This window comes from Vibrio ostreicida (assembly GCF_013074385.2).
GTDB lineage: Bacteria > Pseudomonadota > Gammaproteobacteria > Enterobacterales > Vibrionaceae > Vibrio > Vibrio ostreicida.
Map to the genome: position 1 here is coordinate 1 of NZ_JABEYA020000006.1, position 213,925 is coordinate 213,925.

Sequence of the window (213,925 nt, forward strand, 5' to 3'; positions counted from 1 at the left end):
ATGTCGAGAGCTTGAGAAACGTGCATAAAAAAATCCGATAAACAGGGTCTATCGGATTTTTACATATTGGGAGGATCGTTCAATTGATCTGCCGATTAATGCCTTAACTGATCGGCATTAGCGCTGAGGCGCCCTTTTTTTGCGTTGAATCGATTAGAAATGCAATTGGATCACGGAAACGACAATCGCGCCTGGGCGCCTTACGCCTTCAATTTCAATCTTAATTTCACGCTCAATTTCCAAGCCTTTTCGGACAGGAGTGACCTTGGACAGCGTACTAACGGCACGGATACGGCTTCCAGATTTAACGGGATAAGGGAAACGAACTTGATTGAGACCAATATTGACCACCATTTTAGCGGTGGGAAAAAGCGTATGATCTGGGCCAATGCTATCGGTCAATTTTGGCAACAGTGCTAAGGTCAAAAATCCATGCGCAACCGTTGTTTTGAACGGCGAGTCTTGCTGTGCGCGTTCCGGATCGGTATGGATCCACTGCATGTCTTCGGTGACCTGACCAAACTGGTCAATTCGGTCTTGTGATATGGCTAACCAGCGACCCGTATGAATGACTTCACCCAGTTGACATTGCAATTCATAATAGAGGCTCTGAGCTTCCGGCATCACGTCAATATCGGCTGACGGTGTTTGCTGAGGCGTTGCCGGTATTTGGCGTTCGTCATGGATTGCAGGGTTTTGCAGATCTCTAACACGCGTAAACAAATGGTGGGCGTGTGCCTTGTGCAAAACTTCATCCCAATATTCACGCACAGCGGGTGCCATCCACTGCATGAATTCAGAATGTTGTTTATCACCACGATGTTTAAACAGGTCTGCTACTTTCATAAAACCTCAGCAAATCAAGAGTCGGTTACTCAATGACGTAATTTTGAACCAGTTCACAATTACCTGCAATCACTTTATAGCTTACACTTGTTTGCTCAATGGCAATTTATTTATTAAATTCAACATCTTATTAATAAAACATTATTTTATTGCAAAATAGCCTGTTGATTAATCAACCAATAGTGTCTTGGCGTTTTTGTGCGTTACCGCATCAAAATCCCGTGAAACCAAATGGTTAGTCTAGCCTAATGAGCCCTTTCCGCTATAAATAAAGCTTTACAAACTTCATGCCAACATTTAGTATTCCCCCGCTGTGGAGAGATGGCTGAGTGGTCGAAAGCACCGGTCTTGAAAACCGGCAACCGTTAATAGCGGTTCTAGGGTTCAAATCCCTATCTCTCCGCCACTTTTTAAATGAAATAAGCCGTTGATTATCAACGGCTTATTTCATATCTGAAGGGTAATAAGTTAAACCGCAAGGATTGACTGAGACAATGGACTTATTCAAAACCGCCAGCCATGACGTCGACACCCGTATTTACCTACTCAAGAACTGTCGTGATCGTGGGTTTCCTTCGACCTAAGAATGTCATGACTAACCAAAAATCGTCGAATTGCGTCACTTCGTAATCTAAGCGTAAAGCCGTTTATTGACAGTATCACAGCTCAGGCTCACCCAGCAGACTTCAATGCTGCCGCAAACGAGCTTATCAATGAACTCCGAAGCCATTTAAGTCGCGTTTAGGACACTCAGAATGTAAAAATTTAGGTGATCCCTTTGGATTGACTCAATTTGGCGTTAATCTAGAGATTCTTGAACCCAATGCACAATCAGCACTGAGACATTGGCATACCAAATCCGATGAATTTCTATATATTCTGGAAGGTGAACTGTCCTTAGTGACAAATAGTGATGAACAAGTCATGTCTGCGGGCATGTGTGTTGGTTTTCCCGCGGGAATAGAGAACGGCCACCATCTAATTAATCGCAGTGATAACCAAGCTAAGTTCATCGTCATTGGCAGCAGGGTCGGGGGCGATAAAGCTCATTATCCAGACGATGATTTTCAGTGGGTCATCGAAGAGTCTGGTGACTGGATTGCGTCTCGAAAAGATGGTTCAGCGTATTGACACAAACAATTTCATTAGATAGACGCGTGACGTGTGCCGCTTTTGGTTTTAAATTGGAACTGTTCATGCAGACTGCTAACAGTTGGACTTTTTCGGTTTGGTTGAGTTTCATAGTTGCGACTTAACAAGGCGTTAAGCCTTTTCGTTAAATTAGGGGATGGATAAGAATGAGGTTAAGGAAAGCAGAGGCTAATGAGTTAGATGTTATCTATTCAATGGGGGTCGATACTTGGAGTGGCGGCCTTTCTCTGCAGGCGTATTTAACCAGTTGTCGGAACAGTGAAAAATATGCCGCTGGTATTTGGTACGTGTTAGTTGACAAGGATCAAGTCGTATCGTCTCTTATTGTTTATAGCCGCATGTTTGATCTGAGAGAAGGCTGTTTTGGTCTTGGCTCTGTGGCCACACCCCTAGAACTAAGGCGCAAAGGTTATGCGTCTAAGTTGGTTAATCGAATTAAAGCAGAGTTATTCAGTAAGCACGCTTGCAAGGCTTTATACTTGTATAGTGACATCGATCAAGAGTTTTACCGTAAACTTGGTTTTGTTAGTATTCAGGATTCTGACTGCATGATCTACTCAAAGGACCAAGCGCTTTTTGATGGTTCACTGCCAGCATACTTTTAGACTCACTCACTCACTTGTTATGTTTAAGAATTCCAAGGTACTTTGCCTGATATCCAGCGCGTTTTTATTTCTAATAGGGACAGGCATTTTTACTGTTATTCATTGCTCATAAATCACTCACGTTGTTGTTTCCACGACCAGAAAATAGCACTTGTAGCATCGTTCAAGACTGCAAATCCCTTGATAGACATTTACCGATATTTCATAGAAGAAAGGAATCTGTGTTGTATTTACAGTGATGGTGGTCTTTGCTTTTGTCGGGGCAGAGCAAAATCTCTATAAGTTTCAATACTATAACACCATGAGCATATGATACAATTATATAAAACCGTGTTTACTCCTGATAATGACAAGAGTAAATGGAATATGACTAAAGTTAAGGTTAGAGAAATATGAAGCTTTTTTGTCTTGTGTTGAGCTGGATATGCGGTAGTGCGTTGTTGCTTTTTGGTGTTGTGGGATTATTTATACCTTCATCTTTAATCATACCATTACCTTTTATAGTGATAATTGCGATGTCGTTTCTTCTGCTCCCTCCTGTAAGAAAGCTCGTCTATTCTAAGACAAAAAAGAAATTATCAATTAAAGAAAGAACAAGTTATATGATTGCTCTTTTTGTCGCCTTCTTTATTTTGGTGTTAATCACAGATATAGAAAGTGACCTTCCACCAGAGGCTAAAACAGAAACGTTGAATAAAGAAGCATTGATTGAGTACTATATCGCTAATAAGGACAACATAATCCAATCATTAGAGAAAGCAATTGACGCGAATGACGCACCATTAGTATCGGAGTTCAGTAAATATTCCGTCGCTAATGATGATGAACTCAACGCTCTTTTGAAACGTGCTGAAACGGTATTGAAAGGTAAAGTGGAAAAAGAAAGCGCTGTTGTTACGGAACGCAGAACAAGAATTGAACGGCAGTTCAGTACTTGGGACGGCTCACATAGAGGCCTTGAGCGGCTCATAAAAGGGGCGATGAAGGACCCTGACAGCTATGAGCACGATGAGACGGTTTACTGGGATAAGGGAGATTCTCTGATAGTCAAAATCGTTTATCGTGGAAAAAATAGCGTCGGGAGTATTGTAACAAGCTTTGTAAAGGCAGAAATTAGCTTAGATGGCAAAATATTAAAGATATTGGAGCAATCATAATTTATTATTGTTGTGCGAGACTGTCCTACATTCTGTGTAACTGTCTAAGCTTAAGCCTTAAGGGCTAAGGATAGACAACATGGATAAGAAAGCACTTGAAGCTTTTGCTCGTGAAGCTGCTAAGTCAATCAAGACTGAATCTGATCTCGATGATTTTCGCAAAATATTAACCAAGGTGACTGTTGAAACTGCACTCAATGCTGAATTGGGTGACCACCTTGGTTACGAAAAACACGCCAATAAACCAAGCTCTAACACTCGTAATGGCTATTCTGCCAAGACTATGAACGGATGATGGGCGTTGTTGATCACATCAGTTTGAAGATCAACGACGCCAGATAGGACGAGTTGTTAGTTTCTAACGGGCATACCTAGTCCTATGACTTTGTTTATAGCGTTGACAGTCGCCATGATTTCGCCCACTTGAGTGTGGTAACACCTAAAGCTCAGTTTACCGCTGGTGAGTCCTTTGTATCGGGACATGGCTGTCTCAGATATTGAGCGATAGTGATAACCAGACTCGGCTTTCCATTCCCTCATGGTCCCATTTCTCAGCGCAGCGACTGCTTCGTTTCTCCTGACAGTTGACTGGGATAATGTTCTTTTCTGTTCTAGCTCTGTCTCGGCAAGAGAGATACGCTCTTGCAATGCGATACCACGAAATTTGAGTGGTAGCATGACGTACACTGCCGTGGGTTTGTTTGACCTAGGTTTTTATGTTCATTTGATCAACATTCCAGTAGGAAGAATACAGTTCTTGTCTTTTTCGATCGTAAATGATTGATAACTATGAAAATGAAAAACAAACGAAGAAACATGTATCTATTATCGAGACTTAGTGTATAGTGTTACCAGCTCAAACAGTGAGCTATTATTAATCTATTTAGTTCAAGACCTTCTCAGTTTTTTTTCGATTTCACTCGTCATATTTATCCTGCGATACCTTTTTCTTCATTCCTTATTTAGTAGCTTACTGATTAACTTAATCAATTTATTTATCGAGATATATATGTCAAATAAAACAACTGGCCTAGTCAAATGGTTCAACGAATCAAAAGGTTTTGGGTTCATTACACCAGACAATGGTGGCGCTGATCTGTTTGTTCATTTCAGATCCATCGCTAGCGATGGCTTCAGAACCTTATCGGAAGGTCAAAAAGTCTCCTTTGAGGCTGAACAAGGTGACAAGGGTCCTCAAGCGGCCAATGTGACTGTATTATAAGCGCTTATCGCGCGATTTCGCCGACGATCAGTGCGGCGAGATCCCTTTATTCTCCCCCTACTAAGGAGTGAAATGAGTCGAAGAAACCATAGAAAAATATATTGGTATTACGTCTTGCGAGAGCAGAAAATACCCCAAGGACAAAAACTCGTTGTTCAGAATTAAATACCACCTTCATCATAGCGAGACCTCTTGGTCTGCCACTATTCATCAGCTTAATAGCGATGTACTCAAGCGTCACATTTTACCCAGAGTGAATACCCATTTCTTTGATTTGGATTTTTCTTACTGTGAGTCCAGCAGTACGGGTGAGATCAAAGATTCGCAAGGTTTGATTTTGGGGTATTTTTACATCCAATCAGAGAAGGAGAGTCATCTTGAAAAAGAAGCCTAATCGCGGTGAGTCGAAACCGATTGACGTCAAGAGTGATCACAAAGATGAACGGCCCGATAACATTCATCAAATAAGAAAAAAGATTGAAGACATTCTTATAGAGCGTGAGCAAAAAAAACAATTAGATTGGTAATATTGAGAGGGCGACATGAAAAAACCTGTAAGAAGAGTAGGCAAAAAAATGCGTAAAAGTGACTTTGAAGCACGATTTGCTCATATGGTTGGAGAATACAATAAAGCAAAAGAAGTGCTTGATGGTCTAACCGAAGGGACGCCTGAATATACCAAACAGAAAAAAATGTGCGACAGCCTATTTGCCAGCGCTGAACGCTTTATCAATGCAAACCAATAACCACGTTTAAAGGTATCGATTGTGTTGTTTTCAACATCATTCTGCTCACTGCTGAGCCCCCATCTGCATAGGGGACACTCAGTAAGAGTTGCCAACCATAAGCTCCCTGCGTGCAGCAGGGACTGGCGGGTGAGTATGGCAGCATGAATGTTCAAATAGCGCTTTAATTTCACTTCCTTGGTCTTCCCGTTTCCCTTTTTGTCCGGAGAGTGTTTCATTGAGGCTGAAAGATTTATCTCTATGTGAATCATTTATAATGTGTTAACCCTTGTCCCCCTCCACTTCAATATAATGAAAAACACCTCCCACTGTTTTCCTTCTAACGCATCAATAGTCAAAGTGACATGGATATGAAAATAGCCATTTTCAAAGTAAAGGGCCTCAATTTTAACTAATGATGGGCAAGTGACTTCATCTGAAATAGGCCTCCTTGTCTATGAATCATGACGCCAATATACGAACTCAACACGTAAAAGAGCATGACTATTGCAAAGTGCTATGCCAGTAAAATCTGAGAAGGTATTGGTGAAGTGAAAGGGTTTGTTTATTTTTCTCAGGGTCGTCTAACAAGTATCCTCGCTTAAGTCGGTGTAAGTCCGGCTAAGCGCTTGATTGTATTCTATGCAATCTCATATAATACGGGTTGAATAGGAGATCAATATGAAAACTATGTTTGTTTTAGGGGCTTTGTTGTCAGCCAATGCTTTCGCAGATTTTATTCATCCGATGGATTTTAAAGGCAGTGAAAGTGAGAAAAAGGAAGTACTTAATTATATTAAAGAACGAGTGAAACACGATTATTGTGACTCTGGTTTGGATATGTGCCAAGAGACAACGCTTCGTATGATGGAGCAGCAAAATTTAAATGCGTTTAAAACCGCGTCGAAAGCGACAGATAGACAAATCATGGACAAGGTGATCAGCGATTATTGTCAATCCGGCGTTGATATGTGCAGCTATGATACAATTTCAATAATGTATAGTGAGAACTATAAAGCGAGTAAACAAGAAACCCAGTGGTAATGAAGAATTCGTAGTACATGAACTCAACTAGGGGTTAAAGAAACAGTGGCATCCTTGCCCAAATGTAGACTGGTTACGTGTCCAGCATAAGTTACCCTGCGTACCATGGTTCAGAAGTGTTTGCTTGATTCATTAGCTCAATCACACGCTTTAGCTATACAAAATCACACAAAACAGCAAAAAGAGCAGGGTTTAGGTGCATAACGCAGTGTCCTAAACTCAGCTTTACAGGCGAAAGGCCGACGAAATTGACGAGCCACCCGCATTGTAAATGGTTTTATGGCCGTCAATGAGGTAGCGACTGCCATCAGCTCGGATGATTTCAAACACTTCCCAGCGAGAGGCACCGCTTTCCGCAGGTTGGGGCACATATCCGCCTGGACAGCTAAAGGCTTTAGTTTCAAAGAGGGCTTCATTAACACGGAATACGTTGTAGTAGTTGCCATTGGCTTGGATGGCCCGGCCCCATATTCCATCAATGGTTTGGTAATTGTCGTTTGAATCTAAAAGCCATTCCCAGTCACTGCCGTCTGGTAAACCGCAATATACATAGGTTGATGCATGGGCAAACGAGCTCAAGCCAGACAATAAGGCGGCCAAAGTAATCAGAGTTGTTTTTATCATTGTGGTTACTCACTGTTTAAAACTAGGGGTAAATGGGCGGTTTGAGCTTTCTCAACCGCACTCTCAGGTTATAATGAACGCAAGAAATGGTCCTGATAACGCATTGAATTATGGTAAGATTTATGGCCTTCCTTGAGATAACTCGACCCATCTTCACGGGTTATTTGGAAGACTTCCCAAAAAGATGTGCTGCGATCGGCAGGTTGGACGACGTAGCCCGCTGGGCATTCCCACGTGCGCTGATTAAAGACAGACTCGCTGACGTTAAACACATTGAAGTAACTTGAATCGTTGAGGGTCACTCTTTTCCACTCACCTTCGATGGAAATATAGTTGTCATCGGTATCTAGCAACCATTCCCAGTCACTGCCATCGGGGACACCACAGTAAACATAAGTACTGGAGGCGAAAGCGGACGACGTCAAGCCAAGACACGTGACGATACCGAGTATGTTGATGAGGTTCATTGGGGCGCGATTCCACGTTGTTTGTTAAGGATTTTAACTAGGTGCCAACAAATAACACAATGTGAATAATAAGTGAATAACTTTATGATTTATAAATGATTATTGATGATTTTGTGAAAAATAAGCCTGACTTTATCAGGCTTATTTTTGTTCGATGTGTGTCTTTTTAACACCGCCGTTGTTTGAGCCATTAACGACGTTTATCCGATGAAAACGCGAATACGATGGCCATCGGGATCGAGGGCAACAAAGTTCAATCCATAGCAATGCGCTTCGGGATATTGGGCAAACACAACACCTTGAGCGTCCCACACTCGATAGACTTCTTCAAATCTGGCTTGGTCAGCAACTGCAACAGACAGCTCAGTGCCGCCACCGGTAACATCGCTAGCCGGGGTTAATTGGGCCGTTTGTTTCAGCGTGATTTTGATATTATCAGCTAAGTTTATGGCGACGAACGTTGGGGACAATGGGGTTGGCTTGCAGTTAAACAGATCGGCATAAAACGTTTGGCTCGCGTGAATGTCAGTGACGTAAAGGACAATAGAATCAAGGGTAAACATGTCGTGTCTCGTTAAGTGTTGTCAATGTCAGGAGTGTAAATGATGTGGTTGTCAAAATGTGTCAGTAGAGAATGCACATGGCATCCTCCCTAGGCCGTCTCCCGTCACATTTGGCCAGTTCAGTTTGGTTTAAGCGTGGTCTTTACGGCACAATGGCGGCGACTGAGCTTAGGTATCGCTTGAACCTTAAGTTAGCGTTAAGCTGGATTTTGCCTTATCACGAGGAATGCGAGTATGTATAAAGTGGGTATTGTGTTATTTGATGATTTCACTGATGTGGATTTCTTCTTGTTGTATGATTTGCTTGGCAGAACATCAGACAGCTGGACGGTCAAAATACTGGGAACCAAGTCAGAACATCGTTCACATCTTGGTATGATGGTTAAAACGGATGGGGATCTTTGTGAAGTGAGTGAGCAAGATGCGGTCCTTATCACCAGTGGTTATCTTGGTGTTCCAGCCGCAATGCAAGACGAGCATTTTATGTCTGCACTCCGCCTCGATCCGACCAAGCAGCTCATCGGCTCAATTTGCGCAGGTTCGTTTATTCTGCATCAGCTGGGACTGCTCACAGGCAAACCATTAACTACGAATCCACATGCTAAGGCAGCGTTGCAAGCCTTAGGAGGTGATGTTCAAGACGTCCCTTTGGTGGTAAATGGTAACATTGCAACCGCAGGAGGGTGCCTGTCCTTACTGTATTTGGTCGGTTGGTTAGCCGAACGATGGTTTGATTCAACCAAACGGCAACAAATACAAGACCCCCTGATTCCCGCGGGTCAGTTAGCGTTATTTGAATCGCTGATTTCGACGACGATTTCATCGGCGGAGGAAAAAAACTCTGATCCCACGCCAACGATACATGAAGCTCAGCCCTTGGCCTGCTAGCCTTGTTTGAGTCTGACCTCAGGGTCGCCTTGGTCGTCAGTGTCCAAGGGAGCTATTGAGGCGAACTTAGAAGGTGATCAAAAAACACTCAATATGCAACTAGGTTGTTTTGTTCTTGTCTGTATACTGGTCATACCTCATTATTATTACGAGATTGACGATGAGGAGCAATGAATGAAACCCCGATATTACATAGGATGTGTATAGATGCTGGCTAAAAAATGCTTATTCGCTAACCTGGTGGTGGCGGCGCTGATGCCGTCACTCGTCCAGTCATCAGACGATGTGCGACTACTTGATAAATCATTTGCAACCACTCACAATAGCTATTCCGGTAGTCTCAAAGGCCATGGTAACAGTGGCTCCATTATTCAGCAGCTAGATAATGGGGTTTATGGCCTTGAGTTTGATATTTACCCCAAATACGATATGGGGGGCATTGGGCACGATGGAGTCGGAGACGAAGTCTATCTCCAATACAATGCTAACCCCTCTTCGTTTGATCTTCGGATCTGGTTTAGCCTGATTAACGACTGGTCGAATTTACATTCATCACACCCTCCTTTGTTTATTTCTGTTGATTTTAAACAGCAAAGCCGCTGGACTGAGTCCGAGTTATCTGACTTTCTTGATGGGGTGAAAGGCGTGTTTGGTGACAAGCTGGTGACCCCAAATCATGTTCCTGCCGTTTCAGAGATGACCATGGCGGACGCGAAAGGCAAACTCTTTGTTATTTCAAACCATGATAAGTTTTATGATGATGCCGACCGTGACTTAGCCAATAAAAGCAACGATATTCAATTTTTGTATGGCGGCGATCTGGATTTTGCTAACTTTACAGGCAGTGACAGATCGGCAATATCGAAGGTAAAACGCAATAAATCCCAGCGTTTTTCGCGGGTGTATAAGTGGGATCAATATGGCCACCGATTCTACAACGACAATATTCAGGTAACGTTTCCCGCTACCGACTACCCCTTCTATAGTCAGTATCAGAAAGTGCTTAAGCGCGAGCACCAAAATGTCTGGCGTGATCAAGATTTCGCGACCTTCACCATCAAGCACCGCAACAACTATGACCAAGGGCGTGAGCCAGCGGTGTCCATCAACTCTCAAGCGGGTGGTCATCGTGTCGTCGAAGTCCATCGTTCACAAAATAATGATGGTTTATGGTACCGATTGGGCACGCTGGATAAGCGTGATTACGGCATCGACTGGCAGGGGCATGGGCAATACTCGTCGGGGATCAGGCCGAATGTCTCTGTCAACGATAACGGCATGATTGTGGCGGTACATAAGTCGCAAAACAATAACGCTATTTGGTTTGTAGTGGGTGAAATCGTCAATAACAACATCCAATGGCAAAGTGCTCGGAAATCGCCTTTTCAAGGGTATTACCCAGACGTGGCGTTAACTGATGATAATCAAATTGTTGTGGTGTTCAGTGATACCGATTACGACAATATACATTATGCAGTTGGGTCTTTGGCGAGCGATAAGACGATCGACTTTCCTGATGGGCCTCATATCGTTGTGAACGACAAAGGGAGGTCATTGAGCCGCCCCCAAGTGGATGTCAATGACACCCACCAACTTATTGTCAGTTGGGAACAAAGCCAGTCAGGAGCAAGAGAGGGCTGGACTCGTATCGGTTATTTGGACGTTAATAGATTGGATATTGAATTCAATACTGAGTCTTCCGTTCACCGTGCCAGTCCGATAAACCGCGTTCGACTGGCCAACACCTACCCGTTTATCTACGACACGGCTCATTTTCCTTCCGTTGCTCTTTCAAAAAACGGCAATACCGTCACCACACATCGCTCGCCGAGTGGTGATGATTTGTGGTACCGAATAGGGAAACGAGGGCGCTCGACGCAAATTCAGGACGTCAGTGTTAATTACACCAAAGGACGGGAAGCGAAAATCGACATGAACGACGAGGGTTATACCGTTGAAGTACATCAATCTCAAAATAACAGCGGTCTTTGGCTATCGGTAGGGAAACTTCAGGAGTAGAAACGCGCCGCAGCCCACCTCATGATAGGGGGCAGCGGGGCCCCTCAAAGTCTAACGTATGGATTATTATAGGTTTGGACATTGATCTGATTGCCGCCAATATTTGACTATGTATATTGACTGAGTTGATGTATAAAGATAACGTAATCAATATGTTATATTAATTCGTTGTGGAGGTTAAATGTACACAGGAAGTTGTTTGTGTGGCTCGATTCAATTCACCCTGAACGGGAGTATTTCAGATCCGATCTATTGTCATTGCTCACGTTGCCGTAAAGCCAGCGGCAGTGCCTTTGCGACGAATGGGTTTATCAATACCGCGGATTTAACCCTAAGCGATGCTGAGGGGACTCTCAAGTTCTATGAAAGTAGCGCAGGTAAGCGTAAGTATTTCTGTGCGACTTGCGGTGCGCCCATTTATAGTGCTAGTGCGGCGAAACCCGACAAACTGAGAATTCGTTTGGGGGTGATAGACAGCGATATTGCAGAGCGTCCAATATCGCATAACTTCATTACCTCACGAGGAAATTGGGAAGAGATCGATATCCAACTGCCAATGTACGAAGAGCATGAGCCGTCTAGACGTTGATCTTACCTCGAATTGAATGGACAACCGGAGAGCAGTGCCATCACAGCGTGACCATTATTCGGTTAACCTAAGAGCGCGGTGTATGGTGTCTGTCGCTAACAGGGAGGACGCAACTTGGACGTTAGAACGTTGGCGGAAAATGACTGGCAACAATATAAAGACCTAAGATTACTCAGTTTAGGGCAATCACCTCAGTCATTTGCCAGCAGTGTGGAAGATGAGATTACCCACAGTGATGAACATTGGAGAGCACGGGTGAGGCCTTCGCAAAGCGCGTTTATTTTAGGTGCTTTTGATGGGGTGTCTCTGGTGGCTATCGCTGGTTTTTCCCAAGGAGAGAAGGCTAAGATTTGTCATAAGGCCAAACTGTGGGGGATATATGTCAAATCGGATTATCGTGGTCAAGGCATTGCAGCCGATCTACTCAATGCATCGTTCTATCGTGCCTTTGAGAGGCCGGATATTGCTCAACTCCAGCTATCGGTTGTGGTGGATAATACTCATGCTATTGCCCTGTATGAGAGGGCTGGCTTTACCTCATACGCGATTGAAGCCGATGCCATTCGTGCCGAGGGGCAGTCATATGATGAAATGCATATGGTCAAGAAGATCAGAGACTAAACGGGCTTTGCCTATAAAGAAAGCCCTAGCGAATACTAGGGCCATAGCGTTATTGGTTAGAAAGTGAAGCCCACATGGCCACGTATACCGAATACAAACGCACTATCATCTTGCGAATTAGACGGCAGTGAACTTATGTATTGGATATTTGGTGTCACGGAGACAGGGCCAAACTTCATACTGTAGTAGATCTCGGAGTTGAAGGTATCATCGAACTGATCGACCACTGGCTTGGCCCAACCCAGTGCAATGCCAAGCGTGCCTGGGCCGAGTCCTGAGTACCCAGTCCCAGCCGCGACAGTAGCTTGGTAAAGGGAAGCTGAGCCTTCTGCAACTCCAGCACGGAAGAACGGCATCCAATTGTCAATCATGTAAATAGTCGACCAATTGGCACCGTAGTTCTCACTAGACGCTATACCTGAACCATCACTGTGCCAGACAATAAGGTGCGAGTTTTGTACATAAAACGCGTTCTTTGAGGAAACCCAACCGATTTCTAACGATTTGAAATATTGGTTATCACTCACGAAGTTGTCCAACCCGTCAAACGGTTCTGTTGAATCGGCCTTCGCATCAGAGAAGCTGAAGTAAGCGTAATAATTATCTGACATCATGTGACGTAAAGACACACCGAGTGTTGATTCATCGGGAATGGCAATGGCGCCCGCTCCGGTACTAAAGTGCAAGTTAGAAAACCCAGAGTAGGGGTTACCCAGCGCATATGTATCGATGTAGTCGGTACTGTCGAGAAAGCCGACCATCAGCTCGGTATCTTGGGCATTGAATTCTTGCTTCCAGTATAAGTTGGTTAGCCTTAATCCAATGTCACTAAACGCTGGCTGTATCAAACCAAAGCCACCGAGGTTACCCATCACAAACCCAGAAGGAGAATCGTCCGTGTAGGCGTGTTTTTGGTCGACTCGAATTTGAAGCTGGCCTGAGTCTTGATCGGTTTCATCGGTGTACGCTTGCCAGTTGAAGGTAGCGCGAGCGATGCCCGCGGCGGCATTACTATCCCTAGTGGTCATGACCTCGCTGGAGCTTAAGCCATAGACGTAATAGTCCCCAGAGAAGGAAATGGACTCATTCGCTTGAGCTTGGCTTACCCCCGTTAGCGCGCTGGCCGTCAATAAAAGTGTGGTAAATGGAAAGACTGTTTTATTCATATCAATAGCTTCCTAATTGTTTGCTACTGAGTTGGACAACTTAACACAACTCCACTGCATTTATGCTTTAAGAGGCCTACGTCTCGATTGTGCGCGTCGACCTAAGGGTAATTAGAAAGCAGCTGGAGCATTCTTACTCATAATTAATGGATAATTAATGTTCTAATTACACAGTTATGTCATAGTTTTGTGCGGAGATTGGGCGATCAGAGCCCAGCGCCTTCTCAAACTGAAAAGGCGAAAATGGAAAAAGGTGAGGAGTGGACAGCAAGCCCGATGTGGAAAAACGTGGAGGGAAGCGAGTTGTTTGTTACTCTGCGATTAAGGGTTCGGCCTTCGGTAATACCATGGGAAAGTTCATGTAAGGATGGGGTTGGATCAGGCAAGGGTAACCGTAGACCTTTTCAATCATCGCAGGGGTTAAAGCTTGCCAAGGCTCGGCGTCACAGACCAGACGGCCATGATGCAAAATAACCAAGCGATCTGAGTACTGCGCGGCGAGATTGAGATCATGCATGACGATCACCACCGCGGTGTTGTTCTCATCGGCTAAGCGGCGAGCCATCTTTAAGGTATTGTGCTGATGGGCCAGATCCAGTGCGGAGGTGGGCTCGTCGAGCATCAAAATCTTGTCCTGTCCAGAATGAGCAAGTTGGACCAAAACCCGGGCCAAATGCAGGCGTTGTTTTTCCCCTCCAGACAACGCAGGATAGACTCGCTCAGCAAGGTGGTCGACCCCGGTCATTTTCATGTATTGCTGCGCGAGCTGTTGGGTTTCTTTTTTCCGAATACCGAGGGGAATGGCCCCAAGTTCCACCACTTCTTGAGCAAGAAACGGGAAGTTGAGCGTGCTGTGTTGGGGCAGCATCGCCACATGTTTGGCTAGATCACTGGCAGTCCACAGCTGCTTGGGTTGGCCAAAATATGACACATGGTGCTCGGAGGGGATTTCACCACACAACAGTTTGAGCAACGTGCTTTTACCCGCCCCGTTGGGGCCAAGCAGTGCAGTGACTTCACCCGCTCGTATGTCGATATCAAGCTTGTCCAGTACCGTCTGGTTTGCAAAGCGCATTGAGAGGTTTCTTCCTGAAAGGACGACCTTTTTCATTACAGGATTTTTCCTTTTTGATTAAACAAGACATAGATAAAGAACGGCGCGCCTATGATTGCGGTGACGATCCCAACGGGCAGCTCGGCAGGGGCGATGACCACCCGTGACAGCATATCGGCGAAGGTGAGCAATAATGCGCCCATCAGTGCGGACATCGGAAGAAGTACGCGATGATCAGGCCCAGCGAGCATCCGTCCAAGGTGAGGGATCACTAAACCAATAAAACCAATCAGCCCAGAGACGCTGACAGTGACGCCGACCCCGGCAGCGGTTAATAAGATCAGTTGACGTTTGAGTTTGTGTACTGGGATGCCAAGGTGTTTGGCCTCGGATTCACCCAGCAGCAGGGCATTGAGAGGCATTGCCTGACGAATAAACAGGCCCAGCAAGATAACCAATGTGACGGCACACAGAGCGATACTAGACCAGCTGGCTCCCGCCAGTGATCCCATTTGCCATAAGGTCAGATCGCGCAGCATTTGATCATCGGCGATGAAGTTCATTAGCCCAATTCCTGCGAACGCGAGCGCGCTTATCGCGACGCCAGCCAACAGCATAATGGTGACGGACGTGCCCAATTTACTGGTGCCGAGTCGATACACCATCACGGTGGCCAGTGCGCCGCCAAAAAAAGCAAAGATCGGGATGGCGGCCAGATTCATCAGTTGTGGGTATTGTTGGCTAACATCGGCAAATGACACAATCGCTAAGGCCGCACCTAATGAAGCCCCAGCAGAGACTCCAATGACACTCGGTTCCGCGAGAGGGTTGCGAAACAGCCCCTGCATGACCGTTCCACAGAGCGCGAGTATTGCGCCGACCAGCATACACAGCAAAGTCCGAGGTAGGCGAATATCTTGGATGACCAAATTGATATGCGGCGCAAGTTGGTTAGATTGCACGATCAGGCTGTAGATGCTGTCGGTGATACTGATGTTCATCGGGCCAACAGTGATAGAAAATAGGGCCGTCAACAGGAGGGCTGCGATAAACACACCCATAGTGGCACTGAAAGGAATACGACGTAATACCATGGCTGAGTTACTCAGAAGGGTGGATGATTTGGCTTAAACGCTGGGCTTCGGCGAGGCTTTTTAAGCCCAACCCACCGATCAGTGCACGGCCATCGATCTGAATGATTTGTTTAGACTGTCCTGCCGGTGTGGCGGCCAACAGGGGCATTTTCGCCAAGATCGCATCCGGTCCACCCAACGTTTTATAACTGCGGCCACTGACCAGAATGATGTCGGGCTGCATCTCGAGCATGGACTCGGTTGATAGGGGTTTATAAGACTCTATTTTAGTTGCTGCTGGGTTGGTCCCACCGGCAAGTTCAATGATCGCGTTGGGTGTGGTATTGGCGCCGGCGACATTGGCGGGGCGCCCTTCATTGATGAGTAGGAACAGGATCTTTTGGCTGACTGGTTGTTTGATGGCGATTTGTTCAAGCTGTGCGATGCGCTGGCTGACTTCGGCTTTGAGCGCTGCGGCATTGTCATTACTGTCGGTGAGTGCGGCGATTTCATCAATGCGGTTTAATAGCCCTTCAGCGGTGGGTGACGTATCGACAATATTGACCGCCACACCGGATTGTTTGAGTTGGTTCAAAGTGGTGATCGGGCCCATTTCATCCGAGCCGATCAACTGAGTTGGGTTGAGGGTCAGCAGGCCTTCGGCAGACAGCTGTTTATGATAGCCGACAGGTGGCAGTTTAAGACCAGGTGGCAGTGTGCTGGTGATATCTACCGCAATGAGTTTGTCTTGTTGACCCAATGCGACGATCAATTCGGTGACAGCACTTCCGGCACTGATGATGCGTTCGCTGGCCATGGCGTTGCCCATCAGGGCAAAACACGACAAGGTGGTGAAGGTGTAGGTAATGATTCTATTCAGCATAATGGACTCTATGAAGTGGGCTCTTGGGTAAGTAACTGTGTCGCTGCAATGCCGTTTTCCTGCAAGAAAGTCAGCAGTTTGACCAGAGATTGAACGTCGGCGGTTTTTTCCGCTCCAATCACTAAAGGTTGTTGTTGTGAGCGATGTGCCTCCAGCAGCGCGAGGGTAAAATTATCCCAGTCAATGTATTCTCTGCCGTTTATCGCCCAGTAAGGCTCGTGGTCAAGAAGATTGACGGTAATCGATTTTGTCTCGACTGGGCTGGTGCTGGCCGCATCAACCGTCGGTAAATCGACTTCCAACGAATCGAGCTTGACGGCGGCGGTTAACATCAGAAAGACCATGACGATAAAAATGATGTCAAGCAGAGGCGTCAGATCTGGGGTGAGACCTTGCTGTGATGGGCGACGGGAGACAGTGATCATGAGTTCGTCCCTAGCGAGGACTCCGCCGTGTCGTGATGCGTCGTTACGTCTGAGTCAGCGGAGACATTCGAGGGTTGCAAACGAATACCTTCTAGCCACAGATTGACAAAATTGAGGGTATGTTCGAGTTTGGCCATCACTTTGTCGGCCCATAGCCCGAGCAACTGGGCGGCTGCAATCGCCGGCAGGGCAATCATAAGGCCCGCGGCGGTTGTTCGCATGGCTAAGCCTAGACCGTCGGCCAAATCATTGGGCGTCACGCTGCCGGAAGAGGCGGCGATACCTTTAAACATATCAATCAAACCGAGTACGGTACCGAGTAGGCCGATAAGCGGGCTAAGTACACCGATTAACGTCAGTACACGTAAGCCAGAATTCAATTGGTGACGTTTTTCTTCCAGCCACATACCTGCGGTGTCTTCGCGCAGTGTTTTGGCAAAAGAGTGGTGCATCAATAATACCGCAACACCTTTATAAAGTAGGGGGCGGCGCAAAGACCAGCGCTGAGCAAGCTGCTCAATCTGGTGGTGATCATTGGAATCGATCTTAGCCAGCTCTGCGCGAATCGCGCGTCGACCGACGCCCAGACTAATGAAGACCTGCATGAGCCGCTCGGCGATGATCATAACCGTCAATAGAGAGCAAAGGAGTAACGGCCAAGTCATTAAGCCAAACTGTTGCTGTAAGTTTTGTAAGTGTTCCATGGTCAATCCAAATTAAAACGAACGGGTATTTTGACGCGATGGGCCACGACCAGACCATTCGCGCGATAAGGGGAAAATTGCCACTGTTTAATCGCTTTCAACGCGGATTTATCCAGCGTGGCGGCACCAGAGGAAGAAACAAGAACCTGTTTCACTTGATTGCCGTCTTTGTCGATCCATACCTCATATACTGCGACGCCTTCAATGCCGCGTTTACGCGCCATACGTGGATATATTGGTTTGGTTGCTTTCGACATTAAGGTGGGTTTGGTGATCAACACAGGTTTGGCGCTGGCGCCCTGACTTGACGCGACTGGCTGTTGATCGGGTTGGTTTTGATCCACTTCTTTTTTAGGTTTCACCTGTGTGGTCGCTTCCGGTTTGGTCATAGGTTTAGTGACGGTGACAGGCGGCTGTTTGGCAGGTGTTGCTTGCTTCATATCGGCCTTAACAGGGAGAGGTTTCGCTGTTTTGACAGTGGATGATGGTTTAGTCACTGACTTCGAAGTAGAGGGGAGGTCTTTAACGGTCTGTTCAGTGCGTGGCTTGGCAGCAGGTTGACTGCTCGCAGCGCTGGGCGCAGATCGGAAATTGATTGAGACCGAGGTTGACTGATTGCCTGCGGGCATGGCATGAAGGGTTGTCTCGGGTGTGAACAAGACAATCGTTGCATGAAGACTGACTGACGCGACGCCCGCCATTGCATACCTTTTAAAACCCACGTTCACCTCGCGTCACAATCATTTTTACCTTATGGAGTAAGATTATCACTTACAATCGAAATAAGATCAATTATCAATTGCATTATCATTTGCATCATTTTATGATCCTCCCGATTAAAGGGCAACACACCGTCAGCATTGGCCGATAAAGGATTGCTTGAAAATATTTTTAGAGTATTAGTCATGTTTTTTATCAATGATTTGATGCCGATATCGTCCTATTAACACAAACGTGAATGGGCGGCCCGATGTTCATCTCATGGTGTCGGCGAGTGGAGTGGCAATCAACAACGTAAGTCAGTGTGGTCTCGGGCCTTGCCGTGAAGTTTGCCCGCTGGTGGTGAAACTTGATCTGGATTGCAGCGCTTAGAACAGAGATCACCTACCTTTACTGACACAGTGTGATCAATTCAGTCGTGGACTTAAGCGGCCACAAGGGGATCGAGTGTTCAGGACACAGGGGTCTTAATATTAGCGGCGTCAGACGACGCGATGAAATGGAACGAATATGCAAGCATTGAAACAGCAGGTGGCTCAGCTGATTGAGCAAGAACCGACTCTTTTAGCGGCGGCGATCGCCGAGCGCCTCGCGATTTCCGAATTTGAAGCGGTGGCGGCGTTGCCCGACCCGATGGTCGCTTTGGCTCCGGGTGAGCAAGCGCAGTCGATTTTAGAAAATCTGGTTGATTTCGGTCCAGTAACGACCATCGTCCATTCTTTTGGATCCATATTTGAAGTCAAAGCCCCCTTTCCAAAGGGTAAACTTGCACGTGGATACTACAACCTGATGGGCAAAGAAGGCGAAATGCATGGCCATCTGAATTTGGAACGGGTCAAGAATATCGCTTTAGTCAGCAAGCCATTTATGGGACGTGAAAGTCACTATTTCGGCTTTTTCTGTGAACAGGGCAATAACATCTTCAAGATTTATTTGGGACGCAATGAAAAGCGAGAATTGTTGTCTGACCAAGTAGAGAGTTTTCAGCAGTGGCAACGCGAGCTGCGTGCCTAAATTTGCGCTCTGGTGACCTAAGGTGGGCCAGCGCAACCACATTATGTTTAATGAGAAGTAATACGATTACTTCAGGAGTTCAAAATGGAACAACAAGTGAAGCAAGAGCGACTCCAAGGTCGCCTTGGGCCAGAAATACAAGAATTTCGTCAGGAGCGCCGTACACTTCAACTCGCGACCGTGGGTGAAGATGGGCAGCCGAACGTAAGCTATGCGCCGTTCGTGCAAAATCAACAAGGTTACTTTGTATTGATTTCTGAAATTGCTCGTCACGCACGTAATTTGCAAGTCAACCCGAATACCTCGATCATGATGATTGAAGATGAGACCGGAGCCAAAGAGCTGTACGCTCGCAAACGTTTAACATTCGATGCGGTGGCCAACGTGGTGGCGCGTGATTCTGAGCAATGGCAGCAAGTGATTGGCCAGATGAAAGACCGATTCGGTGAGATCATTGATGGGCTCAGCCAGTTACAAGACTTTGTCTTATTCAACCTTAAACCCGACAATGGACTGTTTGTGAAAGGCTTTGGTCAGGCTTATCAAGTTTCCGGTGATGACTTAGTTGACTTTGTTCATCTGGAAAAAGGCCACCAGAAAGTGTCGAACGCGTAAGGTCGATCACGGCTAACCAATAAAAGACAGCCGCTGAGCTTAGAGCTGGGAAGAAGAGTGATTTGGCTCCGCGCCCTTTTTCAAAACCAGAGAATGCCCTTCACTTCTTCACGAAGGGCGTTTATCGCGACAGAAATCGAGATTATTTCTCTCTCACATACGTGGTTTGAACCAAATTCTCTAATACCCGTTCATTTTGGGTCATTTTGAAATTCAATGGTTGCTTTAGTTCACCAAACAAAGGGGCGCCGCCGCCAAGTACAATCGGGAAGCGAGTGATCACCATTTCATCAATCAGGTCTTCTTTGAGACAATGTTGAATTGTGACGCCACCGTCGATGTAGAGATCATTCAATCCCTTAGCATTCAACTCGGCGAAAATGTCTTTCAAGTCACCTTTGGCCAAAAATACTTTTTCTTCATAGCCTTGTGGTACTTTCGTCATGGTGTTGCTCAACACGAATACGGGTTTTGTGTAAGGCCAATCGCCGTCAAAACTCAGTACTGTGTCTAGGGTCTTGCGCCCCATCACTAAACCGTCAATTCGCGCCATCAACGCGCGAAAACCAGTATCGATATTGTCAGGGTTGGGCACCGAGTGCAGCCAGTCTAGTTTGCCTTGTTTATCGGCAATGTAACCGTCGAGGCTGGTTGCAATAAATACGATGTTTGCCATAATGCTTGCTCGCTTCTGCACATAAATTGCAGTCAATGATAGAGAAAATACAATGATTGTAGAAGATGTACTTCCTGAAAATTACGCAGAAATACTTAATGTTTGGGAAAATTCAGTTCGAGCCACTCATGACTTCATAACTGAAGAAGACATTGGTTTTTTTAAACCCATCATCCTTGAGCAGGCTTTCCCTACGGTCACATTGAGATGTGTTAAAAATCAAAGTGGTTCGATTCTAGGTTTTGTGGGTGTCCATGATTCAAAGGTTGAAATGCTGTTTGTCTTAAATGAAGCGAGAGGGAAAGGTGTTGGTAAAATGCTACTGCAATACGCCATTAAGCAGCTAGGGGCGACCAAAGTAGACGTCAATGAACAAAATCCACAAGCGGTTGGTTTTTACGAGCATATGGATTTTAACGTCGTTTCACGTTCACCCCTTGATGATATGGGAAAACCTTTTCCGGTTCTGCATATGACGCTTTAAAGATCGCAGTGTCGTCACCAAGTTTGTTAGAAGAAACGCCCAAAGCGAATAACTTTGGGTGTTTCTGTATGGGGTGAGAAAGAATACATTGTTACAACAGGAACCGGCACGTTTTATACACATTGGCCACTCTCATCGCCTGCGTCTTGTTTTTAGCTGTTCACTGCGTTGACCAGTAACTCAGTGGGGCATTAGATTAACCATATGGAGTGCAGATGAAAGCCGCAATTTCAATGCTATTGATATTACTCGTTTTAGGGTGTTCTGACGACGTGACGACTCGGTATGCGACTTATGCCGACGCGCAAAAAGAGCGTTTGTTTGAAAAAGGCTGGCTGCCTGATATTTTGCCTCGTTCAACGGAGAGCATTGAAGTCACTAACAATCTGGACATTAATCGTTCGGAAGGACGCTTCATTATAGAAGGATCTGAAATCAATGAATTTCTGGAAAAAGTTGAGAAAACAGGCAAGGCAAATCAGTTTAGTTTCACAAACGAAAGTGGGAAGTGGGTGTTTACTCTCAATGAGGCTGGTTTGATTTTATATCAGTTTACACCCATAGATTGATAGGTTAAACCAAAAACATTGAAGCGGATTGCCAACACGTGGTATTTTCGTCTGCGCGTTGGGTTTGTGGCGCAGTGGTTTAGTATCGTGGTCGCATTGCCCGCCCTTCAATGTGGCAGTAAACGTAATGGCATTATGAATATATTCTCAATGACGGCATTAACGATTCAGCTGATATTAATCTGCTCGTCGAAATATTATGCTTATCGAACTCATACTGAGATAAGCAAATTGAACGCCTTGCCTGACGCGGCTTTGTTAGACGCTCTCGCTAAGTTTCAGCATTACAATGAGGTCGGTGATTATCTAGGCTATGCAGCGGCAGCAATTTGGGCCGTCGCCTTTGTGACCATTTATACCCATAGAGCTTCGAAAACTAAACTTGCACAGCTGTGCCTCATCTTACCTATCTTCTCTCAATTCTTACTGAGTTTTGTGTGATCTTTCTGTTCCTCAAGTGTTTTGAATATTAAGAAGAGTGCGCATTTTTCGTATCAACGTGTTTGTCTCTCTTAAGCCTCGCCATCAACGCCCGATTCACGGTAAAGACGACGACAAGCGCGACCATCACTGTGGAATAGGTGGCAACGCTCGGCGGGGATGCCGACGTGCCAAGTATCACCGGGCTCGACCATCAAGGTATCTGGCTGGCGATAAATCATATCAGCATCGGCGGCCTCAATATGCAGGTAGATCTGGGTTTCATAGCCGAGTTTTTCAACGATATGGATCTTACCTTCGATGGATGCAGCGCCCTCGGAGGCGGGCAGCAAATGTTCAGGGCGGATCCCCAGCGACATCCGTTCGCCACGTTCGACGGTCGACCCATCCACTGGGATCCAAAACGTTGTGCCGCTGGCCAATTGCACCATTACACGTTCATCTTCAACGGCTTCAATAAAGACGCTCATAAAGTTCATTTTGGGTGATCCGATAAAGCCCGCCACAAAACGATTTTCAGGGTAATGGTAGAGTTCAAGAGGTTGGCCAACTTGAGCCACCGATCCGCCATCGAGCACAACGATTTTATCGGCCATCGTCATGGCTTCGACCTGATCGTGAGTGACGTAAATCATGGTACAGCCCAATTTACGCTGAAGTTTGGTCATTTCTGCGCGCATTTGAACACGCAGGGCGGCATCGAGATTAGACAGGGGTTCATCAAGTAGAAACACATTGGGCTGTGAGACCAGAGTACGACCGATGGCCACTCGTTGGCGTTGACCGCCAGAGAGCGCTTTCGGCTGGCGGTCAAGCAGGTGGCTCAATTGAAGTATATCCGCAGCGTGTTCCACACGCTGGTTGATTTCTTCTTTGTTCGCTTTGGCCAGTTTGAGGCCAAATGACATGTTATCGAAGAGGTTGAGATGAGGGTAAAGAGCGTAAGACTGAAACACCATTCCGACACCGCGTTTCGACGGCTCAACATCATTCATGCGTTGATCGCCAATGTAAAGTTCGCCGGAGGTAATGTCCTCAAGACCGGCAATACAGCGTAACAGCGTTGATTTTCCGCAACCAGAGGGGCCGACGAATACGACAAATTCGCCTTCCTGAATATCCAGATTGACGTTTTTTGAAATCAAAACGTCCCCGTAAGCTTTACATATATTTTTTAACGTGACACTCGCCATCTCGCTTGTCCTCGATCGATATTTTGCTGCAACTGCGCGTCATTATATGGATTTTCTTGTCGGCAGTCAGCGTAGGCCTTCGTTAAGGTGATTCGATGGATAAGAAAAGCGGGTGAATGAGGCATTCATGTCACCCGTCAAAGCCAACAACCGGCTTGCTGCCCCCGAATAAAGTCTTCTTATGTTGGTTTTACGTCGCCGTGAGTGCCGTAAACCGAACAATAAGCGCTTCAAAACAGCGAGCCTTACGGCGTGTAAACCGGCGCGACGTCATGGCACATCGACATTAGCGCGCGGAAAGGGGTCTTACCATCCCTACTTGGATAGTGCCAGTGTCGCTTTTTAATCGTGTTCCAGCCTCCTCCCGAGCGATTTTTTTGCGGGGGGAGTAGGGAGGGAGTAGGGAGGTATACCCTCTCGATTTAGGGGGTGGCGAATATCAAAGAAATAGTCACTGTGTGGGTGAAATAGCTCACATTTGAAGGTATTTTTGTGAATTTAATCGCTTTTTACGCCTGATGACGATCACGAAAATACGTCATAATACACAGGGCGTAGGGAATAGGATGATGAGCTAATTGACAGTTTGGCTAAAAATGTAGGGTGAAAATCGGTGAAACCTAAGCTTGGGTTGCCCTACTATCCCATTATAATAAGGACGTAAACATGAAAAATGCCTTAAGCACAGCTGCCTTAAGCACGTTGGTGGCGCTTGGCTCATTCAGCGCACAAGCGGCGATTGAAGAAGGCCAGCTGACCCTTTGGATTAACGGTGATAAAGGGTATAACGGATTGGCGGAAGTCGGAAAGCAATTTGAACAAGACACAGGCATCAAAGTGACGGTGGCCCACCCCGACTCCCTTCAGGATAAATTTCCTCAGACCGCTGCCGCGGGCGATGGCCCCGATATCGTGTTTTGGGCCCATGACCGTTTTGGTGGCTACGCCGAAGCGGGCTTACTCTCAGAGGTTACGCCTTCTGAGGCGTTTAAAAAAGGGGTAGTTGACTTCGCATGGGAAGCGGTCAAGCACAAAGGGAAGATCATTGGTTACCCAGTGGCGATAGAATCGCTGTCTCTGATTTATAACAAAGATCTAGTCGTGACCCCACCAACAAGTTGGAAAGAGGTCGAAGCACTGAACGCAACGCTCAAGAAAGAGGGCAAGTCGGCCATCATGTGGAACCTCAAAGAGCCTTATTTCACCTGGCCACTTATGGCCGCAGATGGTGGGTATGCGTTTAAATATGGTACACAAGGTTATGATGTTAAAGATGCTGGTATCGCTAATGATGGTGTAAAAAGTGCCATGAATTTCGTTAAATCACTGGTCGACAAAGGTGTGATCGCATCGGATATGGACTATTCGGTGTCTGAATCCTCATTTAATCAGGGCAAAACTGCGATGACGATTAACGGACCTTGGGCGTGGGGCAACATTGAAAAGTCAGGCATTAACTATGGTGTCACCACCTTACCGCGTTTTAATGGCCAATCCTCCAAGCCATTTGTGGGTGTGTTGACTGCGGGCATCAGTACCGCATCGCTAAATAAGGATCTGGCGGTTGAGTTTATCGAAAACTACCTGCTGACAAATGAAGGTTTGCGCACCATCAACAATGACAAACCTTTAGGGGCAGTGGCGTTGAATTCGTTCCAGCGTGAATTAGAAGCGGATGCCCGTATTGCGGCGACAATGAACAACGCAAAGAATGGTGAAATTATGCCGAACATCCCACAAATGAATGCTTTTTGGAACAATGCCAAAAATGCGATCATCAATATTGTGGAAGGGCGTCAGTCGGTCGATGCGGCGCTCGCGGATGCCGAAAAACAAATGACCAAATAACGTTTGACCTTTTTTAAGGAGAAGCTCACTTCTCCTTCATTTCTTGTGTATTATCGCTAGCAGGTTCTTTTATGCAGTCAGTTCAAGGTACCGATGTTATGGCATCCCCCACAACGAGCTTGCCTTCCAGTAAAAATGTATTGATTAAATGGGCGCTTCTTGGCTCCGTCGGTATTATCAATGGTTACGCCACCATTGTCATGTATTCCAGAGGCGAATTTGCCTTCGCTCTGTTAACCCTGATCCTCACCGCTTTAGCACTGTCTATTTTTGGCAGCAAAAAAGCGTACGCACATCGTTATATCTATCCGGGTATTGCCGGCATGATATTATTCATCCTCTTCCCGCTGGCTTATACCATCGGCCTTGCGTTCACCAACTACAGTGCGAAAAATCAACTCTCTTTTGAGCGAGCCCAGTCTGTTTTGCTTGATCGGACCTTTCAAAGTGGGCGCAGTTACCCATTCTCCTTATACAAGACCGGCCAAGGTCATCGTATCGTGATTAACCATGGCGATCAGCAATTGGCAACGGATGTGCTTGATCTTGCGAACTTAAGCCAAGGGGCGATCATGCTTACCGCCGTGGACAGTATCACAGGGGAAAAAGAAAAAATTCGCGCGGTCATCAAAAACAAAGCGGCCATCGCCAATGTTGAACTGCGCTTACCCACAGGTGAGCAGATCCGCATGAGTGGTTTGCGTAAATTTGCTGCGGTAGTGCCACTGTACACCCTGCAAGAGGATGGCGAGACGCTGTACAATAATGACACGGGTGAGCGACTGCGCCCAAATCGCACGCTGGGTTTTTATCAACCCATCAGTGACACAGGCGAATTTGTCGGCTCGACCGTGTCTCCTGGTTTCATTGTTGCGATTGGCACGGGTAACTTTGAACGCGTTTGGAAAGACGACGGTATTAAAGAGCCATTCATTAGTATTTTCATTTGGACCATCCTATTTTCAGCGTTGAGTGTTGGCTTCAGTGTGCTGATCGGCTTGGTGCTGGCGAGTGTCGTCCAGTGGGAAGCACTGAAAGGTCGTGCGCTTTATCGGGTGTTATTGATCCTCCCTTACGCGGTGCCTGCCTTTATCTCTATTCTCATTTTTAAAGGGTTATTTAACCAAAGTTTTGGTGAAGTCAATATGGTTCTTGAGCACTTGTTTGGCCTCAGCCCTGCTTGGTTCTCCGACCCATTTTTGGCCAAGCTGATGATCATTATTGTCAATACATGGTTGGGCTTTCCTTACATGATGATCTTATGTATGGGACTGCTGAAGTCGATTCCAGAGGATCTCTACGAAGCCTCGGCGATTGACGGAGCGAATTTTGTCGATAACTTTCGCCACATCACGCTGCCACTGATGATCAAACCGTTGACACCCTTGCTGATCGCTGCATTCGCTTTTAACTTCAATAACTTTGTGTTGATTCAACTCCTCACCAAAGGTGGGCCGAACATGATTGGTACGTCCGAGCCCGCCGGTTATACCGACTTACTGGTTAACTACACCTTTAGGATCGCCTTCGAAGGAACCGGAGGACAAGACTTTGGTTTGGCCAGTGCTGTCGCCACCCTGATTTTCCTATTGGTTGGGGCATTGGCTTTATTGAATCTTCGCATGACGAAAATCGCTCAAGATTAAGGAGAAAGACAATGGCTATGGTTCAAGGCAAGTCATTAAAATACCGTGTTTGGGCAACCCACATTGCTTTGTGGGTGTTTCTCGCCCTGATCATCTTTCCACTATTGATGATTATTGCTATTTCGTTTCGCCAAGGAAACTTTGCGACGGGCAGCCTCATCCCCGATCAGCCTTCACTGGAACATTGGAAGCTTGCCCTTGGCTTATCGGTCACGCATGCCGATGGCTCGGTCACGCCGCCGCCTTTCCCAGTACTAACTTGGTTATGGAACTCAGTCAAAGTCGCGGGGATCAGCTCGATTTTGATCGTCGCCTTGTCGACCACATCGGCTTACGCGTTCGCAAGGATGAAATTTAAAGGCAAAAATACCCTCCTTAAAGCCATGATGGTATTTCAGATGTTTCCTGCGGTTTTGGCGTTGGTCGCCATTTATGCCTTGTTTGATAAGTTGGGTCAGTATCTGCCGTTCTTGGGCCTCAATACCCATGGGGGGTTGATCTTCTCTTACCTTGGGGGCATCGCTTTACATGTGTGGACCATCAAGGGCTACTTTGAAAGCATCGATAATTCGTTAGAAGAAGCGGCCGCCCTGGATGGCGCCACACCATGGCAGGCGTTTAGGTTGATCTTACTGCCCTTGTCTGTCCCGATCCTTGCCGTGGTCTTTATATTGTCGTTTATTATGGTCGTCGGTGAGGTGCCTGTCGCTTCGTTGCTACTCTCAGACGTCGAGGGTTACACACTGGCTGTAGGGATGCAGCAATACCTGTATGCGCAGAATTATTTGTGGGGCGACTTTGCTGCGGCCGCGGTGTTATCCGCGTTACCTATTACGTTGGTGTTCCTCTTAGCACAGCGCTGGCTTGTTGGGGGGCTGACCGCCGGAGGGGTAAAAGGGTAGGTGCTGTTTATGGGGCGTGGGCTCGCTCGATGAGCGGCCACGCCTTGGTGAGGGCGAACGATTTGTTGCCCTGTCTCAGTCTCACTCGGGGTTAGAATTCTCGATTCGAGGGGGCACAGCCGAGATATTGCAGTAAGACATAGATGCTTTCCTGTGAAAGCGCCACGCGCCTAAAGAGATCCGCGAAGGTATCATCACCACCAAAGCAAGTTTGGATATAGCGGTTAATGTCGTTATCCGCATAACCCTCTACGTACATCGTTCTTACCCATTGGTACTCGACCGCTTTGGGGTTGGTTAATGTACTTTCACTCAGTGTTGTCTCGCATACGCTCACGCTGATTTCCTTGTTCGACTTAATCGATTGCGGATTTAACCAAATTAAGATGAAAGAAAAATGACAACGGGTATTTTTTGCAAGGCAGTGATCTACTATTAACCCCACCGTGGTTTAATCAAGTCAGAACATCGTCGGGCAGACGCGACTCACTTTTAATGGCGATTTTCCTCAAAAATGCCAGCCGCGCCAGAAGCGAAAAATAAGATCTATTTCAGATACTTGACGTGCGCTTCCATTTCTTCGCCAATTTGCTTTCGCATATTCATCAGGCGTATTGCCGACTCTTTGAGATGAATATCCTCTTCTGTTTCTGGGACCCATTCAGGGACTGGTGAAGGCTGGCCTTTGTCATCCACCGCGACCATGATCACGATGCAGTGGGTTGTTAAACGGTTTTGCAGTTGCTTAGGATCACTCGCCTGTACATCAATGGCGATGTGCATCGAGGTTTTGCCCGTATAAATCACCTTGGCACAAACTTCGACTAAGTTACCGACATGAATCGGTGCGACAAAACGAATGCCTCCGGCATAAGCGGTGATACAGTATTGCCCACTCCAAGCGGCGGCATTGGCATACGCGGCTAAATCGATCCATTTCATCACCGCTCCGCCATGGACCTTACCACCAAAATTAACGTCTCCGGGCTCTGCTAAAAAGCGCAAGGTTAAATCACGTTGACCATTACTCATCTGCCAATCCTTTATTCTTATGTGTTTGTTAGGTTATTAACAAACCCTTCAATAAACTGCAATCAATAATTCCAGCTTAGTAGAAAAACCCTCACCATAAGGGGAATTTGCCGAATAAATGCTCTTACGTTAAGTCTCTACCCATACGCCTTTGTTCACCGATAATACAAAAACATAATATAAAAGTGCCTGTCCCTTTATGCTTTAAGCTTTATGTGTCCCTTTAAGCTTTGAAGGGGAATTTCGGTCTTTTTCCTAGAGTAGTGACGGCATTTGAAACTCTTTGGCCCGAGTCGCATCATGAAGTTGGCTTCTCGTTAGCCGCATCGGGGTTACAGGAATACCGTAAAAATCAACTTTATCACCAATAATTTCACCACCCAAGCTTTGAATAAGCTGGACCGTTATATCGCGTGCATCTATTTGTATTTGCTCAGTTTCTTGTAGTATCTCAGCGAGAGAATGGCGCGCTAATGCTTTTCCAATGCCAAGAGATCGGAACTTGTCATCTACGACAAAGCGCCCCCAGTGCCAAGATTCGTTTTCTTGCCAACATGCTACGGCACCTAAAACATACTCTCCAGATCTTGCAATCCACCACTTTTGAGGAACGTCGACAGCAATAGGGACCAGATGTTGTGGAATATTTTGTTCACCTGCAAATGTATCTCTCAAGAGGTTTTCTATTTCAACGCTGTAAATAGGCTTTAGTTTTTCGATCTGTATCTTCGCTTTATTTATTGATGCATTTTTGCGAAATGCGCTTAACCTTAGCGCTCTAAGACCATCAATAACATTATGAATATCATCTGGACTGAGCAAACCAATGAACTGGGATAATTCAGAATCAGCTGCCGCGTCCGCTTCTTTTAGTCTTTCCACACCTTCGATGCTCAGTGACAAGAGTTTCTGGCGCTTATCATTTTTTGTTGTTATCGCCTTGATGTATTTATTTTCAACTAACAGGCTAATTGTCCTACTAAGAGATGCTTTTTCAACGCTTAATTGACGGCATAACTCAGAAAAAGGCGTTGTCCCATTTTTTCGCAGGTAGGTAAGAATATGAGCTTGTGTTAGTGACAGACCTGAATTCAAACAATTTTTATCGAGTAGGCCCAATTCACGCACTAGATAACGTAATTCACTTCGGATTTTTCTTACTGATGACATGCTATGCTCAATGCTTATTTATGTTGATAGTATCAACAAGTTCTCACAAGGGACGGTAGGGTGTCAATGTTTGTTGATGCAATCAACAAATTTTCTTTGGTAATTTTGTTTGCGATGCTAAGGGCCAGTAGAATTGAGGAGTCAGGTAAATCGCCCTATATAACAATGATGGTATAGAAAGCTTTAACGGCCACTGAAGATCGAGTGTCATATGACCCGAAACAGGTAACAATGATTCGCAACGCTTGGCATTTGTATTGGACGTTGCGTGTTTAAGGTGGCTTGGTAAGGCGAGTTATTCTTCTATATTCTCTGAGTTTTTCATCGACCGCTGTTTCCTAACTCCGTATTTTGGGCCTGTTGGAATTGTTTGTTAAGCATTTGGCCCTAGGTGCTCTGAGATAAGCTGCCACTGCTTGTCACTACGAACAATAGTGGATGTCCCTCTGCCACCACCAGATTCGATCTTTCCATCAATCACCCCGGACCAATCAAAGTTGAAAGAAAAAACGGCTACCGAATCCGATTCAATAGCACAATAAATATGGCTAATTTTATAAGTTTCATCTTTGATGAGTGCAAAGGTCTTTCTAAACGCAGCTTCAACTTGCTCTTTACCTTTGTGCGTCCCCTCAGAAAAAGTGACAACACAATCATCATGGACAAGTGGGGACAATTCATTCCAATCTTGACTGGCCAACGCTAACTCATAGGCCTTAATAAATTCATTCATGTATTCACTCTTTTTCTGATGTCTAATAATGTTCTACGTTTTGGACAACGTAAAATACAACGTAATTAGGCCGCCGTACACACTGAGAAAACGTTGAAGTAAATTTGCGGGTGATGGCAGTCTTCGTTAAGCCGTTTCTTGGAACCAAACTGAAAGATAGGCATTTACCCGATCAAGTTCTTTTAGGGCGACATTGTCAGCGTCTATACCCACTTTTGCGGATTCCAAAGTATGCCACTACAAGAAAAGCGGATTCTAACTCAGGTGATGGTAAAACTAACTCCATAACGTTGATCTCTTTGCGGTATAATGCTGTGTCGTGAACAACGTTAGTGAATATAAACCATTGTACTATAAGAAGTTAAGATTAATATAACCCAAAATATAGCATTTCTATAGTATGAGTTTTTGGGAAAGTTTAAGTTATGTATAAGCGGACCAAAAAAAGGAAAAGACGCGCTTAATGGGGTGCGGCCATCACCGAATCTAAGATACGCATAGTTTGATCAAAATAGGGATTGTAAGTCAGCCGAGCATAGACTTTATTTGGCTCGGTGTAGCCCCATGATGAATACCAAACCTCCTTGCCTTGTTGACACTGAACTTCGTTTTCTGGCCCCTGACCGTTAGAACAAATCCGATTGCTGCCATGGATACCATAGTTGGGATTGCGAGGAGAGAAGAGCAGCCCCATATGCGAACCGTTGGTAATACGTTGTTGAGGTAAGGTCATCGAGAAGCGTGTCGAACGAGATTCGTTCAGATCGCGTTCGCCCTGCCACACCAATTGGCTGTGTGGGTTGAGCATTTTTTCAGAAAACGTCTCGATTGCGTATTGTGTATCAATGACGCGGTCTGCCTCGCTCATCAACATAAACACCGGTTTATTATAGTGAGCGGTGTTCAAGGTTTGCCTGACCTTAACGGAGGTTTGATAATACACCGCGCCCGCGTTCATGGGCAGTGAGTTATAGCGTAAAGGGTTGTCCTCTGGATCCTGATCGGCCCAAGTAACAAAATAGCTGGCCAGTTCAGCAAACCTGACTTTACCTGAACCGGGTTCAAACGCGGGTGAAAACAGAAGAATGCCGTTGATCTCTTGATCAGCCCATGCGGCGGCCGTGACCAAATTGGCGCCGGTTGAGTACCCGCCGACCCAGATCGAATCGGTGTCATGTTTGAGCAAATTAATATGGTGATCCACCACCTTCTGCCAATCGCTTAACTGGGCTAACTGAAGATCGCCGACCTTGCTTGCATGACCGGGCAGCAGTAAAGTACGCACCAGATAACCCTGATCAGCGAGATGGGTGGCGACATCAAAAAAGGAGTAGGGCGTATCGCCCAGTCCATGGACCAAAAGCACCCCCTGACCATTGGGAGTACTAGGTTGGTATTCCCGAGGCAGCACATCGGTCAGTTCCTGTTCTGGGTTGTGGGTCAGGAAAAGACGATGTTGCTTTAACCACGCCCGTGTGGCACCAACGTATTCAGAAAATGATCCTTGTTGGTAATCGGGCAAAGCCTCCGCTTTGTCATAGGCCGGATCGTCTGACGGGGCCGAGCACCCCAACAAGGCGGCGGAAGCTAGGGTGATTAAAATACACAGGGGAGGGCGAAATTTAGCCATGCTGTCTGGGTTGTGATGACACATCCTCATATTCGCCTTCGAGCACCGATCCTGTTGAAGAGGAGGTGGGATTGCTCTTGTGCTTAATAGATGTCGATATTTTCTTACCTGCGATGAGCGCGAGAACGGCCAATGGGATGGCGATAACCAAACTGAGTATCAGGGTGAAGAAAGCAAGAAACAGGGCAACAACGCCCGCAATTATTCTTTTCATAAGTAATACCTCTGTTGTATGTACTCAGACTATAACAAAACAAATGAATGAAACATGAATGAATAAAAAAAGCCACGTGTATAACCCACGCGGCAATCGTGTAACCTAATTATTATAGTTTGTTGTGGAGCCTTAAGCCTGCACAGGCCAGCGGTTTGTTGTTAACCGCATTATAATATTGGAAAGGTTTTGTAGCGGACACCCATCATCTGTTCCATACAATGGACCACCTGACAGCTGTAACCAAACTCATTGTCGTACCAGATGTAAAGCACGCAGCGATTGTCTTGAGCGATCGTAGCGGCACCGTCGACGACACCGGCAAAGCGTGAACCGACCAAATCAGTCGAGACCACTTCGGTTGATTCGGTGTAGTCAATCTGAGCCGAGAGTTCCGATTTCAGCGCCACCTCACGGAGGTAGGCATTGAGCGTTTCTTTGTCTGTACCGTGTTCAAGGTTGAGGTTTGCTACGGCCATTGACACATTCGGAGTCGGAACTCGAATGGCGTTACCCGTCAGTTTACCTGCCAGCTCGGGTAACGCTTTTGCTACCGCTTTGGCGGCGCCAGTCGAAGTGAGAACCATATTCAGAGACGCGCTGCGGCCGCGGCGTTCACCAGAATGAAAATTATCGATAAGGTTTTGGTCATTGGTGAATGAGTGAACCGTTTCAATGTGGCCTGAAATCACACCGTATTTATCATTGACGGCCTTCAGGACTGGGGTGATGGCATTGGTGGTGCAGCTGGCCGCAGAAATAATGGTGTCTTCTGGCTGGATGACATCGTCATTGACGCCAAATACCACGTTTTTAATGTCGCCTTTACCGGGTGCAGTGAGCAGCACTTTTTGAGCACCGTTACAGGCGATATGTTGGCTAAGCCCTTCAGTATCACGCCACACGCCAGTATTGTCGACGATGAGGGCGTTGTTGATGCCAAAATTTTTATAATCAACGTCTTGCGCGCTATTGGCGTAGATAAACTGAATATAGTTACCATTGGCGATAATGGCTTTTCGCTCTTCATCCACAATAATGCTGCCATTGAACTGGCCGTGAACCGAGTCACGGCGCAATAAGCTGGCACGCTTTTCAAGGTCGCCTTTCTTGCCACCACGCACCACCACTGCACGTAGACGTAGTGGGTAGCCAGGGCCACTTTTTTCAACAAGGATCCGAGTCAGCAGGCGACCGATACGGCCAAACCCGTAAAGGACAACATCACGTGGCTCTGTCACGGTTTCGCCATTCATCGCAGGCATCAGCGATGTGTGCAAGAAGTCTTTGACGCCATGCTCATCGTCACGGTCTTGCCAGAATTGATGAGCTAATTGACCGACGTCAATACGGCAGGGCGATAGGGCCATCTCTGACAAAGCTTTAATTAACGGAAACGTTTGCTGTGCAGAGAGCGAAGTACCTGTGTAGCGGCGGGCAAGACGATGCATCTTGATGATATCGATGGTGGCCGCGTTGACCAGAGTTTTACCGAACAGAAGGATTTCAACGCCTTTCTCACGATAAAGTTGACCAAGTAGGGGCGAAATGGTTTCCGCAATCGTTTGGCTGGTTTGCCAGTCTAGGAGGTGTTTCTCTGGACTCATGGTTTGTTTGGACCTTTCACGTTTTGGGACTGACTCTGCCCAGCCTGTAGGGGGGCGGTGCAGAGATGTGGGTAAAGTGTTTTATTTTTATCATTTTTATGCGGCAGGATTGTAAAGGTTAAGGGCTTATTCTGCTAGTAAAAATAATGGCACAGTAACCCGTTGATAGCAGCATCAAAAGCAGAAAATACAGGGCCTTAAGGTTATTGACTTTTTATTTTCAACCTACTTATTTTTCGAAGAAAATAACTCAATCATCATAAATAATGATATAAGAATATTTTTTGCAATTTTATTGTGATTTAAATCAAATTAATTGTTGTTTTTGTGAGGTGTAAATTTGAAGTAGATCAACCAAAGTCAAAGAGGCCAGTTCAAGGGTGAAATTGGGTGATAATGGTGGGGAAATTCGGTGAGCCGATCGTCTAAAAATCTAATATTGGCTCACAAAATATTTAATTCGAAGAGAAAATTATATTATTGGACGCCGGGCAGGGGTAAGTCGTCAACACGCCTCTAAGAGATCCGTTTTTGGGACCTCTTAGACCGGCGCAAGATCGTGTTAGGCGTCGGGGGCGAGTTCTTCGAGGGGTAACCAGTTAACGCTGACGCCAGCTTGTAAAAACATGTCTTGGCTAATCTTGATCTTATCACCCCAGCGAGAAAGGAAATCGTCCGTTTGCTCTGGGCAGTTTACTGCGGCAATACCCGTTTGGATAATTTTTGCAGCACAGTTGGGGCAGGGAAAGTGCGTAACCCAAATTTCGCAGCCGTCCAGATCTCGCTTGGCAAAAAGAATGGCATTTTCTTCCGCATGTAACGTTTTGAGGTACTTCATCTCTCTTTCGTCGGTCATTGCGCTGTCAGAAATCCCGTGTGGGTAACCGTTAAAACCGACAGAGACGATGCGGTTTTGCTGGGTAATCACGGCCCCGACTTGAGTCGACGGGTCTTTGCTCCAAGAGCCGACCAGTTCTGCCATTTGAAAGAAGCGTTGTGCCCATTTAGAAATCATGTGTTCATTCCTTTAAAGAGACATCCTCACAGGGAAAGTGGAGGAATAACGTCGATTATATCTCAATTCTCTGGCGGTTAGTCCAGCAAAAATCTGGGTATCCTTGCTTTAGAGTGGGGTTTCGCCCGATTTTGGCGTATTTGGTTCATTTTTTAGCGAATGGAGGCCAATGTTAGACTCTTAAATTGCCCTTTGGCGTGTAAGAGATCTCTTACAATGATGTAAGCTTATAGAGGTCAGCCTTGGTCGAATAAAGCCAATTATTAATTTAACCCATTGATAATATTTTGTTATTTTTTTCGGAGTGATAAAAAAGTGATTTGGTCTTGTCTGGCAAGGATTGTTTATGTTCGGTGCTGGCTTAATCTTAAAGGTGTCAGCAGGGAGCAGACACGGAACAGGAAAGGCCCAAGGATAGGTCATCTTCAGGACGAAGATTCGATTACTTAGGATGAGTAGTCGGCAAGGAAAGCAAGGACATTAGCCGGACGCTAGGAACTAGGATGGTTACCTATGGAAAGTTAATGAACACTTAAGGGACTGAGTCTATCTGTCAGGATGACAGTATAGGGACACCGCTTACGGATAAAGCGACGTGCGTTAGATAGGATGCTAACAGGCAGGATTGCCAAGGACACCGCTAGGAAGGCGATGATAAGGAAAGTGCTGAAGGAATCAGCTTACGATCAGGGAATAGATGCAGGGAGCACGGAATAGTAGCCGGATTGCTGCGAGTAAGAATAAACCCCACTGAGTGAAAGCTTAGTGGGGTTTTCTTATTGTGGGTCGCGCAAACAGCACAATGAGCCACAGCGTGTGGCCCCAATCCAATATCGGTTAGTGTTTTGGCAGTAGCCAGGCACCAATAGACACCGCCTGCACGCTCGATACCCGCCCACGCCATAAACAGCCGGCGGTCGGCATAGATTGCCCATACCCATCAATAAACACGGCATCCTTCATATGAAAGTAATGAGACTCGTGAGTTGACATCTTGTCGACGAGAAATGAGCAGTTAAAGCTCAGGTTTTCAGTGCTGTCGCTTAAGTGTTCGTTGACCAACTGAAAGTAATGCTGTTCGGAAATGAGCTCACCGGTGAGAATTCGGTCACCGATGAAGACAGTGACTCCAATCGAGGAATTATCTTTGTTTGTGTAGCTGACCATGCTTTTAAAAAGGGACTCATTGTGCTCTATTGTTATCATTTTATTATCTCTAGCCAAATAGACGCCGACAGTGTAAACCCGTGATGAATGGGTTGCTCATGAATACATGTGAAAAATTATTTTTGCTGATTCAATGATTCAGGGGGACTTTGATTGATAGAGACGAGTAACCACGGTGTTTGAGTCAGAAGAATGTCATGAAATTTCACGAAAACCCTGATGAATAATCCTGTCACTAGTGAGTATGATGTCATTAATGGTATGGGTAAGGTTGTCATCTGTTTGGGGCGATGTTATCCGGATCTATCAAGGGTTTGTCCTCTGAGCAAGTTCATGAGTATTAGACCAACCTTCAATAGACGAAACTCATGGCAGCGTGAGCGCAGACCCAAGCCGAGACCGCCAGAGTCTCAGCTGCGACGAAACGATATCTCTTCTGCTTGGTCCAAATAAAGGGTAGTTTTGGCGGGTTGGGTTTGCGCAATCACGCGCCCATGCCGGATGGAATAACGGACAGGGACCTGACGACGGACCGCGTCAAAGCCATTTTCGGCGGGTAGAATCACCAGACTTCCCGGTTTGTGGAGTTCAATACCATAGTTAGGGACAAGGTTCATCGCCCGCGCAGAATGGTGGCTGATCAAGTCCAATGAATGATTGATTTGATCGTAGCCCATCAACTGGCATACGTGCAGCCCCATATGGAGCACTTGTAACATGTTTGCGGTGCCAAGCGGATACCAAGGGTCAAAGACATCATCGTGGCCAAAACACACGTTAATCCCGACCGCGAGCATTTCTTTGACTCGGGTTACGCCACGTCGTTTCGGGTAATCGTCAAAACGGCCTTGCAAATGAATGTTGACCAAAGGATTGGCCACAAAATGAATCCCAGAGAGGCGTAATAAGCGAAACAAACGCGACTGTTCATCATCAATTTCATCGCAGTGGACATCAATCAGGCAACCTTTCTTTGCGGCAAGCTCAAAGACAAAGTGCAGCGACTCAACGCCGTACTCGCGGGTAAATTCAAAGTGAGGGATTGCGCCGACCACATCTGCGCCGAGTGTCATGGCTTGTTCAAGCAACGCTTTGCCATTGGGGTAGGAGAGGATCCCCTCCTGAGGGAAAGCCACGATCTGAATATCGACCCAGTCTTTCATTTCTTGACGGACTTCAATCATCGCCCGTAAGGCGATCAGAGACGGGTCGGAGACATCCACATGGGTTCTGACGTGTTGGACACCATTGGCTATTTGCCATTTTAGCGTCTGGATCGCCCGTGATTTCACATCAGCGATGGACAGCGTTTGTTTACGCTCGGCCCAACGTTCGATCCCCTCAAACAGGGTCCCAGATACATTCCAGCTCGGCTCACCGGCGGTTTGAGTCGTATCAAGATGAATGTGCGGTTCACAAAACGGGGCCACTGCAAGGCCACCCTCGGCATCGATGACATCGCCGTCAAACGAGAGGGGGCTGGCATTGTCGCTGATCTGCTGAAAATGACCGTCTTCAATCAACAGTTGTTTGACGTCATCGTGATCCGCTAACCTGACGTTTTTGATCAATAATCGGTTCATCCCTGTTCCCTGCTGGTGACGAGGTTATGGTTTGGACACACTGCTTGAACGAACACAGAGGAACTACCTCAATCTAATGATGATAGTATCAAATAGAGTGTAATCTAAAGTGACAGCAAAAAAGCAGGATGACTTAAAAGAAAAAAAGCCAATCTCAATAATCAAGATTGGCTTACATATTTGTGAACAATTCTGGTTCACTAACAACGTCAGTTGGCTAGGTGACCCTCGGCTTAATAAGGGTCACAGGAAGTATTGCAGTATATGTGCCAGATTTTATAGCGCCAAATTGCTCAAAAAATGACCCAAACGGTTAAAATTCGCTCCAGTGATTGCAAAGTGAAATTGCATTTTGCAATTTGTCTTGTTATTGATAATGATTTTGTCATTATTGAGACTGATACCAGCGTTGCCCATAAGCTTGGCTGTAATCTGGCTGCGCGGTCACGTGACAATCTTGCGCAGTTTGTAAAGGGCCGACAAGGGTCCGGTATGGCAGGACACCAGCCCAGACTGGGTGATCCAAATCTGAGTCGTCATCTCTTACGCCAAATTGGCTCACTTTCACGGACGATTCGCTTAATGGGATCCTGAGCAACAAAGTGGCCGCCAGCTCGCGCTCGCTGCTCAAGCGGATATGCTCTGTTCTGCCCGGCGCAATGTGTTCGATAAAATGATTGAGCAGGCGATCCTTTTCTGATGGGTCTTGCACGATATCAAACTGGCCAAACACCATAGCTGAACGATAATGCGCGCTGTGATGAAAGGCGGATCTGGCTAACACCCAGCCATCAAAGAGTGTAAATGTCAGGCAAGTTGGCTGACCTTGTTTTAGCTGGCGTAATAAACGGCTGTTATTCGCGCCATGGATATACACAGAGTCGTCGACGCGCCATGCCAGCATCGGGATGATCACTGGGCCATGGCTTTCATGGATGGCCACATGTGCGATCAGCGATTCATCGATGATATTTTTCAGCGTTTTTTGTTCAAAAATGGCTTTGTGTTGTCCTTTATTTATTTGGGTACGCTGGGTATTAGATAGCATGTTTTCATTCCATATAGGGCCTATTGATGGTGCCAATCTAACCGTTCGCTGGTATCTTATAGAGAGCCAGTTTTAACAAATTAATAGATCCAGTTATGACCTTGATTGATACCGGTGACCTGACGCTTTCTGGGGAGAATGCCACATTACAGCAGCGGCTTTTTAACGCCATTCGCGCCAAGATCGTCGAAAAATACTGGCCTGTGAGTGCGAAATTGCCCTCTACACGCAAACTGGCCATGGAATTGAACTTAAGCCGTAATACCGTGATCACCACCTACGAGCAACTGGTGGCGGAAGGGTATATTGAGAGCAAACAAGGCTCAGGCTTTTACGTTGCTCTGGAACTGCCAGACGCCTTTGTCCAAGCTAGGGTCAACCCTCCTCAGGTTGAGATTGCCCCAGCGCTCGATCTGAACAATTCGCCTTTTGCGCCGGGCGTGCCTGATCTGAACCAATTTCCGATGAAGCACTGGCAGAGAATGTTACAAAGACACCTGTCGCGATCTGTGTTAATGGGCAATCAACCTATTCAAGGCAGTATGCCGTTGCGACAAGCGTTGTCGGATTACTTGTCGTCGAGTCGATCGGTGTCCTGTTGCCCACAAAGAATCATCATTACCTCTGGGGCCCAGCAAGCCATGACCCTAGCTCTGCTCGCCACGCTCAAGGCTGACGATAGAATCTTGATGGAGTACCCCGGCTACACGCAAGTGATGAAAATTATCGAGCTGTTTCGTTTCCAATTTGAACCGTTACCCGTACACCAAGGCAGTGGCATCCACCTCACCGACGTGAATCAAAGTCAGGCCAAAGCCTTGTATTTGACGCCAAGCAATCAGTATCCGATGGGTACCACCATTACCACCGAACATAGACTGAAACTCATCGAGTGGGCCGCGGCGCAGCAAAGCTGGATCATTGAAGATGATTACGACAGTGAATTCCAGTTTGCCCATCGTCCGTATACCAGTCTGCAGGGACTGGCTGGGCAGATAGGATTGGATCACCACGTGATCTACGTGGGCTCGCTGAGTAAAGTGATGTTCAATAGCTTAAGATTGGGTTACATGGTGGTGCCAGAGCATCTGATGGGTCGCTGCCTTGAGATCAAAGAGGCAATCAGTGGTGATCCTCCCGCTCACACACAAGCGGCGTTAGCCGACTTTATTGCAGAAGGCCACTTAATTCGCCATGTGCGAAAAATGCGACGTGTGTATAAACGCAAATACCACATTTTGTGTCAGGCGGTTGAGCAGGCTTTTGGTGATCGGCTGACCATCATTAGCCAAGCTGCTGGCCTCCATGTGACGCTCAAATGGCAAGGGGGCATCCGTGAGCAAGATTGGGTGGATAGAGCGATAGCGGAGGGAATTGTGATGCGACCGCTGGGTTATTACCAACACAAGCATCCAGAACCGCGAAGTTGGCAGGCGGTTGTGCTTGGTTTTGGTCACGTGGCCGAACAACAGATTGAATCTCGTATAGAAGTGCTTGCCCGCTTATTTGAATCGTGATTGTATGTCAGTGACGATGACCGTCAACCGATAGGGGTTGACGCCAATGACTTGATGAAAGGAACGCCTATGTGCCGCTGGTTAGCTTATCAGGGAGACCCGATTTATTTGGATGAGTTGGTGTATGAACCTGAACATTCCCTTGTGCATCAAAGTTTGGATGCACGCAAAGCGGTGACGCGCGTCAACGCCGATGGCTTCGGTTTAGGCTGGTATAATGATCGCCAAACACCGGGTCAGTTTCATGAAGTGCTGCCGGCATGGGGAGACGATAACTTACGCTCGCTGGCGCATCATATTCGCTCCCATCGCTTTATGGCCCATGTGCGATCGTCAACGGGAACGCAGGTCGCCCGTTCGAACTGCCATCCTTTTATCATTGATCACTGGATGTTTCTCCATAACGGCCAAATTGGTGGCTTTGAACAGATCAAATTCGCCCTGCAACAGCAATTGCCAGAAGCGTTATTTCTTAAACGTATGGGGACGACTGACAGCGAACTGATCTTCTTGATGATGCTCAATAATGGCTTGCAACAAGACCCAGTTAAGGCGATCGCCAAGACGCTGACAGAACTCTGCCAGCGAATGATCCAAGCGGGCATCGTCGAGCCTCTTAAGGCATCAATCTGCATCTCTGATGGCCATCGATTTTGGGTGGTGCGATACAGCTCGGATAATGATGCTCCAACGGTGTTTATTCGACAACACGGCAGCAACATCACTCTGGCATCTGAGCCGTTAGAAAAGAGCCGAGATTGGAAGAAAGTCGCGGCACAAACCATTTTGGCCATTGATGGCGCGACCGTCACGTCCCACTCTCTTTAGCCTGCTTGGGGATCAACGCGGGTAGGGCGTTTTTTCCAGCGTAACGAGAGCAAAGTAAACACGGTCAACGCATACAGCGTCGACTCGCCTAAACAGACCAATACGGCGGCGCAAATGAACAACGATAGGCCCGCTAACCCACGGCTGATGCCTGTCAGCAGTTTACAGGCTGCGAGCATCGCCAACAGATAAACGAACACAAAAATCCCGTTGGCCAGCTTGAGGAAAAACTCCAGATTCAGCCCTGTCAGGTCACCCACCAAGGAAGACGCCAGCACCACCAGAGCGACGGCCAGCGTCGCGTTGGCGGGGACTCCCCTAGAGGACACGCGGGCTAGGGCGCCGTGCGGTTGATATTGGCGCGCTTGAGCCCAAACCATTCTTGACAGACTTTGCACATAGAGGTTGACGCTGGCAAAGCAGGCGGCAAATCCTAATGCATTGATCACAGGGGAAAACGCCACCCCAAACAGCATATTCGATAGCCACGGGATCGCGGTAGCGTCGAATTCAGGGCTGCCAAAGGCATCAAATTTAAGGATCACAACCGAGCAGGCCCAGTATGCTGCTCCCGCAACAAAACAGCCGATGATAATCGCAAGAGGAAAATCCCGCTGTGGGTTTTTAAACTCTTCCCCCATATGGGCAAAGGCCTCAATGCCGACGAAGCACCAAAACATGATCGCCAGTGCTGCGCCCACGACCCCAACATCGTCGAAAGACAGCGTAGGCATCGTCAAGTCACTGACCCCGATATCACCGTACCACCAAAACGCGGCCACCAAGGCAAACAGGCTAAGGGCAATCAGCGTTTGCAATCGTCCTGACGAGCGCGTACCGTTGAGGTTGACCGCAACAAGCAGGCCGAGCGTCAGCAATTGAGCCAACAGTGGTGAATGGAGCCCCGATGGCAACAAGGGCTGCAAAAAGCTCGCCGCCAGCGTAATGGCTGCGGGCACCCCAACGGGGATCACGCTGACAAACAGCCACGCAACACTGGTTTCCATGCGCGGATTAAACGCCTGACGAACAAAGTAAGCGGTGCCCCCAGCATTTGGGTAGCGCTTGCCCAACTGAGAAAACGTTAGCGCAATAGGGCAGATGGCGACAAACAGAATTAACCACGCCCAAAGTGACAAGTGGCCTGCAACGCCTGCAGCGATGGCGGGCACCATAAACAGCCCTGTCCCCATTAAGGTCGTTGAAAGTTGCCCAATGCCGGACAACAACGTGATTTCTTGTTTTAGCTGACTCATTTCGCTTACAACCTGTAACTTTTTGTTATTGTCGGACAGCATACTGAAACATTTCTTCCGAGGCAGTAAGCAGATCGTCACTATTGCCCGTCAATGTGACGGAATTCAATGATTGTTTTTGTCATTACGTGCCCTTTCTTCCGCAGGGATTTTGTGTCACATTACATAAAATCAACAGGATAAGTTGAGGTATGACAGGAAGTAATATGGATAAGTTTGACCAACAGATACTCAGCATTTTAAAACAGCACGCTCGGGCTTCGATCAGCGATATTGCTCGGCAAGTGAATTTGTCACGCTCGGCGGTCACCGCAAGGATCCAAAGGTTAGAAACGGATAAAGTCATCTTAGGGTATCATGCTAATGTGCCGCACGAAGAAGGGGAGGTAATCCAAGCCTATATCGCCCTTAAGTTTGATACCTCGGCGACCACACAATATTGCGAATCCTACGCCAGCCAAATTTATCAGATTGACGGGGTCAAGTGGTGCCATGCGATCAGTGGAGAAACCGATATGATGTTGTTTGTGGAAGCCCAGAGTATGACTCAACTCAATGCGATCCGCGATCAACTTCAATTATTGCCAGATCTTCGTCATCTAATGACTCATACTGTACTGAGCGAATTTTTTAATACCCGTTATGCCTATTCATGATATCAACCTCAATCTACTGCGTTCGCTTCAAGTATTGCTTGAAGAATGTCACGTCAGTCGGGCGGCGCAGCGACTGAACCTTACTCAGTCGGCGGTCAGCCGTCAGCTCGCTCAATTGCGTCAATTGTGTGAGGATCCCTTGCTGGTTCGTGAGGGCAACACACTGGTTCCCACGCCAAGAGCGTTAGCGATGCAGACGACACTCAACCGTTTGCTGGGAGAGTTTACTCAGTTGCTCAGGGATAAGCCGTTTGATCCGCAGACATGGCAGCAGGAATTTGTCCTCTCCTCAAGTGATTATGTCGCGCAGTACATTGTGCCCGATGTCGTGGCGGTAATGATCGAACAAGCGCCTAACGTCAACCTAGCCTATCGCTTGTGGCAGCCTGCCTTTATGCAAGGGCTGGGTGAAAGTGGTATCCACCTCGCCTCGACCATGCAAGCGGACCAACCCGCCCACCTCTCCAGTGTCGAAATTGGTCAGGATACCTCGGTGTGCCTAATGCGTCAGGGGCACCCCTTAGGCACTCAAACCGCCATCAGTGTCGATGATCTCGTCGCCTATCCGCATCTCAAAGTCACCGGTGGGGGCGACAAAGACTCTGGCACGGATACCGCATTAAAAGCGCAAGGGTATTCGCGCCGCATCGCGCTAAAAGTGCCGTTCTTCTCCGCGGCGGTCAAGGCGCTCGTGTCCAGTGACTATTTGATGGTGGTGCCGCAACACATCGCGCGGAACTTGTCCGACGATCACCCCCTTCTCTATCGCCCACTTCCTTTTGATACACAAGCCCATCGATACTGGTTAATCTGGCATCCCAAGTACGATCAGGACAAAGCTCATCAATGGATGCGACAGAAAGTCTTGAACGCCATGCAAACCTCGACCTATTCCATTGGTATGATTTAAAATCATAACCTCTATAATTAACTTTGATTTCAATTCATTTTTTAATTGCGTTAGCGTAGTGGTATTCAATGATTACTCAGGATAAACAATGACACTCACCATCTGGTTCTCTCTATTGACCATCTGTATTCTTGGGGCGATGTCGCCCGGACCGAGCCTTGCTATGGTCGCCAAGCACAGCTTAGCCGGCGGTCGTATTAATGGGTTGGCGGCCGCTTGGGCCCATGCGATTGGGATTGGCATATACGCCTTTATTACCTTGATTGGCCTTGCGGTGGTACTGCAACAGTCGCCACTATTGTTTCGTTCCATGAGTTATGCTGGAGCGGCGTACTTAGCGTATCTGGGGTTCAATGCCCTGCGTTCAAAAGGCGGTGTCGCGGCGAAACTTGAGGCTGGCGAAGACACCTCGGCATGGCAATCCGCAAGAGAAGGTTTTCTGATCTCAATACTCAGTCCGAAAATCGCCCTCTTTTTTATCGCCTTATTCAGCCAGTTTGTCGCGGTGGGTGATAGCCTGACGGCTAAAGCACTGATCGTCATGACGCCACTGCTGATTGATGGCCTCTGGTACACGCTGATCACCTTCCTACTTTCTAGCCCGCGTCTGCTCGATCGTATTCGCGCACAAGCACAACTGATTGACAGACTGTCCGGTGCCGTGTTGATATTGTTGGCCGTACGCGTCGTGATGACCGTCTGAGGTAGCCAACCCCGAGACACACGACGATAAGGAGCCATGGCTCCTTTTGTCATAATAGGAGACGGAATAATGATGAGACTTGCCGTTGTCGGGACCAATTGGATCACCGACCAGTTTATTGATGCCGCCCAGAGAACCCAACAGTATGTGTTGGCTGGCGTTTATTCCCGCTCAATCGAGAAAGCGCAAGAGTTTGCACAAAAATACGCCTCACCAATCTTGTTTGATGATTTGGCCGAATTGGCGACGTCATCCGAGATTGACGTGGTGTACATTGCCAGCCCCAATTCATTGCATGCGCCTCAGGCGATTACCTTGCTTGAAGCGGGTAAACATGTCATCTGCGAAAAACCGCTGGCGGCCAATGAGCGCTTAGCCAAACAGATGTACCAAACCGCCGTTGACCATGGTGTGATCTTATTTGAAGCATTTATGTCTCCGTATACCCCTAACTTCCAGCGTCTCAAGCAAGAAATTGCCACCCTAGGGCCAATAAGGAAAGCCTTGATCAGCTATTGTCAATTCTCTTCTCGTTACCCCAGATACTTGGCCGGAGAGTTACCCAACACCTTTAACCCAGCGTTTGCCAATGGTTCGATCATGGATATTGGCTACTACTGCTTAGGCTCAGCGGTGGAATTATTTGGTGAGCCGTTGTCAGTCAATGCCCACGCCCAGATGTTGCCAAGCGGAGTCGACGGCAGTGGCAGCGTCATTTTAGGCTACGAAGGCTTTGAAGTGGTGTTGCAGCACTCTAAAACCAGCGATTCCTTTTTACCCAGTGAAATTCAAGGGGAACAAGGGGCCCTGCAAATGGAGATGATTGCTACGGGTAAAGGCCTGAGCAAACACACCAAACAAGATGGGCGTATTGACCTCAGTGTTGAACAAGACCCGAACCCAATGGTTTACGAAGCTCTGGAATTTGCCCGTCAGTTTGAACATCAAGAAATCAATCAGGCAGCCATGCAGCGTTCATTGGTGGTGGCAAAATTACTGACCGAGATCCGCCGTCAGACCGGAGTGACTTTTGCGAGTGATTGAGCCTTTGTCACTGACTCGTTTTTTGCCCTCTTCTGAATAAGCGACGGTGGCCTGAGTGATGACAAGGGCCACCTAGCCGAGTCAGAAACCTAGCCAACCCGCATTTTTATGTGTTTTGGCAGGGTAAAGGGCGGTATCGTGACAACCGTGTCTTCGTGTCAGTGCGGGCGAGTCCGCGTTACTGAGCAAGGCGTTATGTACTTTTTAGGATAAACAAAGTGGTCGCTATGGCAGAGAAACAACCGTTACACCAAGGACATGTACACAAAGAGCAACCGTTCGATCGTGCTCTACAAATCGTTGAGCCTGAGGAGGTCAATCGACGCATTGCCGCAGGGGAGACTTTGGTTGTCAATATTGTCACCGCATGGTGCCCAGACTGCACGCAAAGACAGCAACCGCATATTGAAGGTTTCGCCCAACAACTGAACGCGCATAATATTGCCGTGTTTCAGGTCAATGTGCAGCAGACCAAAAATGCGTTTATCAGTACCGCCCATGAGGCACTGACCGAGTTATTCGGCGGGCGAGGTTACCCGCGCACCGTCTTGATCCAACAGGGCGTGGTCACGGACAAAGATAATGTTGAAATTATCACTCAAGAGGGCTTATCAGCGTTGTCTGCCACCTTTATTCAGTCGATACAAGCCGCAGCCCCTTAAAAAATCGGGCCTTGTGCCCGGTTTTTCATAGCCGCGTCAAATTTGGGTAGAAATCTTCTTTTTCCCAAACGCCATTCACGATAAGTTGTCTTTTTATTCAATTACTTATTGGGCAATACGATGACAGAATTTGATAGGATGGTGCAAGGTCAGGTATTTGGTGATGCCGATGGCACGATCAAAATGGCCAGAGACAAAGCGATGCAAACGGTCCACCAATTGAACGCGACCTTATGTGAGCACGAGCGCAGCGAGCTATTTCGACGCTTCCTGCACAGTTTTGGTTCAGGCAGCAAAATACTGCCGCCTTTTTATTGCGAGTTTGGCCAAACGTTGTCGATTGGCCACAACACCCTGATCAATATGAACGCCACGCTATTGGACGGCGGAAAAATTACCATTGGTGATCATGTTCTGATCGGCCCTAATTGCCAGTTCTATACGGCGGGCCATTCGCTGGACTATCGTCAGCGTCGTCAGTGGGAGACAACCTGCTTACCGATTTGCATTGAAGACGATGTCTGGATTGGCGGCAGTGTGGTCATTAATCAAGGCGTGACCATCGGAGCGAGAAGTGTGATCGCGGCGAATTCTGTGGTGATAAGAGATGTGCCGCCTGACTGCCTTTACGGCGGGACGCCAGCAACCTTAATCCGACATTTGACAGACAAAGACACTTAACGATAGGTTAACCGTTTATATCGAGAGCATAAAAGATGATGAAACAACATAGATTTACTTTGTGCGGTGTACTCGCTATTTTGCTGTGGAGCAGCATGACCGGACTGGCCCGTACGGTGACTGAATTTCTTGGTCCCATTGGTGGGGCGGCGTCCATCTATACCGTGGCATCGCTCTTTTTGGTCGTGATCATGGGGCGGCCGAAACTGTCGAGCTACTCATGGCGCTACGTTGTGATCGGCGGTGGTTTGTTTGTCGCCTACGAGATTTGTCTCGTCTTGGCCTTGGCACTGGCCAACTCACGGGCGCAGGCGGTCGAAATGTTGGTGATCAACTACCTGTGGCCAGCGCTGACGGTCCTGATGGCGGTCAGCCTCAGTCCGAAGAAAACTCATATTCTGGTCTATCCGGCGATTGCACTGGCGTTCTTTGGGGTCACTTGGTGTATTACCGGTGATCAGGAATTCTCCTTTGCTCAGATTGCGGCCAACGTGGCCACTAACCCGCTCACCTATACGATGGCGTTTGTCGGTGCATTCTTGTGGGCCTTATACTGCAACCTGACCAAACGCATTGCCAATGGGCAAAATCCGATCATCTTATTTTTCATTATGACGGCAGTCACTCTTTGGATTCATTACGCCTTGAGTGATGAAGGTGCGCTAACCATCAACCTAGAATCTGGGGGATTGTTGTTGCTCACTGGCATCGTGATGGGTAGTGGGTATGCCCTGTGGAACTACGCCATCATCGGCGGCAACATGGTTTTGCTGGCGACGCTTTCCTACTTTACTCCAGTGTTGGCCACCGTGATCTCTTCACTGATCCTCGGTTTGGTCCTCACCGAAACCTTTTTACAAGGTGTGGTGTTAGTGACGTTAGGATCGCTGTTGTGCTGGTGGGTCACTCGGGAAAAAAAATCTGAGGCCACTCGCTCGCAGGCGTATCAAAACTGAGTCAATCACCAATGGATATCGATGGGCGTACCGGGTTTGACTAAACGCAGCAATTCATCCATTTCCTGATTGGTGATGGCGATACACCCGTTTGTCCAGTCAAAACTTTGTACAAACGCGGCGGGGCGCCATTCACCATTTTTCAGCCCATGGATTTTGATGTTACCGCCTGGGTTGACGTGCAACCGTGCGGCATAGGCGATATCGGCAGCGTTGGGATAACTGATGTGGATGGAGCGGTAGAACTCCGAGTCGTCGAGGATAAAATCAAGATAGTAGCGCCCTTCTGGCGTGCGTTGATCGCCTTGCTGAACCTTATGCCCTTTGGGTTGTTGACCTAACGCGATACGAAATTGCCTGACGATTTGGTGATCGTCGATCAGATACATACGCCGTGTCGATTTATCGACCTGAATTAAGTCGATGTCGGCCAGCGCGGTGGTGGCGAAAAGTAGGGTCGATAGCGTGATCATAATCCGTGGTATCATGGCTCGCTCACTGCGCGCTGAATGGACGGCTCAGCGTAACCGGTAGCGGCGAGGCTACCTTGTGCTTTTGTGTCTCTATTGCGTGGAGATGGAAAAAATATCCTGCTCCGTAAACCCAACATTCTTGAGTGCCGCAACCGCCTCATCACGATCAGTTGCGTCCACCTCGAACGACGTCATCTGTGATCCATCGAAATAGAGGATCACATAATGAGAACTGGGAACTGGCTCTTCGATGGCCGACATCATTCCTCCAGCTATTCATCTTCACCAATGAATAAGGACCTCATAATGCCTTGCTCATGGCCACCCGATTACAGGGTGGCGAGTGTCCCTGCTTGCTGACGATCTGAGCGCGGCATTTTGTCCACTTCACTCATCAGTTTAAGCAGAGTTGATGGGTTCCATCCAGTTTCTGTCTGAGAAAAACCTGACTTTTGCATCTTCTCAAGTTCTGCTTCTATTTCAGCGCGTCGTTGCGGGCAACACTGAGTGGCTTCTTGCAGCCAGAGGCCAGCGTAGTGCTGCGCTTTGAAATAGTCCTTATTTTTAAGCGCTTGTTGCAATGCCGCGCTGGCTGAGTTGAGCTCGATCACAGGTGCATCATCGGCTGGGGCCGCCGACGAGCGACTCCGCAGCAGTAAAACACAGGTCACCAGCCAAAGTATGGCAAACAGCGCCGTCAGATAAGGCCACAGGCCACTGTCTTGCACCGTGATGGTTTCGACTTCGGCGGGTAGGGCTGCGGGGCTGACTGGAACCGGCGTATTGACACTGTCACCGGGCGCGACCTCAAGCGAAAGACCAGCCACTTGCGCGGTGCGTTGTTGCCTATTTTGGCTATCCCACCAATTAAGGCGAATCTCTGGCAGCGCCATCTCACCGGTTTTCTGAGGGATCAAGACTTGCTTGAGGGTCATGCGAGTCACGCCATTATCCAACTCAGTGAACTGAGGCTTCTCATCGTAGACGCGGATCGATTTCGGATAATCGATTTTGATGTTGGGAAAACGATCCGAGGTGAGGCCAGCAATGTCCAAGACCACGTGACGAGTGATTGAATCGCCAACATTGGCTTGGGAAGGAAGGCTAGGGTCGATGGTTTCGCCTCCCGCGGCGGTCCAGCTTTGCTCAAGGGACAGCTGAGACGTGGGCAACCACACGCCAGTATACCCCTCAGGTTTTGCTTCTACGTCAAAAACGAAGGATTTCGCGGGAGTATCGACGGACACCAGTTTCGTTGTGCCCGTGCGATCATTGCCTAAAATCATCGATCCCTTAAAAGCGGAGCCAGTAAGGGTATAGCGACCGGCTTTCTCGGCGGTGATGCGATAAGTCTGCTCCAACACCGTGACCTCAACGCCCCCAAGGACACTCTGATATTGATTGGGTTCACCGATTTGAGCGATGCTCATTCCCTCCACTTTGGGCGGAACGACCTGAGGGTTTTGCAACCGTCTTGGATCTGCCTTGATGATCAGCCGCGTACGCAAGGACGCGCTTTCATTGGGGTACAGCGACGTTTTGTCTATGGTACTGCGCAGTTCAACCAGATCTGAGATGTTAGGTTCGTTTTTATCCATGGTGACCTGAATCGCAATGGGCTTCGAGCTTGCACCGTTGACCGTGAACGCGGGGATCCGAGCCACGCCCAGCGTTTGGGCCGTCAGAGTGAGGTTCCATTCACTGCGCGTGCTGCGCTTGCCATTGACAATGTTGATCGAAGAGCCAAAACTGGGTCGACTGACATAAAAGTCCTGATCGAGGATACTGAAATCGATATCGTCTGAAGAGACTTTCTCATCGACCACTACTCTGAGCTGGAACACTTCATTTTTGACCACTTTGTTTTTGCTGACGGTCGCCCACACAGTGGTGGCGGACGCGATTGGGCTGAACAAGGACAAAGTCAGCGCCATTAAGCTAATAATAAATGTCATCACGTGTCGGTTCATCATTACCAGTTCTTACCTGTGTCTTTCGGTGGTTGTTTCTGTTGGGCCTGCAACATCATTTGGGCACGAAGCAGCCGGCTTGGATCACGAGCATTTTCCACTTGTTCGAGTTTGCGCAATTCCGGTTCGACCTCTTCGAGGTTCTGAGAATCGGCTTGGGCAGAGGACGGTGGTGACTCGTCTTGTGGTTTGGCCCCGTCTGACTCGTCAGGCTGGGGCGACGGCTCTGGCTCGCTGGGGGAAGCCGGTTTGTTGGATGGGTCGGGCTTTTGCGCCGGTTCCTGCGATTGCTCTGACTCTGACTCGGATTCCGAAGGCGTTGCCTGATTATCGGATTGAGCATCATCTTGCTCAGATTGAGACGATTGGGGTTGCGCTTCGCTCTGGCTGTCGTCAGACTTTTGTTGCTGTTGCTGTTGCTGTTGCTGTTGCTGTTGCTGTTGCTGTTGCTGTTGCTGTTGCTGTTGCTGTTGCTGTTGCTGTTGCTGTTGCTGTTGCTGTTGCTGTTGCTGTTGCTGTTGCTGCTGTTTTACGATCTCAAGGTTGTCTTTGGCATCCTGATGATCGGGATCGAGTTTTAGCACCGCTTCGTAAAGGTTGATCGCTTGGTCAAACGCTTTATTTTGCGCATAAGCATTGGCCAAATTGTACTGGCCATCGAGTGATGTCTCCCCCTTGAGCGATTCAATCGCCGCTGGGAAATTGCCGGCCTGATAGTGAGCGATACCTTGCCAGACTTTGTCGCTAAACATCTCGGCGGCTTGCTGATACTCGCCCGCGTCATAGAGCTTTTTGGCCTGCTGATCCGCGTTAAGAAAGGGAGACGCCATCACTGGCTCGGGCTGCATTAGCGGTAGGGTGGCCAACATGAGAGTCAACAGAAAACCACGGCGGAATGTCAGCAATGCTACCATCCCAAGCAGTGGGACCAAAAAGATCCCGATGTTGACTCTATTCGCTAATTGTTGGGATGCGGCGCTTCGAGTGGTGCTTTCAACCTCGGCGGTGCGCCTAACGAGGGCATCGACGTCATCGCTATTGAGCTGAATGGCTGTAAAAAAGCCGTCATGGCTGCGCGACAAACGGCGCATATTACTAAAGTTAGATTTGGCGACGACGGTTTGGCCGCTGCCCGTTTTGAGCAGCGAGCCGTCACTGAGATGTATCGGCGCGCCAGCGCGAGTTCCCACACCAAGAATAGACAGCCGCCAGCGACTGCCGCTCAGCAACTCTTCAATGCCCTGAGTTTCATCATCATCGAGATCATCGGTAAACAGCAAGATCTCTCCCGTCGACAAGCCGGTGTTTTTCATCATCTCGATAGCCAGTGCGACACCTTTGACGGCATCTGCACCGGGGTAGGGCATTAACTCTGGGGTCAGGTTTGGCAACAAATTTAAAATGGTGGCGGTGTCGGAGGTCATTGGGCTGACGGTATAGGCATCGCCCGCGTAGGCGACCAAACCCGTCGTGCCTTCGGTCATCTGGTCAAGTAAATCACTGGCTTTGTACTTGGCTTGAGTCAGACGATTGGGCTTGATGTCGGTCGCATACATTGACATCGACATGTCCATCACCACGACCCGTCCGCTGTTATTGGTAAAACTCGGCAGTTCGGTATGCGTGGAAAAGCTTGGCCCCGCAATGGCGATGATCGCCACCAGTCCGCTGACGCCAACCACGCCTGATAAGACCTCGCGAGAGGTCTTGTCACGAATGCCCATCGCCTTAGCCAAATGCGGCGCAATTAATGTCCGGCTACGATGGCGAGTATTAAACCACAACAAAAAAAGGCACAGCGGTATCACGGCAAAAAAACTCTCAGGGTAGAGGAAGCTGAAATCAAACATGATTCCTCCTAACAATTAAAAGCATAAAAATACTGATGAGGGCGATGGCCAGCGGCACGCCAAACCAGTCTTGCTGGGGGCGCCACGTCTGGGTGGCCTGACTGACTGGCTCAAGCTGGTTAATGGTGTCATAGATGGTCGCCAACTCCTGACTGTTGCGGGCACGGAAATATTGCCCTCCCGTCATCTTGGCGATGGCGATCAAGGTTTTTTCGTCGAGGTCTTCCGCCGTATTAACCTTACGTGACATAAAAAACTCTTTGACCATCATCTCGCCGGCACCGACACCGACCGTGTAAATGATGGCGTTGTACTTTTTGGCAATCTTCGCGGCTTCGAGCGGGTCGAGTACTCCCGCGGTATTGGTGCCGTCACTGAGCAGAATCATCACCCGCTGAGGCGCATCACTGTCGATAAACGTCTTAGTGGCGAGGCCAATCCCTTCACCAATCGCGGTACGAGTGCCGACTAAACGTAACACCACCTGCTTAAGCTGTGCTTCTACCGTTTTTCGGTCGAGCGTCAGCGGCGTTTGCAAATAGGCGTGATCGGCAAACAGCACCAGTCCGAGTCGATCACCACGGCGTTGAGAGATAAAATCCGATAACACCTGCTTGACCGCGCTGAGCCTGTCGATATAGTCACCGTTGAATTGCATGTCTTCTCTTCTCATTGAATCCGACAAGTCAACCACCAGCATGAGATCACGGTGTTTGGGTTGGACCGTCACCGGATCACCATACCAGACTGGGCGGGCAAACGCCGCGATGAGGCTGACCCACATCAGCGCCGCTAAGCTTTTAGCCAGCAAGTTTTTAGGTGCCGTACCCACCGTAGATTGAGGGAGGGACGGTAAATACACCGGTGATGATTGCTTGGCAGCGGGTAACACGAAATACATCAGTATCGGTAGGGGAAGAAGCCAAAACGCCCACCACCATACAAATTCGATATTAGCCAACTCTGGCTCTCCTTCTTTTTGGCGGAAGCGCTTCATTGACCCATTTTGAGCAGTGACCGACCAATTCAGAGGAATTGCTGACCGGTTGCTTTGAGTACAAAGCCTCTTCCCACAGTTCATAGTTATCAAGGAACAAAGGGGATTTGACCTGAGTATCAAGAAAGGCATACCAGTCTTTACCGGTCAACTGGGCCACTTCTTCTCTCGGGTAATAACAAAGGGTTACTTGGCGCACCAGTTCAATCGCTTCTGCTGGCTGATTACCCGCCTCAATCAGCTTGAGGGCGGTTTTCTTGGGGGCCAGACGCTTCTTGTTCCAGCGATAGAGCCAAACCACCAGCAACACACTAAACACAATTGCGCCCGCGGTCGCCCACCATCCCCAAGCGAGGGGAAACCACGACGGGACTGCCGGCAAATGCATCGGATTCAGTGACAAAAATAACGCTTTGTTCTCATTGATCATTGATTACGTCCAGATAATTGTTGTAATAGTGATTCCTCGGTTGAGAGACAGCTAAAACTCAAACCATGACTGTTCGATAAGTCTTTGAGCTGTTGTTGCTTAAGCTCAAACAACGACCTCATTTGGTCGCGATTTTTACGAGATGAAAAGTCCATCCACAGTGTTTGACGTCGGTCAGAGACTTGTTCAACGCCGCGATAATGAGTGATCCCAGCTTCCAGCGGATCTGATAGATGGATCAGCCTGACCCGATTATGGACCCCAAGCCGAGTTAACTGCGGGGTATCCTGATCAGTAAGGCGCAGAAAATCACTGATGATCACCACTTCGCTGCCTTTCGGGCACAGCCGATTGAGGGCTTGCAACCCGACTGACATATCAGAAGCCGACGATTGGACCGACGTTGCCAGCCCTGACTGGTGCTGTTTCACCAAATGTTGCATCAGTGCCAACGGACCATGATTACGGCTCGTGGGTTTAAGCTCGGTTAACCCAAGCCCGTTATCAATGATCGCGCCGACTCGATCGCCCTGCGCGACCGATAGCCAAGCCACTAAGCTGGCCATATGTGACGCCAACACCGACTTAAACATCAGCTGTGAGCCAAACATCATACTGGCGCTCAGATCAACATAGACCACGATGGGCTTTTCGCGTTCTTCGCTGAACAGCTTAGTATGAGGTTTGCCCGTACGCGCGGTGACACGCCAATCAATACTGCGGACATCATCACCAGGCTGATACTGACGCACTTCGGCAAAATCCATACCCCGACCAAGTTGACGGCTTTGATGCTGGCCTAACATTTGGGACCACAGACTCTTGGCTGGTGGCAACCATTTGACCGCCTGCTGTTTGTAGTACAGCAGCTCATCTAGATTGAGGCTGACGCCATCCGCATGGGGGGACAGTTGTTTCTCCATCGACAAACCTACGCGCTGCCGACCAGAGACAACAGACGATTCACCACCTGATTGGCGCTGATGCCCTCTGCCTGAGCCTGATAACTGAGCAAAATGCGGTGTCTAAGCACGGGGAAAGCCATCGCTTGCACGTCTTCCGGAGAAACGTAGTCGCGGCCCGATAACCACGCGTGAGCGCGTGAGCAGCGGTCCAGAGCGATAGTGGCCCGCGGGCTGACACCCAGTTCAATCCAATTGGCGAGTGTGCTGTCGTATTGAGCCGGTTGCCTCGTAGCCATCACCAGACGAATAACATAACTCTCGACGCCTTCGGCCATATGGATATTGAGCACCTCCTGACGCGCCGAGAAAATCGCTTGCTGCGACAGCCGCGGCGGTGGGGTTTTATCCTCGCCTTTGGCTTCGCCACGGTTAAGACGAAGAATGTCGAGTTCGCTTTCTGCATCGGGGTAATCCACATTGAGGTGCAGCAAAAAACGGTCGAGCTGCGCCTCAGGCAAGGGGTAAGTGCCTTCTTGTTCAATTGGGTTTTGCGTTGCCATCACCAGAAACAACTCTGGTAAAGGGTAAGTGTTGCGCCCAGCGGTAATTTGTTTTTCAGCCATCGCCTCAAGCATGGCTGCCTGAACCTTGGCGGGGGCACGGTTGATTTCATCGGCGAGCAAGAGAGAGTTAAAAATCGGCCCAGCCTGAAAAGTGAATTCCCCAGTTTCAGGGCGGAAAATATCCGTACCGGTTAAATCTGCGGGCAGCAGATCTGGGGTAAACTGAATACGATGAAAATCCCCTTCAATGCAATCGGCCAAAGATTTAACCGCCCGTGTTTTGGCCAGCCCCGGAGGCCCCTCGACTAAGATATGTCCATCAGCGAGCAGCGCGACCAACAACTGTTTAACCAGTGCCTGTTGACCAACAATCTGGCTGTCTAGGTAGCCTTGTAATTGATGAAATGATTGGGCGTTCATGGGTGTCTATCTCCTGACTTTTTCACTGAATGAATGGTTGGCGAAAAAGTTCATTCATTTACGGCGGCTGATTGCCTAAATAATGCGCAATGCAGCACTGTAATATAAGTACTATAATTCAGATGCTTACAATATGTGGATTAGGGTGCAAGATGCAAGTGTTGAATATCGAAAAATTGGTTTGCAATTGTGTATGCAAATGATGAATTATTCAGTAAAGAAATATAACCTACGTCCGATATAATGAGTTGAGTTGAGGCTGAACGGAGCTTGGTAAGAATTTTCGCCGTTGCTCTCACCATAATTTAACAATCCAAACAATGATTTAGCGCTAAAAAGGCCACTTTAATGATAAAACGAAACGCAATGAGTATTAAGCAAAAGGTTGTTGCGGGTATTACTTTTGCTGTCCTTGCTTCGACCATAATTGTCGGGGTGATGGCACAGAGACAAGCACGAGAGCTGCTTGAACATCGCCTTGTTGGTATTGAATTACCCTCCATGTTGGAGCAGATCAAAAGTCAAATAGACTTTGATGTGATTCAACTGCTGCGCGCGGCGGCGCAGGTCGCCAACAGCGAATTCATTAAGGAAGCGATCAGCAACCCTGACATGGACCCGGCCTTAGAAACCAAATTGATCAAAGAATTGAACAATGTTCGCCAGCAATATGGTCTCAATGATGCCTCCGTTGCTAACCGAAATACCGCGCATTACTGGAACCAAAACGGCTTCTTACGCCAATTGAACCCGCAGCAAGACGGTTGGTTCTTTGGGTTTACCCAATCGGGCAAAGAAACCATGGTCAGCATGTTTCAGGAATCCAGTGGTGAAGTGAAAATGTTCGCCAATTTCCAGTTCCTCAACGGGTCTAGTATGTCGGGCATGTCTAAGTCGATGAACGATATGGTCCGTCTACTGAATGGCTTCCAGATAGAAGACACGGGTTTTGTCTTTTTGGCTGACGCTTCAGGGCAGGTACAAATCCACCGTCAGCAAAGTAAAGCGAGCTCGACATTGTCTCAGCTTTACGGCAGTGAAGCCTCATCACTGTTAAACAAATCAGGCTTCAACTTGATAGAAACCCAGTCCGATGGCAAGCAAGTGTTTGTCTCAAGCCTGTATATTCCTTCCATGGATTGGTTTGTGATTGGCGTCGCGCCCGTTCAAGAAGTGTTCGCTGATTTGGACCGCGTTGCCACGCAAATGATGATCACCACCGTTGTGGTCGCGGGCTTGTTTATCCTTATGGGACTCTTTTTAGCCAACAGCATTACCCGACCAATCAAATCACTGGCGGCGCGCTTTACCGACTTAGGGCGTGGTGACGGCGATTTATCGCAACGCATTGAAGTCACTAGTGGCGACGAAATTGGCCAATTGTCAGAAGGGTTCAACGGATTTATCGAGAAAATTCATCAATCGATGAAAGAAGTGGCCTCGACCAGTGGTGCATTGCAGAGCGCCTCCGACAGCGTGTCGCACAAAGCCAACACCACGCGCGATAACAGCCACATCCAACGTGATCAAACCCTGCAAGTGGTGGCGGCGATCAACCAGATGGGCGCCACCATCAGTGAAATTGCTTCCAATGCGGCCACCGCTGCTGAGACCGCCAACCAAGCCTCTAGCAACAGCGAAGAAGGTCAAAGCGTGGTCAACAAAGCCAAAGACGCGATCAGCCGCTTAGCGACCGACATCGAAAACACCAGCCAAGTGGTGGGGCAACTGGCGTCGACCACACAGGAAATTGGTTCCATCCTCGATGTGATCCGCGATATCTCAGAGCAAACCAACCTGCTTGCACTTAACGCTGCGATTGAAGCGGCGCGGGCTGGAGAGCAAGGGCGTGGCTTTGCTGTGGTGGCGGATGAAGTGCGTAAGCTCGCCAGCCGCACCGCCGACTCGACCGAAGAAATCCAGAAAATGATCAACCAACTGCAAAGTGATGCCAAAGACGCCGTGACCGCCATGGAAGCGGGAAAAACCATGACGTCTGAAGGGGTGTCATCGTCGGATGAAGCCGTGGACGTCTTGGTCAGTATCTCGGACCGCATTCATGACATCTCGGACCGCAACACTCAGGTCGCGACTGCGACGGAAGAGCAGTCCACCGTGGTGCACACCATCAACCAAAACATTGAAGAAATCAACGCCGTCAATGAAGTGACCACCAGCACGGCGGAAGAACTGGCGTCAGCGAGTTCAGATCTGAAAGCCTTGTCTGAGCGCCTTGATCGCATGGTGGGGAGCTTCAAGCTGTAAGCGAGAGACTAGAATACGTGGGGTCAAGTGGTGACACTGAGCCCCGTTTGTGATGATACGTTTTGAAGGGACGGTAACTACCCATGAGTGATTTTGAAAAAGATCTTGAGCAGATGACGCAGGACGCCAGTGAGACACCGGAAGTGGCATTGCCTTCACTCGAAGAGCAAAAAGCCATTGCGGCAGAGCTTAAACGACTCGACGCAGCGGGTGAATTGACGCCAGAAGTGATGGAGCAGTACTTTGGTAAATTTTACAGCGACAGCGACCAGCCAGTGCATTAACGGCCACCTGAGCTTTTCCTGCTGAGCCTGTCTGGGTGAACACACTGCCCAATAAAAAGCCGCCCTTGGCGGCTTTTTTGTCGGTATTGATCCCAAGGTAACGCCCTTGGGGGTTATTCTTTACGTAGGCTGGCTTTATACACGGTCGGGACTAAATCAACGTGTGTGTCGACGGCGCCATTAAGCCTATAGAAATTGACCGTTTCCAATGACTTGTTCATGCTATAAACGCGATAAACCCAATATTGATCCCCGTATGCTTGAGACATCTTCACTTCATTTCGAGAGATAAAGAAAGCCGTCCCTTTCGACTTGTTGGTCGTTTTTACCTCGATGTATTTTTCCTTACCCTCTTTATCGAAAGAGAGAATGTCATAGCCCGCATCTGAATCTTTTAAGGCAATATGCTCTATTTTTTCGGCTAAGTCCTGCCTATTCTCACTCAGTAAATATTGCTTCTCAAAACCCAAGACCAGCCTTTCACCCGCGAGCCCTAGGTTTCTATTGTTTTCATCAATCTCTGCCCAATTAGGCTGGTTTTGTTGACTTTTTCTTTTAGTGCTGGTCGCAGGGGGGGGCTTTTTAGCCTTCGGTTTTGGTGTCTCAAGTAACACGGAAGCTGAGGTATTAATCAACGCCTCATGACTTGCCCGCCAAACATATAACGCATTCAGTTGTGGGGACGGCTCAGCTTGAAAATCAATCACATCATAGGTTACTTCTACTGGGATTTCTTTACTGTCTGTCAGGTAGCTGTAGTCTTTGCAACGCAGGCGACCAACGTAAATAAACGCTTGAGTGCGGCCTTTAATTTTTTCATGGACACGGGCAAATAAGAGCACGGGTTTATGCTGGATAATCATCTGCATATGCGGAGTTGTAGGAGTGTTGAGGTTTTGTGATTCCCACGTAAACATCCGCCCGTGGAGAGCAAAAGAGTCTTGGTATTGATACGCGCTTTGCTTGTTTTCTTTGTTGAGGGTCACGAACAGAACCACACAGTTACTAAAACGCGTGATTCCGGTGATATCTCTTGCTTGTTTTGGAGGGGCGACATGGCCAAGTGCCATGGCATCAAGTTTTGAATAGTGGTGTCCAACAACAAAACTTGAGTACTCAAATGTTTCGTTTTTCCGCTTAATCTCTGCCATTAATACTGCCTAGCTTTGTTATCGTTTCAAACGCAAATACACGTTATCGCTTTTTCTTGGGCGCTAAAGGGGGGAGGGTGAATCTTAGATTCATATTCATTTTATGTTAATAACTGGAAAGATATCACCAAAAATAATTTTAAAAAACACTTCATATTCAATTTTAAGTGATCTTAATCATCCTTGAGCAAGATCGTACTTCGAGGCTGGCGTGAGGCGCGGGTTCAGTAGGTTAGGGGATTATTTTAGAAGGGTAGTAACGTCTTAGGGCACTCAATTAAGTTCGGTTGAGTTGTTAACACCGCTCTATTTCACTCATTTTGGGGAGGGCATGGCGCTCTTTGAAAGTGAAATGTGCAATACTAAGAAAGAACTTGCTCCTAACTGTGACTTTATGGGAAGTGTTGATAAAACAATGGAATATACTAGGAATAGGTGGGCAGAAAAGCGCCGGTCCCCATTCACCTTGCTTTTTAAAATAATTCAGCGTCTAAGCGAAGTTTATTATCAAGCTCTTCCCTAGAATCAAAAACATCAGTTTTTGGGTAGGGTTTTTTCTCCGCTTTCCCAGACCAAGTTAAATGAACGATAAAATAACGGTCTTTAGAAGACAGCAATACATCATCGCAATCGTCGCGTTTTGCTAACAACTCGAAATTAAGTTTATTTAAAACATGCCCGCAACCGATTTCACGATCAAGTTCTGCACCTACCGCAGTACGATAACTATTAGGATAATTTGCAATATCGTTCCAAGGCTCGATATACATAGCTTCCCCTAGAAAATAACGCTCTGTTAAGTGGCGACCAACAAACCACAAACACCCAACTTAACCAGAGTTCACATTGCTGGACGTTGGCAGTCCGTCTTGATCAGTGTGTTATACACAGACCAATAGTGGATTGCTGAGGCCATAAAATTTTTTTCGAACAATACCTACTGTGACTTTACCATCCGTTAATTGGGGAAGATCTGTTACGCTCAATTGGGGGGCTCTTCAGAGACGAGCGTACTCGCACAACCGTACATAACAATATTAAGCGCTTGGGTATCATAGAATATTTCAACTGTGGTCCCTGTCGCTTATTGTCTCAACGTTGAGGTAGCTAAGCCAGCACTTAAAAGCAAACTACCACTCAGTTTATTGAATATTTTTTGGCCTTTTTCTGATGAGATATACCCTCTAATTTTGCCGCCAAAGAAAGCATAGAAACTCACGCTACAAAATGAAGTAAAAATGAAGGTTATCGATAAGATCCACATCTGCGTCCAAACATTCGATGATTCTGGATTGATAAATAATGGGAAGAATGCCATAAAAAAGATCAACCCTTTAGGGTTTAAGGCGGTCACTAGTAGCGAGTCTCGATAAACTTTCCATGATCTACCTGCTGGCTCAAATTGTATTTCTTTCGTCACCACTGGACTTAGCCACGCTTTAACACCTAAATAAATAAGATATCCCGCTCCAAGCCATTTCATTACATTAAAGGCCAATGAAGAGGTGGCTAAAATTGCCCCGACGCCCAAAAGGGAGAAAGTGAGCGCAATAACATCACCTGAAATGACGCCCAAAATCATGGGAAGAACCGATTTACGACCATAAGACAAACTTTGTCCTATGACCAGAAAGACAGTTGGCCCCGGAGACAAGACCAATGCCAGTGACGCTAATACAAAAGATATCCATACCTCAATACTCATTGTTTCCACCTTAAACTTAACGTTGCACTAAGGTGTGAGCAACGCTACCAAACGTAAACCTCGAACAGTTGACTGGGTCTGAATTCGCATTTAGCAAGCAAAAAGCAACTGACGAGCACTAAAAAGTAACAATATTGACTAAAACGCACTTCCAGAAACGCTGCAATGACATTGCTGATATATTAAATGCACGGCCACGCCATCGGCTTGGGTATAGAATACCCACGGAGTCTGTTCCTGCGTATCTGTATACGTTTATGACTAGTTAAGAACTCGTTCTGTGTTACCTTGCTCTTTATGATAGTAGGTAACTTCTTCAATCTTTTGCTTTGATTCTTCTTCGCTCAACACTTCTTGTTCAACTAACCATTTAAATTTATTGATTTCACTGGCTAGCTCATTCTCCATATTAATATCTGCATACCACGCTAAAAGTTGCTCTTTACGGCGACTCATTAAGGCATCGACTATTGTATCATGTTGTTTGTCCTGAATGATGAAGAGGTTGACGTCTTCAGTTTTATACACTGAGTACGTAATTTTTGATAACATAGCCCAAATTAAACAAGCACTACCTATGAAGAACCACATTGGATCAAAATACAGTGCTTGATGTGTAAAACTGCCATAGGCACTTTGAAAAATACCAATCCCAATCCAAAGAACGCCTACATTCCTTAGCCATTCATTTTGCTCAATGCGTTCAGAACGTTTTTTAGACAAGTCACCGTAATAAAGATCGACATCACTTTTACCTGAGGCTCCTTCACAAGCGTAATTCAACCTGTCTTGTCCGAAACTAAACGTCACTTTATTTTTGCCTTTTTTTTGTACAATTTCCATTTCAATACCTTACATCTTAGCTGTTGTTTAATTAGACCAACGGCTATACCACCAAGTCAATATTAATCAGGGGAATGGATGGTTAACCCCAATCAAACGTTGTGTTAAGGTGTTGAGCACGCAATACCGATGCTTCCGCCATCACCTTAACCACTTAAAACCCACGCATAGTCACAATTTCACGCGTGCTGAGTCACTCTTGAACAATGGGTTATGTTACCTAGTCAGTACACCCATCATCCGATTTTTTCTTTTCCAAAGGTAGGCCCCTATGAAGTAAATCACCATATTACCTACGGCAAGTATTATATTTTCAACTGAATACAAATGCCCAACCAAAAAAGAGCCAAGTGCTGAATTAATTAATGACAATATAGCTACATTTCTATATTCATGGATTTCAGACACCTTTGCACAAAAATATCCGGCATAACAGGAAACGAGACTTATTAGAAAGAAGCCAGAAAGGTATAAAGGTGACATAAGATCCATACCCGTCAACGTTTCGAGCACTTGTGTTTCATTTAAACCATTGTTCATTAGCTGAAGTGTATACAAAAATATACATGCCATGAATAGGACGGCGGAGCCTATGATGTCGATTAAGAATGCGAGAGTAATTGCTTTAACGGCATGCCCTTTTTTATTCGTTATTTTTTTCAGTTCGAGTTCCATATTAGTATCTTTAGTTAATATCATAAGACAGAGGTATGCATGGTAACATAAAGCTCCATTGAGTGAATGGGATGTAGTGGCATAGTGCATTTTGTTGGGGTAATTAAGCGTTTAACTTACTCAACTTACTGGCAACGTACTGAACTTACTGGCGAATTTACTGAGGCGAATTTACTGGGGCGAATTTACTGGGACAGGCACCGTTCTGAGTAGGGTGTGTCCTCGTTATTTTATGTAGTCTAAGGGGGCGAAAGCCCGCCTGTTTGGTGCTTATTCTGGACTAAAAGCCTCCCCATTAATGCCATAGGCCCGAAGGAATATTCCTTGGGTCTCTCGGCAGCTTTCTAAGCCCCGCCTCACTTTTCAGGTACATCTTTTTAAAGTGCTCGCGTCTGGCTCCCCAAGCTGGCATTTTGCTTAGCAAAGAGACGGCGCTTTGCATCTCTTGTGACTCAAACGCGTATCCTTTAGCCAATAGCTCTTCAAGGATCGGGTACAAGTCTCGATACGCGTGGTCTGCGGCACTTTTGTTAGAAATCTGATCTTTCATTTTGAGGAGCAAGGTCGCTAAGGGACCGCCTTGGCTCAACTCTTTTATCATGCTAGTTGCGCTCATTTATAACCTTTACGATGAATAAATTAAGGAGTAACTGGATAGAAAACATAGTCCAGTAATCAGGTGGTAGCGTTTGGTCTCGATAGATGTAGGCTGGGTATACAGCTTCGAGCACTGTTATGGCAATGAACAAGAACGAGTAATATTTAATGAACGTAGGACTAAAAATCGACGCATCACGCCACTTTGCAAATAGTGCTACTATTGCGATGTAGGCCGTTAACGTAGAGACAAAAGTGATAGCCTGCTCTACTTCATAGCCATAGGTGTTCGAAGCGTTTAGAAAAGCTGAGCCTAGCATCAAGATAGAGAGCGGCACTACGAACTTAAGCTTATTAATCACTGTGACTCCAAATGTATGATTATTTCAAGCGCATCATACTCACAGTTGCAAGGAGTTTTATATTTTTGAGCAATATTATCGAGCCCAGTCACATCGTAAGCGTAAGATTTTATTATGTTATTTCTATCATTAAAGTAAATTCAGGACACACACCGTAATCCCACACCGTCATCCTGAAGGGGGGAGTGGCATAGTTAATTGGGCTTTCTGTGTTTGCGATAACCCGAAGTTTCACTCAGTTGTACTGGTCTATCCTGTCCCTGACCACGTTCTGCGCCCTAGACTCGGTGTTCACTTTGTCGTGCTTTAATCAGCAAACCACTTAGCGCAATTAACGGAATATTGGTGGAATTTACTGGGACAAATTTACTGGCACAAATTTACTGGGACAGGCACCGTTCTGAGTAGGGTGTGTCCTCGTTATTTTATGTAGTCTAAGGGGGCGAAAGCCCGCCTGTTTGGTGCTTATTCTGGACTAAAAGCCTCCCCATTGATGCCATAGGCCCGAAGGAATATTCCTTGGGTCTCTCGGCAGCTTTCTAAGCCCCGCCTCACTTTTCAGGTACATCTTTTTAAAGTGCTCGCGTCTGGCTCCCCAAGCTGGCATTTTGCTTAGCAAAGAGACGGCGCTTTGTAGAACTTGAGTTGTAGAACTTGGACAGAACTTGGGACAGTCACCTAAGTCAGTCCTATGGACAGAACTTGGGACAGTCACCTAAGTCAGTCCTATTAAGTGGCTAAAACACGGACCGTAAGTGGTTATAATAACGCCAAAAAATAGGCGTAGGGCAGAGAGTCCCTTTAATGGACATTACGAAGAAAAGTGCCTGTCCCTGTAAGCGCTTTCCTGTCCCTGTAAGCGCTGTAAGCGTAGTGAGCGTTTCCTGTAAGCGTTTTAAGTGTCTACAAGATATTGATGGTGAGCATAACCCCTGCGTGTACGGCAAAGTTCCTTAATTCAATACCCAGTCTTATGGGAGAAGATCACTTAGGGGGCATCTCTATTTTTCGATATTCACTTGGTGTCATCCCCGTCATTCTTGAAAACTCGCGGTTAAAGTTGGACTTGGTCTGAAAACCGGAGTTCATGAATATTTGGGTAATGGTATCTTGTGACGTCATCAAAACGTATTTAGCGTGATCGATACGATACTCATTGATGATTTTAGAAATGTTCTGCTGGTGGACCTGATTGACCGCGATTGAAATCTGTTTTGCGGGCACACCTAACCTGCGTGCAAGTTTGGAAAGCGTCAGCTCTGGGTCGAGGTAAAGTGAGTCTTGGCGAATCTTAGCATCTAATAGAGAAGTGATTTCTTGAGCACGCTCCTTGGTCATGCTCGGGCAGCGGGTTGGCTCCTCACTATGACAGTGTCGTTGTTTTGATAGTGATTCCGCTGAAACAGGCGTATTGATCCCAGCCACGACTACCGCTATCGATAACACGGGCAACAGAGTTAAATGTGCCGCAGTGAGGATGTAAAGAGACCATTCCCCTTGGTTGAACGCAAAATCTAAAGACATGAAAGTATCCACAAACGCGGAAAAGATCAGCATCCACCCAGCGATACTCTCTGCTTTCTTTACCCCTTCCCAATTTCCTAATGAGACATTAATCAGCGCCTTTTCTTTGGACGATAAGCGGATCAGTGCCACTCCATATCCAACGTAAATTAAGGTAAGGACTTCATCGAGCGGCAGTGCCAAGTAAGATTGAGTGATAGAGATAAAAGCCACCAGCAATGGCGCAATGAGATGTTGAATGGGCAAGAAGCCTTTATCACGACTTGCAAGGGCAAACGTATACCACGCAGCAATCGGAATTATCGAAGCAAGAATAGGCTGTGCCATGCTGAAGACGCCTAACTCAAATGTCCAGCGCAAACCGATCATTGCTGTTGTCGTCGCACATAGACCTAAAAACAGGCTAGCAACTCTCGCTTGTTGACCCACTCGGATGAAAAGGGTGATCGCCAGTAATCCGAGTAACATAGAGACAACGAACGGAACGGGAATGGTAAGCATAGTGGGTCCTAGATGAATAAAAGGGTACTTTATTGAGTATCATTAATGGTAACCCAATGAAATATAATTAAAACTCAAACATAGACCAATACCCGTTTTGAGACGACCTAAAACCCGTTTGAGGACGCTTAACCCCCGATTTGAGAGCAAAATGTGGCCGTCAATCGATAAAGGAGGTGACATTTATGCTGTTCTATTTTCTCGCTTGGAAAAGAAGCTTAGATTTTTCGGGCCATTCGTCCCGTAAAGAATTTTGGGTGTTTATATTGGGTCATGCACTGGTGACTATCGGATGTATTACCGCAGATATCATGATGGATATGGTCATTTGGTTTGGCATAATTTATGACGTTGTCAGTGTCATACCTATGCTTTCCGCAATCGTACGTCGACTGCACGATATTGGCAAATCAGGTTATTGGGGCTGGGTCTTTTTCATTCCGCTATTCGGGCCGTTTCTGCTGATCTATTGGTTAGTGCAACCGACCAATACTCAAATAAATGGGGAGACCTTTGTATGAAAAGAGTCATCATTCTCAATATGCTCTTATCTGTTTTTATCTCACAGTTCAGTTACGCCTTAACCGCACCACCTTCAGGTGCGTTGGGTGTTCTAACGGTAGACAATATGAGGCAAGGACAGCTCTTTAGGCTGAACGGGCGGGTCGGAGAAGCAAACTATACATTTACTCATCAAGACAAGAAAACATGTAGTGTGAAAGTGCCTGTTGCTGTAGGCAGCCTTTCTGAAGCAAACTTGGGTATCACAAAAACGAAAGGTCTTACTATCGTCGTGTTGAGCCAGCGACTCAATAAGGCGCTTATACAAGGAAAACGGGTAATGAGTATCGACTGGCATTTCGCAAGACAAGCGGAGGCCGATAATGTCGACGGTCTGATTGTCAGTGGCATTAGCCCTAATGAGAGTTTCGTCCTAAATTCTAGGAGACGGTGGATTTCTTGGTTTTTGGGGAAAAGCCAAAGTGCAGTTTGCCGCTGACGAAGGGGGCTAAGTTGTCAATCCATGGTCTTGTGATCTTGATTGGAATCGGCCCCTTTTCAAATTGCTGTGGTCAGGAAAAATCACTGTAGTTATGAGAAGCGGGTTCATTCAGTAACCCACGCACAGTAAAAATACCACGCGTGCCGAATCACTCTTGAACGATTACTTGCAGCAGAAAAACGCCGATATGAACAGTTTGGGGCACTTGGCGGAGTCAACAATGTGCGAATATCTGATTCTATTATCGAAAATGGTAGAGTAACTGAATTAAGCTTGGTCAATATTATGAGTGAACTTTCAATAAATGCGGGGCAAGGAGGTCGAATTGAAGCTGTAGTATTTATAGGTGAATATTTTGATAAAGCCTATCAATGGTTGACAAACCCGAATGGACCTTATAGAAGCCCTGACAGGCAACCTTATGATGCTACAGATTTTAATTGTATGCAGTTTGCATTGGATCTACTTGATGCGCTTGATATAGAAACGCATTGGGCGGGGCTTATTGTAAAACCTGATGAAGAAATGGAAGAACTTCAAGAAGATTACAAAGACCTTAGATATTCACCAGGCAGCAGAACCTTGGAAATAGAAAATGACTAAACCCCTTAAAATAATTTTAGGACTTGTAAGCATCATTCTATTAGTTATCGCGACAGCGATAATAAATTTTCATCTTAAGACTCAATCTGCAGCGTATGTTGATGAACTCGGTGAAACTAGACTGAAAGGCTATCCAACAGCAAGGTTTCTAGGAGGTAAAGCTTTCGGATGGTTTATAGTGCAAGAGCCAACACAAGATGCAGTAATTATAACTGTTCTATCAGAGAGTGGTAACGTTCAAGGGCGCTATGAGCTGATGGTTCCAGAATCCAAACGTGATGATTTCACGACAACAGATATCGTGTTTTTCAATAATGAAGTTTTTACTCTCTCAGATGGTAGTACGCTCAATGGCATACTGTTAGCAGAATAGTAATGAATGAGTACACATGATGGCTTCTGGACAGCGGTTTAGGCAGGTTGGTAGCGCAGCTCATTTGGCACTGCATGCCATTGCCTAAATTGTTGAACAAAAATAGGCACAACGAGAGCGCATCATTGCCCTGCTGAGCATTAGAGATTTCTCGAGAAGAGCCGTATACAACGGTGAACTGCTCTTTCGCAAGGATTCAGGCCTGAGTTTTGTGAGAGAGCTGGGTGTTGATAGATTCCGTGAGATTCACTAACGTTAATGATTAGTCGTAGATGAACCGTTAATAAAATGGACGATAGCTTTGAAAAACGCCGCTACCGTCAAACATTGGGATAAGGGAGCAACCATTCCAAAAGAATGTAAACGGCTTATGAGGATGTATAAACGGCTAGAACTCTCTTACAGTAAAGATTGGATTGGTTTAGTATGAACAGAAGCAGAATGGAGTTACCCACTGGACAGCTGATCACTCCTCAGCAAATCTTAGCCGGAATCGGACTACTGGAGATTAAAACGTCTACTCAGCTGTTAAAACTGGCGCGCTGCATAAGTGGTATAAAAAGATAAATGTTATTAAGGCTCTTGTGTGAGCCTTATCAACTAGAATTGAACACTAACAAAGCAAATAAGTTAATGGCCATCCGTTTGTAGATAGCCATCATAGTCACCTAAGAAAGCAAGATGCAAAAGGCGGTCATAAAAAACAACCAGTTTAAACACATAAAAATGTCAGAAGAACACTTCTTTTCTCTTCTTCGATGTCTTACAAGAGGATAAACCATACAGAAGTATGAGAATAGAGCACCCGCCCCCATACTATTCATAGCAATGTAGTTTTTGCTCTTAAAGCTTTCTGGCTCTTTCGCCAAGTTGTCTACTAATTGATTGATATGTTTTTTATCTCCTAAGGAATAGACGACAAAATGATAAAAATAAACTCCCCCCACGCGAAAAATAACAAACCCAATAATGGTTTTATGTCCAACATTTATCCCCCTAGAAACTCGATCTAACACTGAAATCATTGAAAATGGGCTTATTTATATACTCTTCAATATCATCAGGTATTTCTTTCTCAATATTGCTTTCAATTTTTTCAAAAAATAGGATCTGCACCATAGATGCCCACTCCATAAACAACAATCTATCCTTATGTGTGAATCGTAGAGAACTGCGTTTCAGGGGGAAGGGCAAGGTCACTTTCTATCTGAACCGGATCATAGAAACGAGCAGACTGAAATCTCACCAAACGATGTTGTCCTTCTAGGACCTTGTTGACGTACTCATCTCGTTTCTTTCGCTTGCTCCACTTGTGAGTGCTATCGTCTAATTCAATCACAGCCATAACCTTAGTTTGACAATCTGTGATCACAAAGTCCATTCTCTTGGCCCACGCCCGAGAATTTTTTTCCAATCGACGGGCTGAACCAGCGCCATCAAAGAAACCTGACAATGAATATCATAGTCAGATGGGATCGCCTGTTTCAAAGCAAGGTGAAAGTTCCGTTCATTTTTCGTCGTCAGATGGGAAGAGCGTTTGTGCTGTGGAAACGACTCTTGCTCAGCAGTGCAGGGGATCACGTCAAAATTATCTTGCATCTTACGCGCAGAATAGGGGTGTTTTTTTAATGGCGTTCGCCGAGAGGTACTCCTTAACTTTTCGATTTTCTAGGTCGCCCTAAAATGAAAGAAATATAACCAAGACAGGCAATGATCATAAGTAAAACTGAGAAGCTCATTTCATACTCCATTATGTGCATAAATCCATCACTATAGTACAATCGGGGGGGGGGAATGCTGACGCGCTGCGCTTGTCGGATTTGATGGAGGCAATGTTAAGCCGCTTTTGCCCCATTTCTTGTTAGATCAAATGCTCTACACATTTTAGGGGCGTGCGTTTTACCTACAAAATCTAATATCAAGTTCATGGATAATTTACTTACCATCTTTACTTTCTTTTCTGTATATATACAGTTTATTAAGTTTGAATATGGAAAGTGGCATGTTTTATTGAGTGCTTGGTCTCGCTTTACCGATGGTTGTTTTTGTAAGTCATTGTTTCTTAAAGGCTTGTGCTTTTCCCATCTTGGATAACACGCATTGTTAAAAAGAGATAACATGCCAGCGTGTTTTTATGTGAGGATAGAGTACAAATCTCGATGTATTTTTTCTAATTTTTAGTGGGTTATGATAAATTAATCGAAAGTCGGGCAGGGAGAAAAACGAGACTGCCTGTTATTAATAATGTTAGCTTTTTGGTACCAAACTATCAGAATTTACGATTCAAATTGTAATGTATAATACTGTATGTAATGTCAGTGTTTTACTCACATATAATGGAACTGTTTTTATGATGCTTGTTAATTATTTAAATGCAAACTTCATCACCTTGGAAGAACTGTCGAGCGTAACCAATATAGATCAAAAAGAAATTAGGTATTATCAAACCGAGAGGCTGATGCCATTGGCATCGTACAACTTAAATGTTGCACTCGATTGTAGTTCATTTACTGGTACTCATAATGAAAAGTACGTTTTGGAGTACTATGCAAGAGGGTATATTTCTTGGCTAAGCATAGTCCACACACTAAAATGTAAAGGTCGTGTATTTGAGGAGTTCTCTAATCGTTATAGCAAGGCAATTTCTGTTTTGAAAGGCGCTACATGCGAGGTTGAAAACTCGGGATTGAATGAAACAATCATGGAAGACTGGGAACACTTTTTACAAGGTACTTACGGGCTTTGTACTAAAACAGGGCTTCCAGAAGATATTGCAGCTAAGGGGTTCGCTGTTGATCAAATTAAAGCCCTACTAGAACGCGAAGTACTTAATAGTAATGAGATAAAGCGCCTTGAATACTTTGTTAATCTACTTGATAGCGCTAGTTCTTCTTTTGCTCCGCATGAAAGGTTAGATAGTTCACGACATCGTCTAGTTAATGAAGTACGACGAAAATATAAGCTTCAAAGCTAACAAACAATTTAAGAGGGATTCCCCACGCTTGGCACTTTTAGTTTGGGTCAAGTTTAGTGTTTACGGTGTCCAAATTGAGTGTTGTGGTTGCGTGGCTCACCCCTTAATTGGGCGTTATAACTAACCAAAGGTTTTAGTCGTGGAGGTACTTTGGATACTAGAGTAGCTATGTGCATAGGTATCGTATTGTCTTTGCTTTACGACGTATTCCAAATTTATATGTCTTGGGATAATAAATTGCTACTACTCGTTGGGGGGGGAAGCCTATGCGCGGCTCTTTACGGGCTTCAACAAAACCTTTCTAGTGAAGAAGAGTTTCAGCTAGAATGGTTAAAGTTTTATACAATACCTATGGCAATTCTAGTATTAGGACAAGCTTCATTACTCGACGACTTGTATGTTAGAGGTTTTGCTATGGCTGGAATTATTTCCGAAAAAGTAATGCCAGGTGAGACTCTTGACTACTTATTATCGCTTGAGGCCTTGTTGTTTTCCTATGCATTACCTTTTGTCACAATCATTATGTACTGGTTAGCACTACTTTTTTGTAGGCTGGTTAATTTGTTAGAGCAAGCAATTGAAAAAGTACTTGAGTTATAACAAAGCAATTAAGTCGGATTCTTGTTCGCGTGCCTACTCGCTATCGCTCAAACATAGCACGCGATCATTCACCGCTTATTGCGGCGTTATATCTAATTTACATCACACATCCAGACTGTATGTATATACATACTTCTGTGCTGGTATATTATTCTCCGGTTTTTTAGTGATAGAGTTATAAAATGACCAAGTACCTAGAAGCTGGCATCAGAGAGCTAGTCGAGGAATTTCAATCAAATGGCAAACTTTGCCCTTCAGTACAAACAATCACTGATCGTCGGGCTGGCTATGTCGGTAGTACTATATTAGCTGGTGATAGCCCTAAAATTGAAAGCGAATACTTAGATGTAATTAATAGTATTCCGGTTAAAATTTACAAGCCTACAGATGAAGTGAACTTACCTATAGCGGTCTACTTTCATGGAGGCTGTTTCATCAGTGGTGGCTTTGAGACACATGATGCTCAGCTAAGACAAATTGCTCTTCTATCCAACTCGATAGTTATTTGCATCCAATACAGGCTGGCGCCTGAACATGCTTATCCAGCAGCACACGATGATGTCTACCAAGCTGTACTTGGCATTAAGGCGCAAGCGCATAAGTATGGTGGTGATTCAGAGCGTTTAGTCTTTATTGGTGATAGCGCTGGAGGGCAGTTGGCTTTAGCGACGACGCTTAGGCTAAAAAAGTTAGAACAGTGGCTGCCTCGTCAGCAAATTCTTATTTACCCAATGCTGGATCCAACAGGTAATTCGCAAAGTTACAGAGAAAATGGTTCAGACTATATTATAACGGCAAATATGCTTCTTTCTGGTTTCGAGTTATACGCGAACTGTAGCTCTAAAGACATTACCGAACCAGAGCTTAATCTTTTAAGCGGTGACTTCAGCGGTTTGCCTATTACAACTATTATTACCGCAGAGTTTGACCCACTACGCGATGAGGGTGAGGAATTATACAAGTTGATGCGTTCACAAGGCGTTGACGCTTACTGCGAACGTTATTTGGGTGTAATTCATGGTTTCTTTCAGTTGTCTGGTGTGTGTAATTCGGCAAAACGTTGTATCGCTGCAATTTCAAACCAAATAAAAAATTAGATATAACAAAGCGTTTAAGCCGGATCCCCAACGCATGGCGTTTTCGGCTTACTTCAATTTAAGTGTTTATGTCACAATGGTTTAGGTAGGGTGGTTAGCGTTGCTCACCACTTAACGCGGCGTTAGTTTTATAAAGGATAATTATGTCATTGATAGAGTCGGCCTTAACTTCATTTGTTGTAAGCGGTATTTGGTTAGCCATTGTTGGCTTTTTATGTAAGTCACTTATAGCCAACTTGCTTGGAAGAGAGTTAGAGGCTTACAAAGGAAAAATTGCTGCTCAAAACATTGAACACCAAGTAGTACTATCAAGGTTACATGAAAAAAGAGCTGATGGGATATTGTCGATTTATCTAGCTTTAATCGAGTATGTTGACGTTTCAAAACGCTTTATTCATCAAGCAGAGCATATTGAAGAAAATGAACGTGAGATATTAGTGGAGGACATGAGTAGATCTGCGACTCATTTTAGGGATGTGTACGTGAAAAATCATTTATATTTAAATGAAAGTCTATGCCAAAGAATCCAGGCAACGTTCAAAGAAGTTCAAATCCCAGCTCATCGCTTTATCTTTGCTTTCTCAAGTTTTATGCATAGTGAAATTGCACCTGAACATGAGTACGATGAGGCTTGGAAGACCGCATTTACAACATTCGCAGACACTATTCCACCTCTATTATCTGAACTGGAAACAGAGTTTCGGTCGATTCTCGGTGTAAAATAAAACTAACAAGGCGCTTAACAGTGACCCTAAACGCGCGGCATTTTTGCTTTGCAAAAGTATATGCCACGGTTTTGGGCACGTTAGCTTAGCGTTAGCACTCAGATCGAGCTATGAACTACATACAGGAAAATACATCAAAGGTTCGCTTCTATACGAGTATGAATGATGTGGCTCGTTGGCTTGAAATCGATCTTGAAGATTACGATTGGCATATTTCCGATATTGAGGGGGCGTGGCCAGAACTAGATGATCCATCATGGGTGCGAGGCGAAGCTCTATCTTCGAAGCTTCAGGAATATGATTATCAATTTGTCTGGTCGGTAATTTCTGCCTTTCCGAAAAATACGGAGCCATTTACCACTGACGAGCCGTTTGCTGATGGTAACCAAGGGTTCTGGCAAGGTGAGCCAGAAAAACAGCTTAAAAACTCCCTGTTTGAAATTGTATGCTGGGATAGTAGTGCAACCCTATTCATCGGGTTATCCGATGTCTTGGGTAATAAGCTTGTAGCGAATGCTCCAGGTGTCAAAGATTTAAACAAAGAGAATGCGCAGCGTCAGTGCTAACAAGCGCTTCCAGTCTGACGCCAAAACCTCCGCGTTTTTGTGTTACTCGCTTCGCTCAAACATGACACACGTCTACTCACAACTTATTGCGGCGTTATGTTTTAAGGAGGAAACTTGGAAATTGGTGTAACTATAAGCTTGGCTCAAATCCCGATCGTGAGAGGCGACTTATGTGGAAATATTGAAAGTCACATTAAGATGATCGAGGAATCATCTTCTTACAAAGCTGATGTTGTCGTTTTTCCGGAATTATCATTGACGGGCTATGAGTTAGATTTGGTTTCTGAGCTAGCGTTTTCGCCTGAGCCGTTGAGTTTTAAAGAACTCTCTCAAGCGTCAGTTGAAAATGAGATTATAGTTATTGCAGGTTGTCCGCTAAAAGCTAACAATTCCTCAAAGCCAACAATAGGTGCGGTAGTTTGTTTTCCCGATGGCTCAGTCCAATTTTATTCAAAGCAATATCTGCATGAAGGCGAAGATAAGCATTGTTCTTTTGGGGCGACGGATTACTTCTTTACTGTGAATGGGCATCAAATAGCGTTGGCTATTTGTGCCGACTTTATAACACCGGAACATTCTCTGCGGGCTAAAAAGCTCGGTGCAGATGCTTATGTTGTAAGTGCTCTAATTTCTGGTAATGGCTTTACCCCTGATTCTAAAATCCTATCCGAAATTGCTTTAGAGCAACGAGTTCCAGTACTTCTAAGCAACCATATCTCAGAAACAGGTGGCTGGAAAACTTGTGGTAAAAGCTCAGTTTGGGATTCATTTGGGAAGCTCATTATTAGCTCTAGCGAAAAAGAAAGTGGTTTGGTTTTGTGTACTATTGCTGGCAATGAGATCGAGGCTACTAAAACATACAAAGCGTTTAAGACGGATTCCCAACGCTTGGTATTTTCAGTTTGATTCAGCTTTAGTGTTTACGGCACAATAGTTTAGGTCGGGTGGTAGCGTTGCTCACCACTTAACGCGGCGTTAGGCAACCATTAGATAGGAGATAGCATGAAAAAACATATAGGAAGTTGTAGTTGCGGTGATATTGAATTTTACTTTGAAAACGATCCGATAAATTCAATTTTTTGCTATTGCAAAGAGTGTCAGGCGCTTACTGGGTCAGATAAGTGGTTTGGAGTTTGGGTGCCAAGAGATGATAAATTCAGGACACACACCGTAATCCCACACCGTCATCCTGAAGGGGGGAGTGGCATAGTTAATTGGGCTTTCCACGATAAATTCAGGACACACACGGATAAATTAATGTAACTTGTTGCTTAAAAAACCTTGCCAGATCCCAATTAAACCAATATGGTGATTATTCAATCACATTGAGAATAAACAATGACTTTCATCCACACTAATCTCTGGCTCCTACTCGATATTGCCCGTAGTCGGTAGGTTTTAGTGTGCCTGGCTGCGAGAATCGTAGCCAACAACCCGCCACTTTTCTCGTTGCCCAAACCCAAAAATAGGAAACGAGAATTCATGGATACCTCCCCAACGTCTGTGGTTACTGAGCGCAAATTTGGACTTTCATCCTTTCAAATTGGTGTCGTATTAGCCCTGCTTGGAACTGTACTTTTTTCAATCAAACCCATTATGGTTAAGCTTGCTTATCAGTATGGTGGAAACGTGGAATCCATCATGTCGCTCCGAGCCATTACGTCTCTTCCATTTTATTTGGTCATTCTGCTTCTGCTATGCCAGAAAACAGAAAACCGGCAGCTGGTAAAAACTCATGGTTTAAAGGCCATCGCTATAGGAGTATTGGGTTACTACGGGGCCAGCTATCTCGATATCGTGGCATTAGAGTTTATTTCAGCGCAGCTTGAACGTTTACTGTTGTTTTTGTTTCCAACTTTTGTTGTTTTGCTCACTTGGGTTGCCTTTGGAAAACGACCCACTTTGATGACAGCCCTAGCAACATTGATGGGGTACTTAGGAATCTCAGTGGTCTTTGTGCAAGATATGCAGTCGTTTGGTGACGCGGTTTGGTTTGGCGCGGGGTTGGCTGTTGCATCTGCTTTCGTTTTTGCGGTCTATTTAGTCTTAAGTAAAGGGCTGATTACACAAATGGGCAGCAAGTTGTTTAACAGCTTAGGAATGATGTCTGCAGGTGTAGCCATTTTAGTTCATGCGCTTGCCGTTGACTTAGATCCAACCAACTGGAGCTGGCAATTGATTGCAATTGGAACCTTCATGGGGTTCTTCTGTACTGTCTTGCCTTCGTACATTGTTGCGGCTGCCATGGCGAGGTTAACACCAACCGAACTCAGCCTCTCAAACAACATTGGACCATTGGTGACGGCTATTTTAGCCGTAGTGATTCTGGGCGAATTGTTTACTATTTGGCATGCCATTGGTATGGCATTGGTGACCGGTTCAATTGTGCTTGTTAACCGTAACAAACAGGCCGAATAGATGTACTTCACCCGAAGATGTATCACCTTACATCTTTGGGTGAATCCATGACGACCATGGTCGAAATAGAATTAACCCATGGCGCTTCGCCCAAGACATCGGCATGAATGCGTTTATAGGCAATCAAATCTTTCGTTTCTACGATAAATTCCGTAAATTCAGTCGTAAATTCGTAAATTCGTAAATTCGTAAATTCAGGACATAAATTCAGGACACACACCGTGACATAAATTCAGGACACACACCGTCATCCCACACCGTCATCCTGAAGGGGGGAGTGGCATAGTTAATTGGGCTTTCTGTGTTTGCGATAACCCGAAGTTTCACTCAATTTTACTATCCTGTCCCTGACCACGTTCTGCGCCCTAGACTCGGTGTTCACTTTGTCGTGCTTTAATCAGCAAACCACTTAGCGCAATTAACGGAATATTGGTGGTCACGGGATTAAAAGCTTCAATCAAAAGCTGAGGTTGAAGAAACATCACCGCCAACAATAACAAAGCCAACCCTGAAATATTCAGGATATTCATGAGCGTATATTTATAGAATAGGAAAAATAACACGCCAAAAACAACTTCACCAACGCCGGCAGCCCGAGTGATTAGAATGGAGACCTCATCGGAAAAACCGAGGCTAGACGTGATTAAGTGCTCTAGTGGGGCAATGTGGACAAGCTTGGGGAATATACCGTGGTACAACCACGCAAAGCTTATCACGTATCTGCAGATTTGAATGGAAGACAAAACCTATCCTTGTGTATCTCGCTAAGTGAGTCAGAAACCCCGCCTCTCATCTCGCTAAAACGCCACGCCTTGAAGGCAAAACGTGGCGCAGGCATTAACGGCGGCGTGATCGCTCTTTGTGCGCTGATGCGGCTTTTGCTTGTGAGGCCAAAATGGAATCCACCGTCAGTACCATAGGCTCTTTCGGCTTGAGGCCGTGAGGGAAGGTCCGTGCACGGGGAGACAAATCAAACTCTTCACTCGAGGCGCGGGGCATACGCTTAAAGCGGTATAGGTAAAAGTTCTCGAGTTTTTCCCTCGCCCAATCGGTTTTCTTGAGATACTTAACGCTACTCGCGACCGATGGGTTGGTATGAAAGCAGTTAAAACGCATGGCTGTATCGAGAATGTCCCAGCCATAGAAGTCGACCAGCTCTTGGAGCAGGGTATCTAACTTAAGGCCGTGCAAAGGATTATTTTGTTGTAATTCAATTCTTTCTTCATCCGTCATCATAACGAGTTCCCAAATATCTAACGAACCGAGGTCGTGGCTGGTGTGGTTTCCGCTCTCAACAAAACGGTGTTTGTCTTGTCAAGATAGAAAGGCAGCGGATTCTAGCAGAGTTCGCCCTCTTTCCCTAATCTGAATGGTTCGACTTTCCCCGTGAGGTGGGCGTTGTGACTCTTCATTGATCATCATCGCTTTTCAGAAGGGTGTCAAACGTCCCATCTTCTTTAAGGGCCAAAATGGCGGCGTTGAGTTTGTCGATCAGCACTGTGTTGTCGCCCTTTCTCTTTTTACTGATCGGCGTATAGATATTAAACGTTTTATAGGGTGGGTAAACGGTTTTAAGTTTACCCGTTAAGTCTGGATGTTGATCCATCAAAAAATGGAATTGATGCTCCGCCATCAGCACTAATTCGACCCGTCCGACGGCTAATTTTCTTAAACTTTGCAAATCATCGGTGGTTTCATCGATATCAAAACCTTGCTCTTGAAGGATCTCTAAGTGGGCACCGCCGCGCATGCCTCCAATGGAATAAGGCTTGAGCTCGTTGAGTTCGTTATACGTGATGTTGTTGTCATACTTCTGGATAAAGATTTCATTGACGGAATAGATGGGGTCTGGGTAATAGAAAAACTGGGTTCTCTCTTGAGTGAAATAAGCGCCTAATAAACCATCGTATCTGCCGTCTTTGGCCCACTCCAGTGCTCTTACCCAAGGAGTCACGAATTCGATGTGCAAATCATACCCTGCTTTTTTAAATACGGCGCGAGATAACTCGGCAAAGAAGCCGTAGTTGGGTAAGTGCTCAGCGTATAAAGGTGGCCAGTCAGTGGTCGTTAAGGTGATTTTTTCTGCATAAGCGTTAAAACCCACCAGAGCCAGCATAACAGTGAGTGGTATTTTCATTGGTTTAACCTGTACAAAGTCAGCCCCTATAACCGTTCACTATAACTCTAGATCAGTTTTAACGTATTGTGAACGAGGCACGTGAACCGCACTTTTTGCGTGATGATGGCCACAAATATGGCACGTCTCATGCCTGAGACGCCGTGTTTTTGCCTAGCGAAACCGTCACTCTTTCCGCACCAACCTGCATTTTTACGCACTTGACCGACAAAATCACACCAATCGGTGGCGGTTCTGCCGTCAGTTTGTCACGGTGCCAGTATTAACGAAGGCTGTTACCCTCTCAGGATTGGTTAAACGGGCCCATAAAAGAAACAAGCCTCTTGATGTTATTCGCAATGTTTAGAGAGAATATGCGAGTGAAAGCAGATTGTTACGATCGATTTAATGAGCGCTCCCCTGTTCGTGACCGAGATATTATATATAATCAGTTTTCAAGCATAAAAAAGCACTTAGTTATGCAATTAGTCAATATTTCACTTGGATTAATAAATTATTTCATATGAATGCCATTCGTAAAGTTTATCAGTACGCAGAACCCAATTTAACGCTGGTTGGATGGATGGGGTTTGCCGGGTTCCCGATCTATTACTTAGTGTGGGCGTTTCTGTTCCCCCAACCCTATGAAAACGGGCCACTGCGCTTCTTTTGTGCGCTATTATTTTTGGTTTTTATTTGTCGTAACCATCTGCCAACGGCATGGCGCAAGTACTTTCCCATCTATTATCAAGTGGCGGTCACGCTTGGCCTACCGTGTTTCTTCTTCTATATGTTGTTGATGAACCAATGGTCCACCATTTGGGTCATGTCGTTTATGTCGGCGATCTTCCTGCATATATTATTGGTTCGGGTGACTTGGGTGATGTTCGCTCAAACCTTTGTTGGCATTAGCTTAGCGATCCTTTTTGCTTGGCTGATGCAGGGGTTTCATTTATCGACCACAATCAACTGGACCCATGTGCCGATATTCTTATTCAATTACCTGTTTGTGTATTTATTCTACTTTCGTAATCAAGCTGAGCATGACGCCAAAGTCTCATTGGCGAAGTCCTTTGGTGCGGGGATTGCCCATGAGATGCGAAACCCGCTGAGTGGCGTGCTGGCCTCGATTGATCTGATGCAGTCTTTGTTGCCCACGCCGAACGATGAGCCAGACAACACTCACTATCAACTGAGCGCTGAAGACGTCACACAACTGCGAGCCGTGAGCGATGAAGCAATGAATATTATCCATTCAGGTAACGAGACGATCGACCTTCTCCTGACCTCGATTGATGAAAACCGAGTCTCACGTTCAACCTTCAAAAAACAGTCGGCACACACCGTGGTTGGGGACGCCATCAACAGCTTCAATTATCAGCGTGCGGCCGATAAACAAGCGCTTTCTTTGGACGTACAATCGGATTTCGATTTCTTGGGCAGCGACACCTTATTGAAGTACGTAATGTACAATTTATTGAAAAACGCATTCCATCACCAAAGCCCAGAAGACTTTCATATTCACGTCACCCTTTGCAGTGATGAGAACGCCAATTACATTGTGGTGACCGACAATGGCGCCGGCATATCGAGCACGGCAATTCGCCGTATTTTTCAAGACTTTTATACCACCGGTCAATCGGGAAGTTATGGCTTAGGGCTACCCTTTTGTCAGAAAGTCATGACCTCGTTTGGCGGGGACATTAAATGCGAATCTCAGTTGGATGAGTGGTCACAGTTTACCATGACGTTCCCCTTGATGGCGTCAGACACGGTCAGGCAAATCAAAAGTGAGCTGATCAAGCTTAAAACGATCTTGATGGTCAGTGAGCAAAAGATCCTCACCACCAAGATCACCGAAATAGCGCGCCTGATGGGGTTTGAGCTGACGGTGCTAGATAGGGCCTCGGCACTCAAGAGAAAGGAATACCAGTTTGAATTTGACTTGATATTCGTCGATTTGGAGAGCTTAGAGACAAGAGGGAGTTACTTCTTTAAAGTGGCCTCCTTGTTTTCGTTTACCGAAGCGCGCATTGTCTATTTATTTGAACGTTGTGCCATTGAACGCACACGCCATGCGGCATACGAGCCAGTATGGGTAGAGACACAAGTGTGGTTATTGAATACCAAAGCAACGATCGAACGTTTATTGTTTGATTGCAGTGAGGTGATGCCCCCGCCACCTATCGAGCCGATCAAGGCCGTCACCCAACGGACGATCATGGTCGTCGATGATAATCAATCCTTGCGCCGCTTTACAGCGATGCTCCTCGAAAAACAGCAGGGCTTTCACGTGATTCAAAAGGAAGATGGCCAGCAAGCATTAGACGCCTTAGAGCACCACAAGGTTGACTTGATCCTGATGGACATCGAAATGCCAGTGATGGATGGCGTTGAAGCGTCCCGTCGTATTCGACGGTCCAACAAAGCGTACTCGGGCATACCGATCATCGCGCACACTGGCGACAGCTCGCCGATCACACTCGATAAAATGGGGTCTTCCGGCATGTCTGACTTTATTGTTAAGCCGGCAGACAAGAATCGATTATTGGATAAAATCGCCCAGTGGATCTAGGCCAGCACTCTGGGTTGACGATCATCGGCAAGCCAAGATTGGCCTGAATGTGAGGGTCAATACCGTGAGTCGGCGTTGTATTCATAATATTTATGGCTAGGGGTGGGGGATTCACCCCAGAACTGAATACGCCAGTGTTGAGACTCGCACGCCGCGTCAGGGCGGCCATCAATATTGGAACCGAATCGATGTTTTGTCACTTTGACTGCCAATTTAGTGAAAATACCTATCAAATAAGTGCATATGACTAGAGAATAACCACAGGGTTTTTCGTTACAATTTACACTAACATTTTCTGTTTAAATTCAGTGCTATGACTACCATTACTTCAAAAAAACGCCGAGTCGTGCAAGCGGGTTACGCCCCGATTGTTGAAGATGTACCGGTTTCTCGTTCCTCGTGTGCGGTTGAGCACTCCGAAAAGGAACCCAAGTTGGCTTACTCAATTGAGTTTGCCTGTTCTGAATCGGTGTTTAAACAGGGCGTGGAGCCGTACCTTGATATTCGCCTCAAATCCACGCTTGAAGAGTCGGCCATTAAGCAATGGTCTTCCCGTTCAGTCAAACATTCGACGCACTACACCTGCTCGGTTGAACAACAACAAAGCAAACAGCTATTGGTCAGCGCGTATCCCAACAGCTTGATTCCTTTTGGGCTCGACAATGTCCAGCCGCATCCAAAAGATGACGTCACCATCGAAGAAGCCTTTATTCCCATTCGCCCAGCGATTCAGGTCGGTGAACAGCTAGGCCTGCCGACGCAGGGTTTTGTGTACCACTTTCTTGATGGTCAAATGCTGAGTGAATACCAGTTTGGTGGTGGCCGTGATTATCATTTCCTGCGCACCGAAAGCGTGCCAGGGGCCATGAACCCAACCCCAGATAACTCCCGCGCTACCGAATTCATTCTGGCCTTATGGAAACGGGGCGGTGAAGTCGTGCAAGACCAGTACCTGTTTTTTAGCCGCAAAGAAATGGACGATAACGCCATGGCGCTGGTGGATGGGGCTTTCCTTGAAGAGCACGGCGTTAAGCTCGATATGGCGGAGTTGGTGCCATTGAGCGAAGGCAACCCGAGCCGTAAAAATCACACCGTTGTTGAGGGTGATACCCTCGCTGACATTGCCGAGACGAACAGTCTCACCCTTGAAGAATTAACCGATTTCAACCCTTTTTGGCGCAACCAAGATGCCTTGCTGCAAGCGGGCGATAAACTCTACCTTGAGCCGGTCAGCGTGTATAACCATGGTGTGGATGTCAGTTATCCGACCAACACATCGATGATATTCGAGAAAGTGCTGTCCTTGGGTGAGATCAGCACCAAACCCGCTTTTCCTGTGGTGAAAGTGGCCGAATCCGAGATCGCCGGTTTTGCGGCGATAGCGCCAGTGCGATATGCCGTTGACGCAGTGATACCGGAAAGCCTCCTCAAGCCTGTGCTTGAAGGCATGCACCCCATCGATGACGACAGCCGATTTCCCGGTGGGATATTCAAGTCTGAAGAGGTTCCCTACACCCTGCGCCAGTTGCGAGACGGCTGGCTCTATACCCTCCATCAAGACCCAGACAATGATCAATGGCAACTGCATGAGTATCAGGTACAGGGGGGTGAATTTTATCGCTTCAAAGGCGACGACGCCGCGGTGCGACGTGAGGCGAAGCCCGAGCCGGTCCAATCGTATGTGATGACCCGCACCGATTGCCCCTATTACGTGGGGTACGCTAGCCAGCGTTGGACTCAACGTGTGGTCGATTATTACCTGCACACCGAACAGGCTCGACAAGATTGGCTCAGAGAAATCAACGTCGGGGTCCATCGTACCCATATTGACGAGATAGAAACTCTGGTGGCCGATATCGGTGATGATAAAGACTTGAACGTCTTTAATTGGAGCTCTGCTATCACGGATTTGGACGAAGACGATGAGTTTAGCTTGATGTCTCGCCTGATCTCACGCAACAAGAAAAGCTATCAGTATCAGGTGCCAAGCCATGCGCCGCACGCCATGGTGGTACTCGATGACCCAATGGCCGACCTGAACGATTTGTATCTACGTTTAGCGCGCTCGGTTTTGCCGACCGTGTTGGATGAGGAAACCCTACGCAAAAGCGTGGTGGCGCAAGCCGTCCGCGCTTTGGTCAGAATCTCGCTGCCGCCGGAGAGCGTCAAGGCCATCGAGCCAAAAGACTGGGTTGACGTTGACCAAGACATCGATACGTGTTTGGAATATCAGTATCTTCTACCTCGGAAGGATGAACTTCATACCCCTACAGGAGCGCATTTTCGGGCTAAAGCAAAACCCATCTTTGATGAGTACCCCAAGGCGATGGCACGCCTTGAGGCTAGGGGTATCGATCCGAGCATGCTGGAAAAACGCTTCGATGAATATATTGAGCGGCGCAAGGCTCACCAACAGGTGAAATGGCCGGAGTTAGATGCGTTCTACAAGCAACACCTTGAGACTCAGGCTAACGCTAATATAGCCGTTCAGCGAGATTTACCGATATTGGTGTCCGCGCTCAAAACCTTAGGCAACGATCCGCGTCATTTGGGGCTAGATATTGGCGAGCACGACCATCAATATACGCTCAGTACTTTGATGAACTGTATTCTGCATGTGTTTGATCTCGGCGCCTCAGCCTGCTCAAACGATGAGGAGGATGAGGGTGAGGGCGAGAGCAAGGGGAAAAACCTCAATAAAAGAATTGAAGAGCTGTTAACCAACCCAGATAACCTCGCCGGCGTGGCCTCAAACTATTTCTCAAGTAAGGTTTACGCCAAAGTTGAGGATTTGGTCGCCTCGATTGATCTGGGCGAGTTGGGCCAAAATAACGCCATTCCGCTGGGTGGCTTTCTGGCGGCCTTTAATGATGTGGTGGGCTTTAATGACCCCAACTCGGCACTGTTTACCGCAACCAAAACGCTGCTGGTGCCCGTGGAAGAGATCGTCAATAATGCCAAAGCGGCGGTCGCCGTTAAGGGCGATAAAGCAATTGATGCCATGCAGTTAATGCGTTTCAAATTGGTCAATCGCTTGGCAAACGTGCCAGGGCTCACGGCGCGCCGCAATATGGCAATGTCACTATGGGGTCAAGTACAGGCGAGTGGTGGTAAGCTGTCGCTTGAGGATGAGTTTCCAGAGCGCGAGAAAGGAACCAGTCAAAAATATCACAAGCTACTTAAAAGCGCGTTTGAAGCGCAAAAAGCCCTGAAGGCTGAAACCAAAGGGTCCAAAGAGTATCAGCGCAAGAATGATGTCCTCAAAAATCTGAATAAAAAGGTGGCCCATTTTGTTGGGAATACCCCAAAATTATTTAGGGGCTATCAAGATAGCCAGATGAACAAGCATGTTTTTTCAGATAAAGTGAACGATCTATCAAAAAAATGGGACGTTGTGGGCGGGATGGATATTGTGGTGTCAACCTTAAGTGTCATCAATGTTCTCGTTCAGATTTCCGCCCTGCAAAAAGCGGTGGCGGACGCACCCTACCCAGATACCCGCCGCATTAAAATGACCGTCAGCTACAGTGCCGTGTGGATGGTCAATATCATCGGTGCCCAGGTGCGTGGTATGGCGTTTAGGAAGCTTCCGACAACCAGTAGATTCCTTGCCCATTCTTTAGATGATATTAAAGTCAAGCCAGGAAAAGAATTTACTAAGTCCAATACACTCCATGCCGAAAAATTTATTGCCCGCTCGATACTTGCTGGGGCCGCGGGGGTCATTGCTGCTGGTCTGGAAGGCTGGCAGATAATTGAAGATTATAATGCGTCCAATGATCGTCTCGAAAAAGCGTTGATTATTCTTAAAGGAGGCGCCTTAGTCGGTCAAGGGAGCAATTGGGGCTTTGTGGCGTTTCAGGCCCTACGATCTCGTTACCTTGGGTTGGCCATTGGCAGGTCGATGGCCGGATGGGCGATGTCTTTCAATATATGGGGCGCGGCCTTGTATTTGGTGGTAACCTTTCTAATTTCGTTGACTCAGAAAACCCCGCTGGAAACTTGGCTATTAAACTGTGTTTGGGGCAAAGAGCCGGATCCCGATTTAAGCGCTGAAGAGGAGTTTTTCAAGTTGTATCGGCTGATCAACCAGCCTTCCGTACAAAGCCAGTTGTTAAAACGTAAGATGATGCCGCTAAGTTCATTCTCGGCGACATCAACCGAGGTCTTCATTGACCAGTCGATCACGATTACGCTGCCCAATACTTATGAGTACGATAAAATTGCTATGACCTGTTTTATCGATTCACGCGGGCGAGAGCGCGAGGTCCTCAGTGCTCAAGATTGGGCTCGGGGTGTATGGTCGAAAGACAGTGAAGAATCGACCACGTATTATTTCAAACTGACACTGCCCCGAACGCTGCGCCATATTGTGACTTATCATGAACGCTCAGAGCCGCCTCAGATCAACCTGATTGTGCTTAAAGATCTCGATAGCCCGTACCAAGACGATCCGGAGCAATTTAGCAGCACCATTTACCAGTCTAAGCTTCAGGCGGGTTTTAATCAAAACAAAGCTATGGTAATACTGGATGCCATCCCATTGAATCATAAACCGATTATGTTAGAGGTCCCCAAGTATGAAAAAACCGACAGTCCCGCTACCTGAGCTCACGCCAGAGTATCAACAGCGCGCCAGACAAGAAGTCGAGGACGCAAAGGTCCTCTATCAATTTACGTTGATCAAAGAGCCATTTTTTGATTACGGCGCAGCGATTCCCACGTGGATTGGAGCGGGGTTATTATTTTGGTTTGCCTCCTTGGGAGGCTGGATTGAGATGTCTATTGTGATTGTGCTTGTTGGGTTCAGCGGTTGGTACCTCTTTTACACTATGAACCCTAAGGTTGAACAGGTGGTCACGCTCACGGAAAAAGGCATTATTGTCAGTCAGTTGGAGATGGTACCGGAGATGTGCTACACCGTGGTGCGCTACTCGGCTTATTTTACCATTGGGGTGTCCTTAGTGGCCTTGCTGGTGATAGGGCCGATGGCTTTTGCGGGGGCAGGCGCCGGTGCCTTGATGGCGTTTAAGATGACGGGGGTGGTGAAGCGGCCTAAGGTAGAGATTCAGCCTCTTGTTGAAGGAATTGTCTATAAAGAGGAGAAAGGTAGGGTGCAATTTAAGCATGGCTTACATTGCTGTTATTTGTATATTGATCTTGAACCCTATGGTTTAGACGATGAGACCTTCAACAAAGTGCAAGAGCTTCACGATGTATGCTACCACGCCGACTCGGATACTCAGCGTCAGTTTATCAAAGCGGTTCATCAGGTGATAAAAACTCGGGAAGTTGAGCCGCTATGGTTGACCGCACGCAATCAAAAACGTAAGCAAAAGGGTCAAGACAGTGAATCGGCATAGTGTAGAGGCCCCTTAAGAGTATGACCGACACATTAACACCGCTACCTGAGCTCACACCAGAGTATCAACAGCGCGCCAGACAAGAAGTCGAGGACGCAAAGGTCCTCTATCAATTTACGTTGATCAAAGAGCCATTTTTTAATTACGGCGCAGCGATTCCCGCGTGGATTGGAGCGGGGTTATTATTTTGGTTTGCCTCCTTGGGAGGCTGGATTGAGATGTCTATTGTGATTGTGCTTGTTGGGTTCAGCGGTTGGTTCCTCTTTTTTACCATGAACCCCAAGGTTGAGCAGGTGGTCACGCTCACGGAAAAAGGCATAATTGTCAGTAACTTGGAGATGGTACCGGAGATGTGCTACACCGTGGTGCGCTACTCGGCTTATTTTACCATTGGGGTGTCCTTGGTGGCCCTGCTGGTGATAGGGCCGATGGCTTTTGCGGGGGCAGGCGCCGGTGCCTTGATGGCGTTTAAGATGACGGGGGTGGTGAAGCGGCCTAAGGTAGAGATTCACCCTTTTATTGAGGGAATGCTCTATTTGGAAGACAAAGGCGAGTTACGTTTTAAACACGGTTTAACTTCTTATTTTTTATTTATGCATCTTAGACCTTACGGTTTAGATGATGACGCCTACAATGAAATGCAAGTCCTCCATGATGTTGTTTACCACGCTGATAGTGATACCCAACGTGATTTTATGAAAGCAGTCAATCAGGTGGTCAAAACCGAAGAGATTGAGACGGTGTACCCGTGATATGTTAGAGGCCCCTTAAGAGTATGACCGACACATTAACGCCGCTACCTGAGCTCACGCCAGAGTATAATAAGTAAGAAACATCCTATTGAATCGTAGTATTTTTATATGAAGAGTCCTCCGTTATGACAGACACGTTAGCAGAATTGCCCGAGTTAACCCAAGAGTATCAACAGCAAGCCGAGCAAGCGGTCAAGGACGCCAAGGTCCTTGATGAGTTTGAACTGGTCAAGGCGCCCTTACCCAGCAAGTTTATGCCCATCCTTTGGTTAGTGGCCAGCGCCCTTGGTGTGTGGTTCGGCATGTCATTGCCCTCGTTTGGGTTGTTTGGTGTACTGGTTTTAATCGGCGCTACGGGGGCGTACCTATATCAGGCCAGAAACGTCAAGATCCGTCAGACCGCCACACTGACGGAAAAAGGCATGATTGTGACCAATGTAGAACAGGTGCCGGAGCGCTGCTATACCGCGCTGCGCTACTTTGGCTATTTTGTTATTGCGATGTCTTTGGTGGGTTTGAGTGTCATTGGACCATTGTCTCTGGTGGGTGCAGGCGTGGGAGCGGGGGTATTATTGGTCACGTATAAGATGGCTGGGGTGGTTAAGGCGCCGAAAATAAAAGTCACCCCGCTGAAGCAAAACGTGGAGTATTGCGAGATTGAAAAGAAGGAGACGTTTAAAAATGGGGTCTCGAGTTATTTTTTGCTGCCGTATGACTATACCACTGAGCGAGCGTATGACAGCGCATTTTCTCTTCACATCTATTTTTACACTGCTGCCTTTGATGCCCCTGCGGAGCATCACCAGACGTTCATCAAAGCAGTGAATCAAATGGTGACATTTAAAGAGTACGGGCCCGTCGATTAATGGCGACATAAATGATCGGCTATTGGTCATGACGATAGTGAGACAGTCAGTGGGAGCGGGGATGATCCCAGATGGGTTCATCCTCGTTAAATTAGACAATGAGGATATGAAGCCTCCGTCATAATGAAAGACATCCTCTTGCCAGAATGGCATGTGTCGAGATAGACGCGCTGAGTTTTACCGTATATTTCATAATACTTCACGTATGTTCTGCGAGCGCTGAGCCACGGTTCATTCCTTTACTTTCGGGTCGGTGGATCATTACTTTTGTTAGGATATTCATTGTCTCAGACGGGGGCTTTTTTCAGGAGATTTCGTCAATACTCCCGTGATGAACGCCATGGCAAACCCTTAGGTCAGGGGTCGATGCTTGAACTCACCATTGATAAAGGAAAGAGAGCATTGACCTTGTCATCTGCGGGTAAAATTGAAGCGGAAGATCACGCCAGCTTGGCGCCGTTAAAAGACGTCATCACCGCACTTCTCGTTGATTTTACATTACAGTCAGCGCTATGACGGATTCCTGCGAGCGGTGACACAAGGCCAAAAACTCAGGTATGGCAACGGTTTTTTACTCACAACTTGTTTAAAACAATAATGCGCCGCTGGGCGCATTATTGTTGCCGAAAGGACTGGGGGAACTAGGGTTAAGGCTCTGGGACGAATCCATACGCCTGAACCAATGCCTTTCCCGCGTCTGTTTTGAAAAAGCTCATCACTTTCTCAACGCCCGGCTTGCCGATGGATTGCTTGTTGATCACCAAATTCAGGGGTCTGACGTATTGGTACTGGCTATTAAACTGGCCATCAACCAGCGGGTTCACCCCGTCGACCGCCAAAACCTTCACTGAGCTGCCGATGTCACCGTTTGGAATCGCGCCTAAAGACCCAAACGCTAAACCGTTGGGAAAACGTTGGCCAATGGATTTTACAATGGTCGCTTCGTCTTCAAAATAGGTGATGGCGGCGAGCTTCTTGTCTTTGAGGCCCAATTGACTGATGAAGACATCATAGGTGCCATGATGAGCGCCTTTGCCGATCCTTCGGATGTCGGCGCTGTCCCCGCCTAGTGCCTGCCATGAGTTGATCTCTCCACTAAAGACCTTCGTTAATGAGGCCAGTGTCACATCACTGACTGGGTTGGCTTGAGCGGCGACAAACACCAGTGCGTCGGACCCGAGCTTGACGACGTCTATTTTATCTTTCAGCGGTGCTTCTTTGTCTTTTAAAGCACGGGAAGCCATCCCTATGTCGACTTGATTAGCATGGGCGCTCTTGATGCCTTTCGACGAGCCTCCCGGCCGGATATTCAATGACTCCCCGCTAAAGTGCGCTCGTATCTGGTCTTGCACTTGTGGGCCAAGATCGGTGTTGATGGCTTTAATGGTGTTAAGTGTTTTGTCTGCCAAGCCTACTTTTCCGTCACGGAGGACGTAGTTTAGGTGGTCAAATATGGGTTTTATTGTGGTTGAACCGGCGATTGATAGGTTTTCTGCATTGACACTCAAGCTAAAACAACCGAGTAACACAGACAAAAAATAATGCACTTTCATAATGATCCTACAAGGGGCTTTTTTGAAAAGTATAGTGCTCATATTGGGAACCTCAAATGTCAGTTGCCTTGTTGTCATACAAAAAGAGGTGTGATCGGCATCAATCCGCGTTGTAGGGCAAAACTCATGGGGCGATGGGTCTGTTATCTTGGTGTTTTTTTGTTATACTGAATGCATATTCATGGTCAAGGAGAACACAAGATGATTGTAATCAAGAACTCACACGGCAGTAAAAGCGGCGCAAAGAGCATAGGGTAACGGACAGTTTCAGCAACGAATCCTCCTACCTTTCTCAGTACTGATTGAGTCACCCAACGTCCCTTTTACCCGGTGTGTTATAACAACCGGGGTCTAAATCTATTTTATTTGCCCCTACTACTCCATTTTTTGACGCCACGAGCGTTTTTCATCGGCCGAGTTTCGTTTCGATGATAGGAAACGATTGTGACGTCTAGGGTCATCAAATAATGCCTACACAAACGCCATTTTCTCAACCACTTTCCCTACAACAACTGGGATGGCAACCTGTATTTCAACAACAACTGACGCTCGATGATTACGAGCATTCCATGATCACTCGGGTGATTGCGCATCACCGCAGTGGCTATACGCTAGCCAGCGAAGAGGGGGAAATAAGTCTACCTATCCATCACAGCCAACCAGCGATGACGGTCGGTGATTGGGTCCTGTTAAATCCCGAGCGGCAATTTGACCGTTTGCTTGAAAGGCAGTCTTTGTTCAGCCGGAAAGCGGCGGGCAGCAAAGTGTCTGAGCAGCTGATTGCGGCCAATATTAATACGGCGTTTATTGTGGTGTCCTTAAACCATGATTTTAACCTGAGCCGGATTGAACGCTATCTTGCTTTAGCCAATGAAGCTGGCGTTGATCCTGTCATTGTCCTAAGCAAAAAAGACTTATGCGATGACGTATCCGTGAAGATACAGCAAGTGCAACAGCTCGATCCTATGCTCAGGGTGGAAGCGGTTAACAGTTTGGATACCGCGTCTGCCCATGCGTTGATCGATTGGTGTAAGCTTGGCCAAACCGTGGCGTTTATCGGCTCCTCTGGGGTCGGCAAGTCGACATTGGTTAATGCGCTGCTTGGTCAGATCGAGCAGGAGACTGGGGACATCCGCGAAGACGACAGCAAAGGTCGCCACACGACGACTTCCCGTTCATTGCATCGTATCGAAAACGGTGGTTTATTGCTTGATACGCCGGGGATGCGTGAACTGCAGTTGGCCGATTGCGCCCATGGGGTGAGTGAAACCTTCGCTGATATTGAAGCCTTGGCACTGCGTTGTCGCTTTTCCGATTGCCAACATCAATCGGAGCCGGGCTGTCAAATTCTTGCGGCGCTCGAACGGGGTGAGTTGACGCAGCGGCGCCTTGATAACTACCACAAGTTACTCAGGGAGCAGGCGCACAATAGCCGGACGCTGGCAGAGCAACGCGCTTACTTTAAGCAGTGGCACAAAAATAATGTTCGTGAGCAAGCCAAGTGCCGCCTATTGCAAGATGGGGGCTCATGAGCAATCGCATTGAGAGCCAATGAGCCAGCACAGCCGCGAATGCAGCGTTGTGAATGAAATGAGGCGGATGATAGGTTCATCCGCCTTTTTTATGGTGTCCCAGCCGTTCAAATGGCGGGCGGTTGTGTGCCAATGGCTAAGGGTCAGTCGGTGAGTCGCCGCGTTGATCAACCACTTTAATCACTTTTTGGCTGAGTTTAGATTTGATCAGGTCATCGACACGGACTTGCTCGACTTTGAGCACCAAGCGACCTTTGTATTTATCAATCAGCAGCACGCGTTCGAGTTGTTCGATCTGTGTGTGTAACTCCTCGCAATGATGGCCTGAAACCAAACGGAAGTGGACCACTTCTTTGTGGGTGTGCTCCTCAAAATATTGCACGATTTGCCAGTCCAGTGCGTGCTCAAGTATCGGGTAAAAAGTCTCAAGCGCGATGTTGTTATCCGCCAGCGATAACCATTGCGAGTTTCTTCCTTTGACCTCCAATAGCGTGTAGTGCTGATGACCGAGTTCAAGCATCGAACGCTTACCAATATCGCCCATGGCATAACGCACCACAGGGAATCGTTTTCTGGGTTTGATGGTCACCACCACCTGACCATACCCATGCGGGTCCGGATCGATAATTTCGACGTCGGCAATGTCATCAACGACAATGAACTGGTTTTGGGCCAACACCTCGCTGTTGTGAAACGCCCAAGGCCCCGTTTCAGCCGAGCCGTAAACGGAGTAAATCACGGGATCATGAAAGGCCGCTTTGATGGCGTTAGCTTGCGCGGGAAACAGAGGGTTGGTCGCATAAAGGACGGCCGATTTTGGGCGTGACAAGCCGTTTTTTAAACAATACGTAGCGTAGTCGGCCAAAATAATCGGCGGACCGGCGATCAGGTCGGGGCTGAAATGGGTGATCAATTGATCCATTTGTTGATGCGTGCAATTTGAGCCAATCGGTAAGCTGGTCATTTGAGCATAGGTGGCGAGTTGATTGAACAGCTCCAATGAGCGGTACATCTGGGTGCCTGTAAACACATTGGCCATGATCCGGTTGTCGGCAAACGGCCCCAACGATGGGATCGACAAAGCGCTAGCCATTAGCCGACGTTGGGTTTCGGTCTCTTGATTGTCCCACGGAAAAAACAGGCTTTCTGATTCTGAGCTGGTTGAGCCTCCGGTGGGAGACCAATACACCGACCGCCAGAAATCATCGGTGGGCTTAAAGCGCGATCGTAACTGGCGAATGGCTCGATCGTAATCACTTTTGTTTAAGATCGGATACGCACATTGGGGGGTGAGCGTTTTGCCAATCAAAGCGCGGTAAAACAGATTGTCTTTTAACGGATGGAATAACAAATGGGTCACCTTCTTGCGAATTCATATCCATGGATTTTTTTCAAAAAAGAGCCTGAGATAAACAGACAGGCGAGGGTATAACAGAGTAAAAAGTAAATGGGGCTTTGTCCCAATTCTCGGCAGATGGCCATACTGATAATCGACAAGAAAAAGAAGCCATAAGACACGGCGACCGCTGAGTTGACCTGATCAAACAGCCGCAATAGATAAAATAGGGACTGACGGATAAAATCAAAAAATACCAGTATTAAAAGGCAATAGACTTCCTGAGTGGCGATGTGATGCGCGTCGCCACTGAGATTAAATACCGATGACAAGATTGAACGGGCACATAACGTCAGCACGAGGGCGACCACGGCGAAATAGCTGAACGCTTTTTTGATGATGTAATGCACAACCACTTGTGCGGCTTTTTTCGACTGTCGGACCGAGCGATATTTAGGGAGGGTTATCATGACCCCATTGGAGAAGCCGGTGATCCAAAACGACGCAAACAAAAATAGTTGCAATGTGACCTGAATCGCCACCACGTAGTGGTCGGCATAACTGAGAGTAAACAAGATGATAAATGCGCTCACCACCGCGTCGGAGGCATAAACGGCCGAGATTTTACTGCCTTCGACAATAAATCTCACCACCTCGCTAGGCTGGCAGTGGTTTAGATGGGGAAGAAAAGCGCCAGTCACCACCTTGTGTTTGACAGAGAAATACCCAAGGTGGATGAGATTATAAATAAACCCGACCACACACCCCAGAGCAAAACTCACAATTGAAAGATGAAAAAAGGAATGAAACAGTAAGGTAAAAGAAACACAAATTACAAAGGTAACCACATTGGTGAGTTTGATGATCTTAGTGTGGGATTGAGCGAGGAGCAGATAGCGTAAGCTGGTCGAAAAGATAAACGGCATCAGGCCGATGGCATAAACAAGGATGAAATCAGCACACAGTTGGCCATGGTTTGCTTGAGCAATCACCATGAATACGGCCATTGCGATCAGCACGACCACGCACAGAACCACACTGACGGTAAAGAACTTGGCGACATGCTGTTGGTAACTGAGGGGGTCTTTGGCCTTAGAAATCTCCATTCCAATCAGGCTGAGGATGCCAAAGACACCCATGGTGATGATGGTAATGATCGACATGGAGTAAGCGAGCACAATCACGGCATCGGTAGACAGACGGGTGGCAAAGGCGGTGGCAAAAACGCCGCGACCATAAGCAAAGACATTAACAAAAAAGATAGCCATGGCTATCTTTTTTGTGTCGACCGCAATCTTATTTAAAGCATGCTGCAACGGCACATCCCCCTCTGGACAGGGCAATAATATGCTCGGTCGAGAAGCGAAAATAACCAGTGCCGTGATAAGCGCCGTTCAGGCTCAAGATCATGCCAACCCCACGGCAAGTTTGAGTGCGGCCATTGAAAAACAAGTCGATTTGTTTTTGTTTTAAATAAGGTTGAGCGATATACACAGGGCTGAGTTCCGACACCACCTGTTGGATGGCATTAAGGTCACAATCGAGGCCCACATACATACCTTCGCCTTTGCCACTTTGACACTTTTTTAACACCCAGCGATCTTTGTGGGTGATGATGTCGTCAGCGACCGTATTAACCAGGTGGGTCGGGATGATGTGGCGAGTTAAGCATCGCACTTCTTGCTCAGTCAGGTAGCGTGACATGATGTGTGGATTGGACAACAACACTAACAGCCGTTTATCGTGGGCAATCATGATCGTGCGAAGGTCATTGACGTAATTTACCGACGAGATCAGGTGCTGCATGATACGGTCATCGATCGCACTGAGTTCGGACTGGTGCAACTCCAGTATGATTTGTTCACAAACGACGCCCTTGGCAGACACTCCTTCGGCGGTGAGGGCTAAATCGTTTGGTGTAATATCAATGACGTCGACACCATGGTCGAGCAGGCGATCTTTGAGAAGGTTGAGATCATAACCCACCTCTTGGTCGCGCAGCAGCATGATGGGCTTCATCAGATCAAACCGAGACAGGTAGCCCGTGATGATCTGCTCCAATTCGTGCTCCAATTCAAGCGTTTCACCGTAATCTTCGGCCAACTGCTGATGCAAATAGTACGCGGAAACAAACCCATTGAGAGTGAATCGGGCGTTAATCTCACAGATTTTGATGGTGTTGGTTTGCGAAATAAGGAAATCAGGGCGAATAGAAAACAGCCGGTAAGGGCGGTGCGATTCCCATTGAATCCATTGCTTATGTGTGTCGCTTAACGGCAATATGGCTTGAATGCGCTCATCGTCAAGGTAATGGGTGACGAGGCTTTCAATGGCTTTGACTAACACCTGATGCGTGGTTTTTATTTGTTCGCTGATCTGCCGATCGACCATCAAGGGAAAGGGGCTAAAGTGGTTACCTAGGCGCGTCAAATCCATTTTCTGAGACAAACTGTCAATAAAGTCGCGTTGGATTTTAGCGTATTGGCCGACCTCATCATATTGAGGCATTAGTTGTTTCATGTCATGTCCTCAAACGGGTTATACAGTGAAATGTTCACCGTCGATAAAGAATCGTATTCTGAGCAAATGTCGGTCTTTATCGTTGATTTTGGTTCGAGCGTGTAAGTAACGCCGATTGTCCATAATAAGGATCTGGTTGTCCTTGAGTTCAAACCAGCGGTTCAGAAGCGGTGATTGACACAGATGATCAAATTCTTCAATCGCCTGTTTTAGTGATGGGCTTAAGCTCGCTTCAATGATCAGTTCTTTTCGATACCTAACGTTTAAGTTTTCGTCGATAACATGGGCTTTGATGGCCTCGACGCCGCGATCAAACTCAGGCGGCACTTTAATCTGAATGGCTTCAGTTTGCAGGGTTCTCAGCGAGGTGTCACTGAGGTGCTGGATAAGGGTAGAGGCGTCGACGAACAGATTTTTTCCGCCACTTAACTTATCCGATCGAATGCATTGCAGAGCAAAGAAGTTGGGAACGCGTTGCTCGTAGGAACAGTCGGTATGCAAGACAAATTCCTCCAATTTGTGTGAGCGTGCGAGCTTTTCTCGGCCTTTTAAGCCCCCTTGTTTATGTGCCATACTGCGTCTTCATCGGTGCTGTGTGTGTGCGGTTTGCCTAATTCAGACACAATGGTTTCCAACAGCGTCGAATGGCGATTCTCAAATTTCAAATCAATGATAAGAACCCCAAACTTGTTCAAGATAAACTTGTATAAATCAATGTCGATATCCGCATTGGGTTGTTCGATCACGTGAAAGCAAGCATGGGGCAATTTTAAAGGATGATAACGTTCGTTTATCGTGACGTCTGAGTTAATCATAGAGTTCAGCGTTCTCTCATTATAATGTTGAAATGAATGTCACCGCGATGGCTTTGCGAATACCCAGGTGGACGATAACGGCTTGGGGCAGAGTGGGGCGTTTATTCGCCTCGTTGCCGCTGTGTTGACGTGGCTATTTTGGGTCTATTCTGCCTCCAGAGCGGCGCATATTCGTGCGTTTTTACCAGACGAGTATCGCAAGGCTATTGAGTGATCTATTATGTAAGCCATTGATTTAAAGGCGTTTAAAACGAGCGAAGGATAACCAGCACGCTTGTCCGTCGACAAGCATAGAACCACAGGCATGTGCACATATGTGACATCAGTAGACCATGTTTATATAAATGCAAAATATTTCACGTTATTTCATCGTTATATGTGACATTTTGCAATCTGTATGCGTTGTTGCCTGTCTCCGTTAAAGCGGGTAGATGGCCGGGTTGCTCACCGCGTTATTTGGCGAACAGTGGGCGTTCCGGTTGGGTGAGTGTGTTGTCGTCGCCCTGTGAAAAGATGGGGGCGTGGACCAATGGCCCGTCACTGATGGCGGGCCATGTCTTACTTGAGTTAGGTCGTTTTTCTCCGAGCCTGAACGAGGGGGGTTAGAAGGTGTACTTCACACCGACGGTGGCGGTCGAGTTGTGGTTGTCGAGACTCGCAGCATTTGGAACGTAGCCAACGCCGGAGTTGGTGACGATCGTCGTGTCCGCTCGGGCTTCTTCGTATTTGGTGTAAGCGTACTCAGCGTAAAGTTTGATTTGCGGCGTGACGTGATAGCCATAGTTGAGCGTCAACGCAATCATATCAGACAACTCGTTACTGTCTTCATAATAGGTGTTGCCGCGCATGTAGTGATGGTCTACGTCGCTGGCATCAACAAATGGGCTCCATTTGACCAAGAAGCCAAACTCAGATTGGTTGAGCTGGTAACTGCCCGCCATGCCCAAATACAGTGCGCCAAATTCCTGCTTGTAATCAATCCCGACAGCGTTCGGGAAAGTGCCGACGTTGGCGCCATTGTTGTACGAGTAGCTGCCGCCAATGCCGTCCCATTTGAACGTTGTATACTGATAACCTCCCACAGCGCCCAATTGATACTGGTCACGCTTAAGGAACCAATAAGTCGCACTTAAATCCAATTCATACGCGTGGCGCAGTTTGGTGTCTGGGCTGATTGATATATGGCTAGGGTCAGACTGATTGGCGACGAGCCAGTCACGGTCTTCCATATGCGCATCACCGTCATCGGTGATCGCCGACCAGAATCCGCCTTTGAGCGTCCACTTTTCATTGAGATCAAGTGCCGCAGCCAATTTAATTATCGGAACATTATCGATTTTCCAATCCAATTGGCTGACTTTTTTTCCCGTTGTGTCGAACACATTCTCTGTTGATGCGCCATTTAAAAACCCCAGTGATCCTTCAAGGGCTAAATTGTTTTGGTGACCTTCTGCCATCGCTTGTGGGGCTATAGCTAAAGGAATAAGCATGAATAATGCTTGCTTCATAAAATCGTTCTCCGGTGTATTTTCGCGCCATTGTAGTGACTTTATTGTCATCAATAAAGCGTGAAAACTATGATGTAAATCACGTCGGGAAAATATCCGGTCTTGACCTGAGTTTATGTCTTTGTTTGAACGGGTTTTTGAGCCGCAGCGTCAAAGTGCATACTGCCAGAACGTGCAGGATGGAAAACCGTGCGTACGCTTGCCAAGCACACACTCGTTATCCCATCGCCACGGTATTGTCTGCAATGGCATTGAAGTGGCGCCACTGCCTCCACGGCTGTGATGATTTATTCTTGTTTATTGTGAGCAAATTGGCACTCGCCTGTTGCTGGATTCGTCAGCCTTATTCAGGTTTATTCCGTCGCTTTGCCCATAGGTAGGCGCCATAGTGCAAAGCTTGGCATTGATTCATCGCGTGACGACCAGCAGCGTTGAGTCAACTTATGTACCTTTAGGAGACGATCAATAATGGACAGCGGATTTAATGCGCGACTGAAGTTTTTTCAAAATCTTGAAACGGCCCCGACCAACCAGACCAACCGCAGCACGTTAGCCGTGAAGAAAGTGTCTAACAAATTAAGTCCAGCGGTGAAGACGCCGCCCGTCAATTCGGCTGGACCCAAGCGGGCACCGCGGCCCGCTGTTAATTTGGCTGGGCCAAAGATGGCACCACCGCCACCGCCCCCACCGCCGATTGGGCCGCACTCGTCAGCTTCGATGGCATCAAAGACACAGACGCCAGCAAAGCCTAAGACCATGAGTTTGGACGATGCGCTAAAACAAGCGGTCAATAACAGAAAGCAACCCGCTCGATCCACGTTTGACCAGACAGAAAAAACCCATAGTTTTGAGTCCGACTGTTTAAGTTTGGCCAAGGAAACCGGGTTTACCTTTGCCGCGATCCAGTACATGACCACCAAGGCACCCGACAAAACGGGGTTCGATTTTAGTCAGTTTAAAGCAGAGTCGGCGGCGTATCGCAATGAGATCCTCAACACATCGGTGTTCGAATTGTTTGTGACGCCATTGGCGCAAGAGGCAGACGAAGGTAAGCTCGATGCGGTGATAAACCATGTAAAGCAGCAGATTGAACAGGGCTCGATTGATATGAGTCAGGCGTTTAAAGACGTCAAACAAGCCCTTGGTCTAACGGACCAACAAGCGGCGAGCAAGATCAAGCTCTATTATGACGCATCCAATGAAAGCGCTTTGAAGACACTGCTTAAAGCCAACACCAAGCAAGGTGAAAAGTCGAGCTTAACGGTGCAGAATCTCAGCTGCGAATTATTGAACGAACCGGATTCTTACCTGTCGATTTTACAAGGTCAGGGCGTTGGGATGATGACCCCTTTTATTGAAGCAAAAAGCCTCATCGAACGGTTGAACGAACTATTGCCTCAGTTGACGGCAGAGCAACGGGCTGTAATACAGCAGCGAATCACGGTTGAGTGATCCGGATCTAAGCCAGAATACTCTTCTTCTGGCTTAGTCCTTCACGGCTCATGTTATCGATGCCGTGGCGTCAGACCCAACCTTGACGCCATTTCTCGGTGTGTTTGAGCTCATGCCAATCGATGGCGTACGCGTTTTTCGATAGAATGGCCTCCAATTGGCAGGAGAGCACCGTACCGTCTTCATTGAACTCAACGTCAGTGACCAGAAAGTGTTTTTCTTTATTGACGGGGTTAACGGCCGTCCATTTACTGTGGTGTAATTTAGCTGGGTTGATCGGGTTCATACTGTCTCCATAAGCAGGTGATTGATGATGGCCGCACTGTGCTTGCGCATTATTGTATGGCGCCCGCGTGTTCAACCACGAGCGCCCCTTGTTGAGTTAAGGCTTGGATCACGGAATCAGCATTGTCAGGGAAAACCGCTCGCGTTGACGCCAAGTTGACGATGACCTGAAAACCAGCCGCTAGCAATTGTTCCACCGTCTTTTTGACACAAAAATCGAGCGCCAACCCGCCGACAATAACGGTTTCTATTTGTCGGGATGTTAGGAACTCGATTCCGCCGGTTGATTGACTATCGGCGCGGTCATGATACAAGGCCCCGTACGGGTGTGCATCGGGGTCGATACCCTTGTTGATCTGGAAGTCATATTCACGCACGCCGGGTAAGCCGGGCAGCAGCGCAACCCCGCGGGTGCCGACCACACAGTGAGGGTTCCATTTGATGTCGACTTCAGGTAAGCCGACCGCCTCTAGCATGTTGTCGGGCGTGTCCGCTTCCCAAGCGGCTCCGGGGGGATGCATATCACGAGACACCAGATTAACACAGGCCTTAGTGTGATTGAGTAACAGCTCAGTAACAATGTCAAGCGCCCCCGAGACAGGCAGTTCCGCGGGGCATAATTCACTGAAACCTTGTTGAGGGTCGACATCAATAGACGCGGTTTTGCTGTGGTCAACCGTAAGGTGAAGTTGGTGCATGTCGGGCTCCTTAGCGCAGGCAGGTTTGGAAATAGGTCACGCTCTGTTCGTTTAACTGATAAACCTGAGCGGGTTTGCCGCCTTTGCCTTTATTGGTCGAGGCGAGTTTGTTGGCGCCAACAATGACACCAGTATCAATCAAGCGACGTTTGACCGTCATCCGATTTACCTCGACGCCAAATTGGCCGTATGCGGCGATAATATCGGAAACAAGAAACTCTCTTTCCAGCGCAAACAAGGCCACTGAGGTGTATTCGACCGCAGCGCGCAGTTTGTGCCAAGCGAGGGCGATCAACTCGGCATGGTCAAAAGCGAGCTCAACGTGATGATGTAAAATGTCGTCAAGCGCGAACCAGCGCAGTTGCTCACGGCACAGGCCGCAATTGTCTATCTGCTCGACGTTGGCCTGATTAAGCAGCGCATAATGCGCAATGGTGACACTCCAGCCATCCGGATCACGTTTGGGGTTGCCATCCACCATCGGTTGGCTAATGTAGTGTGGGTAGGTATGCATTTTTTGACGACAAATACGTCGGCGGGCGGCATCAAAATCTTGATCGGCCTGTTGCCCACCTTGGGCCGTGAGATCGTGCTCGAAGACAAATCCCCCCGGAATCGACCAAAGCCCATGTTGAGGCCTGTCGGGGTTGTCGCGCCGAATTAGGAGGACTTCCAGCCCATTGTCGCCCAGTCTAAGACAAATCATGTCTATGGTGACTATCATCGAGGTTTCCCTAAGTTTGTAACCGATGGTTACATTACCACTGAAACGATAGAGGTCAATAGTAAAGTTAGGTAATGAATAAAACCCTATTTAATATCAATGTATTATAATGTTTTTTTGTGATGCGGTTAGGGTTGGTATCGGGTTTTATTGATGAGAAATCAATTACCAAAATCAGTTAGTAACATAATTTGACAAACCAATGTGGCTAAATTAAAGTGCGGTTTGGTCATCAATTTTAATCAAGGGCAGGAAGGCTGATGAGCGCCACGCTTTTTAATGAACGCATCATCCAAAGTGCGTTGGATCTGGATGTTTACAAGATCAATATGATGCACGCCGCCTACACGTTCTACCCGCACACCCAAGTGAGGTATGAATTGATCGTGCGCTCAGATGAAGATTTGTCCGATCTCAAACAGGATGTGGAGCACGAAATCGCACAACTAGAGGCGTGTCGTTTCACCCAAGACGACATCCATTACCTTGCTCAACACGCCGCCTATTTAGACCACGGCTTTTTAGCGTATCTGGCTGACTTTCGTTTTCGTCCGGCACAACAAGTGACGGTTGAGGTGGTGGGCAAGCGAGGTGAAGCTCAACTGCGCGTGTCGATTGCGGGAATTTGGCACCAAACCATTTTGTATGAGACGCTGGTGATGAGCATTATTTCTGAAGTGCGCAGCCGTCGCCGTTGGTCTGAGATCCCATACCACCAGTTTTGTGAGGTGTTGGCCAGTAAAGTTGCGTCACTCAAAGATCAGATCCGTCGTCGTGGAATCCGCCACTTTCAATTTTCAGAAATGGGCAGTCGCCGCCGTTTCAGTGCCAAGGTGCAGCAGGATGTGGTGGACTATTTCCGACAACATGCGCCAGAGCTGATGACCGGGACGAGTAACTATCATTGGGCTAAACACTTCAACCTAACCCCCATTGGTACTGTGGCCCATGAGTGGTTTATGGCCCACCAGCAATTGGTTGAACCAGCCGAATCACAGCACGTGGCTTTGGACCGTTGGCAGCAAGCATTTGGTGGTCGGTTGGGGATTGCCCTGACCGATACCATTGGCATTGACGCCTTCTTAAAAGATTTTACTCTTGAACGTGCGGCGGCGTATGCTGGTGTGCGCCATGATTCCGGAGACCCATTCGAATGGGGCGATAAGATGATTGAGCATTATCAGGCGTTGGGTATTGAGCCAACCTCGAAGATGTTGATTTTCACTGATGGTTTGAATTTTGACCGCGCCTTGGCGATCAGTGAATACTTTGCAGGCAGAGCGACAATCAGCTTTGGTATTGGCACTTTTCTCGCTAATGATATGGGGCGGTGGGCAAACCCATCTGGCGACTACAGCCCGCTGTCCATGGTGGTGAAAATGGTGGAGTGTAACGGCGCTGCGGTCGCCAAGATCAGCGATGAGCCTGAAAAGGCGATGTGCGAAGACCCGTTGTTCTTGCGCGAGCTCAAGCAGCACTTTGGTTTGAGGTTGGATCAAGCCAGTTAGCCGTGAGGGTAGGGACGCACCGCTTTGTGCACAGTTAAGCGCGATGTCCCTGACGTTATCGAAGATTTGTCTGGGTCCAGATGACATGCCTTTTAAGAAGGTCTATTTAGCATCTCAACAGCCAGCGAGGGTCATCCGCCGCCTAAGGTGTAGGAGGCCAAGTCAGATTCAAACCCTTGTCTATGATCGGCGCAGCCTCGTCATTTCACGACCACCCGACCCAAAAGGGGCGGTTCGCTGAACGAGTTGCGCGTTGCTCACCACTCACGTCTCGATCTCAGTTCACATTTTTTTATCCTCGACCGCCCTTGGCTGATAACTCGATCTCATATTACTCATCTGAGCGTATACTATTCAGCGTTTGCTAAGAAATAAGTTTGTATTGCTTAACTGTTACATCGGTGATGAGCGCAGAACAACCTAAGGTCGGTTGGTCTGGCCGGGATAGCATAAGTAAACAAAGGTAAGTCGTATGGATGATAAGTGGGTGTCGGATAAGAAATCCAAAAAGCGAGTGATGAGTTTGATTGTCTTTTTCATTATTTGCGCACTGATTATGATCTCTGAAAAGCAATCACCTTATTCAAATCGGTCGGTGCTTTACGGTAAGATGCCCGAAAAAACACCGACGGATGCTCGTGAAGAATATCAAGATAAAGAGCAACACACTGACCAAAACTGGTTCCAGTTTCATACCTCTGAGGAGGCGGGAGGATAATGAACATCCGATGTTTTGGCCGAATCGTTGCCACTCAAGCCCACCTTGGAATGTTGACTGAGTATTGACCGACACATGCCGCATATTGTATAAACACGCTGTCGACAAAGGACAAAAATTGGGCCGCTGTGTCGGTTTCTAATTCACTGGGTGAGGTGGCGTTTGGAGACGGCAAAGTGTGCTTCGTCGTTAATATGGGTTCCCCCCTTTTGGGTGATGACTTCTCGCTACTTAAGGTAGCGTTAAACGCACAGGTGACAGTATGAAAGCGTTAAGTTTACCGTTGTTCTTATTACTTTCGCTAAACGTGATGGCGAGCGAAAAATTTCCCCAGATGACTGAAAAAAATGGGTATGTTGAGCCTTTTCAAATGTTTGACAACGTCTACTACGTTGGAGACAAGTGGGTCTCGTCGTACGCTGTAGAGACAGCCAAGGGACTAGTGATTATTGATACCTTAGACTTCCCTTATTCCAAATGGGTACCGATTAACCTAAAAAAATTGGGGTTAGAAGATAAGGCGGTGACTCATATTTTTGTCACGCATGGGCACTCTGATCATGTTGGGGGCGCGGAATTTCTACAGTCTCACTATGGTGCGAAGGTTGCCATGACCCAAAAAGGTCATCAGCTGGCCATAGAGCAAGCGCAGAAAAGCCTTGGTAAACAGACCTTTGATCCACCAAAAGTCGATATCATGGTACAAGACGGAGCGGCGCTCAAGATTGGTGGCGAGACGTTTAAATTCTACCTAACGCCCGGTCACACCGAGGGTGATTTTTCATTAGACTTTATGGTTAGAGATAACGGAATACCACATCGTGCGTTTGTTGTCGGTGGGCACAGTGTGGAGGCTACAAACCCTATACTGGCGAATCAATTTTTCGAGAGCATGGAGAGAATTCGACAGATTGCGTCTCAAACGCCTGCCGTGACCGTCAATTTGTCCAATCATCCGCATAAAAACGATCTATTTGCTCATCGTGATAGACGAGATATGGATGGAACGACAAATCCCTTCATCAGTAAAGACCAATTTTTTATGTTTTTAAACCAGCAGGAAGCCCTAGCGAAAGACAAACTGAACCGCGCGGCTCTGCCGAGGCAATCTGACCATTGAATGTCGTTGATCCCGCTGGGGGTTGGCCGATAATGATAAACAATCTTGGTGATACCTCAGCAGTATCGAGCTCGGTGTGCTTTTAGCTAGACAGCACAATCAATAGGGAATAGAGCCTAAGTCTGGTAAAATCCAAATCCTCCAGTTATCACGTTGATAGCGCTGGATTCACCTAAGATTAGGAACGATTTTGACCAATAATGATATTTTACGCCGTGTGCGTTATATATGTGATTTAAAAGATAATACAATGATGGAGGTCTTCTCTTTAGGCGACTTGGACGTGACAGGCGAACAAGTCACGGGTTGGCTGAGAAAAGAAGACGACGACGCTTTCGTGGAACTTAGTGATACTGAATTGGCCATATTTCTAAACGGTTTTATCAATTTTAAACGTGGTAAACGCGAAGGTGACCAGCCTAAGCCGGAAGAGACAATAAATCATAATATTGTGTTCCAAAAGTTGCGTATTGCTTTGAACTTAAAAGCCGAAGATATTCTCGCTATTTTGCAACGTGCAGATTTTCTCTTAAGTAAGCATGAACTTAGTGCGTTTTTCCGCAAGCCCGACAACAAGCATTATAGAGAATGTAAAGACCAAGTTCTGCGAAACTTTTTATTAGGGCTTCAGATCCAATTACGCCCAAGTGATCACGAATCAGAATCACAATAAACGGTTTAAGAATGACTCGCAGCGTGTGGCATGTGTGCTAGGCGTTGCGTCTAATATTGTGGGGTTTACCTCAACGTTGGTATCGATTTATACACCTTAGTGAGGCGTTAATCAGTTGACGAGATAAAGCCACGGCGTGAATGCCCGCAACACTAGATAACCGTTAGATAACCGTGCCTGTCCTTGTTATTTTGTCCTGCCCTTGTTATTTTGTCCTTGTTATTTTTTCAGAAATAGTTTTCTTGCTCTGCTTTTACTTTTTTCTGTTCGGGTGCGTATTGGTTGCGTTAACACCTTTATTATTTGGGGTATACACATAACCAAACGCTTAAGACGGACTAACAAACGTTCGGTATTTTTAGTTCGGTTGTGTGTTTTAAGGTGTTTCAATTGAGTGAAGTGGTAGGTTTGTTAGCCACTTAGCTTAGCGTTATATTCCATGGGGAGAAATCATGATATCTACATTCATAAAGTTTTCAGCTCTTTGCGCAGTAATCGTGCTTGGTGGCTGTGTTAGTACTCAGGGGCTGATCGAAGATGACATTTATACTGCAAAAGATGCTAGCTTTTCTGTAACTACACCATTTAAGTCTGATGCTTATGCCAATCGATATATGGAGGTTCAGGAGCAGTATAGTGATAGAGAAAACCAAGTGGTCTTTACCTCAACAGCTGCTCCTATGGAGGTCTATAAGGTGTTTGTGTTTAAAGGGGTAGAAACAGAAGAAAACTTAGAAAAGATTGTTCGGGATGCTTACTATCAACAATTTGAATCTTTTTACGGCACGCCAGTAGAGCCAACAAGTGTTGAAAGTATAACAATTAGTGGTTTCAAAACTAAGCAACTCGCTTTTAAGCAAGAAATCCCAGCAACAAAATCAGTTTTGCAAGATAGACCTGAACTCACAATTACTCATTTAGCGTATTACGTTGAATCTGGAAATAGTGCAGCATACATTTTTGTTAACAAGCCTTCTGATGGAGACATTTTCATTGAAGGGTCAGATAGTAGGAACAGGGATTTTGTTCGTTCATTTAAACTGAATTGAATATAACACATATGAGCCTTCCGCTTGTCAATAGGTAATAACATCCTGTTGGCTGTTCGAACAACAAAGTCATCGACTTCGCTTTGTCATTTCGGTGTCATTACTGCCAACAACACAGGTGTGTAGGCGTTGACCTTCAGTAACGTCCGGTGATATCGGTATTACTATTTGATTTTGTTTGATAGTGCTTTAAGACCGATGGCTGTAGCCTTTGTAATACTGGTTTCTTTATAAAGGTAGTCATTGGTTCCAGAGTCTGTGACTTCAATGACCAAGTCTGATGTTGTTTGACGTAACGTAAGTGCGTTAGTATCGAAACCTTGTGGCTTTATCGCAATTTTATTATCACCTCGATAATTCCAGTTGAAAGTATGCCCTGATTTTGACTCTAGCGTAAGTTCTCTGCAAAGTAGCTTTGCTAAATCTTCGAATTCCATAGTTGAGCTCGGTTGTTTAATGATTGAATGGATAGGGTAGTCAACCGATTGCATTTGACAATTAATTTAAGCAGATTTGCAACGCTTGTCACTTTCGCTAGGAACCAGCTTCAGTGTTTGCAGCACAATTGTGTTTGTCGCTGGTGCCGCTGACCACTACCTAATTTAAACGTAATGGAGAATACATGAAAAAGTTCATCGCTGTGGCTTTCAGTTTTTTATTTATTGCCGTGGCTAATGCAGAACCTACTCTTGATTTCTCGGAGGTAGATACTCGAGAAAAAGCATTGGAACTCGTACAGCAAGGTGAACTATTTGAAGTTCTGCTCTTACCGACTGAATTAGGTGGTAAAAATGAACCTAGGAATATCGTGTTCGTACCTGAAGATATTCCAGCGGTACACGAACAGAATACAGAGAATGTGCTGAGTTTAGTCAAGGATAAGCTGATTAATCGCTTAGAGGTCCAACCCGTTTATAAAGGAAATAGCTTTGTTCCTTCACAAGTTAAAATGATGAGTAAGCACTCAGTTGAAAATCGTAGGTTTATTACGGTGATTAATATTTGGTAGTAACGGCAACGTTGGTAATGGCGCATCGCAATCCAGACGACTTGTCAAATAATGTCGCAAATAAGAATAACGCACCAAATAATGTCGGACACATGTAATAATGTCGAATAATGTCGGACACACCCGAATAATGTCGGACACACACCAGTAAAGAGAAAGTAAGTTAAATTATCACGTCACCCTGAAGTTCGTTTTGATGAACCGCCAAACTTGAGAAATTTGGTTGTCGACTTAGGCTAGAGGAAGGTATTTTTATTGAATATCGGTATGTTTATTTCAACGCCATTTCAGCCATCAAGATGCGGGGGTTAATTTCTGAAAGTTTTTGAGTGGCGCTTACTCAAAGGTGAGTAAATGAAGCTTTTTCTTATTAAGAGCTGTTTTGGCGATCATTGCCTTTGCTTGACTGCCTACCGCTGTGATGTGGAATTTCTCTAATTGAGTGCAAACCTTTAGCCAGTTGTTTATGTTTCCCCCGAGCCTATCTAGTATGGGCGGCAGGCTGGTATTCATCGATGCTTTATTCGGCCGAATTTGGCGGGCTGTCCAATCGATTAATTCAATATAATCCATCAATCGAAAAGGAATGCCGTCTCGTTTTAAGTGGCTTTCGTTACCTATAAAAGGATGAAGGCAATGGGCTGTAGACAGCTGTTTGTCTACGGCGGCGATTCGAGCTTTGATGGAAGTGAATTCTGAGTCTTCTGGTTTAGTGGCAATGCCTGCTCGAATAGGGTTTAGGTCTACGTACGCCATTGCAGCGGCAAGGGCTTTTTCATCAAGCAAAGCTTGGCTTTTAAATCGGCTTTCCCAGAAATGCCCAGTGCAGTTGTCTTCTTTGTTCGCTTTGCAAGCAATATCGTAGTTAAGCTCCTTCATATACCAGCTTAAATCCCACAAGCGTTCTCTCCAACGCTCAATGATCTCCATACATTTTTCGTGTTCCATTGGGTGAGAAAGTTGGCCGTGAAGCCAACGCTGAACAATAAGTGGTAACTTATGAGCCATTCCCCAGCGTTCAACGACTTGATGATGTGACAAGTCCAAGGCTCTCTCTCGATTGATATTGATGACTAAGTGGTAGTGATTACTCATGATGGCGTAAGCACAAATATCAATGCAGTAGAGCTCAGAAAGCGAATGCATTTTATTGACAATCCATTCTCTGCGATGCTCATAACTCACTTGGTTTTGGGGGTCTTCACCACATAAAAAGCTGCGCCTTACACAACGAGAAACGCAGTGATAATAGGATGTCGCCTCAATCGAGATAAGTTGCTTGCGCGCAGTCGTCATCAATGTGTCTCCTTATCGAACAATAAGAAGTTAGCAATCATTCAAACAAGTGGTTGTAATCAGTCCCTCGAAAAGGAGTAAATCATACTTATTTAGTCCTTTTGGTGTTACCTGTTAGTTGGTAGTGGTTTCTTGGTCTAAGGTACGAGTGCTGTGTGCGTTGTTTGCATTCGTTAGTCGCACTTTGGCAAGCGCGCGAATTTCGGTGTGTGTCCCGAATCTACGCCGTGTGTCCCGAATCTACGCCGAATCTACGCCTCCCGAATCTACGAATTTCGGTGTGTGTCCCGAATCTACGACACGAATCTACGCCTCCCGAATCTACGCCGAATCTACGAATTTCGGTGTGTGTCCCGAATCTACCGTCCCGAATCTACCGCGAATCTACCTCGTTTGACTTCGCATAAAAACTAAAAATAAGCCGATTTTTGATGAATTGTCGCTCTGCTAAAGGGACCTATTGGGAGGTAAAGTAGCCCTCTATCTAAATTATTACCGATGAGAGAGGACGACATGGACTTTGGACATGATCCGATAAAACGCTTATTTTTCAAATTGTATTGGCCAACATTGACAGGAATGCTCACCATGGCGGCTTACCAGCTCGCTGATGGCATTATTGTCGGTTACGGCGTTGGTAGCATGGCGCTAGCGGGCATCAGCATGAGCTTTCCACTTTTGTTCGTTGCAATCTCGCTGGCTATGTTAATTGGCATTGGCAGTAGTATGGTTGTCGCGATAAAGCTAGGAGAAAACCAACCCGCTGTAGCCAATCGAGTTTTCCACTATAGTTGTAGCTTTTCGGTATTGGTCTCTGTCGTATTAGCTTGTGTATTACTGGTGTTTATAGACACATGGGTTCGCTTACTCGGAGCCAGTGCAGATATCCAACCTTACCTAAAAGAATACATAATATACTGGGCGATCTTTTTGCCTACGCTGTTCCTACGATTTAGTTTCGGCTTCTTTATTAATAACGACAAATCCCCCCATGTTTCACGCAATGCAAATATTTTATCCAGTATTCTCAACGTCGTGCTCGATATGTTCTTCGTCTTAGTTTTAGAGTGGGGCATAAAAGGGGCTGCTATTGCAACGGGTATTTCTCAAACGATTGCAGTGATATACATGGGGTACCATTTCTATCTTGGTGAAAAACACCTTTCTTTTAAAAATTATGTGTTTCGGATACGTGATCGCGAACAAAAACGAATTATAGGATTAGGTTTTCCTATTTTTATCTCGGAAATCTCTGGTGCTCTGGCTTTTGCACTACTGAACAAAACAGTCATAGAACAAGGAGGAAGTGAGGCTGGCCCAGCTTTGGCGGTCATTAACTTCACGCTTTTCCTCGTGATGAAATTCCTTGTTGGTGCCGCTTTCTCTGTGCAACCCGTATTTGGTTTTAACCACGGGGCAAAAAAGCCGCAACGCATCGAAGTGCTGCTCAGTTTTTCACTGAAATTCGTTTTTGTGATAGGCGTGTTGGCTTACATCCTCATCTACCTGTTCGCTGGGCAAATTGTCACTCTGTTCAATGTTGCTCACCCTAAAGAGGTACAGTTAGCGACTCAAGCATTGTTATTATTCTATCCGGCCACCGCCTTTATGGGCGCAAACTTGATATTTGGAGCCTACTTTCAATCGGTAGAAAAATTGAAAATTGCCACTAGCTTAGCGCTTATACGGGGTATTGTGTTAGTGGCCTTTTTCTTAATGATATTACCAAAACTTTTAGGGATAATGGGGGTATGGTTAGCTATGCCCTTGGCTGAGTTAGTGGCATTTTTGATCGCACTCCCTTTCATTCTATCTAAGAGTAGTAAAGAAGAGTACGTGTAGTTCAAACTAATCACCCAGCGGCTTATTTGATGAGCTGCTGGCGGTCTTCGCTTGTTTTTTTCTCCACTGAGCTGGGGTCTGCCCTGTTACTTTTTTAAATTGTCGAATGAAGTGGGTGATATCTTTCCAATCCAACTCACTGGCGATTTCTTGAACCGATAGAGTACTGTGGGACAATCGGTAAGAGGCTTTCTTTATTCTAGCCTGACAGATCCACTCGCCAACCGTGAAACCGGTTTCCTTTTTAACGATGGTGGTGACATGGGAGGGAACGCGGTGCACCGCAGTGGCGACCTCTTTCAGCGAAATCGCACAATGACTATTTTGATTAATGAACCTTAATGCTTCTGAGGCTATTTTATTCATTGGGCTATGGTCGTTATCTACATTCATACCTCGGTATATATCACCGAACAATATCGAGAGATACGAGCGCAATAAGGGGGTTGATTCAACACCTGATTGATGACTTTCGTTGCTCAAAGCTTCTAGAATCTGAATCAGCAAAGCAAGTCGCCTTACATCAACGGGCACGGTAGGCATAGACCCATCGGTCACTCGCTGAAAAGGCTGCATCAATAGACTGTCTTCATTGATGCCTAAACAACCAATACAAAAAGACACCAAATACATATCAGCCTGCTCAGCTCTGACTGTTTTATGCGGTACTCCGGGAGGAATAATGATGATTGCCGGCGCAGCAATTCGTAGGTTTTCACCATAAACCATCTCGACAAAGCCTTTGGTCAGTAAGGCCAGCCGGTGTTCTGGATGATGGGCGGTGTGCCCATGCCCTTCAAATGACATGTCAACGAAGTTCTCGACGTTGACATTATGAATGTGCTCCATCAGCAATTCCTTCGGTCATGAATCATAATATTTACCTTAACGTTGACACTATTGTCTTGAGTGTCAATCAACGAGGATGAACGCCGACAAGCTATAACTCATGGTTATTCGAACATTGTATTTGAGAGTGGTTCGTTGATCTCGGTGAATGACGTCCTCTGATTCACTCCGCAGAATCGTAGTGAAAGACTGACGTTGCTCACCAGACAAGCGATTTTGTCACACTCTTTGTCATTCAGTAAATACGCCATTTAAAAAAATCTATCATCTTGAGGTGCCTGTCCTAAATTAAGCTAAGGTGCCCATCTTGAGGTGCCTGTCCCGAAAAGGTGTGTGTCCCGAAAAGGTGTGCGAAAAGGTGTGTTTAGAAAATGGCGTGATTCTCCTCGCAAACGTAAAAATTATTAATAAATCCGACACGTTAACTATTGATTTGGTGAGATTGACAACACCTTTTTCTATAAAATACCCCCGAAAGTTTATCTCACTATTGAGTTCTGTTTTGGCACGGGCTTGATGCATTGAGTAATTGGGTGGGCTAGGTCATGAAGAGACTTAATCCGTAAGCGAATATTGCCCGTTGAACGTGATTTTAACCTATGTTGTGGAATTAATAATGAGATTAAATTGTCGGTTTATTTTAACCAGTCAGCTCAAGCCTGAGCACCTATCCTATATTGTGTTACCAGAAAAATTACTGTGGCAGATGCGGGGTTATAAAAGCGCGAGAGAGATTCACGATTTGTTACCGGCTGTTTTGCAGTGGCCTCTTGAACCTTATGCTAAGAAAGATGTCACCACGTATCTTGAGCACTTAAAACGGGAACTCAAAAAAGGCCAGTCTGTCGCATTATCTATGTTACCTCACTCTTCACCGGTGTCGGAAGCACAATTCAGCAGCGAACCGCTTTTAGCACGAAAAGTCGCAGAGCTTGAAGATGCGCCACCAACGTACCGAAAAGCAAATTACGCACCGATTACGGATAACACGAGACTAGCGCCCAATATTACCTATGTGCCTGTCGAGCCGATGCCGGAGCATAAAATCGTGGTTGAATTCGCTGGGCAATGGGGCAATACACCGGCTTATTTAGCGTTAAGTAAGACGAACAGTCAAAGCAACGACAAAGCCAGTCCAAGGCGTGATAGGGCTACCTCACACCGAAACCTTGCTCTTTTTAAGGGGTTAGAGACTGAAAACAGAAGTCTGTATATGAATATTCCTTGCTCGGGTTTACCACCTATCCAGTTCAAATTGGCGATGATATTGAACCAGTAGAAAAAGACACTGAAATGGGCGAGTGGGATAATGTATTAATTCCTGTTTTGCCCATTGTTAAAAAAAGCAATGGTATGGCGCTGCGTAATAAGGGTTACGTCTACATCATCTGGAACAATCAAATATGGCGAGAGTTGGCCATTCAATCCAATGGTTATTTTCGCGATGTAAACCTCTATTATTATCGAAACAAAGCATACACCTTCCGCCACCTAAATATTGACCTGAGTACTCTGTTTCCAGACAATCATTACGGATCGGAGCCATTTGAAATCAAACAAAATGGGAGAGTTGTGTGCCGCAGTGAATTGTCTGAAAATGAAACTGAGCGTGTGTTTGGTTTAATTGAAGAAGAGGTTGAATTGGTCCTTCCGAATGCAGACCTAGAGCCGATGACATGCCACTGCCGCACATTTGGGTCCCCTACAAACTTAAAGGTGAAGTGCAAGAGTCGCTGTTTCTGCACTATAGCGAACAAGCTTTAAACTGTGACCAAATGACAGCCCTTGAAGCCGACCCTGCTGCTTGCGCCATGCCGCTCAATGAATTGAGTCAATACAGCGAGAGCCAAGCCTTTTCTGAATCAGGGGACAACGTTTTATGTCTTACACATTCGGCGCAAGACGCAACAGGCGGCGGATTACTTAACGCGCAGCAAGACACCAATATTGCCGGTGTCAACCTGTCTAATGTGGCTGGGCTGGCGATTGAGTATCGCAAAGAATGGACAGTGGATGAACCCGATGACTTCTTTGAACTGAAAAACGCAGAGCTTCAGTGGTCTTCAAGAGCCTATTTTCGCTCTGCCGCGACCAATGAACAAGGCAATTTGATGCTAAGGTTTCCTGCGCCTCCTCCTGAGGTCAAACAGGTGGATATTTTACGTGGCGCTCACTGTGATCAAGGGCGCGGCGTGCAGCATTACGTGTTGGTTGAAAGCAATGTGTCAGTTTCTGAACTGATAGGATAACAATAATGAAAAAATGGTTTATCGGTTTGATGTTGGCCGCCCAATTGGTTGGGTGTGGCACCGAGTCTGACCAAGAAAACACGCCGCCTCGTCAATATACCAAACAAGAATTATACCCAGACCGCCACTATGTGACGGAAAACAATTGGTATGAAATGGTAGAGAGTGAAAGAATTCACTTTATCGATGGTAAGGATCGCAGCCAAATTCAACCTTTTCCCAAATATTATATTTATCGCGCCAAAGAGTGGCCGAGAGAAGATCTTAATGATGCCCGCTCTTATGATTTGCCGCGCGTTCAATTTTACTGGGCCAATATGGGCGATAAGCACGACCCTCTGTACACCTCTTATGAAGGCCAAACCAAAATCTGGAGCATGAAAACCGATGGCACCGATTTACGCTTAGTGCTAGATAATATGACCAGTGATGGCTACGGGAAAATGGTGCGCTCGCCAGATAACCGCTACCTTGCCTATGGCAATGGTCGAGAAAAGCGGGTGTACGATTTAAAAACCGGTGAGACTTATTCATTGGCCCACGGTTATGGTATTCCGCGTTTTGTTTGGACCGAAGACAGCAAAACACTGTATTTTACTGATACAAGAAGCCTTATTTATCAATGGGATATTGAAAATAAGGAGGTGGTGCCGTCCGATCTTAAAATGACGGACACGAACGTGTTTTATGAAGGTAATCTTTATTCTGTTAAAGCGGCAGGGGTGGTTATGTACCGAGGTACTTCCAATGAAATTGAGAGGAAAGCCACATGGTTTAAAGGACTTGATGTGGAAGATGCAATCTCTCTCGATCGTTCCATTAGCCCAACAGGTAAATATGCTTGGGCGGCCAATCGAAAACATCATTTTAAAGCTGATATAGAAAAAGGAACGGCACAAATAATGAAATCGAGCATGATGCCTTATATTTTAGGCCTCAATGGCCGTTTTGGTGGCAGTAAACATATGACTACTTTTACCGTAAGAGACTATCAAACAGACAAAGCCTGGCGATGGCGGCCATTGGGGATGAACCGAACCATAGAGCATAATAGCCTATATAATGCCTTTGCCAATAATGGCCTCTGGTTTAAGGAGGCGCAATAATGATAAACACCGAAAAACGCCGCCCCATTCCTGATAGGATAACAATAATGAAAAAATGGTTTATCGGTTTGATGTTGGCCGCCCAATTGGTTGGGTGTGGCACCGAGTCTGACCAAGAAAACACGCCGCCTCGTCAATATACCAAACAAGAATTATACCCAGACCGCCACTATGTGACAGAAAGCAATTGGTATGAAATGGTAGAGAGTGAAAAAATTCACTTTATCGATGGTAAGGATCGCAGCCAAATTCAACCCTTTCCCAAATATTATATTTATCGCGCCAAAGAGTGGCCGAGAGAAGATCTCAATGATGCCCGCTCTTATGATTTGCCCCGGGTTCAATTTTACTGGGCCAATATGGGCGATAAGCACGACCCTCTGTACACCTCTTATGAAGGGCAAACCAAAATCTGGAGCATGAAAACCGATGGCACTGACTTGCGCTTAGTGCTGGATAATATGACTACTGGCGGCTATGGGAAAATGGTGCGCTCGCCAGATAATCGCTACCTTGCTTACGGTAACGGGGACGAAAAGCGGGTGTACGATTTAAAAACCGGTGAGACTTATTCATTGGCCGATTATTATGGCATTCCGCGTTTTGTTTGGACCGAAGACAGTAAAACACTGTATTTTACCGATACCAGAAGCCTTATCTATCAATGGGATATTGAAACCAAACAAGTGGTGCCGTCGGATCTTCCAATGACGGATACCAATGTGTTTTATCAAGGTAACCTATACTCAGTAAAACATTTTGGAGTAATAAAGTATGCAGGGCTTTCGAACCAAAAGATGAAGCAAGTCTCTTGGGGTAAAGAGCTTAGTATCGCTGATGCACGATCGTTGGATAGATCTATCAGCCCAACAGGTAAATATGCCTGGGCGGCCAGTCGAAAATATCATTTTAAAGTTGATATGGAAAAAGAAACGGCGCAAAGAATGAAATCGAGCATGATGCCTTATATTTTGGGTCTCAATGGCCGCTTTGGTGGCAGCAAACATATGACCACCTTTACCGTAAGAGACTATGAAAAAGATAAAGCATGGGAATGGCGGCCATTGGGGATGAACCGAACCATAAAGCATAATAGCCTATATAATGCCTTTGCCAATAATGGCCTCTGGTTTAAGGAGGCGCAATAATGGCTAAGCAATATACCGATGAGTACTTTTTATTTGGCACTCACTTTAAACAGTATAAAAATGATGACGATCAGATGGTTTTTGATGATTGGCATCAATCGGCCGATCTTACCGCCGAAGAAACGCTTAGCGAAAAAATTCGCCCCATCCCTTATGCGCCAGTAATGGTTAATGCATTAACGGCAGCGGATAATCGCCAGCTTTGGGCCACCGACCATCTTGGTAAACTGATGAACTTAGGCCTTGGCCAGCCAAGTAGTGATAGCCTAGTCCCTGATCCGGAGAACCCGCAAACGGCCGATACCCCAGATCTGATTCTATTGCACCATGGCTCGCGGGTAACCCGCCTAAACAGTCAACATTATGAACTTAGCTTTCCGCCCGTTAAGCTACTGGCGCATTTAATCAGTAATACCGCCATTTCAGTCACGCAGTTAGGTGGCGCGTTGAAATCCTTGGCAAAAGAAGTATTGCCGAAGTATCAAGGTATTAATTTTACCCCAACGCAAATCTTGCCGAGCCAGCTTGCGCCCGCCTATCAAGCCAGCATAGGCAGCACGCTAAAGGATGATCAGCTGGCGTACAATAATTGGCGAGAAGAGAAGATGGCCAGTCCAGAGAAGCCGATTAAGGGCTTTGTGGTGCCCAGTTATCATACGCTTGCCGTGGTATTTAGTGACCCACTGTATAACGGCGCCGAGGTCTCGCTGATTCGGCCAATCGAGCAGTTTGATGCCGATAACCCAGAGGCGGCCACCGAAGACGTGGTGGCAAGCGCATGGGTGACTAAAGTAGAGAGACAAGGCAATCAAGACTATTTGCCTTGCGCGTTATTTAATCTTGACCCTGAAGAGATAGACACTGGGTTTTATTTGCTGCGCATTAAGTTTTGGCGAAATGAGTATGAGCGAGCAAATCAAGGCGCTAAGCTTCCAGATAGCGTCACCAAAAGTAACCTCAGCCATGATTTTTGCAAAAGAGAAGTCGATGATGATAGACCTCAAGATGTTTACTCCTATGAGCTGCATGAACGCTTGGTTTTTCGCGCCAATGGTGGGCTTGGTAAAATTGCCCATGTGTGCGGCGATATGCTGTCTCTTGAAGAATTGATCATCCATCAATTTCCCAATCAACTGCCAGAATACCAAGACTACGTCAGTGAAGGTCAGTTTTATCAAGCCGACGCGGTGGCAGGCATTGGCGCGTTTTCTCTTTCAACCCAAGCGATCAAAACCTATGACGCGCTGGCAAACGATGTGAGCTTAATGGATGGCCTCGCGTTCATTAACGCACCGGCTGAAATTGCCGCCACCATAGGCAGTGCGTTTAAAGATAACATCGATCAAGCCTTTATCCCTGAGATTGCGATTGCTGGAATCGCCTTTAGAGAAGCGGTATCGGCCAATCGCGAGGCTTTTAGCACTTGGAACCAAGCCCAGCGTATCGTACGGCAAAATTTAACATTTGAACGAACGCTGGCGCTGATTTTTAAAAAATATGTGGCCGATGGTGACTACCTAAGTCGTGAGTTAGAGGCGATTAAAAGGCTCTACAACAATAGACAATACACGCGAGTTGTTGGGCGGTTGTCTCAATCATGGGGATCGCTGACCTCCACAGGATTGCCGGCTCTGGCCACCGCGACCGAGATGATGAATTTTTACAATTCTTATCAAACGTTTTCCGAGATGAAAGACAGCGCCGACAGTGCGTTTAAACAGCTAGAGGATTTGTCACAAAGTTACTTAGAGCAAGTGACCTTTGTGCACAAATCGAACGCAAAAGAAAAATGGAAGAATAAAGCACAATCTTTGCAGGATCGGCTGGGGGAGACGGCGCGTATTCGTGTCGATAAGCAAGGCATTGCGTTGAATCTCAATTTCCAATTCAACTCGGCTGAGGTCAGCAATGAACTGAAACCCCTTCATAATGATTTTGCCCATCTTTGTGAGACGTTGTGCCGCTTGTTAGAAGACAACCTAAGCTATCAGGTGGTGATTGAGGGGCATGCAGGGCCAATAGGCAGTGAGAAAAACAATCGCGAGCTTTCCAAACGGCGAGCGGAGTTTGTCACCGAGGCCATTTTAAGTTTTACCCAAGACACCCAAGCACTTAAAAAACGCATTCATTATCTCTACTTTGGCAGTGCGCGCCGTTACTATGACGATGAAAGCCAATATCAAGACCATGACGACCGCTCCGACAGCGCAGACATCGCCATTGACCGCAGAGTCGAAGTGCGTTTGGTGGTCCCTGATTTTGCCGTGTCTTTGCCGCCCAGCCGAACCGGTTCGCTCAAACTAGAAAGCATGCATCAGCTATGGCAAGGCTACCTAATGGACGCAGAAAAACAGAAAGGTGAAATGCTGCAATCGGCGATTGGCGGGCTGTGTGGTATTGCCATGTTTACCCCTCTTGCGCCTGCGGCGAGTGCCTATTTTATCGGCTCAGCCAGTTTGGATGTGCTAGACACCGCTTTTACCTTGCTCGATGAAATGTATAACCTTAGAGTGTATAACTCGTTTAAAGAGATGTTTGAGAAAAAAAGTGAACTTCAGACACTGGACAAAATTAACCGCCAGATCATGCGGGAATATCGCAACATCAATACAAGTATTGAAGCCCAAGAACTCAATGCAGAGCAGTTGGCTGATCACTTAGGGAATCAAGACTTGCCCAAGGAATTGCTGAAACGTTTTCTTCTTAGGGCGTATGCCATTAATAATTTGATTGAGTTGTTGACGCGCATCCGTTTAAAAGAGACTTTCAGCCCCTTTGCAACACGTGAGAGTGTTGTCAAAGCCTACCAGCTTGACCATTTTATCGAAACCTATGTGATGAGTGACAACTGGGAAATTCCCGAGTATAGCTACAATAGCCTTGCGCAAAACTGGCTCAATCGCTTCTCTGTCCCATTAAGTCGTCGCGGGCTCTATTCTGCCGATAGAAAGAGCATCAGTGGGTCATTCCACACAGGATTTCCCGTCCAAACCGCGGTTTACCTCGACAAAGGGGAAAAAGCCCTAGAGAGATTCAGTAAAGACTTTGATATGTCCAAACCCGATTTGACGGCACCTGATGTCGGGTTTAGCCGTCTATTGGTGTTTGATGACGTGTCTCAACCCAACCGTTGGCGGTCTCATGCCGATTGGCTTGTGCAGCAACACACGTTGAACAAGCCAAGCGCGGGAAAAATAGGGCCGTTTACGCGCGTTAAAATTCAGGTGCTGCTGAACGCAGCGGCATCCGAAGACAGCAAGACGCTCTTTCATTGTGAGCTTTCCTATGAGGTGTCTCGCTTGTTTTTTGATATTGAAGGTCCTTCATACAGTTTGCTGATGGGGCCAAAGCAACTGGATGATTTTACTCTGCAAGACAGCGAGCTTGAGTCGTATTTTGCCAGACAAGGCAGTGAGACATTGACGGGGTTTGAGTTTGAGCCGACCTATTGGTTTGGTGCATTAGAAATTCCGGGGCTGAAGCCGTTATATCAAACCAATCTTATCGAGGATATTCGCTCACTCGCCGATGAAAACGGAGCGTTTGATTTGTGGGTTGAAAGCAATGGCGCTCATCAGTTGGAATACTTGTTTAAGCTCAATGGCGAGATTAATCTCGCGCCAAGGCCGGATACGGAAGTAATGGCCTTGACTCGGGAAGTGCGCGATATGCACGCTCGCTTTGATTACGGTGTATTTGACGAGTCTGAGAGTAAAGCGCTATTTGATGGCCAGCATATGCAGAAGGTGCGCCTAAAAGGTTCCGATCTGTTGATTGAGGATTTCATTACCAGCACATCGGTTAATCAGAGAGAGAATACACCGGCGGTCGTTGGTGGAGACCTGATCCTTCTTCCTGCGTTAAAAGTCGGCTCTGAGCTGAAGTTTTTCAAACAAGGCACCCCAAGTTCAATGTCGTTTGAGCAAGGTGTCGCCTTTGATAATGGCAGTTTCGATTGGTCGAAAGAAACCCCCTCTTCGTTATACATTGCCGTGATATCTGACGAGTTTGAGAAAGATACCTATCAAACCATGCGTCTCGACCCGATGAGCGTCCCTGTAGAAATGCAGCTTGGTGGCCTTGATCAATGTGCGGGGCCAAGAATGGCCAGTCGAATGCATTACGTCGGTCAGGCTGAGATTGGGCTAGAGCGGCCTGTCGCCCACCCTTATGAAACGCCTAGCTATACGATGACATGGAAAAAGAAGGCGACCGAGGACGAGGCCATTCGACAGGCCTTAGACGCCGATCTCGTCAGTTTTGCCGGTCAGGCACTGGAGCAAATCAGTCAGGAGCGTGAGGAACTAAAAGACAGACTCATGGGCAGCAGCGAGAAATTTGTCCATGTGATGAAATTTGACCTTGTTTACGTCGCACCCAACGGTCGAAAACTTTATGGACTGCGACCTTTTGGTGACATAGTGTCAAAGGGGGGCTTGAAACGTTCAGAAATTACCGTGCTTAGTGTTAATCAGCGGGATATCGCGTCCGATTTTGAATTGGACATACAGCCTATCGCACTGCCTGCGTCAAAGTCACTCGTTGCTGGCATGCCATGGTCGAAAAACGTCCAAAGCGATCAGAGATACAATGAATCCGCTGCCCGTCACTGGAGTAGCCTTGATGATGAGCAAAAGCGCAGCGAGTGGTTAGAAAACTGGATCACCAAAGAAACGGTCACACTCGAAGCTCCCGTGGTAAAGCTTAAGGTCTAGTTCTCTGGGATAAGACGGTAGAAACACAGATTAAAAGGCAGCCTCTCTTGTCGAGATGCTGCTTTTTAAATTCAGAAGTGGCGCTTAGCGCTTTATTTTTCACGCGCCAGCGAACCAATGGCGACTTGAATCGATGCGAACTGTATTTTCGTTAGGCAGACTTCCGCTTTGGCAAACTCATGTTCTTGAATGAATTGTGTCACGGCCTCCAAAGAGAGCGGGGGACCGAGCGGCTCAAACGTATAGCCGCCACTGACTGATGTGATGGCATAAGGGCAGCCGTTGCTGTCCACCAAACGGTCATCCGCACCCCAAATCAGGGCCTCTAATTCGGCGGTTAACTGACGTTCACAAGCAAAAAACATGAGCTCGGTATCACCGTCTAACTTTAAAATGCATGGCCACTGAATCATCTTTTCCTCGTCAACGTATCGCTGGGTGACGTGTCTGTTCCTGTGAGGACAAACCATGAGCATCCCTGGTTGCCCATCGTCAACGACGTAAGGTGTGAACTTGGGAATGCTCATCACGGTATTTTTCTAAGACTTCATGTTATTTCTCTATGACTTCATGCGTTGCCTGAGGAATGTCCTGATCTTTTGGGTATTCTGGGAACAAAAACTCCAGTCTTTTTCGGTTCCGAATACCAGACGCATCAATAAACTCCCACGCATCATGGCCTTGAGCTTTAGAAGCAATGAAATAACTGTTTGACTTCATCGTGACCGCATCTGACGTTATCACCATTTGGGTGGGGATCAAAACGAGCGTATTGAGTGACGTTTCCATCTTTTCTTTGGGCATTTGGTAAGTAAATTCACTCACTGTTAGCCCTTTAGACTCTAACTGACGAAAAAGCGCTGCAGTCGCTTCAATGAGTTTCTCATCATCACCCACCTTATCGATCAGCTTTCTAGGCATATAGTCGATGACCGTCTTGAAATCTGAGTTCAGCATGGCTTCGATGATGGTGTCGGTGGCGGCGGTGATGTTGGCCGCTTCATGGTCGGATAGCGGCTCTGCAAAACTAAAACTGGGCAATATCGCCAGTATGGTGAGCAGTACTGTTCTCATTTTAAAAATTCCTCTTTATTTGACAGGCAACGTTGTGCTAAATGGCCGCTAACCATACCACAAAGGGCCAATAAATCATGATTTGCCCTTTTAAAACGGCCTATTCTGTGGCGGCTGTCCTTTTTGATCCATTTTTGATCGCTTTTTCAAACATTGGCGGTGGTTGACAAGGCGCCTAAGCGAGCCTTGTGACTCCTTATTCGCTGGATTGCGAGCCATTGGGTGAGGAGTACCCAGTCGTTGTTGCGACCACTTTAAACCCATGCTTTGAGACAATGGGCTTACTCATGTCTGACGCATCGATTGTAAGGTACTGAATCCCTCTCGCTTTCGCTTCTGAAATGCGTTTATTGAGCAGCAAACTGTAGTAGCCATTGCCGCGAAATGCTTTGATTGTACTTCCACCCCAAATGCTTGCAAATGGGCTATCTCCATTAAATGTTAACCACGCTGAGGTAACGGGTTGGCCGTTGACATACACGACATAAATTGAGACAGACTCTGGTGATTGCTCTTTGAGCTTCATCAGGTAGGCATACTGCCAATCCAAATCGCCACCCCAAACCTGTTCTTGGACTCTGATTGCATCACCAATGCCTTGACTGTCTGAGACTTCCTTAATGTGAGATTTATCAAAAGGCGTATTGGTCGATTTTGAAAGCGCCAATACCATAAATGACTCGGATTCTTCCTGTTCAAAACCACTGTCCAGTAACACTTTGCCGATATTACTCGGTGTATCGGTGCTGTATGTTTTCCATTCAAAGTTTAAGTTGCGCGCACTAAAGTACTCAATCTGTTCTTTTACTATTGATGTTGTGAGACTTTCGTCAAAGTCAAAGAACGAAATGTAACTACCGTGACGGTGTTCTGAGACGAACTTAGTCAGGTTGCTATCAGATTTGCTTACGCCGCTAAACGAGTGAATGCGTTTTCTTTCAAACTCATTATATTCTTGCATTACATCCGCTGTGTTCATCGTATCCTCGTAGGTTTAACGCCTTAATAAGGTGAAAAAAGAGACCCAGTCCCGCAATCGTCTCTAAACAAGATCAACACTACGTCATTTTTATTCAGAGTCAAAGTTACTGAGGTGTGAATGGGCACTTTATGAACGCCTAAGACAGGCGTTTTCTCATTCTGGAATGATCATCTTGAGGTGCCCATCTTGAGGTGCCTGTCCCGTTAACTCCGTTAACTGTTAACTTTGCTTACAATGAGTCAGCCAAGGCTCTTCTGTTTAAATCGTCTTTATGGAACCTGCCCACTAAAGGAATACAAACAATCAGCACTATTGATGGCGGAATTATTAACCAGATAAAGTTAGTTGACAATTCAGAAAAATATGAAACTGCAAAACCTGAAAGCGGTAAGCTAATAGCGTTTATGGAAGACATTACCGCTATAGTACCCCCCATGTTCTTCTTAGCAATGATTTCTCCACGACGAGATCGAATATAATTTCCAACAATTAAAACGAATCCAATAGACATAGAGTAAGACATGATGTACCAGTGAAAACCTGAAGATAGGAATGTAGTTAAAGAGAATACTACCATCATAAAACTAGCGAAAGAGTATGCTCCAATGCGCCCTATAGATTTGTTCATAACTGGTATTATTGAAAGAAAAGCTATCCCAAACAGACTTGGGATCACCATCACCATAGAAAAAAAGCCTTCGCCAAGTTTATAGTTCTCAACAATTAGTCCAGGTGCTGAAGCTTCAACAACACCTGAAATGAAGTTATTACTCATCGATACCAAGCAAAATAACATCAAGACTTTGTTGGATAATATCTCTGAAATAGACTCTTTGAAAAAATGGCTTACTTTTTTGTTTTTTTCATTATCATTTTTGAAGTCTAACCTTTCCATACACAAAAATGATAGCCCCAAAAGCACTATTGCGAACATGGATACATCAAAAAAACTAAATGAAGCTAGTTCCATTAAGGCAAATGAAAGCAGCGGTGATATGAATAAAGAAATTTGATCTAGTCTAAATATCCTCGCATGTTCTTCAGACAACTCATTACCGTCTAAGGTTTTTGAAGAGTATGTTTCAAATGACAAGATCGACTGTCCGTTGGAAATAGATATCAACGAGCCTAGTAAGCCTAATATTAGTGGACTCAATGAATATTCTACGTACAAGGAGCTTGATATTATAGCTATAGTTACACTTCTAACTCCCCTAGATATCTTTAGTACAACGCCTTCACCAAACTTATCAATAAAGTAGCCACTGAACGGAATGATAATTACCCTAGGTATCCACTCAATGGCGTAAGCTACGCCAGAGTAGAAAAAACTATTCGTTTGGTTGAAGACAATAATTGGGATTAAAAACATTATTACTTGATCAGCAAGTAAAGAAGAAATTAATCCCAACCGGTCTTTAAGGCTAATCGATTTCAACTGTTTGCACCTCTGCTTTTTTCCTCAATACGATCCTCACATCCTTACCTGTAATCGCGTCTTTATAAACATGAGTTCGGGGTGCGCAGTATTCTGATTTTTTAGTCATCAATTCCAAGGTCTATTTTTTGCCCCATCTCAACTTCAGTATCGAATGCGGTCAGTTTGTTTTTCATTCTAACTCCTATTCCCCCACCGCGACTAGAGCTATGGGAGGATAATTGAAATTATTTAGGCAACGATTTCAATGTCGTAGCCAGCTGCTGAAGCTGATTTTTTAGATCATCGAGTGATGACATATTTAAAGAATCAAACCCTTCCAACGCAGTTGCGCACTTGATCCCAGCAACAAAAGACATTAGGTCAGACATGTTGGAAGTTGCTTCGATTAATTTCGCAGAAGCAATACTACTAACATGGTTAAGTTCAGATTTCATTGTTATATTTTAACTAAATGGGGTCAGGTCTTGCCTCTTGCCTTATTGGGTTTTTAGGTTGGGTGGTTTAGTGTGGTGTTTTCAGGGAGAAAAAGTGAGCCGACCATTAAGGGTTGAATTTGCTGTTTCGCTATATCATGTAATATCGTGTGATTCACGGGTCAGTCGTATTGCGTCAAAACGCAAGACCTGACCCTGATAGTCATTTGGTCGCCGACTTGAAAGAGCAAGGTATTGATCTGCACCAGGGAGACTGGACACCAAGTTAAGCGACTTTCCATACTTGTAGTTATTCATTATTTTCTAATTTAGTAAAAGCGCTGGCAAGGTTTTGTCCCATTCTGCGCTACGTGTTGGAGTTTGAGTAGAGAATATTCGGTAGATTCGATATAGAAAAATTAATGGATGGAAAAAGGCAAGACCTGACCCCATTATATTCCTTGACCCCATTATATTCCTAAAACTTATTCGATTATCAGTTGACTTAATATGAAAATTGCTGCATTAGCGAAAGATGAAAGGCGACTTGCGAATCTATAAGTGCATGTTATTATTGGGTAAATTAAGTTGCATATTGGTGCCCAATGGAAATAACGAAACTCAGTGAGTACATGGCGTTTGTTGAGGAACTAGACAAAGATTTTTACCTGTCGCGAGGTCAGTCTCAAGATTACCAGTAAGAAACGAAGGGACAGGCACCCTAAGAAACGGGTCATACCTTGGTCGTGGATGGTGGGCTATCGTTGGCATAGATTGCCAATAAGCAACCACTGAAACTAGAAAAGGTGCCTGTCCCGTTAACTCTCGTTAACTCCTATAGTTAACTCCTGATGCCTTTATCGGTGTTTGGTACGGTGAAGTAAATATCGAGTGGACGGATATAGATGTCTAATTGTGACTTACCGGTATCAACGCCAACATTAATGTTTTGAAGTGTGTTTGTATTCATAATAAGCTAACTCTTGCTTGCAAATGCGGGCTCGAGACCCAGAAGACTATTCGAGTGTGGTGCTTGGAGTTCTATCTGACGTTCGTACTTGTTATCGGTCTCTCGATAGAGGAGCCATCATTTAATCGAACTATCAGATAGAAGAACTTTAGTTGCAGCTAAAGTCTGGGTCTCACCTTACCCGATTGGAGTGCTTATTATCCATACAAGGGTTTAAGGCAGATTCCCAACGCTTGGCATTTTCGGTTTGATTCAACTTTAGTGTTTACGGCACAATGGTTTAGGTAGGGTGGTGGCGTTGCTCACTACTTAATGCGGCGTTAGGCTCACTTTCAATATCAGTAAGCATTGGAGATTATTTGAAGTATGGAATTTCCGTCAGAGTTGTTTGGTAGTGTTTGGCATACAACCAGCTTAGAGCGTTATTCAAGGATAGTCGGTGATGGTTGTATTAAAGCTAATCCTGACATTCCTGATAGCGAGCGCTGGGGAACGAACTTAGGTGAACAGCACTTTCCATTTGTACGCTCACAAGGTGGCATAAGTGTTTTTGATTTTCGTGATTTTGACGCTGATGCAACAGATTGGGCTACGTTTGTTCCATGTCGAACAGAGTGGCAAAGTGCTGTTTGGATTGAGGTTGATATATCAAAGTTAGGTGACAGCTTTAAATCTGCTCAATCTATTCGTGAGTTGTGGCATGAAGTGAACTCTACGCGTAAGTTTATTACTCAAATAGAAGGCGCTGTTATAGGTTCAATACCAACATTGGCATTCAAGCAGGTATTGGTTTACGACACCCAAAAGTCATCTTTTAGCACGTTAGCCTAACAATAAATTTAAAGAAAAGGTGCCTGTCCCGTTAACTTTTCGCCGTTAACTTTTCAATATGGAAGTGAGCATGAGCAGAAAAGGAAACGGCCATGATAATACGGTCGCGGAAAGCTTCTTTTCACTATTGAAGAAGGATCGAGTAAAACGGAAAATCTACAAAACCCGTGATGAAGCGCGCTCTGAAATATTTGATTATATCGAGTGTTTCTACAATCCGAGAAGAAATCATGGTACTAATTGTGGGCTGTCACCTAATGACTATGAAAGACAGTACTTTCAGAAGCTTGAGAGTGTCTAGAGTTCTGGGGTCTTACCAATTCCCCTGTTCTTATATCATTAAAATATATACTATTAATTCAATTGATTAATTGTAATAGATACAATTTCGTCTAGATAAATTCGAAAAAATAATATTGTACATACCAATGGCAAGCTTGTTCCTTAACGTGATTCAATTAAACTGATTTCCGTAAACTTATGAAATTAATGAGTTTTAATTTCTTTTCTGTTTTTGTTAGATCAATATCACAAGTGTTAATTTGGATTATTGTTTTAAGAATCAAAGTGAATGTGACATATTGTAATTAACCAAGGACTATCTTTTTATAGATACGCCTTAATATCTTCTGTTTTTAGGTTTGATATTCCGTTAATAATTAGCGGTCAGTGTTTTCTATATGTTTTAAGTTTATTTAAAATGGGTTATAAACCCACTTCATTTTTAATGTTATGGAAGTATTTTAAATGTCCTTTCAAATTATATGCTCTCAAGGCCGTGTCGGAGATAGGTCTGATCGAATGCTAGAAGGTGCAAAACTGACAGCTGAGAAACTAGCTCAAAAGTATGAGACTACACCGAACTATATTGGCAAGAGATCGCCTGCTAAAAACGATGATTGGAGTGTAGCCCTACCTGAAGCAGGAAAAACGCTTGATCAATTGCAGAGTGAGCTGTCTCGATGTCTATCAAACAGTAACGTCCCTGTTATCTTTGCCTCAAATACCTGCTCTGCAAGCCTAGCAACGCTCCCTGTTGTTGCCTCTAGCTATCCAGATGTCAAAGTCTTGTGGATTGATGCACATAGCGACTTCAACACACCGGAGACAACAGAAAGTGGCTACCTTGGAGGCATGGTGCTAGCAGCAACCTGTGGGCTGTGGGATAGCGGCTACGGAATGGGCGTTAACGCCAATAACGTTGCTTTAATTGGTGTTCATGACATCGACGAAGAAGAGCTTAGCAATGTTAATTCCGCTGGAGTATTGCACATACCACCAGCCGAACTGACTCCAGATTCGGTTGTTAATTTCATTGGAGACTCCAAAGTTTGGATACACGTAGATTGGGATGTTATGGACCCGGGTCAGATCTCAGCTGACTTCAAAGTCGAAGGTGGGCTGAAGTTTGCTCAGTTATTAGAACTTTTCAAATCACTACCTAGTGCTCAAATTATGGGATTAGAACTTGCTGAGTTTTGCGCTGACAGTCATTTATCAACAGCTAACTCAGAAGGACTTGATCTAATCTCTCAAGCAGTGGATTCCCTATTCAAACAGAATAAGGACTCTTAATAATGAAAACCATCGAAAGCTATCTATATGAATGCCATAAAACTCTTCTCACGCATGCAGAGCTCCTACCAAAGTTGGATGAATTATCAGAGTGGAAAAAAGAAGCATGGGAAGAATTCAGCTCTAGAGTCAGTTCGCCAGAATTTCCCTGTTTGTTTAGTAAAAGAGCATGGAGCTCTAAATCCATCCATTTGCTGTTTTGTGATGCGGATGAACACAATGGTTACTATCAGTTTTTGCATGGCTTAATCGCTTACACAGACATGATAAATGCCACTCCAGTCAACAAGCGCATGTTTTCGCCATTAGTCGTTTTCTTTGCCCCTGACATCTCGCCTTCCTTGTCTGGGCATAAGCTAGGTTGGGACATTCTTAACTGGACTCACCAGCACGACATCAATGAGTGGCCAAGCCATGTGCCTAGAGAACCCGAATCATCAGAGTGGACTTATTGCTTTAATGGCGTCGAGTTGTTTATCAACATGAGCACGAATCAACATCATCAACTTAAAAATAGGAATCTAGGCTCGCATCTTAACTTCGTAGTTAACGCGAGAGAAATCTTTGACATTGTCGCCAATGGAGAAACCAAAGGTGGAAGACAGGCCAGAGAACGCATTCGAAGTCGCGTAAAAAATTACAATGATGGTCTTATGCCAACTGAACTTGGCTTTTATGGTGACGAAGAGAACCTAGAGTGGCGACAGTATCAGTTGCAAGAAACCAATGTTCCTAGACCGAGTCAGTGTCCGTTCAAATCAAACAAATAATGAGAGAGAAAGCTAATGACTTTGTACAACTCAATAACTGAAATCGTTGGAGGTACTCCTATCGTCAAACTTAACAACTTAGCTCCCAAAGGAGTTGAGGTATACGTAAAAGTGGAATCTTTCAACCCGGGAGGCTCTGTAAAAGACAGACTTGCGCTCTCAATCGTTTTGGATGCAGAGGCAAAGGGTCAGCTCAAGAAAGGTGACACGATCATTGAGTGCACCTCGGGCAACGTTGGGATCGCCTTTGCTATGGTAGCCGCATCAAGAGGCTACAAGTTTATTGCCGTGATGGGCGACGGGTACTCACTAGAGCGCAGAAAATTAATTCGAGCATACGGCGGAGAAGTCATTTTATTTCCGAGTGAACAAGGTAGTAGCGGTGGAAATCGAATCGCAGATCAACTTGCTGAAGAAAATGGTTGGTTTAGACCTCGTCAGTTCGATAACCCTGCCAACCCTGCCTATCACCGTGAGACTACGGCGAGCGAAATACTCAGTGATTTCGCTGGGAAACGGTTGGACTATTTTGTTACTGGATTTGGTACAAGCGGAACTCTTACAGGTATTGGACAGATGCTTAAGCTAGCTCGACCTCACGTAGAGATTGTCGTACCTGAGCCTAAAGGCGCTCGTATTCTGGCAAAAAATCAGTGGACGGTTCACCCAGTTCAGGGATGGACACCGGATTTTGTACCAAGTGTTCTTGATGAAAATGTGGTGGATAACCTCGTCGTAATCGATGGCAACAAAGGAATCACTACTGCACGAGATTTAGCCCGACATGAAGGGATTCTTGTTGGTATTTCCGCAGGGGCGACCGTAGCGACAGCGTTAGAGCTTGCTAAGACTGCCCCTGAAGGAAGCGTCATATTGGCTATGGCACCTGATACCGGAGAGAGATATTTATCAACAGAGCTATTTGGTGATCTTGGAAATGAAGGAACGGATAGCGGCATTACCACATGGAGTGAAACTCGAGCTACTGCTGGGTGTGACACGTAATCTCACTCAATACTAATTAAAGGAATGAGCGTATGGAAAAGCGAATATCGTTAAGTGTTTTGGCTCTGGTTATGTTCAGCGTGACCTATTCTGTGAATCTTCAGGCTCCGCTTTATAGCCTCTACGCCGAAAATAGTAATATGGGTACTGCGGCTTTAACCGTGGCCTTTGCAGCTTATGTATTGGGGCTTTTACCTACTTTGTTCTTATTGGGTGGTATATCAAACAAGGTAGGCCGAAAGCAGCCGATATTCATTGCCTTAGTTTTGAGCGTTGGTGCAACAGCGCTCCTAGTCGTGCAGCCAAACTGGAACTCCTTATTCATTGCAAGACTGTTATTAGGTGTCGCTACTGCGTTAACCACCACTTCCGTCTCTGCGTATATTTATGATCTTATCGACGAAGAAGAACTGAAGTTTGGCACTTTGCTTGTTGCTGCCTCCACATCAATTGGCTTTGGTAGTGGTGCGCTTGCAACCAGCACGAGTCTAAGTGTGACTGGAGTGACTGTGCTGCCCTACAGTTACCTAAGCCTATTTTTACTGGTTCCTATCCTGATGGTATTGCTTTCCCGACTACCTATCAATCAAATCATCAAGCCAGATCTTAAGATCATCACTTCACCTTGCTTTCCCCCCAATACATGGACCTATGGCTTGGGGATGATGATGGCATGGGCAACTACAGGCATGGTAATCGCTATCGTACCGGTTCTATTAAGTGAAATCGCATTTAGTGACTGGACGGGTATGATGGTTTTCCTTTCAATCTGTACCGGCTTTTTTATACAGCACATTGCTAAGCGTATACCTTCAAGTGTAAGCCTGATTTGTGGGTGCTTTTTGACACTAATAGGCTTTGGTCTCATAGCATTTGGATACCATCAGAAGTCAATTACGATAATTCTGATCGGGGCATCTTGCACAAGTCTCTCGAGCTACGGGCTCACATACATGGCTGCCCTATTTAAGTTCACAAGCAATCACAGCCTTGATAAGGCCCGTGCTACAGCAGGTATGTATATATATTCCTATATTGGTTTTTCTATACCTGTAATCACTTCAGGTCTAGTGGCGCAGCGCTTTGGGAATTGGATAGCGATGATGACTTTCCTATCACTTTTACTCGCTATTAGTTTCGTCATAGGGTTTGGCAAGCTGATAGAGATAAGAAACAAAAAACAAGCTCCCTTGATTAAAGCTAGGAACTAAAGAGGTTACATGTCAGATTCTCAGATTTCGCTCATCACAGGAGCTAACAAAGGCATTGGTTTTGAAATTGCTAAGCAGCTTGGTAATGCAGGCCACAAAGTACTTCTTGCTGGTAGAAATGTGCCAGCAACCAAACAAGCCGTCGCCGACTTGAAAGAGCAAGGTATTGATGCTTATTGCTTGCCAATGGATATCACTAACCATGAGTCAATTGAACAAGCAGCTAGTCATGTTGAAAGTATGTTTGGAAAGCTAGACATACTAATTAACAACGCCGCTATAAGAGTGGAAGAGTATGGCAAGCTTCCTTCTGAACAACCTCTCGCGCAATGGTGGGAAACTTTTAATACAAATTTGTTTGGCGCAGTGAGTGTAACATGCAGTTTCTTGCCTTTAATTAAGCGCTCAAAGGCCGGGAAAATTCTCAATGTATCGAGTCTTTTGGGCTCGATAACCCTACATAGTGATCGTACTTCATACACTTATTCTGACGAGTTCAAATCTTTACCAGCCTACAGTGCTTCAAAAAGCGCTTTAAATTCTTGGACAGCTCATCTTGCCTATGAGCTTCGAGAGACTTCGATCACTGTTAATAGTGTCCACCCAGGTTATACGAAAACTGATTTGAACGATGGCGATGGTGTTTTTACACCAGAGGAAGGCGCTATCACTGCGATTGAAATTGCGCTTGATACTGAGAATGCAATGAGTGGTCAGTTTGTTCATATGAAATCCGTTCTCCCGTGGTAGTAAAAGGAATAGTTAAATGAACGCAAAAAAGAAGGTCGCCTTAATATCTGATAGCGATAGTCTGTCAGTCGACTACGATATGCCTTTAATCACAGATGCATTTAAGAACACTGAAGTTCAAGCAGATGTGGTTTTTTGGGACGAGTCAAACCCTGACTGGTCTATGTATGACGCAGTCGTGTTACGTTCACCGTGGACTTACATGGAGAAAATACAGCCATTTATTGAGTTCTGCCAAAACATTGAAAAGAATTCAGTTCTGCTCAACCCTGTGTCGGTTATTGAATGGAATTCAAACAAGAGCTATTTGAAGCAACTAGAGGCACAAGGTATTCCAATCGTACCAACTGAAATCATTTACTCAGAAACTGAAATACACCATGCATTGGATAGAATTCAGAACTGCGATTGGGATGTTAAGGAGATAGTGATCAAACCCACTATTGGCGCATACTCGTTTGGTGTAGTTCGACTTTCTGTCGAAGACATCGACAAAATACGCAAACATGTAACCTACTTATTGGAACTCGATAAAGGTGTCATTATTCAACCATATCTTCATACTATAGAAGAGCACGGTGAAACGAATATGATTTATTTCAATAATACATACTCGCATGCCATAAAAAAGGAGGCTCTACTGTCGCAACATGGAGAGACTAAAACCCCTGATATGGAATATCGCAAAATAAAAGAAGCAAGTGATGAAGAGAAGGCGTTAGCGATTAGGATTTTGAACTTGGCTCAGAGCAGCTTAGGTCTTAGTGAACCACTTTTGTACGCAAGGTTAGACTTTATAGAGGATAAAAATGGTCAGCCTCTGTTACTAGAACTTGAGATAACAGAGCCATCATTAAGTCTACCGCTTACCCCTAAGTGTACCGATATGTTTGTCCAATCCATTATCAATAGAACGGCATCCTTGAAGTATGACTAAGATCATCAAAGCCCCTCGAATGAGGCAATGTAAATCAGATAAGGATCGGTTGACCGATCCTTCTGATGTGATCTGCACCAGAGAGACTGGACACCAATTTAAGCGACTTTCCATACTTGTAGTTATTCATTATTTTCTAATTTAGCAAAATCACTAACAAACTTTTGCCCCATTTCTTGTTAGATCAAATGCTCTACACATTTTAGGGGCGTGCGTTTTACCTACAAAATCTAATATCAAGTTCATGGATAATTTACTTACCATCTTTACTTTCTTGTCTGTATATATATACAGTTTATTAAGTTTGAATATGGAAAAGTGGCATGTTTTATTGAGTGCTTGGTCTTGCTTTGCCGATGGTTGGTTTTGTAAATTATTGTTTCTTAAAGGCTTGTGCTTTTCCCATCTTGGATAACACGCATTGTTAAAAAGAGATAACATGCCAGCGTGTTTTTATGTGAGGATAGAGTACAAATCTCGATGTATTTTTTTCTAATTTTTAGTGGGTTATGATAAATTAATCGAAAGTCGGGCAGGTAGAAAAACGAGACTGCCTGTTATTAATAATGTTATAACTACTGGAGCTAATGTGGTTGTTTTAGATGAAGAATATATGTCTTGGTTACTTTTTCAGAGTAGGGAAGACTATTTACTTTCTGTTGTTTGTGGGACTGTAGGCGTGTTTATGCTTGAAATTGAGCTGTCTCATGCCGAAATTTCTCAATATAAAGCTAGTGGCAAAAGTTATATTAACGAACTTGCAAACAGTATTCGATTTAGACCAGATTCTTTTACAGAAAGACAAATAGTAAACTTCAAAGATCAATACAATGTAGTTCCTGCGCTTACCAAATGGCGTGGTTCAGAGTAACGTAGTTATAACAAGGCATTTAAACTGAACAAAAACAGTGGGTTACGTTTCGCTTCGCTACACATTTTAACTCACTATTTTTGTCCGCTTAATGCGGCGTTAAGGTTCTTATGAGAAAGTTTCGAAATATTCCAAAGAAAGAAAACAATCAGTTGTCTGAGAAGTTTTCGTTTCTTCTTAAGTACAATGAAGATTGCACAGAAGAAGATTTCTCATGGGCTGCCATAACAATTTTTGATCATTGGCTTTATGAAACTGACTCATTCAGTATTATTGACGAAGCGACAAGCGAAAAAAAACTAGAGTGGGATAAACGTATAAAAACTTTCTTGTCCAAACTTTGCGATATAGAACAACCTATTCGGTATAAGTATGTCGGACGGAATACGAAGCAGCGTCTACAGTTCTCTCGTTATGTTGAGAGTCCAAAAGTAGGTGAGTATATCTCTAATTTGTTTGATGATGTGTATTGTCCAAACATAGTATTTTATGACTTAGGTGTTGACTTGTGGTTTCAAGATAATTGGACAATCCACTTTAAATACAAAAAACAAGAAGACTGCCACAAAATGTTTATTTTGGCGGCTGAAATGAACTTGTATGTACTTCCGGCTTATTGTGCCGACCATTTAAATAAGTACTCTGTATTGTCAAAGTATTTGAGTGAGCTAAACCTTAACAAGTTGCTCAAGCCGGACTCGTAATCGTTGGCTCGATTCCGCTTCGCTCCAAATTTTAGCCAACAATTACTTGCCTCTTAGTAAGGCGTTACTTTTCCATACTTCAATTAATCCGTTATATTCTAATTTAGTAATGTAGCTGACAAACTTATGTCCAGAGACGTGCTGAAGGGGCATGTAACGCAGAAATGCCCCGAAATGAGTTACGGGCCAAGGTATGAACATAGATTTTGCAAAATTAAAAAAATTAAAGCAAAAAAATTAAAGGGACTAAAAAATTAAAGAAATTAAAGGAAAGAAATTAAAGGGACAGACACTCTAAAAAGACGCTAAGAAACGTCTGATTTGCTTACGCGGCTAAACGAGTTAATGCGTTGCCTTTCAAACTCATTGTATTCTTGCATTACACCCGCTGTGTTCAGCGTCATCTGTAGGGTCATTTTTATACCGTTCTCGACCTTGATGATCACGCCATCACTCACCACTAAGATTGCCTCATCGAGCACGACCTCGCATTTCCTGTGCCAACTGAAGCCGTGCCTGTCCCCCAGTGGTCGCGCCTTGAATCGACGCTTACCACCAGTAGTAGTCTTGAAATTCGTTTGGATCATGAGGTAAGGATGATAACCCCTCTCGATCTTGCAGGTAGCGAGAGGAAAAACGACTGCGTCTTTGCCTCGGCGCAAGATTGACCACCTGATCCATCAGTGCGGAAAGTTTTGGATCAGATAAGGGCGTACTGGCCACCACCAACTCTTGAATTTTCGGATAGAGCTTTACATACTCTGCGTTTGCTAACCATCTCATTACCATTGGGTTATTTGTTCGCGTTCGGGCTAAGGATATCGCGGTGTCCCCTTCTTTATCTTTGAGCCCGGTGTCGGCTCCTGCCTTAATCAGCGCTCTCACGACATCCGATTTTGAACGATCACTGGCGTCCATAAGCGCGGTTCTTCCGTCAGCATCTTGTCGATCAATATCCACCTTGGCATTGAGAAATTCTCTGACTGCTTCGAGGTGACCACGGGCACTGGCGATAAAAATAGGCTCTCGACCATGGCGATCGGTAGCGCTTGTGTTGGCCCCGAGTTTAAGCAGTGTTTCAATCGCCGATGGCCACCCGTAGAGACTCGCCGCCACTAACGGGGTTTCTCCATCTTTGTTAAGCGTCTCGATATTAACCCCTGCTTGTACGAGTAGCTCAATAATCTCGGCAGCGCCTGCTCTTGCGGCTTCACCAATAGGGGTACTTCCACCGTTAGACAACGCTTTCACGTTTGCCCCTGCCTCGATCAACAATTTGGCAATGACGGCATGGCGCTGTAAACTGGCGGCCATCAGAGCCGTTCGACCATACTGATTGGTGACTTCAGTCTCTGCGCCTTCCGCTAACAATGTTTTTACTGTCTGGGCGCAGTCATTGTCAACCGCATAAATGAGCGCAGGTTTTTCTTGTTGAGTGCGGGTATGACGACAAATTTCTGGTTCGACTGGCAAGTTTTTGATATCAATGGATTGCCTGTATTGGCTAAAAAGCGCCACTATTTTGCGACTGTTGTTTATTTTTGCATAATCTAAAGCGGAATAGCCCGTCGAATCCCGTATATAGGTTTTCGCCTTTGCTTTCAGTAACGCGTCAACAACATCAATTTTTCCGCTGTAACTTGCCAGTATCAAGGCCGTACGCGCAGCGCTCTGATTGTCTTTGATATCAAGATCCACATTGGCTGCAATCAGCTTTTCTACAATCTCAATCCGCCCCTTTTGACTGGCATACATGAGGGCTGTCCAGCCTCGATGATCGTCCTGAATCGTTAAGTCAGCGTTCGCATCAATCAGTTGCTCTGCAATGGCGGCGTCCCTTTGTGTGCTGGCGTACAGCATGGCCGTCATGCCCGAATGATCTTGCACATTGAGATCGGCCTTAGCGGCAATCAGTTTCTCGGCCACATAAGCATTATTCTCGAGGGCGGCATACATCAGCGCCGTTACACCATCGTTATCCACTAAATTGAGTTGCGCTTTCGCCTTGATCAAATCTGTGATCAGTAAGGGGCTCTCTCCTCGGTGTTGAAGCATCGTGGTGGCGCTATGTCCTCGAGCCGCATGCATCAGAGGCGTGATGTTGTACAAATCTCGATTATCAGGGTTGTCGCCCAGTTTGATAAATTCTTTGGCTTTATCTAAACAACCAAATTTAACCGCAATCGGTAAACGAACGAGCGGATCGTTAAACAGTTTTTCCTTTTGGCAGTGGTAGGGCGCGGCGTGAACTTGGCTAATAGTAGTGGCGATTAAACATGCCAAGGCCTTCTTAAGCATGAACTTTCCTTTTTTGCGGTGGGGGGAGACATACTAAATCGAAATCATAAAAACTGTAAATAAAATCAACTAGATTCATTTAAAATCCATGTTGACTCTAAAGGTACGTTCAATCACCCCAACTCACAGGCGCCATCAATGGGGTTTTGAACGAGACCGCCAAAGATGCCCGGATTTCGTCAACACCTCACTCACCTTGAGCGGAGAGCATGAAACGTTGTGAATCTGACACCTTCAACGCCCGCCTTAGCGGATATGTGGCTTGAATCACCTTATGTTGGCGTCAGTTTGTGTAGGGTTCTGATTGCATAATAAAGGAGGTGCATAATGGCCAATAAACTGGGCATAGTGACATTACATGGTATGGGCAATCAACCCACGGATTATTACAAGCCCTTGATGTCAAGAATTGAACAGCGCTTAGGGCGAGGCCGCGGCGAGATGCTGGTGAAGCCGGTCTACTATCACCAAGCGATGCAAGCCAATCAAGAATCGCTGTGGCAGAGAATGTCGTCTGCCCATGATTTGGACGCGGTTAGGGTACGCCAATTTATGCTCCATTCGTTCAGTGATGCGGTCAATATTCAGGATTATCGTGAGCCTGACAGTATCGGCTTGCGCGTATCAAGGTGTGTGCATGAGCAAATCAATGCGGTGACCAAGGCACTGGACGATGACGGTGTATTTGTCGTGGTGGCGCAATCGCTTGGGAATCAGGTGATGTCGAATTACATCTGGGATATTCAACATGAGAGAGGGTTGTTTGCGCCCGGTGGAGAAAATGTAGAGGCGGCGATGGCCAACCTGAGCAAACTGAGGGTCTGGTTCAGCACGGGCAATAATATGCCCTTGTTTGTGTCTGGGCTTGAGCAAGACAAGATCCACGCGATCCAACGACCTAACCGCGATTTTGAATGGTGGAATTTCTTTGATGTCGATGATGCGCTAGGCTGGCCACTTAAGCCGCTTAATGAGCAATATCATGACCGCCTCAGTGTCCGAGATCTTGAGGTCAACACTGGGTTTACGCTGTTGTCACACAATCACTATTGGAAAGACGCAGATGTCTTGGACCCGTTGTGCGACACACTCATGCACATACTGAATGACGAATAAAAAACCGCCAACAAGGCGGCGGATTGACGCGTCTTATGATCGGAAACCCAGAAGGGGGTTTCCGGCCAAGATTTACAGGATATTCACCAGCGCACCGGAAATACCATTGATCGCAAAAATATTGTTTTTTTGCACATCATAGTGATGGCGGTTAACCGCGTCGCCGTAGTTTTTTGTAATACCGGGAAATTGGAAGCGGTGTATCGGGATCCCACACCAACGCTCTGATTGTTGGCCTATCCGGTCGCCGCTGCCGTAAAACAGCCGGTTTTGAACGGTATAAACGTTGGCATGCATTTTTTCAAAATGGGCGCTGTTTTTCTTCACCTGCGCGTATTGCTCCAAAATTTCTGATTTGGACAAATTGAGCATGGTGGACGGTTTGATGCGACTTCCCCAGCCGACCAGCACCTTTTCGGCAAAGTCACGCGTGATCCTGCCCGGTCCAAGGATGAGATGGTCCCCTTTCTTGTTGCCACTGGTGGTCGAACAGCCGACCAGCGTACCGTGGCGACCCGGCATCATGGTGGTGTAATACTTGGTGGATTTGTGCAGTCTGGGCATTCTCGCTTTAAACGCCATTGAACGCTCATCTTCGGCGAACAAGCACACCACTTGTTGGACATTCGGCCCGAGCGCCTTGTAGTTTTTAAACGCGTTCATGCCACCAGGAACCGGATCACAAGCAAAAATATTGACGGGAATATGACTGAGCGCGGGATCGTCTTGCATGCGATTGGCCAGCTCAAAACAGCTTACCCCGCCTCGGCTCCAGCCGATCATGTTGACCTGAGAAATCGGGTTACTTTTGCGTTCGGCCCTCATGTTGGCGCGCTGCATTGACATCGCATACTTCAGATCGCCAGCAAGGGCTTTGCATTCCATTTGGTACTTCTTGTAAGCCGAAGAGACCCCAAAATGCCAAAACGATTCTTTCTTCTGAGGTTTGATGTCCCTGAGCAAAGATTTGGCTCGGCTGAGGTAATCGCCATCGTCTTGCGGTACCCCTTTGAGCGAATTGAGGACGTGGTTCATGTTGCTGTCGATCCCACGCCCGCCCAATTTACCAAATTGTTTGCCGTAAACATCATCTTTGGCGTGTTTACGCCATTCGCTGTGGTTGCCGCTGCCGACCCCATCAACCTGAATGTAATCAATCATCTCTTGGCCAACGGCATTTTTTGCCAGTACCGCGATGAGTTCGCCAAAGGCGTAATTTTTGTTGACGTGATTTTCCGAGGTTGCCCCCGTACCACTAAAAAAAATGGTGACGATCGCCATAATCTCTCCCTCTGCTCCAAGGATGTTTGAATTTGATAAGCTGACTTAACTACCTTAGATGACAATCAAACCCATTATCAAGTGTTTTATCAATTTAATCTCATTACTGAACAGGGGGTTGTGGCGGTGAAGCGCAGAGCGATCGCCGCCTGTGGCAGAGTGCTGCAAAGGGAAGAGCCCAAGGGGAGAGTAAGCAGAGAAAGGCAAGAGCGGACCAGCCTCCGCTCTTGAAAAGGGTTAGCGAGGGGTGATATCGACTTGAATGCTGGCCCCATGGGTGTGTTCGTCAGCGGCGGCGAGGATAAAGAGGCCCCCGAGCGGCGGCGAGTCGATGCTCAGGTATTCATCGTTACCCTCATTGCGAGAGGAAAACGTATAGCGATCACGGCTTGGCCAGCCGGTGTCAACAAACACATCGGTGTTGCCTTGGCCATGCTGAGTGCGGATCTCCAGCCGGGCATTGGGCTGATCAATGGGAACAAAATAATAGTGGTCGCCATCGGTCATACACACTGGACGGGCAGGGGGCAGGACCGGGACCCGTTCCAATGACGGTGCCTGACATTGGTCTGCGATCGCGCGAGGTGGGTACTCGGGCCTTTGATGCGCGCTGTGGTGTCCATAAGCGAGTGACACCCCTTGATAACCGTGCTGGCCGATGGCGCTGACAAAATGGCGGCCTTGGTTGAGCGTGATGACCAGCACTTGCTGGGTGGCCTCGCCGATTGAGCGAGCCGTCGCATTGCGCTCAGTGGCCCAAGTCTCAGGGTGGTAGTACAAGGTCAGCGCACCTTGTCCGCCGCGGCTACTGAGGTACACCCGAGTATTGTCTTGGGCGACATCAAAGTACAAATAGTGTGCCTGACCGGACACGCATTGACCCTGATCGCGCGTCAATGCCGCTCCCGAGGCGAGGCCGTCGCCTTCAGTGCAGTCCTGGGTGAGATAGAGCGGCACGCCTTGGCCGTTTTTGGGGTGCAGTTGGAGGCCGTCAGGATCGGTGTCTTCGGGTTGAGGTAACCACGCTTGTAAGCAGTCGGCTTGTTTCACACACGGGTCAGTAAGGGCTTTCAGAAACTCAACCAGATCGGTTTTTGACTGACGGGATAAATTCAGTTTTTTCAACACCGGTGCACCGTCGGCGATTTCATCATCGATGATGACCGCTGCCAAGTCTGTGTTGTCACGTGTGTCTGGAAATAAGGAATAACAGTCTTGGCGGTCCTGAAACTGGGGTTGCTCGCACCAACCCTGATGATTGATGTATTGGTCGAGCAGAGCGTGATAATCGTCGTAGTGATCAATGACCTGCTCAAGGGTATCGTAATTGCCCGCATGGCCAAAGGGCCCAGTGACTTCAATATTGAGTAGGGTTCCAGAGCGAAAGCTGTAGATATCATCGCGTTCGCCGTTACGGTGCATACGGCCCAAATCTTGGGTTTCGATGCCCGCGCTGCCCGTACCGGGGCCGATTTGTGGAAACGCCAAGCGATGGTAATTGGACTCTTTGGTTTGGGCGAAATTATCGGTATTGTGGCAACCAATACATTGGGTGGGCAGAAAGTCAGGCTCGGTGCCGCCGTCAGACGGTGGCGGGGGCATATATAAGTACAGATACGCGCCGCGCTTTTGCGATTCTGTGAGCGCCGCCAAATCCCCTTTGACATAGCGATTCCAAGGGTTATCGGTAAAATTCATGGAGGCCTGATAAGCGGATAAGGCCCGAGTTATATTGGCAAACGTGATCAGCTCTTTTGCGTCATCGTGTTCACCATAGGCGGCGGTAAACAGTGGGCGCCATTGGTTATTCAACAGCTCCCCTTGGCCTTGGCCATAATCCCCAATTCGGGCGGCTAAATGGGCTCGAACCGCTTGGTTGGGTTGCCCCGTCATAAAGTCAAAACCGCGCATTTCAGCGTCAGTGACAGGGGGAAAGCGCGCTTGCGCGGCCAGCAGGGTGTCACCGGCTTTAGGATCAGGATCGCCGAACGCAACATCAGGTGTACTGATGCCTTGTTCCGGATCGAGCCAGTCAAGGAACTCGACTCGAGCATCGCGAAACAGGCTGCGTTTGTACAGGCCTGCATTAAAAATGGTCGGGCTATTGCGTGGGATGTAAAACTCACCAGTGAGGGTGCGCCGCCCGGGTCCGACGACGTCGTTATCCTCCGCCAGCGTCCCCACCGGTAACGACAAACCATCGCCGCCCCCTAAATACGGGTGGTGGCAACTGGCGCAAGCGACGTCTTTATTGCCGCTCAGCGCCTTGCTAAAAAACAGCCGTTTGCCCAGTTTGACTTCAGGGGAGTCAACGTCGGGAATATCGAGCCCAGCGTTGGGGTCACCCGTGAGATTGTGCTGGCGGATCAAGGTGCGCAGTTCGCCATCGAGATCGTCAGGAATCGGTATGGCCGCGGCATGCAGAGCGGCCCCCAAGGTAAGCAAGAATAGCATCAATCGACTCATCATGGACCTTCTATTGTCTGGAACTCAATGACAGCAAGCGATGGCAGTCCTTGTCTCGGTCAGTTGCTCGCGCCATCGAGTCAGTGGTTGGCTGTGGTGATGAAAAAAGGCTAAAACAAGGCCGGTTAACGCTGGGTTAAATGGGCGCTCAGGGAGGGGCTTTATTTTTTAAACTTGAATGCATATCAAACTTTTCAATGAGATTAATGTGCACTTAATATCTGCGAGTGGTCAAAAGCTCGTCATATAACGGCTTAAGTGGCTCAGGGGCGATGATTTAGTGTTAGACTGGCGCGTCACCAATGTGACGAGTGTTTAAAACGGGATATGAATAAGGAAACCGCGATGTGGATGGTGTATCGATTGGTCAAGCTGGCGGTGATCTGCGCAGTGTTCTTCACGGTCTACGATTGGATTGCCTTGGGGCAGATCACTTGGCCAGCGCGTTTTTTCGGCGGTTAAGTGGCGCCGTCAGCCCATGTTGATCACAGGAGAGGAGGCGGCACGCCTTGAATGAAGTAGAGACATTAAACAAACGCGCCACGGTGGTGATTATTGAAGACGAAGCCGCGATCGCCGACAACCTTGTCCACGTTCTGGAAATGGACGGTTATCAGCCAAAGTGGTTCTCCACCGCTGGCGAGGGGCTGGCGTTTTTGCAACACAATCACGCGGCCCTGTTGGTCTTAGATGTGGGCTTGCCTGATGGCAACGGATTCGAGTTGTGTAAGACGATTCGTGAATTTTCCGATCTGCCGATCATCTTTCTTACTGCACGAAATGATGAAATCGATCGCGTCGTTGGGCTGGAAATTGGCGCGGATGATTATGTCACAAAGCCGTTTAGCCCACGAGAAATGTTGGCGAGGGTTAAGCTGCGGATTAAATCACGCGTGGCGATGGATGCCCAGCAACCTGACGGCGTCGAGCCTTTGGCCGCGTCTCACCCCTTGGGACGAGATCAGGCTCACCAGACACCGCTTGGCGACGAACTAAAGCCGGAAAACTATGATTATCAGGTCGGGGCACACAAGCTCGGTCTGACCGCGGTCGAATACAAAATTTTAGACAAATTGATTCGCTCCTCGCCGCAGGTCCTTAGCCGTGAACAGCTGATGGTGGTGGCGGATATGACGCCACACGCCAGTTATGAACGCAATATTGATTCCCACATTAAAGCCATTCGCCACAAACTCAAACCCCTCGACATGTCAGAGCGAATTTGCACCAAGCGTGGGTTTGGTTATTACTATCAGTTAGCGAGGTGATGATGATCGGCTGGCCAAAAATCCCGCTGGGGCTACGACTGTTTTCACTCTATTTTGCCCTCGTTGTCCTGACGGCGTACACCGTGAGTACCACCATCATTGATGAGCTCAAGCCGACCGTTCGTCAGACCACCGAAGAAACGCTGGTGGACATGGCCAACTTGCTCGCGGTCTTGGCCGAAGAAGGGTGGGCCAACGGAGACCGTTCAAACCGTCGTCTTGCGGCACTGCTGAACGCTTATGGACAAAGAGAGCCAGCCGCTCGAATTTGGGAAATCGGCAAAAAGGTGATGAACCATCGAATTTACATCACCGACCAAAAAGGGATCGTGATCGCCGATTCTTGGCAGCAAGACATCGGTCAAGATTACTCCCAATGGAACGATGTTTACCGCACTTTACGTGGCCAATATGGTGCTCGCAGTACCACCGAGGACCCCAATGACCCACTCTCGACCGTGATGTACGTGGCCGCGCCGATTTATTATCAAGACGCGATCGTGGGCAGCGTCACGGTGGCCAAATCGAACCGCTCTGTCGAGCCCTTTATTGACCTGTCAAAACGCCATGTGTTGTTCTGGATGATCGCCATGAGTGGTTTAGTTCTGCTGGCGGGGGCCCTATTTGCATGGCGGATCCACTCTGCGCTGCATAAACTTGAGCAATATGCGGTTAAGCTGGGCGAAGGGGAGAAAGCCACCAAGCCCAAGTTTCGTGTTTTTTATGAATACGGCCACCTGAGCAACGCACTGGAAAAAATGCGCACCCAGCTCGATGGTAAGCAGTACGTTGAAGAGTATGTGGAAACCTTGACGCACGAGCTGAAAAGCCCGCTGTCAGGGATCAAAGGCGCCAGTGAAATTTTACAGATGACGTTGACGCCAAAAAAGGCCGCTCGTTTCGCCGCGAACATCGAACGAGAAAGTGAGCGGATGCAATCCTTGATCGACAAATTGCTGGTGTTGGCTCGGCTGGAAAAACAGCCCCAACTGGCCCATCAACAACCCATCGACTTAGAACAGATTCTGGCCGAGATTGTTGACGCATCGGATGCACGGCTGAGTGTCAAAAACATCACCTGCCGACTGCCTAAACCGCCTTACCCGAGCCTTGAAGGGGACGCGTTTCTCTTCAAACAGGCCCTGTTTAATTTGATGGACAACGCGCTCGATTTTGTCGAAGAAGGCGGTAAGATTACTTGGCAGCTCAGGCAAGTCAACGGCCTGTCAAAGCTGTCGATATTTAACACGGGGCCGCTTATCCCTAAGTATGCCATGGTGCGTCTTACTGAGCGATTTTACTCACTTGCTCGCGGCAACGGTGTCAAAAGTACGGGGCTGGGGCTCAATTTTGTTGAGCAGGTGGCCAAGCTGCACCACAGTGAGCTGCGGATTGAAAACGTCGACCAAGGGGTTCTCGGTCAAGGGGTGAAAGTCACCTTGCAATGGGCAACTCCATAAAAACTCCATATTCGCTCCATTCCTTCTCCAAATGACGGCGTTAGAGTAAGCGCATCATTTAAGGAGAATGAATCATGAAAAACGTCCTCAATAACCCGCTCGGCATCAAGTTTGGCTTGGTGCTGGTGTTGATCCTATTACTGCAAATTCCAGACGCGATGGTCAGCGGTTTGATTTCTGAGCGGTCTGTGCGACAGGACACTGTGCGTGATGAGATTGCCCAGAGCAGCAGCACAGAGCAGCGTATCGTTGGCCCACTGATGGTCATTGACTACACCCAAACACGCACCCGTGAGGGGCGCACCGATTCCGAGCCGCGTCAGGCGTTTATTTTGCCGCAAAGCTTGGAGGTTCGGGCCAATCTGGACAGCTTTGAAAAATATCGCGGGATCTACCGCGCCAGACTGTATAACGCCGACACGGCGTTGCAAGGGGCGTTTGATCTGAGTTTACTCAAAGCATGGAATCGCGGAGCGATCACCGACATTAACGTTGTGGTCGGGGTACGAGATAGCCGCGGATTGATCCGGATCGACACCATGACCTTGGCCGATCGTCAGGTTGACATCATACCGGGGACAGGGCTGATCCCCTTAGCTCAAGGCTTTCGCACTCGTCTGGATCGCAACGCCCTCGACCTCACACAGGCGCTGACGTTTGACTTGCGCTTCTTACTTCAAGGAATGAGTAAACTTCAAGTCACGCCCCTTGGCCAAAGCACGCAGGTTGAGCTGTCGTCGACATGGCCTCATCCGAGCTTTATTGGCGACGCCTTACCGATCTCCTCAGACGTGTCACCCGCGGGTTTTCGCGCTCAGTGGACGACCAACAACGTCTCGACCAATATTACCCCGCTGTTTCAAGATTGCATGTCGGACACGACCTTGTGCGATGAGTTTAATCAGCGCCAATTCGGGGTCGATTTGATTGATCCGGTCGACCACTACCTCAAATCCCACCGCGCCATCAACTACTCCCTCTTGGTGATGACTTTGGTGTTTGCGAGCTTTTTCTTACTTGAGGTGCTGCAGGCTCGGCAGGTTCATCCGATTCAATATGGGTTTGCCGGACTGGCGCTGGCCTTGTTTTATCTGCTGTTGATCTCGCTCAGTGAACACACAGGTTTTAATTGGGCTTATGTGATTTCCGCCTGCGCCTCAACCGGTCTATTAAGCGTCTACGTTGGCGGAGTGTTCCACCACGCTCGTCATGGGGCCGTGTTCGGGGTGAGCTTATTGTGTTTGTATGCGCTGTTGTTTGGTTTGATACAGGCCGAGAATTACGCCCTGTTGATGGGCAGTGTGTTGTGTTTTTCTGTGCTGACCTTGGTGATGATGCTGACCAAAAACGTCGATTGGTACGCGCAGGCGGATCCCCGCTCAGGGTCCGCTCACCCAGCGCCGCCGCGTTTAAGGAACGACGATGAATAGCCTCCAACCGCGGCCGGCGTGGTCGAAAAAGAAAGTGCGCCCGAGCCTACTGCAACAGATGTCTTGGTGGTGCCAACAACAACCGCAGCGACGCGCCAACGTCAACCGGTCACGCAGCCCGTCGCCTTGAGCAGAACTCACCGTTATGAGCTGAGCGTGTCGCCCAGCTCACGGCTAATATAGTCAATAAACACTCTCAGTCGCGCGGGCATGTATTTGGTTTGTGGATACTGCATGGCGATCGCGCCATGGTAATTGCTTTTGATGGTCCAGTCGGACAGAACCGGCACCACCTGTTGTTGCTCAATCGCATCGGCGATCACAAAATCATGAAAAATGCCAATACCAAGCGCATTTTTGACCCCAGTTAAGCGCATCTGAGAGTGGTTGACGGCATAACGGCCGGAGACAGTGACCGAATGATACGCATCGTCTTTAAAAAAATCCCAGACGTTATCGCGTTCGGTTTCCGCCAGAAACAGACAATCATGCGCCAGCAAGTCGGTAGGGTGAGACGGCATCCCGCGCTCTGCGAGATAATCGGGGCTGGCGCACAACATAAGATTGGTTTGGCCGATGTCTTTGAGCACCAAATTTTCATCCGGTTTATCCGTCAGCTTAAAGGCAATATCAATCCCATCTCTGAGCAAGTCAATCTCCCCGTCGGCGACCCGCAGTTGCAGCTGAATATCAGGATAGCGTTGCAAAAAAGGCACCACATAGGGTTGAAGCACCGAGTTGAGAAAAGCCTCAGGGGCGGCAATGGTCAGCGAACCGGTGGCTTGCTTATGATCCGTGGTGGATAGCTCCCATGCCTGCTGCGCAGCGTTGACCATCAAAATAGCCTGATCGTACACTTGTTGGCCCGTCGGCGTGATGACCAGTTTTCGAGTGGTGCGCTCAAACAATTTAACCGACAGCGCAGACTCCAAACGCGTGATCAACTTACTGAGCGCAGACGGCGTCACGTCGAGCTGTTTTGCGGCGGCGGTAAAACTGCCTTGTTCGGCGATAACAATAAAAGCCGCTAAATCAGGCAGTAAGGCGATAAGCTTAGAATTGACCAAAATGAATCCGTGATATCAAGTGAAATTATCAATAAAACCCGTTGTCAATCCTCTTCAAATCGATAAAGTGGTTAAATAGTAACCAACAACGGAGTGGCACAATGCAAGAATCAAGTACTTTGCTCGATCTGGATACCATGATACATGACATCCTGCTGGCCGCCTCTGTCATCGCCTTAATCACTTTGCTAAGCCTCATACACGAAAAATAGCAAGGCCCACGCCAGTCTCCTCTCTCTTCTCCACCAGCGTGCAGGCGAGTCAGACCTGACAAGCATAGCGGTCGGCTGACAACACGCTGAGTGTTATGGCTCATTCCTGTGATTTACATCATAAAAAGCCCGCATTTGTGCCTCAGATTCACGAATGTTTTTCCAGATAGCAGGATAATGAAAAGCGCCATCATCGATTACACTTAGCCCATTCTTATAAGCGGTCTGCCGATTGCGGCGGGCCTCAACAAGCAACGACGCTTGATTTAATCACTAGCAAGGAATTTGACATGTCTTCTGCATTCTACCAACAAATTCAGCAACAAATCGAAGACGTAAAGACCGAAGGTCTTTACAAATCTGAACGTATCATTACCTCTCAGCAGCAAGCGGCGGTCAAAATCTCCAGCGGCGAAGAAGTGTTGAACTTTTGTGCCAACAACTACCTTGGGCTGGCGAATCACCCTGAGCTTATCCATGCTGGCAAAGAGGGCATGGAGACGCATGGCTTCGGAATGGCGTCTGTTCGCTTTATCTGTGGAACTCAAGACATTCACAAGCACCTTGAGCAAAAGCTGTCGAGCTTCCTAGGTAAAGAAGATACGATTCTGTACACCTCGTGTTTTGACGCAAATGCAGGCCTGTTTGAAACCATCCTTGGCAAAGAAGACGCGATCATTTCTGATGCGCTAAACCACGCTTCGATCATTGATGGTGTGCGTCTGTGTAAAGCGATGCGTTTCCGTTATTCCAACAACAACATGCAAGAGCTAGAAGCACAGCTCATTGCGGCGAAAGAAGCCGGCGCTCGCCATATTCTGATCGTGACTGACGGCGTGTTCTCCATGGATGGTGTCGTGGCGAACTTGCCAGCGATTTGCGATCTTGCCGAGCAATACGGTGCCTTGACCATGGTCGACGACTCTCATGCCGTTGGCTTTATGGGCAAAACAGGCGCAGGCACCCACGAATACCACAATGTGGTTGACCGCATCGACATCATTACGGGCACCCTAGGCAAAGCCATGGGCGGCGCGTCAGGCGGTTACACCTCGGGCAAAAAAGAAGTGATTGACTGGTTGCGTCAGCGTTCACGCCCATACCTGTTCTCTAATTCTGTTGCGCCAGCTATCGTTAACGCATCGATTCGTGTTCTCGATCTGCTTGAAGAAAGCGGCGACTTGCGCGACCGTCTATGGGCAAACTCGGCGCATTTCCGTACTCGTATGGAAGCGGCGGGCTTCACCATGGGCGGCGCGGATCACGCGATCATTCCTATCATGCTGGGTGATGCCAAAGTGGCGGCTGAATTCGCCGAACGTGCGCTAGAAAAAGGCATCTACGTGGTGGGTTTCTCTTTCCCTGTGGTGCCTAAAGGCCAAGCGCGTATCCGTACTCAAATGTCGGCAGCGCATTCTCAACAGCAACTTGACCATGCGATTGATGCCTTTATCCAAGTGGGTAAAGACATGGCTATCATCGACTAAAAATGAGGTCTGCGGTGTCAATCGCCGACCTCAACGATACCCATAGAACAACACGATTTTTTGATTTTCGCCTTGCAGTTAGGTGAAATGAACTAGGTAACATTATGAAAATTAAAGCACTTTCTAAACTTAAGCCTGAAGAAGGCATTTGGATGACCGAGGTTGAAAAACCGAAAATGGGTCATAATGATCTTCTTATCCGTATTAAGAAAACCGCGATTTGTGGTACTGACGTCCACATTTACAACTGGGACGAATGGTCACAAAACACCATTCCGGTGCCCATGGTGGTCGGCCACGAATACGTTGGCGAAGTCGTGGGTATTGGTCAGGAAGTGCGTGGTTTTGACATTGGCGATCGTGTGTCTGGCGAAGGGCACATCACGTGTGGCCATTGTCGTAACTGTCGTGGCGGCCGTACTCACTTGTGTCGCAACACCACTGGCGTTGGCGTCAATCGCACGGGTGCCTTCTCTGAATTCCTCGTGATCCCCGCCTTCAACGCCTTTAAGATCCCGGCTGAAATCTCTGACGATCTCGCTTCTATCTTTGACCCGTTTGGCAACGCAGTGCATACCGCGCTTTCTTTCGACCTTGTTGGTGAAGATGTCCTGATCACGGGCGCGGGTCCAATCGGAATCATGGCGGCCGCCGTCGCTAAACACGTTGGAGCGCGTCACGTGGTGATCACTGACGTCAACGAATACCGCTTAGATCTTGCTAAAAAGATGGGCGTGACTCGCGCAGTCAACGTGATGGAAGAAAAACTTGAAGACGTGATGTCCGAACTTGGCATGACGGAAGGGTTTGATGTCGGCCTTGAGATGTCGGGTAACCCGTCGGCGTTTAATAGCATGTTGACCAACATGAACCACGGCGGAAAAATCTCGCTGTTGGGTATCCCACCTTCAGACATGGCGGTTGACTGGAATCAAGTGATCTTTAAAGGCTTGGTCATCAAAGGCATTTACGGACGTGAAATGTTCGAAACGTGGTACAAGATGGCCAGCTTGATCCAATCCGGCTTAGATCTGACCCCGATCATTACCCACCATTTCAAAGTGGATGACTTCCAAGCCGGCTTCGATATGATGCGCAGCGGCCAATCAGGTAAGGTTATCCTAGATTGGGAATAATCCAAAAAAGCGCCCCGAACGGGGTAAGCTGATCAGTGATGGGGGTCTGATGCGAATCAGGTCCCTTTTTTTATGCGTTACAGTTCAACACCTTAAAGGCGGGTTAATGTTATTTTAATGCAGAGCAGATTTACGTTCGATGTTTAAGATATTGATATAATGTGACTGTTCTTATCATCGTCCCCTTTTTCTAAACTTGGCCCGCCATTAAGGGAAGGAAACTCAGTGAAAACAGAGCGGAGATAACTCTGTTTGCTCCCCGCGACTTTATCAGCCTGCGAAAGCGGCACTTTTTTATGCATGACTGACGTATCCGGGCGAGCGATAACATTGCGTTTGGTCGAAAGATAGGGTCGGCACGGAGGCCGAGGCGTTTCTGTGCAGCTCCACCATCACAGGGCTAAAAAGCCCTATCGATAGGGCGCAACGCCTTTGCCTAAATGGGCTCGGGAAAGGTCAACGCCGTGAATGGGCAGGGCGGCTTAACTCTGCGTGAACAAGGAATACAACAAACTGGTGACTAAGGCAATAATGCACAGGCACGCCCCTTTATTGACCCATTTCACCTTGCTGACCAGCAAGCGATTGATGCGCTCAATCTGTACCGTCAGGCCAACAAAAGCATACCAGAGAAGGCTCACCAAAAAGGTAATCACGGGCAATAACACCAACACCATCATATCGGTCGCGGCCGTGAGGTTGACGGTAATCGCACTGCTGATAAACAAAATGGCCTTGATGTTCAAGATTTGCAGACAAAACCCGGAGCGGAACCCATAGTGGTGATCTTGACTGTGTTCGCCATTGAGTTGAGGCTGGCTGATAAAAAGCTTGTAAGCCACATACAGTAAGTACAGGCTACCGAGCAGATTAATCACCATATTGACGTTTGGGTCGAGAAATAAGGTTCTAAACCCCGTGACGGCCAAAGTGGCGATCAACAGATTGGCGCAAGCAATGCCAAGCACGCTCATTAAGACGCGACTTTTTGAATGCAAAATCGCATTGGTGACGGTATAGATGAATCCAGGCCCTGGGCTCATGATCCCTAAGCTGACCACAATCGAAAAACTGAAGATAAGTGCCATGTGTGTGTTATCCCTCCTTGATTTTGGCGGTGTTAATACCCTTTTTTTGGGCAAGATGTAAATAACGCTTGGCCAAAACGAGGTGATTTTCTCAAGATAATTGAAAGGCGAGCGACACACAACGCCGTGTATGCGCTTGCGCCTCGCTGTGGGCTGTTAAACGCGTAACCCAGCGCTCACAATATGTGTTGCTGTTGTGTCGACGCGATGCGCGTGGCATCAACACGAAATGTGAACCACCGAGCCAGACTGCCGCAACGAACGGGCAGGGCGACGGTGTTCACCGCGTTCACAGCATCACGGAATACCAAAAAACACGGCCCAAAATGGTGATTTGCTCTTCGGCCACTTCATGGGCTTTGAATTCTTTGGCTGGGTATTCGGCTTCATTGAAACTGTAGATACGCAAGCCGCCACCGGGCAATTTATACAACTTTTTGATAAACAGTTCCGCGCTGTGATTGATGGCGTACATTTTGCCGTCCACCAGCGTGGTGTCACCGCAGTTAATCCCCACGGTGGAACCATCGGGCAGCACCGGCTCCATGCTGTTGCCGCTGACTGAAACACACACCGCTTCACTTTGATCAACACCAAAGCGTTTCAACGTCGATTTGGCAAAGCGAAGTCGAAAGCCATTATCGTGCTCAGTTTCACAGGCAAAGCCATGGCCAGCCGAGAGCTTAATGTCCGATAAAAATGGGATCGCCACCTCTTGTTTAGACAGTGGGGTTTTGCTGTCCCAAGTTTGCATGTTGCCAAGAATTTCGGCATTGCCCTGAGCCTGAGGAGGGCTGCTTACACTTGGCTCTTCACCAAACAAGAGTTGTTTCGGCTCAACCTCCAAGGCTTGAGACAGGGTTTCGGCGTCATCAAGGCTGATACTACGAAGCCCAGATTCATAATTACTGATCCGCGAAGGGCCCCAACCACATTTTGTGGCCAAGGCGCGCTGGCTCAGTGCTTTGTGTTCTCGGATCTGCTTAAGGCGCAGTCCTACTTCATGTTTTTTACTCATAGCAGAAAATTAACACGCTCCGTGGGCGCTGTATGCACACTTTTTGTGTTTACAATAATACACGAATCGTGTACATTTACAATCATTGAATGACGCAATAAAACCCATTTTTTGATTGGCGACTCCGCCCCCAGATCATCATTGGGGCGAACAGACGCGGCCGTTGGAGGCCAGATCGTGATCGAGGCGACCAGAGTCAAGCTCTTTGCATTCTGGCCAAGCAAGGTTGATTTAATTGGTTGATATAAAGTGATTTATATTATTTGTGTTCATTTGTTTAGCGCCCGTTTTTCCCAAAGAAGGAGACATAATGTCCATCAAAGTTATGAGTTACGTATGGGATATTCCACAGTTCAAAGGGTCCGATAAGCTGGTCATGTTGTGTTTAGCAGACCATGCCGATGAACACGGACTGTGTTGGCCTTCGATTGAAACGATCGCCCGCAAAAGTGGTGTGTCGGCGACAACGGTGAAATCGACCTTGAAAAAGCTCGAAACGGGAGGCTGGGTGGCAAAGAAACATCAGTTTAAAAAGTCGGGCTCTGGGCGCTTGGTACGGGCCAGCAACCAATATCGTTTGCCTGTGTTGCTGTTAAAGAAAAAAGCCGATCAACAACAAACAGACCAACAGCCGATATTCGACGGTTCAAAAACAGAACAGTCGAAACCCCCTCAGGGGGTGGGTCAAATTTCGCCTCAGGGTAGGTCGAGATCGGACCATAAACCATCAATAGATCCCCCAATAGATCCCCCAATTCTACCTGCAGAGCTTGAATGGTCTAACAAGGTGGCTGACAAGGAGCGGGTTTACTGTGAGATCCCACTCAAAGGCAAGCAGACTCACCATGCGATGACCCAATCTCAGATCGAGCAACTCAGTCAGCTCTATCCTGCGGTGGATGTGGATCAGCAACTCAGAAACATGATTGGTTGGTGTCAGGCAAACCCTCAGCGCAAAAAAACAAAACAAGGGATCAATCGATTCATTCATGCTTGGTTGTGCAAAGAGCAAAACAAAGGCTGTGCGCCCAGCGCACGCGGAACCATGACGCCGGATTTTAACAATGGCGACACGGATTGGGCGCAATCCTTGTCCTTGGGAGGCGAGCAATGAAGTCCATTGCGGAGCTGACTCACACCTTGCAACCCGGCGTGAAGGGCGGTGAGGCGGGGGCATCCTCGTCGTCGCCGTCAAGGCCAGTGCCTCAGGCTGCGATTCATTTGGTCAACGATTTGTTTGCCGAATTACAGGGCATTTTTCCCGCCTGGCGCGTCGCGTTCCCCAATCAGACCACGGTCGATAAAGCCAAACGCACATGGACTCTGGCGCTGTTTGAATCGGGCGTCCATCACCGTAAGCAAATCGAGTTTGGTTTGCGTAAAGCCCGGCTGTCTGGGCTGCCGTACATCCCGAGTGTGGGCCAGTTTGTGCAATGGTGCCGACCCAGCGCGGAAGATCTCAATCAACCCACGGTCAGGCAGGCGTTTGCCATGCTCGGGGATTACCAAGCCAGCCAGCAGTTGGCGGACGACACACTGAGAGCCACAGTCCCTCTCGTCGTTCAGGCGGCGTTTAACCAGATCAACCATTGGGACTTGGGGCATTTGTCTGAGGGGCGCTTATTTCCGATCTTTGAAGACGAATATCAACGGCTACTGACCAAACTGGCCTGTGGCGAAGACATCTCGGCGCAATACCCGCGCGCCTTGCCGACACCGAGCCAACGAACCCTGACCTTTGAAGAAAAGGAACGTCATCGAGTCAACGGCTTGTCGATCATTCAGCAACTGAAACGTCAACACTTTGGGAGAAACCCTCATGACAAATAATCAAGCATTAGTGGCATTAATGACGTCGCGTCAACGACTGTGGTCCCCCGCGGAGCTTTGCGCAGGCTTAAATCTGGATGTGTGTGACCTGGTCCGAGTGATCAAAACGGCCCGTCAGTCTGGCGTCAATGTTTGCCATCAGAGCAATGCGCAGACCCACTATACAAGCAAATATTGGCTGGCCGAATCAGGCATCACTTTAGGTTAAACCAAAGACGGCAGCGTCTTAACGGCGTGTTGGTGTGAATAATCGAAGAGGAATCATCATGGGATTAGCGACGAATGTGGAAACTTGGCCGATGCCTGCGGCAATTGGTATGGCCACCGAAGGGATCAAGGCAAAACATTACGATGGAACCAGCGGTGGAGGCTTTGGCGCCGCCGATCATCAAATCGGGATCAAAATGGATGGGGCGAAAGTCTTGGTCGCGATTGAGCGTATGCAGCGCAAAGCGCCCCATTTAGCCGCTTGGAGCCTATTCGCCTATGCTTCGCCGTCTTGGAACGCGTCAAGCAACACCGCGTGCTTAATAGAAAGTGTGCTCAACGACTGGGTGGTCCAACATGCGGAGCAGGGCGTCATCGTCCAAAAACGCACCTATGCCAAAATCAAAGCCATGACCGCCATGATTGCCGCTGGGCTTGCGTTGCAGCATCGCACAGGGTGCCCAGACCAAGACGCAGCCACCGCTTCTGCCATGGTCTCTGGCACAAGCCGACAGTATTTGATTCAGGCTCTGGTGGCGGTGGACGTGCAAGATAAAGCCGACACCAGTGACGCGTTTCAGCGTCAACGCACACGCTATTATCAGAACCATTGGTCCAACTGGGCCAAACACGTATTGGCGATGCGTGCCTTACTGCTCGATTACGATCGTTCCGCGCGGGGCCTGTTTAGCCAAGAGTTGGAAAACCAGAGTCGAGCGTAACCCTCTTGGTCGACCCGGCTCCTCGCAGGCCAGCTTATCGATAACGCGCCTGCGGGGTGTCAGATCCTCACCCGTTTCCCCTCACACCCATCGCCCACCACGCCGCTGATGCCTTACTCAGCGGTGGTCACTGGCGGGTGAGCCATCAAAGCAAAATAATCAAAAAAACACTTGAAATAAAAAGCGGGGCAGGTTACTGTATGTATATCCATTATGGATAAGTGTACAATAATTATTAAGTCTGCTGAATGGACGAACAAAAACGAACAGACCAGCTCAACAGACATAAGCACCCCCTCATGCAACCGCCACGATGGCGGTTTTTTTATACCTAAAATTTGATCAAACCCAAAGAGGCCATGATGGAAACCTACCTATTTACCTTCTTTGCTTTTGCCGTTTCTTTACTTCGAACCCTCACTGTTGTGATGCTCGCTTGGTTAACCTTACGCCTGTTTGACAAGAGTTTGGGGATCACGTTTGCCAACTGGTGGAACCATGCCGATGACAATGCTAAAGCTGTGTATCTTGGCGCTCGTTGTATTGCCGTTTTCCTCGCCTTCAGTCTTTGCTTGGCCTAATCACTACGATTGGCAAATCAAAAAGGCGACACGTCACTACCTGCCTATGGTTCCGTGGCAACTGTATAAAGCCCAGCTTATTCAAGAATCGTGGTTAAACCCCAATGCCCTCAGCCCAGCTGGCGCAGCGGGTATTGCTCAGTTTATGCCCGGTACTTGGTTGGAGGTATCCCAGCAACTTGAATTGCAAGGCACGCCAACGGATGCGCGGCTCGCCATACCGGCGGGGGCGTATTACATGGCGAAGCTAAGACGCGTCTGGAAATGGCCAAGACCAGAGCAAGACCGACATAACTTGGCGCTTGCCTGTTACAACGCAGGCTGTGGTCACATCCTTAAAGCGCAACAGCTGTGTGGAAATCCGAGCTTGTATCCTCTAATTATGCAATGCCTGCCTCAGGTCACAGGCCATCATGCGGAGGAAACGCGGCACTACGTCCCACGTATCCGAGATCTCTACCGGCGGCTCATGTATGAATAGAATCCTAATGTCCATTGTCGCCGCAGCACTCACGGCGGGTGTGATTGGCTACCAACGTCTGACGATTGCGTCGTTAGACGCTGAGATCGCGCTTCACAAACATCGCGCAGAGAACGCGATACAGCGTCGCAATGCATTGGCGACAGAGTTGCAAGCATCCGAAGCGTCGAAACAAACCTTGTTGGCTGGCTTACAGCACAGCCAAACGGTGCTGGCTGACCGAGATGCCGCGTTGCAACAAGCACAACAAAAATTGGCGGAGTTGTCGAATACCCTAAGAGGACTGAGAAAAAATGATAATGAGTACAAATACTGGTCTCAAGCTCGTGTTCCTGATGGTGTTATCCGGCTGCTCCGCCACTCCCGAACCGGCGAAAGTGATCGTCAAAACGGTGGTTAAAACGGTCACCCTTCCCCGACATTTAGCGCGAGATTGCCTCGCACCGGCGATTCCGGCCATAGGCAGCACCAACGATCCGTTGGCTGAGTACATGGTCAGAATGGAAAACGCACTCAAAGATTGCAATACAGATAAAAAGAGTATTCGACAATGGCTGAATCGACCCCCAATGCAGTAGCCAACACCTCCGCGGCGATTGTTATTGCCAATGGTGTTTCGGAAAGCGGCTTTGCCAAATCCCTGCTGAGTGCGTCGTTCGATCAGGTGATCAATGGCCATTTTTATTGGCAATTGTCGGATTTATTGACCTTGATTTGTAGCGCGATTGTGATCACCAACTTTTTCCTGACCCGAATCGAAATTCACCAAGCCAAGCGAGAGCAACAAGCTCAGCACAAAGAGCAGGATAACGGCGAGCCGAGGTGAAACGCGATCCTATTTTCCCCGCAGAATAACGCATGGCGCTGTTAACGCGGGCATCAACTGGAAGAACTGAGATGAGTAACGGCATTAATTTTAATGATTACCACCATCAGGTGAAGCAATGGTTGGCTGAGGCTTTACCTGAGATCACCCTAATGGATGACTATCCGAGCACAGAAACCGTGATGACAACCCCTTGCGCTGTTTTTGCGGTAACGAGCTGGAAACGGGCGGCCCATCAGTCATTGATGGGCACAACCGAGCTGACCTTGGCTGGCGAGGTGCACGTGTTTGTCAGCACCAGCCAAACGCAGCACGCGCTGCGGGTGTGCCAAGCCGCGATGGCGATCGCGCTCGAGATCGACGAGTCTCGTTTTGGTCTGTCGATTGAGCCGGCCTTGTTGATCAAAGCCGAACCGGTCGCCGCAACGGCAGAACACAGCAGCCGAGTGACTTGGGCGGTCCGTTTTGAACAGACATTGAGTCTCGGCGAATCGGTGTCGCTACCGCCGTCGCTTGTACCGACTCAGGTGTGGGTGGGGTATGACCCAGAGATTGGCTCACCGAATCAAGATCGCTATCAAACGGTGGTGACCGATGACTGAGCTACTGTACATCGTCCGCGATCTGCAACGACGCATCGCCAATATGATCAAGCGCGGCAAAGTCCACAGTGTGGATGTGTCCCAGTCACCGCCGCGAGTGCGGGTCGAATACGATCAAGGTGCCGTGACGGGCTGGTTGCCATGGGTTTCAGGGCGAGCTTCAAGCCAGCATCGCTGTGACTGGGAACCGTTGGCGGTTGGCGAACAAGTGATGATCTTATCGGAATCGGGAGAGCTGACGGCCGGCGTGGTGATCCCCGCGATAGCGGACTCAGCCAGCCCAGTCCCGAGCAAGTCAACGGATGAACACGTCAGCCGTTACTCCGATGGCACCGAGATTCACTACCACCGCGGGGCACACAAACTGACCATCACGATGGGCAGTGGCGGGGATGCCGAGTTGAACTGCAACACCTTTTTTATCAATGGAGACATCGAACACAATGGCAAGCAGCACAGCACTGGCAACATCCAATCTGACCGCAACATCATAGATAAAACGCGTTCGATGGGGGCTGACCGGGCGATCTTTAATCGTCATGTTCATCGCTCTCCAGAGTCGGGGGCGTCGACCTCTCAACCGGACGAGAAGCAATAATATGAAAGGAATGAACCAAGACACAGGCAAGGCGCTGGACAACATGGCGCACTTAAAACAATCGGTGCGCGATATCTTGACCACGCCGGTCGGCTCAAGAGTGATGCGCAGAGCGTATGGCAGCGACTTGTTTGAACTGATTGACAACCCCAGTGCACCTGAGACGGTGGCCAACATCATCGCCGCCAGCGCGCAAGCCCTGCAAAAGTGGGAGCCGCGCATTAGCGTCAAAAAAATTTACGTGAATACGGCGACACCTGGCGCGATTGAGCTGTCCATCGAAGGCGTCTATAAACCCAACGGTCAAGCGATCACATTAGAGGGAATCGAAATTCAATGAGTATCCAAGATTTATCTCAATTGCCAGCACCTGACTTGCTTGAGTCACTCGACTACGAGACCATTTTTGCGCAAATGCGCGATAAATTGCTGGCGAACGATCCAACGTTTACAGCGATGACGGAGTCCGACCCGGTCTACAAACTGTTGGAAGTCGCCGCGTATTTTCGACTGCTCGATCGCCAGAGAGTGAACGAAGCCGCGCAGGCGGTGTTACTGGCCTATGCCCAAAACAACGACCTCGATCAAGTCGGAGTGCGCTTTAATGTCGCGCGTCAGCAAATTGCGCCCGCCAACGACACCACCTTTCCCCCGACGCCGGCAGTGATGGAGCCCGACGACGATTACCGTCGCCGTATTCAGCTGGCCCTTGAGGGGATGTCGGTGGCCGGTCCGGTCAACGCTTACAAATTTCATGCCCTCTCGGCGCACCCTTTGGTGGCCGATGTGACGGCAATCAGTAAGACACCGGGTCACGTGTTGGTGAGCGTATTATCGCGACAAGGCAATGGCCACGCCGAGCAACCTATTCTCGACGCCGTGACCGCGGCTTTGAGCGCAGAAGACACTCGTCCACTGACCGATGCACTGGCCGTGCAGTCGGCGACGATCATTAACTACGATATTGAAGCGACCCTGTATTTGGACTCTGGCCCAGAATATGAGCCGGTGTTAGCAGAAGCGCAAGCGCGCATTCAAGCGTACACCACCGAGCAGTTTCGTCTTGGACGCAACATTCGTAAAAGCGCCATTGATGCCGCCTTGCATGTGGCAGGCGTGCAGAACGTCGTGATCCATAAACCGCTCAACGATGTTGTGATCAGCAAAGAGCAGGCGGGTTACTGCGCCGCGATCTCGGTCAACTATGGGGGCGAAGATGAATAAAAACATCTTGCCACCCAACGCCAGTCGGGCCGAAGTGGCGATGGCCGATGCGATCACACCGACGTTGCCAGTGGCGATTCGGGATGTCTGGAACCCGTTGACCTGTCCAGAGGCATTTTTACCCTATCTGGCTCAAAGCTTTTCGGTTGACCGCTGGGACGCGAGCTGGACAGAGCAAGAAAAACGCGCCGCGATTGAAGCGGCGTTTTTTGTTCACCGACATAAAGGCACCATCGCCGCAATCCGACGAGTCGTTGAGCCGCTGGGCTATTTAATTAACGTGATGGAGTGGTGGCAAACGCAGCCACAAGGCGAGCCTCATACCTTTGCCTTAACCGTCGGTGTGCTGGACAGTGGCATTAGTGATGAGATGTATCGCCAAATGGTCGCGCTGATCGAAGACGCGAAACCCCTGCGAAGCCACCTCACTGGGCTGGCGATTCACGCGGAAAGCCGCGGCGTTCTATCGGTGAACGCGGGCATGTATTGTGGCGATTTAACCACTATTTACCCCTACGCACCAGCCGCGGTGAGCGTGTCTGGTCTTATGTACCATTCAGGACGTGAACACACCATAGACAGAGTGAACGTCTACCCGATATCAGGATAAAAGAAGGCACTATGAGCAAATTCTTTACGATTTTAACCCAGGTAGGTGAAGCCAAACTTGCCAATGCGACGGCGCTGGGGCAAACCATTCGGTTGGCTCAATTAGCGATCGGCGATGGCAATGGCGTGTTACCCACCCCAGACCAAAAGCAAACCGCGCTGATCAATGAATTGCGCCGCGAGCCCCTCAATGCGGTTGACACCGACCCCAATAACCCCAATTGGATTATCTGTGAACAGGTGATCCCAGAAAATGTCGGTGGTTGGACGATTCGTGAAATCGGCCTCTATGATGGCGATGGCGATTTGGTGGCGGTGGGTAACTTCCCAGAAACCTATAAACCGGTCTTGGCAGAAGGGTCAGGCCGTACTCAAACCGTGCGGGTCGTGCTGCAAGTCAGCGCTTCGTCCTCGGTGGAACTTAAGATTGATCCCGCGATTGTTCTCGCGACTCGTGAGTATGTCGATAAGCAGGACAATGACCACGCCGAAGACCTTAACCCTCACCCACAATATGTGTTGGTGGGTGTGGGCCAGTTTCTGCCTTATGATCCAGAACGTTGTTATTCGGTGGGCGAAATTTGTTACACCAAGGACCCCGTGACTCGTGAATTATCGTATTGGCAATGGTATTCAAACCGAGAGTCCTTAACGGGCAAAGACCCCATCAATATCGCGCATCGTCATCCTGGCTGGAAAGACACCACCAAACCGTTTTACTGGATACCTTATACCGGTGATCAGGTGGGTACGCCATTCTTCTGGCTTGATACCACGCCGCCGGAATGGGCGGTGATGGAAATCAATGTTGATTTGCCTGTTGCCGTGTATTGGCGCTTGGCCAGAACGTATCCGCACCTAGTGAACAACGGTGTGATTAATACCGGTGAAATTCGCGGTGAGTTTTTAAGGGTGCTCGATCAGGGACGTGGCGTGGATTCTGGAAGAACACTAGGTTCGTATCAAGCGGGAACGAAAATTACCGGTGAAGTGGGGGATCCAAGTACACCAAACGGCCATACGATCGCCAATATAAATGATGTGTTCGGCGATCCTTTGTATGAAGATCTCTCGGAATTTGATGCGAGAATAAATTATTCAAGAACCAATTTGCCGATTTATGAGCCTTGGCACGTTTGGTGGGTTACAACCCGACCACGTAACACTGCTCGACCCATGGCAATAGCCATTTAAAGGAGCCACTGTGAGTAACAAAGAAAAGTTCTATTATCCTCTTGATAAGCAAACCCACGAAGTACTGGCCGCTGTTCGGGCACAATATCGAGGCGGCATGTTTCATATTCCAAAAGACGCCCTCCAGTGTGAGCCGTTGGCGCCTAAAGCAGGGTTTGCGGTGGTGGCCGTATTGAATCAATCAGGCCAAGCCTTTGAGACACAATATGTTGAAGATCACCGCCAACTCACCATTTACGATCAGGCAGACAGCGCTCGTTCACAAGTTGTGTCTGAACTGGGTCCCATTGAATCTGGATTTACCTCGGAAAAACCGGAGACGGAATTTGATGAGTGGGTGAATGGGGCGTGGGTAACAAACGTTAAGAATCAATATATTACCCAGTATAACCAAGTGGATGACCGCCGTCGCGCGGCGTATCAGAATATGGTTGCGCCACTGACGGACGAAGCCTACATCAAACGTCATCTTATTCAGACCGCGGAGGCGATTGTGGACGCTGAGCAATTGGAAAAACAGGCGCTCGCCGCGCGGTTGAAAATTCAGGCTGAAAATCCTTGGCCGGCGCCGCTTACAGACACACGCCCGTAACGATACGGGCTTTTTTATCTCTAAACCTTGGCCTCGTCACGCCGATCGCGTTTGACGAGGCTTTTTATTACCCAAATAACAGGAATACGCTATGACGCAATTTCTTCACGGGGTGGAAGTTATCGAAATTGATGACGGTTCACGCCCTATTCAGACGGTGAAATCCGCGGTGATTGGCTTGGTGGGAACAGCACCGGATGCCGCTGGCGCCGTGGCTGCCCGCTTAAACCTAGGCAGCGCGATACTCAATGATGGTTTGACACTGAGCGCGAACACGGCCGGCAGTCAAGGCAATGCCATCAGCCTCAACATCGTCTCTCCAGAGACGGCAGACGCGTTACTGTCTGTGTCTGTCGATGGCAACAAAATCTCGGTAACACTGGCGACCGATGCGACGCAAGCTGCCGTAAGCACCGCCAGCGAAGTCAAAGCGGCGATTGAGGCCAACCCGGAAGCGTCGGCGTTGGTCTCGGTGGCTCTGATGGGCGATGGTCACGGCGAAGTGACTCCAATTGCGCGTCTTTACTTAGAAGGCGGTCAAAATGAACCCTTCCCATTGAACAAGCCAGTGGCGGTGGCGGGCAGTCGCAAACGCGCGAAAGGGCTCGGCAAAACCGGCACCTTACCTGCGGCGATCGACGATATCTTTGACCAAGCGGGTGCATTGGTGATTGTGGTGCGTGCAGAGCAAGGCGCCGATGACGCCGAGACTCAAGCCAACGTGATCATGGCAATGCAAGCCTTTCTCGATAGCCAAACAGAAACGGGTTACACACCGCGTATCTTGGTGGCGCCGGAGTTCAGCCAATTGGATGCGGTGGCCTCGGAATTGGAAGCCAAGGCCAAACGCCTACGTGCGGTCACTTATGTGGATTGTACGCGCGTCGCCAGTTATACCGATGCGATGAAACGGGCTCGCCGCTTTGGTGAACGTGTGGAAGTGGAATGGCCGTGGGTGCGAGTGTTTGACACCGAGCAAGCCATAGAAATCGACCGTCCGTCTTCGGCACGCCAAGCTGGCCTGCGAGCACGGATTGATGCGGAGAAAGGCTTCTGGTGGTCGAAATCCAACCAGCAAGTGTATGGCATTGTTGGCACGACTCAGCCGGTGGACTGGTCACTGGGTGATCCCAATACCACCGCCAATATGCTCAATGAAAACAAAGTCAGTACCCTGATTCGGGAAGGCGGTTTTCGTCACTGGGGCAACCGTACCTGTAGCGTCGATCCTAAGTGGACGTTTGAACAGACGCGCCGCACCGCGGATATCATTAACGACAGTGTCCAACGGGCACACCTGTGGGCCGTTGACCGCAATATCACCAAAACGTACGTTGAAGATGTGACGGAAGGGGTCAACGCCTATCTGCGTGAGCTGAAAGCGCTTGGCGCGATCTTAAACGGCGAATGTTGGGCAGACAAAGAACTCAACACGCCTGCAACGATTCAAAAGGGCATCGTCTACTTTGATTTTGACTTTTGTCCTCCTTATCCGGCTGAGCACATTATTTTCCGCAGCCGATTGAACAATGATTACTTGGAAGAGGTATTTAGCTAATGGCTGCAAACAATTTACTGAGCCGCTGGGCAATTTGGGTCGACACGGTGGGCAAAGCGGGCAACGCCAAAGAATACACGCCGCCGGTGCTTGAGGTTCAAACCTCAGATTTTCAGGCAGGCGATATGGACATGCCGATCCCCGTCGATGAAGGCATGGCCGCCATGGAAGCCAGCTTCTCTCTCTTTGGTGTTGATGTCAGCGTACTCCCGCTGTTTGGCCTGCGTCAGGCAGAACGAACCGCCTTAAAAGTGCGTTCTACCTACACGGATCTTAACGGGAACGCCGAGGACTTAACCGAAGAGCTGCGTGGCATGATCACCAAGATTGAACGCGATACCCAAGACACGGGATCTCAGCGCGACAAAGTCATGAAAGTCACAATGAAACTCGACTACTACAAGGTCAGTCGTGCGGAGGTGACCTTGATTGAAATCGACCCTGTCAACCATGTGCGTCAACTCGGCGGCCTCGATGCCCTTGAGCAAACGCGCAAGATGATCAAATAACCTCAATTTACCCTTCAACTCCAAGGCCGCGTGACGCGGCCTTTTTTATAGGAACATTATCATGGAATACCCAACAAACACGGCTCAAGTCACACTGAACTACCCAATTGAACTGGGTGGGAAAACCATTGAAGTCCTGACATTGCGCCGCCCTAAAGTGCGCGACCAGTTGATCGCCGATAAGCAAAATAAGAACGATGCCGACAAGGAAGTACACTTAATGTCGCTGCTGGCTAACGTCGAAACGGGCGTGATTCAGGAACTGGATATGGAAGATTACTCGGAGGTGCAAAAAGTGATCGTGGGTTTTCGCAAGAACGCCTCAGCGAACATGACATCCAACGTGGATTAATGATTCTGGCCAGCCATACCGGCTGGTCACTCTCTGAAATGTTGGGGTTGCCAATGACGACGTTCATTGAGTTTATTGAGCACCTACCAAAGAAGGAGGCATAGAATGGTCGATGAGAATCTAACATCGATGATGACGCTGAGCGGTATTCTTTCCGAGAACTTCACCAAAATGGGTGAGACGTTCAAAACGGCCATGACGGAGGCGAGTGAACAAGCTGAGCGGCTTCAAAGTCAGCACGTCATCCTCAGACAACAAATTGTGCGCACCGCATTAGCGGGTAACGACATCACCGAGTTGGTTGACCGTTATCAAGAATTGGGTCAATCGATCAACGCCGCGACCCGCGAATCTGAAACCTATGGGAATGCGTTAGAGCTGGGCGATAAAATCCGCAGTATCGGGGCGGCCAGCCGCGCCGCGGCGGCGGAGATTTGGAGAATGGGCAAAGCCTTCGCCAGCGCAATGCACAAGACCAATATCGAGACCGCCAAAATCGTGGGCTTGGCGAAGTCCTTCGACATGAGTACCTCAAGCTTTCAGGCGTGGTCTGGGGTTGCTCAGGAAGCAGGACTGGAAGGTAAGCACCTAGGTGGCATGGTTAAAAATCTCAGCGATAAAGTGATTGATTTCCAGAAGTTGGGCCAAAAATCCTCGTCTGCGAGCGCGTTTAAAACCTTGGGGATCAAGCAATCCATGCTCGACGGTATGGACGCCGCAGAACAATTTGAAGAGGTGATGAAACGCCTTGAGGGAATGGATGACCAACAACAAGCGGCCTCGCTGGCGAACAAACTATTGGGCAAGCAAGGCAGCCAGTTATCCAATGTCATTAATCAGAGTGGCAAAAGCGTTAAGCAGCTGCTAGACGAACAGCGAAAATTTAACCTTTTGACCGAAGAAGGCGCGAAGGGCGCCGCGGATTACAGCAGTGAGGCAGGTAGTCTTAAAACCGCGCTGACGTCTGCTTGGCAAGATATTGCAGGCGTCATCGGGGGCGAGTTGGTCGGTGAGATCAAAACACTCAGTGCCACCTTCACTCAATTCTATAGAGACAACAGACCACAAATTATTGGCTTTTTTAAAAGCGCCATCGAATTTGGGCGCGGCTTGAGCGCAGGCTTAGTGTCGATGGCCAGCTGCGTGAATACGGTCGTTCAAGCGTTGGGGGGCTGGGAAAATGTCGGCATTGCCATCGCCTCTCTCATGGCAGGCAAGTTGATTGCAGGATTGTTTAGTGCCGTTATTACCGTGTATCGGCTGGTGAGGGTGGTGGGTTTGGCTAATATGGCCATGATGGCCTTTAATGGCGTCATGATGGCGAATCCGATCGGCATGATCGCTGCGGGGATCAGCCTTTTGATCTTCATGGGTATTCAGCTGTACCAAAACTGGGATTCAGTGACGGCTTGGATTGGCAAAGCTTTTGCCCAGTTAGTCTCCATCTTTACAAGTGCCACAGACACGATCAGTCAATGTTGGGGAGAGTCGGTCGCCTATATCGGTGGTTGTTTGCAGTGGCTCACGACCGAATTTTCGGCCGTTCGCTCGTCGATTCTATCCATGCTGATCTGGCCATCTATCGAGATGTTCAGTCAATGTTGGGGAGAGTCGGTCGCCTACATCGGTGGTTGTTTGCAGTGGCTCAAGACCGAATTTTCGGCCGTTAGTTCGTCGATTCAATCCATGCTGAGCTGGCCATCTATCGAGGTGTTCAGTGAATGTTGGCGAGAGTCGGTTGCCTACATCGGTGGTTGTTTACAATGGCTCAAGACCGAATTTTCGGCCGTTAGTTCGTCGATTCAATCGCTGTTAAGTTTTGACCCGCTTGCGCAGATTGCTGAGCACTGGTCTCCGATCACCGAGTTCTTTGAACAACTGTGGGGCGGGATCACGGGCATCTTTGACAAGGGAATGGCCAAAATAACCTGGGTTTGGGACACCGTCAGTGATTGGACGTCGTTGATGGGCCTGTCGGGGGATGACGAGCACGACGCTTATCAAAAACGGGAGGCGAGCAAGCTACCCACCGCCCTATCAGGCCGAGGCAGGCTGGCGATTGAAAGCCGCTATGGTGCCACTCAGGGCAATACCGTCAACCAAAACGTCGGTGAAATAAAAGTGTATGCCGCACCGGGCCAGTCTCCAACAGATGTGGCTCGAGGCATTCAAGCACAACTAGGCGGGCGCCAATACAGCGCCCTGCATGATTTACCGGAGGTAGGATAATGGCTCAAGTGATGCTGACGTGGAGTGGGTTCTGTTTCAAAATCGATACCGCCGCCTACAACGAATTGGTCAGGAAGTGGCAGTGGCGCTGGAGCGCCCAGTCGCGGATTGGCCAGTCAGACCTTATCCAATATACGGGTAAGGTGGCGGTGAAAGTCTCATTAAAAGGTGAGATCGCCCCTGCAATTAACTCTGCGGGGGCGCAGCGCGTCACAGACTTGGCGAGGCTGGGGGATGAAGGACAACCTCGCATGTTGACCAGTGGCCTAGGCGATGTACTCGGATACTGGGTGATGACGGATCTCAGCGAAACCAATACCAAGTTTATTCAGCATGGCGTGCCACGCCGACAATCTTTTGCATTGGAGTTAACATTTTATGGTGACAATTTACCGAACCCGTGAAGGGGATATGGTCGATGAAATTTGCTGGCGGCACTATGGCCGAGAGAGTGCGGTGGTGGCGGTCTTAAAGGCCAACCCTGGTCTGGCGGACTGCGGGCCACTGTTGCCCAGTGGCATTGCTCTGCATTTGCCCCACTTACCCACGTCTGTGGTCAGGGAGCCTGCCAGTTTATGGGACTAGACTACCAACCGGGATTTTCACTGTCGATTGAGGGTGAAGATATCACGCCGATGATTCAACAGTACTTGACCAGTTTAACCTTAACGGACAACGCTGGCAGCGAATCAGACCGGCTTAATTTGACCTTAACCTTGCCCGCCACGATCGCAACCCCCAAGCGGGGGACGATCCTTCACTTGGGCTTGGGATTCAATGGCGAATTGTACAACAAAGGCGCTTATGTGGTGGATGAGGTCTCCTCAAGCGGGCCGCCAAAACAAGTGCAAATTGTCGCCAATGCCGCGCCGATGGATAACCGTAAACAACCGGGCAGTTTACAAACCCAAAAAACGCGAAGCTTTAACACGCTCACGTTGGGCGATCTGGTCAAAACGGTGGCGTCAAAGCATGGCTTGGTGCCGCGAATCAGCGCGAGTTTAGAGGCCACTCGGCTTGCCCATGTGGATCAGGTGAATGAAAGTGACATGAGCCTATTGACCCGCTTGGCGACCCGTTTTTCAGCGGTGAGCAAACCCGCCAATGGGTATTGGCTGTTTTTGAAGCAGGGAGAGGGCAAATCGGTCACCGGCAAAACATTGGCCAATATTACCCTTACACCTGAACAGGTCACCAGTTGGCAATGCCGTTTCAGTAGCCGTAATGCGGTGCGTCGCGTGGTGGCAACGTATCATGATGTTCAATCGGGCATGACCAAAACGGTGTCGAGCGGCAGCGGCGAGCCTGAATTGCGCATCGTGTTCAAACATCCGAACCAAGAGGAAGCCAGACAAGCAGTGGCAAGCAAAGCCAAAAGCGTTAACATGGCCAGCGCCACATTGGACCTGACGTTGCCAGCACGGGCCGCGTTGATGACGCTGGTGGCTGAGGGCCATGTGACCTTGGCCGGATTTGGCACCACCGAAGATGGCGAATGGCGGGTAAAATCGGTGGAATGGTCGCTCAGTCAGACGGGCTTATCGCTGCGCATCTCTGGTGATCGAGGCGGCGACCCTCTGTCAGACGAAGGCGACTAGAGCAAGCTTAGCACCGCTTGCTCGACCATCTTGGTTGCGTTGGGCGGTGCAAGACGGCTTTTATGACGCGCTCGTGCTGATCTGCGCGTATTGCCTGAGCAAGTCGGTCAGTGTGGTCACCCATTCCAACGCATTAGCAGGGGGATGCATTAATAAGACATCGACGTGTTGGCAGTGGCGCTCCAAAGGAATGGCCTGCTCAAGATGAAACGAAACCGCGTAAAAATGCCATAACAGCAAGCGCTGCATACGCTGGGTATTCTGTGCCTCGTGCTCCGAGTCGCTGAACAGCGCAGGCAGCTGGCTTAACGCGATCGCACTCATTCTGAGCATGGCATCAAATTGGGCTTCCTGCTGGCGTTCCGCGGAGGTGGTTTGCTCGGCGTCAAAGGTAAAAAGTTCCGTCATGGACGTCTCATCGATCAGGCGATGAATCATGCGCAAGCTCAGCGTTTCTAACTCTTCACGGGGAAGCGATTGCAGAGAGGAAAGGGTATAATCGCGTTGCATATTGGTCTCGGTTTACCACAAAGGCCGTTATTCTAGCTTGCTGGCCTGATAAAGCCAGTCCAATGCGTGAATGCTGAAACAAAATTCGCCCCATCGGAAACGATGGGGCGAAGTTTTGTGTTGTGTTTGCTTTTAGTCTAGCGTGACGTTGTTAGTCAACCGTATCTGTTCGAGTACGTTAGTTGACGCATTTCTAACGTTAGAAGTCACGGGCTAAATCGCCAATAAATTGTTAAAATTCGGCGTTTTGTCCTTTTAAAATGTGAGTGTTGTCACCCGTATCATATCAATTTTATGCATATTTCATTAAAAATCATTCTGTATGTGTATCGTTCGGGGTCAGTGGTTGAATTCACCGATTATTCAGAAGGTTAAACGATTGCGTCAAAATAGAGGATGAAAATCCAATGGTTTTCGTTATACTCCCCGCCCGGTAATGAGCCACAGGCTCTACCAATACAAGCCGTCACATGGAACAGTGAATGACCCCACGGACTGGACCAGCTATTTTTCAATGCTTGTAGAGGTGATCTTTAATGAACGTCCTGTTTGGATTAATCGGAGTCTTGGTGCTGCTGGGGTGTGCGCTGTTGTTGTCAGAAAATCGTCAAGCGATTAACTGGAAAACAGTATCACGAGCCTTGTTGCTTCAAGTCAGTTTCGCAGCCTTGGTGTTGTATTTCCCATGGGGACAAACGGGCCTGACGTGGTTGAGTAATGGCGTTGCCGGTTTACTTGGCTTTGCTGATGAAGGGATTGCCTTCCTCTTCGGGGATTTAGCCAGCACTGGGTTTATCTTTGCCGTTCGTGTTCTGCCGATTATTATTTTCTTTAGTGCCCTGATTTCAGCTCTGTATTACCTTGGTGTCATGCAAAAAGTGATCGCCGTGATTGGCGGCGGTATCCAACACTTTCTGGGGACCAGTAAAGCCGAGTCGTTAGTGGCGACAGGCAATATTTTTCTTTCTCAAGGTGAGTCTCCCCTTCTTGTTCGTCCTTTCCTTTCGCGTATGACTCGCTCTGAACTGTTTGCTGTGATGGCGGGGGGCATGGCGTCCGTTGCTGGCAGTGTGCTGGGAGGGTATGCTGCGCTGGGCATCGAGCTCAAGTATTTGATTGCGGCCAGCTTTATGGCGGCGCCTGGTAGCCTGATGATGGCCAAGTTGATCGTTCCAGAACGTGAAGTGCCGATCGATCAATCCGACATCGAAATGGATAAAGCGCAAGACAGCAATGTCATCGATGCGCTCGCCAGTGGTGCGATGAATGGTATGAAGGTTGCGGTTGCAGTCGGTACCATGTTGATCGCGTTTATCAGCGTGATTGCCATGGTCAACACGGGACTTGAATACCTAGGTGATGTGGCTGGGTTTAGCGGCCTGACGTTGCAATCGGTGTTCGGTTATCTTTTCTCGCCACTGGCGTGGGTGATTGGGGTTCCGCTCAATGAAACGCTGATGGTTGGCTCGTACATTGGCCAAAAAGTCGTGATGAATGAATTTGTCGCCTTCATCGATTTTGTCGAGCATAGAGCTTTGCTGTCAGAGCACTCTCAAATTATTGTTACGTTTGCTTTGTGCGGGTTTGCCAATATCGGTTCAATCGCTATTCAGCTTGGCTCCATCGGTGTGATTGCACCAGAGCGTCGCTCGGATGTGGCCAACTTAGGGATTAAGGCCGTGATTGCGGGCACGCTCGCCAATTTGATGAGCGCATGTTTGGCGGGCATTTTTGTGTTGCTATAAAAACCAGACACGGACGACGATTTTCTGTTGTGAAAAACCCAGATAGGTGACTATCTGGGTTTTTTTTACCTATTCTCTTAGAGGGTTACCTGACGAGAGCGTGGAGAATGACGAAACCTTCAATCAACATAATGCAAAGCTTGGGTTATCTGGGCCTGCTGCCGTTTATGGCCAGTGTGGTTTTGATACTAGTTGAGATGACCGTATTGGGGCTCACCGGCATGACGTTGTTTACGGCCTACAGCGTCGTGATCTTAAGTTTTTTGAGTGGGGTGTTGTGGGGAAATGGTATTGATCACAGCCGTCATACACTGTGCCGAAATGCACTGATCCTGAGTAACTTATTTACCCTACTGGCGTGGGCGGCGTTCTTGGTCTCCAAAAGCCAGCCAATGACCGCGTTGGTGCTACTGTCCTTGGGGTACTTGATGGTGTGGGTGGCAGAACTGGCGCTGCGCGAGAGCGAGCACGAGGACAAACCAGAAGGCTATCAACGCTTACGCGCTCAACTGACTTTTGGGGTCATTGTCCTTCACGGGGTGGTGCTCGTGATGGAAAAAGGCCCGCAGTTGATGACACTGGTCGAGCGGAGCGCTGCCCGTTAAACACCGCGAAAGGGGGGGTTATGCGCCGCTCACTCGCGGTACGGCGAGTCATACTGTGACCTTGTGTGTAAAATAAATGTATGATGTCGATAAAATCGTTGAATATTCTTTTATCACCTTGATTATCGTGTACATTTACAGAGTCGTTGGTGCAACCTAAAGGGTAGGGGATGAAACGTTTATTTTTACTGATAAGTCATCTGGCTTTTGGCGCCGCGGGGTTCGCGTTAGGCGTCTACGCTTTGCCTATTTTGATTCAGCCCGAGTCTCCGGCGATGATCCAAGTTGAAACGGTCACCAATCAAGCCCAATTCACTGCGACCTTCCAGCGTGACCGTCAAGACAGTGACTTTCTCCATTGGGGGGAAGGGTCGGTGTCGCTCAGCCCAGATCAGATCGCGTTTGTTGGCGAGCTAGCACCAGGCCCAGATTATCAGCTGTATTTGTCTCCGACCTTTATCGAAACCGAAGGGGCTTTTGCGCAAAATCGAGCCGACATGCTGCGTGTCGGCGCGGTCAAAACCTTCGATCGTTTTGTGGTGGATTTACCCTCAGGGACCGACCTTGAACGCTACACGACCGTGATCGTCTGGTGTGAGACCTTTGGCGAATTTATTACCTCCGCTCGTTTCAGATAACCGCGCGACCGACACCATCTGACATCACATTTGCTGTCATGGCTGTCAGTCCCCCTATTTTTTGTCATGTATACTATCAATAATCAAGATCTCACCGTTACTCAATCCAGTGACGCAAAGGTGGCATCATGCGTGACGACTGGCATTCGCCACCTGATTTTATCGTTAATCAAACAGGAGCTCTGAATGGAAAAAGCACACGCTGTGGTCGATTTCTTCTTAACCAACAAACTCATTCTGAGTGCGCTGATCATCGTGTTTATCGTTTGGGTGCGCCGGATGGTGTTGTCCAAAATTCGCGGTGACGTTGCGTTTGTTTCCGAAGAGCAGCGCAGCTGGATGTCTCGGACCAAAAACGGCGCGTTTGCGGTCACGATTGTGTTGTTGTTTATGCTCTGGAAAGCGGAGATCAGTGAGTTTGCTTTATCAGTGACTGCCATCGCCATTGCCATCGTGGTGGCGTCAAAAGAAATCATTTTATGTTTTACAGGGTCGATTCAACGGGCCAGCTCACGCTCGTTTCGCATTGGTGACTGGATAGAAGTGGGGAAATTGTGCGGTGAAGTTATTGAACACAACATGATGGCGACCACGATTCAGGAAATCGACTTGCATCATGGTCAGTATCATTACACGGGTAAAACGGCGACGTTGCCCAACAGCATGTTTTTTACCTATCCGGTCAAAAACCTGAATTTTATGAAACGCTACGTTTACCATAACTTTTCTATCACGGTGGCCGAGTTTGTTAACTTGTATCCTTTGGTGCCACTGATGATCGAAAAAATAGAAGCGCATTGCCACTATTTCAGTGATGTGGCCACACGCTACAACACCATGATTGAAAAACACGCAGGGGTCGATTTACCCGGAGCAGAGCCTCATATTCACATCAGCACGGGCTCGACAGGTGAGCAGATCGTGCATTTTATGCTGTTCTGCCCCACCGACAAGGCGACCCATCTTGAGCAAGAGATCAGAAAAGACTTCATGGAGTTGTATGAAGTGCGTTTTCCGGCCAAGGAGAGTTAGGCGGGCGTGATGCGTCTGTCTGAGTGAATGAATGTTGACGGCGGGGTTGCCCGCCGATCGATAACAGGAAAAGAGCGATGAAAACACCGTCCGTCCCTCAGCCTTGTATCCGGCATTGTTGTCTCGATGAAAACGATGTTTGTCTCGGTTGTTGGCGTACGCTCACAGAAATTCTTGAATGGAATACCTACTCTGACGAGACCAAGCAAGCCGTACTGTCGGAGTGTCGGCTCCGACAGCAGGCGCGTGGCGCTGCTCGTCATCCATGATGGGGGAATTAGGTCGGTTGTCTGCGCAACGATGGGTAGCGTTTTTTCATTCTCAACGCAACGTTAACCAGCGCGATTAACACGGGGACTTCAATCAAAGGACCGATGACGCCAACGAACGCTTGATCGGAATTGAGGCCAAATACGGCGATGGACACCGCAATCGCCAGCTCAAAGTTATTGCCCGTCGCCGTAAAGGCAATCGATGCATTTTTATCGTACTCAATCCCCAATTTTTTACCCAAGTAAAAACTGACGAAAAACATCACCACGAAATAAATACCCAATGGTATGGCCACGCGAACCACGTCCAGCGGCAGTTGGACGATCATCTCGCCTTTGAGACTGAACATCACCACGATGGTTGCGAGCAAAGCGATGAGCGTGATGGGAGAAATGCGCGGAATAAACACACGGTTATACCACTCCTCACCTTTGGCCGCCACTAGCCAGCGGCGGGTCAGATACCCGGCCAGAAAAGGAATGCCCAAGTAAATCAAGACGCTTTCGGCGATGTCGAGCATCGACAGATCGACCTGAAAGCCTTGATAGCCAAACATCGGCGGCAGAACGGTAATAAACAGCCAAGCCATCACGCTGTAGGTGACAATCTGAAACGCACTGTTTAAGGCGACCAACGCTGCTCCGTATTCACGATTGCCGCCACCAAGGTCATTCCAAACCAACACCATCGCAATACAGCGTGCAAGGCCAATTAAGATCAAGCCGACCATATAGCCGGGGTGCTCGGCAAGGAACGTGAGTGCCAGCGCAAACATTAACATCGGCCCAACGACCCAGTTCATCACCAGCGACAGCCCCACTGCTTTTTTATCATGACGAACCTGACCAAGTAAGGCATAGTCGACCTTGGCCAAAGGGGGATACATCATCAGCACAAGGCCAATGGCAAGGGGAATGTTGGTGTTGCCGACACTCATCGATTGATGCCACTGGGCCACGTTAGGAAAGCTGACGCCAATCGCGACCCCCAGAGCCATTGCGGCGATTATCCACAGGGTAAGGTAGCGATCAAGAAAGCGCATTGCGTTGACCGAATTGTCTGATTGTGATGTCATGGCGGGACCTATATTTCGTTTATCGTCGAATCGCGATTTATTGATCGTGACCTGTTGTTTAACAAGGTGGCACACGTTTGTGTCAGTTCAGTGAAGCAACTGGGTATAGAGGGTGTTAAATGCCGCCAATGTGGTGCGATTGACGGAGTAACAGACCTTAGGCGGATTGGGCGTGGCGACAATAAAATTCGCCTGTTTGAGAATACGCAGGTGTTCAGAGACGGTCGATTGTGCCAACCCGAGTTCAGAGACGAGATCACTATTGAGGCATCCACCTAAACTGTCGAGCTTGACCAGTAGGGCTAGGATCCTGATCCGCGCGGGGTGGGCGAGCGCTTTGGCTTGACTGGCCAAGGTTTGTTCCTGTTGAAGCTCCGCTTGGGTGGCGGTCAATGCTTGTTGGTTGGCAAGGTTGCAGGCCTCTGACATTACGGGGTCACTTGTAGTTAATCGTTAAATTACGATTAATATACGCTGAGTGCGTCCGCGTTGCAACCCAAACCCCGTGAGGGGAGCGTGGGTGGACGCGACCCATCCCTTGTTGACCAGAGTCTGAGCGCCTCGCCGTGGCCGAGATGCCTAGCGAGCTAGCGGGTTTAGTCATTCACCAGAGCGGTTTGGTCTGCTGATCTGGTGTCGAGGCGATTGGCGGCTTTCCTATAGGCAGAGGAGAAGCGCTGTTCGCAGCTGATGCATCCCCGGATGACGCCGATTGCTCGGGCCAAATCACTGGGCTTGAATGGGGTACACGGCATCACATAGCGGCCCGGGCTTACCAGACCGGATTTGACGTTGGTGTCACGGGTGAGGAAGAGAAACTTTTGATTCTCAAGCAGGTGAGCGTCGGTCTGCTGCCATGGGCTTGACTCAAAATAATGATAGAAATCTGGGCCAAACAGAATCAAATCGACCGTGACGCCGGCGTTTTCGGCGCATTCTAGCACGGTGATCGCCCGTTCAAGGCTAGAAACACAGTTGGTTTTGCAGCGGTAGTTGGAGAGATTGATATCGGCAAAGGTGGCGATGTTTTGGTCGTTGGTGACAAACAAGATCCGCGTGCCATTGATGTAGCTTGGGGTCGGGTCATCGGGCGCGCTGGTGGCTTCGGTGAAGGGCAATTCAATGTAGAAACGACTGCCTACTTTAGGGCGGCTGTCGACGGTGATGTTGCCACCCATCAGTGCCAACAAAGAGCGGCTAATGGAAAGGCCAAGGCCGGTGTCACTCAGAAGATCGCGTTGACGGGTGTCTTGCTGGTTGAATAATGTCATCCATTGCTCAACCTGCTGCTCGCTCATGCCGACGCCATTGTCTTCGACGATGATTTCGATGCACGGGGTGATGTCGTGTGTGTTCAAGGAGGCAGACACCCAAATTTTGCCTTTGACTTGCTCGCTACTGTCAGTAAATTTGACGGCATTGTCGACCAAATTGAGCAACACCTGACTGAGGCGGACGCTGTCGCTCATGATCATCTTGGGCAGCGTGGCATCATAGGTTAAGTACAGTTCAACGCCCTTATCTTGGGCATCAAGGCAGACCACATCTAAAGTGCGCTCAATTAACTTTTGGAGTTCGACGGGTGAGCTATCCAAAGATATCTGACCCGCTTCTATCTTGGCAAAGTCGAGAATATCATTAATGATATGGCGCAGCGCAGTGGCCGAATCCTTCATGGTCGCCAACACATTGGTTTGCTGATCATTGAGTGGCGTCTCGTTGAGCAAGTTGATCATGCCCATCACCCCATTGAGTGGGGCGCGGATCTCCTCGCTCATATTGGCTAAAAAGAGCGATTTGGCTTTGCAATCGGCCTGAGCAATATCGCTTTTTTGACTGATGCTCGCTTGTGCGGTTTTCTCTTTGGTGATGTCAATGTTGACCCCGCGCATACCGATTGGCGCGTTGCCGTCTTGAGCGAATAGCACTTCGGCCGCGGCTTTTATCCAGCGCAACGTGCCATCGGGCAATTGGATACGAAACTCGGCGTGAAACCGCGACAAGGTTTCTCTGGCCTGAGTCAGGGCCTGCTCGGCTGCGACGACATCGTCGGCAATGACACGCTGTTGCCACATGGCATAATTGTTTTCACCATGGTCTGGGTCGACGCCATACATGTCAAACATGCGCTCATCCCACACCAGATCGTTGGTGGTAAAATCCCAACTCCAAATCCCAATTTCGCCCGCTTGAGTGGCAAGATTGAGGCTTCTCACCACCTCTTCTAACTCACTTTGGCTGCGTTTCAGCTCTTTTTGCACCCCGCGTTGATTGCTGATGTCTCTCAGTGTTAATACAATATGCTTCTGATTCTTATACAGAATGTAGCGAACTGCTCCTGACATGGTCAAGACCGTATCGCTGCGATTAACCTTGATGACATCGTCCAATACCACTTCTTGATAGCTATCAATGCCAGACACCGTGTTTTCGACCAGAGCCTCGGAGGTCTCCGATAACAGTGAGCGCAGGGCCAAACCGCGCAACCCAGTTTTTTCGTGTTGAAACAGGACGACGGCGGCGTCATTAATGTCGGCCACCATCATGTCGGGATTGAGTAAGATCAACGGATCGACCGCTTGCTCGAACATCACCCCCATTTGCAATTCTTGCTCGTTGATTTTGTGGTTCTGGCTGGCGACCATTTTTTGCAGCTTCTTATTCGAGACCTTTAACGCTTCTCTAACCTTCCTTATTTGGCTGATGTCCGATTGGCTAAGAATGACATCAAATCTATTGCTCTTTTTCTCGATGAGGTTGAGATTGACATTAAGCCAGCCTGAGCCTTTGTCATGGTCAATACACATTTCCATTTGGCCAGAGTTGACCTCAACCAGAGCGCTGTGCAGAGCGGAGATATGGCGATCATTCAAGTAGTGTGAATAGAATTCGATCAGATTCCGGCCCAGCACTTGGTTGGCCTGCAAGTTATAATATCTGAGGTAGGCGAGGTTCGCGTAGACAATCGTATAGGTATCCGATTCGCCCTGACAGATCACCACGCCTTCACTGAGGAGGTCAAGGACTTGGGTATGGATTTTGGCTTCGTCTTGAGACGAGTCCGTAGGGTTTGCCGATGTATCAGAAAACTTAGAGGCAAAGGGAAATTTCATAGGCGCCAACCTTTTGTACTGACGAAACTTATAGGGCTCCCGTGCGATGCGGGAGTCTTTGTATAAAACCTTCAGGCTAATAGTAGAATGCGTGGATGGGTTTTGTTGCGGTTGAAGCCAAAATGTGCCGAGTAATCCGGTGTTTTGTGACGTTAGTGAGCGATGTGCAGTGTGAGGTGTAAATCCAGAGGCAAATTAGACAGTTTTTCTTTTAACGTTTGTCGTGCTCGTTCTAAATCGGCCACCGAGATCTGTTTGGCATTGGGGTGGATATCAAGATTGACCCAAAGCTCGCGACCGATCTTAGTCACCGCCACCAATTCGATGTCCGAGTGGAACTCATGGTCAAGCTCTGAGACTTTTTCATCCACTTGATGGCAAATCTCCTCACTGGGGGACATCATTAACAGTTCTCTGAGCGCTTGCTTGAGCATATCAAGCGGGACCTTAATGAAATAAAACGACATCAGGACCATCATCATGGGATCTGCGTACACCGCATAGCTGGACAAAGGAGAGCGTGCGACCACCCAAGCGACAACAAAACCGCAGGTCACCGTCACGCTGAGCAAGGTGTCCATTTGCCATTGTTTCGCCTCGGCCTCAATCAAATCCGAAGAGTCGCGTTTTGATTTGCGCGCAATGTGCCACCATGCGTAGCCGCAGCCCACCACATTGACCACGCCAAATAAGGTCGCAATGGACGTATCGACCTCACGCCCACCGTTGATGATGGCTATGATTGCAGAATAGAGCGCATAGGCGACAATCATCAGAATGACGCTGGCTTTAATGGCAATCACCACTGGCTCTAACACCGCTTTGCCAAAGGGAAATTGGCGATGCGCGGGCCCTTGAATATATTTGGCGACCGCGAGGGATAACAAGGTCAGCAGTAAACTCACCGCAGAATAAATGCCATCAAACATGATCACAATCGAGCCGACCCACCAGCCAAGCACCAGCCCCCCAATGGCAAAGGCGGACGCCAATAACGCGGAGAACATCAACAGTCTTTTTTCATTCAAGCGGGTCTTGACACACATAGATAGCACTCTTGTGGTAACTCTCTTTATTGTTCACGCAGCGCGCCAATTTAACAAACCGCTTCGAGGCTCTGTGGGTCTTGTACGGTGGGGTGTTTTTAGTATTATCAACAAAAACAGCAATTTATGATGGATATCAAGTGTCAAAAATAATGACGCTGACTGTCCTCAGCGCCCCTTGTTTGGGCAGAAAAGGCCGGTTACGGCCATCATCAGAAGAAATCAAACAAATACTCATTGAGTTTATCTGCCAACCAAGACATGCCCGGGTGCTCGGCCATGCCCGCGGCCGTAAACATGCAATAATCTTCTTGAGTGAGCCCATAGGTGTGCTTGATGACCGCCAGACTTTGTTGGCGTAAATGCTGACGGATCAGCGGTTCAGGCAACACGCCCCACGCGTCTTCGGTCATAATGGTGCTCAACATAGAATCGAAGCTTGAGAAGCCGATATAGCGAAGGGAAAACGGCTGAAGCTCTGGGTTGTCTTTCTCATTGAGGTAAACCATCACCGCTTGCATCGCATTGCGTAGCTCGACGTCTGAGACCCGTCTGAGCTGGCTGAGCCGGTGTTTACCCTGACAGACTGACATCATTCGTATTTTGCCCAACGGATGGTAGCTGATATGAGGATCATCAATGCGCTCGTAATCAACCCCAAATGCAAAATCGACCTGTTGTGTGGCCACGAGGTTGGCGAGATCGCCACTGGAGGCGAGCATAATATTAAATGCCGTCGCAGGAAATTGATGATTGAGGTGGTGTGAGAACTCTTGCCACATCTCGTTGGGCAAAGAATCATCACGGGCGATCCAAACCTCGGCGTTGAAATCACCAGACACCTGAGCGCAGGTTTGTTTGATTCGAGCGGCAGTCACCAGCAGGTTCTGACAATCGCGGTAAATGGCTTTGCCCGCTTCCGACAAAAAGACGTGGTTGCCCGTGCGGACAAATAACTCGGTATTGAGATCTTGTTCGAGCGTCTTCACCGCCATGCTTAATTTGGTCCGGTTACAATCAAGTTGTCTGGCGGCTTCGGAAACGGACCCGGTGTCAGCAACGGTACAAAAGGCTTCAATCTGAGATAGGTTCATCGGTTCGGCTCAAAAATGCTGCTTATATAAGCTAATGCTATAGGAATACACTGCGATTGTCTGTTTTCTGCGCTCAAAAGCTATGAATTTGATGCAGTTTTGGTACTCTATCGTCGCCAAATGAATGAGGTAATAGGGAGAGCATGATGGCGAGTGAATGGGATGCTTACGCAGCAGAGTGGGAAAACGAACCTATCGCGGTGCAATATGCGCATCAAGCGTTTGAATCTTTACAAAAAATTGTCGATGTGCGTGGCAAACACGTGCTGGATTTTGGGTGTGGGACTGGCTTACTCAGCCAAATACTCTCTCCGCTCGTCAAAGACATTGTCGCATTGGACAGCTCTGAAGCCATGATCGAGCAACTCGATTTAAAAGAGCTCAGCAATGTTGAGCCTGTGGTGGATCTCTTAACCCGCGGGTTAGTCGCGATTCATCCGGCGTTTCGTCACCAGTTTGATTTGGTGGTAGCCTCTTCTGTGTGCAGTTTTTTGCCCAATTACTCCGATACCGCCGATGTCATTTATAGCCTGTTGAACAAAGGCAATTATTTTGTCCACTGGGACTGGTTGTCCGATAACGATGAGCCGGGCGGAATGACCGCCGCGCACGTGTTGCAAGTATTAAGCAGTGTGGGTTTTGAAGAGGTTGAAGTCACCACGCCGTTTCACGTTGAGTCGCCTCACGGCAAGATGACCGTCTTGATGGCGATCGCTCGGAAATAGCCGCCTCGATGCCCCGCTGTCAGTGGGGCACGCACTCCGCTCTGAGACGCTCCCTGGTCCCACGGACACAAAAAGGGCGTGTCGCCCCTGATGTTTCAATCCATCACGGTATCAATCCGTGACGTTTGCCATGGCATATTGGGCGATTTCATCAAGCACTTCAGGGTTGGCAATGGCCCCTTTATTTTCTATCGCTTTTCCATGTAACACCTGCTTGACGGCCAGTTCGACCAACTTACCGGATTTGGTTTTGGGTACTTCGCTGATGGCGTAGATCTCTGCGGGCACATGACGCGGAGAGCATTGGGTTTTGAGTTGCAGTTTGATGGTTGAGATCAGCGCGTCATTGAGCGTGCTTTGTTCCGCCAACTGCACAAACAACACCACTTTCTCATCCCCATGATGAACGCGACCAACGGCAATCGAATCCAAGATCCCTTCAATCTGATTGACTTGCTGATAAATTTCAGCGGTGCCAATTCTCACGCCACCGGGGTTGAGCGTTGCATCGCTGCGACCATAGAAAATCATCCCGCCCGATAACGTCCGCTCGACATCGTCGCCGTGGTGCCAAACATTGTCGAATTTGTCCCAGTAGGCCTTGTGATAACGCTCACCATTATCACGCCAAAAACCCACGGGTTGATTGGGAAAACTGTTCAGGCAAACCAGCTCGCCTCGTTGGCCCACCACTGGGACACTCTTGTCGCTAAAGACCTGCACATTAAGCCCAAGTCCGGCCGATTGACATTCACCGCGATAGACGGGTGAGATGGGGTTACCCAGCACAAAACAGCCGCAAATATCCGTCCCCCCAGAAATCGAAGCAAGATGGACATCAACCTTGATTCGGCTGTAGACGTAATCGTATTGCTGAGGGTAGAGCACCGACCCAGTGGAACAGAGCGTCTTGAGTGAATCGAGCGGATAATATTGGCTGGGGTTAAACAGCGCTTTTTGCAACGCCTCAAGGTATTTGGCGGATGTACCAAACAGGCTGACGTTCGCTTCCTCAGCCAGTTCCCACAGCACACTTGGCATCGGATACATCGGGCTGCCATCGTAGATCACCAAGGTGGCCCCACTGGCAAGCGTGGATACGTGCCAGTTCCACATCATCCAGCCACAGGTGGTGTAATAAAAGACCCGCTCACCCGGATGAATATCACAGTGAAGTTGGTGCTCTTTGAGGTGGTTGAGGATGGTGCCGCCGACCGAGTGGACAATGCATTTGGGCTGACCCGTGGTGCCCGAAGAATAGAGGATAAACACGGGGTCATTGAAGCTGACTCGTTGATAACGTATACCGCGGGGAATATAACTGGCCAACACCGATTCCCAATCAGAAAAAGTGTGACAACTGCGGGTTTGTTCCTGACCAATTTGCAGATAATCAATCAAACACGTATTTTCGATACTGGTTATTGCGTCAACGATCTCGTTGTTCTTTTCCTCCATATTGAAGGTTTTGCCGTTGAACGAATACCCGTTACAACAGAACAATATTTTAGGTTGAACTTGCCCAAAACGTTCCTTAACGCTCTCGACCCCAAAATCGGGTGAGGTGGAGGTCCAAATCGCGCCTAAGCTGGTGGTTGCGAGCATCGCGACGACGGTTTCTGGCATATGAGGCAAGTAGCCCGCGACCACGTCGCCCTTTTCAACGCCATTTTGCTTGAGCCATTGCTGGACCACTGAGACTTGATCGCACAGCTGTTGCCACGTGAGTTTTCGGTTTTGACCGCGTTCGTTCTTAAACCAGATGGCGATCCCTTCAGGTTGCTGAAAGGCGTAAGACAGAAGGTTTTCGGCGTAGTTAAGTTGAGATTGAGGGAACCAAATGGTGTCTCTGGTGGAGGAAAATTTCCCCCAACGCGCGATGCCTTCGCCATGAATGCAGTCCCCTTTGAAACCAATCACATCACAAAACTGCCAGATTTCGAGCCAGAACGCCTTTTTGTTTTCGACGGACCACTGGTGCAGATCACCGTAGCCTTCAATCGCTTCACCCTGCATATTGACGTGTTGAATAAACTGATGAAGGTTAGACGCAGTGATTCTGTCTTGACTGGGGCTCCAGAGCGGTGCTTGCTCTGGTAGGGCTTGAGTGGGCATGAATTCCTCAACTTAATACTTTTCTACAAACTATGGTTAAGTTTTGTTTGAAAACTAGCCAATGTCAAACAAACCGCGAATAAACAGATCGCTGATAAATAAGAAAAAAACATACAAATGTAAATATTGTGTTACAGAGATTTTGTGCAGGATCTGTTCGTACCAATTGTCAGCGTTTTCACAAGGGGATAGGCTTAATGTAAAGGAATTGTTAAAGGTAACTGTGGTGAGTCATTACATATCAAAACCTGTCAATAAACAGGGACTTGTTGATTGGACGGCCGAGGAAGACCAAATCTGGAATGAATTGGTGTCGCGTCAGCTCAATTTGGTCAATCAACGTGCGTGTAAAGAATATTTGCATGGCCTGACACTGTTGAACTTGCCCGTCGATCGGGTGCCTCAGTTACCTGAAGTCAACGACGTGTTGCGTCGTGAAACGGGCTGGCAGGTTGAACCGGTGCCGGCGTTGATCAACTTCGATCGATTTTTTGCGCTTTTGGCCGACAAAAAATTCCCCGTGGCGACCTTTTTGCGCTCCCGCGATGAGTTCGATTATCTGCAAGAGCCGGATTTTTTCCATGAAATCTTCGGCCATTGTGCGATGCTAACCAACCCAGAGTTTGCCGAATTTACCCACATTTATGGCCAGTTAGGTAAAGACGCGTCAAGCAAAGAGCGGGTCTATTTGGCGAGGCTTTACTGGTTTACGGTAGAATTTGGGCTGGTTAAAGAAGGCAAGGACTGCAAAATCTATGGCGGCGGGATCTTATCGTCCCCCGGCGAAACCCTCTACGCGCTGGATGATGAACGCCCGATGAGAGCACGTTTTGATATCGAAACCGTGTTGCGCACGCCTTATCGCATTGACATTATGCAGCCCGCGTATTTTTTGTTAGACAACATCAAAGAGCTTTATCGGTTAAGTAAAGTCGATGTGATGTATCACGTACAACAGGCGATGAAAGCGGGGCTTTTACCGCCTTTATTTGAACCAAAGGAACCAATACATGCTTAATGAATTACGTTGTGAGGCTTGCAGCAGTGATGCCGTGGCGTTGAATCAAGAAGACAGACGCTTGCTTCTGACTGAGCTCGACAACTGGCAGTTGATCGAACGCGATGGCATTCCTCAATTGGAGAAAGTCTACGCATTTAAAAACTTCAAGCTGGCGTGGGCTTTTGCCAACCAGATTGCGGAGTTGGCTGAAGATGAGTTTCATCATCCGGCGATTTTGCTGGAGTGGGGTAAAGTGACCGTGACTTGGTGGAGCCATTCGCTCAAAGGGTTGCATCGTAACGATTTTATCTGTGCCGCTAAGTGCGACGAGCTCAGCCGCTGATCCCCCAAACCGCCTGAAGCCACCGATACAAAAGGCTTCAGGCACCTTGACCGCCCATGTTCCTCCTGTTTCCTTACGCATTGTTTTGATTCCCACCGCCGGTTTTTATCGCCGTCCCATGCGTTTGTTGTCGGTGTTGATGACGTTCGTTATCGCCTTCTCAGTGTTTCGTTATGGCCGACTCCGGGTTTTGTGCCCTGCGGCAGCGGTACAACCTCGCTGACCTTGATGCGCTCTGGCGAGTTTCACGATGAGATCTTGATTCCAACCTGTTTTGCACTAATGCTATAACGAGTAAAGTGTGGACTATGCTGGCCGTTACAGCATAGGCATGGCCTTTTGGGCTATGTCGTGTTCGGTTGAATGAAAGACAAGATGTGATTCAAGTATGAAGAAACTAATTATGTTCATCATGTTACTGCTGGGCGTTGCCTGCGCTGGGGGAGGGTATTACATCTTCTTTCTCAAGCCTCAGCAAGACGCAGAAGAAGCGGCCATGAACGCAGAGGCCACGCCGCCACCGCCACAAGAAGAAAAAGCCGCGCCGCCTGTGCCGGCCAAACCTGAAGTGATGGATTACTACGTCAGTCCAGAAAGGCTGGGGATCCGTGAGTTCCCCGATCACAAGGCGTTTATAGAAAGTGTCGTCTATCGCGGTGACAAATTGAAAATTCTTGAAAAAAAAGACGGCTGGGGAAGAGTCTCGGACTACTACGTCTATGAAGAGGGCGGGGAAGAAATTGCGGAATGGGTGCCGATGGATGCGCTGCTTGAAGTGGCGCCGACCATTTCAAAAGAAGAAAGAATGGAAACCATCAGCCGTTACATTGAAAAATCCGATGACTTCAAGCAGTTTTTTGATATGTTTATCCTCAAGACCGGTCAGTTGATCACTGATAAAACCTGTGTACCAGAAGATTTTGAAGAGACCAGTGGTTGGGTGCGTTCGACCACATTTCGCGATCGGGATGTGTATTTTGTCTACTGTGGCGGCATCAAGCAGGCCAACAAGGTGTATTTGGACGTGCAATCTGGTGAGATATTTTATCGCCAACCCGAGTGAAAACTCAGGTGTTTTACGGATAGGGAGGACGGCGGTAAGCCGTCATACTGTGTTTTAGAAGATTTTAGTTGTGTATCCACAGCCAAGGATTTACTATCCGACTGAGTAGAGTATGGGGGCGTCGATGGTTCAACGTGTGATTAAATTTTTCTGGCTTGCGTTTATTGCGATGGTGTTGCCAACGCAGGTTTTGGCGTACTTCACCCAAGCCGAAAATAGCACACTCACCAGTGATAGCCGTCACCATGCTAATACGTTAGCGGCGTCTGATCTTGACGCCAGCTTAGGCGACGCTCAGACACACAGCGACGCGCCGCCACTGGCAAAAAAACTGGCGTCTTTCTACCGCGGCTGTCTTTCAGCTGGTGTGGCGGACGACGGCAAAACGCCGCACCTTGATGCCTTTCCACCGGATACCCGCGTTATTTCGACCTTGGCGAGCCATGGCCGCCAGAGGCAAACGACCTTTTTTTCCAATGCTCGAATATCGGGTTGGAAAGATTCCAATGCGATGTACGTCGCCCTCAATAATCAATTCTGATCGCGAGCCAACCGTTTTGGTTGCCCGTACCCACAAGTCGCACAACACCGTCCAAGCTTAATGTGGCTGTGCTTGTCGCCGACCTTTTATCATTCGACTGACTCCATTTCACTGAGTCAGGTGATTTTCTCTACCGCTTAGCCCTTCGGCCTAAGTGGGGATTGCATGTAAAGAATCAACTATGACGAATAAAAAGCAAAATAATAGCAGTGCTCGAGTCATGAATCGCTACTCTGTTTGGAAGTATGCGGTTCTTGTGGTGACGATCATCGTCCTTACCTTGAGTGCGATTCCGACCTGGTATGGCGAACAACCTGCGATACAGGTGACAACGTCACAAAAGAACGCCACCATTGATAATCCTATCGCGCTCAATCGTTACCTCGAACAGCACGATATCCATGCCAACGCGATCACTCAGGAAAATCAAGCCACCACCTTGGTGTTTGACAATGAAACCGATCAAACCCACGCACGGGAAGCGCTCAATAAGGTTCTCAATAAACAGGACGCGATTAGCTTCTCTTATGTTTCTGTGGCCCCAACATGGCTAAGTGACTTGGGCTTTAGCCCGATAAAACTTGGCCTTGATTTGCGTGGTGGTGTGCAGTTTTTATTGAATGTTGATGTTGATAAAGCCTTTGAAGAGCAGCGCAACACCATGGTCGATGAGATGCGTGACATGATGCGTCAGGACCGCGAACGGGGCATTCAGTTTGAGCAAGTCGGTATCGACGGGTTTGAGGTGAAAAGCCACTCCGCGGAAACCTTGAACAAGGCGGCGAACTACTTACGTCAAAATTATTCGGGTTGGGAAATCAAGCGCCACGCGAATGCCTTGTCCGTTAAACCGACCGCTCAGAATAAATCTGAGTTCCAAGCGGTCACGATCAAGCAAAACCTCAAAATCATGCGGGACCGGATTGAAGAGCTGGGCATCACTGAAGCCTTGGTTCAGCGTCAGGGCGAACACAGTATTCGGATTGAATTGCCGGGTGTACAGGACCCGTCACAAGCGAAGAATGTGATTGGAGCAACAGCATCGCTGGCCTTCCACGAAGCGAAATCGAGCGCGGAAGGTGCCGCTTATGGTGAAAGAGTCCTCAAAGACAATGATGGCCGTGATGTTGTCTTGTCAAAACGCCCAGTGTTGACCGGAGAGCACATCGTGAACGCGCGTGCTGGTGTGGACAATACGGGCTTTTCTGAAGTGAATATTTCGCTCGATCACACCGGTGGTAAAACCATGAGTGATTTCTCGGGCAAACACATCGGTAAGCCAATGGCAACGGTGTATCGTGAATACACCATCGATGCTAACGGCGACACGCAGCGCAGTGAAAAAGTCATCAGCGTCGCGACCATTCAATCTCAATTAGGCAGTCAGTTCCGCATTACTGGTGCGGGCTCGCTGGACGAAGCTCAGAATCTGGCGCTTCTGCTCAGAGCGGGCTCCCTGACCGCGCCAGTCACCATTGTTGAAGAACGCACGATCGGGGCTTCACTTGGCGCAGAAAACATCGAAAATGGCTTCGCGGCTTTGGCCTTGGGGCTGGCGATGACCTTAACCTTTATGGCGCTGTGGTATCGTCGTCTTGGCTGGGTCGCTAACCTTGCTCTGATGATCAATATGGTCAGTTTACTGGGCTTGATCGCCTTGCTGCCTGGCGCGGTACTGACGTTACCGGGCATCGCGGGTTTGGTGCTCACGGTGGGTATGGCTGTCGACACCAATGTTTTGATCTTTGAACGCATCAAAGACAAGCTGGCGGAAGGGCGCACCTTCGCTCAGTCGATTGATCTCGGTTTTGATAGCGCACTGAGCACCATTTTGGACGCCAACATCACCACCATGATCACCGCTGTGGTCCTGTACTCAATTGGTAACGGGCCAATCCAAGGTTTTGCTTTGACCTTAGGCTTGGGGCTCTTAACCAGTATGTTCACCGGTGTGTTTGCATCACGCGCCATCATTAACTTAATTTGGGGACGCGATGGTCGTCGCGATGTAAAGGTCTGATAATGATTCACTGTCTAAAGAACAATATTCGTCGAGTTCGTTATATTACCAGTTTTGTGTCGGTGGCATTAATGGTGATCTCTTTGGTGGCCTTTGCAACCAAAGGGCTCAATATGGGACTGGATTTTACTGGTGGTATGGTGACCGAAGTACAGGTGGATAAGACGCTAAACAACAGCGACTTGTTGCAGCGCCTACAGCCGGCCTTGGGCGAGTTTACCTCGGTGACTCACTCTGATCAGGATGGCCGCTGGCTGATCCGCTACCCCGTGCCAGAGCAAGACGCGCCCGTGGCGGACATAGCGTCACTTTTAGCGGGGGCCTCGGATCAGGTTGAAGTCGTCAGCAACAGCATGGTCGGGTCTCAAGTGGGGCAGGACTTAGTGGATCAGGGCGGCTTAGCCCTAATGATATCGATGATGTGTATCTTGGGCTATCTGTGTTTTCGATTCGAATGGCGGTTGGCCAGTGGTGCCTTGTTGGCCTTGATCCACGATGTGGTGTTGGTTTTGGGCTTTTTTGCTGCGACACAAATGGAATTTAACCTGACAGTGTTTGCCGCAATCTTGGCGATTTTGGGGTACTCACTCAACGATTCCATCATTATCGCTGACCGTATCCGTGAACTGCTGTTGGCGAAACAATCGACCCCAACGGATGACATCAACGATCAAGCGGTACTGGCGACGTTTTCCCGTACCATGGTGACCTCGGGCACCACCTTGCTGACGGTGTCTGCTTTGTGGTTAATGGGCGGCAGCGCGCTCGAAGGGTTCGCGATTGCGATGTTTATTGGCATTCTCTCGGGAACTTGGTCGTCTATCTCCATCGGGACCGTATTGCCGGAATGGTTGAAACTGGAGCCGAAACATTATTTGCCAGTGGAAATCGATTCTGCGCCTTAATCACAAGCTGGTGTCATAAAAAGTCCCGCCCTGCACATGCAGGGCGGGATTGATTTCGCGGGGTTATTGAGTGGCGCTGGCCAAAAACTCGGTAAAACGTTGCCAAGATTTTTGATCGGCTTGCTGACGGTAGCGCTCACTGCCAAACACGGTAAATGCGTGCGGCGCGCCGCTGTAGGTGATCATCTCGTGGTCAATATTTTGCGCTTCCAGCTCACTGGCTAATGTGGCGAACTGTGTCATGCTAATCGCGCTATCCGCGGTGCCATGTAAGACTAGGATGGGCGCCTTGGTTTGTTGATACGATTGGCCTTGCGGGGTCTTTAACCCCCCATGAAAGGTCACAAACCCTTTCGCCTTCATGCCCGCACGCGCCGATTCCAATACGGCCGCACCCCCAAAGCAGTACCCCATCACGACAGGATCAACTTGGCGGCCATTCAAGGTCATGGCGTAGTCCATGCTGCCTTGCATCAGTGCGCGTAGCTTGTTTCGATCCTGATACAATTCACCCGTGTGTTGTTTTTTGTCTTTGACCTCGGTTGGGCGGACCCCTTGACCAAACAGATCCGCGGCAAAGACGTTGTAACCCAGATCGTTGAGCATGCTGGCGCGTTTCATTTCATAGTCGGTTAAGCCGTCCCAATCGTGAACAAGCAACACCAGCGGGGCGTCATCGCTGACTTTCGCCCAATACCCTTCATAATCGTTACCATTTACATTGTAAACTTTACTTTCTCCAGCCACTGTGAGACCACTGAACAGCGCTAGCCCTAAGATGTATTGCCTTTTCATAGCCACCTCCCTTGTTCCAGCAAGTGTAGTCGGAAAAAAGAGGGTGACAGCGGTAATCGAGTTGCGAGGGCCCGAACTGTGACGACGAAGGGTTAAGCCTATGATGATCCGTGCCAAAGTTAGAACCAGCAGAACTTTTCATGATTTTTCATGCTTCTAAAGCCGAAGGCGTCAGCGAATTGACCGTTCTCTGACAAATAGGTTTGGTCAGCGCCTAAGCTGCACGTTGCTCTCTATCACTCGCCCAATTTAGGAAACACCATGTTAATTCGTTACCTTATCGTCAGCCTGCTCGCGCTATCCTCCTGCTTTGTCTCGGCGTTTGAACGCCAGCAAGACGGGGATTTGGATGGCATTAGAAGCGATTTGGGCACCCTTAAACAAAGTATCGAGCAATCCCAGAGTTCGATGCAATATGAAAGGACGATCGACGGCAGTGCCTATGTGCCAGAGCCAGAGCACAGCCGCGATAAACCGGCTTACAGCTATTTTACGATTGAGTCGTATGACATTTACACCAGTGAGAGTGGACGTCGTATGATTCAGGCATTGATCACCAACCACTCCGGTGGGGGCGTTGAGCTTAAGGCCAATCAGATCAAAGCCTTTTTTGGTAAAGGCAAATATCAATCGCCTACCCGTATCGAGCAAGAAGGGCGTTTCGCTCAAGATGAAACTCAATCGGTGACCTTGTATTTTGGCGAATCTAAAGCTTCCATTCTTGGCCTCATCACCCGAAGCTACTGATATCAACACGGGTTGATTATCGGCGTGCGGTGCTGCCCATGTGAGGGCATACCGCCGGATGGTTGGCCTCGGCGCTTGATGTGAGCACAGCATCAAGCACATGAGCCCCTAGCGGGTCGCGTTTCACCATGTCACCCAGAGCCGCCACGTGGCTTCCTTATGCCAGAAACGGGCTCAACCCCCGTGCACACCTTCAATGTGGCGCTGGTGGTTTCGCAATACGCAACCATGCGTTGTGCCAGCCACTCCAACGCCCTGTCATGATGAAGCGACCCCTTTGAGTCTTGGGGGCTCATACCTGAAAGATCGCCACCGAGCCATATTGTCTAACGCGCTCAGCTCATAATTTATTTCCAAGAAATCGTTTCATGTCTTGTATGATGTTGTACAAACGGATGTCTTTTCTGCCATTGCTGACATTGGGCTTCGGTCTGACATTGGGCTCGCTATCCGGTGGTACGTCGGCGCTTAACGTCATTTCGGGGGGCTCAGCCGATCGGCTTGAGCTATTAGCGGCTTTCATGACAGTGATCACGGCGGTGCGAATTCGCGACCGATAAGCGTTTTGGGCCTCGGGCGTCAAGACCAACTCGCCTTGGCTCGAAAGGCACCACGACTCATCATGCGGTTGTTTGATCAGCATCGGTTTTGAAGGGGTTGTGGTGAGTAAGGCTAACTCACCCTCTTTGAGTTTTTCCAATAAACACGGCATATTCATTCCCTCTAGGATGCCCGCATCCACAGCGGTGGGATCTAACGTGTCGAGATCCCCTTCGACTAGGCCGAATTCAAAGGTCATCAGTTCGGATACACGGACGATGTTGTAATACACACTCTTTTCCTCGTAATAATGTGGATGAGAGTACAGCCTATCTAACTCAATGTAATAGAAGGCATTATTAATCTACTTATGAGATAATCAATGATTAAATTGTGATTTACATTGGTTTAAAAAACCTAGGTGTATGATTGATTCGACATCAAACAGTGATCCACTTTGCGTCTATGGCCTGTTTTCCTCTTCTCGGGTGGCTCGCGTTCAGGGTGAAGGTGATATTTGATATAGTCAATCATGGACGCCAGAGACAGAGATGAGTCTCCACATTTCAACCCGATTCACTGACAAAACGGAATGATCATGTTTGAGTCAATCAAAGAATTTATCAATTCAGGTAAGCACGCGGATCTCCGTGATTCACGAGGCGATCACTATGCTTTGCCCACGTTATGGTTATTGGGCAAAACGGGCGCGGGTAAATCGTCTTTAATTCAGTCGCTCACTGGGTTGAGTGAGGTCGAGGTGGGCAACGGTTTTGCTCCCTGTACGATGAGCGCTTATGCTTATGGCTTCCCCCAAGAAAATCCCGTACTGCGCTTTCTCGATACGCGGGGTTTGGGGGAGGCAAACTACGATCCCAGTGACGACATCGGCGAGTGTCAAAACAAGGGCCACGCTTTGTTGGTGGTAGCGAAAATTGAGGAGCCAGAGCAAAGCGCGCTGATCACGGCACTGAAACAGATTCGCCGGAAAAAAAACATCGAGCATGTGTTGGTGATCCACACGGCAGTCAACGCCGTTGATGAGGATGCCCGCCAGCGGATGCAAGCGCACAATCAAGCGCAGTTTGACCAAGCTTGGGGCAAGGCGATCCCCGCGGTTGCCGTGGATTTTGATTGCCGGACGGATCAGTATCATCACAGAGACACGCTGATCGACGCATTGACGGCGCTGTTACCGATCGTCGGTTTGACCATCCAACAAAATCAATACGCCAGTCTTGAAGAGCAGAACTTTGCCGCGCTGGAGCACGAAGTGTTGTGGTATGCAGGCACTGCCAGTGCGTCCGATCTGATGCCCGTTGTCGGGCTGGTGTCTGTCCCAGCGATTCAAGCCAAAATGCTGCACAGTTTGGCCAATCAATATGGTGTGGAATGGAACACACGCACGTTCAGTGAGCTCGTGGGTACGCTTGGCACCAGTGTGGGTGTTCAGTACGGTACGCGGCTGGGGGTGACGCAATTGGCTAAATTGATCCCCGGCTACGGGCAAACCGCAGGTGCAGTCACGGCGGCGGCGGTCAGCTTTGGTGCCACTTATGGTCTTGGGCGCGCAGCGAGTTACTATTTCCATCATAAAGGCACTCAGCAAGTGGTGTGCCCTGATGCCATGCGGCGTTTATATAAAGAAGCGTTTACAAAAGGTAAGAGGGCCGCCAGTGATGACAAGCAATAAATCCAAGTTAACCGCTCGTCAACGCTACGCGGAGAGTGTTGTCCTGATTTCACTGATCGGGGCGGTGGCGCCCATTCTGCTGGTCAGTGGATTTGGAATCTACTCAATTATCCAACAAGGGTATGTGATGCATCTTACGCTGGCCTTGTTGATTTCCACGGTGGTTTTCTTCATTCCGCGTTGGCTATGGGGGATGTGGGCTAAAAGGTCTCCCTCTGATGACACGGAGGACATCTTGGTAGAAGCGTCATCGGACTGGTCTGACGCTGAGCTGCGGATCTGGCAACAAGCCAATCAATCGATTCAGCGCAAGCTCACGTACAGCAGTGATTGGGCCTCGGTCAAAAGCCACGGGATACACATTGCCGCAGAAATCGCGCAAGCGTTCGATAAGAAGGCGCTCGACTTTACCGTGCCAGAGGGGTTGCAGCTGCTTGAGGAGATCAGCAGACGATATCGGCAGGTGCTGGATCAGCATGTTCCGGCCGTCGATAGGATTAAGGTCTCCCAAATGAAATGGCTGTACGAGGTGAATGAGAAGTACGGTGAGCAAGCGGTTAAACTGGGTAAACGGGGTATGCTGGCATGGCGTGTGCTGCGAGTGTCTAATCCCATTGCTGCGATCGCCAGCGAACTCCGAGGAAAGCTGCTCGGATCACTGACAGATAAGGTCTCTGACAATCTGCAACGCAACGCGAAGCAGGCGTTGCTGCAAGAAGTCGCCCAAGTGTGTATCGATCTCTATAGCGGGCGCTACACCACAGATAAAGGCGATATTGGGCTCAGCGATATCGAGCAACAAGATCACGCCCGCGCCGAGACGCCCCTCTCGCCGATCAGAATCGCGATCGTCGGTCAGATCAGTGCGGGTAAATCGTCCTTGGTCAACACCCTCACCCAACACCTCAATGCTGAGGTTGACCCATTACCCGCAACCGATGATATTCGCCTCTATCGTTGCACGCTTGAAGGGGAAGAACAGCTTAACCTGATTGATACGCCAGGGTTGGATGGCAGTGATAACATGGCGGCGCGAGTGCTTGAACAAATCACTCAGTCCGATCTGGTGTTATGGGTATTAAAAGCCAACCAGTCCTCACGCCAGTTGGATGTGACCCTGCGAGAGCAAGTGGCCGACTATTATTTGCGTCCAGAGCATCGATCACGTAAAAGGCCGACCATTATTGGTGTGTTGAATCAGGTCGATAAACTCCACCCTGCTGCGGAGTGGGCACCACCTTATGATCTCAGCGATGACGAGCGCGTCAAGGCAAACACCCTACGCGCGGCGTTGGACTACAATCGTGGCCAATTGGCGATGGACACGCTGTACCCATTGGGCCAACCTCAAGGCCGGCCGTCTTTTGGCTTAGAGGCGCTGGAAACAGAAATTCAGGCCCAATACACGCAGGCGAAACACGTTCAGCTCAATCGGCGCAGAAATGAGGCCAAGGGCGCTGGGTGGAAAGGCCAAAGCCAACGCTTGTTTAAAGCCAGCGAAACCATCATTAAAAACATTCTGTAAATGGGTGAGAACATTCAGATCCACTCCATCGCGTGACGACGGATCATGCGCCTCATGGCGAGGCGCATGATAAGTCAGTTCGGTGATTGACCCAGTTCAACCGCTGAAGCCGGTTGTTGTGGGCTGTCGGCTGTGATGACCTGCATAAAGGATTTCAGCGCCTGCGCCTCGGCAAAAGTGAGGTTTAACGGGCGAATCTTATCCGACAGCTGCGGGTAGTTCGGATCGTATTTGTCCCATCCGAATGGGGCATTACTGGCCATTCCTTCAGAGTACATCGAGATCACCCCATCCATGCTGCTGATGAGACCATTGTGGAACCAAGGGCCTGTATTCATCACATCCCGTAACGATGGGGTTTTGAACTTACCCACGCTGGTGCTTTGGCCATCGACATTAAACTGGCCGAGATCTTGGTAAAACCGTTTGTAGTAAGTCAGTCCGACATTTTCAAACTCATGATTGGTCAATTCTGGGCCCATATGACAGTTCATACAGCGGCCATTTCGGCGATAAATATCCAGCCCCCACAGTTCTTGATCGCTGAGGAGTTCGGTGGTGCCGTTTTGGACTTGGTCGAGAAACTGATCAAAGCGACTGGTCTGGCTGACGATGGTTCTCTGGAACGTGGCCAAGGCCATCGCCAGTTGTTGCTGAGTAATGGTGTCTTCACCAAACACGGCCTTAAACCGGTCTGGGTAGGTCGGGTGCGCATTAAGGCGATCCATCAGATTGGGCAGAGACTCCGCCATTTCGAGGGGGTCTTGAATCGGCATGAGTGCCTGCTGCTCAAGATCGTCTGCGCGGCCATCCCAAAACAGCGTTGGCAAAAACGCGCTATTGACGATGGTCGGCGCGTTGCGCTTACCGCGCTGCTGCGCATGGCCGATAGAGACCTCGGATTGGTCTGTCCAGCCCTTTTGTGGATCGTGGCAACTTGAGCACGATACGTCCTGCGCGACCGATAAAAACGGGTCAAAGAACAGTTGCTGGCCGAGAGCGACTTTCTCTTGCTGATACGGGTTGTGAGAGGGGAAGTCAGGCACCGGCATCCGCCCCAATGCTTTGACCTCAACATCATCGTCGACAAACGCGGCTGGCCAGTTGGCGGGGGCCGTCGAATACGCCTGACGCAACTGAGTCATATTGGGTTGCCCATGATTGTTAAGTGAACGACGATCCTCGGTGGCTCGGGGTTCAAACTCGGTGGCGACCAGCAAGGCTTTGTAACGTTCACCTTGTTGCGCTGGTTTTAAGCTAAGGTCGGCGCTCAACGGCAGTGCCAGTGTGGCGTAGCCGGTCGGTGTTTTGACCCAATACTGACCCGGCTGGGGCTGATTGAGCGAGGTTTGATACTGGAGCGTGTATTGACCACCATCAACTTGTTGGTGCAGCAGGGTCGACAGCTCTTCGATGGTCGGCACACGCCAATCGGTGCGGCCACAGTGATTGGCAGAGTTGACTTGCGTGAGCATCGTCTCCAAGTGGCAAGTTGTTTGGTCACACGCCAGTCCGTCGTTGGCCAAACTGAATTGGTGCGCCGTCGCAGAAAGATCGTGTTGATGGGGCGTTAGCCAGTAAACATAAGAAAAACGTCGATCGCGTAAGTAAAGGTTGTCACGAACTAACCCACGCATGTCATCCAGACAGCGCCACGGTTTATCCGCAAAGGCTTGAGTTTGATGCTCACGAGGCAACGGTGCGCCTTGGTCATCGAGGCGGATAAAACTGGTGGATTCAGCTTGGACCTCGACTTGCTGACTGGGCAGACTCGGATCGCGGGCTTCACCGCTGACCAGCATCGCCGACGCAGGCCTGCGCTTGTTTTGGCTGGATACTTGGCGGTTTTGCGAACCAAAACTGACACGGTGCGCGAAATTGTATTGCTGCTGAGCCTTGTTATCGGTCGCAAGCCAATAGAATTCATAGCCAACCTGAGGGAAAAAATAAGGGTCAATCGCGGCTTGGTCGCGTTCCAACGCCAAGTCTTGCTCGCTGGTCAGGTTGTGCATTTCATACGCATAAGGTAAACGCCAGTCGGATTGCCCACACCATTGATGGCGGTTGGCGTACTCAATAAGGGCATCGGTGGTGCACTTGTCTTGTCCGAGAAAGCACTGGGCTTCAAGGTTGGCAAGGTTCGCGTCCCAGTTTTCCCAGCCAAAGGTCTGGTGGCGTGGTGCGGTTGGCAGAGCCCAAGTGACCCCTAAATGGGTGGTGCGATCACTGAGGCATTGCCACTCATCCTCGGCCGTGGGGTCGGCGATGTCTAGAGGACGAAAACGCGGTTGCTCTCCATTGACTCTCAACATCCAACTGATTGGGGTTGGTTCGCCGTCGCTGATGATCTCGAGACGAAACTGGTCGGTGCCTTTCAATGTCTTGGACGCTTGGTATTGAAACTGATTGCCTTCGACGACAAGCTGACCATATTTAGGCGGTTCGAGTACTCGCAACGATTGCTCGTGACTCAATGGGTAATCAAACCGATAGGTTTCACCCAATTGGATCTCGCTCTGAGAGGTTCGCTCAATCCGCGCGGTTAGCGTGGGGGAGGAGGGGTGATCCTCTGTGGATTGCGATGGGGTGTCCGAGCCATGGCAGCCGGCGAGAAAAAGCGCCACTGCGATCAGTGCAGTGCGGGGGGTAGAGACTGTTTTTATCATGATGGATCACGGGAGGTAGAAATTAAACGAACGCGAAATGGCTGGGTATTATGCTGAGAACTGCTGGCAGACCATTCCTCTTGAAAGGCGACAGCGATATGCTTGGCTTGCGGCTGGTATTGACCTGGGGTCTGGGTCCAGTAGTAGCTGTCTTCGTGCACAACAGTGTCGTTAAAAATGCTGTGCACATAACCCGCGCGATAGGCCATGCCCGCTTGACCGAAGGCTAAGGTATCGATCCAGATCGACGAGAGTTCCTTTTCGGTGGGTAAGCGCCAATCGTTGCGCCCACACAAGGTCTGCTGGTTAATGGTCTCGACATAAGCCAGTGCTTGTGCGTAGTTCATCACAGGCTCGGTGTTCGCCACTCTTTGCCATAGAATATGGGTATTCGGGATCAGTTGGTCAAAAAAGGTGTCTTGTGTGCACGACCATTGTGTGACTGACTGATCGAGCAAGGGCTGGCCAGAGTGACCGTGCTTCACAAAACGTTGTTGCCACTGTTGATCCTCGTTGCCATTCTCGTTCGTCTCGGCAGGCATGGGGACGGCAATCTGAGGCAACGACGCTGGCGCATTGTCGGCGATCACCTGTCCGCGGACCAACAAAGACAGCCTAGGCTCATTGGTTGGCCGTGGCGGTGAACGCTCGATGTCAGAGCTGTCACTCATCCAGATCACATGAGCATCCCCTACCGTGCTATTGGAACCTTGCCAGTCACCGTCGATGGGATTGATGTCGTGTCCATCTGGGTACATGCTGAAACTGCTGGTCCAATATGCCTCATCGTAGTTGGCGTTCATATAAGGGAAGAAAAACCGGTCAATAGGGGCGAGGTACTTGTCCTTGTCGGACATTGGGTCTGTGATGATGGAGCGCCACTCATTGCGACTCGGCAGCCGCCAATCCGAGAAACCGCACAATTGCTGCTGGTTGGCCGTATCAATGAGCGTATCGGTATTGCAATCACCGCCTAATGAACACAAAGCGCGGCCAAAGTCACGGTGGTTGAGAGTACGATCACCCCAGTAGTAGGATGCGTCGAAGGCAAAATCACCGCTTGCTTGCAATACTTGCCAAGTGAGAGCGGTGCTCGCATCGGTAATACACGACCAGTCACTGGTTTTTTTGGTTAGCGTCTGTTGCTCAGGCGGTAAGGTTGCGCCCTCATGGTTGAGCTTAGTGAACCGAGTGACCACCTCATTTTGGGGCGTGGTGAACAGAGGTAACGCAAACCCAGTGATCTGGTAATGGACACCATCAACCTGATAATGGAGTTCAAACTGATAGTTGTGATCGGAGGCCTGACGTTGCACGGAGGGGGACGTTTGGTCGGAAAAGGGCGAGGTTTGTGGAGCGCCATAGGGCTGGAAGACCACCGTTGCGGTGTTTGGATCGACCTTCACGGTGCCAAAGTTGCTAGAGAGGTCAGTGACCGACGCGGCGTTGGTTTCCGTGATCCCCGGTGCGTTAAGGACCAGAGTTGATTCATCCACCACCTCAATACTTTCATCGCTAAGCGCCACTTGACGAGTGGTGGTGCCCGATGGGCTGTTGGCGCTATTGCTCTCACCATCGCCGCCAGAATGGCAGCCTGCGAGCATCGCCGCAGTCAATAATGCCGAGATGTTACCGTACTTCATTATTCAAATTCTATATGTATTCAATGGGGGGGCGATGCTACAACTGCTCGTACCTTAATGCAAATCTAAATGATATTACTTATCATTAGTATCAAAAGTGAGCGAATGATACGAGAAATCCACTGAACGAGGTGGCTGGCTCGGCCTCAGCCACTCGACACTCGATGGGGCTCAATACCAGCACAACGCGTGGGCGACAAGGTGGTCAGTGCTTAACATCCGCCCACCGTACTCACCAACGATGAAATAGCTAAGGCAGCTTGAATGGAGAGTGAGGATTGAGTGCAATATCCGAGCACCAACGTCGGCTTAGTTTATAAGCTTATTTCGTTGGTAAAGGGGGTTATAAAGACACCTATTATCCGTGATGACTGAGCGCGGATGGTGGGGATATTCATCGCTTAAAAATAACGGTTGAATCTTACAAAAATAGAGAATAGGCTGCTTACCATCGTTTTATTCCCGAGTTTAGCGAGTTCATTCAAGTCCCCATCGAACAACACCCGTGTTATCAGATTTAAACGGTAGAGCGTTGGTGCGTTAAATAAGGGAGTTGGCTGTGTTTCTTAAGCATAAAAACCGTAATACTAATTATTGATATGAATGAGGCTGGTGAGTGAATACTATAAAAGTCAGTTATGACAAGTTGTTAGATGACAACCAAATAAAAAGCTGTGTTGACCACATCACTCGTTATAGTGATGCGTGCGATATTATTGATCAATACCCTTGGACTCAGGAAGTCGATCGATTTGGGGAAAGTGGCGAAAGTGGCGGGTTGTATTTTATTCTGGGTGATGAAAAAACCAAATTCGCTTCTTTTCTTATCAGCCCGACGGAATACAAGGCTGGGTATCTCGATATAGAGATTGTGGCGAAACGACATTTCCTCAATATTTTTGGCTTTCATTCAGCGCAAGCCAGTCTAGATTCCGTTAAAATTCCAGAAATAAAACGTCGGCTCAAAGATTTATTCGATTGCTCGATTGAAGAGTTGTACAAAAAGTACAGAAAATAGCGATGTCGTTCATCGGTGTGGATTGAGGCAGAGGTTTTATCGATCACGTGAGTATAAAGCTCCCTTGTTTGATGGACGAGCTGGTAACGTTTGCGTCTGTTTTGAAGCGCGTGACATTCGCCTCGCGGCAGCACACCAATCAAACGCTTGCCGCTGCAATGCGGGCAAAAACGTGTAGGCGCTTCTCTGATAAAAAACATAAGAAGACAGTAGGAAAAGATGATGAAAGATGAACAGGTCGAATATGCGGGCTTTTGGGTGCGCACAGCCGCCTCATTGATTGACAATATCCTGATTACGTTGATTGTAGCGCCCATCCTGTTTTGGATATATGGCGAGCAATATTTTGAGCTTGACCGGACTTCTTCGGGGAGCGTTGAGCTCCTAGTCAAATTGGTGTTTTTTGCCATCGTCACGGTGATATTTTGGGTATACAAGTCGGCGACACCGGGCAAAATGCTGTTTAAACTTAGAGTGGTAAAGGCCGAGAGTGGTGAGCCTCTCGATGTGAAGACCAGTTTATTGCGTTATGTGGGTTACTTTATCAGCCTTATCCCCTTGGGCCTTGGCATTCTTTGGGTCGCGTTTAGTGAGAAAAAGCAAGGTTGGCATGATTTAATTGCTAAGACGGTGGTTGTTCGTCCAGCCCCGTCTAGAGCAAAAGTGGTGACGGTGAAAGAAAGCGAGTAGAGCGCTACTGAGAATCAGAGACCGATTCTCACCGAGCAACTCGGTATGAATATCGCCGCCGCCCAATGCGCCGAACTGGGCTTGAAACAGCGAGAGTTTCAATACTGCCTTCAGGTATTCGCGTATCCAACTTCAATCGACCAGAGACGTTTCAAGGTACCGACATGATGATAAGCGGGGAGGTATTCACCTTCCTCCTTGACATTGACGATAAAGATAACGCCTTCTTAAGTTGTAATGCACACAAGGAAACCTCGTTCTCGCGTAAGTGAATTAAATCCTAGAAAGTGCACGGGCGAGGTGATCAGCCAAGGTCGTTCGGGTTATCGAGTGTGGCACGAGTGGTGAGCTTGAAAAAGCCAGCAAGCGGTGATACCGTAACCCTTCCTCTCTACTTACCCGATTAGGAAGCTTTGCCAAAATGAACAAATAACACCTGTTGTCATCGATAAATTTTCACTTATTTAACACTGAACAGCAGGGTTAGTAGGCATAGCTTAGTAATCTCACACACATTGATTTATCTTGTCCTCGCTTTGGCGATGTGACCTCTGCATTCTATGCCGAATATTGCCCTGCCTCTTGGAGGCGCTATGCAATTTTCTTTTCACCATGTCAGCTTAACGGTTGATACCCAACCCCTCATCGACGATTTTAGTGCGGCAATACAGAATGGCGATCGGATCGGCATTATTGGCCGTAATGGCAGTGGCAAATCGTGTTTATTGCGCCTGATGTTGGGCACCTTATCGCCCGCAAAGGGGAAGGTGATGCGAGGCAAAGATCTGCGAATGGGTTACGTCAGTCAAACAGACACAGGCCACGCATCGCTTAGTGGTGGGCAGCGGTTTCAACAGAAACTGACTCAAGCCCTGAGTATCGGCCCAGATATGTTGCTCTTGGACGAGCCGACGAACCACCTAGACCGAGCCAACCTCAAAAGCTTGATGCGACTGCTGACGCACTTTAGTGGCACCTTAGTGATGGTGAGCCACGATGAAGCGCTGTTGCGTGCTTGCACTGACCGTATTTGGGCGATTGACCATGGCCGTATAGACACTTTCACAGGGCATTACGACCATTATTTGGTCGCAAGGCAGCAACGCCGCGCCAAGCTCACCAAAGACATCGCGGCGCTTGAGCGAGCCAAACAGCAGACCCACCAAAAACGCATGAAAGCGCAGAATCGTGCGGCCAGCAGTAAGGCTCAGGGGCAAAAAAGCATTGATAACAGAAAGTGGGCGACCATCGTCAGTAAAACCAAAACCGATCGCGGCAACACCTCCACCAATAAAAAACAGGCCGAGCTGCGCCAAACACAGGCGGCTTTGGCGGGTCAATTGCACGAGCTGCATGTGCCTGATGCGATCAGGCCCAGCTTTGCGCTCTCCTTGTATTCGCCGTCCAAAGGGGTGTTGATCTCAGCCCATAATGGACGACTGGGGTATGAAGACAAGGGGGATGTGCTCAGCGAGATCAACCTCACCATCAACCAAGGGGACCGAATCCTGATCTCAGGCAACAACGGGTCGGGAAAATCGACCCTGATCCGTGCCTTTCTCGGCGATGATGGCGTAAACATAGCGGGGGAATGGACCCGGGTTGAGCGACAACACATCACATACTTAGACCAGCACTATGCCAATTTGGACCCGATGCTGAGCGTGTTTGACAGCTTGAAAACACTCAAACCACAGTGGACTCAGCAGGAGATACGCACCAAATTAAATGCGTTTTTGTTTCGCAGTAATGATGAAGTCCAGCGACGAACCGAGTGCTTATCGGGTGGAGAAAAAGCGCGCTTATCGCTGTGTTTGATTGCCGTGGTCGCCTCGAAAATGCTGATCCTCGATGAGGTGTCGAATAACTTAGATCTTGAGACCAAAGCCCATGTGAAGGCGATCATTCGTCATTACCCCGGCACCTTGGTGTTGATTTCCCACGAGCCTGCGTTTATTCAAGGCGTTGGTTGCGACCGTCACTGGCGGATAGAGCAGGGCAAGGTGGTTGACGTGGCGCTGCCGTCACCGGAAGAGCCTCTCCATCATATAGGATAGTTAACCGGTTGGTTATGTGCGGGCCAATAGGAGGTGTCACGTGGGAGAAAGACGGCGCCAAAACATCACTATTGACGCCAGACTCGTTGGTTATTTTTGTTGCTCCTTTACAACATGCGTATACGCTAGGGAAAGTGAAATAATCATGACTATCCCTGCGATTTGACCGATTACTCCCAGTAGCAGCAGTGAGGACGTCAAGAGTGTTATTGGTAATATCACAACCATGAGCGATAACGATATAAGCAGCATGACGCCACAAAGATATGCAGTGTGACCCTTACTCACTCTCCAAGCGTATTGAAATGAAACGCCTTTGCCAATTGCGATGGCAGGGAAAACAATCGAAAGCCGGCATACTAATGGTAATATGATTAAAACCAAAAATGAAAGCAACACCACAGGTGATGCTCCTAATCCAGATAACAAAACTAACGGCAAAAATGTGGCAAAGATCAGTATAGAGTGCCCGATGAACCAAAGTTCAATCTTTCCTGGTAGGAGGCGACCCCACTTAGGTATCGAGTTTTCACCGTTAACAACAAGTCGGTGCACATTTATGGCTACTATTGCGGGTAAGACGACCTGCGGCAATAAAAGAGCGACCGTCAAAAATGGGTCGTTTATGAAAACTAACGACCATTTAATTAAAAAGGAAAGTAGTATTGGAATGACTGTCGCCTGAGCGATCTGTTTTTTGTATTTATACGCGCAAATAAAAGAACCAATTACTGTTTTTTTTACCACCGAAATCTCCTTAAAACGAATGCCTTGTTAAGGGGTGAGCGATGCGGCCACCCTCCTAAACCATGCACCGTAAACACGAAACCCAACCTTGGACTGACAATGCCAAACGTTGGAATCACTCTTGAATGCTTTGCTAGGTGTATGTCTTCGAAACCTCTATTTGAGAATACCTATCGACGTACCCTTATGCCTGCAATCGTTGTACCACCCAGATATTCATCGACGCCTTTTTCAATCTCGAGGTTAGACACACCTTCAAACTTGAACCTCTTGAATATACCAGCCCTGTCTTGAGCCGCGAGCTCAATTGAATTCCTAAGGGGCGACATTATACTCAAACTTAACGAGATCGCTATTTGCAAATGCTGAAAAAATGACTTTTTTGTCAATGCTTACCTTTTTAAATGGTCTGATTACCACTCGGAAATATAACGATTGTTAAATAGAATTATTCTATCTCGTTTTTTAATGGGGTGAACTCGAATTTTTAGAGGATGACAAAGCGTGAGGTACTGGCCGTTATATTGAATGCCGAAGTGCGAGATTATCTTTAATAACAATGGTAGTATTAAACGCACTCATAATATCAAGTTTGAGGTGACGGCATCGCGATAAGAACAGCCCTAAAGTCGCATGTGGGAAATGTGAACAGCGCGTCTATAATGTGAGCTTAAAAAGTGTCGTCAAAATCCACCAAAACACCCTAGAGATGAAATCAAAGTGTGCTTTGAGTTATCTCAGGCGTTGAAATGAATAAAAACCGAGCAATAAGAGAAATTGATCATTTGAATACGAATCAATGGATAATTCATAATAATGCATAGTTAAAGCACATGCCAGTAAGAGGGAGCTCCATGTTTACAGAGTCAGAATTAGACGCTGCGCACCATATAATAAAAACAACCCGAAATATCAACCGAGTGCGTGATGAATTAATCGGCAAGTTTGATGATCGTGCCGGTAATATGATTTGGTTATTGCATCATGATCACACAATAGATTTATCAAGGCGCCCCAAATTATGGAAATTAGCCTCTGGTGCGACGTCTTGTTACAATGCTCAAGAGGCTGTTAATATTTTACTTGAAACGAGTAAAATAGTTGCCGAATTTGAAGAGTCTAAATCACAGGGCCAAAAGAGCTTATATTCAGGCCAATTCTCAGGCTGCTTCGTCACTGAGTTAAGTGATGATCTTAACCTGTTTGTTGAACACTTGCCTGAGTTTGACCCTGCCATTGCTTCAGAAGTACGCTACGAGCTGGCGAAAAAAGGGCTGCAAAGTGCAAAAGATTTCAAAGACGCCATATTAGACAAAAAAGTACAACAGCTTCTTAATGCTCGTTGCGATTGCAAAAATAGATTAGAAGCAATACTCGCTATCTGGCCTGAAGAAAAGGTTGCACTTGCTGTAAACGCGTTCGCTAGCCGCCCAAACGGTAAGTTGAGACATGCTGATTTCTTACAAGTGACCGCAAAATATGCGACGCCATTGCAAATTGTGCATATGGCCTTCAACATCGACAGCAAGTCTTCGGTTAGAATAATAAGCTCAGTCATGAGGCAATACCCCCAAGATCTGGCCACGCATATTCGCGATATTTACTCAACCAAAATCAATAGATCCCCTAATCTGGGTGCGGTTTCGGCTATCGGCTGGCTAATCCAGCATGAAGTGAAAAACAAGGGTGAAATTGGGCGAGAAATGGCTCGATTCTTTTTAAAGCACACCTCAACATGGTTCTTTTCAGAATTTCCTGAAACCTTCAATGTCTTACCTAACGATCTTCTTGAAGCCTATATATTAGACAAGTTGCCCTACAGCATAAAATTATTGAACCACTTGTGTACGGAAAAGCTAGCAAAAAAAACGGTGCAACACGTTATCGATGAAAATCGTTACTATTCCTCATTTAAACCAATGGACATGGCCGTCATCGGCAAACAGTATCCTGAGTTTTTGATAGAGGCGTTAGAAGACAAAAAGCACTCGCAGCTTGAAGTCCTCGTCAAAGCACTGTCCGCTTCTGACGATCCGAAAGCCATCCCAACACTGATTGAATGTATCGGTAATACGACCGAAAGTGTACGAGAAGCGGCACAAAAAGGACTTAAAAAACAAGGAGCGGCTGCCATTGGCTCGTTACTTAATGCGCTCGATTCACGTAAGAAGAATGTTCGTATTATCGCGAGCCATGTGCTGTCACAGCTGCCTGAGAAAGCGCGATCTGCTCCAGAAATTGCAGAAAAAGCAGCGGCAAGACTGAAAAAAGAAAAAGTCGACGAGGTGATCGAATGTCTTGAATTATTAGCTGGCGTCCTACCTACAACCAAAAAAACAAACAATAAATCGGTAGAGCTCGCCGTTGTTGATGCAACGGATGCAGAATACGCCACATTCCGCCAGCACTATGCAGCTTGGAACAATTCTCGCCGCCAACTATGGGATAGGTGGAAAGTTAAAGAGGATATGCGTCCATACGACGTCTTTGCCGATAATATGCAACAATCCCTTGGGGATCGCGCCACGGTTGTCACACTCCAGCGTTTAGCTGAAAAGGACGACGCATTACAAATTTATTATTATTTAGTTAATCGTATCGTTGCCCGCTCTGAAAAAAACGCAGTCAATGCCCATCTTGCTCTTGTGGATTGGTGTCGCAGGTGGAAAGAAGAAGAAAAAGAAAGGGATCAACCACGGCTAGAATCTTTATACGAATTGTTTGAAGAGCAAATTAAGCTCTACTTGGAAACCTATGGGGAATACTTCATACACGCCATGGAAATTGCGCTATCTAATGGCAAACTGCCATGCCTAGATAAGCTTTGGGCTCATTATGACTCCCTTAACCGTGCCAATAAAGAGGCTGTGTTTGTTGCCTTTAGCCCTGTTGCTTCCGCTGCTTCTTTGCAACTGGCGTTGACCAACTTACCTGAGGTTGCGCTGACGCAGCTTATTTCACTACTGAGCTCAAATAAGGTAGGTACAAGAGTCAATGCTGCCACTGTGCTCAGACAGAACCCAAGTACTACGGCATTATCCGCATTAGAAGCCGCTTTCGATAAAGAAAAAAATGCCAAAGCAAAAGTCGCGCTGGCTAATGCAGCGTTTGCTGCTGCCAGCGTACAACAGTCATTGAGAGAACGACTCGCACCACGCCTACCGCTCACCGCCAGCGAACAAAGTGATATTGATGCGTTACTCGGTCGTTATGCATGTCCTCTTCCTAAAAAAGTGACGTTAGAGGCACTTCCACGATTGCGGTGGACATCAGGCAAACCGCTGTCTGACGATGCCATGCAATGGGTTATCGCGCGTCTTGAGCAACAAAATAATAAAAAACAAGACCGCTATTTAGCCGCACTGACTGCCCAATGGCAACCAGAGCAGTTCCAACCGTTGTACGAAGCTCTGAATAACTGTTTTGGCACAGATAAAGTCTCCCGTATTGGCTGGGTGTTATTTTCAGCAGAGCTGTTTGCTAATGATGAAACCTTTAACGAGTTTGGTCGCCATCTCGACGATGAAGTGCGAAGTGGAAGCTCCGCGGCTGCCTTTTACAAAGTCAGTATGATGGGACGCAAAGGCAGCACTTTGACATTAAGCTGGCTGGATCATTGGACGCGTAAAGCGAAGAGCCAAAGCTTAAGACATCGCGCAATGGAGGCCCTTGATGATGCCGCCGCTCTTCGCAACATCAGCCGTAATGACATGGTTGATTTGCTTGCCACCGATCTTGGTTTTAATGCCAAAGGCCAGCAAGACTTTGCGTTTGGCGCTCGTAACTTGACGCTCACCTTGCAAGCAAAGGGGGTGATTGCGTTAAGCCTTGACGGGAAAACATTGAAAAGTACGCCGAGCACACGTAAAGATGACGATGCCGATGAGCTGAAAGCGCGTCGCACCGAGCTGAGTGCTTATCGAAAACAGGTCAAACAAATCTTTACCAATGCTCAAGAACGTCTAGAGCAAGCCATGGTGACTGGGCGCACATTCACTCAGGACTTCTTTGACAAAACGTGGGGAGGTAAAGCCATACTGACTTTCCTTGCTCGTCGTATTGTATGGTGTTTAACCATTGAAGACCGGCCTATATTTATACGTTTAGATGAAAAAAACCAGTTTGTTGATATTGACGGTAGGCCGGTTACTTGGCCTGAAGGCGCCTTACTCAGTGTGTTACACCCTCTAAAAAGCGGGCAGGACATTTGCACGGAGTGGCAAGGCGTGTTTGATAAGAACGAAATCGACGTTCCCTTTCCTCAACTATCACGCCCAGTGTTTACTGTGCCAACAGAAGAGACAGAGTTACGCCGTGTAACGCGCTATGAAAAAACAACGTTTCCACGTTTTCGGCCACAAATGGAACGCCGTGGCTGGGTCAACGGAAAAACGCTGGATGGATGTTATGTACATTGGTTATACAAATACTTTGCTGACTCTGATCTCACGGTTGCTGTGCACATAAATGGCGGTTTTGGGTTGGGTTTTACCGGCTATGATGAGCCTCAGGAGATCGACAGCGTTGAATTTATGAAAGGACGACTTGGACGCGGTTTAGACGATGATCAGGAGCCGCTAAAACTGTCGGAAGTCGATGCGATTACGTACAGCGAAACCATCGCCGACCTAGAGTTTGTTTTGCAAAGCTAATATTCACACTAAAAACGAGCCACTAAGACCCAGCGAGTGGCTCGATTCTCAGACCAAGAATATAGGCCGAATGTAACTTTCTGATTATTTTGCGTAGATCTGTGGTGACATAACGCCCTGTTATGAACATGTACCAAACATGATTAACCCCTCTGCGACTATATGAGAAAGAAAGAGCAACGAATAGCTATCGTTACGAAGCAAAGGGAAGCAAAGGTGCCTGTCCCCGTAAGTACCCCCTGTCCCCGTAAGGGTGCCAGCAGAATCGTCTGCAATTCTTGTCTCGGATAAATGAGAAAAGTTTTTGCCTCAGGAAAAGACGCTGAAGCAAGATGAGTTTGTTGAATTAAAGACAATATTTAACACAGCTTTTACATAACACTTTTGCTTTAAGTGATACGTTATAACATAACTCTTGTTTTGATGATGTCCTGCTGAGCGTTATGACCTATTTACACCATGCAAAAATACAATACTCGAATACACTACATGGTATTGCCATCATGCGTTTATTGTGGGTGGGTTGTGTCTACGTTGACCATCTCTATCACTTCGGTGTAACTAGGCAACATCGTTACCCACCTTATATATGTCTAAAATATGGCGTCAACCATAGTCATGTCGTCATGGAAAATGGACCCCAAGGCGATGTTTTTTACGACAATCCAAAATACCATTGTTTAAAGAAACTGGTATTCGGTTACCTCGCTCGCTCACCACCTCTTCAACTAATTCAATGAGTTAAAAGAAACACAAGTTGCTCTGGGCAATACAGCAACATTTATAAATCATCATGAATTAAGGTTTTACAATGCACTCAATAAGAAAAATTGCCATAGTTGTTAGTTTAACATTCAGTACAGCGGCACTGGCAAATCAAGAGTTTCGTCAGCATGAAGCACACATGCATGGGCATGTTGAGTTGAATATTGCTCAAGAGGGTGATGAATTACTACTGGATATTCATGCCCCAAGCAGCGATTTATTGGGCTTTGAACACGCTCCGAACAACGATCAGCAGCATGACATTCTAGATAAAGCCTTAACTCGTCTGGGTAATGCTGACTCTCTGTTTACACTGACACCAAGTGCTGAATGCAAATTAGTGCGTCACATTGTGACTCACACTTTGGATGGAAAAGAAGACGAGAACAAGAGCTGTCAGGATGGTCAAGATGGTCAAGATGGTCAAGATGGTCAAGATGGTCAAGATGGTCAAGATGGTCAGGATTGTTATCATGGGGACAGCGACAGCCACCAAAAACATCGTTATGGTCATGAGACTAAACACAGCGAGTTCTCTGTTACGTACCACTACCGATGTGACAATCCAAGTGAGCTCTCAGAGATTAGTACACAATGGTTTACTCACTTCCAGACAACAAAATACATTAGTGTGAATCTAATGAAAGACAAAGCTCAGAGCGTCACAGAGCTGGTTGCCAGTCACACTAAGATATATCTATAAAGTCCCTTTAGCCTGAAGGCTCTGTTCTTCAGGCTTATTATAGAGGTCTATATCTAACGTAAACATCTGGCTATAAACGCGATACGCTCGACGCCAATCAGATTGGTTATCTCTTCCAGAAGTTCATTCTTCAGCCTGACTTAGGGATGATTTTAATGTCAATCGCGAGTCTCGGTTTGAAGCAAAGGTGCCTGTCCCTGCAAGAGTGACCGAATTACAAGACGAATTACAAGGACAGGAATTACAAAGGAATTACAAAGGAATTACAAGGACAGGCACCTAAGTATCTCCTAAGTATTCTGCACCTCAGTAAGTTCTGTTGAGTGACCGGCAGCAAGGGGCAGATCACTACATTTCAGTCCTGAACCTTTGAGTTGTTGGCCGCATGGGTAACACACAGCGCTCGATCCATGATGTCTTAGATTGGTGATATCTGGGTTCGCAGCTGGCCTATTTATTGTTTGATATAGGAGACGTTCCGGCTGGTAGGGTTTCAGCAAAAGCCGTCACTGATATAAAAGGGGTCAATAGAGATGAAATGAGTAAAGCCGTTGAATGTTGCCTAAAATCCATGTTTTTTTGCTCTCCTAGCCTATCTTTGAAGCAAAGTGATAAAATTAACAATGCGACGGTTGATGAGTTTTGACGCGATGGTTTTTTAAAGGGGTTGATTTAATGGGCTTAGTTAATGATTAATATCACCAATAGTGAATACTTGATAGTACTTGATCAATCAGGAGATTAAGGTGAGTTTAATTCCAAGAACGGAAAGAGCTGCATTTTCAATAAAGCCGCTGTCATATGGCAAATCGGCGTTGGGCGCACCCTTGCTCTATTTTCCCGCACAAATAAAAAGCGATTCTCGCGGGCTAATTTTAGCAGGTACACACGGCGATGAGACGGCTTCTATCACGGGTTTGTCTTGCGCGCTAAGAAGCTTGCAAGCGGCCGAATCGCGGCACGATGTGATCCTGTCGATGAACCCAGATGGCAATCAGCTAGGCACTCGCGCCAACGCTAACCAAGTCGATTTAAATCGCGCCTTTCCAACTCAAAACTGGACTGGAAACGGCACTGTATATCGCTGGAGTTCCCACACACCAGTAAGAGATGTAACAGTGAAAACGGGGCAAGCCGAACAGCTTGAACCTGAAGTGCAATCACTCATCAACCTCATCGAACAGCGCAAACCTAAATTCGTCGTCTCTTTTCACGAACCACTCGCCATGGTCGATGATCCCACTCAATCTGAATTCGCCACTTGGTTAGGTAAGCAGTTCAACCTGCCACTTGTCGAAGACGTCGATTACGAAACCCCAGGCTCATTCGGAACTTGGTGCCAAGAAAGCAACCTGCCGTGTATTACCGTAGAACTACCGCCTGTTTCTGCTGACCTGACCATCGAGCAATATCTGGACGCGTTTGTGGCGGTGTTGAGGTGTGAGGGAATGAAGCGGACAGACATCTAAGTCCTGTTGGTTAACCTAAATTAGAAGCTTGAAAATAGAATGGGTGCCAACCAGTGGCTATCGCAGTTTAGATGAAGCTTGGCAGAGCATCGTTGTATATCATTAAATACTACAGCCAAATCAGGCCTCACCAGTACAACGGTGGCCTGACTCCGAATGAGTCGGAAAGACTTTACGGGGAAACTTACAAAACTGTGGCCAATTTTAGTGGTCAACTACAAAAAATAGCTTTAAAAGTGAGAAGCCGCTTAGAGATAAGCTTGTCGGCTATATCCAGCCTTTTTATAACCGTAATAGACTGCACTCAAGTCTTGGATATCGCAGCCCGCATGAATATGAAGTCATGATGGGTTAAAGAAAATAGGGTGTCCATTTTATCGGGTGAAGATCAATTTTTACTATGCGTCAGGTTTTGCGGTTAAGTTGGTATGCGGGGGCTTCGGTATTGCGTGCCTCACACCTTAACAAGGCGTTGACTGCTTCAAAGAAGGATTTTAGTATGCAAGATGAGAAATGGCTTTCAGTTACGGAGCTTAAAGGTAAAACAGTCACATTAATTCCACTGCAGTTCGAGCATGCATCAGCTTTGGTTGAAGCCGCTTCTGATGGTGAACTTTGGAATTTATGGTATACAAAAATCCCAACTGAAGAGACTGTAAACGGTTATATTGAATTGGCTTTAAGCGAACAAGATGCTGGACGTTCTTTGGCTTTTTCTGTTATTGATAATGAAACTCAAACCATAATTGGTACAACTCGTTTATGTCACGCCGATTGTGAAAATAAACGGGTAGAAATCGGTTATACGTGGTATGCGAAAAGCGCCCAGAGAACATCAGTAAATACTGAATGTAAGTTCCTTCTTCTTTCCCATGCATTTGAAAACCTCTCAACAATTGCAGTTGAGTTTAGAACTCATTGGCATAATCATGCTTCACGTAATGCAATAGCTCGTTTAGGCGCAAAGCAGGACGGTGTAATTAGAAATCACCAACAAATGGCTGATGGTAGCTATCGAGATACCGTCGTATTTTCGATAATTAATAGTGAGTGGTTGGCCGTAAAAGCTAGTTTGTCATTCAAATTGGAAAGACGTAGCTAACAAGTGCATCAACACGATTTGCTACACTCGGCATCCCAGATTGTCGGGTGTTTATCATTTTAAGGCATGAATATTAAGTACAATCGCATAGTAGTAAACGTGTTATGTATGCGTTATATTTCATTCAATATCGAGGGAACGATGCAAGATAAAAGAGTCAAAGATGTATATCGCTCTTACTTTCAATTTAATAATGAGCGAACTCTTTCCACAGATTTAGAAAGTGAGCTTTTTTCGTCTGCGTTTGAAGGATGCTCAGTTTTTATAGATAAAACACGTAAGTATGATAATCAGATAAACATCCATGGTGCTTGTACGGCAGGAGACTTAGAGAGCCACTTGAATTTGTATAAGAATGGCTTTCCTCCAGAAATTTCTATCGAACCGCAGGCAATAGCTAATGAGCTGAAGGCATGGTTATCAAACCGTGAGTTCGTCCCAGCTTATGAGCATGAGTTTCTCGAACTAAAGGCGGTAAACTACGTACCTCTTGAAGAAGTATCTGACGAAGTAACAGTAGAACGATGGACACATGAGAATGTCGATGCGTTTCTAACCTTACTCAAAACGTCAGGTTTAGAGTGTTCGGATGAACTCTGGCAGAAGAAGCGCTCACTTTATTGCACTGATACGTTTCGCTGCTATGTCGCAAAAATAAATGGTGAGCCGTGTGCTTGGGCAACGAGCTTTATTGAGAATGAATTTGCAATATTAGCCAATGCGTATACACAAGAGAGTTATCGTTCAAATGGGTGTCAAACTGCTTTGCTGCGAGCTCGAATCTCAGATGCAATGTCTTTAGGTGTACAGGTGATTTTGACTGATGTAATGCCAAGCAGTACCAGTAGTAAGAATTGTAAATCAGTTGGTTTCTGTGGTGTTGGTGTGCGAAGTGTATGGTGCAAAGATTAGAAATATAACAAGAGACTATGGTGTTAATAGCTAATTTTTGGCGCTATCTTTATCCCACATGACGCCGTCTCTGAGCATCGAATTTAAAGTCACAAGCCTCTTTTTCTTGTTATTGGTGCAACGCCAATGAGAGAAGAAGCGTGTTTATTAGCAATAAAGCCCAATTCGGGCACATGGCTAATTAAGGAGGCCGCAAGGAATTTGCCATTTAAGAGTGATTCCTTGCGCTTGGCGGTTTCGCTTAATTCAAGTATAGCCAAGCGAATGTCACACCTTAACGCAGCGTTAGCCGTCATGGAGCTTGCTATGCTAAAAGTGATAGAATAGTATCACTTTTATATTCCTTTGGAGCAGCTCTCATGAAAGTAGAACTAGTTACATCACTTAAACGTCAAGCAACTAAGATCCTCGCCGAGCTCCACAACACCAAAGAACCAGTGTTAATTACCGAGCATGGTAAGCCATCCGCGTATCTAGTTGATGTTGATGATTACGAGTTTATGCAAAATCGTTTGGCTATTCTGGAGGGTATTGCACGAGGTGAACGCGCACTAGCTGACGGTAAAGTGCTAAGTCACGATGAAGCCAAGGACAAAATGTCAAAATGGCTGAAATAATTTGGACTGAGCCAGCGTTATCTGACCTCAATGATATCGCTGAATACATCGCACTTGAAAATATCATAGCGGCAAAACATTTAGTACAAACGATCTTCTCCAAAGTCGAACGCCTACAAACTTTCCCAGAGTCAGGTCGTATTCCACCCGAACTAGCACATTTAAGTTATCGTGAAGTTGTCGTTAATCCATGTCGTGTTTTCTATAAACAAGACGGTGACAAAGTGTTTATTCTGTTTGTTATGCGTGCTGAGAGAGAGTTACGTAAGTTCCTGTTGAGTAAAAAATAACTTTTGGGAATGAGTGGCTAACAAGGCATTTAAACGCAAATCAAACAGTGGGTTAGGATTCGCTTCGCTACTTAAGGAAAGTGCCTGTCCCTATAACGCTTCCTATAACGACTTGCCCCTATAACGACTATAAAATAGGTCTGTACTACTCTTCACTACGCTTAGAACAAGGCGTTCAATTGGACAGTCAACGCTTGGCATTTTTGCACCGCAAAATTATATGCTAAGGTTCGTTCATCTTAGCTAAGCGTTAGGTGATATGGAGGAAAAATGATTGAGTTTAGTTATGCAGTTCCAGAGCAGTCACAGCTATTGGGCGATATAGCAATTGAGTCCAAAGGCTATTGGGGCTATTCAAGAGAGCAGTTAGAGATTTGGCGAAAAGACCTTAGGATTGAAGAAGGATATATTACAGATAATCTTGTTAAGGTTGTTTTGCTGGATTCTAAAATAGTTGGTTTTTTTGCTATTAAAAGTACCAACTCTGATGAACTAGATCATCTATGGTTATTACCTGAGGTTGCAGGAAAAGGAATCGGAAATCTAGTTTTTGAAGAGATACTTCGAGAGTGTAAGCGTTTGAACATTAGGGAATTCAGTATCATATCAGATCCTGATGCCGAAGGGTTTTACCTTTATAAAGGTGCTGTGAGAATTGGTGAGGTGAAAAGTATCCCGCAAAAAAGAATGTTACCAAAGTTAAAGTACCAACTTGCAGAATTCAACTAACAAGGCACTCAAGATGACCCATTACCTATAAGGACTCCTATAACGACGAAACGCCAGATACCAAAAAAGTAGCGATAATTGCCTGCGTGAGGGGGTTCTGACATTCGATGCGTCGATATGGTGTGATTTAGGATGAGGACCTAGCCAAAAACTCGCTATTGACGCCATCGTTGCTTGTTATGTGACCAAACCTCGTTTAAATTCGGCGCTTTATGGCTGTGGATGATAGACTCAACCCACCACCTCTGATTCAAAGTAGAGACCATGAAAGACTGTAACCAGTGCGGAAAATGCTGCATAAAATATGGAGATGGTGATTTAGCGGCCACACAAGAAGAGATAGACCTGTGGGAGCTATTTAATCCAGATATCTTTGAATATGTGAAAGATGGAAAGATTTGGTTCGATCCAGACACAAGAGAGCAATTAAATCATTGTCCATTTTTAGAGTTAGCTCTGAAAACTAAACCCGATGAAAAAGATAAATACACATGCCGTATCTACCTTGACCGCCCTGAAGACTGTCGCCATTACCCTAGCCTTATCAATGAAATGGTTCGGGACGAGTGTGAAATGATCGAGGTCGTCGACCTCGAAAACCCCAAGAAAGCGCAAAAACAGCTAGATAAACTGATGAGCCTAAGCCGGCCGTCGAGTTATTCCTAGAGCTGATCTAAGCGATTTTATATAACGCCACGTTAAGGTATGAGTAACGCGAACGGCCAAACACGGCACTTTAAACAGGCTGGGCAACGATAAAAACGCATTGGGAACCGTTCTAACTGTGTATTATTGCTCGTGGGGACAGTTACCACACAAACAGCTTAAAATAGCTAAGAATAAGGAACGCTGTCGTCAATCCGAACCAACCCATGACTCTTGTTACAACCTCGGGAGAACTTGGATTGAAATGTGGAAATAAAATCGCTCCAAAAGACAACATGGGTAAGAAGCCATAGAGTTGCCCAATATACTTGGAGGTAGCCATTGGAAACGGATTTATTAATAGATAGATGACCAGATAAGTGCCATAAACCCCGATCGCTACGCCCGCTTCCTTTCTAGAAGTGTCACTGCCTTCCGAATACAAGTAAAAGCCAGCAATCACAACAAACACGACTACATCAATCAATGTCAAATATCCCCTTATTTATTAGACGTTCATAATAGCGTTCAGGCAGAAAAATGCTGCATTGAACGATAGCGCTTTCTGTTTAATCGCTCACCCAAGGCGATGATGGCTCGTTGACTTGATAATACCAATGACCGACCGGCTGGCAAGTGTAAACTATCGAAAAAATAGAGAACTCACACGGGCGAGCGCTTAGCAAAAAAAAGCGCCAGTCATTGATGACTGGCGCGAAGAATTAAAGCATTAAAATTACGTCACTAAGGTGTCCCTAAGGATTTATCTGAAACACAGGATACATAATACACACTACCACTCGTAATTTTTCCATCAGTGAGGTTCACGGCTTGACTTCTGCCAAGATAGGATGACCAATATCCGCCGCTGGCTGGCCAGCCGCGAGCAGTAAACATCTTACCGTACTTATCGAACAGATCGACCTTGAGCTCAGCTCTTGAAGGCAAACGCCAGTTGGTTCGACCTGAGAGACTCTGTGTACTGTATTTCGCACACAGTAACCCCGCGTTGCTCCAGCTAAACCGATAGAATTTTCCAGCAGGGCCAGATGACCCAGTTTCGGTGAAGAACCCATCCGTTGGACTGCCCCCGATGCTGGATAAGTAATCGGCGGAGGGTGAACTGGTATAGAGTCTCCCTCTACCTGTGTCGAACACATCAATACACGTATCTGCTAAGTTGCATACCTCTACGGTTATCGTGTTACTCGGCACGCCGTCTTTTGTGGCGGAAACGTTAGCAGTGCCCGTTTTCAAGCCGGACACCAAACCTGTTGGTGTTACGTTAGCGGTGGCGGTGGGGTTAGACTGCCACGCGACAGAGCTGGTCACATCGGAGGTGGTGCCATCACTGTAGGTTACTATTGCGGTTAACTGCTCGGTCTGCCCGTTTTTGAGCGTAATGCTCGCCGGTGTGATGTCAATAGCGTCAATCACAGCCGCGGTCACATTGATATCCACATCATTACTGGGTACGCCATCTTTCATGGCGGTGACGGTGACAAGGCCCATATCCACGCCGGAGACCAGACCCCCAGACGTCACTGTAGCTACGGTCGTGGTTGTGGGTCTACTCACAGACCACGCGACAGAGCTGGTCACATCGGAGGTGGTGCCATCACTGTAGGTGGCCATTGCGGTTAACGGTTCGGTCTGCCCTTTGGCAACAGAAACATTCGCTGGCGTGATGGTAATATCATCAATCACGGCGGTGGTTACGTGGACGTTGACGTTGTTGCTCGGCACGCCGTCTTTGGTGGCGGTGATTGTTGTAATACCGACGTTACCACCGGAGATCAAGCCCGTTGGCGTGACGTTGGCGGTGGAGGGGGAAGGGGACTGCCACGCGACGGAGGTGGTCACATCGGAGGTGGTGCCGTCACTGTAGGTGGCCATCGCGGTTAAC

217 protein-coding genes, 1 tRNA gene and 8 pseudogenes are annotated in these 213,925 nt (G+C 47.5%); 137 read left to right on the forward strand and 89 right to left on the reverse strand.

All coding sequences use genetic code 11. The annotated features are described in order from the left end of the window. Positions 1 to 153: 153 nt before the first annotated feature. The gene (locus HLM86_RS10205) at positions 154 to 846 is read right to left on the reverse strand and encodes a MaoC family dehydratase (RefSeq protein ID WP_170882756.1); all 693 of its coding nucleotides are present in this window, start codon (positions 844 to 846) and stop codon (positions 154 to 156) included. Positions 847 to 1,161: 315 nt separating this feature from the next. On the opposite strand from HLM86_RS10205, the gene HLM86_RS10210 reads away from it, so the two are divergent. From HLM86_RS10210 to HLM86_RS10230, 5 genes and pseudogenes are all read left to right on the forward strand, one after another. Beyond that, a tRNA-Ser gene (locus HLM86_RS10210) sits at positions 1,162 to 1,252 on the forward strand. Positions 1,253 to 1,629: 377 nt separating this feature from the next. Beyond that, positions 1,630 to 1,977: a cupin domain-containing protein gene (locus tag HLM86_RS10215; RefSeq protein ID WP_170882757.1), complete on the forward strand. Its 348-nt coding sequence runs from the start codon at positions 1,630 to 1,632 to the stop codon at positions 1,975 to 1,977. 167 nt (positions 1,978 to 2,144) lie between these two features. After that, complete coding sequence (locus tag HLM86_RS10220; RefSeq protein ID WP_076589216.1) at positions 2,145 to 2,603, forward strand: GNAT family N-acetyltransferase; 459 nt, start codon at positions 2,145 to 2,147, stop codon at positions 2,601 to 2,603. Positions 2,604 to 2,995: 392 nt separating this feature from the next. Continuing rightward, positions 2,996 to 3,760, forward strand: coding sequence for an AI-2E family transporter (locus HLM86_RS10225; protein WP_076589215.1), 765 nt, complete (start codon positions 2,996 to 2,998; stop codon positions 3,758 to 3,760). Between the two features lie 79 nt (positions 3,761 to 3,839). Next, positions 3,840 to 4,046, forward strand: a pseudogene (locus tag HLM86_RS10230) (transposase); the annotation flags it as partial. A gap of 65 nt (positions 4,047 to 4,111) precedes the next feature. Here HLM86_RS10230 and HLM86_RS10235 read toward each other — a convergent pair. Further along, a pseudogene (locus HLM86_RS10235) lies at positions 4,112 to 4,336 on the reverse strand (IS5-like element ISVa1 family transposase); the annotation flags it as partial. Between the two features lie 433 nt (positions 4,337 to 4,769). Between HLM86_RS10235 and cspE the strand changes: the two are divergent. The 5 genes from cspE (at position 4,770) to HLM86_RS10260 (ending at position 6,751) form a co-directional block, all read left to right on the forward strand. Then, the gene (gene cspE, locus HLM86_RS10240; protein ID WP_076589277.1) at positions 4,770 to 4,982 is read left to right on the forward strand and encodes a transcription antiterminator/RNA stability regulator CspE; all 213 of its coding nucleotides are present in this window, start codon (positions 4,770 to 4,772) and stop codon (positions 4,980 to 4,982) included. Positions 4,983 to 5,133: 151 nt separating this feature from the next. After that, on the forward strand, positions 5,134 to 5,376 hold the full coding sequence (locus HLM86_RS10245) for a hypothetical protein (RefSeq protein ID WP_076589213.1): 243 nt from the start codon (positions 5,134 to 5,136) through the stop codon (positions 5,374 to 5,376). Beyond that, the gene (locus tag HLM86_RS10250; protein ID WP_170882758.1) at positions 5,360 to 5,509 is read left to right on the forward strand and encodes a hypothetical protein; all 150 of its coding nucleotides are present in this window, start codon (positions 5,360 to 5,362) and stop codon (positions 5,507 to 5,509) included. The genes HLM86_RS10245 and HLM86_RS10250 overlap by 17 nt, the downstream gene beginning before the upstream one ends. Positions 5,510 to 5,524: 15 nt before the next feature. Then, entirely contained in the window at positions 5,525 to 5,728 is a 204-nt protein-coding gene (locus HLM86_RS10255; protein WP_076589212.1) for a hypothetical protein, read from the forward strand. Between the two features lie 660 nt (positions 5,729 to 6,388). Beyond that, positions 6,389 to 6,751 carry a hypothetical protein gene (locus HLM86_RS10260; protein ID WP_170882759.1) on the forward strand — a complete coding sequence of 121 codons (363 nt, stop codon included), beginning with the start codon at positions 6,389 to 6,391 and terminating at the stop codon, positions 6,749 to 6,751. A 225-nt stretch (positions 6,752 to 6,976) separates the two neighbouring features. Here the strand turns inward: HLM86_RS10260 and HLM86_RS10265 are convergent, their stop codons facing one another. The 3 genes from HLM86_RS10265 to HLM86_RS10275 all read right to left on the reverse strand — a co-directional run bounded on the left by HLM86_RS10265 (position 6,977) and on the right by HLM86_RS10275 (position 8,405). Further along, positions 6,977 to 7,375, reverse strand: coding sequence for a hypothetical protein (locus tag HLM86_RS10265; protein ID WP_076589210.1), 399 nt, complete (start codon positions 7,373 to 7,375; stop codon positions 6,977 to 6,979). A gap of 68 nt (positions 7,376 to 7,443) precedes the next feature. Beyond that, on the reverse strand, positions 7,444 to 7,842 hold the full coding sequence (locus tag HLM86_RS10270; RefSeq protein ID WP_076589209.1) for a hypothetical protein: 399 nt from the start codon (positions 7,840 to 7,842) through the stop codon (positions 7,444 to 7,446). A gap of 200 nt (positions 7,843 to 8,042) precedes the next feature. Next, positions 8,043 to 8,405, reverse strand: coding sequence for a VOC family protein (locus HLM86_RS10275; RefSeq protein ID WP_076589208.1), 363 nt, complete (start codon positions 8,403 to 8,405; stop codon positions 8,043 to 8,045). Positions 8,406 to 8,639: 234 nt separating this feature from the next. Between HLM86_RS10275 and HLM86_RS10280 the strand changes: the two genes are divergently transcribed. The 4 genes from HLM86_RS10280 (at position 8,640) to HLM86_RS10295 (ending at position 12,522) form a co-directional block, all read left to right on the forward strand. After that, positions 8,640 to 9,293, forward strand: a complete 654-nt coding sequence (locus HLM86_RS10280) for a DJ-1/PfpI family protein (protein ID WP_170882760.1) — start codon at positions 8,640 to 8,642, stop codon at positions 9,291 to 9,293. 207 nt (positions 9,294 to 9,500) lie between these two features. Beyond that, positions 9,501 to 11,312 carry a PI-PLC domain-containing protein gene (locus HLM86_RS10285; protein WP_170882761.1) on the forward strand — a complete coding sequence of 604 codons (1,812 nt, stop codon included), beginning with the start codon at positions 9,501 to 9,503 and terminating at the stop codon, positions 11,310 to 11,312. 181 nt (positions 11,313 to 11,493) lie between these two features. Next, positions 11,494 to 11,901, forward strand: coding sequence for a GFA family protein (locus HLM86_RS10290; protein WP_170882762.1), 408 nt, complete (start codon positions 11,494 to 11,496; stop codon positions 11,899 to 11,901). Between the two features lie 114 nt (positions 11,902 to 12,015). Beyond that, positions 12,016 to 12,522: a GNAT family N-acetyltransferase gene (locus tag HLM86_RS10295; protein ID WP_076589204.1), complete on the forward strand. Its 507-nt coding sequence runs from the start codon at positions 12,016 to 12,018 to the stop codon at positions 12,520 to 12,522. Positions 12,523 to 12,578: 56 nt separating this feature from the next. On the opposite strand, the gene HLM86_RS10300 is transcribed toward HLM86_RS10295, so the two are convergent. The 7 genes from HLM86_RS10300 to HLM86_RS10330 all read right to left on the reverse strand — a co-directional run bounded on the left by HLM86_RS10300 (position 12,579) and on the right by HLM86_RS10330 (position 18,528). Further along, complete coding sequence (locus tag HLM86_RS10300) at positions 12,579 to 13,688, reverse strand: carbohydrate porin (protein WP_076589203.1); 1,110 nt, start codon at positions 13,686 to 13,688, stop codon at positions 12,579 to 12,581. A 310-nt stretch (positions 13,689 to 13,998) separates the two neighbouring features. Next, positions 13,999 to 14,799: a heme ABC transporter ATP-binding protein gene (locus tag HLM86_RS10305; protein ID WP_076589202.1), complete on the reverse strand. Its 801-nt coding sequence runs from the start codon at positions 14,797 to 14,799 to the stop codon at positions 13,999 to 14,001. Continuing rightward, positions 14,799 to 15,836 carry a FecCD family ABC transporter permease gene (locus HLM86_RS10310; protein ID WP_170882763.1) on the reverse strand — a complete coding sequence of 346 codons (1,038 nt, stop codon included), beginning with the start codon at positions 15,834 to 15,836 and terminating at the stop codon, positions 14,799 to 14,801. The genes HLM86_RS10305 and HLM86_RS10310 overlap by 1 nt, the downstream gene beginning before the upstream one ends. A gap of 7 nt (positions 15,837 to 15,843) precedes the next feature. Then, a complete protein-coding gene (locus HLM86_RS10315) occupies positions 15,844 to 16,698 on the reverse strand; it encodes a heme/hemin ABC transporter substrate-binding protein (protein ID WP_076589200.1) in 855 nt (284 codons plus the stop codon). A gap of 8 nt (positions 16,699 to 16,706) precedes the next feature. Continuing rightward, the gene (locus HLM86_RS10320) at positions 16,707 to 17,123 is read right to left on the reverse strand and encodes an ExbD/TolR family protein (RefSeq protein ID WP_076589199.1); all 417 of its coding nucleotides are present in this window, start codon (positions 17,121 to 17,123) and stop codon (positions 16,707 to 16,709) included. Next, a complete protein-coding gene (locus tag HLM86_RS10325; protein WP_170882764.1) occupies positions 17,120 to 17,827 on the reverse strand; it encodes a MotA/TolQ/ExbB proton channel family protein in 708 nt (235 codons plus the stop codon). The genes HLM86_RS10320 and HLM86_RS10325 overlap by 4 nt, the downstream gene beginning before the upstream one ends. 2 nt (positions 17,828 to 17,829) lie before the next feature. Next, complete coding sequence (locus HLM86_RS10330; protein WP_170882765.1) at positions 17,830 to 18,528, reverse strand: energy transducer TonB; 699 nt, start codon at positions 18,526 to 18,528, stop codon at positions 17,830 to 17,832. A 529-nt stretch (positions 18,529 to 19,057) separates the two neighbouring features. Between HLM86_RS10330 and hutX the strand changes: the two genes are divergently transcribed. Beyond that, positions 19,058 to 19,561, forward strand: coding sequence for a heme utilization cystosolic carrier protein HutX (hutX, locus tag HLM86_RS10335; protein ID WP_076589196.1), 504 nt, complete (start codon positions 19,058 to 19,060; stop codon positions 19,559 to 19,561). 84 nt (positions 19,562 to 19,645) lie between these two features. Then, positions 19,646 to 20,176: a heme utilization protein HutZ gene (gene hutZ, locus HLM86_RS10340; RefSeq protein ID WP_076589195.1), complete on the forward strand. Its 531-nt coding sequence runs from the start codon at positions 19,646 to 19,648 to the stop codon at positions 20,174 to 20,176. Positions 20,177 to 20,318: 142 nt separating this feature from the next. On the opposite strand, the gene HLM86_RS10345 is transcribed toward hutZ, so the two are convergent. After that, entirely contained in the window at positions 20,319 to 20,852 is a 534-nt protein-coding gene (locus HLM86_RS10345) for a dihydrofolate reductase family protein (RefSeq protein WP_170882766.1), read from the reverse strand. A gap of 52 nt (positions 20,853 to 20,904) precedes the next feature. Here HLM86_RS10345 and HLM86_RS10350 point away from each other — a divergent pair, with 52 nt between their 5' ends. The 3 genes from HLM86_RS10350 (at position 20,905) to HLM86_RS10360 (ending at position 22,346) form a co-directional block, all read left to right on the forward strand. Next, positions 20,905 to 21,336 (forward strand): GNAT family N-acetyltransferase, encoded by a 432-nt coding sequence (locus tag HLM86_RS10350; RefSeq protein WP_170882767.1) that lies wholly within the window; start codon positions 20,905 to 20,907, stop codon positions 21,334 to 21,336. Positions 21,337 to 21,551: 215 nt separating this feature from the next. Next, complete coding sequence (locus HLM86_RS10355) at positions 21,552 to 21,905, forward strand: YbbD-related protein (protein ID WP_076589192.1); 354 nt, start codon at positions 21,552 to 21,554, stop codon at positions 21,903 to 21,905. Between the two features lie 66 nt (positions 21,906 to 21,971). Beyond that, positions 21,972 to 22,346: a hypothetical protein gene (locus HLM86_RS10360; RefSeq protein WP_170882768.1), complete on the forward strand. Its 375-nt coding sequence runs from the start codon at positions 21,972 to 21,974 to the stop codon at positions 22,344 to 22,346. Positions 22,347 to 22,417: 71 nt separating this feature from the next. Here the strand turns inward: HLM86_RS10360 and malK are convergent, their stop codons facing one another. Continuing rightward, entirely contained in the window at positions 22,418 to 23,539 is a 1,122-nt protein-coding gene (malK, locus tag HLM86_RS10365) for a maltose/maltodextrin ABC transporter ATP-binding protein MalK (RefSeq protein ID WP_076589190.1), read from the reverse strand. Between the two features lie 666 nt (positions 23,540 to 24,205). Here malK and malE point away from each other — a divergent pair. From malE to malG, 3 genes are all read left to right on the forward strand, one after another. After that, positions 24,206 to 25,387 (forward strand): maltose/maltodextrin ABC transporter substrate-binding protein MalE, encoded by a 1,182-nt coding sequence (malE, locus tag HLM86_RS10370; RefSeq protein ID WP_170882769.1) that lies wholly within the window; start codon positions 24,206 to 24,208, stop codon positions 25,385 to 25,387. A gap of 71 nt (positions 25,388 to 25,458) precedes the next feature. Beyond that, positions 25,459 to 27,033: a maltose ABC transporter permease MalF gene (gene malF, locus HLM86_RS10375; protein ID WP_170882770.1), complete on the forward strand. Its 1,575-nt coding sequence runs from the start codon at positions 25,459 to 25,461 to the stop codon at positions 27,031 to 27,033. A gap of 11 nt (positions 27,034 to 27,044) precedes the next feature. Beyond that, the gene (malG, locus tag HLM86_RS10380) at positions 27,045 to 27,935 is read left to right on the forward strand and encodes a maltose ABC transporter permease MalG (protein ID WP_076589187.1); all 891 of its coding nucleotides are present in this window, start codon (positions 27,045 to 27,047) and stop codon (positions 27,933 to 27,935) included. A gap of 91 nt (positions 27,936 to 28,026) precedes the next feature. On the opposite strand, the gene HLM86_RS10385 is transcribed toward malG, so the two are convergent. From HLM86_RS10385 to HLM86_RS10435, 11 genes are all read right to left on the reverse strand, one after another. Then, positions 28,027 to 28,272 carry a hypothetical protein gene (locus HLM86_RS10385; RefSeq protein ID WP_076589186.1) on the reverse strand — a complete coding sequence of 82 codons (246 nt, stop codon included), beginning with the start codon at positions 28,270 to 28,272 and terminating at the stop codon, positions 28,027 to 28,029. A gap of 209 nt (positions 28,273 to 28,481) precedes the next feature. Continuing rightward, entirely contained in the window at positions 28,482 to 28,967 is a 486-nt protein-coding gene (locus tag HLM86_RS10390) for an acyl-CoA thioesterase (protein ID WP_076589185.1), read from the reverse strand. Positions 28,968 to 29,222: 255 nt separating this feature from the next. Then, positions 29,223 to 30,137: a GNAT family N-acetyltransferase gene (locus tag HLM86_RS10395; RefSeq protein ID WP_076589184.1), complete on the reverse strand. Its 915-nt coding sequence runs from the start codon at positions 30,135 to 30,137 to the stop codon at positions 29,223 to 29,225. 373 nt (positions 30,138 to 30,510) lie between these two features. Beyond that, on the reverse strand, positions 30,511 to 30,870 hold the full coding sequence (locus HLM86_RS10400; RefSeq protein ID WP_076589183.1) for a nuclear transport factor 2 family protein: 360 nt from the start codon (positions 30,868 to 30,870) through the stop codon (positions 30,511 to 30,513). A 460-nt stretch (positions 30,871 to 31,330) separates the two neighbouring features. Then, on the reverse strand, positions 31,331 to 32,500 hold the full coding sequence (locus HLM86_RS10405) for an alpha/beta hydrolase (protein WP_170882860.1): 1,170 nt from the start codon (positions 32,498 to 32,500) through the stop codon (positions 31,331 to 31,333). Continuing rightward, positions 32,493 to 32,714, reverse strand: a complete 222-nt coding sequence (locus tag HLM86_RS10410; protein WP_170882771.1) for a hypothetical protein — start codon at positions 32,712 to 32,714, stop codon at positions 32,493 to 32,495. Before HLM86_RS10410 ends, HLM86_RS10405 begins: the two co-directional genes overlap by 8 nt. A 170-nt stretch (positions 32,715 to 32,884) precedes the next feature. Beyond that, on the reverse strand, positions 32,885 to 34,321 hold the full coding sequence (locus tag HLM86_RS10415) for a glyceraldehyde-3-phosphate dehydrogenase (protein ID WP_170882772.1): 1,437 nt from the start codon (positions 34,319 to 34,321) through the stop codon (positions 32,885 to 32,887). A gap of 562 nt (positions 34,322 to 34,883) precedes the next feature. Further along, entirely contained in the window at positions 34,884 to 35,336 is a 453-nt protein-coding gene (locus tag HLM86_RS10420) for a dCMP deaminase family protein (RefSeq protein WP_076589179.1), read from the reverse strand. Positions 35,337 to 36,173: 837 nt separating this feature from the next. Further along, positions 36,174 to 36,542, reverse strand: coding sequence for a GvpU-like protein (locus HLM86_RS10425; RefSeq protein WP_143678227.1), 369 nt, complete (start codon positions 36,540 to 36,542; stop codon positions 36,174 to 36,176). A 371-nt stretch (positions 36,543 to 36,913) separates the two neighbouring features. Continuing rightward, positions 36,914 to 38,086, reverse strand: a complete 1,173-nt coding sequence (locus HLM86_RS10430; protein WP_170882773.1) for an amidohydrolase family protein — start codon at positions 38,084 to 38,086, stop codon at positions 36,914 to 36,916. 388 nt (positions 38,087 to 38,474) lie between these two features. Further along, positions 38,475 to 39,134, reverse strand: a complete 660-nt coding sequence (locus tag HLM86_RS10435) for a pyridoxamine 5'-phosphate oxidase family protein (RefSeq protein WP_076589176.1) — start codon at positions 39,132 to 39,134, stop codon at positions 38,475 to 38,477. A gap of 95 nt (positions 39,135 to 39,229) precedes the next feature. Between HLM86_RS10435 and pdxR the strand changes: the two genes are divergently transcribed. Both pdxR and HLM86_RS10445 read left to right on the forward strand, forming a co-directional pair. Next, the gene (pdxR, locus tag HLM86_RS10440; RefSeq protein WP_170882774.1) at positions 39,230 to 40,651 is read left to right on the forward strand and encodes a MocR-like pyridoxine biosynthesis transcription factor PdxR; all 1,422 of its coding nucleotides are present in this window, start codon (positions 39,230 to 39,232) and stop codon (positions 40,649 to 40,651) included. A 69-nt stretch (positions 40,652 to 40,720) separates the two neighbouring features. Beyond that, entirely contained in the window at positions 40,721 to 41,479 is a 759-nt protein-coding gene (locus HLM86_RS10445; protein ID WP_076589276.1) for a class II glutamine amidotransferase, read from the forward strand. Here HLM86_RS10445 and yjeH read toward each other — a convergent pair. After that, entirely contained in the window at positions 41,476 to 42,735 is a 1,260-nt protein-coding gene (gene yjeH / locus HLM86_RS10450; RefSeq protein WP_170882775.1) for an L-methionine/branched-chain amino acid transporter, read from the reverse strand. The two genes, HLM86_RS10445 and yjeH, sit on opposite strands and share 4 nt — an antisense overlap. Before the next feature lie 206 nt (positions 42,736 to 42,941). Here yjeH and HLM86_RS10455 point away from each other — a divergent pair, with 206 nt between their 5' ends. From HLM86_RS10455 to yddG, 7 genes are all read left to right on the forward strand, one after another. Continuing rightward, positions 42,942 to 43,391, forward strand: a complete 450-nt coding sequence (locus HLM86_RS10455) for an Lrp/AsnC family transcriptional regulator (protein WP_076589173.1) — start codon at positions 42,942 to 42,944, stop codon at positions 43,389 to 43,391. Next, the gene (locus HLM86_RS10460; protein WP_076589172.1) at positions 43,378 to 44,301 is read left to right on the forward strand and encodes a LysR family transcriptional regulator; all 924 of its coding nucleotides are present in this window, start codon (positions 43,378 to 43,380) and stop codon (positions 44,299 to 44,301) included. Before HLM86_RS10455 ends, HLM86_RS10460 begins: the two co-directional genes overlap by 14 nt. Before the next feature lie 88 nt (positions 44,302 to 44,389). Then, positions 44,390 to 45,004 carry a LysE family translocator gene (locus tag HLM86_RS10465; protein WP_076589171.1) on the forward strand — a complete coding sequence of 205 codons (615 nt, stop codon included), beginning with the start codon at positions 44,390 to 44,392 and terminating at the stop codon, positions 45,002 to 45,004. Between the two features lie 69 nt (positions 45,005 to 45,073). After that, on the forward strand, positions 45,074 to 46,048 hold the full coding sequence (locus HLM86_RS10470; RefSeq protein WP_170882776.1) for a Gfo/Idh/MocA family protein: 975 nt from the start codon (positions 45,074 to 45,076) through the stop codon (positions 46,046 to 46,048). Between the two features lie 227 nt (positions 46,049 to 46,275). Beyond that, the gene (locus HLM86_RS10475; protein WP_143678225.1) at positions 46,276 to 46,710 is read left to right on the forward strand and encodes a TlpA family protein disulfide reductase; all 435 of its coding nucleotides are present in this window, start codon (positions 46,276 to 46,278) and stop codon (positions 46,708 to 46,710) included. Positions 46,711 to 46,830: 120 nt separating this feature from the next. Then, positions 46,831 to 47,391, forward strand: a complete 561-nt coding sequence (locus HLM86_RS10480) for a sugar O-acetyltransferase (protein ID WP_076589169.1) — start codon at positions 46,831 to 46,833, stop codon at positions 47,389 to 47,391. Between the two features lie 35 nt (positions 47,392 to 47,426). Next, complete coding sequence (gene yddG / locus HLM86_RS10485) at positions 47,427 to 48,347, forward strand: aromatic amino acid DMT transporter YddG (RefSeq protein ID WP_170882777.1); 921 nt, start codon at positions 47,427 to 47,429, stop codon at positions 48,345 to 48,347. A 5-nt stretch (positions 48,348 to 48,352) separates the two neighbouring features. Here yddG and HLM86_RS10490 read toward each other — a convergent pair whose 3' ends face one another. The 7 genes from HLM86_RS10490 to HLM86_RS10520 form a co-directional block, all read right to left on the reverse strand. Continuing rightward, on the reverse strand, positions 48,353 to 48,835 hold the full coding sequence (locus HLM86_RS10490; protein WP_076589168.1) for a L,D-transpeptidase family protein: 483 nt from the start codon (positions 48,833 to 48,835) through the stop codon (positions 48,353 to 48,355). Between the two features lie 314 nt (positions 48,836 to 49,149). Then, entirely contained in the window at positions 49,150 to 50,793 is a 1,644-nt protein-coding gene (locus HLM86_RS10495) for a BatD family protein (protein WP_254868792.1), read from the reverse strand. Then, on the reverse strand, positions 50,793 to 52,640 hold the full coding sequence (locus HLM86_RS10500; protein ID WP_171831443.1) for a VWA domain-containing protein: 1,848 nt from the start codon (positions 52,638 to 52,640) through the stop codon (positions 50,793 to 50,795). Before HLM86_RS10500 ends, HLM86_RS10495 begins: the two co-directional genes overlap by 1 nt. Next, positions 52,633 to 53,601, reverse strand: coding sequence for a vWA domain-containing protein (locus HLM86_RS10505; RefSeq protein ID WP_076589166.1), 969 nt, complete (start codon positions 53,599 to 53,601; stop codon positions 52,633 to 52,635). The genes HLM86_RS10500 and HLM86_RS10505 overlap by 8 nt, the downstream gene beginning before the upstream one ends. After that, positions 53,594 to 54,064: a DUF4381 domain-containing protein gene (locus tag HLM86_RS10510; RefSeq protein ID WP_390226143.1), complete on the reverse strand. Its 471-nt coding sequence runs from the start codon at positions 54,062 to 54,064 to the stop codon at positions 53,594 to 53,596. The genes HLM86_RS10505 and HLM86_RS10510 overlap by 8 nt, the downstream gene beginning before the upstream one ends. Then, a complete protein-coding gene (locus HLM86_RS10515) occupies positions 54,064 to 54,990 on the reverse strand; it encodes a DUF58 domain-containing protein (protein WP_076589164.1) in 927 nt (308 codons plus the stop codon). The genes HLM86_RS10510 and HLM86_RS10515 overlap by 1 nt, the downstream gene beginning before the upstream one ends. Positions 54,991 to 54,998: 8 nt before the next feature. Further along, positions 54,999 to 55,955 carry an AAA family ATPase gene (locus HLM86_RS10520; RefSeq protein WP_170882781.1) on the reverse strand — a complete coding sequence of 319 codons (957 nt, stop codon included), beginning with the start codon at positions 55,953 to 55,955 and terminating at the stop codon, positions 54,999 to 55,001. Positions 55,956 to 56,303: 348 nt separating this feature from the next. On the opposite strand from HLM86_RS10520, the gene HLM86_RS10525 reads away from it, so the two are divergent. After that, on the forward strand, positions 56,304 to 58,220 hold the full coding sequence (locus HLM86_RS10525) for a methyl-accepting chemotaxis protein (RefSeq protein WP_076589162.1): 1,917 nt from the start codon (positions 56,304 to 56,306) through the stop codon (positions 58,218 to 58,220). Between the two features lie 83 nt (positions 58,221 to 58,303). Next, a complete protein-coding gene (locus tag HLM86_RS10530; protein WP_076589161.1) occupies positions 58,304 to 58,504 on the forward strand; it encodes a restriction endonuclease subunit S domain-containing protein in 201 nt (66 codons plus the stop codon). Between the two features lie 113 nt (positions 58,505 to 58,617). Here HLM86_RS10530 and HLM86_RS10535 read toward each other — a convergent pair whose 3' ends face one another. The 8 genes from HLM86_RS10535 to HLM86_RS10570 form a co-directional block, all read right to left on the reverse strand. Next, the gene (locus HLM86_RS10535) at positions 58,618 to 59,655 is read right to left on the reverse strand and encodes a DUF3427 domain-containing protein (protein WP_170882782.1); all 1,038 of its coding nucleotides are present in this window, start codon (positions 59,653 to 59,655) and stop codon (positions 58,618 to 58,620) included. A gap of 473 nt (positions 59,656 to 60,128) precedes the next feature. Continuing rightward, positions 60,129 to 60,425, reverse strand: a complete 297-nt coding sequence (locus HLM86_RS10540; RefSeq protein ID WP_170882783.1) for a hypothetical protein — start codon at positions 60,423 to 60,425, stop codon at positions 60,129 to 60,131. Positions 60,426 to 60,739: 314 nt separating this feature from the next. Further along, a complete protein-coding gene (locus HLM86_RS10545) occupies positions 60,740 to 61,360 on the reverse strand; it encodes a LysE family translocator (RefSeq protein WP_076589158.1) in 621 nt (206 codons plus the stop codon). A gap of 261 nt (positions 61,361 to 61,621) precedes the next feature. Beyond that, the gene (locus tag HLM86_RS10550; RefSeq protein WP_076589157.1) at positions 61,622 to 62,203 is read right to left on the reverse strand and encodes a hypothetical protein; all 582 of its coding nucleotides are present in this window, start codon (positions 62,201 to 62,203) and stop codon (positions 61,622 to 61,624) included. Between the two features lie 216 nt (positions 62,204 to 62,419). Next, positions 62,420 to 62,878: a hypothetical protein gene (locus HLM86_RS10555; RefSeq protein WP_245798203.1), complete on the reverse strand. Its 459-nt coding sequence runs from the start codon at positions 62,876 to 62,878 to the stop codon at positions 62,420 to 62,422. 295 nt (positions 62,879 to 63,173) lie between these two features. Further along, the gene (locus HLM86_RS10560; protein ID WP_170882784.1) at positions 63,174 to 63,479 is read right to left on the reverse strand and encodes a hypothetical protein; all 306 of its coding nucleotides are present in this window, start codon (positions 63,477 to 63,479) and stop codon (positions 63,174 to 63,176) included. 1 nt (position 63,480) lies between these two features. After that, entirely contained in the window at positions 63,481 to 63,837 is a 357-nt protein-coding gene (locus HLM86_RS10565; protein WP_170882785.1) for a hypothetical protein, read from the reverse strand. A gap of 984 nt (positions 63,838 to 64,821) precedes the next feature. Further along, positions 64,822 to 65,862 (reverse strand): helix-turn-helix domain-containing protein, encoded by a 1,041-nt coding sequence (locus HLM86_RS10570; RefSeq protein WP_170882786.1) that lies wholly within the window; start codon positions 65,860 to 65,862, stop codon positions 64,822 to 64,824. 185 nt (positions 65,863 to 66,047) lie between these two features. Here HLM86_RS10570 and HLM86_RS10575 point away from each other — a divergent pair, with 185 nt between their 5' ends. From HLM86_RS10575 to HLM86_RS10590, 4 genes are all read left to right on the forward strand, one after another. Next, the gene (locus HLM86_RS10575) at positions 66,048 to 66,383 is read left to right on the forward strand and encodes a DUF805 domain-containing protein (protein WP_076589155.1); all 336 of its coding nucleotides are present in this window, start codon (positions 66,048 to 66,050) and stop codon (positions 66,381 to 66,383) included. After that, positions 66,380 to 66,862 carry a hypothetical protein gene (locus tag HLM86_RS10580; RefSeq protein WP_170882787.1) on the forward strand — a complete coding sequence of 161 codons (483 nt, stop codon included), beginning with the start codon at positions 66,380 to 66,382 and terminating at the stop codon, positions 66,860 to 66,862. Before HLM86_RS10575 ends, HLM86_RS10580 begins: the two co-directional genes overlap by 4 nt. Before the next feature lie 225 nt (positions 66,863 to 67,087). After that, the gene (locus HLM86_RS10585) at positions 67,088 to 67,468 is read left to right on the forward strand and encodes a hypothetical protein (RefSeq protein WP_076589153.1); all 381 of its coding nucleotides are present in this window, start codon (positions 67,088 to 67,090) and stop codon (positions 67,466 to 67,468) included. Then, positions 67,461 to 67,841, forward strand: coding sequence for a hypothetical protein (locus HLM86_RS10590; protein ID WP_076589152.1), 381 nt, complete (start codon positions 67,461 to 67,463; stop codon positions 67,839 to 67,841). The genes HLM86_RS10585 and HLM86_RS10590 overlap by 8 nt, the downstream gene beginning before the upstream one ends. A 1,150-nt stretch (positions 67,842 to 68,991) precedes the next feature. Here the strand turns inward: HLM86_RS10590 and HLM86_RS20480 are convergent. After that, positions 68,992 to 69,222 carry a DUF2726 domain-containing protein gene (locus tag HLM86_RS20480; RefSeq protein WP_390226094.1) on the reverse strand — a complete coding sequence of 77 codons (231 nt, stop codon included), beginning with the start codon at positions 69,220 to 69,222 and terminating at the stop codon, positions 68,992 to 68,994. Then, on the reverse strand, positions 69,210 to 69,440 hold the full coding sequence (locus HLM86_RS20485; RefSeq protein ID WP_390226091.1) for a DUF2726 domain-containing protein: 231 nt from the start codon (positions 69,438 to 69,440) through the stop codon (positions 69,210 to 69,212). Before HLM86_RS20485 ends, HLM86_RS20480 begins: the two co-directional genes overlap by 13 nt. Before the next feature lie 751 nt (positions 69,441 to 70,191). Here HLM86_RS20485 and HLM86_RS10600 point away from each other — a divergent pair. The 8 genes from HLM86_RS10600 (at position 70,192) to HLM86_RS10630 (ending at position 76,221) form a co-directional block, all read left to right on the forward strand. Further along, positions 70,192 to 70,815 carry a DUF6058 family natural product biosynthesis protein gene (locus HLM86_RS10600; protein ID WP_076589149.1) on the forward strand — a complete coding sequence of 208 codons (624 nt, stop codon included), beginning with the start codon at positions 70,192 to 70,194 and terminating at the stop codon, positions 70,813 to 70,815. A gap of 150 nt (positions 70,816 to 70,965) precedes the next feature. Further along, on the forward strand, positions 70,966 to 71,415 hold the full coding sequence (locus tag HLM86_RS10605) for a hypothetical protein (protein WP_170882788.1): 450 nt from the start codon (positions 70,966 to 70,968) through the stop codon (positions 71,413 to 71,415). A gap of 182 nt (positions 71,416 to 71,597) precedes the next feature. Next, the gene (locus tag HLM86_RS10610) at positions 71,598 to 72,512 is read left to right on the forward strand and encodes an alpha/beta hydrolase (protein WP_170882789.1); all 915 of its coding nucleotides are present in this window, start codon (positions 71,598 to 71,600) and stop codon (positions 72,510 to 72,512) included. Between the two features lie 143 nt (positions 72,513 to 72,655). After that, the gene (locus HLM86_RS10615; RefSeq protein WP_170882790.1) at positions 72,656 to 73,237 is read left to right on the forward strand and encodes a hypothetical protein; all 582 of its coding nucleotides are present in this window, start codon (positions 72,656 to 72,658) and stop codon (positions 73,235 to 73,237) included. A 110-nt stretch (positions 73,238 to 73,347) separates the two neighbouring features. Then, on the forward strand, positions 73,348 to 73,803 hold the full coding sequence (locus tag HLM86_RS10620; RefSeq protein WP_143678220.1) for a hypothetical protein: 456 nt from the start codon (positions 73,348 to 73,350) through the stop codon (positions 73,801 to 73,803). Positions 73,804 to 73,917: 114 nt separating this feature from the next. Then, positions 73,918 to 74,709, forward strand: a complete 792-nt coding sequence (locus HLM86_RS10625; protein ID WP_076589147.1) for a carbon-nitrogen hydrolase family protein — start codon at positions 73,918 to 73,920, stop codon at positions 74,707 to 74,709. Positions 74,710 to 74,805: 96 nt separating this feature from the next. Then, positions 74,806 to 75,066, forward strand: a complete 261-nt coding sequence (locus HLM86_RS20490; RefSeq protein WP_438273022.1) for a GFA family protein — start codon at positions 74,806 to 74,808, stop codon at positions 75,064 to 75,066. A 219-nt stretch (positions 75,067 to 75,285) separates the two neighbouring features. Then, complete coding sequence (locus HLM86_RS10630; RefSeq protein WP_170882791.1) at positions 75,286 to 76,221, forward strand: DMT family transporter; 936 nt, start codon at positions 75,286 to 75,288, stop codon at positions 76,219 to 76,221. A gap of 22 nt (positions 76,222 to 76,243) precedes the next feature. Here HLM86_RS10630 and HLM86_RS10635 read toward each other — a convergent pair. The 4 genes and pseudogenes from HLM86_RS10635 to HLM86_RS10650 form a co-directional block, all read right to left on the reverse strand. Then, positions 76,244 to 76,363: pseudogene (locus HLM86_RS10635) on the reverse strand (Lrp/AsnC family transcriptional regulator); the annotation flags it as partial. Between the two features lie 223 nt (positions 76,364 to 76,586). Continuing rightward, entirely contained in the window at positions 76,587 to 76,964 is a 378-nt protein-coding gene (locus HLM86_RS10640; RefSeq protein WP_076589144.1) for a DoxX-like family protein, read from the reverse strand. Between the two features lie 94 nt (positions 76,965 to 77,058). Then, on the reverse strand, positions 77,059 to 77,454 hold the full coding sequence (locus tag HLM86_RS10645) for a VF530 family protein (RefSeq protein WP_143678235.1): 396 nt from the start codon (positions 77,452 to 77,454) through the stop codon (positions 77,059 to 77,061). Between the two features lie 175 nt (positions 77,455 to 77,629). After that, positions 77,630 to 78,358, reverse strand: a complete 729-nt coding sequence (locus HLM86_RS10650) for a substrate-binding periplasmic protein (protein ID WP_143678218.1) — start codon at positions 78,356 to 78,358, stop codon at positions 77,630 to 77,632. Between the two features lie 502 nt (positions 78,359 to 78,860). Between HLM86_RS10650 and HLM86_RS10655 the strand changes: the two genes are divergently transcribed. The 6 genes from HLM86_RS10655 (at position 78,861) to HLM86_RS10680 (ending at position 88,409) form a co-directional block, all read left to right on the forward strand. Continuing rightward, positions 78,861 to 80,912 (forward strand): hybrid sensor histidine kinase/response regulator, encoded by a 2,052-nt coding sequence (locus HLM86_RS10655; protein ID WP_076589141.1) that lies wholly within the window; start codon positions 78,861 to 78,863, stop codon positions 80,910 to 80,912. Between the two features lie 313 nt (positions 80,913 to 81,225). Then, on the forward strand, positions 81,226 to 85,521 hold the full coding sequence (locus HLM86_RS10660; protein ID WP_170882792.1) for a LysM peptidoglycan-binding domain-containing protein: 4,296 nt from the start codon (positions 81,226 to 81,228) through the stop codon (positions 85,519 to 85,521). Next, positions 85,493 to 86,275 carry an immunity protein TsiV2 protein gene (locus tag HLM86_RS10665; protein WP_170882793.1) on the forward strand — a complete coding sequence of 261 codons (783 nt, stop codon included), beginning with the start codon at positions 85,493 to 85,495 and terminating at the stop codon, positions 86,273 to 86,275. Before HLM86_RS10660 ends, HLM86_RS10665 begins: the two co-directional genes overlap by 29 nt. A 20-nt stretch (positions 86,276 to 86,295) precedes the next feature. Then, positions 86,296 to 87,027: an immunity protein TsiV2 protein gene (locus tag HLM86_RS10670; protein WP_170882794.1), complete on the forward strand. Its 732-nt coding sequence runs from the start codon at positions 86,296 to 86,298 to the stop codon at positions 87,025 to 87,027. 125 nt (positions 87,028 to 87,152) lie between these two features. Beyond that, positions 87,153 to 87,893: an immunity protein TsiV2 protein gene (locus HLM86_RS10675; RefSeq protein WP_076589131.1), complete on the forward strand. Its 741-nt coding sequence runs from the start codon at positions 87,153 to 87,155 to the stop codon at positions 87,891 to 87,893. A gap of 282 nt (positions 87,894 to 88,175) precedes the next feature. Next, positions 88,176 to 88,409 (forward strand): hypothetical protein, encoded by a 234-nt coding sequence (locus HLM86_RS10680; RefSeq protein ID WP_170882795.1) that lies wholly within the window; start codon positions 88,176 to 88,178, stop codon positions 88,407 to 88,409. A gap of 131 nt (positions 88,410 to 88,540) precedes the next feature. Here HLM86_RS10680 and HLM86_RS10685 read toward each other — a convergent pair whose 3' ends face one another. Next, the gene (locus HLM86_RS10685) at positions 88,541 to 89,446 is read right to left on the reverse strand and encodes a substrate-binding domain-containing protein (protein WP_170882796.1); all 906 of its coding nucleotides are present in this window, start codon (positions 89,444 to 89,446) and stop codon (positions 88,541 to 88,543) included. Positions 89,447 to 89,913: 467 nt separating this feature from the next. Between HLM86_RS10685 and rsgA the strand changes: the two genes are divergently transcribed. Further along, the gene (gene rsgA / locus HLM86_RS10690; RefSeq protein WP_170882797.1) at positions 89,914 to 90,978 is read left to right on the forward strand and encodes a ribosome small subunit-dependent GTPase A; all 1,065 of its coding nucleotides are present in this window, start codon (positions 89,914 to 89,916) and stop codon (positions 90,976 to 90,978) included. 136 nt (positions 90,979 to 91,114) lie between these two features. Here rsgA and HLM86_RS10695 read toward each other — a convergent pair whose 3' ends face one another. From HLM86_RS10695 to HLM86_RS10715, 5 genes are read right to left on the reverse strand one after another with little or no spacing between them, the layout of a single operon-like run. Next, on the reverse strand, positions 91,115 to 92,329 hold the full coding sequence (locus HLM86_RS10695; protein WP_143678216.1) for a phenylacetate--CoA ligase family protein: 1,215 nt from the start codon (positions 92,327 to 92,329) through the stop codon (positions 91,115 to 91,117). A 5-nt stretch (positions 92,330 to 92,334) separates the two neighbouring features. Beyond that, positions 92,335 to 93,630: a hypothetical protein gene (locus HLM86_RS10700; RefSeq protein WP_143678214.1), complete on the reverse strand. Its 1,296-nt coding sequence runs from the start codon at positions 93,628 to 93,630 to the stop codon at positions 92,335 to 92,337. Continuing rightward, positions 93,611 to 94,834 carry an ATP-grasp domain-containing protein gene (locus HLM86_RS10705; protein ID WP_076589125.1) on the reverse strand — a complete coding sequence of 408 codons (1,224 nt, stop codon included), beginning with the start codon at positions 94,832 to 94,834 and terminating at the stop codon, positions 93,611 to 93,613. Before HLM86_RS10705 ends, HLM86_RS10700 begins: the two co-directional genes overlap by 20 nt. 18 nt (positions 94,835 to 94,852) lie before the next feature. Further along, a complete protein-coding gene (locus HLM86_RS10710; RefSeq protein WP_170882798.1) occupies positions 94,853 to 95,407 on the reverse strand; it encodes a TauD/TfdA family dioxygenase in 555 nt (184 codons plus the stop codon). Then, positions 95,383 to 95,649, reverse strand: coding sequence for a hypothetical protein (locus HLM86_RS10715; RefSeq protein WP_170882799.1), 267 nt, complete (start codon positions 95,647 to 95,649; stop codon positions 95,383 to 95,385). Before HLM86_RS10715 ends, HLM86_RS10710 begins: the two co-directional genes overlap by 25 nt. Positions 95,650 to 96,027: 378 nt before the next feature. On the opposite strand from HLM86_RS10715, the gene HLM86_RS10725 reads away from it, so the two are divergent. Further along, positions 96,028 to 96,255, forward strand: a complete 228-nt coding sequence (locus HLM86_RS10725; protein WP_170882800.1) for a hypothetical protein — start codon at positions 96,028 to 96,030, stop codon at positions 96,253 to 96,255. Here HLM86_RS10725 and HLM86_RS10730 read toward each other — a convergent pair. Next, entirely contained in the window at positions 96,252 to 97,157 is a 906-nt protein-coding gene (locus HLM86_RS10730; protein WP_170882801.1) for an omptin family outer membrane protease, read from the reverse strand. The two genes, HLM86_RS10725 and HLM86_RS10730, sit on opposite strands and share 4 nt — an antisense overlap. Before the next feature lie 179 nt (positions 97,158 to 97,336). Here HLM86_RS10730 and HLM86_RS10735 point away from each other — a divergent pair, with 179 nt between their 5' ends. Together HLM86_RS10735 and HLM86_RS10745 are read left to right on the forward strand one after the other, a co-directional pair. Then, positions 97,337 to 97,537, forward strand: a complete 201-nt coding sequence (locus HLM86_RS10735; RefSeq protein WP_170882802.1) for a hypothetical protein — start codon at positions 97,337 to 97,339, stop codon at positions 97,535 to 97,537. A gap of 88 nt (positions 97,538 to 97,625) precedes the next feature. Continuing rightward, a complete protein-coding gene (locus HLM86_RS10745) occupies positions 97,626 to 98,609 on the forward strand; it encodes a hypothetical protein (protein ID WP_170882803.1) in 984 nt (327 codons plus the stop codon). 70 nt (positions 98,610 to 98,679) lie between these two features. Here the strand turns inward: HLM86_RS10745 and HLM86_RS10750 are convergent, their stop codons facing one another. From HLM86_RS10750 to HLM86_RS10760, 3 genes are read right to left on the reverse strand one after another with little or no spacing between them, the layout of a single operon-like run. Then, positions 98,680 to 98,895, reverse strand: a complete 216-nt coding sequence (locus tag HLM86_RS10750) for a TIGR02450 family Trp-rich protein (RefSeq protein WP_076589119.1) — start codon at positions 98,893 to 98,895, stop codon at positions 98,680 to 98,682. A 49-nt stretch (positions 98,896 to 98,944) separates the two neighbouring features. Beyond that, entirely contained in the window at positions 98,945 to 99,592 is a 648-nt protein-coding gene (locus HLM86_RS10755) for an isochorismatase family protein (protein ID WP_170882804.1), read from the reverse strand. A gap of 10 nt (positions 99,593 to 99,602) precedes the next feature. Continuing rightward, entirely contained in the window at positions 99,603 to 100,316 is a 714-nt protein-coding gene (locus tag HLM86_RS10760) for an NUDIX domain-containing protein (RefSeq protein WP_170882805.1), read from the reverse strand. A gap of 260 nt (positions 100,317 to 100,576) precedes the next feature. On the opposite strand from HLM86_RS10760, the gene pncB reads away from it, so the two are divergent. The 5 genes from pncB to HLM86_RS10785 all read left to right on the forward strand — a co-directional run bounded on the left by pncB (position 100,577) and on the right by HLM86_RS10785 (position 105,384). Beyond that, on the forward strand, positions 100,577 to 101,824 hold the full coding sequence (gene pncB / locus HLM86_RS10765) for a nicotinate phosphoribosyltransferase (protein WP_076589116.1): 1,248 nt from the start codon (positions 100,577 to 100,579) through the stop codon (positions 101,822 to 101,824). Between the two features lie 472 nt (positions 101,825 to 102,296). Continuing rightward, on the forward strand, positions 102,297 to 102,542 hold the full coding sequence (locus HLM86_RS10770; RefSeq protein ID WP_076589115.1) for a hypothetical protein: 246 nt from the start codon (positions 102,297 to 102,299) through the stop codon (positions 102,540 to 102,542). A 262-nt stretch (positions 102,543 to 102,804) separates the two neighbouring features. Next, on the forward strand, positions 102,805 to 103,662 hold the full coding sequence (locus HLM86_RS10775; protein ID WP_076589114.1) for an MBL fold metallo-hydrolase: 858 nt from the start codon (positions 102,805 to 102,807) through the stop codon (positions 103,660 to 103,662). Positions 103,663 to 103,852: 190 nt separating this feature from the next. Continuing rightward, complete coding sequence (locus HLM86_RS10780) at positions 103,853 to 104,335, forward strand: YehS family protein (protein ID WP_076589113.1); 483 nt, start codon at positions 103,853 to 103,855, stop codon at positions 104,333 to 104,335. Positions 104,336 to 104,787: 452 nt separating this feature from the next. After that, entirely contained in the window at positions 104,788 to 105,384 is a 597-nt protein-coding gene (locus HLM86_RS10785; RefSeq protein WP_170882806.1) for a hypothetical protein, read from the forward strand. A 164-nt stretch (positions 105,385 to 105,548) separates the two neighbouring features. Here HLM86_RS10785 and HLM86_RS10790 read toward each other — a convergent pair whose 3' ends face one another. Next, on the reverse strand, positions 105,549 to 105,821 hold the full coding sequence (locus HLM86_RS10790) for a hypothetical protein (RefSeq protein WP_170882807.1): 273 nt from the start codon (positions 105,819 to 105,821) through the stop codon (positions 105,549 to 105,551). Between the two features lie 185 nt (positions 105,822 to 106,006). Here HLM86_RS10790 and HLM86_RS10795 point away from each other — a divergent pair, with 185 nt between their 5' ends. Next, on the forward strand, positions 106,007 to 106,393 hold the full coding sequence (locus tag HLM86_RS10795; protein WP_170882808.1) for a DNA/RNA non-specific endonuclease: 387 nt from the start codon (positions 106,007 to 106,009) through the stop codon (positions 106,391 to 106,393). 336 nt (positions 106,394 to 106,729) lie between these two features. On the opposite strand, the gene HLM86_RS10800 is transcribed toward HLM86_RS10795, so the two are convergent. Continuing rightward, on the reverse strand, positions 106,730 to 107,689 hold the full coding sequence (locus HLM86_RS10800; protein ID WP_170882809.1) for a transposase: 960 nt from the start codon (positions 107,687 to 107,689) through the stop codon (positions 106,730 to 106,732). A 513-nt stretch (positions 107,690 to 108,202) separates the two neighbouring features. On the opposite strand from HLM86_RS10800, the gene HLM86_RS10805 reads away from it, so the two are divergent. Beyond that, complete coding sequence (locus HLM86_RS10805) at positions 108,203 to 109,531, forward strand: MATE family efflux transporter (RefSeq protein ID WP_170882810.1); 1,329 nt, start codon at positions 108,203 to 108,205, stop codon at positions 109,529 to 109,531. Between the two features lie 6 nt (positions 109,532 to 109,537). Here the strand turns inward: HLM86_RS10805 and HLM86_RS10810 are convergent, their stop codons facing one another. Continuing rightward, a complete protein-coding gene (locus HLM86_RS10810; RefSeq protein WP_076590795.1) occupies positions 109,538 to 110,380 on the reverse strand; it encodes an AraC family transcriptional regulator in 843 nt (280 codons plus the stop codon). A 616-nt stretch (positions 110,381 to 110,996) separates the two neighbouring features. Here HLM86_RS10810 and HLM86_RS10815 point away from each other — a divergent pair. From HLM86_RS10815 to HLM86_RS10840, 6 genes are read left to right on the forward strand one after another with little or no spacing between them, the layout of a single operon-like run. Next, on the forward strand, positions 110,997 to 111,659 hold the full coding sequence (locus HLM86_RS10815) for a hypothetical protein (protein WP_170882811.1): 663 nt from the start codon (positions 110,997 to 110,999) through the stop codon (positions 111,657 to 111,659). 14 nt (positions 111,660 to 111,673) lie between these two features. Next, positions 111,674 to 112,144, forward strand: coding sequence for a hypothetical protein (locus tag HLM86_RS10820; RefSeq protein WP_170882812.1), 471 nt, complete (start codon positions 111,674 to 111,676; stop codon positions 112,142 to 112,144). Between the two features lie 11 nt (positions 112,145 to 112,155). Further along, positions 112,156 to 112,629 (forward strand): hypothetical protein, encoded by a 474-nt coding sequence (locus tag HLM86_RS10825; RefSeq protein WP_170882813.1) that lies wholly within the window; start codon positions 112,156 to 112,158, stop codon positions 112,627 to 112,629. 5 nt (positions 112,630 to 112,634) lie between these two features. After that, a complete protein-coding gene (locus tag HLM86_RS10830) occupies positions 112,635 to 113,735 on the forward strand; it encodes a TolB family protein (protein ID WP_170882814.1) in 1,101 nt (366 codons plus the stop codon). A gap of 47 nt (positions 113,736 to 113,782) precedes the next feature. Beyond that, positions 113,783 to 114,883 carry a TolB family protein gene (locus HLM86_RS10835; protein WP_170882815.1) on the forward strand — a complete coding sequence of 367 codons (1,101 nt, stop codon included), beginning with the start codon at positions 113,783 to 113,785 and terminating at the stop codon, positions 114,881 to 114,883. Further along, on the forward strand, positions 114,883 to 119,598 hold the full coding sequence (locus HLM86_RS10840) for an OmpA family protein (protein ID WP_170882816.1): 4,716 nt from the start codon (positions 114,883 to 114,885) through the stop codon (positions 119,596 to 119,598). The genes HLM86_RS10835 and HLM86_RS10840 overlap by 1 nt, the downstream gene beginning before the upstream one ends. A gap of 92 nt (positions 119,599 to 119,690) precedes the next feature. Here the strand turns inward: HLM86_RS10840 and HLM86_RS10845 are convergent, their stop codons facing one another. From HLM86_RS10845 to HLM86_RS10875, 6 genes and pseudogenes are all read right to left on the reverse strand, one after another. Further along, on the reverse strand, positions 119,691 to 120,011 hold the full coding sequence (locus tag HLM86_RS10845; RefSeq protein WP_170882817.1) for a DUF4144 family protein: 321 nt from the start codon (positions 120,009 to 120,011) through the stop codon (positions 119,691 to 119,693). 139 nt (positions 120,012 to 120,150) lie between these two features. After that, positions 120,151 to 120,672 (reverse strand): hypothetical protein, encoded by a 522-nt coding sequence (locus HLM86_RS10850; RefSeq protein ID WP_076590790.1) that lies wholly within the window; start codon positions 120,670 to 120,672, stop codon positions 120,151 to 120,153. Between the two features lie 196 nt (positions 120,673 to 120,868). Next, positions 120,869 to 121,651 (reverse strand): GNAT family N-acetyltransferase, encoded by a 783-nt coding sequence (locus HLM86_RS10855; RefSeq protein WP_170882818.1) that lies wholly within the window; start codon positions 121,649 to 121,651, stop codon positions 120,869 to 120,871. A gap of 232 nt (positions 121,652 to 121,883) precedes the next feature. Further along, the gene (locus HLM86_RS10860) at positions 121,884 to 123,092 is read right to left on the reverse strand and encodes an MFS transporter (protein WP_170882819.1); all 1,209 of its coding nucleotides are present in this window, start codon (positions 123,090 to 123,092) and stop codon (positions 121,884 to 121,886) included. A gap of 227 nt (positions 123,093 to 123,319) precedes the next feature. Next, positions 123,320 to 123,529 (reverse strand): hypothetical protein, encoded by a 210-nt coding sequence (locus HLM86_RS10865; protein ID WP_170882820.1) that lies wholly within the window; start codon positions 123,527 to 123,529, stop codon positions 123,320 to 123,322. 826 nt (positions 123,530 to 124,355) lie between these two features. Next, positions 124,356 to 124,478, reverse strand: a pseudogene (locus HLM86_RS10875) (IS110 family transposase); the annotation flags it as partial. 366 nt (positions 124,479 to 124,844) lie between these two features. Between HLM86_RS10875 and HLM86_RS10880 the strand changes: the two are divergent. From HLM86_RS10880 to HLM86_RS10925, 10 genes and pseudogenes are all read left to right on the forward strand, one after another. Continuing rightward, positions 124,845 to 125,309: a hypothetical protein gene (locus HLM86_RS10880; protein ID WP_170882821.1), complete on the forward strand. Its 465-nt coding sequence runs from the start codon at positions 124,845 to 124,847 to the stop codon at positions 125,307 to 125,309. 55 nt (positions 125,310 to 125,364) lie between these two features. Continuing rightward, positions 125,365 to 125,610, forward strand: a pseudogene (locus tag HLM86_RS10885) (IS3 family transposase); the annotation flags it as partial. A gap of 446 nt (positions 125,611 to 126,056) precedes the next feature. After that, a complete protein-coding gene (locus HLM86_RS10890; protein WP_254868793.1) occupies positions 126,057 to 126,884 on the forward strand; it encodes an arginase family protein in 828 nt (275 codons plus the stop codon). 2 nt (positions 126,885 to 126,886) lie between these two features. Beyond that, entirely contained in the window at positions 126,887 to 127,654 is a 768-nt protein-coding gene (locus tag HLM86_RS10895; RefSeq protein WP_170882822.1) for a YqcI/YcgG family protein, read from the forward strand. Positions 127,655 to 127,669: 15 nt separating this feature from the next. Continuing rightward, a complete protein-coding gene (gene cysK / locus HLM86_RS10900) occupies positions 127,670 to 128,659 on the forward strand; it encodes a cysteine synthase A (RefSeq protein WP_170882823.1) in 990 nt (329 codons plus the stop codon). 32 nt (positions 128,660 to 128,691) lie between these two features. Continuing rightward, complete coding sequence (locus tag HLM86_RS10905; RefSeq protein WP_170882824.1) at positions 128,692 to 129,870, forward strand: MFS transporter; 1,179 nt, start codon at positions 128,692 to 128,694, stop codon at positions 129,868 to 129,870. A 9-nt stretch (positions 129,871 to 129,879) separates the two neighbouring features. Then, positions 129,880 to 130,620 carry an SDR family oxidoreductase gene (locus tag HLM86_RS10910; protein ID WP_170882825.1) on the forward strand — a complete coding sequence of 247 codons (741 nt, stop codon included), beginning with the start codon at positions 129,880 to 129,882 and terminating at the stop codon, positions 130,618 to 130,620. A gap of 16 nt (positions 130,621 to 130,636) precedes the next feature. Further along, positions 130,637 to 131,557 (forward strand): ATP-grasp domain-containing protein, encoded by a 921-nt coding sequence (locus tag HLM86_RS10915; RefSeq protein WP_170882826.1) that lies wholly within the window; start codon positions 130,637 to 130,639, stop codon positions 131,555 to 131,557. Between the two features lie 589 nt (positions 131,558 to 132,146). Continuing rightward, entirely contained in the window at positions 132,147 to 132,428 is a 282-nt protein-coding gene (locus HLM86_RS10920; RefSeq protein WP_076588893.1) for a hypothetical protein, read from the forward strand. Positions 132,429 to 132,538: 110 nt separating this feature from the next. Next, positions 132,539 to 133,132, forward strand: coding sequence for a hypothetical protein (locus HLM86_RS10925; protein ID WP_170882827.1), 594 nt, complete (start codon positions 132,539 to 132,541; stop codon positions 133,130 to 133,132). Between the two features lie 305 nt (positions 133,133 to 133,437). Here HLM86_RS10925 and HLM86_RS10930 read toward each other — a convergent pair whose 3' ends face one another. Beyond that, positions 133,438 to 133,614 (reverse strand): hypothetical protein, encoded by a 177-nt coding sequence (locus tag HLM86_RS10930; protein WP_170882828.1) that lies wholly within the window; start codon positions 133,612 to 133,614, stop codon positions 133,438 to 133,440. Between the two features lie 67 nt (positions 133,615 to 133,681). Next, a complete protein-coding gene (locus tag HLM86_RS10935) occupies positions 133,682 to 135,430 on the reverse strand; it encodes an ankyrin repeat domain-containing protein (protein WP_170882829.1) in 1,749 nt (582 codons plus the stop codon). Between the two features lie 327 nt (positions 135,431 to 135,757). Between HLM86_RS10935 and HLM86_RS10940 the strand changes: the two genes are divergently transcribed. Continuing rightward, positions 135,758 to 136,546, forward strand: a complete 789-nt coding sequence (locus HLM86_RS10940) for a hypothetical protein (protein WP_170882830.1) — start codon at positions 135,758 to 135,760, stop codon at positions 136,544 to 136,546. Between the two features lie 72 nt (positions 136,547 to 136,618). Here the strand turns inward: HLM86_RS10940 and HLM86_RS10945 are convergent, their stop codons facing one another. Beyond that, positions 136,619 to 137,827: a hypothetical protein gene (locus tag HLM86_RS10945; RefSeq protein WP_076590369.1), complete on the reverse strand. Its 1,209-nt coding sequence runs from the start codon at positions 137,825 to 137,827 to the stop codon at positions 136,619 to 136,621. Positions 137,828 to 138,064: 237 nt separating this feature from the next. Continuing rightward, on the reverse strand, positions 138,065 to 140,296 hold the full coding sequence (locus tag HLM86_RS10950; protein WP_170882831.1) for a cytochrome c peroxidase: 2,232 nt from the start codon (positions 140,294 to 140,296) through the stop codon (positions 138,065 to 138,067). Positions 140,297 to 140,620: 324 nt separating this feature from the next. Between HLM86_RS10950 and HLM86_RS20330 the strand changes: the two genes are divergently transcribed. From HLM86_RS20330 to creD, 4 genes are all read left to right on the forward strand, one after another. Further along, the gene (locus HLM86_RS20330; protein WP_281249538.1) at positions 140,621 to 140,755 is read left to right on the forward strand and encodes a hypothetical protein; all 135 of its coding nucleotides are present in this window, start codon (positions 140,621 to 140,623) and stop codon (positions 140,753 to 140,755) included. Between the two features lie 47 nt (positions 140,756 to 140,802). Beyond that, the gene (locus tag HLM86_RS10955; protein WP_170882832.1) at positions 140,803 to 141,561 is read left to right on the forward strand and encodes a response regulator; all 759 of its coding nucleotides are present in this window, start codon (positions 140,803 to 140,805) and stop codon (positions 141,559 to 141,561) included. Next, positions 141,561 to 143,021: a two-component system sensor histidine kinase CreC gene (gene creC / locus HLM86_RS10960; RefSeq protein ID WP_390226271.1), complete on the forward strand. Its 1,461-nt coding sequence runs from the start codon at positions 141,561 to 141,563 to the stop codon at positions 143,019 to 143,021. Before HLM86_RS10955 ends, creC begins: the two co-directional genes overlap by 1 nt. Before the next feature lie 74 nt (positions 143,022 to 143,095). Beyond that, positions 143,096 to 144,451: a cell envelope integrity protein CreD gene (gene creD / locus HLM86_RS10965; RefSeq protein ID WP_170882834.1), complete on the forward strand. Its 1,356-nt coding sequence runs from the start codon at positions 143,096 to 143,098 to the stop codon at positions 144,449 to 144,451. Between the two features lie 143 nt (positions 144,452 to 144,594). Here the strand turns inward: creD and HLM86_RS10970 are convergent, their stop codons facing one another. Continuing rightward, positions 144,595 to 145,518, reverse strand: coding sequence for a LysR family transcriptional regulator (locus tag HLM86_RS10970; protein WP_076590373.1), 924 nt, complete (start codon positions 145,516 to 145,518; stop codon positions 144,595 to 144,597). Between the two features lie 502 nt (positions 145,519 to 146,020). Between HLM86_RS10970 and HLM86_RS10975 the strand changes: the two genes are divergently transcribed. Together HLM86_RS10975 and tdh are read left to right on the forward strand one after the other, a co-directional pair. Further along, positions 146,021 to 147,217 (forward strand): glycine C-acetyltransferase, encoded by a 1,197-nt coding sequence (locus HLM86_RS10975; RefSeq protein ID WP_076590374.1) that lies wholly within the window; start codon positions 146,021 to 146,023, stop codon positions 147,215 to 147,217. 104 nt (positions 147,218 to 147,321) lie between these two features. Next, entirely contained in the window at positions 147,322 to 148,353 is a 1,032-nt protein-coding gene (tdh, locus tag HLM86_RS10980) for an L-threonine 3-dehydrogenase (protein WP_076590375.1), read from the forward strand. 482 nt (positions 148,354 to 148,835) lie between these two features. Here the strand turns inward: tdh and HLM86_RS10985 are convergent, their stop codons facing one another. Further along, on the reverse strand, positions 148,836 to 149,441 hold the full coding sequence (locus tag HLM86_RS10985) for a LysE family translocator (RefSeq protein WP_170882835.1): 606 nt from the start codon (positions 149,439 to 149,441) through the stop codon (positions 148,836 to 148,838). Between the two features lie 289 nt (positions 149,442 to 149,730). Next, positions 149,731 to 150,459, reverse strand: coding sequence for an XRE family transcriptional regulator (locus HLM86_RS10990; RefSeq protein WP_076590377.1), 729 nt, complete (start codon positions 150,457 to 150,459; stop codon positions 149,731 to 149,733). A gap of 310 nt (positions 150,460 to 150,769) precedes the next feature. Between HLM86_RS10990 and HLM86_RS10995 the strand changes: the two genes are divergently transcribed. From HLM86_RS10995 to HLM86_RS11100, 23 genes are all read left to right on the forward strand, one after another. Beyond that, the gene (locus HLM86_RS10995; protein WP_076590378.1) at positions 150,770 to 151,573 is read left to right on the forward strand and encodes a helix-turn-helix domain-containing protein; all 804 of its coding nucleotides are present in this window, start codon (positions 150,770 to 150,772) and stop codon (positions 151,571 to 151,573) included. After that, positions 151,570 to 152,289: a replication protein P gene (locus HLM86_RS11000; RefSeq protein WP_076590379.1), complete on the forward strand. Its 720-nt coding sequence runs from the start codon at positions 151,570 to 151,572 to the stop codon at positions 152,287 to 152,289. The genes HLM86_RS10995 and HLM86_RS11000 overlap by 4 nt, the downstream gene beginning before the upstream one ends. Further along, on the forward strand, positions 152,279 to 152,497 hold the full coding sequence (locus HLM86_RS11005) for a hypothetical protein (RefSeq protein ID WP_076590380.1): 219 nt from the start codon (positions 152,279 to 152,281) through the stop codon (positions 152,495 to 152,497). The genes HLM86_RS11000 and HLM86_RS11005 overlap by 11 nt, the downstream gene beginning before the upstream one ends. A 58-nt stretch (positions 152,498 to 152,555) precedes the next feature. Next, on the forward strand, positions 152,556 to 153,218 hold the full coding sequence (locus tag HLM86_RS11010; protein ID WP_170882836.1) for a hypothetical protein: 663 nt from the start codon (positions 152,556 to 152,558) through the stop codon (positions 153,216 to 153,218). Between the two features lie 362 nt (positions 153,219 to 153,580). Further along, positions 153,581 to 153,799, forward strand: coding sequence for a hypothetical protein (locus tag HLM86_RS11015; RefSeq protein WP_076590382.1), 219 nt, complete (start codon positions 153,581 to 153,583; stop codon positions 153,797 to 153,799). Then, positions 153,723 to 154,280, forward strand: a complete 558-nt coding sequence (locus HLM86_RS11020; RefSeq protein ID WP_245798264.1) for a transglycosylase SLT domain-containing protein — start codon at positions 153,723 to 153,725, stop codon at positions 154,278 to 154,280. Before HLM86_RS11015 ends, HLM86_RS11020 begins: the two co-directional genes overlap by 77 nt. After that, complete coding sequence (locus HLM86_RS11025; protein WP_143678301.1) at positions 154,273 to 154,680, forward strand: hypothetical protein; 408 nt, start codon at positions 154,273 to 154,275, stop codon at positions 154,678 to 154,680. Before HLM86_RS11020 ends, HLM86_RS11025 begins: the two co-directional genes overlap by 8 nt. Continuing rightward, complete coding sequence (gene lysC / locus HLM86_RS20495) at positions 154,616 to 154,858, forward strand: Rz1-like lysis system protein LysC (protein WP_425445257.1); 243 nt, start codon at positions 154,616 to 154,618, stop codon at positions 154,856 to 154,858. Before HLM86_RS11025 ends, lysC begins: the two co-directional genes overlap by 65 nt. Further along, entirely contained in the window at positions 154,831 to 155,106 is a 276-nt protein-coding gene (locus HLM86_RS11030; RefSeq protein WP_076590385.1) for a hypothetical protein, read from the forward strand. The genes lysC and HLM86_RS11030 overlap by 28 nt, the downstream gene beginning before the upstream one ends. A 71-nt stretch (positions 155,107 to 155,177) precedes the next feature. Beyond that, positions 155,178 to 155,708, forward strand: a complete 531-nt coding sequence (locus tag HLM86_RS11035; RefSeq protein ID WP_170882837.1) for a hypothetical protein — start codon at positions 155,178 to 155,180, stop codon at positions 155,706 to 155,708. Further along, positions 155,701 to 156,306 carry a phage baseplate assembly protein V gene (locus HLM86_RS11040; RefSeq protein WP_170882838.1) on the forward strand — a complete coding sequence of 202 codons (606 nt, stop codon included), beginning with the start codon at positions 155,701 to 155,703 and terminating at the stop codon, positions 156,304 to 156,306. The genes HLM86_RS11035 and HLM86_RS11040 overlap by 8 nt, the downstream gene beginning before the upstream one ends. Position 156,307: 1 nt before the next feature. Then, entirely contained in the window at positions 156,308 to 156,646 is a 339-nt protein-coding gene (locus tag HLM86_RS11045) for a GPW/gp25 family protein (protein WP_076590388.1), read from the forward strand. Continuing rightward, positions 156,643 to 157,530, forward strand: a complete 888-nt coding sequence (locus HLM86_RS11050) for a baseplate assembly protein (protein ID WP_076590389.1) — start codon at positions 156,643 to 156,645, stop codon at positions 157,528 to 157,530. Before HLM86_RS11045 ends, HLM86_RS11050 begins: the two co-directional genes overlap by 4 nt. Next, a complete protein-coding gene (locus HLM86_RS11055) occupies positions 157,523 to 158,140 on the forward strand; it encodes a phage tail protein I (RefSeq protein ID WP_076590390.1) in 618 nt (205 codons plus the stop codon). The genes HLM86_RS11050 and HLM86_RS11055 overlap by 8 nt, the downstream gene beginning before the upstream one ends. Positions 158,141 to 158,151: 11 nt before the next feature. Further along, positions 158,152 to 159,333 (forward strand): phage tail protein, encoded by a 1,182-nt coding sequence (locus tag HLM86_RS11060; protein WP_170882839.1) that lies wholly within the window; start codon positions 158,152 to 158,154, stop codon positions 159,331 to 159,333. Positions 159,334 to 159,343: 10 nt separating this feature from the next. Beyond that, a complete protein-coding gene (locus HLM86_RS11065; protein ID WP_076590392.1) occupies positions 159,344 to 159,925 on the forward strand; it encodes a hypothetical protein in 582 nt (193 codons plus the stop codon). Between the two features lie 91 nt (positions 159,926 to 160,016). Then, positions 160,017 to 161,483, forward strand: a complete 1,467-nt coding sequence (locus HLM86_RS11070; RefSeq protein WP_076590393.1) for a phage tail sheath C-terminal domain-containing protein — start codon at positions 160,017 to 160,019, stop codon at positions 161,481 to 161,483. Then, positions 161,483 to 161,992, forward strand: coding sequence for a phage major tail tube protein (locus HLM86_RS11075; RefSeq protein ID WP_076590394.1), 510 nt, complete (start codon positions 161,483 to 161,485; stop codon positions 161,990 to 161,992). Before HLM86_RS11070 ends, HLM86_RS11075 begins: the two co-directional genes overlap by 1 nt. A 61-nt stretch (positions 161,993 to 162,053) precedes the next feature. After that, entirely contained in the window at positions 162,054 to 162,344 is a 291-nt protein-coding gene (locus HLM86_RS11080; RefSeq protein ID WP_170882840.1) for a phage tail assembly protein, read from the forward strand. Positions 162,345 to 162,449: 105 nt separating this feature from the next. After that, the gene (locus HLM86_RS11085; protein WP_170882841.1) at positions 162,450 to 164,573 is read left to right on the forward strand and encodes a phage tail tape measure protein; all 2,124 of its coding nucleotides are present in this window, start codon (positions 162,450 to 162,452) and stop codon (positions 164,571 to 164,573) included. After that, the gene (locus tag HLM86_RS11090; protein WP_076590397.1) at positions 164,573 to 164,977 is read left to right on the forward strand and encodes a phage tail protein; all 405 of its coding nucleotides are present in this window, start codon (positions 164,573 to 164,575) and stop codon (positions 164,975 to 164,977) included. The genes HLM86_RS11085 and HLM86_RS11090 overlap by 1 nt, the downstream gene beginning before the upstream one ends. Continuing rightward, entirely contained in the window at positions 164,952 to 165,158 is a 207-nt protein-coding gene (locus HLM86_RS11095) for a tail protein X (protein ID WP_076590398.1), read from the forward strand. Before HLM86_RS11090 ends, HLM86_RS11095 begins: the two co-directional genes overlap by 26 nt. Beyond that, complete coding sequence (locus HLM86_RS11100; protein ID WP_076590399.1) at positions 165,149 to 166,171, forward strand: contractile injection system protein, VgrG/Pvc8 family; 1,023 nt, start codon at positions 165,149 to 165,151, stop codon at positions 166,169 to 166,171. Before HLM86_RS11095 ends, HLM86_RS11100 begins: the two co-directional genes overlap by 10 nt. 60 nt (positions 166,172 to 166,231) lie before the next feature. On the opposite strand, the gene HLM86_RS11105 is transcribed toward HLM86_RS11100, so the two are convergent. Then, entirely contained in the window at positions 166,232 to 166,681 is a 450-nt protein-coding gene (locus HLM86_RS11105) for an exoribonuclease R (RefSeq protein ID WP_076590400.1), read from the reverse strand. A gap of 536 nt (positions 166,682 to 167,217) precedes the next feature. Here HLM86_RS11105 and HLM86_RS11110 point away from each other — a divergent pair. From HLM86_RS11110 to HLM86_RS11130, 5 genes are all read left to right on the forward strand, one after another. Continuing rightward, complete coding sequence (locus tag HLM86_RS11110; RefSeq protein ID WP_076590401.1) at positions 167,218 to 168,426, forward strand: NupC/NupG family nucleoside CNT transporter; 1,209 nt, start codon at positions 167,218 to 167,220, stop codon at positions 168,424 to 168,426. Between the two features lie 107 nt (positions 168,427 to 168,533). Continuing rightward, complete coding sequence (locus tag HLM86_RS11115) at positions 168,534 to 169,031, forward strand: DUF3429 domain-containing protein (RefSeq protein ID WP_170882842.1); 498 nt, start codon at positions 168,534 to 168,536, stop codon at positions 169,029 to 169,031. A 170-nt stretch (positions 169,032 to 169,201) separates the two neighbouring features. Beyond that, positions 169,202 to 169,669 (forward strand): DM13 domain-containing protein, encoded by a 468-nt coding sequence (locus HLM86_RS11120; RefSeq protein WP_076590403.1) that lies wholly within the window; start codon positions 169,202 to 169,204, stop codon positions 169,667 to 169,669. A 186-nt stretch (positions 169,670 to 169,855) separates the two neighbouring features. Further along, positions 169,856 to 170,701, forward strand: a complete 846-nt coding sequence (locus HLM86_RS11125) for a mechanosensitive ion channel family protein (RefSeq protein ID WP_076590404.1) — start codon at positions 169,856 to 169,858, stop codon at positions 170,699 to 170,701. Between the two features lie 77 nt (positions 170,702 to 170,778). Then, entirely contained in the window at positions 170,779 to 170,970 is a 192-nt protein-coding gene (locus HLM86_RS11130) for a DUF1289 domain-containing protein (RefSeq protein WP_076590405.1), read from the forward strand. A gap of 8 nt (positions 170,971 to 170,978) precedes the next feature. Here the strand turns inward: HLM86_RS11130 and arsB are convergent, their stop codons facing one another. The 5 genes from arsB to HLM86_RS11155 all read right to left on the reverse strand — a co-directional run bounded on the left by arsB (position 170,979) and on the right by HLM86_RS11155 (position 177,302). Continuing rightward, a complete protein-coding gene (arsB, locus tag HLM86_RS11135; protein WP_170882843.1) occupies positions 170,979 to 172,049 on the reverse strand; it encodes an ACR3 family arsenite efflux transporter in 1,071 nt (356 codons plus the stop codon). Between the two features lie 87 nt (positions 172,050 to 172,136). Then, positions 172,137 to 172,478 carry an ArsR/SmtB family transcription factor gene (locus tag HLM86_RS11140; protein WP_076590407.1) on the reverse strand — a complete coding sequence of 114 codons (342 nt, stop codon included), beginning with the start codon at positions 172,476 to 172,478 and terminating at the stop codon, positions 172,137 to 172,139. 167 nt (positions 172,479 to 172,645) lie between these two features. Further along, the gene (locus HLM86_RS11145) at positions 172,646 to 175,162 is read right to left on the reverse strand and encodes a PAS domain-containing sensor histidine kinase (protein WP_170882844.1); all 2,517 of its coding nucleotides are present in this window, start codon (positions 175,160 to 175,162) and stop codon (positions 172,646 to 172,648) included. A 152-nt stretch (positions 175,163 to 175,314) separates the two neighbouring features. Further along, a complete protein-coding gene (locus tag HLM86_RS11150) occupies positions 175,315 to 176,208 on the reverse strand; it encodes a cation diffusion facilitator family transporter (protein ID WP_076590409.1) in 894 nt (297 codons plus the stop codon). A 212-nt stretch (positions 176,209 to 176,420) separates the two neighbouring features. Then, a complete protein-coding gene (locus tag HLM86_RS11155) occupies positions 176,421 to 177,302 on the reverse strand; it encodes a LysR family transcriptional regulator (RefSeq protein WP_170882845.1) in 882 nt (293 codons plus the stop codon). Positions 177,303 to 177,448: 146 nt separating this feature from the next. On the opposite strand from HLM86_RS11155, the gene HLM86_RS11160 reads away from it, so the two are divergent. Beyond that, on the forward strand, positions 177,449 to 178,027 hold the full coding sequence (locus tag HLM86_RS11160; protein ID WP_170882846.1) for a class I SAM-dependent DNA methyltransferase: 579 nt from the start codon (positions 177,449 to 177,451) through the stop codon (positions 178,025 to 178,027). Positions 178,028 to 178,138: 111 nt separating this feature from the next. Here HLM86_RS11160 and HLM86_RS11165 read toward each other — a convergent pair whose 3' ends face one another. Further along, positions 178,139 to 180,142, reverse strand: coding sequence for an acetoacetate--CoA ligase (locus HLM86_RS11165; protein ID WP_170882847.1), 2,004 nt, complete (start codon positions 180,140 to 180,142; stop codon positions 178,139 to 178,141). A gap of 226 nt (positions 180,143 to 180,368) precedes the next feature. On the opposite strand from HLM86_RS11165, the gene phhA reads away from it, so the two are divergent. The 6 genes from phhA (at position 180,369) to secF (ending at position 186,014) form a co-directional block, all read left to right on the forward strand. Next, on the forward strand, positions 180,369 to 181,160 hold the full coding sequence (phhA, locus tag HLM86_RS11170; RefSeq protein ID WP_076590440.1) for a phenylalanine 4-monooxygenase: 792 nt from the start codon (positions 180,369 to 180,371) through the stop codon (positions 181,158 to 181,160). Beyond that, on the forward strand, positions 181,153 to 181,485 hold the full coding sequence (locus HLM86_RS11175; protein WP_170882848.1) for a 4a-hydroxytetrahydrobiopterin dehydratase: 333 nt from the start codon (positions 181,153 to 181,155) through the stop codon (positions 181,483 to 181,485). The genes phhA and HLM86_RS11175 overlap by 8 nt, the downstream gene beginning before the upstream one ends. A 388-nt stretch (positions 181,486 to 181,873) precedes the next feature. Next, positions 181,874 to 182,548, forward strand: coding sequence for a hypothetical protein (locus HLM86_RS11180; protein ID WP_076590414.1), 675 nt, complete (start codon positions 181,874 to 181,876; stop codon positions 182,546 to 182,548). A gap of 124 nt (positions 182,549 to 182,672) precedes the next feature. Further along, positions 182,673 to 183,089, forward strand: coding sequence for a hypothetical protein (locus HLM86_RS11185; RefSeq protein ID WP_170882849.1), 417 nt, complete (start codon positions 182,673 to 182,675; stop codon positions 183,087 to 183,089). A gap of 181 nt (positions 183,090 to 183,270) precedes the next feature. After that, positions 183,271 to 185,109, forward strand: coding sequence for a protein translocase subunit SecD (secD, locus tag HLM86_RS11190; RefSeq protein WP_076590415.1), 1,839 nt, complete (start codon positions 183,271 to 183,273; stop codon positions 185,107 to 185,109). 2 nt (positions 185,110 to 185,111) lie between these two features. Continuing rightward, complete coding sequence (gene secF / locus HLM86_RS11195; RefSeq protein ID WP_076590416.1) at positions 185,112 to 186,014, forward strand: protein translocase subunit SecF; 903 nt, start codon at positions 185,112 to 185,114, stop codon at positions 186,012 to 186,014. A 63-nt stretch (positions 186,015 to 186,077) separates the two neighbouring features. On the opposite strand, the gene HLM86_RS11200 is transcribed toward secF, so the two are convergent. Then, the gene (locus tag HLM86_RS11200; protein WP_076590417.1) at positions 186,078 to 186,809 is read right to left on the reverse strand and encodes a dienelactone hydrolase family protein; all 732 of its coding nucleotides are present in this window, start codon (positions 186,807 to 186,809) and stop codon (positions 186,078 to 186,080) included. A 261-nt stretch (positions 186,810 to 187,070) separates the two neighbouring features. Between HLM86_RS11200 and HLM86_RS11205 the strand changes: the two genes are divergently transcribed. Continuing rightward, a complete protein-coding gene (locus HLM86_RS11205; RefSeq protein WP_076590418.1) occupies positions 187,071 to 187,556 on the forward strand; it encodes a hypothetical protein in 486 nt (161 codons plus the stop codon). 16 nt (positions 187,557 to 187,572) lie between these two features. Here the strand turns inward: HLM86_RS11205 and HLM86_RS20335 are convergent, their stop codons facing one another. Beyond that, entirely contained in the window at positions 187,573 to 187,704 is a 132-nt protein-coding gene (locus HLM86_RS20335; protein ID WP_281249537.1) for a hypothetical protein, read from the reverse strand. Between the two features lie 192 nt (positions 187,705 to 187,896). Continuing rightward, on the reverse strand, positions 187,897 to 188,388 hold the full coding sequence (locus tag HLM86_RS11210) for a hypothetical protein (protein ID WP_076590419.1): 492 nt from the start codon (positions 188,386 to 188,388) through the stop codon (positions 187,897 to 187,899). Between the two features lie 306 nt (positions 188,389 to 188,694). Between HLM86_RS11210 and HLM86_RS11215 the strand changes: the two genes are divergently transcribed. Both HLM86_RS11215 and HLM86_RS11220 read left to right on the forward strand, forming a co-directional pair. Continuing rightward, complete coding sequence (locus tag HLM86_RS11215; protein WP_170882850.1) at positions 188,695 to 189,789, forward strand: YcjF family protein; 1,095 nt, start codon at positions 188,695 to 188,697, stop codon at positions 189,787 to 189,789. After that, positions 189,776 to 191,314, forward strand: coding sequence for a GTPase family protein (locus HLM86_RS11220; protein ID WP_170882851.1), 1,539 nt, complete (start codon positions 189,776 to 189,778; stop codon positions 191,312 to 191,314). The genes HLM86_RS11215 and HLM86_RS11220 overlap by 14 nt, the downstream gene beginning before the upstream one ends. A 74-nt stretch (positions 191,315 to 191,388) precedes the next feature. Here the strand turns inward: HLM86_RS11220 and HLM86_RS11225 are convergent, their stop codons facing one another. Both HLM86_RS11225 and HLM86_RS11230 read right to left on the reverse strand, forming a co-directional pair. After that, positions 191,389 to 193,980 (reverse strand): cytochrome c peroxidase, encoded by a 2,592-nt coding sequence (locus HLM86_RS11225; RefSeq protein WP_170882852.1) that lies wholly within the window; start codon positions 193,978 to 193,980, stop codon positions 191,389 to 191,391. Next, complete coding sequence (locus HLM86_RS11230; RefSeq protein ID WP_076590423.1) at positions 193,977 to 195,623, reverse strand: Lcl domain-containing protein; 1,647 nt, start codon at positions 195,621 to 195,623, stop codon at positions 193,977 to 193,979. Before HLM86_RS11230 ends, HLM86_RS11225 begins: the two co-directional genes overlap by 4 nt. A 616-nt stretch (positions 195,624 to 196,239) precedes the next feature. Here HLM86_RS11230 and HLM86_RS11235 point away from each other — a divergent pair. The 3 genes from HLM86_RS11235 (at position 196,240) to HLM86_RS11245 (ending at position 199,388) form a co-directional block, all read left to right on the forward strand. Continuing rightward, positions 196,240 to 196,641, forward strand: coding sequence for a hypothetical protein (locus HLM86_RS11235; RefSeq protein ID WP_076590425.1), 402 nt, complete (start codon positions 196,240 to 196,242; stop codon positions 196,639 to 196,641). Between the two features lie 222 nt (positions 196,642 to 196,863). Further along, positions 196,864 to 197,331 carry an RDD family protein gene (locus tag HLM86_RS11240; RefSeq protein ID WP_076590426.1) on the forward strand — a complete coding sequence of 156 codons (468 nt, stop codon included), beginning with the start codon at positions 196,864 to 196,866 and terminating at the stop codon, positions 197,329 to 197,331. 593 nt (positions 197,332 to 197,924) lie between these two features. Beyond that, positions 197,925 to 199,388: an ABC-F family ATP-binding cassette domain-containing protein gene (locus HLM86_RS11245; protein ID WP_170882853.1), complete on the forward strand. Its 1,464-nt coding sequence runs from the start codon at positions 197,925 to 197,927 to the stop codon at positions 199,386 to 199,388. Positions 199,389 to 199,478: 90 nt separating this feature from the next. Here HLM86_RS11245 and HLM86_RS11250 read toward each other — a convergent pair whose 3' ends face one another. After that, complete coding sequence (locus HLM86_RS11250; protein WP_170882854.1) at positions 199,479 to 200,135, reverse strand: hypothetical protein; 657 nt, start codon at positions 200,133 to 200,135, stop codon at positions 199,479 to 199,481. 854 nt (positions 200,136 to 200,989) lie between these two features. On the opposite strand from HLM86_RS11250, the gene HLM86_RS11255 reads away from it, so the two are divergent. The 7 genes and pseudogenes from HLM86_RS11255 (at position 200,990) to HLM86_RS11290 (ending at position 209,738) form a co-directional block, all read left to right on the forward strand. Next, on the forward strand, positions 200,990 to 204,787 hold the full coding sequence (locus HLM86_RS11255) for a DUF4132 domain-containing protein (protein ID WP_170882855.1): 3,798 nt from the start codon (positions 200,990 to 200,992) through the stop codon (positions 204,785 to 204,787). Positions 204,788 to 205,598: 811 nt separating this feature from the next. Next, on the forward strand, positions 205,599 to 206,255 hold the full coding sequence (gene zrgA, locus HLM86_RS11260; RefSeq protein WP_170882856.1) for a zinc uptake protein ZrgA: 657 nt from the start codon (positions 205,599 to 205,601) through the stop codon (positions 206,253 to 206,255). Positions 206,256 to 207,010: 755 nt separating this feature from the next. Further along, positions 207,011 to 207,724 carry a murein tripeptide amidase MpaA gene (mpaA, locus tag HLM86_RS11265; protein WP_290313415.1) on the forward strand — a complete coding sequence of 238 codons (714 nt, stop codon included), beginning with the start codon at positions 207,011 to 207,013 and terminating at the stop codon, positions 207,722 to 207,724. 22 nt (positions 207,725 to 207,746) lie between these two features. Next, positions 207,747 to 207,933: pseudogene (locus HLM86_RS11270) on the forward strand (IS3 family transposase); the annotation flags it as partial. An 11-nt stretch (positions 207,934 to 207,944) separates the two neighbouring features. Continuing rightward, positions 207,945 to 208,079, forward strand: a pseudogene (locus HLM86_RS11275) (IS3 family transposase); the annotation flags it as partial. A gap of 144 nt (positions 208,080 to 208,223) precedes the next feature. Next, entirely contained in the window at positions 208,224 to 208,826 is a 603-nt protein-coding gene (locus HLM86_RS11285) for a GNAT family N-acetyltransferase (RefSeq protein WP_076590433.1), read from the forward strand. A 141-nt stretch (positions 208,827 to 208,967) separates the two neighbouring features. Further along, on the forward strand, positions 208,968 to 209,738 hold the full coding sequence (locus HLM86_RS11290) for a GNAT family N-acetyltransferase (protein WP_170882863.1): 771 nt from the start codon (positions 208,968 to 208,970) through the stop codon (positions 209,736 to 209,738). 95 nt (positions 209,739 to 209,833) lie between these two features. On the opposite strand, the pseudogene HLM86_RS20500 reads toward HLM86_RS11290, so the two are convergent. Next, positions 209,834 to 209,944: pseudogene (locus HLM86_RS20500) on the reverse strand (IS110 family transposase); the annotation flags it as partial. 153 nt (positions 209,945 to 210,097) lie between these two features. On the opposite strand from HLM86_RS20500, the gene HLM86_RS11300 reads away from it, so the two are divergent. The 4 genes from HLM86_RS11300 (at position 210,098) to HLM86_RS11315 (ending at position 212,040) form a co-directional block, all read left to right on the forward strand. Further along, the gene (locus HLM86_RS11300; protein ID WP_076590435.1) at positions 210,098 to 210,355 is read left to right on the forward strand and encodes a type II toxin-antitoxin system Phd/YefM family antitoxin; all 258 of its coding nucleotides are present in this window, start codon (positions 210,098 to 210,100) and stop codon (positions 210,353 to 210,355) included. Continuing rightward, positions 210,343 to 210,645 carry a type II toxin-antitoxin system RelE/ParE family toxin gene (locus HLM86_RS11305; RefSeq protein WP_076590436.1) on the forward strand — a complete coding sequence of 101 codons (303 nt, stop codon included), beginning with the start codon at positions 210,343 to 210,345 and terminating at the stop codon, positions 210,643 to 210,645. The genes HLM86_RS11300 and HLM86_RS11305 overlap by 13 nt, the downstream gene beginning before the upstream one ends. 270 nt (positions 210,646 to 210,915) lie before the next feature. Further along, entirely contained in the window at positions 210,916 to 211,374 is a 459-nt protein-coding gene (locus HLM86_RS11310) for a GNAT family N-acetyltransferase (RefSeq protein WP_170882858.1), read from the forward strand. A gap of 264 nt (positions 211,375 to 211,638) precedes the next feature. Beyond that, positions 211,639 to 212,040 carry a YkgJ family cysteine cluster protein gene (locus HLM86_RS11315; protein ID WP_076590437.1) on the forward strand — a complete coding sequence of 134 codons (402 nt, stop codon included), beginning with the start codon at positions 211,639 to 211,641 and terminating at the stop codon, positions 212,038 to 212,040. 142 nt (positions 212,041 to 212,182) lie between these two features. Here the strand turns inward: HLM86_RS11315 and HLM86_RS11320 are convergent, their stop codons facing one another. Then, positions 212,183 to 212,512: a hypothetical protein gene (locus tag HLM86_RS11320; RefSeq protein WP_245798269.1), complete on the reverse strand. Its 330-nt coding sequence runs from the start codon at positions 212,510 to 212,512 to the stop codon at positions 212,183 to 212,185. A 251-nt stretch (positions 212,513 to 212,763) separates the two neighbouring features. Next, positions 212,764 to 213,925: Ig-like domain-containing protein (locus HLM86_RS11325; protein WP_170882859.1), on the reverse strand; the 1,162-nt coding region annotated here is incomplete at its 5' end.

Bases quoted from the DNA above. Each gene is read 5' to 3' on its own strand.
- HLM86_RS10475 (WP_143678225.1), top strand. From the start codon at position 46,276: ATGGCAGAGAAACAACCGTTACACCAAGGACATGTACACAAAGAGCAA.
- cspE (WP_076589277.1), top strand. From the start codon at position 4,770: ATGTCAAATAAAACAACTGGCCTAGTCAAATGGTTCAACGAATCAAAA.
- HLM86_RS10615 (WP_170882790.1), top strand. From the start codon at position 72,656: ATGTCATTGATAGAGTCGGCCTTAACTTCATTTGTTGTAAGCGGTATT.
- HLM86_RS11095 (WP_076590398.1), top strand. From the start codon at position 164,952: ATGGTGACAATTTACCGAACCCGTGAAGGGGATATGGTCGATGAAATT.
- HLM86_RS10815 (WP_170882811.1), top strand. From the start codon at position 110,997: ATGAGATTAAATTGTCGGTTTATTTTAACCAGTCAGCTCAAGCCTGAG.
- HLM86_RS10400 (WP_076589183.1), bottom strand. From the start codon at position 30,870: ATGAATGAATTTATTAAGGCCTATGAGTTAGCGTTGGCCAGTCAAGAT.
- HLM86_RS10455 (WP_076589173.1), top strand. From the start codon at position 42,942: ATGGATAAGTTTGACCAACAGATACTCAGCATTTTAAAACAGCACGCT.
- zrgA (WP_170882856.1), top strand. From the start codon at position 205,599: ATGCACTCAATAAGAAAAATTGCCATAGTTGTTAGTTTAACATTCAGT.
- HLM86_RS10995 (WP_076590378.1), top strand. From the start codon at position 150,770: ATGTCCATCAAAGTTATGAGTTACGTATGGGATATTCCACAGTTCAAA.
- HLM86_RS10800 (WP_170882809.1), bottom strand. From the start codon at position 107,689: ATGACGACTGCGCGCAAGCAACTTATCTCGATTGAGGCGACATCCTAT.
- HLM86_RS10270 (WP_076589209.1), bottom strand. From the start codon at position 7,842: ATGAACCTCATCAACATACTCGGTATCGTCACGTGTCTTGGCTTGACG.
- HLM86_RS10420 (WP_076589179.1), bottom strand. From the start codon at position 35,336: ATGATTTCTAAATGGGCACAACGCTTCTTTCAAATGGCAGAACTGGTC.
- HLM86_RS11035 (WP_170882837.1), top strand. From the start codon at position 155,178: ATGAGTAACGGCATTAATTTTAATGATTACCACCATCAGGTGAAGCAA.
- cysK (WP_170882823.1), top strand. From the start codon at position 127,670: ATGACTTTGTACAACTCAATAACTGAAATCGTTGGAGGTACTCCTATC.
- HLM86_RS10225 (WP_076589215.1), top strand. From the start codon at position 2,996: ATGAAGCTTTTTTGTCTTGTGTTGAGCTGGATATGCGGTAGTGCGTTG.
- HLM86_RS10320 (WP_076589199.1), bottom strand. From the start codon at position 17,123: ATGATCACTGTCTCCCGTCGCCCATCACAGCAAGGTCTCACCCCAGAT.
- HLM86_RS11030 (WP_076590385.1), top strand. From the start codon at position 154,831: ATGGCTGAATCGACCCCCAATGCAGTAGCCAACACCTCCGCGGCGATT.
- yddG (WP_170882777.1), top strand. From the start codon at position 47,427: ATGATGAAACAACATAGATTTACTTTGTGCGGTGTACTCGCTATTTTG.
- HLM86_RS11010 (WP_170882836.1), top strand. From the start codon at position 152,556: ATGGGATTAGCGACGAATGTGGAAACTTGGCCGATGCCTGCGGCAATT.
- HLM86_RS11255 (WP_170882855.1), top strand. From the start codon at position 200,990: ATGTTTACAGAGTCAGAATTAGACGCTGCGCACCATATAATAAAAACA.
- HLM86_RS10675 (WP_076589131.1), top strand. From the start codon at position 87,153: ATGACAGACACGTTAGCAGAATTGCCCGAGTTAACCCAAGAGTATCAA.
- HLM86_RS10805 (WP_170882810.1), top strand. From the start codon at position 108,203: ATGGACTTTGGACATGATCCGATAAAACGCTTATTTTTCAAATTGTAT.
- HLM86_RS10415 (WP_170882772.1), bottom strand. From the start codon at position 34,321: ATGAGTCCAGAGAAACACCTCCTAGACTGGCAAACCAGCCAAACGATT.
- HLM86_RS11160 (WP_170882846.1), top strand. From the start codon at position 177,449: ATGGCGAGTGAATGGGATGCTTACGCAGCAGAGTGGGAAAACGAACCT.
- HLM86_RS11080 (WP_170882840.1), top strand. From the start codon at position 162,054: ATGGAATACCCAACAAACACGGCTCAAGTCACACTGAACTACCCAATT.
- HLM86_RS10945 (WP_076590369.1), bottom strand. From the start codon at position 137,827: ATGGCGATCGTCACCATTTTTTTTAGTGGTACGGGGGCAACCTCGGAA.
- HLM86_RS11285 (WP_076590433.1), top strand. From the start codon at position 208,224: ATGCAAGATGAGAAATGGCTTTCAGTTACGGAGCTTAAAGGTAAAACA.
- tdh (WP_076590375.1), top strand. From the start codon at position 147,322: ATGAAAATTAAAGCACTTTCTAAACTTAAGCCTGAAGAAGGCATTTGG.
- HLM86_RS10590 (WP_076589152.1), top strand. From the start codon at position 67,461: ATGACTAAACCCCTTAAAATAATTTTAGGACTTGTAAGCATCATTCTA.
- HLM86_RS11305 (WP_076590436.1), top strand. From the start codon at position 210,343: ATGGCTGAAATAATTTGGACTGAGCCAGCGTTATCTGACCTCAATGAT.
- HLM86_RS20485 (WP_390226091.1), bottom strand. From the start codon at position 69,440: ATGCAAGATAATTTTGACGTGATCCCCTGCACTGCTGAGCAAGAGTCG.
- HLM86_RS10405 (WP_170882860.1), bottom strand. From the start codon at position 32,500: ATGGCTAAATTTCGCCCTCCCCTGTGTATTTTAATCACCCTAGCTTCC.
- HLM86_RS10315 (WP_076589200.1), bottom strand. From the start codon at position 16,698: ATGCTGAATAGAATCATTACCTACACCTTCACCACCTTGTCGTGTTTT.
- HLM86_RS10480 (WP_076589169.1), top strand. From the start codon at position 46,831: ATGACAGAATTTGATAGGATGGTGCAAGGTCAGGTATTTGGTGATGCC.
- HLM86_RS10750 (WP_076589119.1), bottom strand. From the start codon at position 98,895: ATGAACCCGATCAACCCAGCTAAATTACACCACAGTAAATGGACGGCC.
- HLM86_RS11150 (WP_076590409.1), bottom strand. From the start codon at position 176,208: ATGTGTGTCAAGACCCGCTTGAATGAAAAAAGACTGTTGATGTTCTCC.
- HLM86_RS11110 (WP_076590401.1), top strand. From the start codon at position 167,218: ATGAACGTCCTGTTTGGATTAATCGGAGTCTTGGTGCTGCTGGGGTGT.
- HLM86_RS10855 (WP_170882818.1), bottom strand. From the start codon at position 121,651: ATGAACACAGCGGATGTAATGCAAGAATATAATGAGTTTGAAAGAAAA.
- HLM86_RS10975 (WP_076590374.1), top strand. From the start codon at position 146,021: ATGTCTTCTGCATTCTACCAACAAATTCAGCAACAAATCGAAGACGTA.
- HLM86_RS10515 (WP_076589164.1), bottom strand. From the start codon at position 54,990: ATGGAGAAACAACTGTCCCCCCATGCGGATGGCGTCAGCCTCAATCTA.
- HLM86_RS10255 (WP_076589212.1), top strand. From the start codon at position 5,525: ATGAAAAAACCTGTAAGAAGAGTAGGCAAAAAAATGCGTAAAAGTGAC.
- HLM86_RS10905 (WP_170882824.1), top strand. From the start codon at position 128,692: ATGGAAAAGCGAATATCGTTAAGTGTTTTGGCTCTGGTTATGTTCAGC.
- HLM86_RS10925 (WP_170882827.1), top strand. From the start codon at position 132,539: ATGAGAAAGTTTCGAAATATTCCAAAGAAAGAAAACAATCAGTTGTCT.
- malF (WP_170882770.1), top strand. From the start codon at position 25,459: ATGCAGTCAGTTCAAGGTACCGATGTTATGGCATCCCCCACAACGAGC.
- HLM86_RS10730 (WP_170882801.1), bottom strand. From the start codon at position 97,157: ATGAAGCAAGCATTATTCATGCTTATTCCTTTAGCTATAGCCCCACAA.
- HLM86_RS10575 (WP_076589155.1), top strand. From the start codon at position 66,048: ATGCTGTTCTATTTTCTCGCTTGGAAAAGAAGCTTAGATTTTTCGGGC.
- lysC (WP_425445257.1), top strand. From the start codon at position 154,616: ATGGTGTTATCCGGCTGCTCCGCCACTCCCGAACCGGCGAAAGTGATC.
- HLM86_RS11175 (WP_170882848.1), top strand. From the start codon at position 181,153: ATGCTTAATGAATTACGTTGTGAGGCTTGCAGCAGTGATGCCGTGGCG.
- HLM86_RS10950 (WP_170882831.1), bottom strand. From the start codon at position 140,296: ATGATGAGTCGATTGATGCTATTCTTGCTTACCTTGGGGGCCGCTCTG.
- HLM86_RS11005 (WP_076590380.1), top strand. From the start codon at position 152,279: ATGACAAATAATCAAGCATTAGTGGCATTAATGACGTCGCGTCAACGA.
- malK (WP_076589190.1), bottom strand. From the start codon at position 23,539: ATGGCGAGTGTCACGTTAAAAAATATATGTAAAGCTTACGGGGACGTT.
- HLM86_RS10910 (WP_170882825.1), top strand. From the start codon at position 129,880: ATGTCAGATTCTCAGATTTCGCTCATCACAGGAGCTAACAAAGGCATT.
- HLM86_RS10465 (WP_076589171.1), top strand. From the start codon at position 44,390: ATGACACTCACCATCTGGTTCTCTCTATTGACCATCTGTATTCTTGGG.
- HLM86_RS10715 (WP_170882799.1), bottom strand. From the start codon at position 95,649: ATGATTAACTCAGACGTCACGATAAACGAACGTTATCATCCTTTAAAA.
- HLM86_RS10850 (WP_076590790.1), bottom strand. From the start codon at position 120,672: ATGAGAACAGTACTGCTCACCATACTGGCGATATTGCCCAGTTTTAGT.
- HLM86_RS10630 (WP_170882791.1), top strand. From the start codon at position 75,286: ATGGATACCTCCCCAACGTCTGTGGTTACTGAGCGCAAATTTGGACTT.
- HLM86_RS10410 (WP_170882771.1), bottom strand. From the start codon at position 32,714: ATGAAAAGAATAATTGCGGGCGTTGTTGCCCTGTTTCTTGCTTTCTTC.
- HLM86_RS11145 (WP_170882844.1), bottom strand. From the start codon at position 175,162: ATGAAATTTCCCTTTGCCTCTAAGTTTTCTGATACATCGGCAAACCCT.
- HLM86_RS10745 (WP_170882803.1), top strand. From the start codon at position 97,626: ATGGACAGCGGATTTAATGCGCGACTGAAGTTTTTTCAAAATCTTGAA.
- pdxR (WP_170882774.1), top strand. From the start codon at position 39,230: ATGACCTTGATTGATACCGGTGACCTGACGCTTTCTGGGGAGAATGCC.
- HLM86_RS10445 (WP_076589276.1), top strand. From the start codon at position 40,721: ATGTGCCGCTGGTTAGCTTATCAGGGAGACCCGATTTATTTGGATGAG.
- HLM86_RS10285 (WP_170882761.1), top strand. From the start codon at position 9,501: ATGCTGGCTAAAAAATGCTTATTCGCTAACCTGGTGGTGGCGGCGCTG.
- HLM86_RS10650 (WP_143678218.1), bottom strand. From the start codon at position 78,358: ATGAAAATACCACTCACTGTTATGCTGGCTCTGGTGGGTTTTAACGCT.
- HLM86_RS10545 (WP_076589158.1), bottom strand. From the start codon at position 61,360: ATGAGTATTGAGGTATGGATATCTTTTGTATTAGCGTCACTGGCATTG.
- HLM86_RS10985 (WP_170882835.1), bottom strand. From the start codon at position 149,441: ATGGCACTTATCTTCAGTTTTTCGATTGTGGTCAGCTTAGGGATCATG.
- HLM86_RS10530 (WP_076589161.1), top strand. From the start codon at position 58,304: ATGAGTGATTTTGAAAAAGATCTTGAGCAGATGACGCAGGACGCCAGT.
- HLM86_RS10895 (WP_170882822.1), top strand. From the start codon at position 126,887: ATGAAAACCATCGAAAGCTATCTATATGAATGCCATAAAACTCTTCTC.
- HLM86_RS10305 (WP_076589202.1), bottom strand. From the start codon at position 14,799: ATGAAAAAGGTCGTCCTTTCAGGAAGAAACCTCTCAATGCGCTTTGCA.
- HLM86_RS10205 (WP_170882756.1), bottom strand. From the start codon at position 846: ATGAAAGTAGCAGACCTGTTTAAACATCGTGGTGATAAACAACATTCT.
- HLM86_RS10835 (WP_170882815.1), top strand. From the start codon at position 113,783: ATGAAAAAATGGTTTATCGGTTTGATGTTGGCCGCCCAATTGGTTGGG.
- HLM86_RS11185 (WP_170882849.1), top strand. From the start codon at position 182,673: ATGGTTCAACGTGTGATTAAATTTTTCTGGCTTGCGTTTATTGCGATG.
- HLM86_RS11090 (WP_076590397.1), top strand. From the start codon at position 164,573: ATGGCTCAAGTGATGCTGACGTGGAGTGGGTTCTGTTTCAAAATCGAT.
- HLM86_RS10600 (WP_076589149.1), top strand. From the start codon at position 70,192: ATGATGCTTGTTAATTATTTAAATGCAAACTTCATCACCTTGGAAGAA.
- HLM86_RS11015 (WP_076590382.1), top strand. From the start codon at position 153,581: ATGGAAACCTACCTATTTACCTTCTTTGCTTTTGCCGTTTCTTTACTT.
- HLM86_RS10430 (WP_170882773.1), bottom strand. From the start codon at position 38,086: ATGAACCGATTATTGATCAAAAACGTCAGGTTAGCGGATCACGATGAC.
- HLM86_RS11130 (WP_076590405.1), top strand. From the start codon at position 170,779: ATGAAAACACCGTCCGTCCCTCAGCCTTGTATCCGGCATTGTTGTCTC.
- HLM86_RS10785 (WP_170882806.1), top strand. From the start codon at position 104,788: ATGATATCTACATTCATAAAGTTTTCAGCTCTTTGCGCAGTAATCGTG.
- HLM86_RS10825 (WP_170882813.1), top strand. From the start codon at position 112,156: ATGACAGCCCTTGAAGCCGACCCTGCTGCTTGCGCCATGCCGCTCAAT.
- creD (WP_170882834.1), top strand. From the start codon at position 143,096: ATGAAAAACGTCCTCAATAACCCGCTCGGCATCAAGTTTGGCTTGGTG.
- HLM86_RS11200 (WP_076590417.1), bottom strand. From the start codon at position 186,809: ATGAAAAGGCAATACATCTTAGGGCTAGCGCTGTTCAGTGGTCTCACA.
- HLM86_RS11215 (WP_170882850.1), top strand. From the start codon at position 188,695: ATGTTTGAGTCAATCAAAGAATTTATCAATTCAGGTAAGCACGCGGAT.
- HLM86_RS10350 (WP_170882767.1), top strand. From the start codon at position 20,905: ATGATTGTAGAAGATGTACTTCCTGAAAATTACGCAGAAATACTTAAT.
- HLM86_RS10620 (WP_143678220.1), top strand. From the start codon at position 73,348: ATGAACTACATACAGGAAAATACATCAAAGGTTCGCTTCTATACGAGT.
- HLM86_RS11310 (WP_170882858.1), top strand. From the start codon at position 210,916: ATGATTGAGTTTAGTTATGCAGTTCCAGAGCAGTCACAGCTATTGGGC.
- HLM86_RS10435 (WP_076589176.1), bottom strand. From the start codon at position 39,134: ATGCTATCTAATACCCAGCGTACCCAAATAAATAAAGGACAACACAAA.
- HLM86_RS10325 (WP_170882764.1), bottom strand. From the start codon at position 17,827: ATGGAACACTTACAAAACTTACAGCAACAGTTTGGCTTAATGACTTGG.
- HLM86_RS10665 (WP_170882793.1), top strand. From the start codon at position 85,493: ATGAAAAAACCGACAGTCCCGCTACCTGAGCTCACGCCAGAGTATCAA.
- HLM86_RS11055 (WP_076590390.1), top strand. From the start codon at position 157,523: ATGAATAAAAACATCTTGCCACCCAACGCCAGTCGGGCCGAAGTGGCG.
- HLM86_RS11075 (WP_076590394.1), top strand. From the start codon at position 161,483: ATGGCTGCAAACAATTTACTGAGCCGCTGGGCAATTTGGGTCGACACG.
- HLM86_RS10990 (WP_076590377.1), bottom strand. From the start codon at position 150,459: ATGAGTAAAAAACATGAAGTAGGACTGCGCCTTAAGCAGATCCGAGAA.
- rsgA (WP_170882797.1), top strand. From the start codon at position 89,914: ATGCCTACACAAACGCCATTTTCTCAACCACTTTCCCTACAACAACTG.
- HLM86_RS10865 (WP_170882820.1), bottom strand. From the start codon at position 123,529: ATGAAATCTGAACTTAACCATGTTAGTAGTATTGCTTCTGCGAAATTA.
- HLM86_RS11245 (WP_170882853.1), top strand. From the start codon at position 197,925: ATGCAATTTTCTTTTCACCATGTCAGCTTAACGGTTGATACCCAACCC.
- malG (WP_076589187.1), top strand. From the start codon at position 27,045: ATGGCTATGGTTCAAGGCAAGTCATTAAAATACCGTGTTTGGGCAACC.
- HLM86_RS11230 (WP_076590423.1), bottom strand. From the start codon at position 195,623: ATGAAGTACGGTAACATCTCGGCATTATTGACTGCGGCGATGCTCGCA.
- HLM86_RS10520 (WP_170882781.1), bottom strand. From the start codon at position 55,955: ATGAACGCCCAATCATTTCATCAATTACAAGGCTACCTAGACAGCCAG.
- HLM86_RS10645 (WP_143678235.1), bottom strand. From the start codon at position 77,454: ATGACGGATGAAGAAAGAATTGAATTACAACAAAATAATCCTTTGCAC.
- HLM86_RS10760 (WP_170882805.1), bottom strand. From the start codon at position 100,316: ATGATAGTCACCATAGACATGATTTGTCTTAGACTGGGCGACAATGGG.
- HLM86_RS10660 (WP_170882792.1), top strand. From the start codon at position 81,226: ATGACTACCATTACTTCAAAAAAACGCCGAGTCGTGCAAGCGGGTTAC.
- HLM86_RS10735 (WP_170882802.1), top strand. From the start codon at position 97,337: ATGGAAAACCGTGCGTACGCTTGCCAAGCACACACTCGTTATCCCATC.
- HLM86_RS11165 (WP_170882847.1), bottom strand. From the start codon at position 180,142: ATGCCCACTCAAGCCCTACCAGAGCAAGCACCGCTCTGGAGCCCCAGT.
- HLM86_RS11100 (WP_076590399.1), top strand. From the start codon at position 165,149: ATGGGACTAGACTACCAACCGGGATTTTCACTGTCGATTGAGGGTGAA.
- HLM86_RS10310 (WP_170882763.1), bottom strand. From the start codon at position 15,836: ATGGTATTACGTCGTATTCCTTTCAGTGCCACTATGGGTGTGTTTATC.
- HLM86_RS10770 (WP_076589115.1), top strand. From the start codon at position 102,297: ATGGATGATAAGTGGGTGTCGGATAAGAAATCCAAAAAGCGAGTGATG.
- HLM86_RS10655 (WP_076589141.1), top strand. From the start codon at position 78,861: ATGAATGCCATTCGTAAAGTTTATCAGTACGCAGAACCCAATTTAACG.
- HLM86_RS10330 (WP_170882765.1), bottom strand. From the start codon at position 18,528: ATGGCGGGCGTCGCGTCAGTCAGTCTTCATGCAACGATTGTCTTGTTC.
- HLM86_RS11125 (WP_076590404.1), top strand. From the start codon at position 169,856: ATGGAAAAAGCACACGCTGTGGTCGATTTCTTCTTAACCAACAAACTC.
- HLM86_RS10710 (WP_170882798.1), bottom strand. From the start codon at position 95,407: ATGGCACATAAACAAGGGGGCTTAAAAGGCCGAGAAAAGCTCGCACGC.
- HLM86_RS10260 (WP_170882759.1), top strand. From the start codon at position 6,389: ATGAAAACTATGTTTGTTTTAGGGGCTTTGTTGTCAGCCAATGCTTTC.
- yjeH (WP_170882775.1), bottom strand. From the start codon at position 42,735: ATGAGTCAGCTAAAACAAGAAATCACGTTGTTGTCCGGCATTGGGCAA.
- HLM86_RS10535 (WP_170882782.1), bottom strand. From the start codon at position 59,655: ATGGCAGAGATTAAGCGGAAAAACGAAACATTTGAGTACTCAAGTTTT.
- HLM86_RS10555 (WP_245798203.1), bottom strand. From the start codon at position 62,878: ATGGAACTCGAACTGAAAAAAATAACGAATAAAAAAGGGCATGCCGTT.
- HLM86_RS10540 (WP_170882783.1), bottom strand. From the start codon at position 60,425: ATGTATATCGAGCCTTGGAACGATATTGCAAATTATCCTAATAGTTAT.
- HLM86_RS10915 (WP_170882826.1), top strand. From the start codon at position 130,637: ATGAACGCAAAAAAGAAGGTCGCCTTAATATCTGATAGCGATAGTCTG.
- HLM86_RS11300 (WP_076590435.1), top strand. From the start codon at position 210,098: ATGAAAGTAGAACTAGTTACATCACTTAAACGTCAAGCAACTAAGATC.
- HLM86_RS11025 (WP_143678301.1), top strand. From the start codon at position 154,273: ATGAATAGAATCCTAATGTCCATTGTCGCCGCAGCACTCACGGCGGGT.
- HLM86_RS10550 (WP_076589157.1), bottom strand. From the start codon at position 62,203: ATGGAAATTGTACAAAAAAAAGGCAAAAATAAAGTGACGTTTAGTTTC.
- HLM86_RS10390 (WP_076589185.1), bottom strand. From the start codon at position 28,967: ATGAGTAATGGTCAACGTGATTTAACCTTGCGCTTTTTAGCAGAGCCC.
- arsB (WP_170882843.1), bottom strand. From the start codon at position 172,049: ATGACATCACAATCAGACAATTCGGTCAACGCAATGCGCTTTCTTGAT.
- HLM86_RS11155 (WP_170882845.1), bottom strand. From the start codon at position 177,302: ATGAACCTATCTCAGATTGAAGCCTTTTGTACCGTTGCTGACACCGGG.
- HLM86_RS10425 (WP_143678227.1), bottom strand. From the start codon at position 36,542: ATGATAACAATAGAGCACAATGAGTCCCTTTTTAAAAGCATGGTCAGC.
- HLM86_RS11205 (WP_076590418.1), top strand. From the start codon at position 187,071: ATGTTAATTCGTTACCTTATCGTCAGCCTGCTCGCGCTATCCTCCTGC.
- HLM86_RS10500 (WP_171831443.1), bottom strand. From the start codon at position 52,640: ATGTTTGATTTCAGCTTCCTCTACCCTGAGAGTTTTTTTGCCGTGATA.
- HLM86_RS10755 (WP_170882804.1), bottom strand. From the start codon at position 99,592: ATGCACCAACTTCACCTTACGGTTGACCACAGCAAAACCGCGTCTATT.
- HLM86_RS10460 (WP_076589172.1), top strand. From the start codon at position 43,378: ATGCCTATTCATGATATCAACCTCAATCTACTGCGTTCGCTTCAAGTA.
- HLM86_RS10705 (WP_076589125.1), bottom strand. From the start codon at position 94,834: ATGAAACAACTAATGCCTCAATATGATGAGGTCGGCCAATACGCTAAA.
- HLM86_RS10790 (WP_170882807.1), bottom strand. From the start codon at position 105,821: ATGGAATTCGAAGATTTAGCAAAGCTACTTTGCAGAGAACTTACGCTA.
- HLM86_RS10845 (WP_170882817.1), bottom strand. From the start codon at position 120,011: ATGATTCAGTGGCCATGCATTTTAAAGTTAGACGGTGATACCGAGCTC.
- HLM86_RS10685 (WP_170882796.1), bottom strand. From the start codon at position 89,446: ATGAAAGTGCATTATTTTTTGTCTGTGTTACTCGGTTGTTTTAGCTTG.
- HLM86_RS10580 (WP_170882787.1), top strand. From the start codon at position 66,380: ATGAAAAGAGTCATCATTCTCAATATGCTCTTATCTGTTTTTATCTCA.
- creC (WP_390226271.1), top strand. From the start codon at position 141,561: ATGATGATCGGCTGGCCAAAAATCCCGCTGGGGCTACGACTGTTTTCA.
- HLM86_RS11225 (WP_170882852.1), bottom strand. From the start codon at position 193,980: ATGATAAAAACAGTCTCTACCCCCCGCACTGCACTGATCGCAGTGGCG.
- HLM86_RS20490 (WP_438273022.1), top strand. From the start codon at position 74,806: ATGAAAAAACATATAGGAAGTTGTAGTTGCGGTGATATTGAATTTTAC.
- HLM86_RS10830 (WP_170882814.1), top strand. From the start codon at position 112,635: ATGAAAAAATGGTTTATCGGTTTGATGTTGGCCGCCCAATTGGTTGGG.
- HLM86_RS11050 (WP_076590389.1), top strand. From the start codon at position 156,643: ATGAGTATCCAAGATTTATCTCAATTGCCAGCACCTGACTTGCTTGAG.
- HLM86_RS10355 (WP_076589192.1), top strand. From the start codon at position 21,552: ATGAAAGCCGCAATTTCAATGCTATTGATATTACTCGTTTTAGGGTGT.
- HLM86_RS10265 (WP_076589210.1), bottom strand. From the start codon at position 7,375: ATGATAAAAACAACTCTGATTACTTTGGCCGCCTTATTGTCTGGCTTG.
- HLM86_RS11290 (WP_170882863.1), top strand. From the start codon at position 208,968: ATGCAAGATAAAAGAGTCAAAGATGTATATCGCTCTTACTTTCAATTT.
- HLM86_RS11105 (WP_076590400.1), bottom strand. From the start codon at position 166,681: ATGCAACGCGATTATACCCTTTCCTCTCTGCAATCGCTTCCCCGTGAA.
- HLM86_RS11240 (WP_076590426.1), top strand. From the start codon at position 196,864: ATGAAAGATGAACAGGTCGAATATGCGGGCTTTTGGGTGCGCACAGCC.
- HLM86_RS11180 (WP_076590414.1), top strand. From the start codon at position 181,874: ATGAAGAAACTAATTATGTTCATCATGTTACTGCTGGGCGTTGCCTGC.
- HLM86_RS10290 (WP_170882762.1), top strand. From the start codon at position 11,494: ATGTACACAGGAAGTTGTTTGTGTGGCTCGATTCAATTCACCCTGAAC.
- HLM86_RS10890 (WP_254868793.1), top strand. From the start codon at position 126,057: ATGTCCTTTCAAATTATATGCTCTCAAGGCCGTGTCGGAGATAGGTCT.
- HLM86_RS10275 (WP_076589208.1), bottom strand. From the start codon at position 8,405: ATGTTTACCCTTGATTCTATTGTCCTTTACGTCACTGACATTCACGCG.
- HLM86_RS10395 (WP_076589184.1), bottom strand. From the start codon at position 30,137: ATGTCATCAGTAAGAAAAATCCGAAGTGAATTACGTTATCTAGTGCGT.
- HLM86_RS10670 (WP_170882794.1), top strand. From the start codon at position 86,296: ATGACCGACACATTAACACCGCTACCTGAGCTCACACCAGAGTATCAA.
- malE (WP_170882769.1), top strand. From the start codon at position 24,206: ATGAAAAATGCCTTAAGCACAGCTGCCTTAAGCACGTTGGTGGCGCTT.
- HLM86_RS11060 (WP_170882839.1), top strand. From the start codon at position 158,152: ATGAGCAAATTCTTTACGATTTTAACCCAGGTAGGTGAAGCCAAACTT.
- HLM86_RS11045 (WP_076590388.1), top strand. From the start codon at position 156,308: ATGAAAGGAATGAACCAAGACACAGGCAAGGCGCTGGACAACATGGCG.
- HLM86_RS20480 (WP_390226094.1), bottom strand. From the start codon at position 69,222: ATGGACTTTGTGATCACAGATTGTCAAACTAAGGTTATGGCTGTGATT.
- HLM86_RS10840 (WP_170882816.1), top strand. From the start codon at position 114,883: ATGGCTAAGCAATATACCGATGAGTACTTTTTATTTGGCACTCACTTT.
- HLM86_RS10795 (WP_170882808.1), top strand. From the start codon at position 106,007: ATGAAAAAGTTCATCGCTGTGGCTTTCAGTTTTTTATTTATTGCCGTG.
- HLM86_RS10810 (WP_076590795.1), bottom strand. From the start codon at position 110,380: ATGGAGCACATTCATAATGTCAACGTCGAGAACTTCGTTGACATGTCA.
- HLM86_RS10495 (WP_254868792.1), bottom strand. From the start codon at position 50,793: ATGATGAACCGACACGTGATGACATTTATTATTAGCTTAATGGCGCTG.
- secF (WP_076590416.1), top strand. From the start codon at position 185,112: ATGATTCACTGTCTAAAGAACAATATTCGTCGAGTTCGTTATATTACC.
- HLM86_RS11040 (WP_170882838.1), top strand. From the start codon at position 155,701: ATGACTGAGCTACTGTACATCGTCCGCGATCTGCAACGACGCATCGCC.
- HLM86_RS10490 (WP_076589168.1), bottom strand. From the start codon at position 48,835: ATGATACCACGGATTATGATCACGCTATCGACCCTACTTTTCGCCACC.
- HLM86_RS11315 (WP_076590437.1), top strand. From the start codon at position 211,639: ATGAAAGACTGTAACCAGTGCGGAAAATGCTGCATAAAATATGGAGAT.
- HLM86_RS10470 (WP_170882776.1), top strand. From the start codon at position 45,074: ATGATGAGACTTGCCGTTGTCGGGACCAATTGGATCACCGACCAGTTT.
- HLM86_RS10775 (WP_076589114.1), top strand. From the start codon at position 102,805: ATGAAAGCGTTAAGTTTACCGTTGTTCTTATTACTTTCGCTAAACGTG.
- HLM86_RS11070 (WP_076590393.1), top strand. From the start codon at position 160,017: ATGACGCAATTTCTTCACGGGGTGGAAGTTATCGAAATTGATGACGGT.
- HLM86_RS10560 (WP_170882784.1), bottom strand. From the start codon at position 63,479: ATGATAAAAGAGTTGAGCCAAGGCGGTCCCTTAGCGACCTTGCTCCTC.
- HLM86_RS10280 (WP_170882760.1), top strand. From the start codon at position 8,640: ATGTATAAAGTGGGTATTGTGTTATTTGATGATTTCACTGATGTGGAT.
- HLM86_RS10610 (WP_170882789.1), top strand. From the start codon at position 71,598: ATGACCAAGTACCTAGAAGCTGGCATCAGAGAGCTAGTCGAGGAATTT.
- HLM86_RS10525 (WP_076589162.1), top strand. From the start codon at position 56,304: ATGATAAAACGAAACGCAATGAGTATTAAGCAAAAGGTTGTTGCGGGT.
- HLM86_RS11220 (WP_170882851.1), top strand. From the start codon at position 189,776: ATGACAAGCAATAAATCCAAGTTAACCGCTCGTCAACGCTACGCGGAG.
- HLM86_RS11000 (WP_076590379.1), top strand. From the start codon at position 151,570: ATGAAGTCCATTGCGGAGCTGACTCACACCTTGCAACCCGGCGTGAAG.
- HLM86_RS20330 (WP_281249538.1), top strand. From the start codon at position 140,621: ATGAATAAGGAAACCGCGATGTGGATGGTGTATCGATTGGTCAAGCTG.
- HLM86_RS11120 (WP_076590403.1), top strand. From the start codon at position 169,202: ATGAAACGTTTATTTTTACTGATAAGTCATCTGGCTTTTGGCGCCGCG.
- HLM86_RS10935 (WP_170882829.1), bottom strand. From the start codon at position 135,430: ATGCTTAAGAAGGCCTTGGCATGTTTAATCGCCACTACTATTAGCCAA.
- HLM86_RS10880 (WP_170882821.1), top strand. From the start codon at position 124,845: ATGGAATTTCCGTCAGAGTTGTTTGGTAGTGTTTGGCATACAACCAGC.
- HLM86_RS10570 (WP_170882786.1), bottom strand. From the start codon at position 65,862: ATGCTTACCATTCCCGTTCCGTTCGTTGTCTCTATGTTACTCGGATTA.
- hutX (WP_076589196.1), top strand. From the start codon at position 19,058: ATGCAAGCATTGAAACAGCAGGTGGCTCAGCTGATTGAGCAAGAACCG.
- hutZ (WP_076589195.1), top strand. From the start codon at position 19,646: ATGGAACAACAAGTGAAGCAAGAGCGACTCCAAGGTCGCCTTGGGCCA.
- pncB (WP_076589116.1), top strand. From the start codon at position 100,577: ATGAGCGCCACGCTTTTTAATGAACGCATCATCCAAAGTGCGTTGGAT.
- HLM86_RS11085 (WP_170882841.1), top strand. From the start codon at position 162,450: ATGGTCGATGAGAATCTAACATCGATGATGACGCTGAGCGGTATTCTT.
- HLM86_RS10820 (WP_170882812.1), top strand. From the start codon at position 111,674: ATGGGCGAGTGGGATAATGTATTAATTCCTGTTTTGCCCATTGTTAAA.
- HLM86_RS10220 (WP_076589216.1), top strand. From the start codon at position 2,145: ATGAGGTTAAGGAAAGCAGAGGCTAATGAGTTAGATGTTATCTATTCA.
- HLM86_RS11140 (WP_076590407.1), bottom strand. From the start codon at position 172,478: ATGTCAGAGGCCTGCAACCTTGCCAACCAACAAGCATTGACCGCCACC.
- HLM86_RS10345 (WP_170882766.1), bottom strand. From the start codon at position 20,852: ATGGCAAACATCGTATTTATTGCAACCAGCCTCGACGGTTACATTGCC.
- secD (WP_076590415.1), top strand. From the start codon at position 183,271: ATGACGAATAAAAAGCAAAATAATAGCAGTGCTCGAGTCATGAATCGC.
- HLM86_RS11020 (WP_245798264.1), top strand. From the start codon at position 153,723: ATGACAATGCTAAAGCTGTGTATCTTGGCGCTCGTTGTATTGCCGTTT.
- HLM86_RS11115 (WP_170882842.1), top strand. From the start codon at position 168,534: ATGACGAAACCTTCAATCAACATAATGCAAAGCTTGGGTTATCTGGGC.
- HLM86_RS10300 (WP_076589203.1), bottom strand. From the start codon at position 13,688: ATGAATAAAACAGTCTTTCCATTTACCACACTTTTATTGACGGCCAGC.
- HLM86_RS10940 (WP_170882830.1), top strand. From the start codon at position 135,758: ATGGCCAATAAACTGGGCATAGTGACATTACATGGTATGGGCAATCAA.